Origin of the sequence: Hydrocarboniphaga effusa AP103, from assembly GCF_000271305.1 — a bacterium.
In the GTDB taxonomy this organism is placed as follows: domain Bacteria; phylum Pseudomonadota; class Gammaproteobacteria; order Nevskiales; family Nevskiaceae; genus Hydrocarboniphaga; species Hydrocarboniphaga effusa.
In genome coordinates this window covers 1,763,312-1,991,126 of sequence record NZ_AKGD01000001.1, presented here as the reverse complement: position 1 = coordinate 1,991,126, position 227,815 = coordinate 1,763,312, and the positions used below count along the sequence as shown (strand labels likewise).

199 protein-coding genes, 1 tRNA gene and 1 pseudogene (2 of these 201 cut by a window edge) are annotated in these 227,815 nt (G+C 66.1%); 110 read left to right on the top strand and 91 right to left on the bottom strand.

The window, feature by feature from the left end:
* A protein-coding gene (locus WQQ_RS22935) for an AsmA family protein (protein ID WP_007184785.1) crosses the window boundary here: on the bottom strand, window positions 1-675 show its 5' end (the start). 1,143 nt of this gene lie to the left of the window's left edge; the window shows 675 of its 1,818 coding nt (coding positions 1-675); the start codon lies at window positions 673-675; its stop codon lies beyond the left edge, outside the window.
* A gap of 126 nt (window positions 676-801) precedes the next feature.
* Between WQQ_RS22935 and lptM the strand changes: the two genes are divergently transcribed.
* The 3 genes from lptM to polA are packed head-to-tail and all read left to right on the top strand — an operon-like array spanning window position 802 to window position 5,151.
* Entirely contained in the window at window positions 802-1,065 is a 264-nt protein-coding gene (gene lptM, locus WQQ_RS08725) for an LPS translocon maturation chaperone LptM (RefSeq protein ID WP_083844467.1), read from the top strand.
* A gap of 20 nt (window positions 1,066-1,085) precedes the next feature.
* Complete coding sequence (lysA, locus tag WQQ_RS08720; protein ID WP_007184783.1) at window positions 1,086-2,345, top strand: diaminopimelate decarboxylase; 1,260 nt, start codon at window positions 1,086-1,088, stop codon at window positions 2,343-2,345.
* Window positions 2,338-5,151, top strand: a complete 2,814-nt coding sequence (gene polA / locus WQQ_RS08715; RefSeq protein WP_007184782.1) for a DNA polymerase I — start codon at window positions 2,338-2,340, stop codon at window positions 5,149-5,151. Before lysA ends, polA begins: the two co-directional genes overlap by 8 nt.
* Window positions 5,152-5,538: 387 nt before the next feature.
* Here polA and yihA read toward each other — a convergent pair whose 3' ends face one another.
* Window positions 5,539-6,174 (bottom strand): ribosome biogenesis GTP-binding protein YihA/YsxC, encoded by a 636-nt coding sequence (yihA, locus tag WQQ_RS08710; RefSeq protein ID WP_050997606.1) that lies wholly within the window; start codon window positions 6,172-6,174, stop codon window positions 5,539-5,541.
* A gap of 157 nt (window positions 6,175-6,331) precedes the next feature.
* Here yihA and WQQ_RS08705 point away from each other — a divergent pair, with 157 nt between their 5' ends.
* The 3 genes from WQQ_RS08705 to WQQ_RS08695 all read left to right on the top strand — a co-directional run bounded on the left by WQQ_RS08705 (window position 6,332) and on the right by WQQ_RS08695 (window position 8,621).
* Complete coding sequence (locus WQQ_RS08705) at window positions 6,332-6,964, top strand: c-type cytochrome (RefSeq protein ID WP_040453779.1); 633 nt, start codon at window positions 6,332-6,334, stop codon at window positions 6,962-6,964.
* 35 nt (window positions 6,965-6,999) lie between these two features.
* Window positions 7,000-7,659, top strand: coding sequence for a thiol:disulfide interchange protein DsbA/DsbL (locus WQQ_RS08700; protein ID WP_007184778.1), 660 nt, complete (start codon window positions 7,000-7,002; stop codon window positions 7,657-7,659).
* 134 nt (window positions 7,660-7,793) lie between these two features.
* Window positions 7,794-8,621 carry a M14 family zinc carboxypeptidase gene (locus WQQ_RS08695; RefSeq protein ID WP_007184777.1) on the top strand — a complete coding sequence of 276 codons (828 nt, stop codon included), beginning with the start codon at window positions 7,794-7,796 and terminating at the stop codon, window positions 8,619-8,621.
* Window positions 8,622-8,750: 129 nt separating this feature from the next.
* On the opposite strand, the gene WQQ_RS08690 is transcribed toward WQQ_RS08695, so the two are convergent.
* Together WQQ_RS08690 and WQQ_RS08685 are read right to left on the bottom strand one after the other, a co-directional pair.
* Window positions 8,751-9,602 (bottom strand): EcsC family protein, encoded by an 852-nt coding sequence (locus tag WQQ_RS08690; protein ID WP_007184776.1) that lies wholly within the window; start codon window positions 9,600-9,602, stop codon window positions 8,751-8,753.
* A gap of 106 nt (window positions 9,603-9,708) precedes the next feature.
* The gene (locus tag WQQ_RS08685) at window positions 9,709-10,458 is read right to left on the bottom strand and encodes an SDR family oxidoreductase (RefSeq protein WP_007184775.1); all 750 of its coding nucleotides are present in this window, start codon (window positions 10,456-10,458) and stop codon (window positions 9,709-9,711) included.
* Between the two features lie 164 nt (window positions 10,459-10,622).
* Between WQQ_RS08685 and WQQ_RS08680 the strand changes: the two genes are divergently transcribed.
* The gene (locus tag WQQ_RS08680; RefSeq protein WP_007184774.1) at window positions 10,623-11,399 is read left to right on the top strand and encodes an undecaprenyl-diphosphate phosphatase; all 777 of its coding nucleotides are present in this window, start codon (window positions 10,623-10,625) and stop codon (window positions 11,397-11,399) included.
* Window positions 11,400-11,486: 87 nt separating this feature from the next.
* Window positions 11,487-12,800: an OmpA family protein gene (locus WQQ_RS24870; RefSeq protein ID WP_007184773.1), complete on the top strand. Its 1,314-nt coding sequence runs from the start codon at window positions 11,487-11,489 to the stop codon at window positions 12,798-12,800.
* Window positions 12,801-12,845: 45 nt separating this feature from the next.
* Here WQQ_RS24870 and WQQ_RS08670 read toward each other — a convergent pair whose 3' ends face one another.
* Both WQQ_RS08670 and WQQ_RS08665 read right to left on the bottom strand, forming a co-directional pair.
* Window positions 12,846-14,114: a multifunctional CCA addition/repair protein gene (locus WQQ_RS08670; RefSeq protein WP_007184772.1), complete on the bottom strand. Its 1,269-nt coding sequence runs from the start codon at window positions 14,112-14,114 to the stop codon at window positions 12,846-12,848.
* 13 nt (window positions 14,115-14,127) lie between these two features.
* Window positions 14,128-16,173: a lytic transglycosylase domain-containing protein gene (locus WQQ_RS08665; RefSeq protein ID WP_007184771.1), complete on the bottom strand. Its 2,046-nt coding sequence runs from the start codon at window positions 16,171-16,173 to the stop codon at window positions 14,128-14,130.
* Window positions 16,174-16,382: 209 nt separating this feature from the next.
* Between WQQ_RS08665 and WQQ_RS08655 the strand changes: the two genes are divergently transcribed.
* A complete protein-coding gene (locus WQQ_RS08655) occupies window positions 16,383-17,759 on the top strand; it encodes a peptidoglycan-binding domain-containing protein (protein WP_007184770.1) in 1,377 nt (458 codons plus the stop codon).
* Between the two features lie 72 nt (window positions 17,760-17,831).
* Here WQQ_RS08655 and WQQ_RS08650 read toward each other — a convergent pair whose 3' ends face one another.
* The 5 genes from WQQ_RS08650 to WQQ_RS08630 form a co-directional block, all read right to left on the bottom strand.
* On the bottom strand, window positions 17,832-18,770 hold the full coding sequence (locus WQQ_RS08650) for a hydrogen peroxide-inducible genes activator (RefSeq protein ID WP_007184769.1): 939 nt from the start codon (window positions 18,768-18,770) through the stop codon (window positions 17,832-17,834).
* Entirely contained in the window at window positions 18,767-19,675 is a 909-nt protein-coding gene (gene hemF, locus WQQ_RS08645) for an oxygen-dependent coproporphyrinogen oxidase (protein WP_007184768.1), read from the bottom strand. Before hemF ends, WQQ_RS08650 begins: the two co-directional genes overlap by 4 nt.
* 63 nt (window positions 19,676-19,738) lie before the next feature.
* On the bottom strand, window positions 19,739-20,320 hold the full coding sequence (tsaC, locus tag WQQ_RS08640) for an L-threonylcarbamoyladenylate synthase type 1 TsaC (RefSeq protein WP_007184767.1): 582 nt from the start codon (window positions 20,318-20,320) through the stop codon (window positions 19,739-19,741).
* Window positions 20,317-22,767, bottom strand: a complete 2,451-nt coding sequence (locus WQQ_RS08635) for a DNA topoisomerase I (RefSeq protein ID WP_007184766.1) — start codon at window positions 22,765-22,767, stop codon at window positions 20,317-20,319. Before WQQ_RS08635 ends, tsaC begins: the two co-directional genes overlap by 4 nt.
* Window positions 22,768-23,119: 352 nt before the next feature.
* On the bottom strand, window positions 23,120-23,860 hold the full coding sequence (locus tag WQQ_RS08630) for an SDR family NAD(P)-dependent oxidoreductase (protein ID WP_040453236.1): 741 nt from the start codon (window positions 23,858-23,860) through the stop codon (window positions 23,120-23,122).
* A gap of 90 nt (window positions 23,861-23,950) precedes the next feature.
* Here WQQ_RS08630 and WQQ_RS08625 point away from each other — a divergent pair, with 90 nt between their 5' ends.
* On the top strand, window positions 23,951-24,520 hold the full coding sequence (locus tag WQQ_RS08625) for a TetR/AcrR family transcriptional regulator (protein ID WP_040453235.1): 570 nt from the start codon (window positions 23,951-23,953) through the stop codon (window positions 24,518-24,520).
* A gap of 94 nt (window positions 24,521-24,614) precedes the next feature.
* On the opposite strand, the gene WQQ_RS08620 is transcribed toward WQQ_RS08625, so the two are convergent.
* From WQQ_RS08620 to WQQ_RS08605, 4 genes are all read right to left on the bottom strand, one after another.
* Complete coding sequence (locus WQQ_RS08620; protein ID WP_007184763.1) at window positions 24,615-25,871, bottom strand: hypothetical protein; 1,257 nt, start codon at window positions 25,869-25,871, stop codon at window positions 24,615-24,617.
* Between the two features lie 237 nt (window positions 25,872-26,108).
* Window positions 26,109-26,576: a Smg family protein gene (locus WQQ_RS08615; protein WP_007184762.1), complete on the bottom strand. Its 468-nt coding sequence runs from the start codon at window positions 26,574-26,576 to the stop codon at window positions 26,109-26,111.
* Between the two features lie 163 nt (window positions 26,577-26,739).
* The gene (gene dprA / locus WQQ_RS08610) at window positions 26,740-27,954 is read right to left on the bottom strand and encodes a DNA-processing protein DprA (RefSeq protein ID WP_007184761.1); all 1,215 of its coding nucleotides are present in this window, start codon (window positions 27,952-27,954) and stop codon (window positions 26,740-26,742) included.
* A gap of 64 nt (window positions 27,955-28,018) precedes the next feature.
* Window positions 28,019-29,188, bottom strand: coding sequence for a LysM peptidoglycan-binding domain-containing protein (locus WQQ_RS08605; protein WP_007184760.1), 1,170 nt, complete (start codon window positions 29,186-29,188; stop codon window positions 28,019-28,021).
* A gap of 90 nt (window positions 29,189-29,278) precedes the next feature.
* Here WQQ_RS08605 and def point away from each other — a divergent pair, with 90 nt between their 5' ends.
* The 7 genes from def to WQQ_RS08570 all read left to right on the top strand — a co-directional run bounded on the left by def (window position 29,279) and on the right by WQQ_RS08570 (window position 36,673).
* Window positions 29,279-29,785: a peptide deformylase gene (def, locus tag WQQ_RS08600; RefSeq protein ID WP_007184759.1), complete on the top strand. Its 507-nt coding sequence runs from the start codon at window positions 29,279-29,281 to the stop codon at window positions 29,783-29,785.
* A 12-nt stretch (window positions 29,786-29,797) separates the two neighbouring features.
* Window positions 29,798-30,727: a methionyl-tRNA formyltransferase gene (fmt, locus tag WQQ_RS08595; RefSeq protein WP_007184758.1), complete on the top strand. Its 930-nt coding sequence runs from the start codon at window positions 29,798-29,800 to the stop codon at window positions 30,725-30,727.
* Entirely contained in the window at window positions 30,724-30,945 is a 222-nt protein-coding gene (locus WQQ_RS08590) for an oxidoreductase-like domain-containing protein (protein ID WP_007184757.1), read from the top strand. Before fmt ends, WQQ_RS08590 begins: the two co-directional genes overlap by 4 nt.
* A gap of 70 nt (window positions 30,946-31,015) precedes the next feature.
* Complete coding sequence (gene rsmB / locus WQQ_RS08585; RefSeq protein ID WP_007184756.1) at window positions 31,016-32,314, top strand: 16S rRNA (cytosine(967)-C(5))-methyltransferase RsmB; 1,299 nt, start codon at window positions 31,016-31,018, stop codon at window positions 32,312-32,314.
* A 115-nt stretch (window positions 32,315-32,429) separates the two neighbouring features.
* Window positions 32,430-34,013 (top strand): MFS transporter, encoded by a 1,584-nt coding sequence (locus WQQ_RS08580; RefSeq protein WP_040453768.1) that lies wholly within the window; start codon window positions 32,430-32,432, stop codon window positions 34,011-34,013.
* 18 nt (window positions 34,014-34,031) lie between these two features.
* The gene (locus WQQ_RS08575; RefSeq protein ID WP_007184754.1) at window positions 34,032-35,279 is read left to right on the top strand and encodes an HlyD family secretion protein; all 1,248 of its coding nucleotides are present in this window, start codon (window positions 34,032-34,034) and stop codon (window positions 35,277-35,279) included.
* On the top strand, window positions 35,276-36,673 hold the full coding sequence (locus WQQ_RS08570) for an efflux transporter outer membrane subunit (protein ID WP_007184753.1): 1,398 nt from the start codon (window positions 35,276-35,278) through the stop codon (window positions 36,671-36,673). Before WQQ_RS08575 ends, WQQ_RS08570 begins: the two co-directional genes overlap by 4 nt.
* Here the strand turns inward: WQQ_RS08570 and WQQ_RS08565 are convergent.
* The 3 genes from WQQ_RS08565 to WQQ_RS22930 form a co-directional block, all read right to left on the bottom strand.
* Complete coding sequence (locus tag WQQ_RS08565) at window positions 36,660-38,294, bottom strand: alpha/beta hydrolase family protein (protein ID WP_040453233.1); 1,635 nt, start codon at window positions 38,292-38,294, stop codon at window positions 36,660-36,662. The genes WQQ_RS08570 and WQQ_RS08565 overlap by 14 nt on opposite strands.
* Window positions 38,180-38,620: a hypothetical protein gene (locus WQQ_RS24275; RefSeq protein WP_007184751.1), complete on the bottom strand. Its 441-nt coding sequence runs from the start codon at window positions 38,618-38,620 to the stop codon at window positions 38,180-38,182. Before WQQ_RS24275 ends, WQQ_RS08565 begins: the two co-directional genes overlap by 115 nt.
* Window positions 38,621-38,745: 125 nt before the next feature.
* Complete coding sequence (locus tag WQQ_RS22930; RefSeq protein WP_007184750.1) at window positions 38,746-39,291, bottom strand: hypothetical protein; 546 nt, start codon at window positions 39,289-39,291, stop codon at window positions 38,746-38,748.
* A 270-nt stretch (window positions 39,292-39,561) separates the two neighbouring features.
* Between WQQ_RS22930 and trkA the strand changes: the two genes are divergently transcribed.
* The 3 genes from trkA to WQQ_RS08545 all read left to right on the top strand — a co-directional run bounded on the left by trkA (window position 39,562) and on the right by WQQ_RS08545 (window position 43,456).
* Window positions 39,562-40,935 (top strand): Trk system potassium transporter TrkA, encoded by a 1,374-nt coding sequence (trkA, locus tag WQQ_RS08555; protein WP_007184749.1) that lies wholly within the window; start codon window positions 39,562-39,564, stop codon window positions 40,933-40,935.
* 13 nt (window positions 40,936-40,948) lie between these two features.
* On the top strand, window positions 40,949-42,436 hold the full coding sequence (locus WQQ_RS08550; RefSeq protein WP_007184748.1) for a TrkH family potassium uptake protein: 1,488 nt from the start codon (window positions 40,949-40,951) through the stop codon (window positions 42,434-42,436).
* Window positions 42,437-42,517: 81 nt separating this feature from the next.
* Window positions 42,518-43,456 carry a homoserine kinase gene (locus WQQ_RS08545; RefSeq protein WP_007184747.1) on the top strand — a complete coding sequence of 313 codons (939 nt, stop codon included), beginning with the start codon at window positions 42,518-42,520 and terminating at the stop codon, window positions 43,454-43,456.
* 130 nt (window positions 43,457-43,586) lie between these two features.
* Here the strand turns inward: WQQ_RS08545 and WQQ_RS08540 are convergent, their stop codons facing one another.
* Complete coding sequence (locus WQQ_RS08540; RefSeq protein WP_007184746.1) at window positions 43,587-49,316, bottom strand: Calx-beta domain-containing protein; 5,730 nt, start codon at window positions 49,314-49,316, stop codon at window positions 43,587-43,589.
* A 230-nt stretch (window positions 49,317-49,546) separates the two neighbouring features.
* Here WQQ_RS08540 and WQQ_RS08535 point away from each other — a divergent pair, with 230 nt between their 5' ends.
* Window positions 49,547-50,842, top strand: a complete 1,296-nt coding sequence (locus WQQ_RS08535; protein WP_007184745.1) for an MFS transporter — start codon at window positions 49,547-49,549, stop codon at window positions 50,840-50,842.
* A gap of 98 nt (window positions 50,843-50,940) precedes the next feature.
* Here the strand turns inward: WQQ_RS08535 and WQQ_RS08530 are convergent, their stop codons facing one another.
* From WQQ_RS08530 to dmeF, 3 genes are all read right to left on the bottom strand, one after another.
* The gene (locus WQQ_RS08530) at window positions 50,941-51,357 is read right to left on the bottom strand and encodes a PaaI family thioesterase (protein WP_007184743.1); all 417 of its coding nucleotides are present in this window, start codon (window positions 51,355-51,357) and stop codon (window positions 50,941-50,943) included.
* Window positions 51,358-51,437: 80 nt separating this feature from the next.
* A complete protein-coding gene (locus tag WQQ_RS08525; RefSeq protein ID WP_007184742.1) occupies window positions 51,438-52,196 on the bottom strand; it encodes a sulfite exporter TauE/SafE family protein in 759 nt (252 codons plus the stop codon).
* 19 nt (window positions 52,197-52,215) lie between these two features.
* On the bottom strand, window positions 52,216-53,274 hold the full coding sequence (gene dmeF / locus WQQ_RS08520) for a CDF family Co(II)/Ni(II) efflux transporter DmeF (protein WP_237715032.1): 1,059 nt from the start codon (window positions 53,272-53,274) through the stop codon (window positions 52,216-52,218).
* A 316-nt stretch (window positions 53,275-53,590) separates the two neighbouring features.
* On the opposite strand from dmeF, the gene dapF reads away from it, so the two are divergent.
* From dapF to exaC, 6 genes are all read left to right on the top strand, one after another.
* Window positions 53,591-54,430 carry a diaminopimelate epimerase gene (gene dapF, locus WQQ_RS08515; RefSeq protein WP_007184740.1) on the top strand — a complete coding sequence of 280 codons (840 nt, stop codon included), beginning with the start codon at window positions 53,591-53,593 and terminating at the stop codon, window positions 54,428-54,430.
* On the top strand, window positions 54,418-55,110 hold the full coding sequence (locus tag WQQ_RS08510) for a DUF484 family protein (protein WP_007184739.1): 693 nt from the start codon (window positions 54,418-54,420) through the stop codon (window positions 55,108-55,110). Before dapF ends, WQQ_RS08510 begins: the two co-directional genes overlap by 13 nt.
* 178 nt (window positions 55,111-55,288) lie before the next feature.
* Window positions 55,289-55,537, top strand: coding sequence for a hypothetical protein (locus WQQ_RS08505; RefSeq protein WP_007184738.1), 249 nt, complete (start codon window positions 55,289-55,291; stop codon window positions 55,535-55,537).
* Between the two features lie 169 nt (window positions 55,538-55,706).
* Window positions 55,707-56,249, top strand: coding sequence for an ATP-dependent protease subunit HslV (gene hslV, locus WQQ_RS08500; protein WP_007184737.1), 543 nt, complete (start codon window positions 55,707-55,709; stop codon window positions 56,247-56,249).
* Between the two features lie 14 nt (window positions 56,250-56,263).
* Complete coding sequence (gene hslU, locus WQQ_RS08495) at window positions 56,264-57,622, top strand: ATP-dependent protease ATPase subunit HslU (RefSeq protein WP_007184736.1); 1,359 nt, start codon at window positions 56,264-56,266, stop codon at window positions 57,620-57,622.
* Window positions 57,623-58,186: 564 nt separating this feature from the next.
* Window positions 58,187-59,707, top strand: coding sequence for an acetaldehyde dehydrogenase ExaC (gene exaC / locus WQQ_RS08490; protein ID WP_007184735.1), 1,521 nt, complete (start codon window positions 58,187-58,189; stop codon window positions 59,705-59,707).
* A 205-nt stretch (window positions 59,708-59,912) separates the two neighbouring features.
* On the opposite strand, the gene ntrC is transcribed toward exaC, so the two are convergent.
* From ntrC to WQQ_RS08470, 4 genes are all read right to left on the bottom strand, one after another.
* Window positions 59,913-61,403, bottom strand: a complete 1,491-nt coding sequence (ntrC, locus tag WQQ_RS08485) for a nitrogen regulation protein NR(I) (protein WP_007184733.1) — start codon at window positions 61,401-61,403, stop codon at window positions 59,913-59,915.
* Window positions 61,400-62,482 carry a nitrogen regulation protein NR(II) gene (gene glnL / locus WQQ_RS08480; protein WP_007184732.1) on the bottom strand — a complete coding sequence of 361 codons (1,083 nt, stop codon included), beginning with the start codon at window positions 62,480-62,482 and terminating at the stop codon, window positions 61,400-61,402. Before glnL ends, ntrC begins: the two co-directional genes overlap by 4 nt.
* A gap of 103 nt (window positions 62,483-62,585) precedes the next feature.
* Window positions 62,586-63,149 carry a DUF4124 domain-containing protein gene (locus tag WQQ_RS25075; protein WP_007184731.1) on the bottom strand — a complete coding sequence of 188 codons (564 nt, stop codon included), beginning with the start codon at window positions 63,147-63,149 and terminating at the stop codon, window positions 62,586-62,588.
* A 29-nt stretch (window positions 63,150-63,178) separates the two neighbouring features.
* Window positions 63,179-64,720, bottom strand: coding sequence for a Ppx/GppA phosphatase family protein (locus WQQ_RS08470; RefSeq protein ID WP_007184730.1), 1,542 nt, complete (start codon window positions 64,718-64,720; stop codon window positions 63,179-63,181).
* A gap of 266 nt (window positions 64,721-64,986) precedes the next feature.
* On the opposite strand from WQQ_RS08470, the gene WQQ_RS08465 reads away from it, so the two are divergent.
* From WQQ_RS08465 to WQQ_RS08455, 3 genes are all read left to right on the top strand, one after another.
* On the top strand, window positions 64,987-65,331 hold the full coding sequence (locus WQQ_RS08465) for a c-type cytochrome (RefSeq protein WP_007184729.1): 345 nt from the start codon (window positions 64,987-64,989) through the stop codon (window positions 65,329-65,331).
* A 9-nt stretch (window positions 65,332-65,340) separates the two neighbouring features.
* Window positions 65,341-65,760: a c-type cytochrome gene (locus WQQ_RS08460; protein WP_007184728.1), complete on the top strand. Its 420-nt coding sequence runs from the start codon at window positions 65,341-65,343 to the stop codon at window positions 65,758-65,760.
* 133 nt (window positions 65,761-65,893) lie between these two features.
* On the top strand, window positions 65,894-67,057 hold the full coding sequence (locus tag WQQ_RS08455) for a CE1 family esterase (protein WP_007184727.1): 1,164 nt from the start codon (window positions 65,894-65,896) through the stop codon (window positions 67,055-67,057).
* A 129-nt stretch (window positions 67,058-67,186) separates the two neighbouring features.
* Here the strand turns inward: WQQ_RS08455 and ftsX are convergent, their stop codons facing one another.
* From ftsX to thiE, 6 genes are all read right to left on the bottom strand, one after another.
* A complete protein-coding gene (ftsX, locus tag WQQ_RS08450) occupies window positions 67,187-68,137 on the bottom strand; it encodes a permease-like cell division protein FtsX (protein ID WP_007184726.1) in 951 nt (316 codons plus the stop codon).
* On the bottom strand, window positions 68,137-68,898 hold the full coding sequence (gene ftsE / locus WQQ_RS08445) for a cell division ATP-binding protein FtsE (protein ID WP_007184725.1): 762 nt from the start codon (window positions 68,896-68,898) through the stop codon (window positions 68,137-68,139). The genes ftsX and ftsE overlap by 1 nt, the downstream gene beginning before the upstream one ends.
* Window positions 68,899-68,912: 14 nt before the next feature.
* Entirely contained in the window at window positions 68,913-69,845 is a 933-nt protein-coding gene (gene ftsY / locus WQQ_RS08440; RefSeq protein WP_007184724.1) for a signal recognition particle-docking protein FtsY, read from the bottom strand.
* Entirely contained in the window at window positions 69,838-71,925 is a 2,088-nt protein-coding gene (locus WQQ_RS23645; protein WP_007184723.1) for a VTT domain-containing protein, read from the bottom strand. Before WQQ_RS23645 ends, ftsY begins: the two co-directional genes overlap by 8 nt.
* Before the next feature lie 35 nt (window positions 71,926-71,960).
* The gene (gene hemL, locus WQQ_RS08430; RefSeq protein WP_007184722.1) at window positions 71,961-73,250 is read right to left on the bottom strand and encodes a glutamate-1-semialdehyde 2,1-aminomutase; all 1,290 of its coding nucleotides are present in this window, start codon (window positions 73,248-73,250) and stop codon (window positions 71,961-71,963) included.
* Between the two features lie 115 nt (window positions 73,251-73,365).
* Window positions 73,366-74,010 carry a thiamine phosphate synthase gene (thiE, locus tag WQQ_RS08425; protein ID WP_040453227.1) on the bottom strand — a complete coding sequence of 215 codons (645 nt, stop codon included), beginning with the start codon at window positions 74,008-74,010 and terminating at the stop codon, window positions 73,366-73,368.
* A gap of 355 nt (window positions 74,011-74,365) precedes the next feature.
* On the opposite strand from thiE, the gene WQQ_RS08420 reads away from it, so the two are divergent.
* Entirely contained in the window at window positions 74,366-75,334 is a 969-nt protein-coding gene (locus WQQ_RS08420) for an SdiA-regulated/phytase-like domain-containing protein (protein ID WP_157534555.1), read from the top strand.
* A gap of 361 nt (window positions 75,335-75,695) precedes the next feature.
* Here WQQ_RS08420 and mtgA read toward each other — a convergent pair.
* A pseudogene (gene mtgA / locus WQQ_RS08415) lies at window positions 75,696-76,334 on the bottom strand (monofunctional biosynthetic peptidoglycan transglycosylase); the annotation flags it as partial.
* 328 nt (window positions 76,335-76,662) lie between these two features.
* Here mtgA and WQQ_RS08410 point away from each other — a divergent pair.
* Window positions 76,663-78,384, top strand: a complete 1,722-nt coding sequence (locus tag WQQ_RS08410) for a YncE family protein (protein WP_157534554.1) — start codon at window positions 76,663-76,665, stop codon at window positions 78,382-78,384.
* A gap of 36 nt (window positions 78,385-78,420) precedes the next feature.
* Here the strand turns inward: WQQ_RS08410 and WQQ_RS08405 are convergent, their stop codons facing one another.
* From WQQ_RS08405 to WQQ_RS08385, 5 genes are all read right to left on the bottom strand, one after another.
* Window positions 78,421-79,050 carry a trimeric intracellular cation channel family protein gene (locus WQQ_RS08405; protein ID WP_007184716.1) on the bottom strand — a complete coding sequence of 210 codons (630 nt, stop codon included), beginning with the start codon at window positions 79,048-79,050 and terminating at the stop codon, window positions 78,421-78,423.
* A 19-nt stretch (window positions 79,051-79,069) separates the two neighbouring features.
* Entirely contained in the window at window positions 79,070-79,939 is an 870-nt protein-coding gene (metF, locus tag WQQ_RS08400) for a methylenetetrahydrofolate reductase [NAD(P)H] (protein ID WP_007184715.1), read from the bottom strand.
* A 3-nt stretch (window positions 79,940-79,942) separates the two neighbouring features.
* Window positions 79,943-80,308 carry a four helix bundle protein gene (locus WQQ_RS08395; RefSeq protein WP_007184714.1) on the bottom strand — a complete coding sequence of 122 codons (366 nt, stop codon included), beginning with the start codon at window positions 80,306-80,308 and terminating at the stop codon, window positions 79,943-79,945.
* A 35-nt stretch (window positions 80,309-80,343) separates the two neighbouring features.
* Window positions 80,344-81,780: an adenosylhomocysteinase gene (gene ahcY / locus WQQ_RS08390; RefSeq protein WP_007184713.1), complete on the bottom strand. Its 1,437-nt coding sequence runs from the start codon at window positions 81,778-81,780 to the stop codon at window positions 80,344-80,346.
* A gap of 953 nt (window positions 81,781-82,733) precedes the next feature.
* Window positions 82,734-83,573 (bottom strand): hypothetical protein, encoded by an 840-nt coding sequence (locus WQQ_RS08385; protein WP_007184712.1) that lies wholly within the window; start codon window positions 83,571-83,573, stop codon window positions 82,734-82,736.
* Window positions 83,574-83,768: 195 nt separating this feature from the next.
* Between WQQ_RS08385 and WQQ_RS24860 the strand changes: the two genes are divergently transcribed.
* Together WQQ_RS24860 and WQQ_RS08375 are read left to right on the top strand one after the other, a co-directional pair.
* The gene (locus WQQ_RS24860; RefSeq protein WP_237715031.1) at window positions 83,769-85,130 is read left to right on the top strand and encodes an OmpA family protein; all 1,362 of its coding nucleotides are present in this window, start codon (window positions 83,769-83,771) and stop codon (window positions 85,128-85,130) included.
* Window positions 85,131-85,169: 39 nt separating this feature from the next.
* Window positions 85,170-85,823: a TonB C-terminal domain-containing protein gene (locus WQQ_RS08375; protein WP_083844465.1), complete on the top strand. Its 654-nt coding sequence runs from the start codon at window positions 85,170-85,172 to the stop codon at window positions 85,821-85,823.
* A gap of 80 nt (window positions 85,824-85,903) precedes the next feature.
* Here the strand turns inward: WQQ_RS08375 and WQQ_RS08370 are convergent, their stop codons facing one another.
* Both WQQ_RS08370 and paaX read right to left on the bottom strand, forming a co-directional pair.
* Window positions 85,904-88,264 (bottom strand): efflux RND transporter permease subunit, encoded by a 2,361-nt coding sequence (locus WQQ_RS08370; RefSeq protein WP_007184709.1) that lies wholly within the window; start codon window positions 88,262-88,264, stop codon window positions 85,904-85,906.
* A 52-nt stretch (window positions 88,265-88,316) separates the two neighbouring features.
* Window positions 88,317-89,249, bottom strand: a complete 933-nt coding sequence (gene paaX / locus WQQ_RS08365; protein ID WP_007184708.1) for a phenylacetic acid degradation operon negative regulatory protein PaaX — start codon at window positions 89,247-89,249, stop codon at window positions 88,317-88,319.
* A gap of 164 nt (window positions 89,250-89,413) precedes the next feature.
* Here paaX and paaA point away from each other — a divergent pair, with 164 nt between their 5' ends.
* The 13 genes from paaA to WQQ_RS08300 all read left to right on the top strand — a co-directional run bounded on the left by paaA (window position 89,414) and on the right by WQQ_RS08300 (window position 103,292).
* A complete protein-coding gene (gene paaA / locus WQQ_RS08360) occupies window positions 89,414-90,409 on the top strand; it encodes a 1,2-phenylacetyl-CoA epoxidase subunit PaaA (protein ID WP_007184707.1) in 996 nt (331 codons plus the stop codon).
* A gap of 37 nt (window positions 90,410-90,446) precedes the next feature.
* Window positions 90,447-90,734, top strand: coding sequence for a 1,2-phenylacetyl-CoA epoxidase subunit PaaB (paaB, locus tag WQQ_RS08355; protein WP_007184706.1), 288 nt, complete (start codon window positions 90,447-90,449; stop codon window positions 90,732-90,734).
* A 49-nt stretch (window positions 90,735-90,783) separates the two neighbouring features.
* On the top strand, window positions 90,784-91,539 hold the full coding sequence (gene paaC / locus WQQ_RS08350) for a 1,2-phenylacetyl-CoA epoxidase subunit PaaC (RefSeq protein ID WP_007184705.1): 756 nt from the start codon (window positions 90,784-90,786) through the stop codon (window positions 91,537-91,539).
* 6 nt (window positions 91,540-91,545) lie between these two features.
* Window positions 91,546-92,085: a 1,2-phenylacetyl-CoA epoxidase subunit PaaD gene (gene paaD, locus WQQ_RS08345; RefSeq protein ID WP_040453225.1), complete on the top strand. Its 540-nt coding sequence runs from the start codon at window positions 91,546-91,548 to the stop codon at window positions 92,083-92,085.
* A gap of 13 nt (window positions 92,086-92,098) precedes the next feature.
* A complete protein-coding gene (gene paaE / locus WQQ_RS08340) occupies window positions 92,099-93,175 on the top strand; it encodes a 1,2-phenylacetyl-CoA epoxidase subunit PaaE (RefSeq protein WP_007184703.1) in 1,077 nt (358 codons plus the stop codon).
* Window positions 93,176-93,177: 2 nt separating this feature from the next.
* Window positions 93,178-93,954, top strand: a complete 777-nt coding sequence (locus WQQ_RS08335; protein ID WP_007184702.1) for an enoyl-CoA hydratase-related protein — start codon at window positions 93,178-93,180, stop codon at window positions 93,952-93,954.
* 25 nt (window positions 93,955-93,979) lie between these two features.
* Window positions 93,980-96,019: a phenylacetic acid degradation bifunctional protein PaaZ gene (gene paaZ, locus WQQ_RS08330; protein WP_007184701.1), complete on the top strand. Its 2,040-nt coding sequence runs from the start codon at window positions 93,980-93,982 to the stop codon at window positions 96,017-96,019.
* Complete coding sequence (gene paaG / locus WQQ_RS08325) at window positions 96,016-96,819, top strand: 2-(1,2-epoxy-1,2-dihydrophenyl)acetyl-CoA isomerase PaaG (RefSeq protein WP_007184700.1); 804 nt, start codon at window positions 96,016-96,018, stop codon at window positions 96,817-96,819. Before paaZ ends, paaG begins: the two co-directional genes overlap by 4 nt.
* A complete protein-coding gene (locus WQQ_RS08320) occupies window positions 96,816-98,348 on the top strand; it encodes a 3-hydroxyacyl-CoA dehydrogenase (RefSeq protein ID WP_040453223.1) in 1,533 nt (510 codons plus the stop codon). Before paaG ends, WQQ_RS08320 begins: the two co-directional genes overlap by 4 nt.
* Window positions 98,349-98,395: 47 nt before the next feature.
* Window positions 98,396-98,869, top strand: a complete 474-nt coding sequence (gene paaI / locus WQQ_RS08315; protein ID WP_007184698.1) for a hydroxyphenylacetyl-CoA thioesterase PaaI — start codon at window positions 98,396-98,398, stop codon at window positions 98,867-98,869.
* A gap of 144 nt (window positions 98,870-99,013) precedes the next feature.
* Window positions 99,014-100,324 (top strand): phenylacetate--CoA ligase PaaK, encoded by a 1,311-nt coding sequence (gene paaK / locus WQQ_RS08310; RefSeq protein ID WP_007184697.1) that lies wholly within the window; start codon window positions 99,014-99,016, stop codon window positions 100,322-100,324.
* Between the two features lie 24 nt (window positions 100,325-100,348).
* Entirely contained in the window at window positions 100,349-101,554 is a 1,206-nt protein-coding gene (pcaF, locus tag WQQ_RS08305; protein WP_007184696.1) for a 3-oxoadipyl-CoA thiolase, read from the top strand.
* Between the two features lie 262 nt (window positions 101,555-101,816).
* Window positions 101,817-103,292, top strand: coding sequence for an aldehyde dehydrogenase family protein (locus WQQ_RS08300; protein ID WP_007184695.1), 1,476 nt, complete (start codon window positions 101,817-101,819; stop codon window positions 103,290-103,292).
* Window positions 103,293-103,426: 134 nt separating this feature from the next.
* Here the strand turns inward: WQQ_RS08300 and WQQ_RS08295 are convergent, their stop codons facing one another.
* A complete protein-coding gene (locus tag WQQ_RS08295; protein WP_007184694.1) occupies window positions 103,427-104,314 on the bottom strand; it encodes a LysR family transcriptional regulator in 888 nt (295 codons plus the stop codon).
* Between the two features lie 122 nt (window positions 104,315-104,436).
* Between WQQ_RS08295 and styA the strand changes: the two genes are divergently transcribed.
* From styA to WQQ_RS08245, 10 genes are all read left to right on the top strand, one after another.
* Entirely contained in the window at window positions 104,437-105,747 is a 1,311-nt protein-coding gene (gene styA / locus WQQ_RS08290; RefSeq protein WP_007184693.1) for a styrene monooxygenase subunit StyA, read from the top strand.
* 77 nt (window positions 105,748-105,824) lie between these two features.
* The gene (gene styB / locus WQQ_RS08285; protein ID WP_007184692.1) at window positions 105,825-106,343 is read left to right on the top strand and encodes a styrene monooxygenase NADH-dependent flavin reductase subunit StyB; all 519 of its coding nucleotides are present in this window, start codon (window positions 105,825-105,827) and stop codon (window positions 106,341-106,343) included.
* Window positions 106,344-106,456: 113 nt separating this feature from the next.
* Window positions 106,457-106,936 carry a styrene-oxide isomerase StyC gene (gene styC, locus WQQ_RS08280; RefSeq protein WP_040453220.1) on the top strand — a complete coding sequence of 160 codons (480 nt, stop codon included), beginning with the start codon at window positions 106,457-106,459 and terminating at the stop codon, window positions 106,934-106,936.
* A gap of 150 nt (window positions 106,937-107,086) precedes the next feature.
* Window positions 107,087-108,232 (top strand): helix-turn-helix domain-containing protein, encoded by a 1,146-nt coding sequence (locus WQQ_RS08275; protein WP_040453218.1) that lies wholly within the window; start codon window positions 107,087-107,089, stop codon window positions 108,230-108,232.
* Window positions 108,233-108,731: 499 nt separating this feature from the next.
* A complete protein-coding gene (locus tag WQQ_RS08270) occupies window positions 108,732-109,700 on the top strand; it encodes a helix-turn-helix transcriptional regulator (RefSeq protein ID WP_007184689.1) in 969 nt (322 codons plus the stop codon).
* 218 nt (window positions 109,701-109,918) lie between these two features.
* Window positions 109,919-110,467: a hypothetical protein gene (locus WQQ_RS08265; protein ID WP_157534553.1), complete on the top strand. Its 549-nt coding sequence runs from the start codon at window positions 109,919-109,921 to the stop codon at window positions 110,465-110,467.
* Window positions 110,468-110,624: 157 nt separating this feature from the next.
* Complete coding sequence (locus WQQ_RS22920) at window positions 110,625-111,863, top strand: hypothetical protein (RefSeq protein ID WP_157534552.1); 1,239 nt, start codon at window positions 110,625-110,627, stop codon at window positions 111,861-111,863.
* Between the two features lie 197 nt (window positions 111,864-112,060).
* The gene (gene ppc, locus WQQ_RS08255) at window positions 112,061-114,793 is read left to right on the top strand and encodes a phosphoenolpyruvate carboxylase (protein WP_007184685.1); all 2,733 of its coding nucleotides are present in this window, start codon (window positions 112,061-112,063) and stop codon (window positions 114,791-114,793) included.
* A gap of 26 nt (window positions 114,794-114,819) precedes the next feature.
* The gene (locus tag WQQ_RS08250) at window positions 114,820-115,188 is read left to right on the top strand and encodes a GFA family protein (protein WP_007184684.1); all 369 of its coding nucleotides are present in this window, start codon (window positions 114,820-114,822) and stop codon (window positions 115,186-115,188) included.
* 30 nt (window positions 115,189-115,218) lie between these two features.
* Window positions 115,219-116,106: a DUF808 domain-containing protein gene (locus tag WQQ_RS08245; protein ID WP_007184683.1), complete on the top strand. Its 888-nt coding sequence runs from the start codon at window positions 115,219-115,221 to the stop codon at window positions 116,104-116,106.
* Between the two features lie 118 nt (window positions 116,107-116,224).
* Here WQQ_RS08245 and clsB read toward each other — a convergent pair whose 3' ends face one another.
* The 6 genes from clsB to ampD all read right to left on the bottom strand — a co-directional run bounded on the left by clsB (window position 116,225) and on the right by ampD (window position 121,013).
* On the bottom strand, window positions 116,225-117,502 hold the full coding sequence (gene clsB, locus WQQ_RS08240; RefSeq protein WP_007184682.1) for a cardiolipin synthase ClsB: 1,278 nt from the start codon (window positions 117,500-117,502) through the stop codon (window positions 116,225-116,227).
* A complete protein-coding gene (locus WQQ_RS08235) occupies window positions 117,499-118,263 on the bottom strand; it encodes an endonuclease/exonuclease/phosphatase family protein (RefSeq protein WP_007184681.1) in 765 nt (254 codons plus the stop codon). The genes clsB and WQQ_RS08235 overlap by 4 nt, the downstream gene beginning before the upstream one ends.
* 82 nt (window positions 118,264-118,345) lie before the next feature.
* Complete coding sequence (locus tag WQQ_RS08230) at window positions 118,346-119,146, bottom strand: cobalamin-binding protein (protein ID WP_040453216.1); 801 nt, start codon at window positions 119,144-119,146, stop codon at window positions 118,346-118,348.
* Between the two features lie 78 nt (window positions 119,147-119,224).
* Window positions 119,225-119,296, bottom strand: a tRNA-Val gene (locus WQQ_RS08225).
* 225 nt (window positions 119,297-119,521) lie between these two features.
* Window positions 119,522-120,412 (bottom strand): regulatory signaling modulator protein AmpE, encoded by an 891-nt coding sequence (ampE, locus tag WQQ_RS08220; RefSeq protein ID WP_007184679.1) that lies wholly within the window; start codon window positions 120,410-120,412, stop codon window positions 119,522-119,524.
* A 4-nt stretch (window positions 120,413-120,416) separates the two neighbouring features.
* Entirely contained in the window at window positions 120,417-121,013 is a 597-nt protein-coding gene (ampD, locus tag WQQ_RS08215) for a 1,6-anhydro-N-acetylmuramyl-L-alanine amidase AmpD (protein ID WP_083844464.1), read from the bottom strand.
* A 108-nt stretch (window positions 121,014-121,121) separates the two neighbouring features.
* Between ampD and WQQ_RS08210 the strand changes: the two genes are divergently transcribed.
* Window positions 121,122-123,941 carry a M16 family metallopeptidase gene (locus tag WQQ_RS08210; protein WP_192812969.1) on the top strand — a complete coding sequence of 940 codons (2,820 nt, stop codon included), beginning with the start codon at window positions 121,122-121,124 and terminating at the stop codon, window positions 123,939-123,941.
* A 173-nt stretch (window positions 123,942-124,114) separates the two neighbouring features.
* On the opposite strand, the gene WQQ_RS08205 is transcribed toward WQQ_RS08210, so the two are convergent.
* Window positions 124,115-124,432, bottom strand: a complete 318-nt coding sequence (locus tag WQQ_RS08205; protein WP_007184676.1) for a hypothetical protein — start codon at window positions 124,430-124,432, stop codon at window positions 124,115-124,117.
* Window positions 124,433-124,546: 114 nt separating this feature from the next.
* Between WQQ_RS08205 and WQQ_RS08200 the strand changes: the two genes are divergently transcribed.
* The 3 genes from WQQ_RS08200 to WQQ_RS08190 are packed head-to-tail and all read left to right on the top strand — an operon-like array spanning window position 124,547 to window position 125,975.
* On the top strand, window positions 124,547-124,849 hold the full coding sequence (locus WQQ_RS08200) for a putative signal transducing protein (RefSeq protein ID WP_007184675.1): 303 nt from the start codon (window positions 124,547-124,549) through the stop codon (window positions 124,847-124,849).
* Window positions 124,850-124,870: 21 nt separating this feature from the next.
* Window positions 124,871-125,335, top strand: coding sequence for a tRNA (uridine(34)/cytosine(34)/5-carboxymethylaminomethyluridine(34)-2'-O)-methyltransferase TrmL (trmL, locus tag WQQ_RS08195; protein ID WP_007184674.1), 465 nt, complete (start codon window positions 124,871-124,873; stop codon window positions 125,333-125,335).
* Between the two features lie 31 nt (window positions 125,336-125,366).
* Window positions 125,367-125,975: a hypothetical protein gene (locus WQQ_RS08190; protein ID WP_007184673.1), complete on the top strand. Its 609-nt coding sequence runs from the start codon at window positions 125,367-125,369 to the stop codon at window positions 125,973-125,975.
* A gap of 24 nt (window positions 125,976-125,999) precedes the next feature.
* Here WQQ_RS08190 and WQQ_RS08185 read toward each other — a convergent pair whose 3' ends face one another.
* A complete protein-coding gene (locus WQQ_RS08185) occupies window positions 126,000-127,841 on the bottom strand; it encodes an ABC transporter ATP-binding protein (RefSeq protein WP_007184672.1) in 1,842 nt (613 codons plus the stop codon).
* A gap of 121 nt (window positions 127,842-127,962) precedes the next feature.
* On the opposite strand from WQQ_RS08185, the gene WQQ_RS08180 reads away from it, so the two are divergent.
* Entirely contained in the window at window positions 127,963-128,661 is a 699-nt protein-coding gene (locus WQQ_RS08180; protein ID WP_007184671.1) for an extensin-like domain-containing protein, read from the top strand.
* Between the two features lie 10 nt (window positions 128,662-128,671).
* On the opposite strand, the gene WQQ_RS08175 is transcribed toward WQQ_RS08180, so the two are convergent.
* The 4 genes from WQQ_RS08175 to WQQ_RS08160 all read right to left on the bottom strand — a co-directional run bounded on the left by WQQ_RS08175 (window position 128,672) and on the right by WQQ_RS08160 (window position 131,047).
* The gene (locus tag WQQ_RS08175) at window positions 128,672-129,670 is read right to left on the bottom strand and encodes an NAD(P)H-dependent glycerol-3-phosphate dehydrogenase (protein ID WP_007184670.1); all 999 of its coding nucleotides are present in this window, start codon (window positions 129,668-129,670) and stop codon (window positions 128,672-128,674) included.
* Window positions 129,671-129,688: 18 nt separating this feature from the next.
* On the bottom strand, window positions 129,689-130,216 hold the full coding sequence (gene secB, locus WQQ_RS08170) for a protein-export chaperone SecB (protein ID WP_007184669.1): 528 nt from the start codon (window positions 130,214-130,216) through the stop codon (window positions 129,689-129,691).
* Window positions 130,217-130,346: 130 nt separating this feature from the next.
* The gene (gene grxC / locus WQQ_RS08165) at window positions 130,347-130,601 is read right to left on the bottom strand and encodes a glutaredoxin 3 (protein WP_007184668.1); all 255 of its coding nucleotides are present in this window, start codon (window positions 130,599-130,601) and stop codon (window positions 130,347-130,349) included.
* 20 nt (window positions 130,602-130,621) lie between these two features.
* Window positions 130,622-131,047 (bottom strand): rhodanese-like domain-containing protein, encoded by a 426-nt coding sequence (locus WQQ_RS08160; protein ID WP_007184667.1) that lies wholly within the window; start codon window positions 131,045-131,047, stop codon window positions 130,622-130,624.
* 50 nt (window positions 131,048-131,097) lie between these two features.
* Here WQQ_RS08160 and WQQ_RS08155 point away from each other — a divergent pair, with 50 nt between their 5' ends.
* Entirely contained in the window at window positions 131,098-132,309 is a 1,212-nt protein-coding gene (locus tag WQQ_RS08155) for a murein hydrolase activator EnvC family protein (RefSeq protein WP_007184666.1), read from the top strand.
* A gap of 99 nt (window positions 132,310-132,408) precedes the next feature.
* On the opposite strand, the gene WQQ_RS08150 is transcribed toward WQQ_RS08155, so the two are convergent.
* From WQQ_RS08150 to plsB, 3 genes are all read right to left on the bottom strand, one after another.
* Window positions 132,409-132,630 (bottom strand): hypothetical protein, encoded by a 222-nt coding sequence (locus WQQ_RS08150; RefSeq protein WP_007184665.1) that lies wholly within the window; start codon window positions 132,628-132,630, stop codon window positions 132,409-132,411.
* A gap of 149 nt (window positions 132,631-132,779) precedes the next feature.
* Window positions 132,780-133,514: a BamJ family beta-barrel-assembly machinery protein gene (bamJ, locus tag WQQ_RS08145; protein WP_007184664.1), complete on the bottom strand. Its 735-nt coding sequence runs from the start codon at window positions 133,512-133,514 to the stop codon at window positions 132,780-132,782.
* 141 nt (window positions 133,515-133,655) lie between these two features.
* Window positions 133,656-136,145, bottom strand: a complete 2,490-nt coding sequence (plsB, locus tag WQQ_RS08140; protein WP_007184663.1) for a glycerol-3-phosphate 1-O-acyltransferase PlsB — start codon at window positions 136,143-136,145, stop codon at window positions 133,656-133,658.
* A 110-nt stretch (window positions 136,146-136,255) separates the two neighbouring features.
* Here plsB and WQQ_RS08135 point away from each other — a divergent pair, with 110 nt between their 5' ends.
* From WQQ_RS08135 to WQQ_RS08120, 4 genes are all read left to right on the top strand, one after another.
* On the top strand, window positions 136,256-136,756 hold the full coding sequence (locus tag WQQ_RS08135; RefSeq protein ID WP_007184662.1) for a DUF4112 domain-containing protein: 501 nt from the start codon (window positions 136,256-136,258) through the stop codon (window positions 136,754-136,756).
* A 106-nt stretch (window positions 136,757-136,862) separates the two neighbouring features.
* The gene (locus tag WQQ_RS08130) at window positions 136,863-138,353 is read left to right on the top strand and encodes a peptide MFS transporter (RefSeq protein WP_040453213.1); all 1,491 of its coding nucleotides are present in this window, start codon (window positions 136,863-136,865) and stop codon (window positions 138,351-138,353) included.
* A gap of 35 nt (window positions 138,354-138,388) precedes the next feature.
* The gene (locus WQQ_RS08125; RefSeq protein ID WP_007184660.1) at window positions 138,389-140,359 is read left to right on the top strand and encodes a M2 family metallopeptidase; all 1,971 of its coding nucleotides are present in this window, start codon (window positions 138,389-138,391) and stop codon (window positions 140,357-140,359) included.
* Window positions 140,360-140,530: 171 nt separating this feature from the next.
* Window positions 140,531-142,348 (top strand): DUF885 domain-containing protein, encoded by a 1,818-nt coding sequence (locus WQQ_RS08120; protein WP_007184659.1) that lies wholly within the window; start codon window positions 140,531-140,533, stop codon window positions 142,346-142,348.
* A 135-nt stretch (window positions 142,349-142,483) separates the two neighbouring features.
* Here WQQ_RS08120 and WQQ_RS08115 read toward each other — a convergent pair whose 3' ends face one another.
* A complete protein-coding gene (locus WQQ_RS08115) occupies window positions 142,484-143,464 on the bottom strand; it encodes a DUF3187 family protein (protein WP_007184658.1) in 981 nt (326 codons plus the stop codon).
* Window positions 143,465-143,628: 164 nt separating this feature from the next.
* On the opposite strand from WQQ_RS08115, the gene WQQ_RS08110 reads away from it, so the two are divergent.
* From WQQ_RS08110 to WQQ_RS08100, 3 genes are all read left to right on the top strand, one after another.
* Window positions 143,629-144,702 (top strand): 3-deoxy-7-phosphoheptulonate synthase, encoded by a 1,074-nt coding sequence (locus tag WQQ_RS08110; protein WP_007184657.1) that lies wholly within the window; start codon window positions 143,629-143,631, stop codon window positions 144,700-144,702.
* Window positions 144,703-144,937: 235 nt separating this feature from the next.
* The gene (locus WQQ_RS23635) at window positions 144,938-146,104 is read left to right on the top strand and encodes a cytochrome b/b6 domain-containing protein (protein ID WP_007184656.1); all 1,167 of its coding nucleotides are present in this window, start codon (window positions 144,938-144,940) and stop codon (window positions 146,102-146,104) included.
* Window positions 146,105-146,180: 76 nt separating this feature from the next.
* Entirely contained in the window at window positions 146,181-146,747 is a 567-nt protein-coding gene (locus WQQ_RS08100) for a YceI family protein (protein WP_007184655.1), read from the top strand.
* Window positions 146,748-146,819: 72 nt separating this feature from the next.
* Here WQQ_RS08100 and WQQ_RS08095 read toward each other — a convergent pair whose 3' ends face one another.
* The 3 genes from WQQ_RS08095 to WQQ_RS08085 form a co-directional block, all read right to left on the bottom strand.
* Window positions 146,820-147,263, bottom strand: a complete 444-nt coding sequence (locus tag WQQ_RS08095) for an NfeD family protein (RefSeq protein ID WP_007184654.1) — start codon at window positions 147,261-147,263, stop codon at window positions 146,820-146,822.
* Window positions 147,260-148,204 (bottom strand): SPFH domain-containing protein, encoded by a 945-nt coding sequence (locus WQQ_RS08090; protein WP_007184653.1) that lies wholly within the window; start codon window positions 148,202-148,204, stop codon window positions 147,260-147,262. The genes WQQ_RS08095 and WQQ_RS08090 overlap by 4 nt, the downstream gene beginning before the upstream one ends.
* Before the next feature lie 103 nt (window positions 148,205-148,307).
* On the bottom strand, window positions 148,308-148,757 hold the full coding sequence (locus WQQ_RS08085; RefSeq protein ID WP_237715030.1) for a SufE family protein: 450 nt from the start codon (window positions 148,755-148,757) through the stop codon (window positions 148,308-148,310).
* 85 nt (window positions 148,758-148,842) lie between these two features.
* On the opposite strand from WQQ_RS08085, the gene msrP reads away from it, so the two are divergent.
* From msrP to WQQ_RS08040, 9 genes are all read left to right on the top strand, one after another.
* Window positions 148,843-149,799, top strand: a complete 957-nt coding sequence (gene msrP / locus WQQ_RS08080) for a protein-methionine-sulfoxide reductase catalytic subunit MsrP (RefSeq protein ID WP_007184651.1) — start codon at window positions 148,843-148,845, stop codon at window positions 149,797-149,799.
* Window positions 149,799-150,422: a protein-methionine-sulfoxide reductase heme-binding subunit MsrQ gene (gene msrQ / locus WQQ_RS08075; protein WP_007184650.1), complete on the top strand. Its 624-nt coding sequence runs from the start codon at window positions 149,799-149,801 to the stop codon at window positions 150,420-150,422. The genes msrP and msrQ overlap by 1 nt, the downstream gene beginning before the upstream one ends.
* 58 nt (window positions 150,423-150,480) lie before the next feature.
* Entirely contained in the window at window positions 150,481-151,203 is a 723-nt protein-coding gene (gene rph, locus WQQ_RS08070; protein WP_040453211.1) for a ribonuclease PH, read from the top strand.
* A gap of 5 nt (window positions 151,204-151,208) precedes the next feature.
* Complete coding sequence (rdgB, locus tag WQQ_RS08065; protein WP_007184648.1) at window positions 151,209-151,805, top strand: RdgB/HAM1 family non-canonical purine NTP pyrophosphatase; 597 nt, start codon at window positions 151,209-151,211, stop codon at window positions 151,803-151,805.
* Window positions 151,806-151,885: 80 nt separating this feature from the next.
* A complete protein-coding gene (gene hemW, locus WQQ_RS08060) occupies window positions 151,886-153,103 on the top strand; it encodes a radical SAM family heme chaperone HemW (protein WP_007184647.1) in 1,218 nt (405 codons plus the stop codon).
* 182 nt (window positions 153,104-153,285) lie between these two features.
* Entirely contained in the window at window positions 153,286-154,557 is a 1,272-nt protein-coding gene (locus WQQ_RS22915; protein WP_436198056.1) for an alpha/beta hydrolase, read from the top strand.
* 9 nt (window positions 154,558-154,566) lie between these two features.
* Entirely contained in the window at window positions 154,567-154,752 is a 186-nt protein-coding gene (locus tag WQQ_RS08050; RefSeq protein ID WP_007184645.1) for a CPXCG motif-containing cysteine-rich protein, read from the top strand.
* 85 nt (window positions 154,753-154,837) lie between these two features.
* Window positions 154,838-155,041: a 50S ribosomal protein L31 gene (gene rpmE / locus WQQ_RS08045; RefSeq protein WP_007184644.1), complete on the top strand. Its 204-nt coding sequence runs from the start codon at window positions 154,838-154,840 to the stop codon at window positions 155,039-155,041.
* Between the two features lie 265 nt (window positions 155,042-155,306).
* Complete coding sequence (locus tag WQQ_RS08040; protein ID WP_007184643.1) at window positions 155,307-156,602, top strand: citrate synthase; 1,296 nt, start codon at window positions 155,307-155,309, stop codon at window positions 156,600-156,602.
* Between the two features lie 136 nt (window positions 156,603-156,738).
* Here WQQ_RS08040 and WQQ_RS08035 read toward each other — a convergent pair whose 3' ends face one another.
* Both WQQ_RS08035 and WQQ_RS08030 read right to left on the bottom strand, forming a co-directional pair.
* Entirely contained in the window at window positions 156,739-157,317 is a 579-nt protein-coding gene (locus WQQ_RS08035) for a hypothetical protein (protein WP_237715029.1), read from the bottom strand.
* Window positions 157,318-157,457: 140 nt separating this feature from the next.
* Window positions 157,458-159,839, bottom strand: coding sequence for a penicillin-binding protein 1A (locus WQQ_RS08030; RefSeq protein WP_237715028.1), 2,382 nt, complete (start codon window positions 159,837-159,839; stop codon window positions 157,458-157,460).
* Between the two features lie 194 nt (window positions 159,840-160,033).
* Between WQQ_RS08030 and WQQ_RS08025 the strand changes: the two genes are divergently transcribed.
* The 12 genes from WQQ_RS08025 (at window position 160,034) to WQQ_RS07965 (ending at window position 172,568) form a co-directional block, all read left to right on the top strand.
* On the top strand, window positions 160,034-161,119 hold the full coding sequence (locus WQQ_RS08025; protein WP_007184640.1) for a pilus assembly protein PilM: 1,086 nt from the start codon (window positions 160,034-160,036) through the stop codon (window positions 161,117-161,119).
* A 4-nt stretch (window positions 161,120-161,123) separates the two neighbouring features.
* The gene (locus WQQ_RS08020; protein ID WP_007184639.1) at window positions 161,124-161,816 is read left to right on the top strand and encodes a PilN domain-containing protein; all 693 of its coding nucleotides are present in this window, start codon (window positions 161,124-161,126) and stop codon (window positions 161,814-161,816) included.
* Window positions 161,813-162,466, top strand: coding sequence for a type IV pilus inner membrane component PilO (locus WQQ_RS08015; RefSeq protein ID WP_007184638.1), 654 nt, complete (start codon window positions 161,813-161,815; stop codon window positions 162,464-162,466). Before WQQ_RS08020 ends, WQQ_RS08015 begins: the two co-directional genes overlap by 4 nt.
* Entirely contained in the window at window positions 162,463-162,978 is a 516-nt protein-coding gene (locus WQQ_RS08010; protein ID WP_007184637.1) for a pilus assembly protein PilP, read from the top strand. The genes WQQ_RS08015 and WQQ_RS08010 overlap by 4 nt, the downstream gene beginning before the upstream one ends.
* An 86-nt stretch (window positions 162,979-163,064) precedes the next feature.
* On the top strand, window positions 163,065-165,188 hold the full coding sequence (locus tag WQQ_RS08005) for a type IV pilus secretin PilQ (RefSeq protein ID WP_237715027.1): 2,124 nt from the start codon (window positions 163,065-163,067) through the stop codon (window positions 165,186-165,188).
* Window positions 165,189-165,280: 92 nt separating this feature from the next.
* Window positions 165,281-166,390: an Ig-like domain-containing protein gene (locus WQQ_RS22910; protein ID WP_007184635.1), complete on the top strand. Its 1,110-nt coding sequence runs from the start codon at window positions 165,281-165,283 to the stop codon at window positions 166,388-166,390.
* Between the two features lie 12 nt (window positions 166,391-166,402).
* The gene (gene aroK, locus WQQ_RS07990) at window positions 166,403-166,933 is read left to right on the top strand and encodes a shikimate kinase AroK (protein ID WP_007184634.1); all 531 of its coding nucleotides are present in this window, start codon (window positions 166,403-166,405) and stop codon (window positions 166,931-166,933) included.
* Window positions 166,934-166,991: 58 nt separating this feature from the next.
* Window positions 166,992-168,092 carry a 3-dehydroquinate synthase gene (gene aroB / locus WQQ_RS07985; RefSeq protein WP_007184633.1) on the top strand — a complete coding sequence of 367 codons (1,101 nt, stop codon included), beginning with the start codon at window positions 166,992-166,994 and terminating at the stop codon, window positions 168,090-168,092.
* Window positions 168,093-168,174: 82 nt separating this feature from the next.
* Complete coding sequence (locus tag WQQ_RS07980; protein WP_007184632.1) at window positions 168,175-169,461, top strand: MFS transporter; 1,287 nt, start codon at window positions 168,175-168,177, stop codon at window positions 169,459-169,461.
* A gap of 8 nt (window positions 169,462-169,469) precedes the next feature.
* Window positions 169,470-170,618: a deoxyguanosinetriphosphate triphosphohydrolase gene (locus WQQ_RS07975; protein WP_007184631.1), complete on the top strand. Its 1,149-nt coding sequence runs from the start codon at window positions 169,470-169,472 to the stop codon at window positions 170,616-170,618.
* A gap of 121 nt (window positions 170,619-170,739) precedes the next feature.
* Window positions 170,740-171,873: a hypothetical protein gene (locus WQQ_RS07970; RefSeq protein ID WP_007184630.1), complete on the top strand. Its 1,134-nt coding sequence runs from the start codon at window positions 170,740-170,742 to the stop codon at window positions 171,871-171,873.
* Window positions 171,874-171,974: 101 nt separating this feature from the next.
* On the top strand, window positions 171,975-172,568 hold the full coding sequence (locus WQQ_RS07965) for a DUF1003 domain-containing protein (protein ID WP_007184629.1): 594 nt from the start codon (window positions 171,975-171,977) through the stop codon (window positions 172,566-172,568).
* Here WQQ_RS07965 and WQQ_RS07960 read toward each other — a convergent pair.
* From WQQ_RS07960 to WQQ_RS07950, 3 genes are read right to left on the bottom strand one after another with little or no spacing between them, the layout of a single operon-like run.
* The gene (locus WQQ_RS07960; protein ID WP_007184628.1) at window positions 172,565-172,999 is read right to left on the bottom strand and encodes a PH domain-containing protein; all 435 of its coding nucleotides are present in this window, start codon (window positions 172,997-172,999) and stop codon (window positions 172,565-172,567) included. The two genes, WQQ_RS07965 and WQQ_RS07960, sit on opposite strands and share 4 nt — an antisense overlap.
* Before the next feature lie 45 nt (window positions 173,000-173,044).
* Window positions 173,045-173,467, bottom strand: coding sequence for a PIN domain-containing protein (locus WQQ_RS07955; protein WP_007184627.1), 423 nt, complete (start codon window positions 173,465-173,467; stop codon window positions 173,045-173,047).
* 6 nt (window positions 173,468-173,473) lie between these two features.
* Window positions 173,474-173,731, bottom strand: coding sequence for a type II toxin-antitoxin system Phd/YefM family antitoxin (locus tag WQQ_RS07950; protein WP_007184626.1), 258 nt, complete (start codon window positions 173,729-173,731; stop codon window positions 173,474-173,476).
* A 244-nt stretch (window positions 173,732-173,975) separates the two neighbouring features.
* Between WQQ_RS07950 and gltB the strand changes: the two genes are divergently transcribed.
* Complete coding sequence (gene gltB, locus WQQ_RS07945; protein WP_007184625.1) at window positions 173,976-178,466, top strand: glutamate synthase large subunit; 4,491 nt, start codon at window positions 173,976-173,978, stop codon at window positions 178,464-178,466.
* A gap of 147 nt (window positions 178,467-178,613) precedes the next feature.
* Window positions 178,614-180,059 carry an FAD-dependent oxidoreductase gene (locus tag WQQ_RS07940; protein WP_040453204.1) on the top strand — a complete coding sequence of 482 codons (1,446 nt, stop codon included), beginning with the start codon at window positions 178,614-178,616 and terminating at the stop codon, window positions 180,057-180,059.
* Window positions 180,060-180,232: 173 nt separating this feature from the next.
* Here the strand turns inward: WQQ_RS07940 and WQQ_RS07935 are convergent, their stop codons facing one another.
* Window positions 180,233-180,973: a tetratricopeptide repeat protein gene (locus tag WQQ_RS07935; RefSeq protein ID WP_007184622.1), complete on the bottom strand. Its 741-nt coding sequence runs from the start codon at window positions 180,971-180,973 to the stop codon at window positions 180,233-180,235.
* A gap of 106 nt (window positions 180,974-181,079) precedes the next feature.
* On the opposite strand from WQQ_RS07935, the gene WQQ_RS07930 reads away from it, so the two are divergent.
* Both WQQ_RS07930 and WQQ_RS07925 read left to right on the top strand, forming a co-directional pair.
* The gene (locus WQQ_RS07930) at window positions 181,080-181,490 is read left to right on the top strand and encodes an ArsR/SmtB family transcription factor (RefSeq protein ID WP_007184621.1); all 411 of its coding nucleotides are present in this window, start codon (window positions 181,080-181,082) and stop codon (window positions 181,488-181,490) included.
* A 20-nt stretch (window positions 181,491-181,510) separates the two neighbouring features.
* A complete protein-coding gene (locus tag WQQ_RS07925; protein ID WP_157534549.1) occupies window positions 181,511-182,050 on the top strand; it encodes an SRPBCC family protein in 540 nt (179 codons plus the stop codon).
* 68 nt (window positions 182,051-182,118) lie between these two features.
* Here WQQ_RS07925 and WQQ_RS07920 read toward each other — a convergent pair whose 3' ends face one another.
* The 5 genes from WQQ_RS07920 to WQQ_RS07900 are packed head-to-tail and all read right to left on the bottom strand — an operon-like array spanning window position 182,119 to window position 186,316.
* Window positions 182,119-184,323: a hypothetical protein gene (locus WQQ_RS07920; RefSeq protein ID WP_007184619.1), complete on the bottom strand. Its 2,205-nt coding sequence runs from the start codon at window positions 184,321-184,323 to the stop codon at window positions 182,119-182,121.
* Window positions 184,320-184,991 (bottom strand): PilW family protein, encoded by a 672-nt coding sequence (locus tag WQQ_RS07915; RefSeq protein ID WP_007184618.1) that lies wholly within the window; start codon window positions 184,989-184,991, stop codon window positions 184,320-184,322. Before WQQ_RS07915 ends, WQQ_RS07920 begins: the two co-directional genes overlap by 4 nt.
* On the bottom strand, window positions 184,984-185,403 hold the full coding sequence (locus tag WQQ_RS07910; protein ID WP_007184617.1) for a type IV pilus modification PilV family protein: 420 nt from the start codon (window positions 185,401-185,403) through the stop codon (window positions 184,984-184,986). Before WQQ_RS07910 ends, WQQ_RS07915 begins: the two co-directional genes overlap by 8 nt.
* On the bottom strand, window positions 185,381-185,872 hold the full coding sequence (locus WQQ_RS07905; protein ID WP_007184616.1) for a pilus assembly FimT family protein: 492 nt from the start codon (window positions 185,870-185,872) through the stop codon (window positions 185,381-185,383). The genes WQQ_RS07910 and WQQ_RS07905 overlap by 23 nt, the downstream gene beginning before the upstream one ends.
* Window positions 185,873-185,878: 6 nt before the next feature.
* Window positions 185,879-186,316 (bottom strand): type IV pilin protein, encoded by a 438-nt coding sequence (locus tag WQQ_RS07900; protein ID WP_007184615.1) that lies wholly within the window; start codon window positions 186,314-186,316, stop codon window positions 185,879-185,881.
* Window positions 186,317-186,499: 183 nt separating this feature from the next.
* Between WQQ_RS07900 and WQQ_RS07895 the strand changes: the two genes are divergently transcribed.
* Both WQQ_RS07895 and WQQ_RS07890 read left to right on the top strand, forming a co-directional pair.
* Window positions 186,500-187,135, top strand: a complete 636-nt coding sequence (locus WQQ_RS07895) for a YceH family protein (RefSeq protein WP_007184614.1) — start codon at window positions 186,500-186,502, stop codon at window positions 187,133-187,135.
* A 135-nt stretch (window positions 187,136-187,270) separates the two neighbouring features.
* Window positions 187,271-190,279, top strand: coding sequence for a parallel beta-helix domain-containing protein (locus tag WQQ_RS07890; RefSeq protein WP_007184613.1), 3,009 nt, complete (start codon window positions 187,271-187,273; stop codon window positions 190,277-190,279).
* Window positions 190,280-190,288: 9 nt separating this feature from the next.
* Here the strand turns inward: WQQ_RS07890 and WQQ_RS07885 are convergent, their stop codons facing one another.
* From WQQ_RS07885 to WQQ_RS07865, 5 genes are all read right to left on the bottom strand, one after another.
* On the bottom strand, window positions 190,289-191,359 hold the full coding sequence (locus tag WQQ_RS07885; RefSeq protein WP_007184612.1) for a DUF5924 family protein: 1,071 nt from the start codon (window positions 191,357-191,359) through the stop codon (window positions 190,289-190,291).
* A 21-nt stretch (window positions 191,360-191,380) separates the two neighbouring features.
* Window positions 191,381-192,643 carry an energy transducer TonB gene (locus WQQ_RS07880; RefSeq protein ID WP_007184611.1) on the bottom strand — a complete coding sequence of 421 codons (1,263 nt, stop codon included), beginning with the start codon at window positions 192,641-192,643 and terminating at the stop codon, window positions 191,381-191,383.
* A 281-nt stretch (window positions 192,644-192,924) separates the two neighbouring features.
* Entirely contained in the window at window positions 192,925-194,910 is a 1,986-nt protein-coding gene (locus WQQ_RS07875; RefSeq protein WP_007184610.1) for an SDR family oxidoreductase, read from the bottom strand.
* A gap of 92 nt (window positions 194,911-195,002) precedes the next feature.
* On the bottom strand, window positions 195,003-195,830 hold the full coding sequence (locus WQQ_RS07870; protein ID WP_007184609.1) for an SDR family oxidoreductase: 828 nt from the start codon (window positions 195,828-195,830) through the stop codon (window positions 195,003-195,005).
* 136 nt (window positions 195,831-195,966) lie between these two features.
* Window positions 195,967-196,392 (bottom strand): HIT domain-containing protein, encoded by a 426-nt coding sequence (locus WQQ_RS07865; RefSeq protein WP_007184608.1) that lies wholly within the window; start codon window positions 196,390-196,392, stop codon window positions 195,967-195,969.
* A gap of 91 nt (window positions 196,393-196,483) precedes the next feature.
* Here WQQ_RS07865 and WQQ_RS07860 point away from each other — a divergent pair, with 91 nt between their 5' ends.
* The gene (locus WQQ_RS07860) at window positions 196,484-197,125 is read left to right on the top strand and encodes an NAD(P)H-binding protein (protein ID WP_007184607.1); all 642 of its coding nucleotides are present in this window, start codon (window positions 196,484-196,486) and stop codon (window positions 197,123-197,125) included.
* A 6-nt stretch (window positions 197,126-197,131) separates the two neighbouring features.
* Here WQQ_RS07860 and WQQ_RS07855 read toward each other — a convergent pair whose 3' ends face one another.
* A complete protein-coding gene (locus WQQ_RS07855) occupies window positions 197,132-198,517 on the bottom strand; it encodes a coiled-coil domain-containing protein (protein WP_040453201.1) in 1,386 nt (461 codons plus the stop codon).
* A gap of 106 nt (window positions 198,518-198,623) precedes the next feature.
* Between WQQ_RS07855 and metH the strand changes: the two genes are divergently transcribed.
* Together metH and WQQ_RS07845 are read left to right on the top strand one after the other, a co-directional pair.
* Entirely contained in the window at window positions 198,624-202,457 is a 3,834-nt protein-coding gene (gene metH / locus WQQ_RS07850) for a methionine synthase (protein WP_007184605.1), read from the top strand.
* Between the two features lie 183 nt (window positions 202,458-202,640).
* Complete coding sequence (locus WQQ_RS07845) at window positions 202,641-203,303, top strand: hypothetical protein (protein WP_007184604.1); 663 nt, start codon at window positions 202,641-202,643, stop codon at window positions 203,301-203,303.
* 114 nt (window positions 203,304-203,417) lie between these two features.
* On the opposite strand, the gene WQQ_RS07840 is transcribed toward WQQ_RS07845, so the two are convergent.
* Entirely contained in the window at window positions 203,418-204,287 is an 870-nt protein-coding gene (locus WQQ_RS07840; protein ID WP_007184603.1) for a class I SAM-dependent methyltransferase, read from the bottom strand.
* Window positions 204,288-204,317: 30 nt separating this feature from the next.
* Complete coding sequence (locus tag WQQ_RS07835) at window positions 204,318-204,800, bottom strand: FKBP-type peptidyl-prolyl cis-trans isomerase (protein WP_007184602.1); 483 nt, start codon at window positions 204,798-204,800, stop codon at window positions 204,318-204,320.
* Between the two features lie 327 nt (window positions 204,801-205,127).
* On the opposite strand from WQQ_RS07835, the gene WQQ_RS07830 reads away from it, so the two are divergent.
* From WQQ_RS07830 to WQQ_RS07800, 7 genes are all read left to right on the top strand, one after another.
* Window positions 205,128-206,219 carry an efflux RND transporter periplasmic adaptor subunit gene (locus WQQ_RS07830; protein ID WP_007184601.1) on the top strand — a complete coding sequence of 364 codons (1,092 nt, stop codon included), beginning with the start codon at window positions 205,128-205,130 and terminating at the stop codon, window positions 206,217-206,219.
* Window positions 206,220-206,226: 7 nt separating this feature from the next.
* Window positions 206,227-209,481, top strand: a complete 3,255-nt coding sequence (locus WQQ_RS07825) for an efflux RND transporter permease subunit (protein ID WP_007184600.1) — start codon at window positions 206,227-206,229, stop codon at window positions 209,479-209,481.
* Entirely contained in the window at window positions 209,478-210,104 is a 627-nt protein-coding gene (locus WQQ_RS22905; protein ID WP_007184599.1) for a phosphatase PAP2 family protein, read from the top strand. The genes WQQ_RS07825 and WQQ_RS22905 overlap by 4 nt, the downstream gene beginning before the upstream one ends.
* Window positions 210,101-213,166: an efflux RND transporter permease subunit gene (locus WQQ_RS07815; RefSeq protein ID WP_007184598.1), complete on the top strand. Its 3,066-nt coding sequence runs from the start codon at window positions 210,101-210,103 to the stop codon at window positions 213,164-213,166. Before WQQ_RS22905 ends, WQQ_RS07815 begins: the two co-directional genes overlap by 4 nt.
* 62 nt (window positions 213,167-213,228) lie before the next feature.
* Window positions 213,229-213,567, top strand: a complete 339-nt coding sequence (locus tag WQQ_RS07810; RefSeq protein ID WP_007184597.1) for a hypothetical protein — start codon at window positions 213,229-213,231, stop codon at window positions 213,565-213,567.
* A 67-nt stretch (window positions 213,568-213,634) separates the two neighbouring features.
* Window positions 213,635-215,101 (top strand): M20 family peptidase, encoded by a 1,467-nt coding sequence (locus WQQ_RS07805; protein ID WP_157534548.1) that lies wholly within the window; start codon window positions 213,635-213,637, stop codon window positions 215,099-215,101.
* Window positions 215,098-215,370: a DUF167 domain-containing protein gene (locus WQQ_RS07800; protein WP_007184595.1), complete on the top strand. Its 273-nt coding sequence runs from the start codon at window positions 215,098-215,100 to the stop codon at window positions 215,368-215,370. Before WQQ_RS07805 ends, WQQ_RS07800 begins: the two co-directional genes overlap by 4 nt.
* 7 nt (window positions 215,371-215,377) lie before the next feature.
* Here the strand turns inward: WQQ_RS07800 and WQQ_RS07795 are convergent, their stop codons facing one another.
* Window positions 215,378-216,145 carry a thiol:disulfide interchange protein DsbA/DsbL gene (locus WQQ_RS07795; protein ID WP_007184594.1) on the bottom strand — a complete coding sequence of 256 codons (768 nt, stop codon included), beginning with the start codon at window positions 216,143-216,145 and terminating at the stop codon, window positions 215,378-215,380.
* 170 nt (window positions 216,146-216,315) lie between these two features.
* On the opposite strand from WQQ_RS07795, the gene WQQ_RS22900 reads away from it, so the two are divergent.
* On the top strand, window positions 216,316-218,130 hold the full coding sequence (locus WQQ_RS22900) for a POT-type proton-dependent oligopeptide transporter (protein WP_007184593.1): 1,815 nt from the start codon (window positions 216,316-216,318) through the stop codon (window positions 218,128-218,130).
* Between the two features lie 183 nt (window positions 218,131-218,313).
* On the opposite strand, the gene WQQ_RS07780 is transcribed toward WQQ_RS22900, so the two are convergent.
* The 3 genes from WQQ_RS07780 to WQQ_RS07770 all read right to left on the bottom strand — a co-directional run bounded on the left by WQQ_RS07780 (window position 218,314) and on the right by WQQ_RS07770 (window position 221,081).
* Window positions 218,314-219,849 (bottom strand): SulP family inorganic anion transporter, encoded by a 1,536-nt coding sequence (locus WQQ_RS07780; RefSeq protein WP_050997596.1) that lies wholly within the window; start codon window positions 219,847-219,849, stop codon window positions 218,314-218,316.
* Between the two features lie 17 nt (window positions 219,850-219,866).
* Window positions 219,867-220,577 carry a carbonic anhydrase gene (locus WQQ_RS07775; RefSeq protein ID WP_007184591.1) on the bottom strand — a complete coding sequence of 237 codons (711 nt, stop codon included), beginning with the start codon at window positions 220,575-220,577 and terminating at the stop codon, window positions 219,867-219,869.
* A 135-nt stretch (window positions 220,578-220,712) separates the two neighbouring features.
* Window positions 220,713-221,081 carry a hypothetical protein gene (locus WQQ_RS07770; protein WP_040453199.1) on the bottom strand — a complete coding sequence of 123 codons (369 nt, stop codon included), beginning with the start codon at window positions 221,079-221,081 and terminating at the stop codon, window positions 220,713-220,715.
* 238 nt (window positions 221,082-221,319) lie between these two features.
* Here WQQ_RS07770 and ttcA point away from each other — a divergent pair, with 238 nt between their 5' ends.
* Complete coding sequence (gene ttcA, locus WQQ_RS07765) at window positions 221,320-222,186, top strand: tRNA 2-thiocytidine(32) synthetase TtcA (protein WP_007184589.1); 867 nt, start codon at window positions 221,320-221,322, stop codon at window positions 222,184-222,186.
* Window positions 222,187-222,214: 28 nt separating this feature from the next.
* Window positions 222,215-223,165 (top strand): TraB/GumN family protein, encoded by a 951-nt coding sequence (locus tag WQQ_RS07760; protein WP_007184588.1) that lies wholly within the window; start codon window positions 222,215-222,217, stop codon window positions 223,163-223,165.
* A gap of 15 nt (window positions 223,166-223,180) precedes the next feature.
* Here WQQ_RS07760 and tatC read toward each other — a convergent pair whose 3' ends face one another.
* The 8 genes from tatC to hisB form a co-directional block, all read right to left on the bottom strand.
* Window positions 223,181-223,942 (bottom strand): twin-arginine translocase subunit TatC, encoded by a 762-nt coding sequence (gene tatC / locus WQQ_RS07755; protein WP_007184587.1) that lies wholly within the window; start codon window positions 223,940-223,942, stop codon window positions 223,181-223,183.
* A 16-nt stretch (window positions 223,943-223,958) separates the two neighbouring features.
* Window positions 223,959-224,309: a Sec-independent protein translocase protein TatB gene (gene tatB, locus WQQ_RS07750; protein WP_007184586.1), complete on the bottom strand. Its 351-nt coding sequence runs from the start codon at window positions 224,307-224,309 to the stop codon at window positions 223,959-223,961.
* Between the two features lie 16 nt (window positions 224,310-224,325).
* On the bottom strand, window positions 224,326-224,553 hold the full coding sequence (gene tatA, locus WQQ_RS07745) for a Sec-independent protein translocase subunit TatA (RefSeq protein WP_007184585.1): 228 nt from the start codon (window positions 224,551-224,553) through the stop codon (window positions 224,326-224,328).
* Between the two features lie 113 nt (window positions 224,554-224,666).
* Entirely contained in the window at window positions 224,667-225,005 is a 339-nt protein-coding gene (locus tag WQQ_RS07740; RefSeq protein ID WP_007184584.1) for a phosphoribosyl-ATP diphosphatase, read from the bottom strand.
* Window positions 225,006-225,027: 22 nt separating this feature from the next.
* Window positions 225,028-225,822 (bottom strand): imidazole glycerol phosphate synthase subunit HisF, encoded by a 795-nt coding sequence (gene hisF, locus WQQ_RS07735; RefSeq protein ID WP_007184583.1) that lies wholly within the window; start codon window positions 225,820-225,822, stop codon window positions 225,028-225,030.
* A gap of 130 nt (window positions 225,823-225,952) precedes the next feature.
* Window positions 225,953-226,678, bottom strand: coding sequence for a 1-(5-phosphoribosyl)-5-[(5-phosphoribosylamino)methylideneamino]imidazole-4-carboxamide isomerase (gene hisA, locus WQQ_RS07730; RefSeq protein ID WP_007184582.1), 726 nt, complete (start codon window positions 226,676-226,678; stop codon window positions 225,953-225,955).
* A 142-nt stretch (window positions 226,679-226,820) separates the two neighbouring features.
* Window positions 226,821-227,462: an imidazole glycerol phosphate synthase subunit HisH gene (gene hisH, locus WQQ_RS07725; RefSeq protein ID WP_007184581.1), complete on the bottom strand. Its 642-nt coding sequence runs from the start codon at window positions 227,460-227,462 to the stop codon at window positions 226,821-226,823.
* Window positions 227,463-227,491: 29 nt separating this feature from the next.
* Window positions 227,492-227,815, bottom strand: partial view of an imidazoleglycerol-phosphate dehydratase HisB gene (gene hisB / locus WQQ_RS07720; RefSeq protein ID WP_007184580.1) — the 3' portion only. 270 nt of this gene lie beyond the right edge of the window; only the last 324 of its 594 coding nucleotides appear in the window; the start codon falls outside the window, past its right edge; it ends in the stop codon at window positions 227,492-227,494.

Genomic DNA, 227,815 nt, shown 5'->3' with positions numbered 1-227,815 from the left:
TTCGATGCGGAATGGCCCAGCGGCCCGTATGGCGGAGATCTGCGCACTCAAGTTGCCGATCAGATCTGTCTGCGAGCCGGACAGATTCAGATCTCGTAGCAGCCGGGCGCTGGAATCCCAAACGCCATCGATCGAGAGCTCGAGCGGATGAGCAGCCAGATCGATGAACACGGGCTCGACGTAAGCCTGACCGGCCGAAGACGACAGCCGCACATCGAATCGCGCGATCGCACCGTCGAGCAAGGCCAGAACATCCAAGGCGACGGACCCCTTGTCGGTCGCATAGCGGCCCGAAGCGCCCTCATAGCTCAAGCCATCGAGCCTGAGGCTCGCATCGGCCTGACCGCGACCGCGGCTATCGCGGAGATAGTGCGCCTGGCCTTCGACAGTACCGCCCAGCAAGGTCGATGGAAGGAGTTGAGCTTCCCAACTCGACGGCGACCAGACGCCGCTGCCCTGAAGTTGGCTCACACCGCCCGGCTCGCTACGAAACGACAGCTCCGCATCGTCGCAGTGCAGCGCCGACCCGGTCGCATGGAGCACGCAGCCCGCGACCAGATCGCGCACCGACATCGGCAGCGGCCCACCCTCTGCCTTGCCGATCTCGACACGAACTTGCAGTGCAGCCGTCGCCTGCCCGGCCCACCAGACCAAACCCGCTGCCAGCGCCGTCATTCCGCGATTCACGATGCGAACGTTCCCCTGCGACATCCCTGTCAAGCCCACCCATACCCCAGCGGCGACGACCACGGACTGAAGGACGGCTAAACTGGCGGCCCGCGCCAGACCACCGCTGACAATATGCGCTTTATCCCGCGCCTCGCTCCGCGCCGTTCAATGCCTTTGCTCGCGTTCTGCGCCGTGCTGAGCGCCTGCGGCCAGACCGGGCCGCTGTACCTGCCGGGCGAGGTTCCCGAAAGCGAGAAGCCGCCGAGCCAGCGCAACAAGGAACGCGTGCAAGGCAAGCCGAACGCCCAGCAGCCGGAACCTGCTTCGACCGAACCGTCGACCGACGAAGCGACGCCCGCCAACACCCCAACAACCGACGCTCCAGCGACGCCCTAACGATCATCCGCCAAAACAACGTGACCCATTTCGAGTATCAAAACGGCGAGCTCTACGCCGAGAACGTTCCGCTCTCGAGCATTGCCGAACAGCATGGCACGCCGACTTATGTCTATTCGCGCGCCGCGCTCGAGCAGCAATATCGCGCGTTCGACGAGGCGCTCGCCAGCATCCCGCATCAGGTCTGCTACGCGGTCAAGGCGAATTCGAATGTCGCAGTGCTGCAGGTGCTGGCGCGCCTGGGCAGCGGCTTCGACATCGTCTCGGCCGGCGAACTGCGCCGCGTGCTCAAGGCCGGCGGTGACCCGACCAAAGTGGTGTTCTCGGGCGTCGGCAAGACCGCCGACGAGCTGCGCTTCGCGCTCGACACCGGCATCGGCTGCTTCAACGTCGAATCCGAAGCCGAGCTGCGTCAGCTCGACACGATCGCGCGTTCGCTCGGCAAGCGAGCGGACATCGCGCTGCGCGTGAACCCGGACGTCGATGCCAAGACGCATCCGTACATTTCCACCGGCCTCAAGCAGAACAAGTTCGGCGTCGATCTGGTCACGGCCGAACGCCTGTATCGCGAAGCCGCGAACATGGGCGGCCTGCGCATCGTCGGCATCGCGAGCCACATCGGCTCGCAGCTGCTCGATGTGGCGCCGTATCTCGATGCGCTCGATCGCGTGCTCGCGCTCGTCGACAAGCTCGAGAAGGCCGGTATCGAATTCGAACACATCGACGTCGGCGGCGGCCTCGGCGTGCGCTACCGCGACGAACAGCCGCTCGAACCCGCGAGCTGGGCCGCGGCGATCCTGCCGAAGCTCGCGGGGCGCGGCCTGGCGGTTCACACCGAGCCGGGCCGCGCGATCGCGGGCGCCGCCGGCGTGCTGCTCACGCGCGTCGAGCTGCTCAAGCAGACCGAAGAAAAGAACTTCGCGGTCATCGATGCGGCGATGAACGATCTGCTGCGTCCGGCGCTGTATCAGGCCTGGATGGACATCGTGCCGCTACGTGAAAAATCGGGTGCGAAGCCGCTGAATTACGACCTCGTCGGCCCGGTCTGCGAATCGGGCGACTGGATCGGCAAGGAGCGCGAACTCGCGCTCGAAGCCGGCGATCTGCTCGCGGTGAAGACCGCCGGCGCCTACGGCTTCGTCATGAGCTCGAACTACAACACGCGCGGCCGCGCGGCCGAGATCATGGTCGACGGCGATCGCGTGCACCTGATCCGCACGCGCGAGAGCTTCGACGACCTGATCCGCAACGAACGCTTATTGGAACGCCGACATGGCTGAGACCGCCGCCGAGCATCCGTTGATCCTGATCGACGGTTCGAGCTGGCTGTTTCGCGCCTTCCACGCGCTGCCGCCGCTGAGCAATTCGCGCGGCGAACCGACCGGCGCGGTCTACGGCATCGTCAACATGCTCAAGCGCCTGTGCCGCGAATACGAGCCGCAGCGCATCTGCGTGGTGTTCGATCCGAGCGGCCCGGTGTTCCGCAACGAGCTGTACGCCGACTACAAGGCCAATCGCGATGAAACGCCGGCCGAACTCTCGGCGCAGTATCCGGACGTCGTCGCGGTCATCAAGGCGCTCGGTTTTCCGTTGCTCGTCGTCGATGGCGTGGAAGCCGACGATGTCATCGGCACGCTGACCAGACAGGGCCGCGAGCGTGGCCTGCCGGTGCTGATCGTCACCAGCGACAAGGACATGGCGCAGCTCGTCGACGAGCACGTGCACCTGCTCGACACGATGAAGAACAGGCGCATGGACCGCGCCGGCGTGATCGAGAAGTTCGGCGTGCCGCCCGAGCGCATCATCGATTACCTCGCGCTCGTCGGCGACACCGTCGATAACATTCCGGGCGTTCCGGGTGTGGGCCCGAAGACCGCGGCGAAGTGGCTCACCGAATTCGGCTCGCTCGACGCGATACGCGATCGCTCTGGCGAAATCGGCGGCAAGATCGGCGAAAAGCTGCGCGCGGCGCTCGACATCCTGCCGCTCTCGCATCGGCTCGCGACGATCATCTGCGACGTCGAGCTGCCCGTGCAGCTCGATGAGCTCGTGCCCGGCGAGCGCGACGTCGAGCAGCTCGTCGCGCTGTATCGCAAGCTCGAATTCCATCGCTGGCGCGAAGAGCTCGAAGGTGGCAAGCCGGCGGCCGGACCCGCGACCGAGGCCGGCGCCGAACTCGAAAGCGCGGCGCCCGAATCGCTCGCCGCGGTCGGCGCGAACGCGGCCGACATCGGCACCGTGTCCAAGCCGACCGACGCCATCTGCGTGGTCGACGAGGCCGAGCTCGATCGCATGATCGGCTGTCTCGAACGAGCCGGCTTGATCTGCTTCGACACCGAAACCGATGCGCTCGATGCGAACCAGGCCGGCCTCGTCGGACTGGCGTTCTCGGTCGAATCGGGCAGCGGCTGGTACGTGCCGCTCGCGCATAACTATCTCGGCGCGCCCGAGCAGCTGCCGCTGCAGCACGTCATCGCACGCGTGAAGCCGCTGCTCGAAGACCAGAGCAAGCCCAAGCTCGCGCAGCACGGCAAGTACGACATCAACGTGCTCGCGCGCTACGGCATCGAAGTGCGCAACCTGCGCTTCGACACCATGCTCGAAAGCTACGTGCTCGATGCGGCCGGCAATCGCCACGACATGGATACCCTGGCCGACAAGTACCTCGGCCACAAGACGATCCAGTTCGCCGACGTCGCCGGCAAGGGCAAGAACCAGCTGACCTTCAACCAGGTCGCGCTCGACAAGGCCACCGAGTATTCGGCCGAGGACGCCGACATCACGCTGCGCCTGCACGAGACGCTGTATCCGAAGCTGGAGGCCGAGCCGGTGCTCGCCAAGGTCTTCCACGAAATCGAAATGCCGCTGGTGCCGGTGCTCGCGCGCATCGAGCGTCGCGGCGTGAAGGTCGATGCGCCGTTGTTGCGCAAGATCAGCGCCGAGCTCGCGCAGCGCATGGACGAGCTGCAGGCGCAGGCCTTCGTCGTCGCCGAGGGCGAATTCAACCTCGGCTCGCCGAAGCAGTTGCAGGCCCTGCTCTACGAGAAATTCCAGCTGCCGGTGCTCGCCAAGACGCCCAAGGGCGATCCGTCGACGGCCGAAGACACCCTCGAGCAGCTCGCGGCCCAGCACCCGCTGCCGCGCCTGATCCTCGACTGGCGGGCGATGCAGAAGCTGCGCAGCACCTACGCCGAGCAGCTGCCGGCGGCGATCAATCCGCGCACTGGCCGCATCCACACGAGCTATCACCAGGCGGTGGCCGCCACCGGCCGGCTGTCGTCGCAAGAGCCGAACCTGCAGAACATTCCGATCCGCACGGCCGAAGGCCGGCGCATCCGCCAGGCCTTCATCGCCGAACCCGGCAATACGCTGCTCGCGGTCGACTATTCGCAGATCGAGCTGCGGCTGATGGCGCATTTCTCGGGTGACGAGCGCCTGCGGGAGGCGTTCCGGCAGAACCTCGACGTGCACCAGGCCACCGCCGCCGAAGTCTTCGGCCTGCCGCTCGAAAAAGTCGGCAGCGACGAGCGCCGCGCCGCCAAGGCGATCAACTTCGGGCTCATCTACGGCATGTCGGCGTTCGGACTCGCGCGCCAGCTCGGCATCGGCCGCAACGAGGCCGGCGAATACATCGAGCGCTTCTTCGGCCGCTATCCGGGCGTCAAGCAGTTCATGGACGACACGCGTTCGGCGGCGCGCTCGCGCGGCTACGTCGAGACCCTGTTCGGGCGTCGGCTGTACCTGCCCAACATCAACGCCCGCAACCAGGGCCTGCGCCAGTACGCCGAGCGCACCGCGATCAACGCCCCGCTGCAGGGCACGGCGGCCGACCTGATCAAGAAGGCGATGATCGACCTGCAGGCCTGGCTGGACGCCAACGCGCCCGGGATCAGCATGATCATGCAGGTGCACGACGAGCTGGTCTTCGAAGGCCCCGAGGCCCTGCTGCGCGAGAAAGCGCAGACCATCGCCGACCACATGGTGCGAATCGCCCCGCTCGCGGTTCCGCTGGTGGCCGACTTCGGCCTGGCTGGAAACTGGGACGAGGCGCATCAGCCGCACGGGCATGCGCGCTCGACCGGCTGAAGGTCTTCGTACGACCGTTCGTCGGTCGTGAAGCTTCGACAGGCGCTCGACACAATAATAAGAAAACCAAGCGAATCAGCAATTTAAAGAAAGCGCCGCGAAACCCCTTACGGTTTTCGCGAAAAAACGGGAAACCGGCGTGAACTTTCGATCAGGCCTGTCCTCTAAGACTGCGAGCGTGAATCTCTCCCTTTTCACGCTCCCCGCCTCTACTCCCTGGGCGGGTCCGGCATCCCCCAAGCCGGAGCTTGTTGCCCCGTGAGTCTCCCCCCGGCTCACGGGGCATTTTCTTTTCAGAATCCTTCTGAATCTCCGGCCATATTCGGCAATTGACCGATGCGGGCCTCAATTGTTCAGTTTGATCCCAAAACCCATACGCTGATGCGCTCAGGCGACCGGTGCTTCGACCGCGCTCGCACCCGGCACCACTCCGTCGAGCATCGACTGCAAACGTTCACGCGCCTCGTCGAGCCCCTGGTGGCTGCTGGACGAGAACAGCTGGATCGTCGCCTGGCTGCCGAGTTCCTTGAGCCCCTTGCGGGTCGCCAGCAGCGTGGCCTTGGACGCCCCGTAGCCGAGCTTGTCGGCCTTGGTCAGCAGGACGTGGCAGTCGCGGCCGGCGCTGACCGTCCAGGCCAGCATCTGCTTGTCGTAATCGGTCAGCGGGTGGCGGCAATCCATGATCAGGAACAGTCCGCGCAGGTTCCTGCGCTTCTCGACGTAGCCGCCGATCAGCCGGCCCCAGCTCGCACGGACCGGGTTCGGAACCGAGGCGTAGCCATAGCCCGGCAGGTCGGCCAGACGCGAGCCGTCGTTGATCCCGAACAGGTTGATGAGCTGGGTACGCCCGGGCGTCTTACTGACCCGGGCGAGCGAATGGCGGCCGCACAAGGCGTTCAGGGCACTCGATTTGCCGGAGTTGGATCGACCCGCGAAGGCGACCTCGGGATGCTCGTCGTCGGGCAGCTGCGTGAGCTGCGCGCAGGAGAGCAGGAACTGAGCCTGGGAAAAGGGATTCTGCATTGAGCAAGTCGGAGTGTAGAATTACGCCGCCAAATTATCCGGTTAGCTTGCGTCGTGCTACTCGACGCCCAGCGCCGCCTGCGATTTCACCGGCAACGTCAGATGCCGGACGATCGCCACCGTTGCCTACCGAGTTTGCCTACTGGGAGTGCTGTTGATGAAACGCCTTTTGATGGCGCTGGTTCTCGTCGCCCCATTTGCTTCGGCGTCTGCCCAGGAAGCGGGATCCAAAGATCCCTTTACCCAGGGAGATGCCACCGCCGGCGCCACCAAGGCCGCAGCTTGCGTCGCCTGCCATGGACCCGGCGGTAACAGCGCGATGCCGGATTGGCCCAAGCTGGCCGGCCAGGGTTCCAACTACATTGCGCACCAGCTCAAGGCCTTCAAGTCGGGCGAGCGCAAGGACCCGGTGATGACCGCACAGGCCGCTCCGCTGTCGGATGCCGACATCGCCGACATCTCGGCCTACTTCTCACAGCAGAAATCCACGCCCGCCGCCGGCAGCAAGGACGCGGTCGCCGTGGCCGAGCCGCTGTTCCGCGCCGGTGACGCCGCTCGCGGCATTCCGGCCTGCGCCAGCTGCCATGGCCCCAAGGGCGCGGGCAACCCGGCCGCTGGTTATCCGCGTATCGGCTCGCAGCACGCCAAGTACACTGCCAAGCAGCTCACGGCCTACCGGGCCGGGGAACGCAAGGTCGGTCCCACCGGTCAGATGATGGCCGCCGTGGCGTCCAAGCTCACCGATGACGAGATCCAGGCGCTGGCGTCCTACATCACCGGCGTCCAATAGCAACGGGCTGTTGGGGCCTCATCGAGACTTCATCCATGCGTTTTTCCATGCGCCTGCTGCTCGCCAGCGTGTTCGCCGGCCTTTCCCTGATGAGCTTGCCGGGCTTGGCGGAAACTCCCGCTTTCAAGGAAGGCGAGCAATACAAGCTCGTGCGGGACGTGCAGAAGCCGATCGACCCCAAGCGCATCCTCGTCGAGGAAGCGTTCTGGTACGGTTGCCAGCACTGCTTCCACTTCGATCCCAAGATCGAAGCCTGGCGCAAGACCAGGGCGGCGGACGTCGATTTCGCGCGTCTGCCGTCCAGCCTCGGTCACCCGGAAGGCGTGCTGCACCAGAAGGCCTATTTCACGGCGCAGTCGCTCAACATCGGCGACAAGATCCACACGCCGCTGTTCGATGCCATTCACGTCAAGCACGACACCTCGTTGTTCACGCAGGGCGGCATCGCCACGCTGTTCTACCGCCAGGCCGCCATTTCCGAAGAGGTGTTCAACGGCACGTTCACGGGCTTCGCGGTCGATAATCAGGTCCGCCGTACCGACGCGCTGCTGCGCGCCTACGGCATCGCCAGCGTCCCGGCGATCGTGGTCGGCGGCAAGTACACGACCAATGCGTCGCTGGCCGGCGATTTCGACAAGATGATCAAGGTGACCGACTTCCTCATCGAGAAGGTCCGTCAGGAACGCAAGAAATAAATACCAACCGGGGCTCGCTGCGGGCGACGCCGCGGCAGCTGAGGCGCACGTTCGTCGCCGCCCGGCTCCTGGCCGGGCTTTTTGTTGGTGCGGGGACCGGTTCCGGTGCCGCTACCGCGGCCGAGCTGCCGCTGATGTCGGTCGACCGGGCCTGCGAGCGCCTGGGGCAGCGCCTGCAGAGCGTCGATCCGAACGACTGCCGGCGGGCCGGCTTCCATCTTGGTGACGGCGCCAGCCGCTGGCACCAGGCCCTGCTCTATCGCGATTTCCCGGCGCGCGGCGACGTGTTCCAGCCGCGCCGCGTACTGCTGATCGGCGGTATCCACGGCGACGAATTCTCGAGCGTCAGCATGGTGTTCCAGTGGATGCGCAAGCTCGAACAGGAGCGCATCCAGCCGTTCTACTGGCGCGTGATTCCGAGCGCGAACCCGGACGGTCTGTTCGCCAACCCGGCGACGCGCGAGAACCTCGCCGGCGTCGATCTCAATCGCAATTTTCCGAGCGCCGACTGGAACCAGCGCGCGCTGTCTTACTGGCGCAGCCGCACGGGCTCGGACAAGCGGCGGTTTCCGGGCAAGTCGTCGATGTCGGAGCCCGAGACGCGCTGGTTGGTGTCGCAGATCGAAAGCTTCAAACCCGACGCGATCGTCTCGGTGCACGCACCCTACGGCGTACTCGACTACGACGGCCCGCTGCGCCCCCCCGAGCGTTTCGGCTACCTGCGCCTGCAACCCCTCGGCGTCTACCCGGGCTCGCTAGGCAACTACGCGGGCGTCGACCGCAAGCTGCCGGTGATCACGCTGGAGCTGCCCAACGCCGGCAGCATGCCGACTGCGGCGCAGTCGCAGCGCATCTGGAGCGACATGCTGAACTGGCTCGCCCGCAATCTGCCCAGAGAGCGACCGCCGCTCTACGAGCGCCTGGACGACGAGGTCTGGCTGAACCAGCCCCGTGACCCCTGAGGTGCTTCGTCACGCTACTGCGCCGGGTCGGGGCTCGAAATGTTCTCGCGCTACCCGCATGCTCCGCTTTCGGCGCTCTCGTACCTACGCGAGCTGCCGTCGCCCATAGGACCTGGGAAAGCTTCCCGGCTAGCGGGAGCGGGTTGCCAGCTTCGGCAGGCTCTGGACTCCGATCGAGTCGGGCAATGCGCCGTAGCGGTGCGCGAGCCAGCGCTCCTGAAAGCAGTAACGGGCGACGTTGCTGATGTCGTAGAGATACCAGGCGTTGACCGAGCCGCCGATCACGGCGCCGACCACCGGCATCGCGCTGGCTGCCTTGCGCCAACCCAGATGCCGGCCAGCCTGCAGAGCGAGATTGTTGAGGCTCATCGTCGCGGCCTCCTTGGCGAGTTCACGTTCGGCCGCGCGCTCGATGCCGTCGCGCCAGGCGGCGTCGTCGAGCTCGACGTTGTTGCGCCAGACCGCCTTCTGCGCGGCCTGCTTCTCCTCGACCGAATTGGCCGATGCGAGCGCGAAGATGGCAATGCCGAGCCGCCGGCTCTCCTCGGGCGTCATCACCTGGCCGTAGCACAGGGCGGTGCGCTGGATGCTGCGAAACGCCAGCACCAGCAGTGCGGGCACGTCGGCGACCATGCCGGCCGCCCCGGCGATGCCGAGCACCGCGCCGGCCCCGCCGGCCATCGCCATGCCGCGCCGGCGCATCTGGGCCGAAAGCCGATCGCAGACCTTGAGATCGGCGTCCAGCAGGTCTTCGATGCGTGTCACCTTGGCCTGCTTGAGCAGGGCCGCATGGCCGGAGAAGCGACCGGCCGTGGCCTGCACCGCGGTCAGTGCGGTACGCAGTGCTTCGGTCGGGATCATCGACTGCACCGCTTGGCTCGCCGGACCGGCGGCCTTGCCGAACCAGCGAGCGGCCGGGGGGGGCTCCTGCACCTGCCAGCGGCGGATTTCGGCGAGGCGATCGAGTTCGTAGCGGTTCATGGGCTCACCTTAATGCGCAGTGCTGAACGATTGCCGCGGGCCCCGAAATCCTACACAGGCGCTCCGCTTCGCAGGCAGGCCGTGACCCGCCGGCGGGTCACGGCCCCTAAGTCAGTCTCAGCCCGCCATCCACCGGCAACACCGCGCCGTTGATGTAGCCGGCTTCGTCGGACAGCAGAAAGCGGATCGTGCGGGCCACCTCGGCGCCGCCGCCGAGCTGCTTCATCGGAATGCGCTGCTCCTCGGCGAAGCGCGCGGCTTCGTCGAGATTGTCGCCGACGCCCCAGATCATTCGGCCCGGGGCGACGCCGTTGACGCGGATGCGCGGGGCGAGCTCGATCGCCAGGCTTTCGGTCACCGACCACAACCCGGCCTTGGCCGCGCAATAGGCGACGTAGCCCGGCATCGGCTTGCGCGCATGGATGTCGAGCACGTTGACGATGGCCCCGCGCTGCATGCGGGCCGCGCAGGCCTTGGCGAGAAACAGCGGGCCTTTGAGGTTGCTCGCGATGAGGTCGCCGAATTGCGCGGGCGTCAGGGCCTGGAGCGCGGTCGGGTAGAAGCTCGACGCATTGTTGACGAGAGCGTCGAGCCGGCCCCAGTACTCGAGCGCGGTCTGCGCGAGCGCCTCCGGCAACGCATCGTCGGCCATGTCGCCGGCGAAGCAGGCGGCCGAGTTCGGACGGCGGGTGTTGAATTCGGCTTCGAGCCGCCGAGCACCCTCGCCCGAGAGCCGGTAGTGCAGCAATATGCGATAGCCGGCCTCGTGCAAGGCGGTCGCGATGGCCGAGCCGATGCGGCGGCCGGCGCCGGTGACGATGGCGACAGGGGCTGATTCTGTGGAGTCGGGCTTCATGGCCTGCGGCGGAGCGACGTTGCGGCTGAAGGGGCTCCGTCACGGGAGCGCGGTATGATGGAACGGCTCATTCCCCGCCCATTTCCTGTTCCCTATTGTCGCCGAAGCGGCGCGGTTCGTGCGCGGCTTCAGGCCCGCCAACGTACCTCCCTGATTCTCACTCGATGCTTGACGCCATCCTGCTGGGCCTCATCGAAGGCCTCACCGAATTCCTCCCCATTTCCAGCACCGGGCATCTGCTGATCGCCGAACACTGGCTCGGTCGCCGCTCCGATCTGTTCAACGTCATCGTGCAGGCCGGCGCGATCCTCGCGGTGACCCTGGTCTATCGCGAGCGCCTGCGCGAGCTCGCCACCGGCTGGAACAAGCCGGAACTGCGCGACTACTCGATCAAGCTCTTCGTGGCATTTCTGGTGACGGCAGTGCTTGGCCTGCTGGCCAAGAAGCTCGGCGCCGAACTGCCCGAAACCACGCGCCCGATCGCCGCCGCGCTGATCGTCGGCGGCCTGATCATCTTCATCGTCGAAGGCTGGGCCAAGCGTCAGCCGATCCGCGACCTGGTGACCTGGAAACTCGCGTTCGCCGTGGGCGCTGCGCAGGTCATCGCGGGCTCGTTCCCGGGCACTTCGCGTTCGGCCGCCGCGATCTTCGTCGCCATGCTGGCCGGGCTGACCAATCGCAAGCTCGCGGCCGAGTTCGCGTTCATGGTGGGCATTCCGACCATGTTCGCGGCCAGCGCTTACGAACTGCTCAAGCTCGCCATGCACGGCCAGTTGCAGAGCGAAGCCTGGGGTGAGCTCGCGGCCGGATTCGCGGTGGCGGCGGTCACCGGCTTCGTCGCCGTGAAGTGGTTGCTGCGCTATGTCGCAGGGCACAGCTTCATCCTGTTCGCCTGGTACCGAATTGCGCTCGGCGCCGTTTTGTTGATATTGCTTGGGTAGCGCCACCTGAATTGAGGGGCAGCGGCGGACCAGGCGGAGGGGCCGGACGCCGGTGAGCAATTCGCAGAAGACCAGGGAGACAGGGTCATGAAAACCAGGAGAAGCCGGTTTACCGGCAAGCACGCGGCTTGGCTGCTTTCGTCCACGCTGACGGTTTCATTCACCGCTGGGGCCGGCGAGGGTCTGTACATCGGGGTCGGAGGCGGGATCAATTTCCTCGACAAGCAGAAATACGACCTCTACTACCCCAACGGGGGCGGCCTGGTTGACGACGGCACCGAGATCGGCCAGATCAGATTCAAGGATGGCTGGGCCGGCGGACTGGTGCTCGGCTACTCCACCGACAGCGGACTGCGGCCCGAGCTCGAACTGCTCTACCGTCGGAATGATCTCGATCACATTCATATCGAGCCGGCCGGCCTGCTGTCCGGTCTGTTGACGCCGAACGGCACCGATCCCGACGGGGTCGAGGGCAAGCAGGACGCGCAGACGGCGATGGTCAATCTCTGGCTCGACCTGTTCCGCCACAGCCGGGTCCGGCCATATGCCGGACTCGGGGCCGGTGCGGCGCGCATCGCCATTCGCGACAGCGGCTACGACGGCGAAGATTTCAACAATACCGCCACGACCGCCTTCGCCTATCAAGCCGGAGCCGGACTGGGGTTCGATCTGAGCGATCGGCTGACCTTGTCTTTCGACTATCGCTACCTACGGACCGATCGCAGCAGGTTCAATTTGCTGCGCGACGATCCGGCCACGCGTGTGAGATTTCGCTACGAGGCCCAGACCGCGCTGCTGAGCCTGCGCTATTCGTTCGGCCAGCCGGCCGAGGAGGCGCCGCCACCGGCTCCGCCGCCGGTCGAAGTAGTGGCCCCGGTCGAACCGCCGGCTCCGCCTCCTCCCCCGCCGCCGCCGTGTGAGGCGCCCAAACCGGGCCAGCCGTTTTCGCTCGAAGGCTGCGAGGTCGGACAGACGCTGGTCCTGCATGGCGTGAACTTCGAGTTCGACAAGTCCAGGCTCACCGCCAACGCCAAGACCCTGCTAGACATGGTGGCCGACGCCTTGCTCGCGCGGCAGGACATTCAGATCGAGATCGCCGGTCACACCGATTCCAAGGGCGCCGACGCCTACAACCAGAAGCTGTCCGAAAGCCGGGCCGACGCGGTCAAGCTCTACCTGATCGAACGGGGCATCGACGGCTCGCGGATGAGCACGGTCGGTTACGGAGAGACCCGGCCGATCGTCGACAACGCGACTGACGAGGGCCGTGAGCTCAACCGCCGTGTCGAGCTGCGCGTGACCGGGTCGAACCCGGCCGACGGCCCGGCACCGACGGTCGCCTCGCCGGGGCCCGAAGGCGATGTTCTGCCGCCGCCGGCAGAGCCTTCCCCCGCTCTCTGAGCGACGCGTGCTGTGACCCAAAAGGCCGGCTTGCGCCGGCCTTTTTCATGTCGCGGACCCGTCCTGAACCGTCGGGTCCGACTGCTTCCAGCGCTTGAGCGCCTGCTCGCGCCGCAGCTTGATCTGCTCGCTGATCGCCGGCCCCTGGAATCCGTCGCGCATGACCTCGCCGGCCTGGATCGTCAGCGCCACCTCGCGGGCCCGGCGCAGGTAATCGACGGCCGGATACTCGCAGTCCTCGAGCCCGAGCCTGCCGCGGGCGTCGCAGAGGCAGCTCTGCAAGGCCTGCTCGAAACCCTCGCCGCTCTTGCGGAAGGCACCGAGCCGGTCGAGCAATGCGAGCAGGGTGGCGGGTCGCAGCTCGCGCGCCCGGTGCACGTTGAGATGATCGCGCGTGACCGCCAGCGCGAGCTCGCGACACGGGTTCGGCACGCGCAGGCGTTCGCAGAACGCGGCTACCAGCGGCAGCCCGCGCTCCTCATGCATGCGGTGGCTCGGCCATTCCGACACCGGGGTCGCGGCCTTGCCGAGATCGTGCAGCAGCGCACTCACGCGCACCGGCAGCGCGAATCGGTGGCGCACCGAAGCATCCACCGCCATCAGCGTGTGGCGCAGCGTATCGACCTCGGGGTGATAGTCCGCCCGCTGCGGAACCCCGCGCAGGGCGGCGACTTCGGGCATCACGCGCGCAAGCGCCCCGCTGGCTTCGAGGTCTTCGAAGAACACGCTGGGCTGGTCCGATTCCATCAGCGCGCGCTCGGTTTCCTTCCAGACGCGCTCGGGCACGAGGTCGTCGGCTTCGCCGGCTTCGACCATCCGCTTGAGCAGGGCCTGGGTCTCGGCTGCGACCGTGAAGCCGCGAGGGGCATAGCGCGCATGGAAGCGCGCGAGCCGCAGGATACGTACCGGGTCTTCGGTGAAGCTCGCCGAGACGTGGCGCAAAACCTTGGCTTCGAGGTCGGCCCGGCCGCCGTACGGGTCGATGATCCGGCCGTCCTCGTCCTGCGCCATCGCGTTGACCGTGAGATCCCGGCGCATGAGGTCTTCTTCGAGCGTAACCGCCGGCGAGGCGTCGGTGACGAAGCCGCGATAGCCGCGCCCGGACTTGCGCTCGGTGCGCGCGAGCGCGTGTTCCTCGCCGGTCTCGGGATCGATGAACACCGGAAAGTCGCGGCCCACGGGCCTGTAGCCAGCGGCGACCATCTCGTCCTGCGTGGAGCCGACCACCACCCAGTCGCGCTCGGTGACCGTGCGACCGATCAAGGCATCGCGCACCGCGCCTCCGACCAGGTACTTCTTGATTCCGGCTTTCATCGGCTGCTCGGCCTCAACCGCCCGGCGTGATCGGCTTGAGCAGCTTGTCGGCCGATTGCGGCTGCCCGGTCGCTCGCCAGCCGAACACCGCGCTGTGCCAGGTCACGCGCTGAATGTAGCTGCGGGTTTCGTTGTAAGGGACGTTCTCGATCCAGACATCGGCATCGAGCGATTCCGTGGGCGGGCGCCAGCGTTGCACCGGTCGCGGTCCGGCGTTGTAGGCGCCGAGCACGAGCATGAATTCCTGCTCGTAGCGATCGAGCAGCTCCTTGAGGTGCAACGCCCCGAGCCGCGTGTTGACGGCCGGGTCCAGCAGCGCGCTAGCGTCGGGCGCGGGCTGGCCCTGGCGGCGCGCGGTCTCGCGCGCGGTGCTCACGAGCATCTGCAGCAGGCCGAGTGCATCGGCCCTGGAGCGCGCGCGCGGGTCGTAGAGGCTTTCCTGGCGCATGACCGCGAAGATCCATTGGCTCGGCACGCCCGAAAGCTTGGCCGCAGCCTGCACTTCGGACTCGAACGGACGCGGATAGAGCAGCTCGAAATCGTCGAACACCTGCGCCTTGCTCGCGGCGGTGACGGTCTGCACCCAGGCGTTCCAGGTGCCTGGCAGCCGCGCGGCCTGCATCGCCTGGGCCGGCGTCAGCGAGGCCAGCGTTTCGCCCCATTCGAGCGACGACCATTCGCTGCGCCCGGCGAGCCAGAGTTCGCGGGCGCGCTGCACGCCGGGCTGCTGCACGAGCTGGCGCTGCAGCGCCGGATCCTGCGGAGCGGAGATCTGCGTCGGCGTGAAGCCGCGACCCAGGCGCCCGGCGGCGAGCAGCGGGTAGTAGCCGTTCTCGGCGAGCAGGCCTTCGTACAAATCTTTCGCGACTTTCGCACCCTCGGCATCGCCCTTGGCGGCGCGCGCGCGAGCCTTCCAGTAGCGCCAGCGCGGTTGCGCCGCGAGCGTCGCCGGCATCTGGTCGATCCAGCTGGCGGCCAGCGACCATTGGCCGATCCACAGCGCCGCACGCACGCGCCACTCGTGCGCCCGCTCGTCCAGCGCTGCGAGATCCACCTGCTGGAACGCGGTGACCGAACCCGGCAAGCGGCTCCAGGCGTGACCGAGCGCGACCTCGCGGCGCAATTCTCCGGGCGTCGCCGGCGACGCGAGCGGGCACGGGCTGCCGCAGGCCGCGATCAGCGCATTGACGCGCGGAGCCGCGGCGAGCGGATCGCGCCGCGAAATCTTGATCACCGCGGCGGCGATCGCGGCCGGCTCCTGCTGGTTGATCAGCGCCGGGCCACCCGCGATCAGCGCATCGATCTCGCGATCGGGATTGCCGAGCAGCCGGGCCCATCCGCGCAACGGCGGCGCTGCCTCGGGCGGCAGCGACTTGAGCAGGAACAGGGCGAGGTCGGCATTGCCGGCTTCGAGCGCCAGGCGGGCCCGGCGCTCGTTGCGCTCGGGCGTCAGCCAGCCCTGGCCGCGTGCCCATTCGAACGGGGCGACGCAGGCGTCCGGCAGCTGCGAGCCGGTCATCCAGACGCCGAGCAGCGTGTCCTGCAGCTGGGCGAGCGCAGCGGGCTCGGCCGGCGGCGTGGCCGTGAGCGCGCGCAGTCGTTCGCACTTGAGCCGGGCGTCGGCGCGGTTGTTGGCGTAGTGCTTGATGAAGTCCGGCCAGCGCTGGCGGCGCGCCAGGTCGAGCAGCCAGTCGCGGCGCAGGTCACGCGTCCACGGCGCGTCGCCGTCGCGGCCCAGCAACGCCGCGATCGCGGTGTCGTCTGGCGCCAGGCCATAGCGCATCGGCATGCGCAGGCGCTGAGCCTCGAGATACGGGTAGAGCATGTAGCCGCGCAGCGCATCCGAAGCCTCGCCAGTGCTGCCGGCGAGCTGTGGGGCCGGCATCGCTTCGAGCGCACTGAGCTGCTGGACGAACTCGGCGCGAACCGCGGCGTAGGGATCGACCGGCGGAGCGGGCTGCTGCGCCTGGGCGGTCAGGCCCAGGCTGGTGCACAGCACGAAGCTGAGCCGGCGCAGTGGCAGGCCGGCGCGTCGGGGGTTGGCGGGTCGGTCGTTCACACCGCCATCTTAGCCGCGCGGGCTGAACCGAGCCGATTCCCGATCGTCGTTTGGCCGGTCCGTGGGCCCGAGTCGGGTGTCATATAGACAAAGCATCCCGATGCTTAGACGGCATGCGAACGGCAAGCTACCATCCCGGCGAAACGCGTCTGTAAACGAGCTGGTAAAGGCAAGGGAACATGTTGAGGCGTAAACGAAAGGCTCTTGCCATGGCCGTGCTGTCGGCGTTCATGACGTCGGTGCTGTCCGCTTGTGTGTCGACGCCGGTCGCCGACAGCGGCGAATATGCCGCCGCCCACACCCCCCGCATTCCGCCTCCGGCCGGCATCATCCCGCCGCCGCAATCCAGCTCGCGTTTGCCGAGCTACAACGAATCCGGCACCACGCCGCCGCATCCCTCGTTCGAATTCGAGAACACGCTGCCCGATCCGCGCGCTACGCCGGCCTACAAAAAGTCCACGCGCGCCGAGGACGAGCAGCGCATCACCGCCGAGCGTCTCGCCCAGTGGCAGCGCAGCGGCTCGGGCCTGTCCTCGATCACGACGACCGGCCTGGTCACACAGGGCGTGCAGCCGGCGCTGGTGCCGGCCGTGCAGACCAGCTATTCGGCGCCGGTCACCCAGACCGCTATGCCGACCGAGGGTCCGGGTTACGCGCAGACCGACTACTACGCGGGGGATTACGCCGGCAGTTCCAGCGGCGCGGTGATTCCGCCGATGCCCCAGTCCGCGCGCCCCGGCGAGTGCTACGCGCTCGTGCGCACGCCCGAGCAGTACCGCAGCGTCTCGCGCGACTACGTCGTGCGTCCGGGCTACGACAGCATCCAGGTCACGCCGGCGCGCTACGAATCGCAACAGCAGAGCTACGTTTCGAACGAATCCTACGAGCGCCTCGAGATCATTCCGGCCACCTTCAAGACGGTGTCCGAGCGCGTCGAAGTGTCGCCGCCGTCGGTGCGCTACCTGGCCAGCGAACCAGTCTACGAGACGGTGTCCGAGCGCATCCTCGAAACCCCGGCCCGCCAGACCTGGAAGCGCGGCCGCGGTCCGATCCAGCGCGTCGACAATGCCACCGGTGAAGTCATGTGCCTGGTCGAAGAGCCGGCCGTCTACAAGACCGTCACGCGCAAGGTGCTCAAGCAGCAGCCGCAGATGCGCGAAGTGCAGGTGCCCGGCGAATACCGCACGGTGACGCGCCGCGTGGTCGACCAGCCGGCCCAGGTGCGCCGCGTGGTGGTGCCCGAGCAGCGTTCGACGATGACCGTGCAACGCCTCGTGCAGCCGGCCAGCTACAACACCGTTCGCGTGCCCGACCAGATGGGCAGCATCACCGCCCGCGAACTCACCGCCCCGTCGACGCTCGAATGGCGGCCGGTGCTCTGCGAAACCAACATGAACGACAGCACCGTCACGCGCGTGCAGCGCGCGCTCAAGAGCGCCGGCTTCGATCCGGGCCCGATCGACGGCAAGGCCGGCGCCAGGACCATGGACGCGCTCAATGCCTACCAGCGCTCCAAGGGCCTGCCGGAAGATCGTTACCTGAACCTGCAGACCTTGCAGGCGCTCGGGGTCAGCTCGTACGGCTAGGACCGGCCTCGGTTCAACTCGACAGAAAAAGCCCGCGTACATCGCGGGCTTTTCGTTGCTCGACGGTCCGGCTCAGGAATCGAGCCTGCCGGCTTGCGGCAGCAGGCTCACGCCGCGCAACGGGCTGGCGAGGATCGCGTCGTGCAGCGCGGTGATCGCGGCCAGGCGCGGGAAGGTCTTGCGCCAGACCAGCGCGATGCGCCGCGACGGCGGCTTGGCCGCGAACGGCTTGGCGACGATGAGCCCGGAATCGTCGCTGCGGTTCTCGACCGACGATCGCGGCAGCACGGTGATGCCGAGCCCGCCGGCGACCATGTGGCGAATGGTTTCGAGCGAGCTGCCGGTCTGCGCGCGCGGGCCCTCGCCGTCCGGGTCGACGCACTTCGGACAGGCCTCGACGACCTGGTCGCGGAAGCAATGGCCCGGGCCCAGCAGCAGCAGATGCTCCTCGGCGAGCTTGCGCGCGGGAATCGCGTCCTCGTGGTTCCAGCGATGGTCCTGCGGCAGCAGCACGACGAAATCCTCGTCGTAGAGCGGCCAGGCCATGAGGTTCTGCTGGTCGATCGGCAGCGCGACGACGGCGACGTCGAGCTCGTTGTCGCGCAGCTGCTCGAGCAGCTTGGCGGTGAAGTTCTCCTCGATCACCAGCGGCATCGTCGGCGTGCGCTCGCGCAGCACCGGAATCAGGTGCGGCAGCAGGTAGGGCCCGACCGTGTAGATCGCGCCGAAACGCAGCGGGCCGGACAGCTCGTCGCGGCCTTCGTGGGCGATGTCCTCGACGAGCTTGGCCTCGGCCAGCACGCGGCGGGCCTGAGCGATCACGCGCTCGCCGACCGGCGTCGGCCGCGCTTCGCCGCGGTTGCGCTCGAACAGCAGCACGCCGAGCTCGTCCTCGAGCTTCTTGACGGCCACCGACAGCGTCGGCTGCGAGACGAAGGAGCGCTCGGCCGCGCGACCGAAATGGCGTTCCTTGTCGAGATTGACGAGGTAGCGCAGTTCGGTGAGCGTCATAGCCAGTCGCGCGGCGTAAGGTATTGGGCGAGCGCGGCCTCGGCGCTGCCGGCTTCGGGCTCGAACTGGTATTGCCAGCTCGCGAGCGGCGGCATCGACATCAGGATCGATTCGGTGCGCCCGCCGGACTGCAGGCCGAACAGGGTGCCGCGGTCGAACACGAGGTTGAACTCGACGTAGCGGCCGCGCCGGTACAACTGCCAGGCGCGCTCGCGTTCGCCGTAAGCCGTCGCCCGACGGCGCTCGACGATCGGCAGGTAGGCCTCGAGAAAGCCGTCGCCGACGCTGCGCATGAGGCCGAAGCTGGCGTCGAAGCCGCCCTCGTGCCAGTCGTCGAAGAACAGCCCGCCGACGCCGCGCGTCTCGCCGCGATGCTTGAGCAGGAAGTAGTCGTCACACTGGCGCTTGAGGCGCTCGTAGACGCCGTCGCCGCTCGCCGCGCAGGCCTTGCGGGCGACCGAATGCCAGTGCCTGGCGTCCTCCTCGAATACGTAATACGGGGTCAGGTCGAAGCCGCCGCCGAACCACCAGACGGGTTCTTCGCCGGGCTTTTCGGCGACGAAGTAGCGCACGTTGGCGTGCGCGGTCGGAATGTACGGATTGCGTGGATGCAGCACCAGCGACACGCCCATCGCGCGAAAGCCGCGGCCCGCGAGTTCGGGCCGGTTGGCGCTCGCCGACGGCGGCAGCCGGTCACCCGCGACGAGCGAGAAGCCCACGCCGGCGCGCTCGAACAGCTCGCCGCCTTCGAGGATGCGGGTGACGCCGTCACCGCGCAGCGGCGCGTCGTCGGGCTTGCGCCAGGCGTCGGCGAGGAATTTCTTCGAGCCGTCGGCAGTTTCGAGGGCGCTGCAGATGCGCGCCTGCAGCTCGCGCAGATAGGTTTCGACGGCGGCGGAATTCATTGCGAAAGACGGAACGGAAGGAGCCGAAAGGCTAACCCGTCTCCGGTCTGCCGTCTCCCGGCCTCAGGCGCGGACCGTGCGTCCGGACAGCAGATCGCGAATCACCGTCGGCCGGGCCGAGCGGCCGAGCGCTCCGGGGACGACCGCGTCGATCTGCCTGCCGAAGCGCAGGCGCACTTCGGTGAGGGTTTTGGCGGGCGCCTGGCCGCTGAGGTTCGCGCTGGTCGAAACCACCGGGCCGACCGCATCGCAGAGTGCCTGGGCGACCGGCTGGCGCGTCAGGCGCACCGCGATCTTGCCGCTGCCGCCGGTGATCCACGGCGGGGCCGCGGGCGTCGCCGGCCACAGCCAGGTGAACGGGCCGGGCCAGGTGCGGTAGGCGCGCTCTTCGATCTTCTCGTTGAGCGGCTGCAGCCAGGGCTCGATGTCCTCGAAATGCGAGGCGATGACGATGAGCCCCTTCTCGGCCGGGCGGCGCTTGAGTTCGAGCAGGCGCATGACCGCGGACCGGTTCAGCGGGTCGCAACCCAGGCCCCAGACGGCTTCGGTCGGGTACGCGATCAGCCCGCCGTCGCGCAGGGCCTTGTGGGCCTGGCGCAGATGGATCGAGCTGACGACTGGTGCGTCGAACTTGGCGGGCTTCAAGACTTCTTCTTCGCGGACGATTTCTTGACCGCTTTCTTGGTGGCGCTCTTCTTGGCCGGGGCCTTCTTCGCGGAGGCCTTCTTGGTGGCGGCCTTGGCCGCAGCGTCCGCCTTGTCGGCCGACTTCCCGCCCTTCTTGCCCTTTGCGGGTTTATCCCTAAGAGCAGCTTCGTTCAAGAAAAACTCACAATCCAGGGCCGACAGCGATTCCGGATCGCGCGTCTTCGGAATGTTCGCCCGGCGCGTGCCATCGGTGATGTAGGGCCCGAAGCGGCCCTTGACGATGCGGATGCCGGTGCCGTCGAAGACCTTGATCGTCGCGGCTTCGAGCGCGGCCGCCTTCTGCTCGATCAGCTCGATCGCGCGCGGCAGGCCGATGGTGTACGGATCGTCGTCGCGCTTGAGCGAGACGTAGCTCTTGCCGTGCTGCACGTAGGGCCCGAAGCGGCCGATGTTGACCTTCACTTCTTCGCCGTTCGGCAGCGTGCCGAGCCGGCGCGGCAGTTGGAACAGGGCCAGCGCATCCTCGAGCGTGATCGTGTCGATGCGCTGGTTGGCGCGCAGCGAGGCGAAGCGCGGCTTCTCGGGGTCGTCCTTGGTGCCGATCTGCACGAACGGCCCGAAGCGGCCCAGGCGCGCGGACACCGGCTTGCCGGTTTCGGGGTCGATGCCGATCTGGCGCGCTTCCGAGACTTCCTGGCGCGACAGCTCCATCTTCTCGTCGACGCGCGGCTTGAAGCTGCCCCAGAAGTCGGCGAGCAGCGGCTGCCAGGCTTTCTCGCCGCGCGAGACTTCGTCGAGCGAATCTTCGAGCTTGGCGGTGAACTCGTAATCGACGTACTGGTTGAAGTGATCGGTCAGGAACTTGTTGACGATCATGCCGACGTCGGTCGGGGTGAACTGCTTGCCGTCCAGGCGTACGTAGTCGCGCGCCTGCAGCGTGCTGATGATGGTCGCGTAGGTCGACGGACGGCCGATGTCGAATTCTTCGAGCGTCTTGACCAGCGAAGCTTCGGTGTAGCGCGGCGGCGGCTGGGTGAAATGCTGCTCGGCGTCGAGCTCGAGCAGGTTCACGGTCTCGCCGACCACAAGCACCGGCAGGCGCTTGTCGTCCTCGTCGTCGTCCTCGCTCTTGTCGAGCGGGTCGGTGACCTTGATGTTGTACGCGGCCAGAAAGCCCGGCTCGAGCAGTACCGAGCCGTTGGCGCGGAACGCGTGCTGCGCGCCGGCCTTCAAGTCGGCGGCCACGGTGTCGAACACCGCGGCGGTCATCTGGCAGGCCATCGTGCGCTTCCAGATCAGCTCATAGAGCTTGGCCTGGTCGGGCGTCAGGTAGCGTGCGACGGACTTGGGCGTGCGCAGCGCCGAGGTCGGGCGCACGGCTTCGTGCGCTTCCTGGGCGTTCTTGCTCTTGCTCTTGTAGTAGCGCGGTTCGGGCGGCAGCGTGCTGGCACCGAATTCGCTGACGATGGTCTTGCGGATCTCGGCGATCGCTTCCTGCGCGAGGCTCACCGAGTCGGTACGCATGTAGCTGATCAGGCCGACGGTGTCGCCGCCGAGGTCGACGCCTTCATAAAGCTGCTGCGCGGTGCGCATCGTGCGACTCGACGTGAAGCCGAGCTTGCGGTTGGCTTCCTGCTGCAGCGTCGAGGTCGTGAACGGCGGCGACGGATTGCGGCGGCGCTGCTTCTTGTCGACGCTGGCGACTTTGAGCGAACCCTGCGCAGCCGCGAGGATGCGCTTGCGCGCGGCCTCGGCGCCGCCTTCCTCGGTCAGCGTGAACTGTTCGACTTTCTGCCCGTCGAGCTCGATGAGCTTGGCCGAGAACGACTGCGCTTCCTTCTGCGCGCGCGCTTCGAGCGTCCAGTATTCCTGGGCGACGAAGGCCTTGATCTCTTCCTCACGCTCGCAGATCAGGCGCAGGGCCGGCGACTGCACGCGGCCGGCCGACAGGCCCGGCTGCACCTTGCGCCAGAGCAGCGGCGACAGGTTGAAGCCGACCAGGTAGTCGAGCGCACGGCGCGCCTGCTGGGCGTTGACGAGATCGTCGGCGATATCGCGCGGATGGGCGATGGCCTCGCTGACCGCGCGCTGGGTGATTTCGTGAAACACCACGCGCTTGACGGTCTTGCCCTTGAGCGCGTTCTTCTCTTTCAGCAACTCGACCAGATGCCAGGAAATGGCCTCGCCCTCGCGATCAGGGTCGGTGGCCAGATAGAGCGAGTCGGCGTCCTTCAGGGCGCTGGTGATTGCCCGCACGTGCTTCTCGTTGCGGTCGATGATCTGGTACTTCATCTGGAAATCGGCTTCCGGATCGACCGCGCCGTCCTTGGGCACCAGGTCGCGCACGTGTCCGTACGAAGCGAGCACTTCGTAATCCTTGCCGAGGTACTTCTTGATCGTCTTGGCCTTGGCCGGCGACTCGACGATAACCAGATTCTTGCTCATTCCCGCCACTGCTGGGCGCGGGCCGGGGTGGCCGCGGGACCGTGCTTATAAAGGGAAGCCGCCGCGCCTGTCTAGCGAGACTTTCGAAGATTTCAACTCTCCGGGCCCGGTTTTCGACGGGTAATCGCAATGAAAAATGTCCGCTGTCAACAGATTTCTGCTCCCACCGAAGCTGGCGCAAATCCATATCTGACGCGGGCTTGGAAAGTGTCCGGGTCGCGGGTGCGAAGGTGCTGCATCCGAGCCATAAGCCTCACGGAAGCTTGGGGATATTGCGCTACGGCGGCCTCAGGCTTGAGCCAGAGCCTAAATCCGGCTACGCGGACCGGAGCTTGTAGGCGCTGCGAGCACATCAGACCGCCACAAACCCGCCATCGACGAGCAGCTCCTCGCCGCCGACGAAACTGCTCTCGCCCGATGCAAGAAAGAGCACTGCTTTGGCGATCTCCTCGGTCCGGGCGAGCCTGCCAAACGGAATGGTCTGCAGCATCCATTCCTCGGCGCCGGCATTGTCCTGCAGGTAGGTCTGCATTGCGGGTGTCAGCACCATGCCGGGCGAGACCACGTTGACGCGGATGCCCCGGTCTTTCAGGTCGGCCGTCCAAGTCCGCGCGAAGGAGCGGATAGCCGCCTTGGTGGCGCTGTAGATCGAGAGGTTGGCGAAGCCCTTGCTGCCTGCACCCGAGCCGGCCAGCACTATCGCCCCGCCTACCGACATCAGCGGCAAGGCTTTTTGCACGGTGAACACCATGCCCTTGACGTTGGTGTTGAAGACGCGGTCGAAGTGGTCCTCCGCAACGCTGCCGATGGGCGCGGACTCGGACACACCCGCATTGGCGAATACGATGTCCACACGGCCATGGTCGCGCTGAATCCGCGCATACAGCCGATCAAGGTCGTCCAGCTCGGCGACATCGCCCTGAACGCCGACAGCGCCGTGGCCGATTTCCCGCACGGCCTCGTCCAGGCGCGCCTGTCGGCGGCCGGAGACATAGACGTGGGCGCCTTCTTCCGCAAAGGAGCGAGCGGTCGTCAGGCCAATGCCGTCTGTGCCGCCCGTTATCACCACGACCTTACCGTCGAATCGCTTCATGTCGTCCGCTCGCTTCCGAATAAGTGGAGGATACCTCCGTTTATAATGCGGAGGTATCCTCCACTTGGCAAACTTCAGGGGGATACCCGATTGGCCGACGAAACGTCGCTGCGAGCCGACGCACAGCGAAACCGTGAACGCATCCTCACAGCGGCAGAGGAAGTCTTTTTGGAGCGGGGTGCCGACGCGTCGTTGGAGGACGTCGCCAAGCGCGCCGGTGTGGGCATCGGAACGCTCTATAGACGCTTCCCTACACGGGAAGAACTGTTGGCAGCGGCCTACAGTGCGCGTTTCGTATCGTTCGCGCAGGCTAGCCGTGAGAGAACATCAGGCCTCGATCCAGCCGCCGCGGTGCGCGCCTATCTCGAAGAACTCGTGATCAGTAGCAAGGTCTATCGCGGGCTGGCCGCCTCGCTGGGAACAGTGCTGAAAATCGGCACCGCGGGCTGCCATGCCACGACCGAGGAAGGTAGGCGACTGCTGTTGCGTGCACAGACGGCGGGCGCCGTCCGTGCAGAGGTCAGTTTCGACGATCTGGTTTGTGTCGCGACCGCGATTACCCTGGCCGTGGAGCGCGAGGCCGATCCCAAGCCCCGCATTGGCCAACTGGTGGGCTTGTTCCTCGACGGGATTGGCACAGGGAAGGCGTCGAGGACTTGAAAAAAAGGCCGGCGCTAAGGCCGGCCCCACAACTCCATGGAAGCCCGAAGACGTGTCTCGGGCACACCATTTATAGGAGCCCGGCCGCTTTGGATCAGCCGCGGCCGCAGAGGATGGACAGCAGCGGATAGTTCGCGAACGGGCAGCTCGAACCGCTACCGGTTCCCGTGCCACCCGTGCCGGTTCCGCCGCCGAGACCGCCGGTCAGGGTGCCGAGCACCTGCTGCACGAGGTTCACCACCGGGGCGAGCACCGTGCCGCCGAGTGCACCGCCGGTTCCGCCATTGGCGCCGCCCGAGAGTGCCGCCGTCAGCGGGCCGAGGATTGCCGGCAGCACCTGGTTTTCGATCGGATCGAGGATCGGCGACAGCGCGCCGTTGAGCAGGCTGTCGAAGGCCGGCGAAAGCACCTGTCCCACAGTGCCCGCCACCAGCGTGGCGAGCTGGTTGGCAGCCTGCGCGATCTGGCTGCTGATCACGCCGGGCTGGCCGGCCTGCTCTTCGATCGCGGCGAGCGGCACGATCTGCGTGGTGACGTTGACGAGCAGGTGGTCGAGCAAGGTCTGCAGGGCGTTGCGGGTGCCGGCCGCGTTGTAGTTCAGTGCCGAATTGAGCAGGGCCTGGGTGTCGTTCAGCGCCGTCGAGATGGTCGACAGCGTGCCGCCCACCACCGGCACCTCGTAGGCCTGCGCCGGAATCTGCGCGAGCGCCGCCTGCAGGGCGGTGTTGAGCTGGGCGACCAGCGCCGCCGCGCTCGACAGCTGCAGGTCCGCGCCGCCGTTGCCGCCGCCGCTACCGGCCGACAGCTGGGTGGCGATCTGCTGCAGGACTGGGCCGAGCTGGGTCGACAGCGGCGCCAGCGGGGTGCCGTTCAAAGCGGTCAGCACCTGCTGGAGCTGGTCCAGCGAGAGCGAGCCGTCGGCGGAGCAGGACGCGGCGGTGCCTGCCAAGCCTTGCAGCAGCGTGCTCAGGTTGACGACGAGCGAGTTCATCGCATCGGTCAGCGCGGCCTGGTTGATCGCACCCGGGTTGGCAGCCGCCGACTGCAGCGGCGCGAGCACGGTGTCGACGATATCGAGCACGTTCTGGTTGACGATGGTGTCGGCGCAGACGAGGACCGACTTCAAAGGTGTGCCGTCGACGGTATTGGCGAGCGGCTCGATCACCGAGCTGCTGAGCTGCGACTGCACCGGATCGAGCGGGCCGGTGACGGCATTGCCGCCGATCGACGGGTTGTCCGGCGTGTCGCTGTCCGACCCGCTGGCTCCGCCGCCGCCTCCGCAGGCGACGAGCAAGGTCATGCTGCTGAGCGCAGCGGCCGAAAGAATGAGTTTGATGGACGGCTTGAGCATTGGGATCTCCCCCAGGTGTGAAAAGCTGGGAGGACCATAAGCCGCTGTTGCTGTAGGTTTTTTCTGACGGTGGAAGAACGGCTCAACGAGCGGGGATCGACGGTGCAGGAGTAAGAAATCAACACCGCCGGTCGTCTCCGACCGGCGGTTCATCAGCTTCCCACGAAAGGTTTTCGGGCCTGATGCGCAGTTCAGGTGCGCCGGCCGTCAGGAAACCTGCGTTACCTTTCGCCCCGCTCAGTGCAGATAGTCGCCCTGGTAATAGACGAGGTCTTCGACGTGCTCGAAAGCCTCCTCGGCCTCGGGCTGGTTGATCAGCACGAGCAGGCAGACCCATTTCACGCGCTCGAGGTCGATTTCGTTGTTGAAGGCCATCAGGCGGTCGATGACCACCTCGCGGTTGACCGAATCGAGAATGCCGAGCTGCTCGAGGTTGAGCAGAAAGCCGCGGCACTCGGGTGACAGCTTGGCGAGCTCTTCGCGCGCGTACAGGCGCATCGAGCGGCCGGCGCTGAAATCGAGCGGCAGCTGGCGTTGTTCGGAGAGCCCTTCGAGCCAGGTGAAGGCGTGGTCCACTTCGTCGAGCGGGAAGCCGGCGGCGGTCAGTTCGTCGCGCAGCGTGTCCTGGTTGTCGGTGTCGGAGAATTCGCCGTGTTGATAGTTCTCGAAGAGATACATCAGCACGTCCAGCACGGTTTCTTTCATGTCGATCCCATTCCGGTTTGAAGAATAAGCGACCTGCGATGCCAGGGCTTGCTTGCCGTGAATCGGCCTGAAAACAAGCACATGTCCACCTTAGCGATGGAGTGATAAATTGTCACCATTTATTTTTGTTGGCTAATTCTCCTAACAATCCGCGACGGCGGGTTCAGGGGGATGTCTGCCTCAGACGCATGATGCGGCCGACCGAATCGCTTGCAAGCCGGCCAGTCAGCTCGCCTTCGAGGAGCGCGCTGCCGATGCGCTCGGCCGACCAGCCCAGCCTTTCGGTCAGCTGGTCGACCGCGGTCGGTGCATCGTCGAGCGCCTGCAAAAGCACACGCAAATCATGCGCCGGTTCCGTGTCAATTGGAGCGTTCCTGTCGGAGATTTCATCTGAGAGGGTGTTCGTAAGGGCATGATTCCCGGTCTGAATCGAGAGCTGGAACGGCTTGGACTCGCCGACTTTGGGCTCGGTGTCGGGGTGTTCGAGCAGGCTGCCGAGCACGCCCGCGAGCTCGACGAAGACATCGTCGACGGTCTCGACGAGCTTGGCGCCCTGGCGGATCAGCTGATGGCAGCCGCGCGCGAGCGGGTTGTGAATGGAGCCCGGGATCGCGAACACCTCGCGACCCTGGTCGGCCGCGAGCCTCGCGGTGATCAGCGAGCCCGATTCGCGTGCCGCCTCGACCACCAGCACGCCGAGCGCCAGGCCCGAGATGAGCCGGTTGCGGCGCGGGAAGTGCTCGGCCTTCGGCGGCGTGCCGGGCAGGAACTCCGAGATCAGCAGGCCGTGGCCGGCGATCGCATGGGCGAGGTCGCGATGCTGGGCCGGATAGACGCGATCGAGCCCGGTGCCGCAGACCGCGATGGTACCGCCGCCGGCCGCGAGCGCCCCGCGATGCGCGGCTCCGTCGATGCCGAGCGCCAGGCCACTCGTAATGACGAGCCCGCGACTCGCGAGCGCCTCGGCGAAAGCCTGGGCGTTTTCGAGCCCGGCGGCGGTCGCGCTGCGGGCGCCGACGATGGCGAGCTGCGGGGCATCGAGCAGCCCGACGTCACCGATGCAGAACAGCGCCGGCGGCGAGGCGCCGATCTCGCGCAGCCGCTGTGGGTAGCGTTTATCGGTGTAGGCGAGCAGCTCGTGGCCGCTGCCGGCGAGCCAGGCGAGGTCGCGTTCGAGCCGGGCTTCGTCGGGCGTCTCGAGCGCGCTTTGTTCGGCCCCGCTCAGCGAAAGCCGCTTCCAGCCGCGGCGACCGGCGCCGATCGCGGCATCGGCGCTGCCGAACGCATCGACGAGCCGGCGAATCTCGGGCGTGCCGAGCGGGGAATGCAGCAGTTGCAGCCAGGCGCGCTGGTCGGCTGTCGAGAGGGCGTCGGTCATGGCCCACGCTAAGCGGGGGCGCGGCGCAGCGGCAAGGGCGGCGCTGGCCCAAATGGAGGACTAACTAACGACTGCTGCCCACCAGCGTGCCGGGTATGGGCGCTTCGACCTTGTCGAGCACGTGGGCGGGCCGGGTCACGCTCATGACCAGCGCGTACGACAGCCGGGCCGTGGTCTTGAACACGAGCATGAGCCCGGCCGGCTGGTCGGGCAGCTGCACGCGACCCTTCGCATGCGGATCGCGAACGAGCTCGCCCTGACGCAGGATCTGCAGCACGTGGCCGGCCTCGAGGCCCTGCTCGGCGCCGCGATTGATCGCCACGATCTGGTACTGGCTGATCTGCGAAAGGCCGTCGAAGGCCGCGACGATGCGCCCGCCGATCGCATGCGTCGGCGCATGCGGGTGGAAATCGGCCTTGAAGGCGTCGTCGTCGACCGGCAGCAGGCGATCGCCGATCAGCGCCTCGCGATACGTCGCGGCGAGCGCCATCGTCGCGGGCTGGCCGAACTGCCTGGCCTCCGCGAGGCCCACCGGAATCGCTTCGAGGCCGAGCACGCGCTGGTCGTCCGGGTCGCGATAGACCTGGCCCGGGCGCACGAGTGCGTAGCGGTAGGGCTGGCCTGCGGGCAGGTTTTTGGCGTAGATCAGGTTGCCTTCGCCGCCGATCAGGTGGTCGTCGACGAAGGCCAGCAGATAGGGCGCGGCCGCGAGCTGCTCGGGCGTGACCAGGCGCGGGCCGCGCAGGAAGTCGCGGATCGCATCGAGCGGAATGGTCGGGATCGCGCCTTCGATGGACGATTCGCGAATCTGCGGCGACAGCCGCTCCACCGCGAGCCCGAGTTGCGGCCGGCCATCGACCACCGACAGCTGCAGCACGTCGCCCGGATAGATCAGGTGCGGATTCGCGACCTGGCCGTTGACGATCCAGATTTCCGGCCACTGCCAGGGGTCGAGCAGATAGCGGTTGGCGATGCTCCAGAGCGTGTCGCCGCGCTGCACCGTGTAGGTCAGCGGCGCGTCCGGCCGCAGGGCCACGGGCGCAACCTGAGGGGCGATCGGCAATGCGGCGGATGCCGGCGCGGAGACGGGTTCGAAGGCGGGCGGAGGCGACGGTGCGGCGGGTGGCGGAGCGCTCGCGCAGGCGACGAGCGCGGCCAGCAGCCCGAGGCCGGCGCAGAACTTCGGCGCGGGGCTGCGGCCAAAGGGGGGCTGCGACCGTTTATAATTTGGCATCACGCCATCCGGTTGATGCCGGCTTTGCGGACCTAAGTGCCCGTCGCCAGCGTGGTTTCGAAACTCTAGCTTTACAGGCAGATACTAGCCATGGCCGTTCTTGAGATACTTCACCATCCCGACCCGCGGTTGCGCATCAAGGCGCGACCGGTTGTCGATTTCGGCCCATCGCTGCAGAAGCTCATCGACGACATGTTCGAGACCATGTACGCGGCTCCGGGCGTCGGTCTGGCCGCCACGCAGGTCGGCATCGACCAGCGCATCGCGGTGATGGATGCGGGCGCCGAGGGCAAGCCCGATCCGCAAGTGCTCATCAATCCCGTCATCGTCGAAGCCAGCGACAAGCAGGAAATGGAAGAAGGCTGCCTGTCGGTGCCCGACGTCGCCGACAAGGTGCAGCGCTACAACAAGCTCAAGCTCAAGGCCTTCGATCGCAACGGCTCGCCGTACGAAGTGGAAGTCGAAGGCTTGCGCGCCCAGGCGATCCAGCACGAGATCGACCATCTCGACGGCAAGCTCTACATCGATTACCTCTCCTCGCTCAAGCGCGAGCGCATCCTCAAGAAGCTGCGCAAGCAGGCCGCGCGCGCGGCGTAGGGTCGGCCCGTTTTGAAACTCGTCTTCGCCGGCACGCCGGACTTCTCGGTCGCGGCGCTCGAGGCGCTGCATGCCGCCGGCCACGAGATCGTCGGCGTCTACACGCAGCCCGATCGTCCGGCCGGACGCGGACAGAAGCTCACGCCTTCGCCGGTGGCGCAGCGCGCGGTCGAGCTTGGATTGCCGGTGTTCAAGCCGCTCAAGCTGCGCGGTAACGACGAGGCGATCGCCGAGCTTCGCGCGCTGCAGCCCGAGCTCATGGTGGTGGTCGCCTACGGGCTGATCCTGCCGCAGGCCGTGCTCGATATTCCGCTGCACGGCTGCTTCAACATCCACGCCTCGCTGCTGCCGCGCTGGCGCGGCGCGGCGCCGATCCAGCGCGCGATCCTCGCGGGCGACAGCGAATCGGGCGTGACGATCATGAAGATGGACGCCGGGCTCGACACCGGCCCGATGCTGCTGATCGAGACCACGCCGATCACGCCGACGACCACCGCCGCCGAGCTGCACGATGCGCTGCAGGCGCAGGGCGCGAGGCTCATCGTCGAGGCGCTGCGCCAGCTCGAAGCCGGCACGCTGCGCGAGACGCCGCAGCCGGCCGACGGCGCCACCTACGCGCACAAGCTCGACAAGGCCGAAGCGCGCCTGGATTGGACGAAGACGGCCGTCGAACTCGAACGCGCGGTGCGCGGCTTCAACCCGGTGCCGGTGGCCTGGACCGAACTCGCGGGCGAGCGCCTGCGCGTGTTCGCTGCGGCGGTCGACGCAGCGCCGGCCGACGCCGAGCCCGGTAGCGTGCTCGGCGTCGATGGAAATGGCCTTGCGATCGCTACCGGCAGCGGACGCCTGCTGTTGCGCCAGGTGCAATGGGCAGGCGGCAAGGTGCTCGCCGCGCATCAGGCCATGCAGGGGCGCGACCTGGGCCGGGCACGCTTGGCATGAGCACGAGCCCGCTCAGCGCCGACACCCGCGACGACGAGCTCGTGCTGCCGCCCGAGCCCGAACGCCCGGATTGCTGCAACGGCGGCTGCGCGATCTGCGTGCTCGACGGCTGGTACGAAGAAATGGACGCCTGGCGCCAGGAGTGCCGCGCGATCAAGGCCGCACATGCCGCCAGGCAGTCCGCGAAGTCCGACGCATCGCCAAAACTGGCGGACTGAACATGCCGCGAACGCATCGCCGTTCGCATTCCTCCCTTTTTGCCGCTGTGGTTGACCGATGAATCCCCCCATGAACAGTCGAGCGCTCGCCGCTCGCGCAGTCGCCCAGGTACTGGCGGGCGCGAGCCTCGACGATGCCATCGCCGCTGCGCGCCGCCAGTGCGGCGAGCGCGATCTTCCGCTGATCAAGAGCATGGCCTACGGCGTGCTGCGCGAGCACGCGCAGCTGCTGGCGCTCGCCAATTCGATGCTGCAACGACCACTCGAAAACGAGCCCGAAATCCAGGCGCTGCTCGAAGTGGGCGTCTACCAGCTGCGCCGCATGCGCATTCCGCCGCATGCGGCCGTCGCCGATACGGTTGCAGCGGTCGCGGCGCTCGACAGGCCGCGCATGTCCGGGCTCGTCAACGCGCTGCTGCGCCGCTATCAGCGCGAGCGCGAAACGCTCGAAGCGGCACTGCCCAGGGATTCGGCGACCACGCACAGCTTTCCGCAGTGGATCGTCGAGCGCGTTTACGACGACTGGGGCCTCGAAGCCGAATCGGTGCTCGTCGCGAGCAACGAACAGGCGCCGCTGGTGCTGCGCGTGAATCGTCGGCGTATCGATCGCGCGAGCTATCTCGCCAAGCTGCAGGCGGCGGGTCTCGCGGCGCAGGCCATCGACGCTGTGCCCGAGGCGATCGCGCTCGAATCCGCGGTGCCGGTCGAAAAGCTGCCGGGCTTCGCCGACGGTGAAGTCTCGGTGCAGGACGCTTCGGCCCAGCTCATGGGCCAGCTGCTCGATCTCGAAGACGGCCAGCGCGTGCTCGACGCCTGCGCCGCTCCGGGCGGCAAGACCAGCCATGCGCTCGAACTCGCCGACGTGCAGATGACCGCGCTCGATATCGATCGCGATCGCCTGACGCGCGTCAACGAGAACCTGCGGCGGCTCGGCCTGAGCGCCGACGTCAGGGCGGCCGATGCAAGCCGGCCGAGCAGCTGGTGGGACGAGCAGCCGTTCGATCGCATCCTCCTCGATGCGCCGTGTTCGGGCAGCGGCGTGATTCGCCGTCATCCGGACATCCGCTGGCTGCGCCGGCCCGACGACATCGCGCGCTTCGCCGATCGCCAGAAGAACCTGCTGACCGCGCTGTGGCCGCTGCTCGCGCCGGGTGGCGTGCTCGTCTATGCGACGTGCTCGATCTTCAAAGGCGAAGGCGAAGACGTGGTCAAGCAGTTCCTCGTGCGTATACCGGACGCCAAGCAGGAAGTCATCGACACCAACGCCTGGGGCGAGTCGTGCAAGCTCGGCCGGCGCATCGCGCCGAACGGGCCTTTCGACGGCTTCTATTACGCCAAGCTGATCAAGCCGAAGCGACGCGGCAGCTAGCTTCACGCTTTCACACGGCCGTGCAATGCTCCGCTGACGCGAGGGCGACGACGGATCGTGCATGCCTGAATATCTGTCACCGGTTCCGAACTGGAGCGAAGAAGAGAAGCCGACGATGCCGGGCTCGCCTTCGATGCCCCGGCATCGCGGCCGCGTGCGGCTGGCCTATGCGCTGATCTCGATCCTGCTCGGCCTGACCGGTGGCCTCGGCACCGCGCTGGTCTCCGCGAACCTGCCGACGATCCAGGGCGAACTCGGGCTCACGCCGAGCCAGGGCGCCTGGCTGCCGGCCGTGTACCTGATGGTCAACGTGTCGATGAACCTGCTGCTCGTGAAGTTTCGCCAGCAGTACGGCATGGCGCGTTTCGCCGAGATCGGCCTGCCGATCTATGCCGCGCTCACCTTGCTGCATCTGTTCGCGAACACGTTTGCGATGGCCTTGCTGGTGCGCGCCGCGAGCGGTGCGGCCGGCGCCACCGTAACCACGCTCGCGACGCTCTACATGCTGCAGGCCTTCGGCAAGAAGAACGTGCCGCGCGGCTTCGTCCTGGGCATCGGCATTTCGCAACTCGCGACGCCGCTGGCCTGGCTGCTGTCGCCGGCGCTGCTCGATCTCGGTGACTGGCGCACGCTGTACCTGTTCGAATCGGGGCTCGCGCTCACCGCGCTGGCGGCCGTGGTGGTGCTCAAGCTGCCGCCGGGCATTCGCATTCGCGTGTTCGAGCCGCTCGATTTTCTGACCTTCGGCCTGCTCGCGACCGGACTCGCACTGGTCGGCGCGGTGCTCGCGCAAGGCCGCGTGCAATGGTGGCTCGCGCAGGACTGGATCGCGTATGCGGCCATCGGCGCGATCGTCCTCATCACCATCGCGGTGGCGATCGAACACCATCGCAAGGTGCCGCTGCTGCAAACGCGCTGGCTCGGCAGCGCGGCGATGCTGCGCTTCACGCTCGGTGCGATCTCGCTGCGCTTCATCCTGTCCGAGCAGACCTACGGCGCCGTGGGCCTGCTGCAAACGCTCGGCATGGGGCCGGATCAATTGCAGCCCCTGTACGCGGTGCTGTTCGTCACCCTGATCGCCGGCATCGTCACGAGTGCGATGACTTTCAGCCAGATGGCGGTGCTGCCGCAGATTCTGTGTTCGATCGTGCTGATCGGCGTCGGCAGTTATCTCGATACCGATTCGACCAGCCTCACGCGACCGCATGATTTGTACTTGAGCCAGGGCATGCTGTCGTTCGCGGCCGGCATGTTTCTGGGGCCGCTGCTGCTGATGGGCGTGCAGCAGGCGCTCAAGAACGGGCCTGCGTATCTGGTGAGCTTCGTCGTGCTGTTCTCGATCACGCAAAGCATCGGCGGCTTGCTCGGGCCCGCGGTGCTCGGCACGTTTCAGGTCATTCGCGAGAAGCAGCATTCGAGTCAGATCAACGAGCACCTCAATCCGGCCGATGCGGTCGTCGCGCAGCGCCTGCAGATTCAGTCGCAGGTTTATGCGCGCACGCAGACCGATCCGGTCCTGCGCAACGCGCAGGGCATGGCGCAACTGGGCCAGGCCGCAACGCGCGAAGCCAACGTGCTCGCGTTTAACGACGTGTTTCGGCTGACGACGACGCTGTCGCTGGTTTTTCTGGGCTGGTCGTTGTTTCACACCGTTCGACTCAAGCGCGCTGCGGACAGGGCAGCGGCGCAAGCGGCTTGAAAGCCAGCAAAGGGATCCATGAACCAGAACAGCAAAGACCCCGCAGCCGATCAGGCGCCCGCCATCGGCGACGGGCCGGTCAGCGTCAACGAAACGACGGGGACCGCGGCCGGTGCCGAAAAAGCGCAGCAGCGCGCCGAAGCCGGTGGCATGTCGCCACCGATCAGCGGACCGACGATCGATCCGAACGCACCGAAGACCCTGCAGGCGAGGCCGCGCACGATCGTGATCATGGCGGTCATCGCGCTGATCGGCGTGCTGCTGATCCTGCGTGCCTGGCGGCTGTGGCCGTTCGCCACGCCGGTGATGACGACCGAGAACAGCTACGTGCGCGGGCAGGTCACCGTGCTCGCGCCGCAGGTCAACGGCTACGTCGTCGACGTGCTCGTGCACGACTTCGACAAGGTCACGCGCGGACAGCTGCTGCTGCGCATCGACGATCGCATTTACTCGCAGCAGCTCGACCAGGCACTCGCCCAGCTCGATGCGCGCAAGGCCGAACTCGCCAACGCCGAGCAATCGCTCGCGTCGAACCAGGCGACCATCGAATCACGCAAGGCCGAGCTCGGTTCGGCGCGCGCGGAGTTCGACAGGGCCAAGGCCGATCAGGGCCGCGCCGACGAGCTCATCGAACGCGGCTCGGTGTCCGAGCGCGAGCGCGACCAGATCACCGCGACCGCGCGCGCAGCGCAGGCGCGAGTGGCGTCCGCACAAGCTGCGATCCACATCGCGCAGGAAAGCTTCAAGGCCACCGGCGTTTCGCGCGGCGGCCTCGAAGCCGCGGTGCGTGCGGCCGAAGCGCAGGTGAAGCTCGCGCGCATCAACCTCGACAACACGCGCATCGTCGCACCCGACGACGGCCAGCTCAGCGAAGTGTCGGTGCGGCTCGGCCAGTACGTGGCGGCGGGTTCGCAACTGTTGTACGTGGTGCCCAGGACGCTGTGGGTGATCGCGAACTACAAGGAAACGCAGACCGCGAACATGGCGATCGGCCAGCGTGCGACGTTCTCGGTCGATGCACTCGACGGCGCGCATTTCACCGGACGTGTCGAGCGCTTTTCGCCTGCGACGGGCTCGGAGTTCAGCGTGCTGCGGCCCGACAATGCCACCGGCAATTTCACCAAGGTCGTGCAGCGCATTCCGGTGCGCATCGCGATCGATGCGGATCAGAAACTCGTCGAGCGACTGCGCCCCGGCATGTCGGTGATCACGCGTGTCGATACCGCGAGTGCAGCGGACGATGCTCAGGCGGAGCCGACGCGGTGAAGCGGCATCGCGGCGCTGTCGCGCTTGCTCTGACGCTTGCGGCTTGCGTTCCTGCGAAGCGCGAGGCGCCTGCGCAAGCCAGGATCAGCGTGCCCGATGCCTGGCGCGAGCCCGATGTCGCCACCGGTGAAGTCGATGCGCAATGGTGGAAGGCGTTCAACGATCCGGCGCTGATCAAACTCGTCGATGCGGCGCTCGCCCACAATACCGATCTGCTGGTGTCCTCGGCTCGCGTCGAGCAGGCGCGCGCGCAGCTCGGTATCGCGAGTTCGGCGCGCTGGCCTTCGCTCAATGCGGCAATCGGTGCGCAGCGCACGCGCACGCTCGGCGATCTCGGCGAAAGCATCGGCAGCGCGATCCAGCCGCAGCTCAGCGCTGCGTGGGAGCTCGATTTGTGGGGCCGGCTCGCCAAGCTCGAGCGCGCGGCGCAGCTGCAATATGCGGCGACGCATGCCGAGCGCGATGCGGCCGCGCTGTCGCTCGCCGCGCAAACCGCCAGTGCATACCTGACGCTGGTGTCGCTCGATACGCAGCTGCTCGTGACTCGGAAAACCGTCGAGTCGCGTCAGCGCGCGCTCGACCTGTTCACCGATCGCGCACGCGTCGGCTACACCTCGCAGCTGGAGCTTTCGCAGGCGCAGTCCGAGTTCGAAGCGGTGCAGCAAGCCGTGCCGCAAATCGAGTTCGCGATTCGCCGGCAGGAAAACGCCATTCGCCTGCTGACCGGCGATTTGCCGGGGCCGATCGAGCGTGGGCTTCCATTGATCGAAATCCAGCCACCCGAAATTCCGGCCGTGCTGCCTTCGACCTTGCTGAGGCGCCGGCCCGATCTGGTTCAAGCCGAGCTCGCACTCGCCGCGGCCGATACGACGCTCGCTGCAAGACGCGCGGATTTTCTGCCGTCGGTCTCGTTGTCCGCGAGCGTGGGCCGCTTGTATGTCGATGCGCTCGACTACGACCCGGTGCAGGTCTGGAGCATCGGCGGCAGCGTGCTCGCTCCGATCTTCAATGCCGGCCGCATCCGCTCGCAATTCGATGCGGCGACCGCGCAGCGCGACCAGGCCGCGTTCGCGTATCGCGGCGTGACGCTGCGTGCTTTCGGCGAAGTGGAGAACGCGCTCGCCGGCGTGGACAGCTACCGGGCGCAGATCGAGCGCCTGCATAACCGTCGCGAGATTCTGGGCCGCTCGCTGACGCTCGCGCACGATCGCTTTCGCGCCGGCTATTCGTCGTATCTCGAAGAGCTCGACGCCCAGCGCAATCTCTACAACACCGAGCTGTCGGCGATCTCGGTGCGCGAGAGCCAGCTGCTCAACCTCGTGAACCTGTATCGCGTACTCGGTGGTGGCTGGAGCGCGCCGACCACCGCACCGCCACCGCCTACGGAGCCTTAGCCGCAGCGCGGCCGAGGTGACGGTCGAAGAAAGCCAGCAGTCGCTCGTAGCGCTGCGTCCGATGCGCTTGCTGATAGAAGCCGTGGGCTTCGTTGTCTTCGATGTACTTTTCGTACGCGATGTCGTGGCGATCGAGGGCTTTCATGAGCTGCTTGGCCTGACCAAAGGGCACGGTCGCATCCAGCCGCCCGTGGATCAGCAGCAGCGGCGCGGTGAGCTTGGCCACCGCATCCACCGGAGAGGAGAGGGTGCTGCCGATGCCGCTCATGTACAGCGCGATCAGGCTGCGTCCGTAGGCCGTCTCGGACAGGAAGCTGTCCTTGCGCCAGGACTCGATATCGACGATGCCGCCTTCATCGACGATGCAGCGGAACAGCGATGGCTTTTGCGTCGCCGCAGTGAGCGCGAGGTACGCGCCGTAAGCCTCGCCGTGGATGCAGATGCGATCGCCGTCGATCTGCCCTTGCTTGCGCAGCCATTCGAGATTGTCGATCAGCGTGCCGGCGAGCCCGATCGCGGGATCGGGTTGCGGCGTCTGTTGCGTCTGGTTGCGTCGCGCTTCGCTGTCGTAGTTGTCGATGTCGAGCACCGCATAGCCGCGGCTGGCGAGCGCCTGCGTATCGGCGTTCCAGGTCCAGCCGGCAGTGGCTCCGTAGAGGCCTTTCAGCTTGACGATCAACGGCGGCTTGCTCGCGCCGGGCTTGTTGTTCGCGATCGGCAGCGTGAGATAGGCGGTGTCCGATGCCGCCGCCGCGGGCAGTTTCAGAGAGCGCCGCGGCGACATCGCGGCCGGATCGATCTTGTCGCGCGAAGACAGCAGGTGCTGCACCTGGTTGCGTGCGCGATCGAACAGGTAATAGGTGCCCGCGTCGCGATCGCTCATCACCTTGACCATCGCTTTGGCGCCATCGCGCGTGTAGTCGAGATAGAGCGCCGAATCCTTCGCCAGATCGCGTTCGAGCATTTGCAGAATGGCGCGGTCCGGATGCGCGCTCTCCAGGTACTGCAAACGCGCCCGTTCGTTTTCGTAAACCCGCAAGGCGATCGGCTCGCGGCGATCGAACGAATAGACGACGTTGAGCGAGCCGCGCGTGCAGCCCAGAACCGCACCGCCCAGCAGCGTGCCGCCCGCGCGGCGCACGAGGCAGCTTTGGGCCGGCCCGCTCGTCTGCGTCTGCGCGTAGAGCACGCTGCCGTCGGGCAGGATGCGCTCGACTTCGACGCGCAGGCCCGCGGGCGCTTGCAGCTCGCTCCAGTCCGAGGCTTCGTCGCGTCGCCAGTACAGATGGTGTCGGCCTTCGTTGTCGAGCACCGAGACGCTCAGCACGCGGCCGCTGGTATCGGCCGCGAAGGTCGCCTTGCCTTTGATCGGCGCGGTGGCGACTCGGACGCGGCTGCCCGCGTCGACGTTGAGCCTGTACGCCGACAGCGCCTCGCCGCGATCGCGCGAGCGGTAATGCTCCAGCAGCACCAGCACGTCGGCGTCGTTGTCGGCGATCGGGTCGATCATCCAGCCGAAGGCGCGATCGATCTGTCCGTCGCGATCGCCGGAGAGGTAGCGCGGGTTCTGGCCGTCGTAATCGACGGCGAACAGATCGCCTTGCGCCGCGGCGCCGCCCATCCGTCGGCCTGCACGGCGCCCGACAGCACCAGCCGCTTCGGCGAGGCCCACCAGATGTCGTCGACGTGCTGCTTCACCGGCAGTTGCAGGCGCAGGCTGGCTTCCATCGTCGCGGTACGCAGCACCACCAGCTGGCTGCGCTCGTCGTCGCGCATGACCGCGGCCACGTAATCGCCGGTCGGCGAGAGCCGTACTTCGACGAAATCGGGATGCGCCGCGAATACCGCGAGCGGAATGTCCGCGGCGGAGCCGGCCTGGGCCGGCAGCCAACCCAGCAAGCCAGCGAAGACGGCGGCGCACTTCCAGATCCAGGCTGCTTTGTTCATCCCGCCGCTTCCCTCCCCAAGGAGCCGGCAGGTTACCAATTGAAGCAAGCCGCGGGCTCGTGGCCGGAGGGCAGAAACGAACAAGGCCGGCAGAAGCCGGCCCTGTTCTTCAACCCAAACCGTTCTTACTGACCGGCTTTGACGCTCGCATCGACGTCGGCGCTGACCGAGGTCGAACCGACCGTGGAGCCCACCGCGCCGACGGTGGAGCCGACGCCGCTCGCCACGCCGCCGAGCACGCCCTTGGTCTTCTTGGCGGTCTTGCCGGCCACTTCGCCGGTCTTGTCGACAGCCTTGCCGCCGGCTTCCCTGGTCTTCTGGCCGGCCTTGACCGCGCCGTCGTGAACCGCGTGGCCGGTGCCGACCGCGGCGTCCTTGGTGGCGCCGCCGAACTGCTTGGCCTTGTCGCCGGCCGCGCTCGCGGCACCGCCGACGCCGGCGCCGAGGCCCTGGCCGGTCGAGGCGCCCGTCGACAGCGCGCCCTGGGCTTTGGCACCGGCTCCGGCAGCGAGCGCGGCGGCTGCGTCGGCGTCGGCCTTGGCCTGGGCACCGGTCTGCACGGTGGTGTTGCCGGTCTGCACGCTCGCGCCCGCTCCGACGCCGATTTCGGCGGCGAAAGCGGCCGGTGCGCTCAGCGAGAGGGCGAGGATCAGGACGGTGGTTTTGTTCATGGGGATGCTCCGAGGGGAACAACGAGGGAAAGGAGTCGAAAACTGCGAAGTCGAGAAATGCTCACATCGAGTGGGCGTAGGCTTTTGCAAGCTGCCCGACCGACAGCTGAATCGGCTCGCAGTTTGCACGAACCACCCGTCGAGCGCGTGGAGCTTTGTACACCGTTGGCGCCGCCGGCCCCGCGTTCGCCCGTAAGGGCGTTCTTGCACCGCAACAATACCGGGCGTAAGGTTCGCGCCCATCGCGTCCCGAAACCGACCGTTGGCCGAGTGAAAATCATCATCCTGGGTGCTGGGCAGGTCGGCGGTACGCTGGCCGAAAACCTCGCAAGAGAGTCGAACGACATCACCGTCGTCGACAAGAACACCGCCCATCTGGCCGAGCTCGGCGAGCGGCTCGACATCCGAACCGTCCACGGTTTCGCCTCCTACCCCGAAGTGCTGCGCCGGGCCGGTGCCGACGATGCCGAAATGGTCATCGCGGTCACCGACAGCGACGAGACCAACATGCTCGCCTGCAAGGTGGCCTACACCTTGTTCCAGACGCCGACCAAGATCGCGCGCGTGCGCTCGCAGGAGTATCTGCAGGACGGCAAGCTGTTCGAGCAGGACGCGCTGTCGGTGGACCTGCACATCTCGCCCGAGCAGCTCGTGACCGATTACATCCATCGGCTGATCGAGTATCCGGGTTCGCTGCAGGTAGTGGATTTCGCCAATGGCCGCGTGCGCCTGGTCGGCGTGAAGGCCTATTACGGCGGCCCGCTGGTCTCGCGCCAGCTCAAGGAGCTGCCGCAGCACCTGCCCGACATCGAGGCGCGCGTCGCCGCGATCTATCGCCGCGGCCGGCCGATCCTGCCCGAAGGCGACACCATCATCGAGGCCGAGGACGAGGTCTTCTTCATCGCCGCGAGCGAGCACATTCGCCGGATCATGTCGGAGCTGCGCAAGCAGGACAAACCGGTCAAGCGCGTGATGCTCGCAGGTGGCGGCAACATCGGCTTGCGGCTGGCCAAGGCGCTCGAAGCGCAGATGCAGGTGAAGATCATCGAGCGCAATCGCGATCGCACCACGTTCCTGTCCGAACAGCTCTCGCGCAGCATCGTGCTCTGCGGAGACGCGGCCAACGAACAGCTGCTGCTCGAAGAGAACATCGAGGACGTCGATGTGTTCTGCGCAGTCACCAACGACGACGAGGCCAACATCCTGTCGGCGATGCTCGCCAAGCGGCTCGGCGCGCGCAAGGCGCTGTCGCTGATCAATCGCCTGTCGTATGTCGATCTCGTCGAAGGCGGCGCGATCGACATCGCCATTTCGCCGCAGCAGTCGACGGTTTCCGCATTGCTCGCGCACGTGCGCCGTGGCGACGTAGTGCGCGTGCATTCGCTGCGTCGTGGCGCGGCCGAGGCGATCGAGGCGGTGGCGCATGGCGATCGCAAGAGCAGCAAGGTGGTCGGCCGCCGTATCGAGGAGATCAAGCTGCCGCCGGGCTCGACGATCGGCGCGGTGGTGCGTGGCGACGAGGTGATCATCGCGCATCACGACACCGTGATTCAGGCCGACGACCACGTGATCCTGTTCCTCGTCGACAAGAAGCACACGCGCGACGTCGAGCGGCTGTTCCAGGTCGGCGTTTCGTTCCTCTAGAGCGGACGCGCCCTTGTACAGCGACTACAACCGGCGTTCGAACTCGGTCAAACGCTTCGTCTCGGTGCAGCGCATCGTCGGCCTGCTGCTGATGCTGTTCTCGCTGACGATGCTGCCGCCGATCGGCGTCGATCTGATTTACGGCGAATCCAAATTCCACGCTTTCATCGCGGCGATGTGGATCACGCTGATCACCGGCACGCTGATCTGGCTGCCGGCACGCAAGGTGCGCAGCGAGCTCAAGGTGCGCGATGGCTTTCTGATCACGGTGTTGTTCTGGACCGTGCTCGGAACCTTCGGTGCGATTCCGTTCTACTTCACCGATTCGGCCTGGCACAGCATCACCGACGCGGTGTTCGAATCGGTCTCGGGGCTGACGACCACGGGCTCGACGGTGGTCGCGCAGGGCGTCGACGAGCTACCGCATTCGCTCAACTACTACCGCGTGCAGCTGCACTGGCTCGGCGGCATGGGCATCATCGTGCTCGCGGTCGCGGTGCTGCCGATGCTCGGTGTCGGCGGCATGCAGCTGTACATGGCCGAGACGCCCGGCCCGATGAAGAACTCCAAGCTCACGCCGCGCATCACCGAAACCGCGCGCGTGCTGTGGTTGGTCTACGCCACGCTCACGCTGATCTGCGCGCTGGTGTTCTGGGCGCTCGGCATGAGTCCGTTCGATGCGATCTGCCATGCGTTCTCGACGCTGTCGGCCGGCGGCTTCTCGACGCACGACGCGAGCATCGGCTACTTCGACAGCCTGCCGATCGAGATCGCGACGATCGTCTTCATGCTGATCGCGGCGAGCAATTTCACGCTGCATTACATGGCCTGGCAGCGGCGCAGCCTGAGCGTGCATCTGCGCAACGGCGAGTTCCGCACCTTTTTGACGCTGTTCGCGGTGTTCGCGGTGTTCGTCTGCGTGCCGCTGATCGCCTACGGCACTTACACGCCCGGCGAGGCGATCCGCCACGGCGTGTTCCAGCTTGTGGCCTACGGTACCGACGCCGGCTTCGCGACGGCCGATCCGACGAACTGGCCGAGCTACACGCCGTTGCTCGTGATGCTCGCGAGCTTCATGTTCGGCTGTTCGGGCTCGACCGCCGGCGGCGTCAAGATGATCCGCCTGATCCTGTTCGTGAAGCAGGCGCTGCGCGAGCTGCAGCGGCTCGTGCATCCGAGCGCGCAATTGCTCATCAAGATCGACGGCAAGACGGTGTCGAACGACATCGTCTACGCGGTCGGCGGCTTCTTTTCGGTCTACGTCGGGCTCACCATCATCCTGACCTTCGCGATGGTCGGCACCGGGCTCGACACGGTGACCGCGTTCTCGGCGGTGGCCTCGGCGATCAACAACGCTGGCCCGGGCCTGGGCTCGGTCTACGCCAACATGGCCGGCGTCAGCACGGCCGGCAAATGGATCATGATCTTCGCGATGCTGCTCGGCCGGCTCGAAATCTTCACGCTGCTGGTGGTGTTCACGCCGGCGTTCTGGCGGCGCTGAAGTCCGGTCGCCCACGGGCCGGCGCCTTGGGCCTTGCGACGACAGGCTAGAATCCGGCTTCCATTTGCCGCCACGATCCTTATGTCGGTCTTCACCAAAGTCAGCCACACCGAATTGCAGGACTTCCTCAAGCAATATCCGGTGGGCGAGCTGATCGGCTTCCAGGGCATCGGCGAAGGGGTGGAGAACACCAATTATTTCGTCGATACCACCGACGGGCGCTGGGTGCTGACGCTGTTCGAGCGGCTCAACTACGCGGACCTGCCGTTCTTTCTCGGGCTGATGGATCACATCGCCTCGCGCGGCCTGCCCGGCGCGATGCCGGCGCGCACGCACGCGGGCGAGAACCTGGTCTCGCTCAACGGCAAGCCGGCCGCGATGGTACGCCGCCTGGTGGGCCAGTCGGTGCTGTTTCCGACGCTCGAGCAGTGCAAGCAGGTGGGGCGCTCGCTCGGAGAGCTGCACGTGGCGACCGCTTCGTATCCGGGCCGCTGCGAAAACTCGCGCGGCGTCGCCTGGCGCGAGAACACCGGCCGCGGCCTGCTCGCGCACGTCGACGCGGATACGCGTGCGCTGATCGAGGACGAGCTGCGCGCACAAGCGGCGCTTGACTGGAACACGCTGCCGCAGGGCGTGATCCACGCCGACCTGTTCCGCGACAACGTGCTGTTCGTCGATGACCGGCTCACCGGGCTCATCGACTTCTACTATGCCTGCAACGATTCGCTGCTCTACGACCTCGCGATCACGCTCAACGACTGGTGCACCGAACCCGAAGGCGCGCCGAATGCGGCGCGCTGGAACGCGATGGTGAGCGCGTATCGCTCGCGTCGCGGCATCACGCCGGCCGAGAGCGACGCCTGGCCGCTGGTGCTGCGCGCCGCGGCCTTGCGCTTCTGGCTCTCGCGCCTCTGGGACTGGACCTTCCCGCGCGAAGGCGACGTCGTGCACATGAAAGACCCCAACGCGTATCGGCGCATCCTCGAACACCATCGCACGCACGCGCCGATGGCGTTGTGAGAGGCCGGGAGACGGGCAACAACGGGAGACGGGAGACGTAAAGGCAAAAGCGCTAGCTGCAACGGCGCGCGGTGCTGTCCCGCTTCTACATCTCCCATCTCCCATCTCCCGTTCCCCGTCTCCCGGCTTCTCAGAACCCGTACTCGAGCGATCCGTAGAGCGGATAGAAGCTGCTGCCCTGTCCGGGTACATAGGCTTCGGCGCCGAAGCCGATTCGCAACTTGCCGAAGTGTGCGAGCAGGCCGATGGAGCCGTTGGCACCGAAACTGTGGTCGCGCCTGCTCACGCGCAGGCCTTCGCCTTCCACCACGGCTTTCTGCCAGCCATAGCCCAGGCCTCCGCGCACGTCGAGGAACAGGCGCGGCTTGAGCGGAATCAGCGGGCGCACACTCAGCGAAAGGCCGCGTGAAGAACCCGGCAGCTCGTCGACGATCGCGTTCGCGATGCCGAGCGCGTCGGGGTTCGCGCTGTCGATACGCGTGCGGTACTCGCCCAGATCGAATAGCGCGAGCTCGATCGCGTAGTTCGGCATCAGCCACCAGCCCGCATAGATCGCGCCGTAGGCATCCTGCTTGTCGGTTTTCACGTTCGCCTCGTAGCCGGCCGCAGCGAGCTGATCGCGCAACAGCGCATCGTTGATATCGATGTGCGCCGGCCCGCCACGCACACCGGCGTACCAGCGCGGTGATTCGAGCGCCGTGTCGGCTGCATTCGCGAACATCGGCAGCATCGCCAGCAGGCCCGCCGTCAGCGCCGCGATCAGCGTCTTGCCCGAACGACGCAGCAGCGCGGCGAAGCCGAGCAGCGCGATCAATCCGCCACCGAAGGCACCACCGCCCGACTTGCCTTCGAGCTCACTGCGATCGTTGTCGACGATCGTCACGGTCACGTTGCCCGGCGTGCCGATCATCGCGCCGCCTTCGGGCGCGGACAGCGTGAGCGTGAACTGCTCGTTGCCTTCGGCCAGGGCATCGTCGGCGATGTCGATCGCAACGGTCTTCGCCGCGGTGTCGCCCGCAGCCCAGGTCAGCAGGCCGCTTGCCGCTTCGAAATCGCTGCCCGCGTTCGCGCTGCCGTTTTGCGTCGCATAGCGCACGCGCACCGTACCGTCGCTGCCACCGACGCGATTCACGCGCAGCACGATGCGACCCGCGCCTTCATCGACGTTCGCGGTCGCCGCTTCGAAGCGCAGCGCGCCCGGCAGCGGTTGCGGAGCCAGATCGTCGTCGACGATGGTGACGTGGCCGCTCGCGATCTCGCCCAGGCCTGCGCCGGTCGGCTGCGACAGCGTGATCACGAAACGCTCCGCGCCTTCGACGAGCGTGTCGTTGACGATCGCGATCGTCACCGTCTTCGGCGCGACATCGCCGTCGGCCCATTGCACGAGCGTGTCGGTCGCGGCGTAATCAGCGGGCGACAAGGCGCTTTCGTCGCTGGTGACCAGGCGAACGCTCGCTGCGCCATCGCCACCATCGCTGCGCAACAAGGTGATCTGCACCGGGCCCGCGTTCTCCGCGATGGCGTAGTCGATCGCGCTCAACGCGATCACGCCCGCTTGATACGGCGCGTCGTCGTCGCTGATCGTGAGGCGTGCTTCGGCGAGGCCCAGCGTGGCGCCGCCGGTGGGCGCGGACAAGCGCAGCGACACGGTTTCGTCGGCCTCGTCGAGGTTGTCGTCGATGATCGGAACGAGCACGGTCTTAGGCGTGGTATCGCCATCGGCGAAAGTCACCTGCGTCGTCACCTCCTGATAATCCGCTCCGGCGGTGGCACTGATCGCCGCGGTGCCGAAGCTCGCGGAAACCGCACCGGCACTGCCCTCGGTGCGCGTCACCGTGATCGCCGCGTTGCCCGCGTTTTCATTGACGCGATAGTCCGCGAGCGCGAACTGCAGCTTGCCCGGGGACGGCGGCGCATCGTTGTCGATGATGCCGACCACGATGCTCGACGGCGAGCCGATCGCCGCTCCGCCGCTGGCTTCGGACAAGCTCAGGCCGAAGCTTTCGGTGGGCTCGGCGATGCTGTCGTCGAGGATGCGCAGCGTGATGGTCTTGGTGCCGGCTTCGCCGTCGGCGAAGTTCACGACGGTGTCGACGGCTTCGTAATCGGAGCCCGCAGTCGCGGTTCCATCGAAGCTGCGCACACGCACGCTGACGGCCGATTCGCTGGCTTCGCTGCGGGTGATGCCGATGCTCACGGTGCCGGCGGATTCGTCGACGCGCAGCAGCTCGGCTGCGAAATGCAGCGAACCGGCCCGCACGCTGTCGTCGCTCGTGATCGTCAGCGTGTGCGTGCGCTGTTCACCCAGCGTCGCATTCTCGGGTGTCTGCAGCGAGAAGATCAGGGTTTCGTCGGGCTCGACGCGTGTGTCGTCGACGAGCGCGATGTCGATCGCATGCTCGGTCGCGCCGGGCGCGAAGTAGACGCGATCGGATGCGAGCCCGTAATCGGCGCCGAGCTCCGCGGTACCGGCTAGCGAGTACAGCGCGTAAACCGCGCGACCACTCGGTGCGGACAGCCGCGCGATGACTTTGACGATGCCATCGGCCTCGCTCGCGATCGACGTCGCCTGCACGAAGCTCAGCGTCGGCGGTTCGTCGTTGTCGACGATGCTCACGCGCGTCAGATCGAGCTCGCCGATGCTCGCACCGCCGTTGGCACCCGTGAGCGTGAGTTCGAAGTGCTCGTCGTCTTCATCGAGCGCATCGTCGGTGATGCTCACGAACACGGTCTTGGTCGCCGCGTCGCCGTCGGCGAAGTTCACGCGTGTTTCGAGCGGCAAATAATCCGAGCCCGACAGCGCGGTGCCGTTGCGAGTGCGCACGAGCGCGCTGACCGCACCGTCGCTGCCACCGCTGCGCGTCACTTCGATGCCGAGCATGCCCGCGTTCTCGCCGGTTTCGACGCTGCTCACCGCGAACTGCAGCGTGCCGGGCTTGGGCGGCTCGTCGTTGTCGTGGATGTAGACATCGGCTTGGTCCTCGTCGGTTTCGGCGCCGACGACTTCGCTCATGCGCAGGCGCACGGACTCCTGATCTTCGACGAGGCGATCGTCGATGATCGCCACGCGCACGGTCTTGGGCGCGACGTCTTCGTCTTCGAACACCACCAGCGTATCGACCGGCGTGTAGTCCTCGCCGGCGGTCGCGCTGCCGTCGACGGTGATCACGCGCGCGCTGACTTCGCCCGCGCTGCCGCCGGTGCGCGTGATCGTGATGACGGCTTCGCCGTCGCCTTCACCGATGCTGTATTCGCTCGGATCGAAACTCAGCGTGCCCGGAGAGGGCGCGTCGCCGATCTGCAGGATCGCCTTGCTCGGCGAGCCGAGCACGCCGCTCGGGCTGCCGAGCGAGAGGTTCACCGTGCGGCCGCCGCCACCGCTCAGGATCTGCACTTCGTAAGTCTTGCTGCCGGATTCGCCATCGAGCCATTCGAGCGTGCCGCTCGAAGTGCGGTAGTCGCTGCCCGGATGCGCGGTGCCGGCGGTGCTGCCGTAGTTGACGCTGAAGGCGCCGACGCTGCTGCCGGTGCGGCTCACGCTGATCGTCGCGCGCGTTCCGCTGCCGCCCGGCGTGCTGAAGCGCGCGCTCGTGAACTGCGCGCTCGAATCGGCGACCGCGTTGAGGCGTGTGACGAAGCCGTCGGTGCCGCCCGAGGGCTGCGATTGATATTCGCCGCCTTGCGGCGAGGTCCAGAAGCCGCGGCCGAAGGTGCGGCCGGCGACCACGACGCTGCCGTCGCCCGCGAACGCCAGCGTGCGCGCGATGTCTTCGAAGCTGCCGCCGAGCAGTGTCGAGTAGAGCAGCCGCGAACCGTCGGCCGAGAACACCGAGACGAAGCTGTCGCGCGCGTCCGAACTGGTGCTCGCGGTGCTGCGCGACTCGGCTTGCAGCGAACCCGGCGTGGTGGGGAACGCGCGCTCGCCGAAATGGCTGCTGTAGCCGGCCGCGTAGACCGAGCCGTCCGCGTGCACCGCGAGCGCTTCGACCGATTCCTCGCCCGAGCCGCCGATCAGCGTCGACCAGACCAGGCTCGCGCTGCCCGACAGCGTCGGGTCGATCTTGAGCACGAAGCCTTGCGTCGAGGCCGGATCGCGATTCGGGTCGTAGGCGCCCGGCGTGGTCGGGAAGCCCGGGAGCCGCGAGGTGAACCCTCCGACGTAGGCGCGGCCCTGCGCATCCACCGCGAGCGCCTGCGCGCGATCGGGCCCGCTGCTGCCGAGCAGGGTCGAATACTGGAGCGTGCTGCCGTCGAGCGACAGCACCGAGAAGAACGCGTCGGAGTCGCCGTTGGTGCTGGTGTCGTAGCCGTTGGGCGTGGTCGGGAACGCGCGGCGATCGGGGCTCGAAAAATCGAGCGCCGACCAGCCGGCGATGTAGATGCCTTCGCTGCCGAGTGCGAGCGCACGAATCTCCTCTTTCTCGGTGCCGCCGATCAGCGTGCTCCAGAGCAGGTCGGCCTGGCCCGCGCCGCCCGGATGCAGCTTGGCGACGAAGCCGTCGTAGTCGCCGTTGGCGCTGGTGTCGTAAGCGCCTTCGGTGACTGGAAAGGTGGCGCCGAAGCGGTTGTCGGCCTGGCCCGCGAACACGATGTCGCCGGCCGCGTCGACGGCGATGCCGTAGACGATGTCCTGCGCGCCCGCGCCGCCGAACAGCGTGCCGTAGAGCAGCTGCGAGCCGGTGGCATCGAGCTTGGCGATGAAGGCGTCGCCGACGTATTGGCCGGTGGTCTGATAGGCGCCGTCGGTGACCGGAAAGCCGCTCGCGCCGTCCGCGCGCGTGGTGCCGCCGACGATGATGTTGCCGTCGGCGTCGGTGGTCACCGCGTAGGCCGCGTCGTCGCTGCGGCCGCCGATGTAGGTCGAGAACAGCAGCTCGCCGAGTTCGTAGTCGAGCTTGGCGACGAAGGCCTCCTGGTTCCCCTGGCAGAGCGTGTCGAACGCGCCCTCGGTGGTCGGGAAGCTGTTCGGCCCGCCGCTCGAGGTCTGGCAGCCGCCGATGCCGGCGACGATCACGCCGTCGGCGACCGTGGTGACCGCGTAGAGGTCATCGCCCGCGACGCCGCCCAGATACGTGGAGTAGCGCAGCACCGGGTCGATCACCAGTTCGCGCGAACGGTCGTAGTCGCCGAGCTCGAAGCGCAGTGCGTAGCCCTGCGCGGTGGTTTCGAGCGCGTAGCCCGCGCTGATCGGCTCGACGCGTCCGGTGGCGTCGAGCTGGTAGGCGAACGGCCGATGCTGCGTGAGCGTTTCGCCGGCCAGCGTCAGCTGCAGGTCGCCGGCGTCGTCGAGGTGCGCTGCCTGTGCGCCGCGGATGTCGATGACGATGCGCTGCGGGTCGGCGTTCGGGGCCACTTCGAAGTCGTATTCGAGCTGGCGATCGCGGCCGTAATAGATCGCGTCGATGCCCGGATAAACCTCGCGCTGGCGCAGCTGGCCGTAAGTCGCCAGCGCGGTGCGCCATTGCGACGGATCGTTGCCGAGCAGGTAGTTGGCGCGCGCCCTGAGCGGCTTTTCGGCGGCCGGCAGGCTCGTTGCGGCCGAGCGCAGGCGCAGGTCGAGGTCGTGCAGCCGATCGTCCGGACCGCGCAGGCGCAAGGTCGCCGAGCGGTCGTCGACCGCGAGCGCGTAGCCCGCTCCGCGCGCCAGAAAGCGATCGCCGTGATGCTCGAACTGCAGCGGCAGGCGAGCCAGCCGCTCGCCGATCTGGCCAACTTGGGCAAGATCGCCGATCTCGCTGCGCAGCGGCGCCGATGCCGATGACGGCAGCGCAGGCCGCTCGCCGAGGGCCAGCGCCAGCACGGCCGCTGCCGAAGTCGCCAGCCAGATGCCGCGGCCGGCCGAGGTTTTGAAACGCTCCATGATCCTGCTCTCCCACACCAAACCAATGAGGCGGGCACGCTAGAGGGCGCTGTCGCGAGGGTCTTTGGGTGGGCCTGAGGGATTTCTGAGGTTTTCATGAGGTGGCGAAAGAACCGGCCAGTGTCGCGGCCCGGCGGCGGCCTGCTAGCCTTCGCGGCCGCCCGACGACGAGTCCGGGCGCACACCGCAAACCAGCCGGCGAACCAGCGCCGGCGTGACGAGGAAGCCGCATGTCGCAATCGCAGTCCACAACAGCTCGCAATTCACCGTCCCGCGTGCTGCTCGCGAGCCTGGTCGGCACCACCATCGAGTTCTTCGATTTCTACATCTACGCCACCGCCGCGGTGCTGGTGTTCCCGAAGCTGTTCTTCCCGGCGTCCGACCCCACCTCGGCGACGCTGCAATCGCTCGCCACCTTCGCGATCGCCTTCTTCGCCCGGCCGATCGGCTCGGCGCTGTTCGGGCACTTCGGCGATCGCATCGGCCGCAAGGCCACGCTGGTCGCCGCGCTGCTGACCATGGGCGGATCGACCGTGGTGATCGGCCTGCTGCCGACCTACGAGAGCATCGGCGTGCTCGCGCCGGCGCTGCTCGCGCTGTGCCGCTTCGGCCAGGGCCTGGGCCTGGGCGGTGAATGGGGCGGCGCGGTGCTGCTGGCCACCGAGAACGCTCCGCCCGGCAAGCGCGCCTGGTACGGCATGTTCCCGCAGCTCGGCGCGCCGCTCGGCTTCCTGTGCTCGGGCGGCATCTTCCTGCTGCTGTCGGAGACGCTGTCCGACGCGCAGTTCTTCAGCTACGGCTGGCGCATTCCGTTCGTGGCGAGCAGCGTGCTGGTGATCTTCGGCCTCTACGTGCGCCTGCAGATCACCGAGACGCCGGTGTTCCAGCAGGCGCTCGACCGCCATGAGCGCGTGCGCGTGCCGATGCTCGCGGTGCTGCGCGATCACCCGCGCGAACTCGTGCTCGGCACCCTGGTCGCGGTGGCCACCTTCGTGCTGTTCTACCTGATGACGGTGTTCGCGCTGTCCTGGGGCACCTCGGCGCTGGGCTATGCGCGGCCGACGTTCCTGATGATCCAGCTGTTCGCGATCCTGTTCTTCGCGGCGACCATCCCGCTGTCGGCCAAGCTCGCCGATCGCTACGGCCGGCGCTTTTCGCTGATCTGGATCAGCGCCGCGATCGTCATCTACGGCCTCGGTTTCGGCGCGCTGTTCGGCGGCGGCGACAAGGGCGTGGTGCTGGCGCTGACCGTGGGCCTGGCGCTCATGGGCCTCACCTACGGGCCGCTCGGCACCATCCTGTCGGAGCTGTTCCCGACTTCGGTGCGCTACACGGGCTCGTCGCTGACCTTCAATCTCGCCGGCATCGTCGGTGCCTCGCTGGCGCCGTACATCGCCACCTCGCTGGCGACGCACTACGGGCTTTCGAGCGTCGGCTATTACCTCAGCGGCGCCGCGCTGCTGACGCTGGTCGCGCTATTGCTCACGCGCGAGACCAAGGACGAGGATCTGGCGAAGCTCGAGTAGGGCCGTGTCGCTGCTCTCCCTCTCCATCATCCGGGAAAGGGTGGGCTGGATTCGTCCCGAGCGGCTCGGGCTCCGAAGCGCTGACTGGCGACAGCGACTTACGGCAGCACGTAAGTCGCGGTGACGAGCGCCGCCACGTCTTCGCGCCCGGTGGTGCGCACCTCGACCTGCAGCACCGCCATGCGCCGGCCGCGCCGCAGCACGCGCGCTTCGGCGATCACATCGCCCGGCAATGCGCGCGTGAGGAAGTTGCAGTTGAACTGGCTTGTCAGCGCCATTTCGTTCTGGTCGACGCCGCCGGCCAGCAGCACCGCGTACATCGCCGCGTCGGCGGCCGCCATCAGCACCGGGCCGGAAACCGAGTCGCCCGGCCGCAGCTGGCGCGGGTGATACGGAATGCGCACGCTCGCGCGGTCGTCCGCGACTTCGAGCACTTCGAGCCCCTCGTCCTCGGTGGACGGAAGCCCGATGCGAATCGCCTGCTGGACGTCGCTCGCGCTGATCAGGGTGGTCATGCGGTCTCCTGTTTCGTTCTCGTTATGGTCCTCGCGCACTCGACTCTACACCCGCAAAGAACCCATGAAAGTGAATGCTCTCAGCCGCCCACGCGCAGCAGGCCCGAGACGCCGTCCCACAGCAGCTTGAGCGACAGCGCGATCAGCAGGCCCTTGAACAGCAGCGCGAACTGGCGCTCGTCGAGATGGGCGTGCAGCCTGCGGCCGGTGATGGTGCCGGCGATCACCGCGGCGCACAGCGGCAGCAGCACATGCGGATTGGCGAACGCCGAGAAGCCCGCGAAGCCGTAGGCGAGCACGCGCAACAGATGGCCGAGCATCTGCGTCAGCGCGAGCGTTCCGATGGTGGTTTCCTTGCGCCAGCCTGGGCGCAGGAACAGCCGACCGACGAACAGGCCGGTCGCGCCGACGAACAGACCGAGTGATCCGTTGAGCAGGCCGGCGACGCTGAACAGCATGGGCTCCGGCAGCTTCGACGCGCCGCTGTCCGCACTCGGCAGCATCGAGGCCAGGATCAGCGCTGCGAGCAGCAGCTGGGTCCAGTGCAGGTCGACGTGCTGTACCCACGGCGCGAGCAGGAAGGTCGCCGGAACCGAGGCGAGCAGGAACCAGCCCGTGGCCTTCCATTCGACATGGCGCACGTACGCCGTCATGCGCGAAGCGTTGGAGGCCAGCTGCACCGCCGCGAACAGCGGAATCGCTTCCACCGGCGCAAGCCCGATGGCGTAGAACAGGCCGATCAGGACGGTGCCGCCGCCGAGGCCGGCCACGCCCGACAGCGTCGACGTCAGAAAGGCCGCGCCCGCCAGTGCGGCGACGAAGCCGAGGCTGTCGCTCACGCGTGGGTCGGGTCGAGGTTCATGGAGCCTGAGCGGGCTCGACCTCGATGGTGACGTGGGCCAGACCCGGCAGATCGGCCAAGCGCTGCTTGTACTCGGCCGGAGTCAGCGGAGCTGCCGACTGCACCGACGCGATCACCGCGAACTTGCCCGGCGCGAGCCGCCACAGATGCAGATCCGACACCTGCGCCTGCGCGGCTTCGAGCCGCTGCTGGATGCGCCGCGCGAGCGCCGGATCGACGCTCGCGTCGAGCAGGATCATCGCGGTGCGCCGGGCCAGTGACCAGGCCCATTGCAGGATCACGATGCCGCCGACGATGCCGATGAGCGGATCGGTCCACTGCCAGCCCAGGTAGAGCCCGGCGAGCAGCGCCGCGATCGCCAGGATCGAGGTCAGCGCATCGGCGAGCACATGCAGATAGGCCGAGCGCAGATTGTGGTCGGCGTGCGACTCGTGCTGGCCTGTCGCGTGATCGTGATCGTGATCGTGATCGTGATCGTGATGGTCGTGGTCCGGCCCGTGCGAATGCCCGGCTCCCCCGTGCAGCAGGGCCGCGCTCGCCAAGTTCACGAGCAGGCCGAGCACCGCCACCAGTAACGCTTCTCCATAAGCCACCGTCACGGGGCTGCGCAGGCGTTGCACCGACTCGACGATCATGAGCGCCCCGATCGCCCCGAGCATCAGGCTGCTCGTGAACGCCGACAGGTCACCGATCTTGCCGGTGCCGAAGCTGTAGCGTGGGTTGTTCGCGTGGCGGCGCGCGAAGCCATAGGCGAAGGCGGAAATGCCGAGCGCGACCGCATGGCTCGCCATGTGCCAGCCGTCGGCGAGCAAGGCCATCGAGCCCGACCAGTAGCCGACTGCGATCTCGACGACCATCGTCACGAGGGTCAGCGCCACCACCGCGATCATGCGGCGGCTGTTGTCGTGGTGATCGTCGCCTAGAAAGGCGTGGCCGCCATCGGCCTCGCGGGCCGCCGGGCAGGCGGGCAGCTGGCCCGGCTTCGGCGCCCGCGGCGCGTGGTCATGAGAGTGGCCTCGACGAGGCCCGGAATGGGAATGGGAGTGAGTGGTCACGTGAGCAGGGCGCGGGCAGACCGACGCTCACAGTATGCCGTCGCCGCGCTCGAACCGCAGGTCGGTTGTCGGTCAGAGGATCCGGTCGTTCGATGCCGGTGCCGAGCATCATCGCGCGGATCCTGGGAGGCGGCCACGCTGCGGCTCACGGCGAAAGCCCGCAGTGGACATCGGCGCCCCAGTCCCCATCATGTTCGCCTGAGCTCTCGGCGAAATGAGAGTAAAAATTGATTTACGAAACATTAGTCAATACTATTGCACACTCATCCGGGCTGACCGGCCGATCGTTTCCACTGAAGCTCCGACGCGAATTCCGATGAAACTCCGCTTCACCAAGATGCAGGGAGCCGGCAACGACTTCGTCGTCATCGACGCCACGCGCGAGCGCTTCGCGCCGACTCCGGCGCTATTGCAGCGCCTCACGGACCGCCGCTTCGGCGTCGGCTGCGATCAGGTGCTGGTCATCGAGGCGGCGTCGACGCCGGACGTCGATTTCGACTATCGCATCTTCAACGCCGACGGCAGCGAAGTGGGCCAGTGCGGCAACGGCAGCCGGGCCTTCGCGCTCTACGTCGCCGAGAACGGCCTGTCGGACAAGCCGCGTCTGCGCGTACGCACGAGCACGTCCGTGATCGAGCTGCAGCGCATCGGCGACAATCGGGTGCGCGTCGATATGGGCGCTCCGAGATGGGTTCCCGAGCAGATTCCGCTCAAACTCGCACAGGCCGAACGTTACCGCATCGACATTCCGGCTTTCGGCAGCGTCGAATTCGGCGCCGTCAGCATGGGCAACCCGCACGCGGTGATCGTCGTCGATGATGTCGACGGCGCGCCGGTCGAAGTGCTCGGCCGGGCCTTGCAGGCGAGCCCGGAGTTTCCGCAGAGCGTCAACGTGGGCTTTCTGCAGGTGCTCGGCCGCGATGCCGGCCGGCTGCGGGTCTACGAGCGCGGCGCCGGCGAAACCCTGGCCTGCGGAACCGGCGCCTGCGCCGCCGCGGTGGTCGGGCGGCTCTGGGGCCTGTTCGACGGTGCGGTGACCCTGAAAGCGCGGGGCGGCGACCTGCGGCTCGAATGGGCCGGCGGCGCCGACGATTCCGTATTCATGACCGGTCCGGCCGAAACCGTATTCACCGGGGAGATCGAATGGCAGAAGTGAAGCAGCCTGCGGCCTTGGACGACGAGCAGGTGCTGGCGTACCTGAAGGCGCAGCCGGATTTTCTGACGCGCCATCCCGAATTGCTCGAAACCCTGCAACTGCAGCACACCAGCGGCTCGGCGGTTTCACTGATCGAGCGTCAGGTCGAAGTGCTGCGCGGCCGCAGCCAGCGGCTCGAGGACCGGCTCACCCAGCTGCTCGAGAACGCCCGCGACAACGAGCGCCGGGCGACCCATGTGCACCGCCTCGCGCGCACCCTGATCCGAGCACCGACGCTGGCTGCGGCGATCGTGGGCTTGCAGCAGTGCATGCGCGAAGACTTCGGCATCGACGAAGCCTGGGTCGGCGTGGTGCCGGGCCTGCTCAAGCGCAGCGACATCGAAGGCCTGCACAGGCTCGACGCCGAAGGCGCGGTGGCCCGGCTGTTCGAGAACTTCTTGCGCACCAAGCTGATCGAGTGCGGTCCGCTTAGCGAAGTCCGCGCCAGGCTGCTGTTCCCCAAAGCCGCCGAGTTGCCGCAATCGGCCGCAGTGGTGCCGCTCGAACGCGACAAGAACCTCGGCATGCTGATTCTGGCCTCGCGCGATCCGCAGCGGTTCCAGCCCCGCCAGGGCAAGCTGTTTCTTGAAATGACGGCCGAGCTGGTGGCCGCGGCGGTTCGGGCCAAACTCGTTTCGTAAGCAATTTCCTGCAAAAAGCCGGCTAAAAGAGCTCAATCCGGCAAATAACTTGAGGGCTGGCCCTTAAGGGATGCCTTACGTTCAGTTTTATCGGGCATAATCTTAGTTCGTTGCCACTCGGTGACGCCGCTGGCCGGCCTTAGCCAGCACATAATCCAACTGACCTGGGAGTTGTTCCATGAAACGTGAACTCGTGATTGCCCTGGGCCTCGCCTCTGTGCTGGCGCTGGCTGCGTGCAAGAAGCAGGAAGAAGCCACCCCCCCGGAAGCTGCCCCCGCCGCTGAAGCGCCGGTCGAAGCTGCTCCGGCTGCCGAAGCGACCCCGGATGCCGCTGCCCCGGCCGAAGCGCCGAAGTGCCCGACGGAATCCGACCCGAACGCTGCCTGCCCGGAATCGACCGCTCCGGCGACCCCGGCCGCTGAATAAGCGACCCGGTCTGCAGTAAGAGAAGGCGGGAGGGTAACCTTCCGCCTTCTTCGTTTTCGGTAGTCGTATCCGCAGTGGATTTCCGGGGCCGGACTGCCCGGTCTGGTTGAAACCGCCGCGAGCCATCCCCACATCAGCCGGACTCATAAAACGAGATCGAGTCCCGCTCATGAAACAGTTCGACGGAACCACCATCCTCTGCGTGCGTCGCGACGGGCAGGTCACCGTCGGCGGCGATGGACAGGTATCGATGGGCAATACGCGCGTCAAGAACAACGCGCGCAAGGTTCGCCGCCTCTACGGTGAAAAAGTCATCGCCGGCTTCGCGGGAGGAACCGCGGATGCCTTCACGTTGTTCGAGCGCTTCGAAGGCAAGCTCGAAAAGCACGGCGGCCAGCTCACGCGCGCGGCGGTCGAGATGGCCAAGGATTGGCGCACCGATCGCTACCTGCGCAAGCTCGAGGCATTGCTGATTGTCGCCGACCGCGAAACCTCGCTGATGATCTCGGGCAACGGCGACGTCATGGAGCCCGAAGCCCACGGCGTCATCGCGATCGGCTCGGGCGGCAGCTACGCCACCGCCGCGGCGCGTGCGCTGGTCGAAAACAGCCAGATGTCCGCGCGCGAGATCGTCGAGAAATCGCTGCACATCGCGGCCGACATCTGCATCTACACCAACCACCATCTCACCGTCGAAACCATCGACGCCTGAGCCGCGGACCCGCAATGACCCAGAACACGCAAACCAGCGCCACCTCGATGACGCCGCGCGAAATCGTCCAGGAACTCGACCGCCACATCGTGGGCCAGCGCGCCGCCAAGCGCGCGGTCGCCGTGGCCCTGCGCAACCGCTGGCGCCGCCAGCAGATCGAAGGCCCGCTGAAGGCCGAAGTGGTGCCCAAGAATATCCTCATGATCGGCCCGACCGGCGTCGGCAAGACCGAGATCGCGCGCCGGCTCGCCAAGCTCACGAACGCCCCGTTCGTGAAGGTGGAAGCGACCAAGTTCACCGAGGTCGGCTACGTCGGCAAGGACGTCGATTCGATCATTCGCGATCTCGTCGACGCGGCGATGAAGATGACGCGCGAGCAGGCCACGCAGCGTGTGCGCGATCGCGCCGAAGTGGCGGCCGAAGATCGCGTGCTCGACGTGCTGGTGCCGCCGCCGAAGGATTTCGGCGAGGCCAGCAACCTGCGCAGCAGCGAGAACGGGGCCGCGCGCCAGGTGTTCCGCAAGCAGTTGCGCGAGGGCAAGCTCGACGACACCGAAATCGAGATCAAGCTCGCGGCCGGCGCCCCGAACCTGCAGCTCATGGGCCCTCCGGGCATGGAGGAGATGACGAGCCAGCTGCAGCAGATGTTCGCCAACGTCGGCCAGGGCAAGACGCGCTCCAAGAAGATGAAGATCAAGGAAGCGCTCAAGCAGCTCACCGAAGAAGAAGCCGTGAAGCTCGTCGACGAGGAGGCGATCAAGCTCGATGCGCTGAGCAACGTCGAGGAGAACGGCATCGTCTTCATCGATGAACTCGACAAGGTGGCCAAGCGCAGCGAATACCAGGGCGCCGACGTCTCGCGCGAGGGTGTGCAGCGCGACCTGCTGCCGCTGATCGAAGGCAGCACCGTCACCACCAAGTACGGCAGCGTGAAGACCGACCACATCCTGTTCATCGCCAGCGGTGCGTTTCACATGGCCAAGCCGAGCGACCTGATTCCGGAACTGCAGGGTCGCCTGCCGATCCGCGTCGAGCTCGAGCCGCTCAAGACCGAGGATTTCGTGCGCATCCTGACCGAGCCGAACTACTCGCTGACCGAGCAGTACCGCGCGCTCATGAAGACCGAGGGCGTCGAGGTGGATTTCACCGGCTCCGGCATCAAGCGACTCGCCGACGTGGCCTGGACGGTCAACGAAACCACCGAGAACATCGGTGCCCGCCGGCTGCATACGGTGATGGAGCGGCTGATGGAAGAAATCGCTTTCGACGCGCCCGACAAGAGCGGCAGCACGCTGACGGTGGACGAGGGCTATGTCGACGAGAAGCTCGGCAAGCTCGCCCGGGACGAGGATTTGAGCCGGTTCATTCTTTGATTCACTTTTGCAGGGCGGGCAGGTGCGAGGCCCCCAGGCCCGCGCTATAGCGGCGGGTGGAGCGGCCGTGCCGCCGGTCCACCCTCATTCCAACCGGTGGCACTGAGCGCCACACCGTCACCAATTCGTGACACTCCGTGTCGCACCTGGCCTGATTCGCCGCATATCCGGCACCCTGAACGGCCGCTGGCAGAGGGCCTGCATTCTGCGATCCGTACGCCGGCGCATTCCGACGATTGGGCGTTTCTCGTGAAATTGCGGGAAAGTTGCCTGTTTTCAACTTGTTATGAACGCAGGAAACCGAGCCCGAAAGCTATGTGCCGCCGATGTTTCCAGGCGGTCACGACCGCTGGCACGGCCGATGCAATACGGCCGCCCGCCAGCGCCGACCGCATGTGACGAGGGCTCGAGCGTTCGCGTTCGATGAGGAGAGACTCCCTCCGTGCCCGGATCAGTGGGTTCGGAACAACCGTCCCGGCAGGGATGGATGCTTTGCAGCAGAAGTTCGTGCGCGGCCATGGGGCCGGCGCGAACGACCACCCATCACACAAAGGAGTTCGCGCAATGCGCTACGCACATCCCGGTACGGCCGGTTCGATCCTGACGCTCAAGCCGAAGTACGGTAACTACATCAACGGTGAATTCGTGGCCCCGGTCGACGGTGTCTACTTCACCAACCCGTCGCCGGTGACCGGCCAGCCGATCGGCGAATTCCCGCGCTCTTCCGCTGCCGACGTGGAGAAGGCGCTCGACGCCGCCCACGCCGCCGCCGAAGCCTGGGGCGACACCTCGGTCGGTGCGCGCTCGAACATCCTGCTCAAGATCGCCGACCGCATCGAGCAGAACCTCGAACTGCTGGCCGTCGCCGAAACCTGGGACAACGGCAAGGCCGTGCGCGAAACCCTGAACGCCGACGTTCCGCTCGCCGCCGACCACTTCCGCTACTTCGCCGGTTGCATCCGCGCACAGGAAGGCACGCTCGGCGAGATCGACGCCAAGACCACCGCCTACCACATCCACGAGCCGCTCGGCGTCGTCGGCCAGATCATTCCGTGGAACTTCCCGCTGCTGATGGCGGCCTGGAAGCTCGCTCCGGCACTCGCCGCGGGCAACTGCATCGTGCTCAAGCCTGCCGAGCAGACGCCGCTGTCGATCACCATCCTGATGGAACTGATCGGCGACCTGCTGCCCAAGGGCGTGCTCAACGTCGTCCACGGCTTCGGCAAGGAAGCCGGCGAAGCGCTGGCGAGCAACAAGCGCATCGCCAAGATCGCCTTCACGGGCTCCACCCCGGTCGGCTCGCACATCATGAGCCTGGCCGCCAAGAACATCATTCCGAGCACCGTCGAACTCGGCGGCAAGAGCCCGAACATCTACTTCGAAGACGTGATGTCGGCGGAGCCGGAGTTCATCGAGAAGTGCGCCGAAGGCATCGTGCTGGCGTTCTTCAACCAGGGCGAAGTCTGCACCTGCCCGTCGCGCGCGCTGATCCAGGAATCGATCTACGAGCCGCTGATGGCCGAGGTCATGAAGAAGATCAAGAAGATCAAGCGCGGCGATCCGCTCGATACCGAGACGATGGTGGGCGCCCAGGCCTCGTCGCAGCAATTCGACAAGATCCTGTCCTACTTCACGATCGCCAAGAGCGAAGGCGCCGAAGTGCTCACGGGCGGCGACGTCGAGAAGCTCGAGGGCAGCCTCGGCACCGGCTACTACATCCAGCCGACGCTGCTCAAGGGCACCAACAAGATGCGCGTGTTCCAGGAGGAAATCTTCGGGCCGGTCGTCAGCGTCACGACCTTCAAGACCGAAGAGGAAGCCCTGGCGATCGCCAACGACACCGAGTTCGGCCTCGGCGCCGGCCTGTGGACGCGCGACATCAACCGTGCATACCGTGTCGGCCGCAAGATCAAGGCCGGTCGCGTCTGGACCAACTGCTACCACCTGTACCCGGCGCACGCCGCGTTCGGTGGCTACAAGAAGTCCGGCGTGGGTCGCGAAACGCACAAGATGATGCTCGACCACTATCAGCAGACGAAGAATCTGCTGGTGAGCTATGACACCAAGCCGCTCGGCTTCTTCTAAGAATCAGCCGCTGCGCTCGGTGGATCGCGCCAGGGCGGCGCTCGAAATCCTCACGTGCTTTGAGCACGCTCCGGTTTCTGCGCTCCGGCCTGACGCGATCTACCTTCGCTCACAACGCTGATTCGGCTTTGCTGGTGCTTCAAACGAAAAGGCCGCCCTTCGAGGGCGGCCTTTTCGTTGAGTGAAAGAGTGAGTGTGGAGGCGCTCAATCCTCCATCCCGAGCTCCTTGATCTTGCGCGTCAGCGTGTTGCGGCCCCAGCCGAGGCGGCGGGCGGCTTCCTGGCGCTGGCCGTGGCAGGCTTCCAGCGCCACTTCGATCATTACGCGCTCGAAGGTCGGCACCGCTTCGCCGAGCAGGTCGCTGCGGCCGGTCTTGAGCTCCTGCGCAGCCCAGGCGCGCAGCTTGTCGGGCCAGTTGGCGTCGACCGGGCCGGGCGTGGCGGCCGGGATTCCGACCGCCGCGACCGGGGCCGCGATGGTGGCCGGCGGCGGTACGTAGGCCGGAACCACCGGCGTCGGCTCGGGGCGGCGCAGGTCGCGCAGTTCGGGCGGCAGGTCGTCGAGATGCACGTCCTGGCCGGGAGCCATGACGGTCAGCCAGCGGCAGGTATTTTCGAGCTGGCGCACGTTGCCGGGCCAGTCGAACTCTTGCAGGCGCTCCATCACTTCGGGCAGCAGGCGCTTGGGCTCGGTCTTGAGCTCGCGGCCCGCCTGGGCGAGGAAGTGGCGCATCAGCAGCGGAATGTCCTCGCTGCGCTCGCGCAGCGGAGGAATGCGCACGCGGATGACGTTGATGCGGTGGAACAGGTCCTCGCGGAACTTGCCCTCGCGGACCAGGGTTTCGAGATCCTGGTGCGTCGCCGCGATCACGCGCACATCGACCTTGACGGGCGAAACGCCACCGACGCGATAGAACTCGCCGTTCTGCAGCACGCGCAGCAGGCGCGTCTGCAGGTCGGCCGGCATGTCGCCGATTTCGTCGAGGAACAGCGAGCCGCCGTCGGCCTGCTCGAAACGGCCCTTGCGCTGCATCTGTGCGCCGGTGAAGGCGCCGCGCTCGTGGCCGAAGAATTCCGATTCCATCAAATCCTTCGGAATCGCCGCCGTGTTGACCGCGATGAAGGGCTTGTTCGCGCGCGGGCTGTTGACGTGCAAAGCGCGTGCGACGAGCTCCTTGCCGGTGCCCGATTCGCCCGTGATCATCACCGTGATCTGGCTCTGCGAGAGGCGGCCGATGGCACGGAACACGTCCTGCATCGCCGGCGCTTCGCCGATGATCGCGGTCGGCACCGACGGGTCGCCGGGCGCCACCTCGACGGTCTGCTGGCGCTTGGCCGCGGCTCGCCGCACGAGCGCGGCGACGCCATCGACGTCGAAGGGCTTGGGCAGGTATTCGAACGCGCCGCCCTTGTACGAGGCGACCGCGGCGTCGAGATCGGAATGCGCGGTCATGATGATGACCGGCAGCTCGGGCTTGGCCCGGTGCACGCGGTCCATCAGCTCCAGGCCATTGACGCCCGGCATGCGGATGTCCGACAGCAGCACGTCCGGGGTCGCGTCGTTGAGCGCGTCGAGCAGCTCGGCGGCGCCCGGAAACACCTGCACGCTCATGTTCTCGCGCGACAGCGAGCGCTCGAGCACCCAGCGGATCGATTCGTCGTCGTCGACGACCCAGACAGTCAGGGCGGCGCTCATGCCATCGCCCCAGCCCGCTTGTCCAGCGGCAGGAAAATCGAGAAAACGGTTGAACCGGGGCGCGACTTGCATTCGATCAGACCACCGTGCGTGTGCACGAGATATTGGGAGATCGGCAAGCCAAGACCCGTGCCTTCAGGGCGCATCGTGACCATGGGATAAAAGATCTTGTCGATCATGGAGGGGGGAATTCCGGGGCCGTCGTCTTCGATGTCGATCTGGGCGACGAGCCGGTGACGGGTGCCGCCGATGGTGTACTGGCGGCGGGTGCGCGAGCGCAGGGCGATGCAGCCATCGCCATCGACCGCCTGGAACGCGTTGCGGACGATGTTGAGCACGGCCTGGATCAGCTGTTCGCGATCACCGATCAGGTCGGGAATCGAGGGATCGTAATCACGCAGGAAGCGGACGCCCTCGGGCGCTTCGGCCTCGACGAGCTGGCGCACGTGTTCGAGCACCTCGTGCACGTTGACGGGCGCCTTCTGCGGAACCCGGTTGGGCCCGAGCAGCCGATTGACGAGGTTTTGCAGACGGTCGACCTCGCGGATGATCACGCGCGTGTATTCGCGGTGCTCGCTGTCGGGGAAATCGCGCTCGAGCAACTGCGCGGCTCCGCGGATGCCGCCGAGCGGGTTCTTGATCTCGTGCGCGAGGTTGCGGATCAGCTCGCGGCTGGCCTCCTGCTGGGCGAGCAGGAGCTCGTCGCGCGAGATGCGCATGTGGCGGTCGAGCGGCAGGATCTCGATCAGCAGGCCGACGCCGCGGCCGAGCGTGAGCGGCGTCACCGTGCAATCGACGGTGATCGGCTCGTCGCCGGCCTTGCGCAGTTGCAGTTCGCGTTCGACGAAGCCGGTGCCTGCGCGCATCGCCTCCTGCAGCCGCGAGGTATGCGGCTGCAGTTGCAGGATCGCCTGCGAAACGAGTTCGCCGATCGCATAGCGACGGCTGACACCGAAAACGGTCTCGGCGGTGGAATTGATCGACACCACGCGCAAGTTGGCGTCCAGGCTGATCACGGCCGTGGTGAGGCCGTCCAGGATCTGGGCGGGCGCATTGCGGCTGATGGGCGCGAGCTTCATGGGACGGCGGGTTGCAAAACCTGGGCCACTGGAGGTCATGCTCGGGCGCTCATAGTGCGCCGCGCACCCCACTGGTGCGCGCTGAGGGCGCGCAAATGACCGTTTATTTGCCCTTATTTGGTGCGTTAATGCTTGCCGGCGGCATGACGTGCACGATTACGGGCGGAGTCCGTACGAGCAGCTTGCCATTGCGATCGACCACGCCGACGTCGACCAGATGGGATCCGCGATCGACATTGCCGATGATCTGGCCGCGCTCCTGGGTCGGCTGGGCGTTCTGGGCGACGCCGTCGAGGTAGTAGATCAGCCCGGCGCCCTCGGGCAGCGGGCTTTGCAGGTCCACACGCACCGACAATTGGCGGCTGGTATCGCGGATCACCTGCTCGGGCTGCGGAGCGGCGATGCTGAGCCGGGGTTTTTTTTCGGCCGCCGGCGCCGGTTCGGCGGTCGGGTCGCTCGCCCCGGCCGGCTTGCCCGGCGCGGCTGCCGCCGGCGTTCCCGGAATCACCTGCAGCTGCGGCAGCTGGGCGGGTTTGGCCTTCGCATCGGGCGCCTTGTCGCCGTAGTGCACGACCCCGTTGGCATCGGTCCAGCGATAGACCTCGGCCGCCGCCGGCAGGCCCGGCAACAGGAACGAGGTCAGCAGCAGAAGTGGGAGCGCGCGCATGGCCGCACTCTAGCCGCTGGGCGCCGGGCTCAGGAATAGCGCAGGCGAACGTCCGCGGATTTCAGATAGTCGGCTTCCTGCTCGAGGTCGGCCTGGGTCAGCGGATGCTGGGCCAGCCAATGGCGCGGGAACTCGAGATCGATTCCGCGCCTGCCGTTGCTCGGCTTGGCCTTGACCGGAACCTGCAGGCCCGGCACCCGGCTGCGATGCAGCAGGGCCGACAGGCGGAGCAGGATCGCGAGCTTGCGAATGGTCTCGCCGGTGTCCTCGCCGAACTCGGTCAGCACGCCCGCGTTGAACTTGCTGCGATGCAGGCGCACGAGCGCGGCGAGCAGCTTCTGGTCGGTCTGCGAGAAGCCCTGCAGATCGGCATGCCGCAGGATGTATTCGCCGTGCTTCTGGTACGACGAGTGCGCGATCACCAGGCCGATCTCGTGCAGCTGCGCGGCCCAGTTCAGCAGCGTCGCCGAAGCCTTGCGGTCGAGCTGCCAGCCGTCGCCGAGCTGGTCGAGCAACTTCTGTGCGGTCTCGGCCACCGCCTGCGCATGCGCGGTGTCGACCCCGTAGCGGCTCGCCATGGCCTCCACCGACTCGTCGCGCACGTCGTGATCGGACAGGCGGCCGAGCAGGTCGTAGACCAGGCCTTCGCGCAGCGCGCGGTCGGAGGTCTGCATGCGTTGCAGATCGAGCGCGTCGAACACGCCGGCGAGCACCGCGAGCCCACCCGCGAACACCGGCCGGCGATCTTCGCGCAGAGCAGGAAAATCGATTCTCGAGACATGGCCGCGCGCGATCACCAGGTCGATGGTCTTTTCGAGACCGTCACGCGTGATCAGGTCGTCGGTCCAGCCCTGCTCGCGCATCACCCGCCAGACCCCGCGCACGGTGCCGCTGGCCCCGATCGCCAGATCCCAGCCCTGGCGGCGATAGCGATGCTCGAGGAATTCGAGCTCGACACGGGCCGCGAGGCGGGCCTGGCGAAATCGCGCGCGCGTGATTTCGCCGTCGGCGAAGAAACGGCCCTGGTGCACCACACAGCCCATGCCGACCGATTCCATCAGCAGCGGCTGCGAACCTCGGCCGATGATGAGCTCGGTGCTGCCCCCGCCGATGTCGACCACGAGCCGGCGCTGGTTTTCGGCTCCGCCCATGCCGTGGACGACCCCGCCGTAGACCAGACGCGCCTCTTCGACGCCCGAGATGATTTCGATCTGGTGACCGAGCGCCTGCTCGGCGCGGGACAGGAAACTGTCGGCCCCGGAGCTGCCCTCGCTGAGCCGGCGCATGGTGTTGGTTCCGACCGCGCGAACCCGGCCGGGCGGAACCACGGCGAGCCGCTGGCCGAAGCGCTGCAGGCAGGACAGAGCGCGGGCGGCGACTTCGTTGCTGAGCCGGCGCTGTTCGTTGAGCCCGGCGGCCAGGCGCACCGACTCGCGCAGGCGGTCGACCACCTGCAGCTCCTTGCCGGCCGAGCGCGCCACCATCATGTGGAAACTGTTCGAGCCCAGGTCCACCGCCGCGACCGTGGTTGCGCTGGCAAAGGCGGAGGAAGGGTTCGCGGGCTGGACCATGCAGTGTGATGATTGATCGATTAAAGTTTCAAAGTTGACGGCCGAATAACAGATCGGCCGAATCGGCCTGCAGGCGGGGCCGTCGTCACGGCTCCGCCGACGCACTATAGCAACGCCATGCGCCGGCCCGGCGCGGCCGATGATTCGTTGACCCAGCCGCCTGAATCCCCGACAATTTCGCTTCTTACGCGCCGCCCGGTACCCACTTCGGACGCGCGCCATTTGCCAGCCCATCTTTAGTTTCTGCACGTCTGGGAGTCGACGGTATGAAATTCGTGCGTCAGGGCGCTTACGCCCTCGCCGCTGTGGCCAGCCTGTGTGCGACCCTGTCTGCTTCGGCAGCCGGTGACGCCACCGAGGGCCGCAACAAGGCCGATACCTGCATCGGTTGCCACGGCATTCCGTATTACACCAATGCCTACCCGACGTATCGCGTGCCGAAGATCGGGGGGCAGTCCGCCGAGTACATCGTCACCGCGCTGAAGGCCTATCGCTCCGGCGAGCGCAAGCATCCGACGATGCATGCCCAGGCCGCGAGCATGACCGACCAGGACATGGAAGACATCGCCGCCTTCCTGACCGCCGCTCCGCGGCATCCGACCGGCAAGTAAGAGCGACCCATGCGCACGTTTGACAAAGGCCCGCTTGTGAAGAAATCCCTCGTCCTGCTCGCGCTGGCGCTCGGCGCCTCCGCTCCCGCTTTCGCCGAAGAGCATGGCCATGAAGCCGCTGGAGGCGACTCCAAGCTCGACCAGCTGCTGCCGGTCTGCCAGTCCTGCCACGGTGAGCACGGCGCCAAGCCGATTCTCGGCAGCTACCCGGTGCTCGCCGGCCAGCACACCAACTACATCGAGCATGCGCTCAAGGACTACCGCTCGGGCGTGCGCAGCAATGCGGTCATGAAGGCGCAGGTCGCCAACCTGTCGGATGCCGACATCAAGGCGCTCGCGCACTACTTCTCGCAGCAGGAAAGTCCGCTGTACACGATTACGCTGCCGAAGTCGGGTGCGTCGGCGCAATCGCCGGATCAGGCCAAGTAGTTGCTGCGATCGAAAGGGCCGGCTCCGCCGGCCCTTTTTCATTTGGGGAGTCGCTGGGCTCGCGACATTACCGATTAGCTTGGCGGCACGTCGGGATGAAGCCTCACCGACGGTTCGAACTGAGGGGAGAGTCATGCGACAGCTTTTGATGGCCGGCCTGGTACTGCTGCTGGCCGCCTGCGGCGGGGGATCGTCGTCGACCGACGACGGCCCGGGCCAGCCGACCACGCCCGATCCGGGCACCACGCCGACCCCCGATCCCGAGCCCGAGCCCGATCCTGATCCTGATCCTCAGCCCGAACCCGAGCCGCCGGGCAGCGTGTCCTGCTCGTCCCGGTTCAGCGTCGAACAGGCCAAGGCCGGCGGCAACTGCCGGCCGGCCACGGGCACGTATTGCGCGCTGCCCGAGGAAAACAGCCTGCGCTACCTATCCTCCGATCCGCTGCCCTGCGCGGGCGTGAGCATCGCCGAGCATTCGGTGCAGGCGGCCGGCATGCAGTCGAGCTACCTGCTGATCAAGGGCCCCGAAGCTCCCGAGGCCATCTATCTGGCGCTGCATTACCTGGGCTCGCGCACCGGCACCTTTACCAACGTGGTGCGCCTGCAGGAACTCGCCAAGGCCCGGCGCGTCGCCATCGTCGTGCCGCAGGCTCCCAATGGGCTGCTCGGCAGCAATCTCGGGTCGAGCTGGCCGTTCCGGCCCGAAATCGAGCCGGTCGCCGACTACGTGCGCTTTCTCGACGGCGTGGTCGCCAATGCACGTGGTCGGCTGTCGGCCTCTTCGCTGCCGCTCTACGTGGCCGGGCTTTCGAACGGAGCTTCGATGGCCTATGACTACGCCTGCACCGCGAGCCAGCCGGTCGCGGCCTTCATGGCGGTGGCGGGCTCGATGAGCTCCGGAACGCGCGCGCTGTGCAGCGCCGGCCAGGTGCCGGGCTCGGTGATCGTGCACGGCACCAGCGACGTGTTGAATCCATATGAGGGCCTGCTTTCGCTGACCATGTCGGTCCCGCAGATCCACGCGCTGTTCGAGGGCCTGTCGCGCTGCAGCGGCAGCGACGGCAGCGTGCAGCTCAGACAGGTCAGTTCGAGCCTGCCGGTCACCGTGCGTTACTCGGCGAGCTGCTCGAACGCCCGGCGGCACTACCTGGCGACCGTCACCGACGGCGGCCACAACTGGCCCGGGCAGGCGGCGAGCACCAACGAGATCACACTCGGCCTGCTCGGTTTCAAGACCCAGAACTTCGACGCCACGATCCAGGGCTACGACCTCATGGTCGAGGCGGCGGGGAATTGAGGGCAGGGCTTCGACCCCCTCCGGGAGAGGGGCAGGAGTGAGGGGCGTGCCGGCACGGCCGGGCCTGGTCCATCGCGGAGGGTCCCTCACCCTCGGTCCCTCACCCGCAGGGAGAGGGATGCTGGGCGCTTAAACCGGTTCGATCGCGCCCAGGTGGCGCGATACCGTCCACCAGGCGCCGATCCAGCCCAGCAGCACGCCGCCTGCGACGATCGCGGCGACCACGGCGGTCGACGGCCCGTCGATGCGGAAATCGCTGCCGTAGAGCGCGGCCAGGTCGAGGGCCGGCGGATCGAGCACGGCCAGCCCCAGCGCCAGCAGCAGCAGGGCCACCCAGCCGCCGAGCAGGCCGAGCCAGCAACCGCCATAGAGAAACGGCCGGCGGATGAAGCTGTCCGGCGCGCCGAGCAGCTTCATGCAGATGATCTCGTCGCGCCGGGCCTCGATGTCGAGTCGCAGCGTGTTGCCGACGATCACGAGCACGGCCGCTCCGAGCAGGGCGGCGACCAGCAGGCCCAGGCGTTCGAGGATCTGCAGGATCGATTCGAGCCGCTCGAGCCAGTGCTGGTCCATTTGCGCGAGCTCGACTTCGGGTAGCTGGCCGAGCGTCTCGCCGAGCGCCTTGGTGTCGTCGGCGCTGCGGCCCGGCAGCGGCACCACCACGATCACCGCCGGCAGCGGATTGTGGTCGAGGATGTCGAGCGCCTCGCCGAAGCCCGAATACTCGCGAAACTCGCTGGCCGACTGCTCGCGCGAGAGGTACTGCGTGGCTTTCACCCCGTCGCGCTTGGCGAGCTCGCGGGCCAGGCTCTGGCCGCGCGCCTCGTCGACTTCGTCTTTCAGGAACAAGGACATCTGCAGCGAACCCTGCCAGCTGTAGGTCAGCCGCTGGAAGTTGCTGACCATCAGCGACAGGCTCGCCGGCAGCGCCAGCGCGATACCGATCACGATCGCCGTGAACAGCGTGCTGCCCGGTGCGTTGACGAGCTTGCCGAGCGAAAAGAAGAACACCCGCGCGTGCTCCTGGGTAAAGCGCGCGAACGCGCCAGGACGTGGATCGTCACCCGTGGCCTTGGCCATCAGTGGCTCTCCTTGGCGTCGGCATCGGCGACCTTGGACGCGGCGGTCGGCCGCTTGTCGACGATGCGCCCGCCTTCGAGGTGGATCACGCGCTTGCCGAGCGCCTCGACGAGGTCGATCGCATGGGTCGCCACGAGCACGCTGACGCCCACCTGGTTGAAGCGCTCGAACAGCTTCATGACGTCCCAGGCCATCACCGGATCGAGGTTGCCGGTGGGCTCGTCGGCCAGCAGCAGGCGCGGCTTGGTGACCACTGCGCGGGCGATGCCGACGCGCTGCTGTTCGCCGCCCGAGAGCGTCAGCGGCATCGAGCGCTCGCGGTTGAGCAGGCCGACGGTATCGAGTGCGGCGCGGACCTTGCGGCCGATGTCCTCGTGCGCATGCCCGCGAATGACCAGCGGCAGCGCCACGTTGTCGAACACGCTGCGGTCGTAGAGCAGGTTGAAGTTCTGGAAGATGATCCCGATCTGCTGCCGGTAGGCCGCGACCTGCCGGCTGCGGATGTGCGAGAGATTGTTGCCGCCGACCACGATCTGCCCGCGGCTGGGCCGCGACAGCAGGGCGATCAGGCGCAACAGGGTCGATTTGCCCGCCCCCGACGAGCCGGTGACGAAGGCCATCTCGCCCGGATGGATCGCCAGGTTGATGTCCGACAGCACGTCGCGCCCGCCCGGATAGCGGTGGCTGACCTGCGAGAACTGGATCAGCGCCGGGTTGCCGGGCGCGCTGCTGGACCCGCTACTGGACTTGGGAGCGCTCATCGAAGCCTGCCCTCTCAGGTGGACGAACCGATCAGCGACTCGACGTAGATTTCGGCGTCGAAGACTTCGAGGTCGTCGACCGCCTCGCCCAGGCCCACGTAGCGGATCGGCAGCGCCATGCGCCGGGCGATCGCGAGCAGGATGCCGCCCTTGGCGGTGCCGTCGAGCTTGGTCACGGCGATGCCGGTCAGGCCGATCGCCTCGTGGAACTGGATCGCCTGGTTCAGCGCGTTCTGTCCGGTGGTGGCGTCCACCACCAGCAGCACCTCGTGCGGAGCGTAGGCGTCGTGCTTCTGGATCACGCGCTTGATCTTGCGCAGCTCGTCCATCAGGTGGTGCTGCGTATGCAGGCGGCCGGCGGTGTCGGCGATCACCATGTCCAGCCCGCGCGCCTTGGCCGATTGCACGGCGTCGAAGATCACGCTGGCGCTGTCGGCGCCTTCGCCCTGGCTCAGGATCGGCACGCCGCTGCGCTCGGACCAGGTCGTGAGCTGTTGCACGGCTGCGGCGCGGAAGGTGTCGCCGGCCGCGAGCAGCACCGACAGCCCGTCCTTCTTGAAGCGCGAGGCGAGCTTGCCGATGGTCGTCGTCTTGCCGACGCCGTTCACGCCGACCACGAACAGGATGTACGGGCGGATGAAGGCCGGAATCTTGAGCGGCTTGGCGATCGGCTGCAGCAGCTCGAGCAGCGCCTTCTTGAGCTGCTCGCGCAGCTGCTTTTCGGTCTTGATGCGGCCGGCGCCGATCTCGGCTTGCAGCCGGTCGAGCAGCCACTGGGTGGCTTCGAGCCCGGCGTCGGCCATCAGCAGGCGGGTTTCGAGCTCTTCGAGCGCGTCGTCGCGCAGCTTCTCGCCCGAGAACAGCGTGCCGATGTCCTTGGTCAGCCAGCTGTCGCCGCCCAGGCTCTTGTTGAGGCTCGTGCGGAACTTGGAAAGCAGGTCAGCCATGCTCGGCGGGCTTTGGTGTCGTGGTCGGCGTCGGGGAAGGCGGCAGCGGAACCGGCTGGGGGCTCAGCGCGTCCGCGTCGGCGTAAGGCGCAGTGTAAAGGTTCAGGCCCTTGCCGATCAGCCAGAGCGTGCCGCTGCGCGAGCCGTTGTTGGCCGGCACCTGGCGCTGCTCGAACGGCGCCGGCACGCTGAAATCGACCAAGGCCGCATTGTCGGCGACCGGATAGCGCAGCAGCCGGTAAAACGTGCGCGCCCGCTGCGCGGACAGCTGGCCGAGCCAGATCGGCTCGCCGGTCGGCAACTGCCAGCCCGACAGCCACAGCCGCAACACCTGCTGATGCTCGTCATCCTGCTCGCGGCGCAGCGCGAGCTGCTGGTGGCTGCCCGCATGTACCTGCGGCAGCAGCGGCAGCAGGCCGATCGGGCTCGAGGTGGTGAGCCAGAGCAGCAGGTTGCCGGGCGTCAGCGGGGCCAGCGGCTTCCAGCCGGCGGCGTCCAGGCTCGCGGTGATGTCGGGCAGCTGGCCGGCCCATTGCAGCTCGAACGGATCTTCGCTGCGCCCGCGCAGGTCGATGCGCTGCAAGGGCAGCTGGCGGTAGCCGCCACTGGCCCAGGTGCTCGATTCGATGGTCTGCACGCGATCGGTCGCCAGCGGCCGGTCCGGCAGGCCGGCGCCGATGCCCCAGCGGATCGCCGCGCTGGCGACGAAGATCGCGATGACCGGCAGCGTAAAGCTGCGCAGGAACAGCCGCTCGGGCCCATGGCGGCGGTAGCCGAGGCCGAGCGCGCCGATCCACACCAGCGAGATCACCGCCGAGAACAGCGATAGGCTGAACCACTCCACGCCCAGATACAGCCGTGACAGCACGATCAGGGTCAGCAGTACGGTGCTCGCCACGTAGACGAAGCGCCGGATGCGCGTGCGCCGGTAGGTAGCGAGCAACACGGCCGCGAAGCCGTAGATCACGAACACCATGACGAGGTCGCGCGGCAGCGCCGCGGCTCCGAGCCCGTGGTAGTACGCAGCCGGGGCGAGCCGGATCGGCACCGCGTGCAGGCTCAGCGAAATCACCGTGCTGAATCCGACCGCCGCCGCCCAGTGCGCGGCCGCGCGCAGCCGGCGCCGGCTCACCAGCACCGCGAACACCGCGATCGCGGTCGGGCCGTAGACCCAGGGGCTGCCGAGCTGGGCCAGCGCATAGGCCAGCGAATTGCCCCAGGGCGTCTGCAGGTCGTGCAGGGTCTGGTAGATCAGCGCGTCGATCGGCGACGGATACGGATGCGCGCCGGCCTCGGCGAGCGCGAACAGCCAGAAGCCGCCGAGCAGCACCAGCGTCAGCGCGACGATCGCCAGGGCCGGGGTTTCGGGCTGCTCGGGGTCGGCCAGCGCGGCCCCGAAGCGGCCGAGGTGGCGGTGGCGGCGGCTCCAGTCCAGAACCGGGCCGATCGCGCGCTCGGTCTGCCGCTGCAGCGCGCCCATCAGCAGCGGCACGAACCAGATGAAGAAGATCACCAGGCCGAAGATCAGCACCAGCAGGCCGGCCAGCCGGGCCGCGACTTCGGCCGCCAGGCCCATCGAGGCGCCGAACAGCACGCCGGGCAGGATGTAGATCAGCGCCCACAGGTAGGCCGCGCTGTAGTCGGCCAGGATGAAGACCCAGGTCGGCATGCCGGCCGCGCCCGCGAGCGCCGGGGTGATTGCGCGCACCGGGCCCAGGAAGCGCGCCAGCCAGACGCCCTTGCCGCCGTGCTTGTCGAAGAAGCGCCGGCCGCCGTTGACGAAATCCGGGTAGCGCTGCAGCAGCGGAATCTGGAACAGGCGTTCGCCATAGCGCCGGCCGAGCCAGAACGACAGGCCGTCGCCGATCATCGCCCCGGCCGCGGCGACCGCGGCGGTCGGCCACAGCTCCAGCGAGCCCATCGCCACCAGCGCCCCGACCGCGAACAGCATGATCGAGGCCGGCACGAAGGCGCCGACGAGGAAAACCGCGTCGAGCAGCGAGACCAGGAACAGCAGGCCCAGGGCGAGCCCCGGATGGGCCGCGACCCAGTTCAGGAAATCCTGAGCCTGATCGAGCACGCGTCAGCCTGCGGTGTGCGCTGAAGCCGGGCCGATCAGGCCGCCTGGGCCAGGATGGCGAAGCTCGCGCGGGCGGCCTCGATGGTCTGGGCGAGTTCCTCGGGCCCGTGCGCGGCCGAGACGAAGCCGGCTTCGAAGGCCGACGGCGCCAGGTACACGCCGCGATCGAGCATCAAGTGGAAGAAGCGCTTGAAGCGCTGCGCGTCGCAGGCCGAGACATCGGCGAAGCCGGTGATCGGCCCCTGGCCGAAATAGAGCCCGAACATGCTGCCGACCTGGGTCGTGGTGAAGGCGATGCCGGCTTCGTCGGCGGCTTTCTGCAGGCCGGCGAGCAGCTGCGCGGTGCTCGCTTCGAGACGCTCGTAGAGCCCCGGTTCGGCCAGCGCCTTGAGGATCGCGAGGCCCGCGGCCATCGCCAGCGGGTTTCCGGACAAGGTGCCGGCCTGGTAGATCGGGCCGAGCGGGGCGAGCTGGCTCATGACCGCGCGCGAGCCGCCGAAAGCGCCCACCGGCAGGCCGCCGCCGATGATCTTGCCGAGCGTGACGAGGTCCGCGCGCACGCCGTAGAGCCCCGTCGCGCAGCTCGGGCCGACGCGAAAGCCGGTCATCACTTCGTCGAAGATCAGCAGGCTGCCGTCGGCGTCGCAGAGCGAGCGCAGGCCTTGGAGAAAGCCCGGCGCGGGCGGCACGCAGTTCATGTTGCCGGCCACCGGCTCGACGATCACGGCCGCGATCTGATGTGAATATTGTTTGAACAATGCTTCGGCTGACGACAAATCATTATAGGTCGCCGTCAGCGTGTACTTGGCCAGGTCGGCCGGTACGCCCGGCGAGGTCGGCACGCCGAAGGTCAGCAGGCCCGAGCCGGCCTTCACGAGCAGGGCGTCGCCGTGGCCGTGGTAGCAGCCTTCGAACTTGAGGATGTAGTCGCGGCCGGTGGCGCCGCGCGCCAGGCGCAGGGCGCTCATCGTCGCCTCGGTGCCGCTGTTGCACATGCGCACCATCTGAAGGCCCGGCACGCGCGCGCAGAGCAGCTCGGCCATCTCGATCTCGGCCTCCGTCGGGGCGCCGTACGAAGTGCCGATCGCGGCCTGCTCGACGATCGCCTGCTGCACGGCCGGGAACTGGTGGCCGAGGATCATCGGGCCCCAGGAGCCCACGTAGTCGACGTAGCGCTTGCCGTCGGCGTCGGTGAGCCACGCGCCGCTCGCCGAGGCGATGAAGCGCGGCGTTCCGCCGACCGATTTGAACGCCCGCACCGGCGAATTGACGCCGCCCGGAATGGTTTTCTGCGCGCGTTCGAAAAGGGTCTCGGACTGGGTCATGGCGGTTGCCGGCTGGTGGTGACGGATACGGGCTGCGGATCTGACAAGGCTGCGGATCGCAGCCGAAAGCGGAGAGCCGAAGCAGCGACGGGAACCACGATTGTAGTCGCGAGCGCTACGGCACCGCACTGAACGGCCGGTGGAACAGAGCGGCATAGCGGGCGGCCTCGGCCCGAATGTCCGCTGCACCGAAAATGCCTTCAACGGCCGCGATCATGTCGGCTCCGGCCTCGATCAGGGGCGCCGCGTTGTCGGCCGTGATGCCGCCGATCGCGCAGACCGGCAGGCCGATGAGTCCGCGCACCTGGCGCAGGGTTTCGATCTGCGCGGGCGGGGCGTCGGGCTTGGTCGACGACGGATAGAAGCGTCCGAAGGCGACGTAGCTCGCGCCCTCGGCCTGGGCTTCGACGGCCCGCTCGATCGAGCCCGAGCAGCTCACGCCGATGATCGCGCGCTCGCCGAGCCGCTCGCGGGCCCGGCGCACGCTGCCATCGCCCCGGCCGAGGTGGACCCCGTCGGCCTCGATCGCGATCGCGAGCTCGACGTCGTCGTTGACGATGAACCGGCAGCCGTGGCGGGCGCAGAGCCCACGCAACTGGAGGGCCAGCCGCTCCCGGCGTGCGGGTGCGGCCCCCTTGTCGCGGTATTGCAGCAGCCGGGCCCCACCCTCGAGGGCGGCGGTCGCTCCGGTGATCAATCGCGATTCGTCGGCGCACAGGGATGCTGAGGTGATTGCGTACAACCCGGACAAGGTGCTCATGGGGCCGGAGTGTAACGACGGCGGCCGGGCGGCGCCGGTCCCGGCCATGCCCTCGATGGCCGGGCGGTTCGAAGAAAATGGATTGCGGTGGAACCACTATGCACAGTTGCGGCGCGCAGGGGCCGAAAGCCCGTTGCGAGCGACATATTTCTGTAGAAATGCTGTAACAGGAAAGTAAGCAGCTGATTTTTAACAAAAATATGGACGTGAGCACAAACTGGTCGTCAGGCAGAAATCCAAGTGAGGGCGTCGACTTAGCGGGTTTGATCCCCGATTTCCCACAAACTTATCCACAGAAGCTGTTAGTTGGATGAACTTTCTCAGCGTTGATAGTGAGTTACCGAGATTACTTAAAGTGAACAGACAGAGGTGGAACCGGAACGCGGCGGTGCGGGTGCTCGGCGCGGCGCTGATGGTGTGGGGATGGGCGGTAGCGGCCGCCGCGGACTCGGTAGCGGACACTTATTTCAGGTATTTCCGGCCCTCGGGCCACATTGACGAGCCGGCGCTCAACGAGCTTTCGGGGCTGGCGGTTTCGCGCCGGACTGCGGGCCGCTGGTGGGGGCTCAACGACAGTGGCAATGCCCCGATGCTCTATGCGATGAGCCCGGACGGGCGTTCCCAGGGCCAGGTCACCGTGTCCAGCCTCAATACCGATTGGGAAGACCTGGCGAGCTACCAGCGGGATGGCCAGGCCTGGCTCGCGATCGCCGACACCGGCGACAATTTCGGCTTCCGCAGCCAGGTGTCGATCTGGGTGCTGCCCGAACCGACGCTGCCCGCGAAGGGCATCGCGCAGACGCGCGAGATTCGCTTCCGCTTTGAGGACGGCCCGCGCGATTGCGAATCACTGGCGGCCGATCCGCAGCGCGGGCGCTTCCTGCTGATCGACAAGGGCCGCAAGCCGGCCGGGCTTTACGAGCTGCCGATGACGTTCACGGCCGGCAGCGAACTCGCGATGGCCAAGCGCATCGCCGACCTGCCGCTGATCTGGGAAGGCCCGGTACCACCGGCGCTGCCGGCCGGCGTCGAGCGCTATCGCGGCACCCCGACCGCGATCGACCTGTCGCCCGACGGCCGCAAGCTGCTGATCCTGACCTACAAGCATTTGGCCGAGTTCGAGCGCCGGGCCGACGAGGACTGGCCGCAGGCGATCGCGCGCGGACCGATGCGCATCGTGCGCCTGCCCCGCCAGCGCATCCTCGAAGCGGCCGGCTATGAAGCGGATGCGAACAGCGCCCTGATCGGCGGCGAAGACGAGCACGCCGCGCTGTGGCGCTGGAACGGGCGATTCCCGCCGGCCAAGGCTCCGGCCGCTCCGTAGGGCGGCGTGCTCGATTCGAAGCAGGGGCGGGTCGAGATCTGCCGCCGAGCAGGCCGTCGAGGCCCGAACGTGAAGACGGCGGGTCACGACCCGGCCACAGCTTCAGTCAGTCATTGGGCGCCGGTTCGGCCGGCGGGTCCGCCGCAGGCTCCGCAGCCGGTTGCGGAGCCTGCTCCGGCTCGGTTTCGGGTGACGCGGGCGGCTCTGCGGTAGCCGCGGGCTCCGGTGCCGGTTCGGTGGCGGGTGGATTCGCGGTCTGCGTCTCTGCCGGCGGTGTCTCGGCTGGCGGCACCGTGGTCTCGTCCTCGTCGAAGCGCTCGCCGGGCGGCAGATCGGGTTCGTCGTCGGCAGCCGCCGGCGCACGCCCCACGTAGCCCATCTGCCGCTGGATCCAGGCTGCGCGCGTGCGCACATAGGGCCCCGGCGCATCGACCTTCCAGCGTCGCGGGCTCGGCAGCACGGCCGCGAGCCGGGCCGCCTCGCTGCTGCTGAGTTCGGCGGCCGGCTTGCGGAAAAAGCGCCGCGACGCCGCCTCGACCCCGTAGATGCCCGGACCGAATTCGGCCGAGTTCAGATACACCTCGAGAATGCGCTCCTTGGACCAGAGCGCCTCGATCACCATCGTCAGCCCGGCTTCCAGCCCCTTGCGGAAGTAGCCGCCGCCCGGCCACAGGAACAGGTTCTTGGCGGTCTGCTGACTGATCGTCGAGCCCCCGCGCACGCGGCCGCCGCGCTGGTTGCGCTCGTAGGCCTTCTGCATCGCTTCCATGTCGAAGCCGTGGTGGTTCCAGAACTTCTGGTCCTCGGCCGCCACCACCGCGCGCCGCGCCGCGTCGGCGATGCGCTCGCGCGGGACCCACTGGTGCTGCACCGGGCGGGTCGGGCTTTGCAGCATGTAGCTCGTGACCCAGACCGGCATGAAGCTGCCGAGCGCGATCAGCACGAACGGCGAGGCGACCAGCGCCGCGAGGGCGATCAGCACGATGCGCTTGCGGCTCATGCGGGGACTCGATGGTCCCGATGGCCTCGGGCTTTGCGCAGGCGCTTCGGGCGCCAGCGGACGCTGGCGCCGGGCGCCCGGAGTCGCCCGCAAGTCGAGCGGATCACGCGGTGATGGCGGTGTCGGTTCCAGAGAGGCTTCCCCTTGCAACGATCGTCTGCGCGATCGAATCGCTGCGAGTCTGCCGCAGCTTCGATGAATGGTGGAATTCGTGTCTCACAATGAGCGGATCGTTGCGGGAAATTCTCTTGAAGCTTGCCGGGGCACGCCTCTACATTCCCACCGGGAGCGCACGCACAGTGCGTCGCAGGGGAATCGAATGGGCGGGATGCGGGTTTGGCTGGCTCCGTTGTGGGTCGGCGCCACGTTGTTGCTGGGAGCTTGCGGGGGTGGTGGCGGTGGCGATTCCTCAAAGGTGACGCTGACGGTGCAGGATCGCGCGCTGTACGCCGTCGGGTACACGGACAATTACTCGACGCCCCCGCTCGGCACTGATTTCTCGTTCGATTCGCTACCCGAGGACGGCATTTATCTGGGCGTCGAGCAGAACGGCAGCAGCGCGGTCAGCGGCACCAATTACAGCCAGCTCAGCGAGCTCAGCGGCCATCTCGACATTTACCTGTATTCGCCGCTGAACCGCACGCCCGGTACCTACACCGATACGGTGACGCTGCGGGCCTGCTACGACGAAAACTGCCGCCGCGAGGTGCAAGGCAGTCCGGCGACGATCACCGTGACCTACGAGATCAAGGCGCCGCCGCCGCCGACCACGCTGACGCTCGACACGACCTCGTTGACCGCAATAGGCGGCCCGGGCGGTGAGGCTCAGACGCTTTCGGTCCTGGCCACACTGGATGGTCCCGACGCGGCGACCCTGATCGTCAAGACCGATTTTTCCGGAACGCCGGCGTCGTCGGGCATCAGCAGCGTCGAGGTCGTTCGTGTCTCCGACACCCAGCGTCGCATCGACGTGCACCTGGCCGACCCGGACACGCTGACGCCGCAGAACTACGGCGTCAGCTTCTATGTCAGCGGCTGTTACGACGCCAGCTGTAGTCGCCAGGTACAGAGCGGTTATTCGTATGTGTCGGTGAGCTATCAGGTCAGCCAGTTCGCCCAGCAGGCTGTCCAGAAGGTCGCAAGCGGGGCCAGCGACATGGTTTGGGATTCGGTTGCGCAGAAGTTCTATCTGAGCTTTCCGAGTTCGGCCGGCACCTACGCAAACCGCATCGCCGTGCTCGATCCAGCGACGGGCCAAATCACGGCTTCGGTCGTTGCCGGTAGCGAACCCAAGAAGCTGGCCGTGTCGGGCGATGGCGCCTACCTCTACCTCGCGCTGGGAGGCGCGAATCAGGTTCGGCGCTTCAAGCTGCCTGATTTGACGCTCGATACCACGCTGGATCTGGGCCCCAGTCCGTACTACGGATTGCGCTTCGCCAACGTGCTGGCGGTGGCGCCGGGCCAACCGCGTACGGTGGCTGTCGGCTTCTCCGATCGGGGGCTCGCCATCTACGACGACGCCGTGCGCCGGGTCGATGACGGCGGTGAAAACTACTATGCCAGCCCCACCGCGCTGGCCTGGGGCGACGATTCTTCGGTGCTTTATGCCAACAGCGGCTCGGAACTGGCAGTTTTCGACGTCGGGCCCAGCGGTGTCTTGCTCAATCGCAGCTATTACAACGCCTTCAGCAATTACTCCCAGTCGATCTACTACCTGGAAGGCCTCATCTACTCGGACGCCGGCCCGGTCGTAAACCCGGATACGGGTTCGCAAGTCGGGGTGTTCCGTCAAACCGACAGCAGCGCCGAAGTGCTGACGGTCGATGCGCCGATGGGTCGAGCGTTCATGGTCAGCCGCAACTACTCGGACGGTTACCAGACACGACGGCTGACGGTGTTCGATGTCGGCAGCTACGTTCCGCTGCGCACCGTGCAGTTTGCGCTGGATGACACCAACGCCAGGCGCCTCCTGCGGTGGGGTGTCGACGGACTCGCCGTGCTCACCGACCAAGGCAATGTCTATCTGCTGCCGAGTGTCGCGCGCCCCTGAGCGGGCGGCCGTGTTGCGTGGCCGGCGCGGCGACGATCAATCGTCGCCGCGTCCCGGCTCCCGAATCCGCAGCGCCGGCAGCGAAATATTGCGCGCGATCGCGACCATGCGCAGGCTCGCGATCAGCAGCATGCCGGCCAGCGCGGCGATGTCGCGCGAGACGCCGAGCGATTGCAGCACTACGTAGAGCGTCGCGCCGGCGATGACGACGACGCCGTAGATGGTGCCGGGGCGCAGCAGCAGGGGAATTTCGTTGCAGAGCACGTCGCGCAGCAGGCCGCCGAAGGTGCCGGTGATGGTCGCGAGCACGACGACGATCAGCCCCGGCAAACCGGCCGCCTCGGCGATGCGCGCGCCCGAGATCGAGAACAGGGCGACGCCCACGGCGTCGGCGATCTCGAGCAGGCGCTCGGACGGATGGCGCCAGCGCAGCACCAGCACGGTGGTGCAGGCGACGACCAGGATCGTCACCAGATAGCCGGTGTCGGTGAACCAGAACGGGGTGCGGTTGAGCAGCAGGTCGCGCAGGGTTCCGCCGCCTGTCGAAGTCACCAGCGCGATGATCACCGCGCCGAGCAGATCGAGCTGCTTGCGCCCGGCCGCGAGCACCGCCGAGACCGCGAACACCGCGGTGCCGGCGTAATCGAAGGCGTGCGGAAGGATCACGGTTCGTTGCGCGCCTGTCCTAGGTGGACAAGCCCAGGTTGCGGCACAGGCGCAGCGTCGGCTCGGCCTGGTTGATGGTGTAGAAGTGCAGGCCCGGCGCGCCGCCCTTGAGCAGGGTTTCGCACAGGCGCGTGACCACTTCGGTGCCGAAGTCCTGCAGCGCGGCCTTGTCGTCCTGCAACTGCTCCAGCTGCAACGTGATCCAGCGCGGCAGGTCGGCGCCGCAGTTGTTGCAGAAGCGCACGATGTTGGCGAAGCCGGTGATCGGCATGATGCCGGGCACCACCGGAATGCCGACGCCGGCCTTGGCGCAGCGATCCATGAAATAGAAATAGGCGTCGGCGTTGTAGAACAGCTGCGTCATCGCGCTGTCGGCGCCGGCCTTCACCTTGTCGACGAAGTAGCCGAAGTCGTCGTCGAAGCGCTTGGACTGCGGATGCATTTCCGGATAAGCCGCCACTTCGATCTCGAAGTGCTCGCCATGCGTCTGGCGGATGAACGACACCAGCTCGTTGGCATAGTGGAACTCGCCCGGCGCGGACGAGCTGTAGGCGGTTGCGGGCAAGTCGCCGCGCAAGGCCACGATGCGGCGAACGCCGGCATCGCGATACTGCGCCAGCAGCTCGGCGACGCGAGCGCGCGTGCTGCCGATGCAGGTCAGGTGCGGCGCCACCGCGATGCCGGTTTCGCGCACCACGGTCATCAGCGTGTCGTAGGTGCCGTTCTGGTCCGAGCCCAGCGCGCCGTAGGTCACCGAGAAGAAGCCGGGCTTGGCCTCGGTGAGCTTCTTCAGCGTGGCCGGCAGCTTGGCGACGCCTTCGGGCGTGCGTGGCGGGAACAGTTCGAACGAGAAGCCGGGAGACGGGAGACGGGAGACGGGAGACGGCACGGCTTAGCTCTCTTGGGGCGGAGATGACAGGCGTTTTATCAAGGCGTTGAGACGGGCGAAGACCTTTTGTACGGTTTCATCGATGTCGCGGTCAGAGGGCAAGTAACCGAGGCGTCTGGCGATTTCGATTTGAGTGTCGATCTCGGCCAGCGAGCCTCGGGCAATGCTCAGAAAGCGAACATACTCGGTGCGAGAAGTGCGCGCTGCCCCCTCCGCGATATTCGACGGGACACTGACGGCTGCTCGACGAAGCTGAGCCGTCAGCCCGAATTTCTCATCGGAGGGAAAAGCAGCAGTCAGCCGATAGATAACCTCGACCAGCGTCATTGCATCGCGCCAGACGTCCAGCTTCTGATGCCGCTTCTCCACGTCTCCCGTCTCTCGTTCCCCGTCTCCCGGCTCGATCAGTATCGATAGTGCTCGGGCTTGTACGGGCCTTCGACCGGCACGCCGAGGTATTCGGCCTGTGCGGGCGTGAGCTTGGTGAGCTTCACGCCGATCTGCTCCAGATGCAGTGCGGCGACTTCCTCGTCGAGCTTCTTCGGCAGGCGGTAGACGGTCTTCTCGTAGGCGTCCTTGTTCTTCCAGAGATCGATCTGCGCGAGCGTCTGGTTCGAGAAGGAGTTGCTCATGACGAAGGCCGGATGGCCGTTGGCGCAGCCCAGGTTCACGAGGCGGCCTTCGGCGAGGATGTACAGGCTCTTGCCGTTGGCGAACGTGTAGTGATCGACCTGCGGCTTGATGTTGAGCTTCACCACGCCTTCGGCGGTGTTGAGGCGATCCATCTGGATCTCGTTGTCGAAGTGGCCGATGTTGCAGACGAGCGCGTTGTGCTTCATCGCCTGCATGTGCTCCAGCGTGATGATGTCCTTGTTGCCGGTCGTCGTGACGTAGATGTCGCCCAGGCCCAGGGTGTCTTCCACCGTGGTGACCTGGAAGCCTTCCATCGCCGCCTGCAGCGCGTTGATGGGGTCGATCTCGGTGACGATCACGCGAGCGCCGAGGCCGCGCAGGCTGTGCGCGCTGCCCTTGCCGACGTCGCCGTAGCCGCAGACCACCGCGACCTTGCCCGCGATCATCAGGTCGGTGGCGCGCTTGATGCCGTCGGCCAGCGATTCGCGGCAGCCGTAGAGGTTGTCGAACTTGGACTTGGTGACCGAGTCGTTGACGTTGATGGCCGGCACCAGCAGCTTGCCGGCTTCCATCATCTGGTACAGGCGGTGCACGCCGGTGGTGGTTTCTTCGGATACGCCGCGCCAGTCCTTCACCACGCGGGTCCAGAAGCCCGGACGCTCGACCGCGACCTTCTTGAGCAGGTCTTTGATGACCTTCACTTCGTGGTTGTCGGACGGCGTGTTGACCCAGTCGGAACCGTTTTCGAGCTCGTAGCCCTTGTGGATCAGCAAGGTCACGTCGCCGCCGTCGTCGACCACCAGCTCGGGGCCGGTCAGCGTGCCGTCGGGCAGCGTGAAGGTGATCGCATCGAGCGCGAGGTCCCAATACTCCTCCAGCGTTTCGCCCTTCCAAGCGAACACCGGCGTGCCGGCCGCGGCGACCGCGGCGGCGGCGTCGTCGGAGGTCGAGAAGATGTTGCAGCTGGCCCAACGTACCGAGGCGCCCAGATGGCCGAGCGTTTCGAGCAGCACCGCGGTTTCCTTGGTCATGTGCAGCGAGCCGGTCAGGCGCACGCCGGCCAGCGGCTTGAGCGGCGCGTACTTGGCGCGGATCGACATCAGGCCCGGCATTTCCTCCTCGGCCATGGTGATGCGCTTGCGGCCGAGTTCGGCGAGGGACAGATCGCGGACCTTGAAGTCCTGGGCGAGCGTGGTGGGAGCGTTCATCGGGAAGTCCGTGCTGGTTTTGAAGGGGAGCCGAAAGGCGACGGGCGCGATTATATCCGTCTATGCGGATAAAGGGATATGTGAGCAGTCGACGTGTCGACCCAAGGGCAACCCGCTGGTGGCGCGGGTTCATGAAGTTCGGAAAAGAACCGAGGCTTCGTGAAAGCCGCGCCGGATGAGGGCTCGGCTGGACCCGCTCGGCTTCTGCCAGGTGCGACGACGAAACCTTCCCATTCACCGATGCGTCCGCAGCTGGCCATCGGCAGCGTGCCGAAGGCGTCGACGAAGCCCACTGCACATTGCCTGGGCGCTACCAAGCGAACTCGTCGAAATCGTTCGTGCGTATCAGCGGGCGGGAACGTTCCTCGTCGGAGATCGAGGGGGTTCAAGCCTAGTGATCAGAAGACGGCGCAGCGTTGGAGAGGACATCCATGACGGTTCATTGAAGTGGTGATCCTCTGCGGCTCACGGGTAGTGAATGCCTTTGAAGCGATGCACTGAAACACGGATTTCACTCATCAAGGTGCCGCTGAAGGGATGCAGCATTTCGAAGATCTACGGTGATAAGGACGCAAGCATCAGCAAGGATGAAGCGAAGCGGTCTCCCTCGCTGATGAAAAGTTTCAGCGAATCGGACGAGAGCAGAATGGCAAGATCGACCAGGCCGAATTTGCCCGTTCGACTGCAGCTGGTTCACCGGCTGGGGCGACACCCGTCACCAGGTATTGACGATATTTGCGTTCGCGGCTTTGCCGTCGATGTCGATGGCAAAGTGGAACTCAAGATGCAGTGCACTTCGTCTCACCAGAACCCTGCAAAAAAATGGCGGACCGTGGTCCGCCAATAGCCTTGGTGAGCGACGAGCGGTGGAGGAGGTTTCCACCGTGTCGAGCGCAGATTACGACGGCGAATGCCTCGAGGCTTGGCTCACAGTGCAGATGATTCGTTGGCTTTCACTGAATGTAGACAGGCCCGCGCAGCGGTGTTCTGAGATTTTGTCCCGACGCGCTCGCGAGCTGTCCATCGATGGCCAGGGTGTAACGGCCCTGCTTCAGATCCGAACGCACCGCCAAACGGGGGTTGTTGCCGACTTTCCATCCGCCGGAAACCGCTTGGCCGTATTCGTCGATCAGCTTCAAAGCCTTGTCGATCTCGCCCGCATTGCCGATGTCGGCGGAGAACAGTATGGCCACGGCGCGCTGCCCTTCGACCTGACCGACGTACTGAATGCCGAACGGATCAGTCGAAGTCGGGGCCCACCACGGGCGCAGCACTTGGGCGGCGGGAGGCGGAGCGCTGCGATTCGCGCTGGAGACCGTGGTTTGTCCGCGCGGCGCCTGACGCTCGGCTGCGACCGGCGCCCTGCTTTCGCGGGTTTCCGGCTCGGCCATCGCGGCGTCGTCGCTGCTGGAGGCCTGGGCGCTGTAATCGCTCGATTCGGATGGCGAGGCTGCCTGCGGTTCGGCGGCTTGTTCAGAGGGCGTCTCCACCGACGCCGTTTCTTCGGCCGGCTCCAGAGCGCTTTGCGCTACTGAGGCTTCGGCAGCAGGCGCGGGTTCTTCCTGGGCCGGCGCCTCTGCGACCGGCGGCGGCGCGGATTCGGCCGCATCGGAGGATTCCGCATTCTCGCTTTCCGCTTGCTGCGTGTGCTGCGCAGCCGACATCGGATCCTGGTGGTCCGGCAGGAACAAGTTCAGTACGAGTCCGCTTCCAACACCGACCGCGACGGCTCCCACAATCATCAAGGCGCCCTGCATGCGCTTTGGATGGCCTGAGCTGATCGACTGCTCCATATTCAAATCTCTCCTCGTTGATACGTGCCTGGGCGAGTTCGGCCCAGTGCGGTTGCAGTTGCGCCTGTCGGCTATTTTGATACGATATCGAACAGATACACATAATTAATGTATCACAAGAAATTTGAGATACATATCGATCCGCGCGGCTTCGACAGAAGCGATCCAACGCGTCCATGAGGAGAGGAGATTCACGTGTCTAAGGGAAACAAGGTGGTTGGCGCCCAAGTCGGCTTTTTGATCGTGCTCGGCACCACATCAACAGCGGCGTTCGCGGGTGACGGCTGGTACCTCGGCGCGAGCGCGGGTGCGACGTTCGCCGATTCGCAGAAGTTCAAGGTCGATTTCGCCAACCAGACCGTCAACAATCGCAGCGGGCGTTTTGCCAAGGTCGATCTCCAGGATGGCTGGATCGGCGGTATCGGTGGCGGCTATGCGTTCTCGAGCGGATTGCGCACGGAACTCGTGTTCGATCGCCGTCGCAACGATCTCGACAAGCTCGTGCAGCCGGCATCGGGGCCGTTCGGCAATCAGGGTGGGCCGGCGACCAATGTCCGCGGCCATGAGATCGTCAACAGCGCGATGGCGAACGTCTGGTTCGATCTGTTCAAGAGCAGCTGGTTCCACCCTTACATCGGCGGTGGCGGCGGTTATGCGCAGTTGTCACTGCGCGACGCCGGCTACAACAACGTCGACTTCCTGAGCAAGCACGATGCATTGCTGGCCTACCAGTACGGCGGCGGCCTGACGATCGATCTGGGCCCGCACTGGGCGGTGTCGCTCGACTATCGTCGCTTTGCGACCGAGAAGGGCAAGTTCAATCTGCTCGCCGACGACAGCAGCCCCTCGAAGTTCAAGTTCGGCTACGAGGCCGACGAAGCCTTTTTGAGCGTGCGCTACTACTTCGGCGGCAAGCCTGAAGCCCCGCGCGAAGAAGCTCCTCAGGCAGAAGAGCCGGTCACCGTGGTCGAGCCGGTGGAAGCGGAGATTCCGGTCGCCGAATCGACGCCTGGGCCGGTGGCGCCGTCCGCCACCTGCGAGGCGCCGAAGCCCGGCCAGCGCATCAGCCTCGATGGTTGCAAGGTCGGTGACACGCTGGTGCTGCGCGGCGTGACCTTCGAGTTCAACAAGGCCACGCTGACGCCCGACGCCAAGAGCATCCTCGATGAGGTGGCCGACGAGCTCAATGCGCGCGGCGACATCAAGGTCGAAGTCGATGGACACACCGACTCGCGCGGTTCGGACAGCTACAACCAGCAACTGTCCGAAGGTCGCGCTGATGCGGTGAAGGCGTATCTGGCCGAACGCGGCATCGATCCTTCGCGCATGACGGCCAATGGCTTCGGCGAAACGCAACCGATCGCGGACAACGAAACGGACGAGGGGCGTGAGCTCAATCGCCGCGTCGAACTCAAGGTGATCGATGCGGGCGGTGGCGCCGCAACGCCGGCGGAACCGGTTGCCGAAGCCGTGCCGACCGAATCGACGGAGCCGGTCGAATCAGCGGAGCCGGTCGAGCCGGCGGCCGAGGCGTCGGAAACGCAGCCGATCGAGTAAGGGCCAGGGCATGGATCGGGCACGGGGAGCGAGTGTGCGATGAGCGAGCCCCGTAGCCCGTTACTGCACGGACATGAAATGCAGGCTCACCTGCCTGCGCACGGCTCGGCGCGCCTCGTCGGCGCCATCGGGGCCATCGGCGTTCACCTGCTTGTGGTGATCGTCCTGGTCCGCATGGCGCCGATGATGTCGATGCGGCCTCCGCCGACGATGAGCGTGATCACGCTCTCGTTGTCGCAGGAGACTCGGCCAGGCGAGCTGCTTGCGCCGTCGATCTCGGTCTCCGCGGTCGATCAGGCACTGCATTCGAAGCCGCCGGTGATCGAACTCAAAACGCTCAACCCGAGCGATCTCGCCGTCACCACCAAGGCTCCCGAAACCAGTGCCCAGGCGCGTGCGGCCTCGTCACCGTCGCCGCGCGAGCGTGTCGCGACCGAGCCGGACGAGGCCAGCCAGTCCCTGCTCGCCAGGCTGCGTGCGAACTGGCTGCCTCCGCCGAAGTCGTCCACCCGCGTGCGCTGTCGGCTGCGCATTTCGTATCGCCCGGGCGGAACGGTCACGGCGGTCACGACGGCGCCGAGTTGCAACGACCAGTTGCTGGCCGCGTCGATCGAACGGGCGGTCTGGAAATCGCAGCCGCTTCCGATGCTGCCCAAGGGCCAGGCCTACGTCGATCTGGAATTCACTCCTTAAGACAACCGCAGGCAAACGGGCCTCGGCTTCGATGCCGGCGCGCGCATATGCACGCTGCCATTCGGATCGATGCCGTGCGCTCAAGCCCCGCGTAGCGCGAACCGCGGCTTCACCCACCAGATCAGCAGCGGCAGTACGATCAAGGACAGCAGCATGTTGATGCCCATGATCGCCATCAGCAGCAGGCCCATGTCGGCGACGAACTTGAGGTCCGACATCAGGTACCAGGGCAGGATTCCGAGCATCATGATCGTCGCGGTGAACAGAATCGCCTTGCCGGTCGTGTGCAGCGCAGCGCCGATCGCACCGGCCCAATCGCCGCGGCCGGCGCGCAGCTCCTCGCAGATTCGCGACAGCAGGTAGATGCCGTAGTCGATGCCCACGCCGACACCGATCGCCGCGACGATCATCGCGTTGATGTCGAGCCCGACGCCGAGCAGGTGCATCGCGGCGACGAGCGCCTGGTTGGAGAGATTCACCGGCACCAGCAGCAGAAGGCCGGCGACGAACGAGCGGTACGCCAGACTCGCGAGCAGAAATACGAACACGTTGACCGCCGCGATAACCACGATGTGGTAACGCTCGATCACGCGGTTGACGGCTTCCTGCAAGGCGATCGTGCCGGTGCCGAGGCGGATTCGGAATTGATCATGATCTTCGCCGACGGCGGCGATTGCTTTGCGCGCCGACGCGAGCGCTGCGTCGACCGTCTCCTGCCGGTTGTTGGCGTACCACAGGGAGACCGTCGCGTTCTGCAGGCCGTCGTCGACGACGTGACCGTAGCTTTTCGCGCTCGCCCCCATGAGGGCCCCGACCGTGGCTGCGCCCATCGCGGCCGTACGCGGATCGAGCGGGGACCAGGCCGGGTGGCCACCGTTGAACAGGCGGCTCGATTCGCTCAGGTAATCGGCGAAGGACAGCGTCGCCCGCGGGGCGAAGGCATCGGCTTCGAGCAGGCGCTGCAGCGATAGCATGGTCTGCACGGTATCGACTTGTTGGGCCGTCCACTCGTCGCCATTCGGACGCTTGGCCTCCAGCACGAGCTCCAGCGTGTTGACGCCGGGAAACTGGGCGTTGATCGCGCGCACGGCGACGTTGAAGGCCGAATCGTCCCAGAGCAGGTTGCTGCCTTCCACCGGGTTGCCGATGCGAATCCGATGCGCGGTGATGATCGTCGCTGCCGAGAGCATCAGCAGCACGATCGTCGACAACGGAGCGAGGCGGCCGTGCACGAGCTTGGCAACGCCACCCAGCACGCGCTCGTGCAGGGGCTGTGCCGAGGTCGGCGAGCGGCGAATCAGACGCTCGACATGGGTCGGCGCGGGCAGCGTGCAGAGCAGCACGGTGATCAGCACGATGCCGGTCGGAATCAGCCACACCGCCCACATACCGCAGAAGATCGCATGCCGGACCATCGCCGGTATCGGGGCCGCGCAGACGACCACGATGCCGAGCACGTCGGTGAGGATGCCGAGCAGCGAAGGGCCGGCCATCACGGTCATGGTTTGCTGCGCGGCGGCACGCCGGTCGCCGAGTTCGGCGTACAGCTCGTAGAAGCGCTCGGTGAACTGCACGCTGTGCGAAAAGCTGCGTGCGGTCAGCAGCAGTGGCACCACCATGAGCAAGGGTTCGATCGAAATGCGCAGCCATCCGACCAGCCCGAAAGCCCAGATCGCGGCAACGCCCGAGGTGACGATCGGCGTCAGCAGGCCGACCCAGTTGCGCATGTACAGGCCCAGCGCGATCAGCAGGGCGACGATCGTGACCGCGAAGATCAGGATCATCTGGCGTTCGTAGTGATAGACCCAGCCGATCAGGATCGGCTGGCCGGCGACGAAAACCTCGTGATGGGCATCGCGAGCCTGTTCGGCGAGCCGTTGGACGGCGCCAAACACCGTGCCGTAATCGGTGCCGCGCTCGAGCAGCATCGCCGTGATCAGCGTGGCCTTGTCGTCGCGCGAGATCAGGAAGTCGCGCACCTTGGGCGCCTGGTCGACGCGCAGTCGGAACGCAGCGAGTTCATCGGCGTTCTGTGGGGGGTGGCCGCCCATCAGCGGACGCATGTCGATGCCGAGCGGCGTCGCTTCGGAGGTTCGCGCGCGCTCGGTGGTGATCGACAGGATCTGGTCGTGATCGACGCCAGCAACCAGATCGATGTCTCGTGTCAGCTGCCAGACCTTGGCGAGCGTCTCAGCGTTGTAGAGATCGCCGCCGTCGCTGCGCCGGACCATCACGGCCACGGTCAACGGATTGCCGAAGTTCGGATGATCGCGATACACCTGCACGAACGGATCGTCCTGCGGCAGCAGATCGGAGAACACCGTTTCGAGCTTCACGCGCGGCAGGCCGGCGGCGAAGAAGGCGGTGATCAGTGCGAACAGCAGACCGAGCAGCCGAGGATGCGCGACGACCCAGCGCGCGCAGCGTGCGCTCAGCGACATGCCGGCTGCTCGCGCGGCAGGCGGTCCGCCGACGCGATGCGCCGACGCGGATTCAGGCGGGCTCGAAACCTCCGAAGCGCGCCTGCACGTCCCCGCTCAGTTCGGGCTCCGCCGAGATTCCGGAGAGCTGCGTGACGACGAACCGCTGGGTTCCCCGGAACGTGTTCTGGTAGAGCTCGCGGCACAGCTCGTAGGCCGCATGGCCCGGCCAGCCTTCGGGCAGCACTGCGTCGGGAAGACGAGGATCGTGCAGGCTCACGCGGCGGAACGAATGGATCAGCAGTGTCTGTACGGCGAAACAGAGTTTGGGAGAGGCTCGCCGGTTCGACAGCAGCGAGGCCGCCGGTTCGAAGCGCTTGAGAAACTCGCGATACTCCTGCGCCACCGAATCGAGGTTCCAGCACTCCGAGGCGAGCTCGGTGAGCGGCCGAGCCGATAGCTCGGTCAGGTCGGCGACGTTGAGCACCATGGTGCGTTCGCGCAGGCTGAGCTGGTCGAGAATCGCGGTCAGCATGCGAACGTCGGCGCTCGGATGCACGAAGACGCCCGGCGCGATCATGCCGAAGCCCTCCCATTCGAGCTCCTTGCGAAGCTCGGAACGCTCGGGCGCACCGACACCGGCCTTGGTCATCAACACGAGTGTCCAGCGACCGTCCCAGTTGGTCGGCGGCGGCGTATAGATGCGCCGATAGGCGTGCGCGAAGCGCCGCTTGCCCAGTGGCGTGAGCGCATAGCGGCTGCGCCGTCCATCGCGGATCGATTCGAGCCAGCCCTCCTCGATCAACCGGAAGCTGCTGGTGCGGACCAGCCTTTCGTTGACGCCGAAGGGCTCCATGAGCGAGATCAGCTCGCCGAGCCAGACACCGCTCGTGAACGGGGCGATGGAGTCGCCGAAGACCGACACGATCAGCGATTTCGAGCGGGGCTCCTCCTCCTTGAGGTAGCGCGCGACCCAGTCTTCGATCGATTTGTGCTTGCCGGTCATTCCCTGCCTGTATTGCGTGTTGTCCGAGCATGTTACCGACGGCACCGGAGATTGGGTTGCAAATCTAAGTGTGTCCGATTTTTTACATAATACAAAAAAATAGTTGACCTAATATATTCTGTATCATATTGTGGATGGACCGATGGCCTGAAGGAGGCACAACCATGTATGCGCAACTGGTTGAAACCGGCTTGAGTCGAGTGCGGAACCTCGAAGAAATGAGCCGTGAAGAGCGTGAGTTTCAGGGGCGGATTGACCGAGGAGTGAAGATCGAGGCCAGGGACTGGATGCCTGAGGCCTATCGCAAGACGCTGGTGCGCCAGATCAGTCAGCACGCGCACTCGGAGATCGTGGGCCAGCTGCCGGAAGGCAACTGGATCACACGTGCGCCTTCGCTCAAGCGCAAAGCCATCCTGCTCGCCAAAGTGCAGGATGAAGCGGGACATGGCCTTTATCTGTACAGCGCGGCCGAAACACTTGGCACCTCGCGCGATCAGATGATCGATGACCTGCATTCGGGCAAGGCCAAGTACTCGAGCATCTTCAACTATCCGGCGCTGACTTGGGCCGACATGGGCGCAATCGGCTGGCTCGTCGATGGCTCGGCCATCATCAATCAAGTGCCGCTATGCCGCTGCTCTTATGGCCCATATGCGCGGGCGATGGTTCGCGTCTGCAAGGAGGAGTCGTTTCATCAGCGCCAGGGCTACGACATCATGATCGCGCTGGCCAAGGGCACGCCTGAGCAGAAGGCGATGGCGCAGGACGCGCTCAATCGCTGGTGGTGGCCTTCGCTGATGATGTTCGGCCCCAGCGATTCGGAGTCGGTCAACAGCGCGCAGTCAGCGCAGTGGGGCATCAAGCTTTTCAGCAACGACGAACTGCGCCAGAAGATGGTCGACCAGTCCGTTCCGCAAGCCGAATTTCTCGGCCTCACGATTCCTGATCCGGAACTTAAGTGGAACGCCGAGCGCGGCCACTACGATTTCGGCCCGATCGATTGGGAAGAGTTCTACAACGTCGTGAAGGGTCACGGCCCTTGCAACCGCGATCGCCTCAAAACCCGCATAAAAGCGCACGAAGACGGCGCATGGTTCCGCGAAGCCTTGATCGCGCATTCCGAAAAGAAAGCCCAGCAAGCCGCAGGCGCGGCAGCTTAAACCTGAGCTTGACTCGTCCAACAAGACCGAGAACACAGTGACTAAGAAAGAATGGCCGCTCTGGGAGATTTTCATCCGGAGCCAGCATGGCTTGGCACACAAGCATGTCGGCAGCCTGCACGCCGCCGATGCTGACATGGCGATCAACAACGCACGTGATGTCTACACGCGCCGCAACGAAGGCGTGAGCCTATGGGTGGTGCGTTCGGCCGACATCGTCGCCAACGATCCGAACGATCGCGAGCCTTTGTTCGAGCCTGCGGCGAATAAGGTGTATCGCCATCCGACGTTCTTCCCGATGCCGGAAGAAGTGAAGCACATGTGATCGCGCATCCGTGCACCGACCGAAGCAGGCGGTGTGCCGGAGGAGACTTATGAGCAACGAGAAATTCAACTATCTGCTCAGGCTCGGCGACAGCACGCTGATCCTGAGTCAACGCCTCTCCGAGTGGTGCGGAAAAGGCCCGGCGCTCGAAGAAGACATGGCGCTCGCCAACACCGCGCTCGACCTGCTCGGCCAGGCTCGCCAATGGCTCAGCTACGCGGGCGAAACCGATGGCATGGGACAGGACGAGGACGATCTCGCCTATCTGCGCAATGCCGATCAGTTCGCCAACTTCCTGCTCGTCGAACGCCCCAACGGCAGCTACGCCGACACGATGGTTCGCCAGTTCTTCTTCGACGCCTGGTATCACCTGGCGCTGCAGAAACTCGTGCTTTCGAAGGACGAGCGCATCGCCGCGATCGCCGGGAAGGCTGCGAAGGAAGTGCGTTATCACCTGCGTCGTAGCAGCGATCTGATCGTGCGCCTCGGCGATGGAACGCCGACGAGCCGCTCGATGATCCAGTCCGCCGTCGATGAACTCTGGCCGTTCACCGGCGAGATGTTCGAGGCCGACGCGATCGATCTCGCAGTCGCAGAAGCGAAGATCGGGTTCGATCCGTCGAGCCTGCGTTCCGATTGGCTGTCCTACGTGCACTCGGTGCTCGACGAGGCGACGATCAAGATGCCGAACGCCGAAGCCTGGATGCAGCGTGGCGGAAAGCAAGGTCGTCACACCGAAGCGCTGAGCTATCTGCTCGCCGAAATGCAGTCGCTCAAGCGCGCTCACCCTGGCGCTGCCTGGTAGTGCGCGATGTCGGCCGAGACCGCAGGTGTGACGGCGGCTGATCGAGTCTGGCACTGGCTCGAAGCCGTTCCCGATCCCGAAATTCCGGTGCTGTCGGTGCTCGATTTGGGCATCGTCCGAGACGTGCAGTGGAACGGCGGCGAAGCCGACGAATGTCTCGTCACGGTGACGCCGACGTACTCGGGTTGTCCGGCAACGGACGTGATCTCGGACGACATCAGCAAGGCCCTGCACGAGCACGGTGTTCAAAAGGTGCGCGTCCAGATCCGACTCGCACCGGCCTGGACCACGGATTGGTTGCGGCCACAGGCACGTGAAAAATTGTGCGATTACGGCATCGCACCGCCGGTCGGGCTCGCGAGCAACGAGCATGTCGTCGATATCAGTCGATTGCGTGCATCGAACAAGAAGCCCTTGCAGATCGATTGTCCGCGCTGCGGTTCGACGCACACCGCGCTTACGAGCCAGTTCGGATCGACGCCCTGCAAATCGCTGTATCGCTGCCTCGACTGTCTCGAACCCTTCGACTATTTCAAATGCCACTAGGCGTTCAGAACCCATGAGCAAGTTTCACCAACTGCGTGTCTCCAGCTGCAAGCCCGAGACTCGTGACGCCGTCGTCGTAACCTTCGACGTGCCGGAGGAAAGCCGCGAGGCTTTTCGTTTCGTGCAAGGGCAGCATCTGGTGCTCAAGTCGAAGTTCGAAGACGAGGAGATTCGTCGCTCGTACTCGATCTGCTCGGCTCCTCACGAGAACACGCTACGCATCGCGATCAAGCGTGTCGAAGACGGTTTATTCTCGACCTGGGCGAACAAGGAACTCAAGCCGGGACATCTGATCGAGTGCATGGAGCCGTCGGGGCATTTCAACGTGCCGCTCGTTCAGGGAGCGGCGCGTCACCATGTTGCGTTCGCATCGGGCAGCGGCATCACGCCGGTGCTATCGATCATCAAGGCCACGCTGAAGGCCGAGCCGAACAGCCACTTCACGCTGTTCTACGGCAACCGCGCCTCGTCGAGCGTGATCTTCAAGGAAGAGCTCTCGAATCTAAAGGACTCGTACATGACGCGGCTCAACCTCGTCTACGTGCTGAGCCGCGAATCGCAGGACATCGAGCTGTTCAACGGCCGCATCGACAAGCGGAAATGCGACGAGCTGCTGGATCGCTGGATCGATCCGGCCGGTATCGACGTCGCCTACATCTGCGGTCCGCAGTCGATGATGGAAGCGGTGTCCGAAAGCTTGATGGCGCACGGTGTTCCGAAAGCCTCGATCAAGATGGAGCTGTTCGCGAACGCGATGCCGAAGTTGCCGCGCCAGGCATCGGCGGTGACCGCCAAGGGTACGCAGCAGTGCAAGATCACGCTGATCCAGGACGGCCGCACGCGTGAGCTGTTCATCGAAAAGAACAAGGAAACCATTCTCGACGCGGCGCTCGAACAAGGCGTCGAACTGCCGTACTCGTGCAAGGGCGGTGTCTGCTCGACCTGCCGTTGCAAGATGACCAAGGGCGAGGTCGACATGGACGTGAACTTCGCGCTCGAAGACTACGAAGTCGCGCGTGGTTTCATTCTGACTTGTCAGAGCTATCCGATCGCCGACGACCTCGTGCTCGACTTCGATCAGGAGAGCTGAACTTGCCCTACGAACTGCTCACGCTCGAAGTGATCGGCAAGGTCGCGCTGATTCGTCTGCGCCGACCCGAAGCGCTCAATGCGCTGTCGCTGCCGCTGCGTGAAGAACTCAGACTAGCGCTCGTCGAGATCGAATCGGACGAGTGCATCGGCGCTACGGTGATCACGGGCGACGAGAAAGCGTTCGCGGCCGGAGCCGATGTCAGAACGCTCGCAAGCTGGGGGGCGCAGGACGTCGCAGCGTCGATCGAGCTGCGCGGCGCCTGGAATCAAATCGGTGCAGGCAAGACACCGATCATCGCGGCGGTTTCCGGTTTCGCGCTCGGTGCGGGCTGCGAACTCGCGATGATGTGCGACTTCATTCTCGCCGCGGACAACGCGCGCTTCGGCCAGCCCGAAATCAAGCTCGGCACCATTCCGGGTGCGGGCGGTACGCAACGGCTCACGCGGCTTGTCGGCAAGAGCAAGGCGATGGAGATGGTGCTCACGGGGCGCATCATCGATGCGGTCGAAGCCGAACGCTGCGGCCTGGTTTCGCGCGTGATTCCGCAAGCCGATCTGATCACTGAGGCGCTCAAGACCGCGGCGGCGATCGCCGAGTTGTCGCCGCCGGTCGTGCGCTTGGCCAGACACGCGGTGAATCAAGCGCTCGAAACCTCGTTGTCCGATGGGCTCGCTTTCGAGCAGGCGAGCTTCGAATCCACTTTCAAGCTCGGGGACCGGCGCGAGGGAATGCTCGCCTTCCTCGACAAGCGCAAACCCCAGTTCACGAGCCGCTGAGCTCGAATCCGATCAGGAGAGACCGATGCAACTGCAGAGTTATGCGGCCGGCCAATGGCGCAGTGGTGAAGGCGGCGAAACGGTTCGTCACGCGATCACGGGCGAAGCCGTCGCGACGATTTCGAGCAAGGGCGTCGATTTCGCTGCGATGCTCGACTATGGCCGCAAGGTCGGTGGCCCGGCACTGCGCAAGCTGACCTTTCATGAGCGTGCGCTCATGCTCAAGGCCCTCGCGCAGTATCTGGCCGAGCGCAAGGAAAAGTATTACGAGCTGTCGAAAGCCACCGGGGCGACGCGCGCCGATTCCTGGGTCGATATCGAAGGCGGCATCGCGACCTTGTTTGCGTTTTCCAGCAAGGGTCGCAAGGAGCTGCCGAACGCGAGCTTCATTATCGACGGCAATCCTGAATTCGTTTCGCGTAATGGCACCTTCGTCGGCCAGCACATCCGCACGCCGCTGCAGGGCGTGGCCGTGCACATCAATGCCTACAACTTCCCGTGCTGGGGCATGCTCGAAAAGCTGTCAGTGAACCTGCTCGCGGGTGTGCCGGCCATCGTCAAGCCGGCGAGCCAGACCGCGTATCTGACCGAACTCATGTTTCGCGACATGATCGAGTCGAAAATCTTCCCTGAAGGCGCGCTGCAGCTGATCTGCGGCAGCGTCGGCGATCTGTTCGAGCATCTGCAATCGCAGGACGTGGTGACGTTCACGGGTTCGGCCTCGACCGGTCGCAAGCTCAAGTCGCACCCGGTGATCCTGCGCAACTCGGTTCGCTTCACCATGGAAGCCGATTCGCTGAACTTCTCGATGCTCGGCCCGGACGCCAAGTCCGAGACGCCCGAGTTCGAAATCTTCATCAAGGAAGTCGCGCGCGAACTCACGAGCAAGGCTGGCCAGAAGTGCACCTGCATCCGCCGTGTATTCGTGCCGAAGGCGCTGATCGAGCCGGTTGTCGAAGCGCTCGGCAAGCGACTGTCGAAAGTCGTCGTCGGCGATCCTTCGGTCGAAGGCGTGACGATGGGCGCGCTCGCGAGCCTGAGCCAGCGCGACGAAGTGCGTGCGCGCGTGAAGGAACTGCAGCAAGGCGCCGAGATCGTCTACGGCGATCTCGAAAATTTCAGCGTCACCGGCGGCGACATCGCGACGGGTGCTTTCCTCGCTCCGATCCTGCTGCGCTGCTGCGAGCCGAAAAAGCACACAGTCGTGCACGAGGTCGAAGCTTTCGGCCCGGTTGCGACGCTGATGCCTTACGAAACGGCCGAGGATGCGATCGATCTCGCGCGTCGCGGCGAAGGCAGCCTCGTGGGCTCACTCGTCACTTACGACAACGACTTCGCACGCGAAGTGGTGCTCGGTGCCGCGGCTTATCACGGTCGCCTGCTCGTGCTGAATCGCGACAGCGCCAAGGAATCCACCGGCCATGGTTCACCGCTGCCGGTGCTCGTGCACGGTGGCCCCGGTCGCGCCGGTGGTGGCGAGGAAATGGGCGGCGTTCGTGGTGTCATGCACTATTTGCAGCGCACCGCCTTGCAGGGTTCGCCCGAAACGCTGAGCCGCATCACCGATCGCTGGATCAGCGGTGCGAATCGTCGTGAAGGCGTGCATCCGTTCCGCAAGAATCTCGATGAGCTGCAACTCGGTGATTGCGTGAAGACCGGCTCGCACAAGGTCACGCTCGAGGAGATCGAGCACTTCGCGCACTTCACGGGCGACACTTTCTACGCGCACATGGACGAGGCGGCGGCGAAGGCGAATCCGTTCTTCGGCGGACGCGTCGCCCACGGCTACTACATTGTCTCGATCGCGGCCGGCTTGTTCGTCGAACCGAATCCGGGTCCGGTGCTCGCCAACTACGGCGTCGACAACCTGCGCTTCCTGACGCCGGTGTTCCCCGGCGACGAACTCAAGGTCGTGCTGACCTGCAAGCAGAAGAACCCGCGCATCACCGAGAACTATGGCGAAGTGCGCTGGGATGCGGTGGTCACGAACCAGGACGATAAGGTTGTCGCGCAGTACGACGTGCTGACGATGGTCGAGAAGGCGCCGAAGGTGGAGTCGGCATGAGCGCCGCCACGACCTACGAGAACATTCTGTTCTCGATCGAAGGCGGCATTGCGCGCCTGACGCTCAATCGTCCGGACAAGCTCAACAGCTTCACGGTCGCAATGCATCAGGAGGTGCGCGATGCGCTCGATCGGGTGAAGGCCGATCGCAGTGTCCGCGTGCTGCTGCTGACCGGCGCGGGTCGTGGCTTCTGCGCAGGGCAGGATCTCGGCGATCGCGCGGTTTCTCCGGGCGGTAGCGCAGTCGATCTCGGCGAATCGGTCGAACGCTGGTATGCGCCGCTTGTGCTCACACTGAAGTCGCTGCCGATGCCGGTGGTCTGCGCGGCCAACGGCGTTGCGGCCGGTGCGGGTGCCAATCTCGCGTATGCCTGCGACATCGTCATCGCTGCGCGCTCGGCCAGCTTCATCCAGCCGTTCTGCAAGCTCGGCCTGATTCCGGATACCGGCGGCACTTATGTGTTGCCGCGCCTGGTCGGACGCGCGCGTGCGATGGGCCTGGCGATGCTCGGAGACAAGGTTTCGGCAGAGCAGGCGCAGACCATCGGCCTGATCTGGAAAGCGGTCGACGACGACAAGCTCGCCGATGAAATCGAAGCCCTGCTGAAGCACTTCGCGCAAGCGCCGACGCGAGGTCTGGCGCTGACCAAGAAACTCATCAACGACAGCGATTCGAAGACGCTCGAAGAAGAACTCGTGCTCGAACGCGATGCGATGCGCGAACTCGGCTACAGCCACGACTACGCGGAAGGCGTCGCCGCCTTTCTCGAAAAGCGTGCTCCGCACTTCATTGGGGAATGAGTGCCGTGAGTTCGCCGAAGATCGACGTTGCCGTCATCGGTGCCGGTGCGATGGGCTCTGGAATCGCGCAGGTAGCCGCTACCGCGGGCCATCGCGTGATGCTGCACGATACGCGCGCCGGAGCAGCGGAGCGCGCGATCGAGGGCATTCGCTCGACCTTGCGTCGCTTGGTCGACAAGGATCGTCTGGGTGCGCAGGAGTTCGAGCGCATCATGTCGCAGTTTGTGGCAGCGTCGGCACTCGATGAACTCAGCGGCTGCGGACTCGTGATCGAAGCGATCGTCGAAGACCTCAAGACCAAGCAGGAGCTGTTCGCCAAGCTCGAGTCCATCGTCGATGCGAGCGCTATCCTGGCGACGAATACCTCGTCGATCTCGGTGACCGCGATCGGCGCCGGCTTGCAGCGGCCCGAGAAGCTCGTCGGCATGCACTTCTTCAATCCGGCTCCGCTGATGCCGCTCGTCGAAGTGGTTTCGGGCGTCGCCACGTCGTCGGCGGTCGCCGAGCAGATTTATGCGCTGTCGCTGGCCTGGCGCAAGAAGCCGGTGCATGCGCGCTCGACGCCGGGCTTCATCGTCAACCGCGTCGCGCGTCCGTATTACGCCGAGGGCATGCGCCTGGCGCAGGAAGGTGCGGCGGGCTATGCAACGATCGACGCGGTCATGCGCGAGGCCGGTAGCTTTCGCATGGGGCCGTTCGAGCTCATGGACATGATCGGCCACGACGTGAATTACGCAGTCACTCGTTCGGTGTTCGATGCCTTCTACGGCGATCCGCGTTTCGCGCCTTCCTTGTTGCAATACGAACTCGTGCAGGCCGGATTCTTCGGACGCAAGAGCGGCCGTGGTTTCTACGACTATCGCGAAGGTGCACAGCCCGCGACTCCGGATGACGAGCCGCCGGCTGCGGTGCCGACCGGCGCGATCGTCTGGACTGCCGGTGCAACCGGCGCTGCGCTTGCGAAGCGCCTGGAAGCGCATGGCGTTGCCTTCGAAGCACGGGTCGGCGAAGGCCCTTCTCAGGCGATCGCCGCGATCGGTGAGGCGCAGCTGTTCGTCACCGATGGACGTACGGCTTCCTCACTCGCAGAAAAGGTGCAGCGCAAGGACTGCGTCGTCATCGACCTGATGCTGGCACCGGAAGACGCGGGCCGTGTCGCGGTCGCCCGAGCACTGCAGTGCAGCGACGCCGGCTGGGATTCGATCCTCGGCCTGCTGCAAGCGGCCGGCTTCATCGTCTCGCGCCTGAGCGACACACCGGGCCTCGCCGTCATGCGTACGGTCGCGATGCTCGCGAACGAAGCCAACGATGCGGTGCATCAGCAAGTGTGCTCACCGGAAGACGTCGATATCGCGATGCGCTCCGGTGTCGCGTATCCGAAGGGCCCGCTCGAATGGGCGCAAGTCATCGGTACGCACCGTGTGCTTGAAGTGCTCGACAACCTGTTCGAGTTCTATCGCGAGCCGCGCTATCGGGCCTCGCCGCGGTTGAGGCAGTCACGATTTCAAGCTGACACCAGGTCGCCGTAGGGAGACGTGAGACCCAGCCGCATCGCAAAACAATACGGAGGAGAGCCATGCAGCAAGAGAGCAAGGAAGAAAGCACGGAAGGCCAGCGGCTCGCGGAGCTCGTCGTCGGCGCGATGATGGATCGCGATGCCGCGTCGAATCATCTCGGCATGCGCATCATCCAGGCTGCGGCCGGCCAGGCCACGGTGACGATGAAGGTGAAGCCCGAGATGCTCAACGGCCATCTGACCTGCCATGGCGGCTTTATTTTCAGCCTTGCCGACAGTGCTTTCGCGTTCGCCTGCAATAGCCGTAATGAGGCGACTGTCGCGGCCGGCTGCTCCATCGATTACCTGCGTCCGGCGATCGCCGGGCAGACGCTGACTGCGGTCGCGCAGGAGCGCGCATTGCCGGGCCGCACCGGCGTTTACGACGTCACCGTGAGCAATGAGGAAGGCCAGCTCGTTGCGCTGTTCCGCGGGCGGTCGCATCGAATCAAGGGCGGAGTGATTCCGCTCGAAAGCGGCTCGATCACGAACTGAATCGCAATGCACGCGGCGCAAGCCGTGTGCACGCCGCGCCATGCGGCCGATGGGGCTGTCGGGTGAAAGTCCCAGTCGAGCCCAAGAGGCATTCGGATGGGAGGAGGATTCATGCTTGGTGCAAACACAACGCCGCGGAAGCACGTGCTGGACCCGATCGAAACCGCAAGCCGCGACGAAATCGTGGCACTGCAGTTACAGCGGCTCAAGTGGTCGCTGCAGCACGCTTACGACAACGTCGAACACTATCGCCGCAGCTTCGATGCGGTAGGCATCAGGCCGGATGATCTGAAGAGTCTTTCGGATCTGTCGAAGTTTCCGTTCACGACCAAGAAGGATCTGCGGGACAACTACCCGTTCGGTCTCTTCGCGGTGCCGAAGGATCGCATCGCGCGACTGCATGCTTCGAGCGGCACCACGGGCAAGCCGACCGTGGTCGGCTACACCGCGAACGACATCGACAACTGGGCGAATGTCGTGGCGCGCAGCGTTCGGGCCGCGGGGGGCGGGCCGGGCGACATCGTGCATATCGCTTATGGCTATGGCCTGTTCACGGGCGGACTCGGCGCGCACTACGGGGCGGAGCGCGCGGGTTGCACGGTGGTGCCGATGTCGGGTGGCCAGACCGAAAAGCAGGTGCAGCTGATCGGCGACTTCAAGCCGAGCATCATCATGGTCACGCCGTCGTACATGCTCAACATCATCGAAGAGTTCCAGCGCCAGGGACTCGACCCGGCGGCGAGCAGCCTGCGTGTCGGCATCTTCGGTGCCGAGCCGTGGACCAATGCGATGCGCCAGGAGATCGAGCAGCGCGCCGGCATCGATGCGGTCGACATCTATGGTCTGTCCGAAGTGATGGGGCCAGGTGTCGCGAGCGAATGCGTCGTGAGCAAGGATGGCCCGGTGATCTGGGAAGATCACTTCTATCCCGAGATCATCGATCCGGTGACCGGCGAAGTGCTGCCGGACGGCTCCGAGGGCGAGCTCGTGTTCACCTCGCTGACCAAGGAAGCGCTGCCGGTGGTCCGCTATCGCACGCGTGATCTGACCAAGCTTCTGCCGCCGACCTCACGCTCGATGCGCCGTATCGGCAAGATCACCGGTCGCTCGGACGACATGCTGATCATCCGCGGCGTCAACGTGTTTCCTACGCAGATCGAAGAGCTGATCCTGCGCTGCCCGGAGCTTGCTCCGCATTATTTGATCGAAGTGAGCCGTAATGGCCATCTCGACGAAGTCGCAGTCAGCGTCGAGCTTGGTGATGCGGCGCGTGACATCGGCATCGATGGAGACAAGAAGCTGCGCGGCAAGCTGCAGCATCTGATCAAGACCTACGTCGGCATCAGCGTAAAAGCCACCATTCATCCGCCGCAGACGCTCGAGCGTTCGGCAGGGAAGGCCAAGCACGTCATCGACAAGCGCCCGAAAGAAGCGCCTGCGACCGCCGCAGCTTGATTGAACAGGAGTAAGGACATCACCATGCTGGAAGCCTTCATCTGCGACACCGTACGCACGCCCTTCGGCCGTTACGGCGGAGCACTGGCGGACGTGCGTCCCGACGATCTCGGCGCGATTCCGATTCGTGCGCTCATCGAGCGCAATCCAAGTGTCGATTGGGAAAGCGTCGATGACGTCCTCTACGGCTGCGCGAACCAGGCCGGTGAAGACAATCGCAACGTCGCGCGCATGGCGGTGCTGTTGTCCGGGCTGTCGCAGAACGTGCCGGGCACCACGATCAATCGCCTGTGCGGATCGAGCCTGGATGCGGTGATCATGGCGGCGCGCGGCATTCGCTCGGGCGATGTCGACCTGGTGATCGCTGGCGGCGTCGAAAGCATGAGCCGCGCTCCGTTCGTGATGGGCAAAGCCGACTCCGCGTTCTCGCGCGTCGCGAAGATCGAAGACACTACTATCGGCTGGCGCTTCGTCAATCCGCTGCTCAAGGCGCAGTACGGTATCGACTCGATGCCAGAAACCGCCGAGAACGTCGCCACCGAATTCAAGATCGAGCGTGTCGATCAGGATGCTTTCGCGATTCGCAGCCAGCAGCGTTACGACAAGGCGCTCGCGAATGGTTTCTACGATCGCGATCTGGTTCCGGTGTCGGTGCGCCAGACGAGGGGCGAGCCGCGCGTGCTCTCCAAGGACGAGCCGCCACGCCCCGATACCACGATCGAAGCGCTCGCCAAGCTCAAGGGCGTGGTGCGTCCGGACGGCACGGTGACAGCGGGCAACGCGTCTCCGGTCAACGACGGCGCGAGCGCGGTATTGCTCGCGTCCGAAGCTGCGATCAAGAAGAACGGCTTGCGCCCGCGTGCTCGGATCGTTGCGTGTGCGGCGGTCGGTATCGAGCCGCGCATCATGGGTTTCGCTCCGGCTCCGGCGACGCGCAAGGTGCTGTTGAAAGCAGGGCTGTCGATTGGACAACTCGATGCCATCGAACTCAACGAAGCTTTCGCGGCACAAGGCCTCGCAGTGACGCGCTCGCTTGGCTTGCCCGATGACGCGCCGCACGTGAATCCGAACGGCGGCGCGATCGCGATCGGTCATCCGCTGGGCGCATCGGGTGCGCGTTTGGTTGGTGCAGCGATTGGCCAGCTCGAACGCAGTAATGGTCGCTATGGCTTGTGCACCATGTGCATCGGCGTAGGCCAGGGTCTCGCGCTCATCATCGAGCGTCTATAAGAGTCGTCGCGCGCGCCTTGCACGCACCGCGAGGCATCTTGCACTGACCGCGATGCGACGGTGCAGCCGCTCTTCGTAATCTCGAATCGGCTGCACGACGAATGGGCGGAGGAGAACGCCACGACCAGCCACCGCGAAAGACCCGCAATGACGCGCGATCTCGCGGGGACTTCGGTCATTCGAAATTCGTCCGGCTGGCTCTCGCCACAGATCGCGGCTGGGCTTTCCCATCCTTTTGCATCCGCCCTATCAGGAGCACGCGATGAACGCAGTCACCGCTTCGTCCAACAACATCGATCTACTGCATTTCATCGGCGGAAAATCCGTCCCGGCATCCGACGGCGGCCGCTTCGAACTGCTGAGCCCAGTGACCGAAAAACTCATCGCCACGTCCGCCAAGGGTACGGCACAAGACGTCGATGCCGCAGTGAAAGCGGCGCGCGCCCAGTTTGATGGCGGCGAATGGCGGCGCTTGAATGGCTCTCAGCGCGGCCAGCTGCTCAATCGCCTGGCTGATCTGATCGCGCGCGATGCCGAACTGATCGCCGACATGGACGCTGGTTGCATTGGCCGCGTGCCAATCGAACCGCGCCTGCTCGACCTGCCGAACGCGATCGAAACCTATCGCACCTCGGCCGGCTGGGCCGACAAGATCGAAGGCCGCACGATTCCGACGCCGGGCTACATGGGCATGCCGACGCTGTCGTATACGCAGCGCGTGCCGGTCGGTGTTGTCGGAGCGATCACGCCCTGGAACACGCCGTTCATGATTACTGCGTGGAAAGTCGGCCCGCTGCTCGCGGCCGGCTGCACCGTGGTCATCAAGCCGTCCGAAGAAACGCCGCATTCGGCGCTGCATCTGGCGCAGTTGGCCAAGGAAGCGGGCTTCCCCGACGGCGTCATCAACGTGGTGACCGGTTACGGCAACGTCGTCGGCAAGGCGCTGTGCACGCATCCGGGCATCGACAAGATCACGTTTACCGGTAGCCCCGAAGTCGGCGCGGAAATTCAGCGCGTCGCCGGCCCGCTGTTCAAGCGCATCTCGCTCGAACTCGGCGGCAAGAGCCCGCAGATCGTATTCGACGACGCTTCGCTCGAAGCGGCCGCACAAGGCTGCGCGATGGGCGTGTTCTTCAATCAGGGCCAGGTTTGCGCAGCCGGTACACGCGTGCTCGTGCAGCGTGCTATCGCCGAGAAGTTCGCCGGCATGCTCGCGGGTGCGGCCAAGAGCATCAAGGTCGGTGATCCGGCGCAGGGCGATGTGCAGATGGGCCCGGTTGCGAAGAAGGGCCAGTTCGAACGCGTCAACAAATACATCCGCGAGGGCATCGAAGAAGGCGCCACCTTGCTTGCCGGCGGTGAGACAGAGCACGTGCAGGGTTGGTTCGTGCAACCGACGGTGTTCGCGAACGCCAACAACGACATGTCGATCGCGCGCGATGAAATCTTCGGACCTGTGGCGACGGTGATTCCGTTCGATACTGAAGAGGAAGCGCTGCAGATCGCCAACGACTCGCGTTACGGCCTCGCCGCGACGATCTGGACTGCCAACGTCTCGCGTGCGCTGCGTGTCGCGCAAGGCATAGAAGCCGGCGCCATTGGCGTGAACTGCTGGGCTCCGATCGATGCACGCTTACCTTGGGGCGGCCTGAAGGCCAGCGGTGTCGGTCGCGAATGTGGTCGTGCAGGCATCGAGGCGTACACCGAAGAGAAGGTCATCACGGTGCTACTCGCTTAAGCTGCTGCGCTCAGCAGCTCACCCGAAGGCGGTGCTTGGAATGCTCACGTGCTACATCGCGCTCTGTTTTCTGCGATCCGTCCTCGTGCGACCTGCGTTCGTTTACAGAGCTCGATAAGCAGGCCACTTCGATCTCAGCGTTTGGAGAGCAGCTCGGCGATCGTGAAATCGATGAAGCTGCGAGCTCGCTGCGACAGGAAGCGCGTCTGTGGATAGACGATGTTGACCGGCAGCGGGCGCGGGTAATAGTCGTCGAGCAGGGCTTCGATGGTTCCGCGCTTGAGCGCGTTCGTCACCACCCAGTCCGGTAGCAACCCAATTCCGACTCCGCTGAGCACGAGATCGTGCATGGCGTCGGAATCGTTCGCGCGTACGGGCCCCGTCACTTCGACGGCATGGCGTCCGTTCTCCGATTCGAATTCCCAGCGCGCCCAGCGCTGGCCGCGGCCATAGACAATGCAAGGTCGATCGCCAAGATCGGCCGGGCTGTCCGGGCGTCCGTGGTGCTTCAAATAGGCCTTGCTCGCGACGAGCACCTGCTCGGCGATACCGATCGGCCGTGCCATCAGTGAACTCGAGGCCAGCGGCCCGACGCGCACCGCCAGTTCCAGACCTTCTTCAACGAGATCGACCGCTTCGTCGGTGAAGGTGATCTCGAGCCGCACGTCCGGGTTGAGATCCAGGAACTTCGGCAGCAGCGGGCAGATGCGATGGCGTCCGTAGGAGCCGGGCATGGTCATGCGCAGCGTTCCGCTGGCCTGTGCCTGGCGATCGGTGGTCGCGCGCAGGCTGTCGATCACGTCGAGCAGTTGCCGCGCGTGCTCGTAGAGCGTTTGCGCTTCGAGCGTCGGCGTGAGCCTGCGTGTGGTGCGCGCGAACAGCTGCACACCGACATCGCGTTCCAGCGCCGCAATCTGCTTCCTGACGGCGGACTGCGAGGTGCCGAGTTCGCGTGCGACCGCTGAGAAACTGCCGGATTCGCAGGCTCGCACGAAGGCGATGTAGCTTTGGACCGCGTCCATAGATTCAATCCAATTTGGAATAAGTATTAATCTACAGACGCTGTTTCCGATTGAATAGCTTTTCCTCAGAATCGCTTCATACAGTTGAAACACACAGCCAGTTTTAGAGGAGAGCTGAAATCATGAGTCGCAAAAAGATCGGCGTGATTGGCGCCGGCACGGCAGGTTTGCACCTGGGCCTTTATCTGCGCCAGCACGACGTAGACGTGACGATCTTCACCGATCGCAAGCCCGAAGATTACGCCGGCATGCGTCTGCTCAACACGGTTGCGCATCACGCCGTCACCTGTGATCGCGAAACGGCGCTGGGCGTCAATCATTGGCCGGGCGACAAGTGGGGCTATTTCGGTCACTACTACTACATTGGCGTCGGCCCGCAGCCGCTGCGCTTCTTTGGCGATCTGCATGCTCCGAGCCGAGCGATCGACTACCGCATTTATCAGCCGCGCCTGATGGCAGATTTCCTCGCTCGCGGCGGCAAGATCGAGTATCGCGAGATCAAGGGCGAAGATGTCTTGAGCATCAGCGCCGGCTTCGATGTCGTCGTCGTTTGCACTGGCAAGGGCCCATTCGGCCAGCTGTTCCAGCTTGATGCAGCACATTCCCCGTTCGATCGTCCGCAGCGTGCGCTCTGCGTCGGTTTGTTCAAGGGCATCAAGGAAAATCCGATCCGTGCAGTGCGCATGAGCTTCGCTCCGGGCGCCGGAGAGATGATCGAAATTCCGACCTGGACCTTCAATGGCCTGTCGACCGCGCTGGTGATGGAAAACCACATCGGCGGCGATCTCGAAATTCTCTCGAAGGTAAAGTACGACGAGAACCCGCGCGCTTTCCTCGATCTGTTGATCGAAAAGCTGCGCAAGCACTATCCGGATTGCGCCGCGCTGATAGACGAGAAGGAATTTGATCTCGCCAACAGCCCGCTCGACATTCTTCAGGGCGGCGTGACGCCGACGGTTCGCAAATCTCACATCGTGCTCGAAGATGGCAAGCTCGCGATTGCGCTCGGTGACGTGCACTCGGTGGTCGATCCGGTGCTCGGCCAGGGCGCCAACGCGGCTTCGTACGCTGCTGTCATTCTCGCCGAAGAAATCGTCAAGCAGAACGTCTACGACGAGCGCTTCATCGAACTCGTTAATAACCGTCGAAACGATCGTGTGCTCGGCGCTTCGCGCTGGACCAATTTCATGCTCATGGGCCTGAAGGAGCTGCAGCCCGAGTTCGCTCAGTTCATCGGCGCGCTGAGCCAGAATCGCACGCTCGCCGATATTTTCACCGATAACTTCAATTATCCTGAGAAGCAGTGGGATGTGTTCGCGAGCCTTTCGCGCATGCAGTCCTGGCTCGAAGAGACCAGCTCGCAGAGCCCACTCAATATCTCGCTCGCAGCCAATGATCGCCGCGTTTCGGATCTGCTGGCAGCGAATGCCTGACGAGTGTCCCGTGGCGGATCCGCCTACGACCAAAGTCCACTGCCGAACGCCGAGATGGACGTCGAAAGGAAGAAGAGATGGACGTGTTGAAACCCACAAATTTGATTGAAGTGGTAGCTGATTCCGTGCAGTACCGTAAGTCGGTATCGAAGTTCGCGACCGGCATTGCGATCATCACCTGCGAAGATGATGACGGAAAGGTTCACGGCATGACAATCAACAGCTTTACGTCGATCAGCCTCGATCCTCCCACTGTGCTGATCTCATTGAAACCCGGCAAGGCACATCGCCTGATCACCAAGAGTGGTCGCTTCGGTGCGAGCATCCTGAGCGAGGCGCAACAGGATCATTCGAGCCACTTCAGCGGTCGTCCGCAGGAGTCGTTGGTGCCGGACTTTGCAATTCGCCACAGTGTGCCGACCTTGCGACAGTGCCTGGCTTGGTTCGAGTGCGACATTTCGGAGCGTGTGCAAGTGCACGACCACACTCTGTTCCTCGCGCGAGTTCGGCATTGCGACGGAATCGATGGTTCACCACTGATGTTTTTTGGTAGCCAGTATCACCGGCCGGTCATCGCGAGTCAGATAAACGCTTGAGTCAGTATGCCCAAGGGGAAGCAGGGTCGAGGTAGGGCGTTGCAGTGGTCGCGGCATTGCCCTAGAGGCTCTGCCGAATAAGAACAATCATGTCAGTGCGAAGGAGATGGGCAATGGGTCGTGATATTCAGAGATGGATGGCGGGTCACGGTATTTTGATGATTTTCAGCTCGCTCGCGTTTGGTGTTCTGTTGTGGATGCATCTCGTAGGTGGCTTCGAGATCGTTCCAGGCTACATCGTTCACTTCAATGTTCCCGGAACACCGGAGGGCTGGGCCAAGGCGCATACGGGGCCGGCGCTCAACGGCATGATGGTGATCGCGGTCGCGTTCGTGTTACCACTGCTGAACTTCGGGGAGAGAGCTGCGAGGTGGCTGTCCTGGATCATCGTCGCCGACGGCTGGTCGAATGTCGGGTTTTATTTCTTCGGTAACTTGACCCCGAATCGGGGGCTGAGCTTTGGAGACAACCGTTACGGCGAGGCCGACATTTTCAGCGCGCTGGCACTCGCTCCGGCGTATTTCTTTGGTGTGCTCGCTCTGGCCGCACTGTTTGTGATTGGACTGCAAGCATTCAAGAACAAGGCGTCCTGAGGGGGGCCTCAAGAAGTCCAGCACAGGCGGATGCCCGATACGGATCGAAGCAGGCCTCCGTATGACGATGATCAGGCGTGCGAGGGGCTGCCCCAGCGGTGTTAGTCGGGCGGCGGCATGTCGTCAACCCGTTCTTAGAAGAGACACATCATGCTAATCGCGAAGCAGGCTGTGGGTGGGGCGATGCGCGGCAAGCCTCTCTATCCAGCCCCTCTCGACTCGGACCGCATCGTTGGGTTCGCTCAGTGGAAAGAGGCGGTCAACTCGAACTTTCCGTGGCTCGAGCATCGCCGCAGCCCTGGAGGCGATTTCCGGGGAGAAGTGCGGGCCTACGGTATCCCGGGTGGATCGCTGACTGTTATCAAGGTGAGTGCGCTCGAAGTCACTCGTACCCGGTATCTCGTGGCGCAGTCGGAGTCCGGTTTTTTCAAGCTCATGTGGCAAATGGCAGGTGTTATGCATCTGGAGCAGGACGGCCGCGAATGCCTGGTCGAGGCAGGGCAGGCAACCGTATGCGATACCGCCAGGCCTTACAGGATACGGATCACCGAGCACGCCCATTTAACGGTTCTGATGCTCCCTTATGAGGCGCTGCCAATATGGGAAGGCATCAGCCAACGAGTCTGCGGCGTACCACTGACCGATAAGGTGACTTTGCAAGCAGCGCTTGCGGCGCTGATGTCGCTGCGTGGCGTCGTGGATACGGAGTCCTGCGAGACGGTGCTGAAGGCACTGATGTGGATGTTCACTTCTTTGCTGTACCGCTCGGTTTCCCCCCTCGGTTCGGTCAGCACGCATAACCTGCGCTTGAACAAGGCCAGGCAACATATCTTGCGCAACATTCGTGACCCTTCACTCGACGTCGATAATCTCGCCGCCGCGCTGTGTATGTCGCGCCGCTCGCTGTACATGCTGCTGAAGGAGCACCAGCTGACGCCTGTGAAGATGATTCACGATATCCGGCTGCAGCGGACGATGCAGGTGCTGGGGGATGCCAGCCAGCATCATCGCAAGATCATCGATATCGCTTTCGATCACGGCTTTAACGACTACGCCACTTTCAGCCGGCTGTTCAAGTCTTATTACGGCCTAACGCCGAGCGAATGCCGTCACAAGCTTCAGGAGCCAGGCTTCGTGGGCGAAAGGAGCAGCCAGATGCCGTTGTCACGGCGCAATGGCGAAGACGCCGCTTGCGCAAAACCAAGCGGTTTCTCCCGTGCGACAGGCGGCAATTCTCCGCCAGAAGAAATCACAATCGGAAGGCGCGGCTTGCGCCTCGGGAAAGCGGCGGGATAGCCGAGACGGCGTGGCGGGAAGAACTGGCTTTGACGTGGCGAGGACCGGCTACGACGCGGTCCGCCACCAGGCTTTTTCCCAGACATCCTGCCGATCTGCCGACGGTATACGACGCATTCCTGCAGGCGCAGGCGAGTAGCCTGCTGGCCGCAGGCCTGATGATTTCTCAATAGAAATAACACAAAAAAACAGTTGACTAAAAATATTATGTATCATAATATAAAAGTATTCGCGGACTTGCGCAGTGAGCGCCCTTCCCAATCAACGTTTTAGAATGGCTCCGGCATCCCTCTAAGCCGGTCCCTGTTGCCAGCAACCAAAGCTCCGCTGGCTTTTTTCTTCGAGTGCCGGTGGCGTAGACGCCGGTACGCAGGCCGATGAGGCCCAAGCCACAGCCGGCTGAATTCTTGGCTCCAGGCGGCCACTGCGCGCTGTCCATCTGCTCAGCAATCCCGCATCGGCATCTGCTCTGTCCGCAGACGCGGATGGAAGGGCTAATATGCTTCGCATGCAAAGAATCTCGACGGCAGCCGTTCCGGAAGCGAAACGCTTGGCGTTCGTTCATGACTTCGTCGCGCGCCATTGGGCCGGCATGCGTTTCAGGCCGCTCGATGAGGACGACCTGCGCATCGACATTGCGATTTTCGAGCTGCCGGATGCCGTCGCCGTTGCCAAGGCCCACTATCCGGCGATGGTGGGCAGTCGACCACGCGATCTGCTGGGCGACGGGCGCGACAACTACACGCTGGCGATGGTCTCCGACGATCACGAGGTTTGCGTCGAGCGCGGGCGCGCTTTCACCGTCAAGGCCGGCGACCTGATGCTCGTCAACGAAGGCACCTGCTTTGAGGTTCGGCATGGCCGCCCCTCGACGGTGGAACTGGTTTCGCTCGGGCGCTCGGAGATTGCGGCACGCGTGCCTCGCCTCGACCTGGCGCCGTGCTACCACGTTCCGCGCAGTGCCCCGGGCGCGTCCTTGTTCGCCGGCTATGCGGGCCTGCTACGGCAATCACCGCCGCAAACCGACAAGGCACGCCAGACCGCCGCTCACCATATTCACGATCTGGTCGCCCTGGTTCTGGAGGGGTTCGTGGAGGGAGGCGCGGAGCGCAACGAGCGCGGTATCCGTGCAGCCAGGCTCGAGCTGATCAAGAAAGACGTGATGGATCGACTTTGCGATCCAGCGCTCGGTGTCGCTTCGGTGGCCAGGCGCCAGGGCGTGACGCCTCGGTATATCCAGCAGTTGTTCGAGCGCGAAGGAACCACGTTCACGGAATTCCTGCGTGGCAGCCGGCTCGCACTGGCATTTGCGCGACTCGACCAAGGGCCCGTGGAAACCGGTATTTCGGAGATCGCATTCGACTCCGGATTCACCGACCTGTCGAACTTCAACCGGGCCTTTCGCCGCCGCTACGGCCTTACCCCATCGGACGTGCGTGCGATGGCCATGCGCAAGCGCTTGCGCTGAAAAAGCAGGCACCGGCCCCGCTCTTTCTGCAACGGAAGCGCTCCTGGACCCTGCGGGAGGTTCCGCCGGGACGTTTCATTCGCTCCCGGCAGCGAGCGCCTTCGTTTCCGGCAGCATCCGTTCGCCTGGGACCAAGACCAACACGCATCGCGCCCGCGATCCTGTGCCGAATACGCGGCGCTTGTGGCGCCGCGCCTCGACGAGATGGGGGAGCCGGCGTGAAACGAGTGTCTGTCTTCGGCGCGAAAAATGGTCAGCGATGCGACATCACCTGGGTGCGGGTGCTCGTGATCACGCTGGGCCTCGCTGGCTTCGTGATGCCGGCGACTGCGCGGGCCTTGTCGGAGCAAGAGGCCGCCAAGGTCGTCCAGTTGCTCGAAGCCTTGCAGGACGAACTCGGCAACTTTGCCTATGACGACGAGCTGGCCGGCGACTGGTTCGAACAGGACGCCGAAAGCCAGGGGCTGATCCCGGCTGCCGGCTTCACCGAAGAAAGCTGGAAAAAGGCGCTGGGCGACACCTTCCGCGGCTTCCTGGCCAACGTCCCGGAAGCCGAGATCCTGCAGTCCTTCGCCGATTCGCGTCACCGGCTGGCGGAGACCCGGTCGCTGACCGCGACCCAGAAGCAGGCTGCGCTGCAGCTGGCCGACGAGAAACAAAAGCAGGTCCTGCAACTGCGCGCCGAGGGTCAGGCGTTCGCGAAGGTGGCGCGGCCGGTAACGAGCCGCATGCGGGCGCTCAGCGGCGGGCTTGCAAGCCGCGAATAGGCGCGGCCCGCGAGCCCGCCGAACATTCAATCCTGGAAAAAGCGGAACTCAGATGGCAGATCGCAGCAGATCGCGCCGCCCCAAGGGCGTGGCGCGCCAAGATTTCTTTCTCGACGGATACCCGCTTCGCAAGAGCCGCCCGATCTGGGCCGCGGCTTTGCTCCTGCTTCTGGCGGCCTGCGGCTCCGGCTCCGACGGGGGCTCGCCGACCCAGGAGCCGCCTCCCGGGCAGGAGCCGGTCGAGGCGGTCGCCACCGCGGTGGGGGATGCGCTCGAGCCTGCGGTGACGCAATCGATCGGACCTGCAGGCGGGGTTCTCGAATCGGCCGACGGGGCCTTGCGCATCGAGGTGCCTGCCGGCGCGCTCGCCGACGAGCAGATCGTCAGCATCCAGCCGATTTCCAACCATGCACACGGAAAGATCGGCGGTGCTTTCAGGCTCGGCCCGGAGGGCGTCTCGTTTGCTGTCCCGGTGCGGCTGAGCTTCAGGTTCACGCCCGAGCAGATCCTCGGCACGGCGGCGCCGCTGCTGCGCGTAGTGAGCCAGGACCGGGATGGCTTCTGGGAGCTGCACGAAGACCTGCAGCTCGACGCCGAGGCCAAAACCGTGTCGGTCGATATCCAGCACTTCAGCGACTGGTCGCTGATGAGCGGAGTGCAGCTGTCTCCGCAATCGGCGACGGTCAAACCGGGCGAGACGGTTTCGCTGTCGGTGGTGGTCTGCGAGCGTGTGCAGCCGGACGATCTGCTCACGCCGCTGATCGCGCAGTGCCAGCCGAGCACGGTGATCCGCAATCTGGCGAGGAACTGGTCGGTGAACGGCAGCTCGGGAGGCAACGCCAGCGTCGGCACCGTATCGGTCCAGGAAGATCGCGCGGCCCTGTATACGGCACCCGCCACCGCGCCGCAGTCCAACCCGGTAGCGGTTTCCGCGGAGTACGCCGAGCTTCAGGGTGAGCTCGTGATGCTGGTTGCGAACATTCGCGTGCAATCCGGCCTGTGTACGCCGGCAAGCCCGGGCGCGCCCTGCTTGTTCAACCTGGCCGAGTTCAATGGACAGGCGTTGCCATACGAAGGCCTGCCGCGGGAAACCTGGGAGAACCCCGAGACCATCACCTCCGGCCGTCTGTCGCTGTCGGATTTCGATGGCGACGGCGCGGGAACCTGGTCGCTCCGGCACGTCTGGGTCGAGTCCAAGCCCTCGGGCGATCTCGAGCAGTTCATGCAGCTTGCGGGTGATTTCACCAGTGAATCGATGGGCAGGCTGAATTTCACCGTCCTGGGCGGAGGTGCATTCACGGGGACGCTCCAGCAGAACACGGTGACGATCGAGGACTACCCCCTGACCACCAAGAACGTGAGCGTGCCGGCCCGGCTCCAGTTTCGGGAAAACTGAGATCGACAGGCCACCGGGGCGGACGCGTCGGTGGTCTTTGCAGCGCAAGGGCCTGAACGTCAAGGCGATCGTGGTGAGGTGAGTCGAGCCGCGCATTCCGGGGAAGCCGGAACTCAAAGCCCACGCGCAAACAGGTGTGCGCTTTTTTTTTCGAGCGGGGATTGGCGAGGTACGGCGTTTGCGTGCACCGTATTCCTATGAATACCCCCAACGCCGCCAAACCCCCTTTGCCTCCCCGCGACGCCATCGATGCCCCGCTGCGCGAAGACGTCCGCCACCTCGGTGCCACCGTCGGCGAACTGCTCGTCGAGCAGGTCGGCCAGGCGCTGTTCGAGCGCGTCGAGGCCACCCGCACGGCGTCGATCGAGCGGCGCGAGAACGCCAGGCCGCTCGCCGCGCTGTCGTCGACGCTGGCCGAGCTGCCGGTCGATGCGGCCGAGACGCTGATCCGGGCGTTTTCGACCTATTTCCAGATGGTCAACATCGCCGAGCGCGTGCATCGCATCCGCCGGCGCCGGCAATACCAGCGCGGCATCGACGGCGCCCCGCCGAAGCCGCAGCCCGACGGTCTGGTCGATGCGCTGAGCAAGCTCAGGGACGCCGGCGTCTCGGCCGACGAGCTGCTCGCCGTGCTGAACCGGCTCGACGTCGAACCCGTCTTCACCGCGCACCCGACCGAGGCGATGCGCAGCTCGCTGCTCAAGAAAGAGCAGGAGATCGTGCGCTGCCTCGTCAACGGCTTCGACGATGCGCGCACCCCGATCGAGCTGCGTGCCGATTGGGAGCGCCTGCGCATGGCGATGACGGCCGGCTGGCAGACCGCCGACACCTCGTCGGTGCGGCTCACGGTCGCCGATGAGCTCGAACATGTCGGCTTCTATCTCGGCGGGCCGATCTATCTCGTCGTGCCGGTGTTCTACGAGCTGCTCGAAGATGCCTTGCGCGAGGTCTACGGCATCGAAGGCGAACTGCCGCGCCTGCTGCGCTTCGCGACCTGGGTCGGCGGCGACATGGACGGCAATCCGAACGTCGGCGCACAGACCATCGCGGCCACGCTCGCCACCCAGCGCGCGCAGGTGCTCGATCGCTACATGGCCGAACTCGGCGAGCTCGCGAGCCTGCTGTCGCAAACCACGGGCCGCGTGCAGGTCACGCAGGCCGTGCTCGATCGCGCCGAGCATTACCGCGAGCGCTTTCCGGCCGCGAGCAAGGCGATCCGCGCGCGCCATGCCGACATGCCGTATCGCGTGCTGCTCACGCTCATGCGGGCGCGCCTGCGCGCGACCCAGCGCGACCAGCCCGACGCCTACGCGAGCGCCGACGAATTCATCGCCGACATCGACCTGGTCGCCGATAGTCTCGCCGTGCATCGCGGCCTGCATGCGGGCTGGTTCCAGATCCGGCGCCTGCGCTGGCGCGTGCGCAGCTTCGGCTTTCATCTGGCCCGGCTCGACTTGCGCCAGGATTCGCGCCAGCACGCGCAGGCCGTCAGCGCCCTGCTCAACGATCCGGACTGGGCCGAGCGCAGCGCGGACGACCAGGCCCAAACGCTCACGCCCTACGCGGCCGGCGAAGCGCGCTTCCCGCGGCCGGGCATCGCCGCCGCGGCGAGCACGCTGGCGGTGTTCGACGAGCTGCATTCCGCCCGCGAACGCTACGGTGCAGAAGCCACCGGCCTCTACATCATCAGCATGGCGCAGCGGCCCGCCGACGTGCTCGCGGTGCTCGCGCTCGCACGCCAGGGCGGCCTGTGCGAGCCCGGTGAAGACGTGCCGCTCGACATCGCGCCGCTGTTCGAAACCGTCGACGATCTGAAGGGCGGCCCCGATACGCTGCGCGCCTTGCTCGCCAATCCGGTCTATCGCCAGCACCTGATCGCACGCGGCGATCGCCAGTACGTGATGCTCGGCTATTCCGACAGTGGCAAGGACGGCGGCACGCTGGCCTCGCGCTGGGGTTTGCAGCGCGCGCAGGTCGAGCTGCTCGAAGTCGCCGCCGAAGCCGGGATCAAGCTCTCGTTCTTCCACGGGCGCGGCGGCAGCGCGAGCCGCGGCGGCGGCCGTGTGATGCCGGCGCTGATGGCGAGCCCGCGCGGCTCGGTCGGCGGCGTGTTCCGCGTCACCGAGCAGGGCGAAGTGATCCATCGCAAGTACGGCATTCGCGCGCTCGCGCTGCGTGAGCTCGAACAGTCCGTCGCCGCGACCTTGCGCGCGAGCCTGCGTCCGCGCCTGCACGAGCCGCGCGAAGACGCCTGGAAACAGGCGATGGCCGCGATGGCGGCCGCAAGCCGCGAGGCCTACCGCGCCTTCGTGACCAAGGACGGTTTCGTCGACTACTTCCGCGCGGCAACGCCGATCGACGTGATCGAACGCATGACCTTGGGTTCGCGGCCCTCGCGTCGCGGCAGCATGAAGGGCGTCGAATCGCTGCGCGCGATTCCGTGGGTGTTTGCCTGGACGCAGTGTCGCGCGGTGCTCACGGCCTGGTATGGGCTCGGTTCCGCACTCGAGCGCGGAGCGGCCGAACTCGGCGAGGAGCGCCTGCTCGAAATGGCCAGGGACTGGGCCTTCATGCGGACCATGCTCGCCGACGTCGATATGGTGCTCGCCAAATGCGATCTCGATATCGCCGAGGCGTTCTCCAAGCTCGCGGGCCCGTTGCACGACGAGTTCTATCCGCTGATCCGCGCCGAGTTCGATTGCACCGTGCATTGGGTGCTCAAGCTGCGCGGTTCCGACCGCCTGCTCGCCTCCGATCCGCGACTCGCGCAATCGATCCGGCTGCGCAATCCCTACGTCGATCCGATCAGCCTCATGCAGGTCGATCTGCTGGCGCGCTGGCGCGCAGGCGGAAGCGAGGACGAGCACTTGCTGCGCGCGCTCGTCGCCACCGTCAACGGTGTCTCGCAGGGTTTGCAGAACACCGGTTGAGCCGCCGCAAACCCATCCACGGAAGGATGCAAGCAGAGGACGTCGTCGTGCTCTATCAAGGCAGCTGTCACTGCGGAAAGATCGCGTTCGAAGTCGAAGGCGAGATCGACCAGGCCATGGACTGCAATTGCTCGCATTGCAGCCGCAAGGGCTATCGACTCTGGTTCGTGCCGCACACGCAACTCACGCTGAAGACGCCCGTGGGCGACTACGCGACGTATCGGTTCAACAAGCACATCATCGAGCACCATTTCTGCAGCAAATGCGGCTGCGCTCCGTTCGCCTCCGGGCGTGATCGCGAAGGCAACAAGATGGCCGGCATCAACCTGCGCTGCATCGAGAACCTGGACCTTTCGACCGTCAAGACCATCCAGGTCGACGGCCGATCTTTCTAACCACCTTCAAAGAAACGCAATCGGAAACCCATGGCCAGCAGCCTGCTAGTTTTGCTCGACGACATCGCCGCCGTACTCGACGACGTCGCCCTGATGACCAAGACCGCGGCGAAGAAAACCGCCGGCGTGCTTGGCGACGATCTCGCGCTCAACGCGCAGCAGGTCACCGGCGTGAAGGCCGATCGCGAACTGCCGGTGGTCTGGGCGGTGGCCAAGGGCTCGTTCGTCAACAAGGCGATATTGGTTCCGGCGGCGCTCGCGATCAGCTATTTCATTCCGTGGCTGATCACGCCGCTGCTGATGATCGGCGGCGCGTTCCTGTGCTTCGAAGGCTTCGAGAAGATCGTGCACAAGTTCATCGATCACGGCGACGGCGAGACCGAGCACAAGCAGGCGGTCGCCGATCCGGCGATCGATCTACTCGACTTCGAGAAGGACAAGATCAAGGGCGCGATCCGCACCGATTTCATCCTGTCGGCCGAAATCATCGCGATTACGCTGGGCGCGGTCGCGGGCGCGAGTTTCGGCCAGCAGGTCGTGGTGGTCGCGGGCATCGCCTTGATCATGACGGCCGGCGTCTACGGATTCGTCGCGGGCATCGTCAAGATCGACGACGCCGGTCTTGCGTTGACGCGACGCCAGAGCGCATCGGCCCAGGCGTTCGGACGCGGCCTGCTCGCGTTCGCGCCCTGGCTCATGAAGGCGCTGTCGATCGCGGGCACCGCCGCGATGTTCCTCGTCGGCGGTGGCATTCTCGTGCATGGCGTGCCGGCGCTGCATCACGGCGTCGAAGACCTCGCGCATCATACGGGTGCCCTGTCGGGTCTCGTGACGACGCTGCTCAACGCGCTCGTCGGCATCATCGTCGGCGCGATCATCGTCGGCGTGGCGCAGTTGATCGCGCGGTTCCGGCGCTGACGCTCGTCATCCCTCTTCTCCGCGAGAGGGATCGAGGGTGAGGGGCTATCAGAAATAGCCCGGCTATGGGCGCGACGTCCTCATCCCAACCCCTCTCCCGGAGGAGAGGGACGCACATTCAGTGCTTGGCGCTCTGCGCCTGCAAAGAGCCTGGTGCTTCGCGCTGATCGTCCGGCGGGCGCGAATCGGGCGCTGCGATGCCCTGCTTCTGCGCATGCGCCGGGCGCCAGCCGGCCCAGGCCGGGAAGCGACGGCCCAGGTGGTAGGTGATGAACACGAACAGCTGACGCCGAATGTCGCGATGCGGAATCGAATCCCACTGCACCTCGCGACAGCATTGCTGCATCAGATGCCGCAGCCTCGAAGCGAGATGCGCGTTGAAAGCCGCATCGCGAAACACCAGGTTCGATTCGAGGTTCAGGTAAAGGCTCAGCGGATCGAGATTGCTCGATCCGACGGTCGCCCAGTGATCGTCGATCACCGCAACCTTTGCATGCAGCGGGCGCTCGCAGTATTCGTAAATGCGCACGCCGGCTTTCATGAGGTAGTGGTAGAGATTCTCGGCCACCCACTTCACGTACCACATGTCCGGCTTGCCCTGCAGGATCAGTGTGACGTCGACTCCGCGCCGCGCGGCATCGCGCAGGTTGCGCAGCAATCGCCAGCCCGGAAAGAAATAGGCGTTCGCGATCACGATCCGGCTGCGCGCCGATTTGATCGCGAGCCGGTATTGGCGTTCGATGTCGTCGTGATGGCGCTCGTTGTCGCGGATGACGAACATTGCGTTCACGCTGCCGACCGATGCGTGCTCGGGCTCCGGAATCGCCTGCTTGCGCCGCTGCCACCAGCGCTTGAGCCGGTTCTGCTTGGCCTCGCTCTTGGCGACCGACAATTCCACGAAGCGATGGATGTCGCGCACGATCGGACCTTCGACTTCGACCGCATAATCCTGCTTCGAGGTCGGGCCGAAATCGGCGACGTGATCGAACGCGATGTTGATGCCGCCGCAAAACGCGATGCGCCCGTCGACGACGATGAGTTTGCGATGCAGGCGGCGGAACAGGTTCGTTCGCATGCCCATGACTTTCGGCTGCGGCCGGTAGACGTGGAACTGAATGCCCACGCTGGTCATTTCGCCGATGAACTCGGGTGTCAGATTCGCCGAGCCGTAGCCGTCGACCGTCAGCTCCACGCGGCAACCGCGCCGGGCAGCGGCGATCAGCGCCTGCTGAAAAGGCTTGCCGACCGGATCGTCGAACAGGATGAAGGTCTCGACGAAGATCTCCTTTTCGGCGGCGTTGACGATCTCGAGCACGCGCGGGTAGTAAGCCTCGCCGTTTTCGAGCAATTGCACGCGGTTGCCTGCACGCCACGGATGTCGACGATCGTCTTTCATAGCGTGATCTCCAACGCGAGTGCCGCGTGATCCGATAGATGCGACCAGGGCTTCGATGCGAGTACCGCCGGCTGCGCCGTGCGCACGTTGCGCGTGTAGATGCGATCGAGCCGGAGCACTGGAAACCGTGACGGGAAGCTGCGCGCGGCCGCGCCGTTGTGTGCGGCGAAGGCTTCGGTGAGGCCGCAGCCTTTTTCGAGCTGCTTGTGCGCACGCACGCGCCAATCGTTGAAATCGCCCGCGACGATCAACGGCGCATCGGGCGGCACCGCCTGGTGCACGAGCTTGCAGAGCAGCTCGAGCTGCTGGCGTCGATGATCTTCCATGAGCCCGAGGTGCGCGCAGATCGCGTGTACCTCGAGGTCGCGGTCCGGGATCCGCAGCGTGCAATGCAGCAGCCCGCGGCGCTCGGGGCCGGCGATCGAGACATCGTGGTTCTTCCAGGCCGAGATCGGGAATTTCGACAGCACCGCGTTGCCGTGATGGCCTTCGGGATAGATCGCGTTACGGCCGTAGGAGTAGTGGCCCCAGATGGTATCGGCGAGGAATTCGTACTGCGGCGCCGTCGGCCACTCCTTCTGCTTCGTCGCGTGCAGTTCGTGGCTGCCGAGCACCTCCTGCAGGAACACCACGTCGGCGCCGACGCCGCGCACCGCGTCACGCAGATCGTGCAGCATGAAACGCCGGTTGAGGGCGGTGAAGCCCTTGTGGGTGTTGAGCGTCAACACCTTGAAAGTCGTGAGCGGCAGCGTGCCTTCCATGATCGGAATGAGGGCGGCGGGATGAGCGTCGATGTTGCGGGTCGAGGCTGAACTACGCCGGAACACGGCGCACCGGCCGCGATCAGCGCGGCAGTGCTTTGCCGCGCGCCAGATCGAGCACCGCGCACAGTTCGGCAGCGCCTTCGGCCATGCGCGGAGTGGCGCGCGCGAGCTTGTCGGAGCTCACCGCGTAGAGATTGCCGCTGCGCGTGGCCTTGGCCGCGGGCCAGCGCTTCCAGAAGCCCTCGATGCCGGCGACGTCGTCCTTGTCGCCCCAGATCACCACGTCCGGGTCGCGCTGCAGCACGGCTTCGCGGCCGAGCGCGCCGGCCAGTTGCGGCAGGTCGGCGAACACGTTGTCTCCACCACACAGCGCGAGCGCCTGGCTGATCGGACTGTCGTGGTTGATCGTGAAGATCGGGTCGGCCTCGATCTGGTAGAAGACGCGCAATCTACGCGCGTGGGCGTAGCGGCTGCGCAGGGTTTCGATGCGGGTGTGATAGTCGGCTGCGGCCTTGCGCGCTGGTTCGCGGGTGCCGAGCTGCTCGCCGAGCGTGATCAGGGCGGCTTCGATGTCGTCGAGCCGGTTGACGCGCAGGCTCAGGGTCTTGAGCTTGAGACGTTGGAGCTGGGCCAGCGTGGCGGCGGGGGTGCCGCCGTCCCAGGCGATGACGAGGTCGGGTTGCAGCGCGAGCAGGGCTTCGGCGTTGAGGGCGAAGGCGTCGCCGACGCTGGGCAGTTTCGCCACGTCGGCGGGGTAGTCGCTGTAGGCGACCCGGCCGACGAGTTGGTCGCAGGCGCCGGCGGCGCAGGCGAGTTCGGCGAGGTGGGGGGCGATGGCGACGACGCGGGCTGCTCGAGCGGGCGCTGCCATTGCCAGCATTGCGGTTGCGGTTGCGGTTGCGATGGCGAGCGCTGCTCGGCGCTGAGAGCTTTGACCTCGCCGGTCGGGCGTTACTTCTGGAAAGTGCAAGGTTTGAACTTGCGACCCCTGCAGTGTGAATGCAGTGCTCTACCACTGAGCTAACCTTCCCTCCTCGTTGTTCCTCTCTCCCGCTTGCGGGAGAGAGTCCCGCCGGAGGCGGGGAGAGAGGGTTCGTCTGAAAAGTCCGCCCCTTTTCCGGGCTACCCCTCTCCCGGTCCTGCGGACCACCCTCTCCCACAAGTGGGAGAGGGGATGCCATACCCGCTGTCCGCCCTCTGATCCACCAAGTGAAAAGAGGAGCAGCCCAACAAAAACCCCCGCGACCCAAGCCCATCAAAACCCACTCACCCAGGCCCCCGTCGCGAAGAACGCGAAGAACGCGAGCAAAATCAGCAGCGCGCGCGTCTGCAGGCTCTGCACTTCGGACAAGGTCGCTTCGAAGGTGGGCGGCAATGCAGGCCCGCCGCCGTCTTCGCCATCGGTTTCGAGGCCGCCGATCGCGATCTCGGCCAGGATCGCCCAGGTCTGCCGGCTCCAGCCGGCCTGCCGGTTGAAGACCGGGTCGCTGCGCAGCCGGGCCCAGGCCTTGAGCGCGTCGTCGAGGCTACCCGCGAGGCCGAACAGCAGCGCGGTAATGCGCGCGGGGATCCAGGCGAGCAGGCCGTGCAGGGTATCGGCGAACTGCGCGCCCAGGGTTTCGCCCTCCTGGTGCAGCAGGCGCGGCAGCCGGCTTGCGACGCGGTACAGCACGGCGCCGACCGGTCCGAGCACGAAGAACCACAGCAGCACGCCGAACAGGCGCTCGTGCGACTGGATGAACAGCGCGCCGATCAGCGATCGATGGCTCGCGTCGGGCTCCGGGCCGCGCTGCAGCGCGCGGGCCAGGCGCGTGGCGGTGGCGGTGTCGCCGGCGTTGCGGGCCGCGATCAGGCTGTTGATGTCGTCGGCGAGATCGCGTGGGCCCAGGCACAGCAGCAGCACGAGCGTGGACCAGGCCAGCGAGACGAACGGGTTTTCGATCTGGCTTTCGAGCGCGGCAGTCAGCGCCATCGGCGGCAGCAGCAGTATCGGTACGATCACCGGGCTGCGCCAGATCGCCGGCCACGGCATGAGCCTGCGCGCTCCGCGCAGCGTGGTCTGCTGCAGGAACGGCTGGCCCCACCAGGACAGCTGGCCGAGCAGGCGTTCGAGGCCCAGCGCCAACAGGATCGCGATCAGCTGCATGGGCTCATGATGCCAGCAGCGAGGCGAGCCGGGTGCGGTAGCCGGCCCAGTCGAAGTGCGGGCCCGGGTCGGTCTTGCGGCCCGGGGCGATGTCCGAATGCCCCGCGATCGCATCCCGCGACAGCGTCGGATACGCGGCCAGCAGCGCGGAGGTCACGCCCGCGAGCGTCTCGTACTGCGCGGGCTCGAAGGCCTGGGTGTCGCTGCCTTCGAGTTCGATGCCGATCGAAAAATCGTTCGCCCGCGTGCGGCCTCGCCATTCGGAGGCGCCCGCGTGCCAGGCGCGGCGATCGAAATCGACGTACTGGGTGATGCTGCCGTCGCGGAAGATGCAGCAATGCGCGGACACGCGCAGGCCCTGGATGGTTTCGAAGTACGGATGCGCGGCCGGATCGAGCGTGCCGGCGAACAGCGCGTCGATCCACGGCCCGCCGAACTGCTCGGGCGGCAGCGAGATGGCGTGGATCACCAGCAGCTCGATCGCGCCGGTCTCGGCGGGCCGCTCGTCGAAATGCGGCGAGGGCCGTTGGCGCGCGCCGCCCAGCCGATGCCGCTCGACTCGCCAGCCCGTTTTGTCGTCCACGGAACTAGCAAAGCGCATCACGATCTGAGCCCTGCCGCTGCGAGCGCGGCACAATGCATCCCTGCCTCAGAAAAATTTCCAACGGAATTGTCCATGCCTTCTCTGGATCGTCTCGCCGCGCGAGTCCTGCGCTCGCCGCTCTCGTGCATGTTGTTGTCGGGTGCTCTGGCGGCCTGCGCGGGTTCCGCCTCGACCAAGCCCGATGCTTCGACCCCTTCGGCCGCCACGCCTCTGGCCGATGCGGCCAAGCCGCCGAAAGCCTCGGCTGCGCGCTCGCAGGCCTTCGATATCCCGTACACCAAGCATATCCTCCCCAACGGGCTGACGCTGATCGTGCACGAGGACCACAAGGCGCCGATCGTCGCGGTCAACGTCTGGTATCACGTCGGCAGCAAGGACGAGCGTCCGGGCCGCACCGGCTTCGCGCACTTGTTCGAGCACCTGATGTTCAACGGCTCCGAGCATCTCGACGACGAATTCTTCCGCCCGCTCGAAGCCGTCGGCGCGAGCAAGATGAACGGCACCACCTGGTACGACCGCACCAACTATTTCGAGAACGTGCCGACCTCGGCGCTCGACATGACGCTGTGGATGGAATCGGATCGCATGGGCCATCTGGTCGGCGCCATCGACCAGAAGAAGCTCAACGAGCAGCGCGAGGTGGTGCTCAACGAAAAGCGCCAGGGCGAGAACGAGCCCTACGGCAAGGTCGACGACCTGATCGCGCGCGAAACCTATCCGGCCGGCCATCCGTATTCGTGGACCACGATCGGCTCGGAAGCCGATCTCAACGCGGCCACGCTGACCGACGTGAAGCAGTGGTTCGCCGACAACTACGGCGCGGCCAACGCGGTGCTGGTGCTCGCGGGCGACGTGAACACCGACGAGGTGATCAAGAAGGTCGAGCACTACTTCGGCGACATTCCGTCCGGCCCGGTGCGCGAGCGCCATGGCGACTGGGTCGCCAAGATGAGCGGCAACAAGCGCTCGACGATCCAGGATCGCGTGCCGCAGGCGCGGCTGTATCAAACCTGGAACGTGCCGGGCTTCTGCGCCTACGACACCAATCTGCTGCAGGCCGCGAGCGAGATTCTGGCCAACGGCAAGAACAGCCGGCTGTATCAGCGCCTGGTCTATCGCGACCGCATCGCAACCGATGTCGGCGCCGGCATCGGCCCGTTCGAAATCGGCTCGCAGCTGCAGCTCATGACCACCGTCGCACCGGGCGTGGAGACTGCGAAAGTCGAGCAGGCGATCGAGGAAGAACTCACGCGCTTTTTGAAGGACGGCCCGACCGAGCAGGAACTCGAGCGCGTGAAGATCGGCCTCGAATCGAGCTTCGTGCGAGGCCTCGAGCGCGTCGACGGCTTCACCGGCAAATCGTCCCAGCTCGCGCAATACCAGGTCTATTGCGGCTCGCCGGACTACTACAAGAAAGAGCTCGACTGGGTGTTCGCGGCCACGCCCGAAAAAGTGCGGCAAACCACGCGCGACTGGCTCTCCGACGGCCGCTTCACGCTGACCGTCGAACCGTTTCCCGAATACACCACGGCCAAGACCGGCGCCGATCGGTCCAAGCTGCCCAAGCCCGGCGATGCGCCCGCGCTGAAATTGCCGCCGCTGCAGCGCACGACCTTGAGCAACGGCCTGCGCGTGCTGCTCGCCGAGCGCCACGAAGTGCCGGTGGTGCAGGCTTCGCTGATGGTCGACGCGGGTTATTCGGCTGATCTCGGCATCGGCGCGGGCACCGCCAAGATGATGCTCGATATGATCGACGAAGGTACCGACAGCAAGACCTCGCAGCAGATCGCGGCCGAGTCCGAAGACCTCGGCGCCCGCATCGCGGCCACCGCGAACCAGGATTCGCTGCTGATCGGCCTCAACGCGCTCAAGCGCCAGCTCAAGCCCTCGCTCGATCTGTTCGCCGACGTGCTGCTGCATCCGAACTTCCCGGCCGATGAGCTCGAGCGCATGAAGCAGCAGCGCCTCGCCGCGATCGCGCAGGAAAAATCGCAGCCGGTGGGCCTGCTCACGCGCCTTTATCCGGGCCTGATCTACGGCCCCGATCACGCCTACTCGAACCCGCGCTCGGGCAACGGCAACGAGGCCGCGGTGGCCGCGCTCACGCGCGACGATCTCGAAGCCTTCTACGCGCGCTGGGTGCGTCCGGACAATGCGCAGCTGCTGATCGTCGGCGATACCACGCTGGCCGAAATCAAGCCGCTGCTCGAAGCGCGCCTCGGCGACTGGAAGGCGCCGGCCGCTGCTTTGCCGAAGAAGAATATGGCCGAAGTCGCGGCTCCGGCGGCTCCGCGCGTGTTCCTGATCAACAAGACCGGTGCGGCGCAGACGCTGGTTTCCGCCGTCTCGATCGCACCGCCGAAGAACGATCCGGACGATCTGGCGATGACGCTCGCCAACAACGTGCTCGGCGGCATGTTCATGTCGCGCCTGAACCTCAACCTGCGCGAGGACAAGCACTGGAGCTACGGCGCCAGCAGCGTGCTCGGCACCACCAAGGGGCCGCGTCCGTTCCTGGCCTATGCGCCGGTGCAGGCCGACAAGACCGTCGAATCGATCAAGGAGATGGATCGCGAGCTGCGCGGCTTCGTCGGCAAGAAGGGCGTGAGCAAAACCGAGCTGCAGCTGTCGGCCGACAACCTCGTGGTCGGCCTGCCGGGCGACAACGAAACCGCCGGCGAAGTGGCCGGTTCGTACTTGAACATCCTGCAGTTCGGCCTGCCCGACAGCTACTACAACGACCTCGTGCCGAAGGTCGAGGCGATGACCACGCAGCAGGCCGATGCGGCGGCGAAGAAATTCCTCAAGCCCGATCAGCTGACCTGGGTCATCGTCGGCGACCTGTCGAAGATCGAAGCGCCGGTGCGCGCGCTCAAGCTCGGCGAGGTGAAGGTGCTCGACGCGGACGGCAAAGTGCTGCGTTGAAGGCTGGCGCTTCAAAGCCTTCTCCCACCGTTCGATGCTGCCCGAAGGGCGGATGAGGGATTCTCAGTGGATAGCCGAACTGGGCTGTGCCGGAGAATCCCTCACACCGGCCCTCTCCCGGGGAGAGGGAGCGAGGCGGCTGCTTGCTCCATCGCCCCAGGCTCGATGCTTTCCTACTGCTCCATCACCCCGAGCGGACGATCGAAGGTGTAGCGCGCCGGCTCGACCACGAGCTTGTTCGCCGCGGCGATCGGGGCATCGCGCTGCACGAGCGCGAGCGGCAGGCTCAGGATGAACAGGCCCGAGCCGAGTACCGTCGCGACCAGGCTGATCGGGCGCACGAGGATCAGGTCGAAGGCCATCGCGCCGGCGGACGGCGAGTTGTCGAGGCTGTCGTTGTACGGGCTGCTGGAATCGGACTGCGCATTGGCGGTGCCGACGACGAGCGCCGCGGTGACCAGCGCGGAGATGACGAACGAGCGGGATTTCATGTCGGAAAAGCCTGGGCGAAAAGTGGTCGAGACTAGGCGCCGCCGTTTTACAGTGTCAATCGCAAGCCGGGCCGCGGCTTGACGCTCCGCCACGCCGTGTCGATGCTCCCGCGCATGCCCGCGCTCTACCTCGCCGCCGATCCCGTCGAAGCCCAGCTGGTGGCCGATTATCTCGCCCAGCACGAGATCGGGGTGCGCATCGACGGTGCGTTCCTGTGGGCCGCGCGCGGCGAACTGCCGCTCGAATATCCGCGCCTGTACCTGCTGGACCCGGCCGACGAAACACGCGCTCGCGCGCTGCTGCGCGAGTACGAACGCCGCGCGCTGATCCACTCGATCTGGCGCTGCGGCTGCGGCCAGGACGTGCCGCAGCATTTCGAACTCTGCTGGAACTGCGGCCTCGACCGCCCCGCTTAAGTCTCTTTCCCGAACCGCCGAATGATCGACGTCGCGCTGTACCAGCCCGAAATTCCGCCGAACACCGGCAACGTCATGCGGCTGTGCGCGAATTCGGGCGCGCGCCTGCATCTGATCCAGCCGCTCGGCTTCACGCTCGACGACGCGCGCATGCGCCGCGCCGGGCTCGACTATCGCGATCAGGCGACCATCGTGCTGCATGCGGATTTCGCCGCGTTCCGCGCCGCCATCGGCGATGCGCGCCTGCTCGCGCTGTCGACGCGCGGCAGCCGCCGCCACGACCAGATGCCGTACCGCGACGGCGACGTGCTGCTGTTCGGCCCCGAAACGCGCGGCCTGCCGCAGGCGCTGCTCGACGAACTCGGCCCGGAGCGGTGCATCCGCCTGCCGATGCGGCCCGGCTCGCGCAGCCTGAACCTGTCGAACAGCGTCGCGATCACCGTGTACGAAGCCTGGCGTCAGCGCGGTTTCGATGGCGGGGAATGAGCGATGAGCTTGCTGCGATGAATTTCCTGCGATGAGCTTGCTGCTCAAGGGCGCCGGCGGCTTCGTCTTCGGCTTTGCCGTCATCTACGCCCTCTGGCGCGTGCTGCTGGCGCGGCGGCCGCTGGCGCTCGATGCGCCGACCATCGGGCTCTACATGGGCCTGGCGTTTCCGATCTGCATCGTCAGCGAAGTGCTGATCGGCCGGCTGCACTTCGAGCTGTTCGGCGCGCAGCTCTGGCAGTACCGCGTCGCGCCGACGCACGGCGGCTATACCTCGCTGTACAACTTCGCGATCTGGCCGCTGTACGGCTGGCATGTGTATCTGAGCGAGCAGGCGCTGGCGCAATGGAAACCGCGCCCCGGCCTGCGCCGCGCGGCGCTGCTGCTCAAGCACGCGAGCGCCGGGCCGCTGCTCGAGATCATCGCCAATCTCGGCATGCTGGCGATCCTGGGCCGCTATTACTTCTATTACCTGCCCGGCGATCTCTGGCACCTGACCTCGATCCAGGTGGTGCCGTACTACTTCGTGCTGTCGCTGCTGTTCTCGGCCTTCATCGCGCGCCTGCGGGATGCGCGGCACAAAGTCGCGATCGGCTGCGCGGGCTATCTGGTGGGGCTCGCCTACCTGTTCCTGGCGTAAGCGGGCGGACGTTCGGCTCCGCCCTTATTCGGTCGCGGTCGGCATGAAGCCGCCGACCTGGCGATTCCACAGCCGCGCGTAGAGCCCGCCGGCTTCGAGCAGTTCGGCATGCGTGCCGGCTTCGACGATGCGTCCCTGCTGCAGAACCACCAGCCGGTCGAGTCGGGCGATGGTCGACAGCCGGTGCGCGATCGCGATCACCGTCTTGCCGTGCATGAGCTCGTCGAGGCTGGCCTGGATCGCGGCCTCGATTTCGGAGTCGAGCGCCGAGGTGGCTTCGTCGAGCAGCAGGATCGGCGCGTTCTTGAGCAGCACGCGGGCGATGGCGATGCGCTGGCGCTGGCCGCCCGAGAGCTTCACGCCGCGTTCGCCGACGTGCGCATCGAGCCCGCGCCGCCCTTCGCCATCGACGAGCGCGTGCACGAAGCCGTCGGCCTGCGCGCGGCGCAGCGCCTCGGCGATCGCCGCGTCGTCGGCATCGGGCCGGCCGTAGAGCAGGTTGTCGCGAATCGAGCGATGCAGCAGCGAAGAATCCTGCGTGACCACGCCGATCTGCCGGCGCAGGCTCTGCTGGGTGACCGCAGCGATGTCCTGGCCGTCGATCAGGATGCGACCGCCTTCGAGGTCGTGCAGGCGCAGCAGCAGGTTGCCGAGCGTGGTCTTGCCCGCGCCGGAAGGCCCGACCAGGCCGATGCGCTCGCCCGCGCGCACGCTCAGCGACAGGCCTTCGATCACGCCGCCACGGCGGCCGTAATGGAAGCGGATGTCGTCGAAGCGGATTTCGCCGCGCTCTGCGCGCAGCGGCATCGCGTCGGCGCGGTCGGTCACCTGGCGTGGCTGCGAGATCGCGCGCATGCCGTCGTGTACGGTGCCGATGTTTTCGAAGATGCCGGTCACCGTCCACAGGATCCAGTCCGACATGTTGACGATGCGGATCACCAGGCCGGTGGCGAGCGCGATGTCGCCCGTGCTGACCAGGCCACGGCTCCACAGCCACAGCGCGAGCGCCGGCGTGCCGACGATCAGCAGGCCGCTGTGCACGGTCATCGCGACGTCCATCGTCGTCACCGTGCGCGTCATGCGCCGGGTGTCGTCGCGGAACTCGGCGATCGCCTCGCGCGCGTAGGCCTGCTCGCGCTCGGTGTGCGCGAACAGCTTGAGCGTGAGCGCGTTGGAATAGCCGTCGACCACGCGCCCGCCGAGCTTCGATCGCGATTCCGAGGCCGCCGCCGAGCGCGCTTCGAGCCGTGGCACGAACACGCGCAGCAGCAGCAGATAGCCCGCAACCCACAGCAGCAGCGGCATCAGCAGCCAGCCGTTGGCCTGCACGAACAGCAGACCCGCGAGGCTCACGTAGACCAGGATGTACCAGATCGCATCGACGATCTGCACCGCCGATTCGCGCAGCGCCGGAGCCGTCTGCAGGATGCGCGTGGCGATGCGCCCGGCGAAATCGTTCTGGAAGAACGACAAGCTCTGCTGCAGCACGTAGCGGTGCTGCTGCCAGAGCATGCGCGCGGTCAGCCCGGGCTCGATGGCCTGGTGCACGAGCAGGTCGTGCAGGGCGTTGAACAGCGGGCGCAGCAGCAGCGCGGTCACCGCCATCGCCGCGAGCGCGCCGGCGTGCTCGTCGAAGAAGGCCTCCGGCGAGGCCGCGGCCTGGGTCCAGTCGATCAGCGTCGACAGGAAGTCGAACAGCAGCACTTCGATCAGCGCGACCGCCAGGCCCAGTGCGAGCAGCGCCGCGAGGATCGGCGCGATCGGGCGCAGGTAGTGCGCGTAGAAGGCGGCCAGCGTCTGCGGCGGCATCTCGTCGGAGCCGTCTACGAACGGGTCGACGAGGCGTTCGAACCAGCGAAAGATCATGCGCGCATGATCGCCCGGCCGAGCCGATGCTGTCTCGACGGCTCGGCTCGATGACTCAGTTCGATGAACCCGGTGGCGCCGGCGGCGGTCGCAGCGGTGATCTTTTTTAGGCGGACATGCGATGCGTAAGCGCCGATGGTGCGGGCTGGCGATGGCGGTCACCGCAGCGGGCGCGCTCGCCTGGGCCTCGGCGGCGGGTTTGCTGCGCATTCCCGATCGCCACCATCCGTTCGCACCGCTGCGCGTGGACGAGGCGCCGAACTGGCTCACCGCGTTCAAGCTGCGACGGCTCGACCGCGACGACGCTCAATGCCGCGCCGTGCTCGCGCAGACCGCGCTGCGCTACACGCCGGTCGAGGACCGCGACACCGGCGCGGGCTGCGGCTTTCGCAATGCGGTGCGCATCGACGCCACGAGTGCGCGCGTCGAGGCGTTCACGCTGTCCTGTCGCAGCGCGGTGGCCCTGTCGCTATGGGAGCGCCACCGCCTGCAGCCGGCGGCGCAGCGTCACTACGGCTCGGCGGTCGCCCGCATCGAGCACTTCGGCAGCTATGCCTGTCGCGACATCGCCGGCCGCCAGGGAAGGCGCAGCCGCCATGCCACCGCCGATGCCTTCGATTTCGCCGGCGTGGTGCTCGCCAATGGACATCGCGTGCGCATCGCGGCGGACTGGGACGGCGAGGCCGTGGACGCGGCCTTCCTGCACGAGATTCGCGACGGCGCCTGCGACAGTTTCAGCACGGTGCTGAGCCCGGATTACAACGCCGCGCATCGCGATCACCTGCATCTGGATCGCGGCGGCTTCGGCCTGTGCCGCTGAGGCGGCGGCCTTACTGGTTCTCGGCCTTCGAGGGCCGTGTCGCCAGGCTGCGCACCGCCTCGACCGGCGAAATCTCGCCGAGCAGCACGCGGCAGATCACGTCGGTGATCGGCATGCTGACCTTGTGGCGCTCGGCCAGGCGACGCACTTCGGGCGCCACGCGCACGCCTTCGACCACCTGCTGGATCTCGGCCGTCGCTTCGGCGACGGTCTTGCCCTGGGCCAGCAGCAAACCCATGCGGCGGTTGCGCGACTGGTTGTCGGTGCAGGTCAGCACCAGATCGCCGAGGCCGGACAGGCCCATCAGCGTTTCGGCGCGGCCTCCCATGGCCTGGCCCAGCCGCATGATCTCGGCGAGCCCGCGCGTGATCAGCGCCGCGCGCGTATTCGCGCCGAGGCCGAGGCCATCGGCGATGCCGACCGCGATCGCGAGCACGTTCTTGACCGAGCCGCCGATCTCGACGCCGACGACGTCGCTGGCCGTATACGCGCGAAAGCCGTCGCCGTGCAGGGCATTGGCGATGCGCTCGGCGTAGGCGGTGTCGGTGGAAGCCACGGTGACCGCGGTCGGCAGGCCCAGGCCGAGCTCCTTGGCGAAGGTCGGGCCCGAGATGATCGCGAGCGGCCGGTTGTCGCCGAGCTCCTCGGCGACCACTTCGTGCACGAGCTTGCCGCTGCCGGCCTCGATGCCCTTCATCGCGCAGGCGATGCCCTGGCCGGGCTTGAGCATCGGCTCGATCTTGCGCAGCGTCTCGCGCAGCGCCTGGCTCGGCACGACGATGAGCACCTCGTCGGCCTCGGCGAGTACCGCGCCGAGCTCGGAGCTCGCAGTCAGGCCGACCGGAAAATGCGCCTCGGGCAGGTAGCGTTCGTTGAGACGGCGGCTTTCCATCTCGGCCAGCGCCTTGGCATCGCGTCCCCACAGGCTGACCGGCGTGCCCCGGCGCGCGAGCTGGATCGCCAGCGCGGTGCCGTAGGAGCCGGCGCCGAGGACGGCGATGCTTTTCATGGCGTGCGGGTCCGCCGACTAGTGGCTGACCTGGACGTTGACGTTGGCGTCCGCCCCGGCCTGGCCGGCGGCCGCGGCGCGCTGGCGGTTCACGTGCTCGAGGAACAGCGCCTCGAAATTGATCGGCTGCAGCAGCAGCTGCGGGAAGCCCGCCTTCTGCACGAAATCGGAGACCGCTTCGCGGGCGAACGGGAACAGCAGGCTCGGGCAGTAGCCGGCGAGAATCGCGGCGCGCTCGTTCTCGTTGGTGAAGCCGCGCGCCACGAAGATGCCGGCCTGCTGCACTTCGACGAGGAAGGCGATGTCTTCGCCGAGCTTGGCGGTCACGGTGACCGTCAGCGTGAGGTTGAACTGATCGTCGCCGAGCGGCTGCACCGCGGTGCCGACGTTGACGTCGACCTGCGGCTGCCAGGGGCGCGTGAAGATCTGCGGAGCCAGCGGCACTTCGACGGACGCGTCCTTGACGTAGAACTTCTGCAGCGCGACCTGGCGGGCATCGGCCTGCGGCGCGTTGGTGGGGACGGCATTGGGGGCGTCTGCAGCCATGAGGCAAAACTCCGGATTTTCTAAAAGGCGAAGCGGGAAGGAGGACAGCTTTCTTGTTCGGTCGCGGCTTTTGGCGCGGGCCGCAGTTTAAAGCGGAATCGTGACCGGCCTTGGACGGGCCGGGTCCGGGCTAGGCCGCCAGCAGCGGGTCCAGGCCACCGGCGCGGTCGAGCGCGGACAGGTCGTCGAAGCCGCCGACGTGGGTTTCGCCGATGAAGATCTGCGGAACCGTGCGGCGGCCCGAGAGGCGCATCATCTCCTGGCGCAGGGCGTCGTCGTGGTCCACGCGAATCTCCTCGTAAGCCGCGCCCTTGCGCTCGAGCAGGCGCTTGGCCATCACGCAGTACGGGCAGTAGTCGGTGGAGTAGACGCGGATGCGGGCCATGGCGTGTCTTCCTGTCGCGCTTACTTGGCGGTCACCGGCATGCTCGCGCCGAGCCAGCCGTTGAAGCCGCCACGCAGCGGATACGCCTCGGTGTGGCCGAGCTTCTTGAGCTTCTCGGCCGCCTCGCCGGCACCGCCGCCCATCATGTCGTAGAGCAGCACCGGACGGCTCTTGTCCTTGCCGATCTCGCTGGCGCGCGAGTCGAACTTGGTGAGCGGGATGTTGATGGCGTTGAGCAGGTGCGAACGCTTGAAATCCGGCGCCGGACGCACGTCGACGATGATCGGTTCGCGGTCGTTGATGAGCCGGATCGCGTCCGGAATCGACAGGCGCTTGCCGCCCTTGAAGCTACCGTGCACTTCATTGGCGATGAACAGCACGAACACCAGGCCGAGCGCGGAAAACAGCAAGGGGTGATGGGAGGCGAATTCGAGATACTGCTGCATGGTGGGAGCGCGAAAGGGGACGCAGGGCGTCTATGATGCGGGCCAGAATTATGTCATCCAAGCCCCTCGATCAAAAGGCAAGCCTCGCCGGGCCGCGCACGCGCCGCGTCTGCACGGCGCTGCTGCTGGCCGGATTCTGGCTCGCCGCGCCGGTTTCGACGGCCGCCCCGCAGGGCGACAAGTCGATCAAGCAGAGCGAGGAGGACCTGCAGCGCGTCAAGGGGCGCATCGAGGCCATCAACCGCAAGATCCAGCGCGATCGCGGCGAAAAGGACGAGCTGACCAAGGGGCTCGAGGCCGCCGAGCGCAAGCTGTCGGACAGCCAGGCCCAGCTGCGCCGGGTGCGCCAGGAGATCGATGCGCAGAACGCGCGCATCCTCGATACGCAGACCCGCCAGTCCGAGGCCCGCTATCGGCTGGGCGAGCAGAAGGAGAGCCTGTCGCGCCAGCTGCGCGCCGCTTTCGTCATGGGCAGCCGCAGCCGCACCCAGCTCTGGCTCAGCCAGGAAGAGGTCTCGCGCACCGGCCGCGTGCTGACCGATTACGACTACCTGAGCAAGGCGCGGGCCCGGCAGATCGAGGCGGTGCGCAGCGAGGTCGAGCAGATCGCCGCGCTGCAGACCCAGCTGATCGACGAGCGCTCGCGCCTCGAGGCGCTCGAACTCGAGCAGGCGCAGGCGCTCGAGACGCTGCAGTCGAGCCGCAAGCAGCGCCAGGCTTCGATCGCCGCGATCGAGGAGCGCATCAGCAGTTCGCAGGGCGAGCTCAAGCAGGCCCAGGCCGACGAGGAGGCGCTCAACAAGCTGCTCAAGTCGCTGCGCGACGCGCTGTCGGACATTCCGATCGACCTCGAAGCCAGCGGCAAGCCGTTCGCCCAGCAGAAGGGCAAGCTGCCGCCGCCGGTCAAGGGGCCGATCCTGGCCGACTACGGCTCGGCGAAATCGGACGCCCGCCTGACCTGGAGCGGCCGCTGGATCGGCGCGCGCGAGGGCACGCCGGTGCGCGCGATCGCGCGCGGGCGCGTGGCCTACACGGGCTGGCTGCAGCGCTACGGGCAGATCCTGATCCTCGAGCACGACGGCGGCTTCTTCACGCTCTACGGACACTGCGCCTCGGTGAGCCCGGGTGCCGGCGAATGGGTCGAAGCCGGGCAGGCCATCGGCACCGCCGGCAACAGCGGCGGGCACGACAAGTCCGGCGTTTATCTCGAAATCCGCAAGGGCGCGACGGCGCTCAATCCGCGCGACTGGCTCGCCAAGTAGGCGCTTGGGATAGACCGCAGGCGGTACCCGCCGCGTTGCGCCTCGGGATGAACGGGGGGTTACGCAGCTGCGCCGTTAACCCACTCTACGCTTGCAGGCTCAGTCCGGTCGCAGCGCCTCGGGCCGCTTGCGTTCGAGCAGGCGCTCGCCTTCGGGCGTGAGCTCGGCGTGCAGGCCCGGCGCCACCATGCCCTTGTGGATCAGCGATTGCAGGGCCTCGCGGTTGTGGCGCGTGCGCTTGTTTTCGACCCGGGACTTGCGGATGCGCACGAGTTCGGCGATCTCGGCGTAGCTCAGCTCGGGCAATGGAGGCTCTTCCATGAGAACTCCGGATCAAGGGTGGTGAAGGGACGCAAGTTTCGGACGCCACTGTGGGCGCCGAGTTCCCGCCGCGCAAGCCGGCCGGCGGACGCCACCAACGAAAACGGCGACGGGGTCGCCGTCGCCGTTGATGGAGCCTGCCGCGCGTCTTACTTCGACGGCGCGTCGTCCTTGGCCACTTCGATCAGCTCGACTTCGAAGATCAGCGTCTGGTTCGGGCCGATCTTCACGCCGGCGCCGCGCTCGCCGTAGGCGAGGTCGGACGGAATGTAGAACTTGTACTTGGCGCCCGGCTTCATGAGCTGCACGCCCTCGGTCCAGCCCGGGATCACGTTGGCGAGCGGGAAGGTCACCGGCTGGCCGCGCGAGTACGAGCTGTCGAACTCCTCGCCGTTGAGCAGCGTGCCCTTGTAGTGCACGGTGACCTTGTCGGCGGCGGTCGGCGGGGTGCCCGAGCCTTCGGTGATCACTTCGTACTGCAGGCCCGAGGCCGTGGTCTTCACGCCTTCCTTCTTGCCGTTCTCGGCGAGGAACTTGGCGCCTTCTTCCTTGGCCTTGGTGGCGGCTTCCTCGCGCTGCTTGACCTGCTCTTCCTGCATCACCTTGGAGACCTTGTTCTTGATCTCTTCGCGGGCGGCGTCGTCGAGCTTGGGGGTGGCGCCGCTGGTGACGTCGTTGAGGCCGGCTTCGAGCGCCTTGATGTCGACATGCGACTGCACGGGCTTGAGCGAGTTACCGAGGTCCACGCCGATGGCGTAGCCGAACTTCTGGGCGTCGGTGGTCAGTTCGCCCGAGGACGAGGCGGCGCCGTCTTCCTTCTTGGCGCAGGCGAAGAGCAGGCTGGCGCAGGCGGCCACGGCGAGCAGGCGAAATGAGGAGTGCATGGGGTCTCTTATCGAAAGTAGAGGAGGCAAGGGAATGGCAACAGGGAATCGGCAGGCGGTGAGGCCAAAAAATCGGCCGCAGATTACACATAAAGCCGGCAAGCGGGCCACCGCCGTGCGATGACGGTGGCCAGGGAAGGCTCAGACCGGGGCAATGGCCGGCGGTTCCGCCGGCGTCGCCTGCGGCCGCCCCGACAGCAACTGCAACAAGGTCTGGCGGGTTTCGTCGGACAGCAGCTCCAGCGAGCGTTCGGCGATCTTGTCGATGCGAACGTCGACCGCGAGCTTGCGATCGCCGGTTTCGCTGACGATGCCGACGTCGATCAGGGTGTCGAGGTAGCCGCGGAACAGGGCCTTGTCGAAGAACTCGGGTGAATCGCGGCCGGTCAGCACCGCCATGCGCTCGGCCAGGCGGCGGCAATCCTCCTCGAAGCGCTCGCGCTGCAGCGGCAGCCGGCTCTTGCTTTCGTCGGCGAGCAGCAGCGTGGTCATGCAATAGCGTTCGAGCGTCTCGCCCATCACGCGGCCGAGCATCGACAGCGTCGAGTAGGACGAGGTGTTGACGTCCGGACGCGCGAGCCGGCCATCCTCGTTGCGCAGCAGCAGGCCCTGGCCGAGCATCACGTCGATGGTGTCGCGCGCCACCTGCTCGGCCTCGGCCGGCTCCCAGCGCAGGTAGAACTCGGTGCGCAGGAACGGATACAGGGCGCGGCAGCCGGTGATGACCGCGTCCTCGCTGAGCACGCCGCGCGTGCGGAACAGGTTGGCGACCAGGCTCGGCAGCGCGAACAGGTGCTGGATGTTGTTGCGCGCGTAGGTCAGCAGGACCGCGTCGCGATCGGCGACGTCGAGCAGATCGCCCCAGGGATGCGGCACTTCGGCGATGCGCGCGATCGGCGCGGCCCATTCGATGATGGCCTCGGGCGAGCGCTCGGGCACCACCAGGTTTTCGCTGTACGGACGCGCCTCGAGCAACTGCACGAGGTGCTGCAGCTGCGAGAGCATGTCGGCCTTGCCGACCGCGCCCTTGGGGCTCGCGAGGATGGTGACCGCGGCCAGGCTCACCGGGCTGGCGATCGCGGCCGCGTTGACGCGCCGGTGGTTGGCCAGCGCCAGGCGGGCGACGAAATCGCGCCAGCCGGGCGGCAGCTCGTCGCCGGGCTTGCGCAGCGATTCGCGCCAGTTGGGCAGGTGCTTGTCGGCGTATTCGCCGAGCGGAATCGGCTCGCCGAAGTTCAGGTACACGCGGCCGTAGGACTTGGTCAGCAGCTTGGCGCTCTTGACCAGTTCGCCGGCCGATTCCTTCTGCTTCTGCGCCCCGCGCAGTTCCTTGAAGTAGCTGTTGAGTTCCCAGACCTTGTCGTAGCCGACGTAGACCGGAACGATGGCCACCTTGCGGGCGGATTGGCGCAGCGCCGATTCGATCACCATGCCGAGCAGCCCGGCCTTCGGCGACAGCAGGCGGCCCGTGCGGCTGCGGCCGCCTTCGGGATAGAAGCTGATCGAATAGCCGCGGCCGATCAGCGAATCGACATAGGCGCGAAACACCGAGGCGTAAAGCCGGTCGGAGCCGAAGCTGCGGCGCATGTAGAACGCCCCGCCGCGACGCAGGATGGGCCCGGCCGGCCAGAAATTGAGGTTCACGCCGGCCGCGATGTGCGGCGGCACGATGCCCGCGCGATACAGCACGTAGCTCAGCAGCAGGTAGTCGGCGTGGCTGCGGTGCGAGGGCAGGTAGATGATCTCGTGCCCCTGCGCCCACTGGCGCAGACGCTCCAGGCCGAACACCTGCACACCGCGGAAGATGCGGTTCCAGATCAGCTCGAGCAGGCGCTCGAGGAAGCGCACCGTGGTCGCCGAGTAATTGGCCGCGATCTCCTCGGCGTACTTGCGCGCCTTTTCGTTGGCCTGCGCCTCGGTGAGCTTGCCGCGCCGCGATTCGGCGAGGATCTCGCTGCGCACGCGCGGCGAATTGAGCAGCTGGTGCAGCACCACTTCGCGGTTCTGCAGCGTCGGCCCGAGCGCCGCGGTGCGTGCGTGCAGGAAGTAGATGTGGAACAGGCGGCCGAGCTTGCGGATCGCGAACTCGGGTGATTTCTCCTTGGATACGAATTCGCGGAACGCCAGCGGCAGGCCGAAGTTGGCGTACACGTTGCGCCCGTTGACCAGCATGATGATGAGCTTGCGCGCCATGCCGGCCTGCACGCTGTCGGCGAAGATCAGCTTCCAGAGCGAGGTCTCCGAACCCGGATCGCGGCCCCAGAACACCGACACCGGAACCACCTGGCAATCGAAGCCCGGATCCGCCGCGGCGCGCTGCACGACGTCGGTCAGCGCGGTGTCGCGGATGCGGGTCTCGAGCAGGGCCGGCAAGTACAGCACGCCGGCCTGGTCGAGGCTCGGCAGCGCAGTCCCCGAGCGGCCCGGACGCGGCAGGCCGTTGTCGCGGCAGATGCGCTCGAGCAGGAACAGGTCGCCCCAGGAGCGCGTCGGCAGCAGGTAGACCACCGGCCTGGCCGGGTCCAGCTTGAGTTGCTGGGCGAGCTCGGTGGGCGTGGTGCGGTAGCGGATCAGCCGGTTCAAGGGCTGAAACAGCCACCAGGCGATCCAGTAGAAGACCAGTGTGAACACGTTCGGGAGAGGCGCGAGCCGGGCAGCGGAACGGCCAGTTTAAGGGCAATCGATGACAAGAGCCCGCCGGACAGCCGGGGCTCACCTGCCGCACGTGGATAATGCGGCGCATGAGCCCCGCCCACGACCCTCGCCTCGACGGCGATCACCACCGACGCATCGCGAGCGCCCGCACGCGCGTCGGCCGCATCGCCGGGCTGCTCGATGGCCTGGTGACCATTCCGGGCACGCGCATCCGCTTCGGCCTCGACGCGCTGCTCGGGCTGATTCCGGGCATCGGCGACATCGCCGGCCTGCTGCTCGGCAGCAGCATCCTGTTCGAGAGCGTGCGGGTCGGTGCTCCGCGCGGGCTGATCGCCCGGATGCTCGGCAACATGGTGGTCGACACCGTGGGCGGCTCGGTGCCGCTGGTCGGCGATCTGTTCGACGTGGCGTTCCGCTCGCATGCGCGCAACGCCCGGCTGCTGCTCGACCACCTCGACGCGCAGTCCGGCGCGGTGGCGCCGAAGCGCCACGGCAAGCTCATGCTGGCCGGCCTGATGCTGGCCCTGCTGCTGTTGCTGGGCCTGATCTGCGTGGGCATTTACGCCGTGGTCAGCCGCTTGTTCTGAGCCGCGAGAGCGGGTATTGCCTTCATTGCCCTGAGAAACAGCCCGGATTGACGGGCTTCGCGCTTTGCGGGCAAGGTCGGGCGCTCCCCCACCGTCCGCCCTCTCGATGACCCTAGCGCCTGCGGCCCGCCATCCTCGCGGCCTGACGACCCTGTTTCTGACCGAAATGTGGGAGCGCTTTTCGTACTACGGCATGCGCGCCATCCTGGTGCTGGCGATGGTCGCGGCGGTGGAAGGGCGCAATCCGGGGCTCGGGCTCAGTAAGGACGTCGCGGCCGCGGTTTACGGGCTCTACACGACGGGCGTCTACCTGGCCTCGCTGCCGGGCGGCTGGATCGCCGATCGCCTGCTCGGTCTGCGCAACGCGGTGTTCTACGGCGGCTGCCTGATCGCCATCGGCCATTTCACGATGGCGCTGCCGGGTAACGCGAGCTTCTTCGTCGGCCTGATCTTCATCGCGCTCGGCACCGGCCTGCTCAAGCCGAACATTTCGGCGATGGTCGGCGAGCTCTACCCCGAAGGCGGCGCGCGCCGCGATGCGGGTTTCTCGATCTTCTACATGAGCATCAACATCGGCTCGTTCTTCGGCCAGATCCTGTGCGGCTATCTCGGCGAGAACGTGGGCTGGCATTACGGATTCGGCGCGGCCGGCGTGTTCATGAGCCTGGGCCTGGTGCTCTACAAGCTCACTGGCGAGCGGCTCGGCGACATCGGCCTGCTGCCGTCGACGAGCGGTGACGCGGCGCTCGACGCACGTCGCCGCCGCCAGGGCTGGGCTTTCGTCTCGGGCGGCGTCGGCGTGATCGCGGCGGTGGCGCTGGCCGCCATCGCCGGCCTGCTGCTGATCGATCCGATCGCCATGTCCGCCGCCACCGGCGTGCTGATCGTGATCGTCGCCGCGCTCTATTTCGGCTCGGTGCTGCTGTTCGGCGGGCTCGACGCCACCGAGCGCAAGCGCGTGCTCGCGATCATCGTGCTGTTCGCGGGCAACGCGGTGTTCTTCAGCGGCTTCGAGCAGGCCGGCTCGTCGTTCAACCTGTTCGCCAAGGACTACACCGACCGTGTCGTGTTCGGCTGGGAAGTGCCGGCCTCATGGCTGCAGTCGATCAACCCGATGTTCGTGATCCTGCTGGCCCCGTTCTTCGCCGCGCTGTGGGTCAACCTCGGGCGGCGCAACCTGAACCCGTCGGTGCCGGTGAAGTTCGGCCTCGGCCTGGTGCAGGTGTCGCTCGGCTTTCTGGTGCTGTACTTCGCCTCGCAGTACGTGGTCGCCGGCGAGAAGGTGGCGCCGACCTGGCTGCTGCTGACCTATCTGTTCCACACCACCGGCGAGCTGTGCCTGTCGCCGGTGGGCCTGTCCGCCGTGACCAAGCTCGCCCCGCGCCGCTACGTCGGCCAGATGATGGGCACCTGGTTCATGGCGACTTCGCTCGGTCATCTGATCGCAGGCCTGCTGGCCGGGCACCTCGCCGACGACAGCAACGTCGCCGCGGTGCCCGATCGCTTCCTGTTCGTCTTCATGACCACCATCGGCGCCGGCCTGCTGATGCTGCTGGTGTCCAAGCCGGTCGGTCGCCTGATGGGCGACGTGCGCTGACGCCCCGACGACGCCCCGATTCAAGGATTCCCGACATGCCCGCAATCACGCCGTTGAAGCTTTCCGCCCTGGCCCTGGCAACGCTCGCGCTGTCCGCCTGCCAGCCGAATCCGCAACCGGCCTCGCCGCCGGCGCCCGAAGTGCAGAAGGCGATCGGCGCGGCCGACGCCGACAAGTTCATCCTCGACATCAACGAGTGGCGCACCAAGAACAATCCGCGCCTGGGCGCCGCCTACTGGGTCGCCGCCACCTACATCACCGACGACTCGCAGATGCTCGCCGCGCAGGCCACCGAGGAGAACCTCGAGTACGTGACGCGCAAGGTCGACGAGGCCAAGCGCTACAACGGCCTGACCGGGCTTTCGCCGGCGACCGATCGCGCGCTTATGCTCGTCAAGCTCGGCTCGACCATGCCGGCGCCCAACGACGCGACCAAGCGCGAGGAACTCGCCAGGATCGCCGCCTCGATGGAGGCCAACTACGGCTCGGGCAAGTGGTGCCACGCGGGCGCCACGGGCCAGCAGGAGTGCCTGCGCCTGCAGGAGATCGAGAAGATCATCGACAACGTCGAGCTCAAGAACACGCCGCAGCAGATGGCCGAGGCCTGGGCCGGCTGGCACGCCACCGCCAAGCCGATCCGCAAGGATTACCAGCGCTTCGTCGAGCTCATGAACGAGGGCTCCAAGGAAATCGGCTACGCCAATACGGGCGAGCTCTGGCGCGGCGGCTACGACATGAGCCCGGCCGAGTTCGACCAGGACGTCGAGCGCCTGTGGGGCCAGCTCAAGCCGCTCTACGAACAGCTGCACTGCGCGGTGCGCGGCAAGCTCAACGAGAAGTACGGCGACGCCGTGGTGCCCAAGGACGGCCTGATCCCGGCGCAGCTGCTCGGCAACATGTGGGCCCAGCAGTGGGCCAACCTCTATCCGCTGATGGAGCCGTACAAGGGCGTCGGCAGCCTCGACGTGTCGGCCAGCCTGCGCAAGCTGCGCGACGCCGAGTTCGACAAGCTCAAGGCGGCCACCAAGGGCCGGCTCGACGAAAAGCAGCTCGCCGAGCTGCAGCACCAGGCCGACACCGCGATGGCGGTCAAGATGACCAAGATCGCCGAGGACTTCTATACCTCGCTCGGCATGCCCAAGCTGCCCGAGACCTTTTGGACCAAGTCGCTGCTCGTGCAGCCGCGCGACCGCGACGTGGTCTGCCACGCGAGCGCTTGGGACCTCGACCTCGGTCACGACGACGTGCGCATCAAGATGTGCATCGAGCCGACCGAGGAGATGCTGACCACGATCCACCACGAGCTCGGCCACATCTACTACTACCTCGCGTACAAGGATCAGCCCTCGCTGTTCCAGTCGGGCGCGCACGACGGCTTCCACGAGGCCATCGGCGACACCATCACGCTGTCGCTGACGCCCAAGCACCTGCAGACCATCGGCCTGATCGGCGACGCCAAGACCGACGAGCGCGCGGTCATCAACAACCAGATGAAGCTTGCGCTCGACAAGATCACCTTCCTGCCCTGGGGCAAGCTGGTCGATCAGTGGCGCTGGAAGGTGTTCTCGGGCGAGATCGCGCCCGAGCACTACAACGAAGGCTGGTGGAAGCTGCGCGGCGCTTATCAGGGTGTGGCGCCGCCGTTGGCCCGCACCGAGGAGGATTTCGACCCGGGCGCCAAGTACCACGTCGCCGGCAACACGCCGTACACGCGTTACTTCCTGGCCTTCGTTTTGCAGTTCCAGTTCCAGAAGGCCTTGTGCGATGCTTCGGGTTTCAAGGGACCGCTGTACGAATGCGACATCTATGGCAATGCCGAGGCCGGCGCCCGCTTCACCGCGATGCTGAGCCAGGGCCAGAGCCATCCGTGGCAGGACACGCTCGAAAAGCTGACCGGCACGCGGCAGATGGACGCCTCGGCGCTGATCGAGTATTTCTCGCCGCTCATGAAGTACCTCGAGGAACAGAATCAGGGCAAGAGCTGCGGCTGGGCCGGCGAAGCCTGAAGCGCCGCCGCCGAATCCGGCAGCCTGCGCAGGAATTATTGGGGCTAGGGAGCCAACGGCTAGGGATGGCCATCAACGAGTGCCGCAGGGACGCGGCACAAGCCAGGGAGCTCGGGGCGGCGTCAGCCGCCCTCCTTTTTTGAGCTGCCGACTCGGACATTGCGGATAACGATGAAGACCTTGTTGAAGTGGACGGCGCTGGGCCTGCTGGCCATGGTCGTCGTCGTGGGTGCGCTCGCGGTTCACAGCTGGCGGTTCAAGCCGCTGCGGTTCGGCTGGTTCCTCGATCGCACGCTGCTGCAGCACACGCTCGACGATCCCGAGCTGCTGACCCAGCTGCGCCTGTTCGAGCCGCTCGGCATCGACGGCCACAACGCCCGGCTCACCGACGTGTCGGTCAAGCATCTCGAAGCCGTCGCCCAGCAGTGGCAGGCCGACCTCGACACCTTGCATCGCTACGATCGCAGCCAGCTCTCGCGGGCCGACCAGCTCGCCTACGACGTGATCGGCTGGTACATCGGCGACCAGGTCGAGCGCGGCCGCTGGCAGTTCCACGATTTTCCGGTGAACCCTTTGTTCGGCGTGCAATCCGAGCTGCCGACGATGATGGCGACGCAGCAATCGGTCGCCAGCGAGCACGAGGCCGAGCAGTATCTGGCGCGCCTTTCGCTGTTCGGCGACAGGTTCGGACAGGTGCTCGAAGGCCTGCGCCTGCGCGAGGAGCGCGGCATCCTGCCGCCCAGGTTCGTGGTCGAGAAATCGCTCGCGCAGATGCGCGGCTTCGTCGCCGTGCCGCCCGAGCAGAACCTGCTCTACACCGCGTTCGCGGACAAGCTCGGCAAGATCGAAAAGCTGCCGCAGCGGCAGCGCGACGAACTGCTGGGCCAGGCGCGCGAGCGCATCGACAGCATCGTCTATCCGGCCTACGACCGGCTCATCGCCTACTTCGAACGCCTGCAGCCCAAGGCCACGCGCAACGACGGCGCCTGGTCGCTGCCCGACGGCGACGCCTACTACGCCTGGGCCGTGCGTTCGAACACGACGACCGATCTGTCGCCCGAAGACCTGCACAGCCTCGGTCTGGCCGAAGTCACCCGCATCGAGGCCGAGATGGACGCGCTGCTGCGCAGCGAGGGCTACGCCGAAGGCAGCGTCGGCGCGCGCATGATCGCGCTCGGCAGCGAGCCGGGCTTCCTGTACGCCAACAGCGATCTGGGCCGCGAAGACTGCATCAAGGACTTCACGCGCATCATCGAGGAGATGCAGCAAGGCCTGCCGCAGATGTTCAACCGCGTGCCGAAGGCGCCCGTGGTGGTCAGGCGCGTGCCCGAGTTCAAGCAGGCCAGCAGCCCCCAGGCCTATTACGACCCGCCGCCGCTCGACGGCTCACGGCCGGGCACCTTCTGGATCAACCTGCGCGATATCACCGAGATCAAGAAGTTCTCGATGCGCACGCTCGCGTATCACGAGGCGGTGCCGGGGCATCACTACCAGCTCGCGGTCGCGCGCGAACTCGAGGACGTTTCGCTGGTGCAGCGCGTGCTGCCGTTCACCGCCTACTCCGAAGGCTGGGCGCTCTACGCCGAGCGGCTCGCCAAGGAAATGGGCTACGAGCAGAACCCGTTCGACGATCTCGGACGCCTGCGCGACGAGCAGTTCCGCGCCGTGCGCCTGGTCGTCGACACCGGCCTGCATCACGAGCACTGGAGTCGCGAGCAGGCGATCGCCTACATGATCGACAAGACCGGCATGCCCGAGACCGACGTCACCGCCGAGGTGGAGCGCTACCTCGTCATGCCGGGCCAGGCGCTGGCCTACAAGACCGGCATGCTCAAGATCCTCGAGCTGCGCGCACGTGCCCAGCAGGCGCTCGGCGATCGCTTCGACCTCAAGGCCTTCCACGATCAGGTGCTGCTCGCCGGCGCATTGCCGCTGCAGGTGCTCGACGCGCGCGTGCAGGGCTGGATCGACGCGCAGAAGCCGCATTGAAGATGGTTGCCTTCTCCCTCCGGGAGAAGGTCCCCGAAGGGCGGATGAGGGTCTCGCGGAGATAGCCAGGTTTGCTACGCCGGAGAGTCCCTCATCCCGGCCCTCTCCCGGAGGGAGAGGGGGCGAAGCGCCCTCTCAAAGCGAGCGCCAGCTCAGCGCCAGGTGGAAGCTGAAATCGGGCGATGAGCTGGTGATGAGGTCTTCCTGGAAGCCGACGTCGATGCCGAAATCGCGCGCGAGGTCGTAGCGCAGGCCCAGGCTGAGCTGCAGGGCTTCGCGGAAGGCGTCGAGATCGGAGTCGTCGTAGAGCTTGCCGTGGGCGTAGAGCTGGCCGAGCAGCGACCAGTGCTCGGCGAAGCGCGCGGCCAGCCCGGCGCCGCCGAACGGCACGACGCTGTTCTGCTGATCGGCGATCAAGCCGGCTTCGTCGTTGATCGATACGCCGGCCGAAACCCAGCCGCTCAGGAAGAAGCCCGGATCGAACGGCAGCGCCCAGTCGGCCCACAGCGCGCCGCCGGTATTGCCGCCGGCCAGATGCGCGTCGTCGCCGCTCGGCAGCTTGAACTCGGTGCGCAGGGCCAGCGACTCGAGCGCCTGCCAGCCGAAGCCCAGGCGCACGTCGCCGAGGTCGGTTCCGCCGCGCGTGTTGCGGAATACCGTCTCGCCGCCGCGCGTGTACTCGTAGAGATAGCGATCCTGCGGGGCGAGCTCGCGGCCGCCGTTGGGCAGGCCGAAGAAGTCGTGCCAGCTCTCGATCGGGTCATCCATGAAGCCGCCGCCCTGGTGGAGCACCGGCACTTCGAGCGTGAGCTCCAGGTTCCAGCCCAGGCCCTTGCGGAACGCGAACGTCAGCAGATTGCTTTCGCCGTCGAGCACCACCGCTTCGCTGCCGTTGCCGCTCGCGTGGTACTCGGTGGTGAGGTCGTAGCGCAGCGAGCCGCGGGTGTCGCCGAACGGCAGCACGCCGGTCTCGCCGATCACGGGCAGTTCGAAGGCGCGAGCCAGCGCACCCTGGTTGTAGACCGCCAGCGGACGTTCGGCGGCCCGGGCCTGGCCCGCCGCCGCAGCCGAGGCGACCAGGATCAGCAGGCCGATATGTGATGAAAGATTATTCAATGGATTCCCTATCAATCATTTATCAACTCGCTACGAGGCGTCACCCGCACCGCATGCTGCATCGACATACGCCATTCCGCATCGGTGCTAGGGGCCACCGCCGGCCTCTGCTAGCATCCGTGCCCCCGATTCTCACGTCGCTCAAGCCCGATAGGCGTCAAGCCATGAAGTTCGTTACCGACAACACCCGCATCAGCTCGATCAGCGCGGTGTCCACGCCGGCCCAGGTCCAGGCCGAACTGCCGCTGTCCGAGCGCGCCGCGCAGACCACCTTCGAGACGCGCCGCGAGATCCAGGACATTCTCGCCGGCCAGGATGACCGCCTGCTCGTCGTGGTCGGCCCCTGCTCCATCCACGATACCGCAGCCGCGCTCGACTACGCACAGCGCCTGGCGCCGCTCAAGGAGCAGCTCAAGAAGAACCTGCTCATCGTGATGCGCGTGTACTTCGAAAAGCCGCGCACCACCGTGGGCTGGAAGGGCCTGATCAACGATCCGGATCTCAACGACACCTACGACATCGACCGCGGCCTGCGCATCGGCCGCAAGCTGCTGCTCGACCTCAACGGCCAGGGCATGCCGGCCGGCGTGGAGTACCTCGACCTGCTGACGCCGCAGTACCTGTCGGACCTCGTGAGCTGGGGCGCCATCGGCGCGCGCACCACCGAGTCGCAGCTGCATCGCGAAATGGCCTCGGGCCTGTCGTGCCCGGTCGGGTTCAAGAACGGCACCGACGGCAGCGTGAAGGTGGCGGTCGACGCCTGCCAGGCGACGAGCGCTCCGCATCGCTTCCTGTCGCTCACGCAGCAGGGCCAGATCTCGATCTTCGAAACCGCCGGCAACAAGGACTGCCACATCATCCTGCGCGGCGGCACGCTCGGCACCAACTACGATGCGCAGGCCGTCGATGCGGCCAGCGCGGCGATGAGCAAGGCCGGCCTCAAGCCGCAGATCATGATCGACTTCTCCCACGCCAATTCGTCCAAGCAGCACAAGCGCCAGATCAACGTGGCGCAGGACGTGGGCGGCCAGATCGCCGCGGGCGATTCGCGCATCATCGGCGTGATGGTCGAATCGCACATCGTCGAAGGCCGCCAGGAAATCGGCCCGCGCGAGACGATGTGCTACGGCCAGAGTGTCACCGATGCCTGCATCGGCTGGGACGACACCGTCGAAGTGCTGCGCGGCCTCGCCGCGAATGTCGCGCAGCGTCGCGAACGTCTGGCTCGCAGCGCGTAAGTTTTCCGTTCTCCCTCCGGGAGAAGGGGCCCAAGGGCGGATGACAGAGTCGCCGGTAGCAGCCGGGTTGCCGATTCCGTGCATCCCTCGCCCTTGGTCCCTCTTCCAGATGGAGAGGGATGCGCAGCCGCCCGCGACACATCAGTTTTTCTGAAGCAGAAACTCAAAAGCTTCCGCTTGGATGCGGCGCCTCCTCCTCCTATAGTCCGTCGATCCGGGGGATCTGATCCGCGACATGATCGACGCAAGCCAAACCAAGCCAGTACCCACGCGCTACTCGCCGCCCGCCATCGGCCTGCACTGGCTCATCGCCGTGCTGATCTTCGCGGGCTATGCACTGGGCCTGTTCATGGTGGCGCTGCCGGTTTCGGCCGAAAAGCTGCGCTATTTCAGCTTCCACAAGTGGATCGGCGTGAGCGTGTTCCTGCTCGCGCTGCTGCGCGTGCTCTGGCGCGCGACGCATCAGCCGCCCGCCCTGCCCGAAGGCGCGCGCTGGGAGCACGCCGCGGCGCACTTCACGCACTGGGCGCTCTATGGGCTGATGCTGGCGATTCCGCTGTCCGGCTGGCTGCACAGCTCGGCCGCGGGCTACACCACGGTGTACTTCGGCGTGCTGCCGCTGCCCGACCTGCTTCAGAAGAATCTGCCGCTGTCCGAGCAGCTCGGTGCCGTGCACGGCTGGCTCAACTACGCGCTGATCGCCCTGCTGCTCGGCCATGCGGGCGCCGCCATCCTGCATCACGTGGCGCGCCGCGACGGCGTGCTCGCGCGCATGCTGCCGCTGTCGGGCGCGAAGACCTGGGCCAATCTGGCGATGCTGCTCGCGATCGCCGCGTTCTCGCTGATCGCGGTGCTGTTCGTCAGCGGCGAATCGCGAGATGCGGCATCCAGACCCCAGCAGGATGCGGCTCAGACGCAGGCGGTGGCGTCGGCCTCCGGTGAGATCACCGCCGAATTCCGCCAGATGAACGTGCCCGTCACCGGCACCTTCACGCGCTTCAAGCCCGAGACCCTGAGCTTCGACGCCGACGCGCCGGAAGCCGCCAGGGCGATCATCGTCGTCGACGCCGCGAGCTTCGATATCGGCGATGCCGACTACAACGCCGAGGTGCGCAAGGCCGAGTGGTTCGATACCGCCAAATTCCCCGAAGCGCGCTTCGAGTCGAGCGCGGTGCGCAAGCTCGACGCCACGCATTTCGAAGCCACCGGCGAGCTCACGGTCAAGGGTAAGGCGCTGCCCGTGACGGTGCCTTTCACGGTCGCGCAGGATGGCGGCGCCACGGTCTACACGGGCGAAGCCAAGGTTTCGCGCGCCGCCTACGGCATCGGCGACGACAGCTGGAACGATGTGCTCGACGACGCCGTCATCGTTCGCTTCCGCATTTCGGTCGCGCAGCCCTGACAGCCGCGCAGATCAACGTGCACACGGCGTTCGCCGCGTGCTTCTTCAAACCAGACTCAACGAGGGACTTATTTCGATGAAACTCAAAGCCGCCGTTTTCGCCGCCGCCGCCCTGGTCACCGGCATCGCGTCCGCCGCTCCGGCCACCTACACGATCGAATCGAGCCACACCTATCCGAGCTTCGAAGCGCCGCACATGGGCATCTCGTGGTGGCGCGGCAAGTTCAACAAGAGCAGCGGCACCGTGGTGCTCGATGAAGCCGCCAAGACCGGCACCGTCGACATCGTCATCGACATCAACAGCATCGACTTCGGCCACGACAAGATGAACGAGCACGCCAAGGGCGAAGAATTCTTCGATGCGGCCAAGTTCCCGACCGCGAACTACAAGGGCAAGATCGTCTACAAGGGCAGCACGCCTTCGGCGGTCGACGGCGAACTCACGCTGCACGGCGTGACCAAGCCGGTGAAGCTCACGATCGACAGCTTCAAGTGCATCATGCACCCGATGTTCAAGAAGGAAGACTGCGGCGCCGATGCCTTCGGTGAGTTCAATCGCGGCGATTTCGGCATCAGCAAGTACGCCGATGGCGAGGCCGGCAAGGTCAAGCTGCGCATCCAGGTCGAAGCGATCAAGAACTAAAAGATCGCTTGCGCTGACGGATACGAAAAAGCCCCGCATCAGCGGGGCTTTTTCGTTGCGGTGTCGGTGGGGTCAATCGACGCGCTCGACGTGCAGCGTCGCGCCATCGGCACGCACCACGCGCACGGTGACGCCGGCCGGCGCATCGATGCCGCTGATGCGCCATTGCGAATCGTCGACCCGCAGCCGGCCGACGCCGTTGACGATCGGCTCGGCGAGCGTGAACTGGCGGCCGACGTACGAGGCGCCGCGGCGATTCAGCGTGGGCGCGTCCGATTGCAGGTCGCGCCTGGGGCGCAGCCGCCGGTACGCGAAGAAGCTCGCGAGCGACAGCAGGCCGAACAGCACGAGCTGCGCCGGCCAGCCCAGCGTGACGAATGCGACGATGAGCCCGACGACGAGCGCCGAGATGCCCATCCACAGAAACACCGCACCCGGCACGAAGGCTTCGAGCGCGATCAGCGCGAGTCCGATGACCCACCAGTGCCAGTAGACCAGCACCAGGTTCTCGCTCATGACGATTTGACGCCGGCCTTCTTCGCGAGCTCGGCGATGCCGCCGATGGCGCCGATCACGCTGCTGGCTTCGAGCGGCATCAGCACGAGCTTTTCGTTCGGGCTCGTGGCGATGCGGGCAAGTGCTTCGACGTATTTCTGCGCGACGAAATAATTGATCGCCTGCACGTCACCCTTGGCAATCGCCTCGGACACCATCGCGGTGGCGCGCGCTTCGGCCTCGGCTTCGCGCTCGCGCGCTTCGGCGTCGCGGAACGCGGCTTCGCGGCGGCCTTCGGCCTCGAGCACGGCTGCGGCCTTCTGCGCTTCGGCACCGAGAATCTCGGCCTGGCGCTGGCCTTCGGCCTTGAGGATCGCGGCGGCGCGCGCACCTTCGGCTTCGAGAATCTGCGCGCGCTTGAGGCGCTCGGCCTTCATCTGCTGCGCCATCGAATCGACCAGGTCGGTCGGCGGGCGGATGTCCTTGACCTCGATGCGCGTGACCTTGAGGCCCCAGGGCGTGGTCGCCTCGTCGATCACCGCGAGCAGGCGCGCGTTGATGTGGTCTCGCTGCGACAACAGCTCGTCGAGATCCATCGAGCCCATGACCGTGCGCAGGTTGGTCATCGTCAGCTGCATGACCGCGAATTCGAGGTTCTGCACTTCGTAGGCGGCCTTCGGCGCATCGAGCACCTGGAAGAACACCACGCCGTCGACGCCGACCATGGCGTTGTCCTTGGTGATGACTTCCTGGCTCGGCACGTCGAGCACCTGTTCCATCATCGACAGCTTTTTGCCGATGCTGTCGACGTACGGAATCATCCAGTGCAGGCCCGGATCGAAAGTCGCGCGGTACTTGCCGAAGCGCTCGATCGTGTATTCCTTGCCCTGCGGCACCGTGACGATGCCTTTCCAGAGCGTCACCAGCGCGAACGCGGCGACGGCGATGGCGAACCAGCTCATGTCTTGCTCCCCGTGCGAACCCGGTGTGGGTCGATCCGAGTGTAAAGCAAGCTGCCGCGCCTCAAGCCGGCATAGGCCGCACGGCCGGGAGGTGATCCCAGGCTCAGGCCTGCGCGGCCGCGAGCTGCTTGATGCGCTCGACCATGGACACGAAGCCGTTTCGCCGGTTGGGCGAAATCTGGTTCTCGATTCCGAGCTTCGCGAACGTGGCGCGCAGATCGACGGAGAGGATTTCCTGCGGGGTGCGGTTCGAGACGATCTTGAGCAGCAGCCCGATGAGGCCCTTGACGAGGGTCGAATCGGAGGTGCCGTTGAACTGCAGGCGCGGGGGCTGATCGGTGCTGAGCTGGTGGGTGAGCCAGACCTGCGAAATGCAGCCGCGAACCTTGTTCGCCTCGGTGATTTCCGCCTCGGGCATGGGCGGCAGCTTCTTGCCGAGGTCGATGATGTACTCGTACTTCGCGTCTTCGCCCATCTCGGCGAGCATGCCGAAGGTCTCGGCCAGTTCCTTGATTTCGTCCTCGATCTGCATTGCCGCGCGTCCGTCTCTCATGTTCAGTCGTACGGAACTATGGTACCCGTAGAACGTAAAGCAACCCCGCTGGTCTAGTTCGCACTACCGCGCCAGGAATTTCGCCATGCTGATCCGGATTCGCCCGCCGTCCGCTGTTCAATCCAGCGAAATCACGCCCGAGAGCACCTATCGCAACCGCCGCCGGTTTCTGGCCGAGATGGGCATCGGCGCGGTCGGGGCGCTCGCGCTGTCGTCCGCGCGGGCGGCCGAAGCGCCGAAGACCGGCGGTGAACCGCTCAAGATCGGCAAGCAAAGCAAGCTGGCCGGCGACGAGACGGTGACGCCGTTCGAGACCGTGAGCACGTACAACAACTACTACGAATTCGGCACCGACAAGGAGGATCCGTCGCGCAACGCGCACACGCTCAAGACTCGGCCGTGGACGCTCAGCGTCGAAGGCGAATGCGAGGCGCCCGCGCAAGTCGCGCTCGACGATCTGCTCAAGCCCGCCGCGCTCGAGGAGCGCATCTACCGCCATCGCTGCGTCGAAGCCTGGAGCATCGTCGTGCCCTGGGTCGGCATTCCGCTCGGCGAGACGCTCAAGCGCTTCAAGCCGACTTCGAAGGCCAAGTACGTCGCCTTCGAAACGATCTACGACAAGCAGCAAATGCCCGAGGCGCGCTGGAGCGGCCTGCAGCTGCCGTACGTGGAAGGCCTGCGCATCGACGAGGCCATGCACCCGCTCGCGTTTCTGTCGGTCGGCATGTACGGCAAGACGCTGCCCAACCAGAACGGCGCGCCGCTGCGGCTGACCGTGCCGTGGAAATACGGCTTCAAGAGCATCAAGTCGATCGTGCGGATCCGCTTCGTCGAGGCGATGCCGCCGACCACCTGGAACCGGCTGCAATCGAGTGAATATGGCTTCTACTCGAACGTGAATCCGCAGGTGCAGCACCCGCGCTGGTCGCAGCGCAGCGAGCGCCGGCTCGGCGAGCTGTTCAAGCGCGACACGCTGATGTTCAACGGTTATCCCGAAGTGGCCTCGCTGTACGCGGGCATGGACCTCAAGAAGTTCTATTGATGGCCGACGCGACGTCCGCCTGGCGCAGGCCCTTGCTGTACTGGCGGCTCGCCGCCTGGGCGATCGCGCTGCTGCCGGCCGTGCATCTGGCCAAGTGGATCGCGCAGGCCAGGCTCGGGCCGAACCCGGTCGAAACCCTCGAGCACTACACCGGGCTCTGGGGCCTGCGCCTGCTGCTGCTGTGCCTGGCGATGACGCCGCTGCGCAAGATCACGCAGCGTTCCGAGCCGATCCAGATCCGCCGCCTGCTGGGTTTGTGGGCCTTCGCCTGGCTCTGCGTGCACTTTTCGATCTACCTGACCTTCGATCTCGAATGGTCGCCCGTTCAACTGGCTGAAGACCTCGTCAAGCGCACCTACATCACGCTCGGCTTCGTCGGCTGGCTGCTGCTGCTGCCGCTCGCCATCACCTCGACGCGCGGCTGGCAGCGCCGGCTCAAGCGCACCTGGAGCCGGCTGCACACGCTCATCTACGCCGCCGCGCTGCTCGGCGGATTGCACTTCTTCTGGCTGGTGAAATCGGACGTTCGCGAGCCGCTGGTGTACTTGGCGCTGTATGGGCTGCTCATGGCGGCGAGAATTGGCGGCGCTATACTCCGCGCCCCCAAAAAACCGACGCCCTGAGCCCAGTTTTGCGAAACAGGCTCATGCGATCGGAGAAGACATCGTCGAGGTCTGCAGCATGAGCGTCTCCCGTCCCTCCGGCCGAGCGGCCGACCAGTTGCGCGCCGTCAGCATCGTGCGCGGATTCACCAAGCACGCCGAAGGCTCGGTGCTGGTCTCGTTCGGCGACACCCGCGTGCTGTGCACCGCCAGCCTCGAAGAGCGCGGCCCGGCCTGGAAGAAGGACGGCGGCTGGGTGACGGCCGAATACGGCATGCTGCCGCGCGCCACGCACACGCGCGGTCGCCGTGAAGCCGCACAGGGCAAGCAGAGCGGCCGTACGCAGGAGATCCAGCGCCTGATCGGTCGCAGCCTGCGCGCCGCGGTGGACCTGTCCGCGCTCGGCAATTTCACCGTCACCATCGACTGCGACGTGCTGCAGGCCGACGGTGGCACGCGCACCGCCGCGATCACCGGCGGCTATGTCGCCATGGTCGATGCGATCAACGCGGCGCGCGCCAGGAAGCTCATCAAGGGCAACCCGATTCACGGCCAGATCGCGGCGGTGTCGGTCGGCATTCACGCCGGCCGCCCGGTGCTCGACCTCGATTACATCGAAGACTCCAACTGCGAGTGCGATATGAACCTGGTCATGAACGAGGCCGGGCATTTCATCGAAGTGCAGGGTACCGCCGAAGGCCACGCCTTCCGTCGCGAAGAACTCAACGAGCTGCTCGACATCGGCGCCAAGGGCATCGGCGAGTTGCTCGAAGCGCAGCGCAAGGCGCTCGCGGGCGGCTGATCGCAATGGACGTCGTGCTCGCGAGCCGCAACGCCAAGAAACTGCGCGAAATGCAGGCGCTGCTGGCCCCGCTGGGCTGGAACCTGCGCCTGGTCTCCGAGTTCACCGACGAGGCCGCCGAGGAAACCGCGCCCACCTTCGTCGAGAACGCCCTGCTCAAGGCCCGCCACGCCTCGCTGGTTTCGGGCCTGCCGGCGATCGCGGACGATTCGGGGCTCGAAGTCACGGCCCTGCGCGGCGCGCCCGGCGTGCTGTCGGCCCGCTACGCCGGTGAGCCCAGCGACGACGCGGCCAACAACGCCAAGCTGCTCGACGCGCTGCTCGGCCTGCCCGAGGGCGAGCGCGGTGCGCGCTTCGTCAGCGTGCTCGCGTTTCTGCGCCACGCGTCCGACCCGATTCCGGTACTGGCCGAAGGACTCTGGAACGGCCGAGTGCTCGAAGCGCCACGCGGAGCCAACGGCTTCGGCTACGACCCGCTGTTCTTCGTTCCCGGGCAAGGCTGCAGCTCGGCCGAGCTCGCGCCCGAACTCAAGAACCGCATCTCGCACCGCGCGCTGGCGGTAGCGGCTCTGCTGGAGCGCCTGCAGGAGCAAGCGCAGTGAATATTTCCCCTCTCCCGCTGGCGGGAGAGGGTGCCCCGCAGGGGCGGGGTGAGGGACTTCAGCCTCGAAGGAGCGCAGCGGTGACGAACCGCGCTCCCTCACCCGGCGCTGACGCGCCGCCCTCTCCCGCCAGCGGGAGAGGGGAAAAAGGACTCGTCGCGGACAGCATTCCGCTCGCGCTATACCTGCATTTCCCCTGGTGCGTGCGCAAATGCCCGTACTGCGATTTCAATTCGCACGCCCTGCGCGGCGAAGTGCCCGAAGACGACTACATCGCCGCGCTGCTGCGTGATCTCGACTTCGAGCTGCGCGAACCCGAATCGCGCGCGATCAGCAGCATCTTCATGGGCGGCGGAACGCCGAGCCTGTTCTCGGGACGCGCGCTCGGCCGCCTGCTCGACCAGGTCGCCAAGCGGCTGGCTTTCGCGCCCGACATCGAGATCACGCTCGAAGCCAACCCCGGCACCATCGACGAGGCGCATTTCGCCGATTACCGAACCGCCGGCATCAACCGGCTCTCGATCGGCGTGCAGTCGATGGATGCGGCGCAGCTCAAGCGGCTCGGGCGCATTCACGACCCGCAGGCGGTGCGTTCGGCCGTCGAAACCGCGCGACGTGCCGGCTTCGACAACCTCAATCTCGATCTGATGTTCGCGCTGCCGCAACAGACGCCCGAGGAGGCCGACCGCGATCTCGCCGCCGCGCTCGCGCTCGCGCCCGAACACTTTTCGTACTACCAGCTCACCCTGGAGCCGAACACCGAATTCGCCGCGCGCCCGCCGCCGTTGCCGGCCGACGACGATGCCTGGGCGATCCAGGTGCAGGGCGTCGATCGGCTCGTGGCGGCCGGCTACACGCGCTACGAAGTTTCGGCCTACGCGCAGCCCGGGCGGCAGGCGCGTCACAACCTCAATTACTGGCGCTTCGGCGACTATCTCGGCATCGGCGCGGGCGCCCACGGCAAGCGCAGCGGGGCCGGCGGCATCGTGCGCCGTGCGCGGCACAAGCATCCCAAGCGCTATCTCGACAGCGCCGGCGGCGCGGACGCGATCCAGGAGCAGCAGCGCATCGAGGCGGCCGATCTGCCTTTCGAGTTCTGCATGAACGCGCTGCGGCTGGACGACGGGTTCACGCTGGGCGAGTTCGAGCAGCGCACCGGCCTCGCATCGGGCGTGCTGGAGCCTGCGCTGCGCGACGCGATGCAACGCGGGCTGATCGAACGCCAAGGCGAGCAGGTGCGCCCCAGTGCGCTCGGGCGCCAGCACCTCAACACGCTGCTGATGCGCTTCCTGCCCTGATCGCGCGGATCGGCCTGGCGCCGTTCGCATGCTTACTGCATGGTCCGCATCGTCCTGGTTCACGCAGGTTGTCTCGGATGGCTCGGCAAAGGGATTTGCCCCGGTTCGCATGCACGCTGTTCGTCCTCTGGCTGGTCGCCTGCAGCGCCGGCGGCGGCGCTTCCGATGACGACGACGCCATCGTGCTCGGCGACCGCAATGCCGGCAGCCCGCTTTCGCTGGTCGATCAGCGGCAGCTGAGCCCGCGCCTGCTGGAGCTGCAGTTCGCGACGCCGGCGCTGGAGGACCAAGGCTTCGCCGCGCCCGAATCCGGCGGAGGCACCGGCAAGGTCCGCCTGTTGTTGCCGGCGGGCTATGCGCGATCGCAGGCGCGCTATCCGGTGCTGGTGCTGCTGCATGGAGCCGAGGGAAATTATCGCGACTGGACCGACCACGGAGCCGTCGAGGCGCTGACCGCGAATCTGCCGCTGATCGTGGTCATGCCAGATGGCGGCGCGGCCGGGCAATACACCGACCACTACAACGCCGGTCGCTACGGCCCGCCGGCCTACGAGAGCTACCACGTCGGCCAGCTGATCCCCTGGATCGACCTCAACCTGCGCACCGTCGGCGCTCGCGCGGGGCGGGCGGTGGCGGGCGTTTCGATGGGCGGCTTCGGGGCGATGAGTTATGCGGCGCGGCACCCGGACCTGTTCGCAGCCGCCGCCGCGTTCTCCGGCGCCGTCGACACCAACGACCGCATCCTCTGGCCGCTGATCGGTAGCCAGGTGTTCGGCTCGCGCAGCACCGCCGAAGTGCGCTGGCGCGGCAGCAATCCGGTCGATCTGGCGCCCAATCTGGCGAACCTGCGGCTGATTCTCTACAGCGGTAACGGCGAGCCGAACCTGATCGACGCCGCCTTCGACCTCGTCGAGCGCGTGGTCTATCGGCAGAGCGAGAATCTGCACGAGGTGCTCGTCGGCCTGGGCATCGCGCACGACTGGATCGACTACGGCCCCGGGTCGCATACCTGGCCCTACTGGCAGCAGGATCTGCGCGAAACGCTGCCGGCACTGATGCAGGTCTTTGCCAGCCCGGCTCCCGCCCCCTCGCCACTGCGTCACGCCGCCATCGAAGCGCAGTACGAAGTCTTCGGCTGGCGCGTGGAACTGCAGCGCCCGGCACTGGAATTCAGCACGCTTTCCGAGGCCGATCGCACCGGCTTCGTGCTCGAGGGATCGGGCAGCGCGCTGGTACGGACGCCGGCGTTCTACGCGCCGGGCTCGACGCACGTCGTCGAGGTTGCGCGCGCCTCCACCGAAACGAGCCGTACCCAGGCCACCGCCGATCCCGACGGGCGGCTGTGGATCGGTGTGCCGCTGGGCCGGGCCAATGCCCATCCGCAATACACGATTGCCGCGGCGCTGGCCGGCGGAACCAAGGTCTACACTGCCCGCGTCGCCATCGATCCGTAAACCCAAGGCATGCTCGAAGATCTCAGCGTCACCTGCCCGTACTGCTGGGAGACGATCCCGCTGGAGCTCGATCTGTCCGCGGGCTCGCAGCAGTACATCGAGGACTGTTCGGTCTGCTGCCGGCCGATCGTCGTGCGGCTGACGGTCGACGAGGGGGGCGGTTTCGAAGTGGACGTGCAGGGCGAGGACGACTGAGCCGCAAGCCGGGGCTTGCATCTGCCAAGCCTGGCAACTAAACTTCGCGCCCCTTTTTGTCTGTACGCATCGCGCGAGCCGTCCAATGAAAGCCGACATCCACCCGAACTATCACGCCGTGAAGGTCGTTTGCAGCTGCGGCAACACCTTCGACACGCGCTCGACCGTCGCCAAGGACACGCTGAGCGTCGAAATGTGCTCCGCCTGCCACCCGTTCTACACGGGCAAGCAGAAGGTCATCGACACCGGCGGTCGCGTCGACAAGTTCAAGAAGCGCTACGCCGCTTAATCCGCTGGTTGCAGGCGAGTCTCTCGCCTCAGAACGGCCGCCCTCGAGGCGGCCGTTTTCGTTCCGATTGAAATTTGCGAATGCAATTGCGACTTTGGACGCGTTGTAAGCATCGGAAGACAGAGCGATAATCGCGCTGCAGCATTTTCCGATTCGATTTCCGACCGACTGTATTGCCACTCGCGTTGTCTGGCGCCCGCAGCGTCTTGCGCGAGAGGACCAGCGTAAGGGCTTCGATCCATTCTTACGCGATTGGAGTATCAGGATGAGCAAAGCGACGTACAGCCTCGTCAACAACGAAACCGGCGAGAAAATAGAACTTCCCTTGATCACCGGCACCATCGGCACTCCTGGCGCCGACGTCGGCAAGGTGTACGACAAGCTTGGCATCTTCACCTACGACCCCGGGTTCACCTCGACCTGCTCGACCAAGAGCGCCATCACCTACATCGACGGTGACGAAGGCGTGCTGCTGTATCGCGGCTATCCGGTCGAACAGCTCGCCGAAAAGTCCAGCTTCATCGAAGTCTGCTATCTGACCCTGCACGGCGAACTCCCCTCGGCAACCCAGCTTGCCGAGTTCGACCAGAGCATCCGCCGTCACACGATGCTCAACGAGTCGCTGCGCAAGTTCTTCGACGGCTTCAACTACGACGCGCATCCGATGGCGATGATGACCGGCGTGGTGGGCTCGCTGTCGGCGTTCTATCACGACACGACGAACAACAAGGATCCGAAGCATCGCGAGATCTTCGCGCATCGCATGATCGCCAAGATCCCGACGATCGCCGCCGCGGTCTACAAGAAGACCGTCGGCCAGCCCTTCGTCTATCCGAAGAACGATCTCGACTACTCCAGCAACCTGCTGCGCATGATGTTCGCGGTGCCGGCCGAGGAGTACGAGATCAACCCGGTCGCCGCCAAGGCGCTCGACGTGCTCTTCATCCTGCACGCCGATCACGAGCAGAACGCCTCGACCTCGACGGTGCGCATGGCCGGTTCCACCGGCACCAATCCGTATGCCGCGATCTCGTCGGGCATCGCCGCGCTCTGGGGCCCGTCGCATGGCGGCGCCAACGAGGCCGTGCTGGAAATGCTCAATGAAATCGGCGACGTCAAGCACGTGCCGGCGTTCATGCAGAAGGTCAAGGACAAGGTCGAAGGCGTGCGCCTGATGGGCTTCGGCCATCGCGTGTACAAGAACTTCGATCCGCGCGCCAAGATCATCCGCGAGCAGTGCCACAAGGTGCTCAAGGCACTCGGCAAGGAAAACGATCCGAAGATGGAGCTGGCCCTCAAGCTCGAAGAAATCGCGCTCAACGACGATTACTTCAAGCAGCGCAAGCTCTATCCGAACGTCGATTTTTACTCCGGCATCATCTACGAAGCGCTCGGCATTCCGGTCAACATGTTCACGCCGATGTTCGCCGTCGGCCGCACCGTGGGCTGGTGCGCGCACTGGAACGAGATGACCGCCGATTCGACCACGCGCATCGCGCGTCCGCGTCAGGTCTACACCGGTGCCGCCGTGCGCGACTACACGCCGGTTGCTCAGCGCTGAGCTGAAGGCGTCTGTGGAAGCGAAAAAGCCGGCGAAAGCCGGCTTTTTCGTTGCTGGGTCGGGGCGCCAGACGTAGCCGCTGTTGTGCGCCATCCGAAAAAAGCGATGGGTTACGCGGCTGCGCCGCCAAACCACCCTATACCGCGAGGTCGATCGGCTGCTCGGCCAGCAACTCGGCCGCGGCGAGATCGAGCCGCTTCATCGGCTGGCCGTCGTGCGGAGACAGCGGCGGACGGCGCAGCTCCTCGGGCGGAAACATGGCCATCTCGATGCCGACGTCGCCGGCCATGAATTCGCAGGTCGGAATCTCTTCGATGCGTCCGTCCGGGTAGCGATAACGGCGCTCGCCGGTCTCGTACGGAATCTTGCGGCCCTCGAGAAAGATGTCGAGCATCTCCGGCTTGTCGGCGAAACCGTGCAGACGTACGAGATGCGCATCGGTGGTCGCCCCGCTGGCGACCGCGCCGACGAGGCGGGGCTCGAAAGTCGCGAGCAGCTTCATCGCGCGGACCGCGGTACGGCGCAGCAGCTGCAGGCGCTCGGCGTATTCGCTGCCGCCGAACAGCCGCTGATACTCGATGACGGCTTCGTGGATGCGCGCGTTCTCGGGCATCTGCGTGCGGCCCGGCAGGCCGAGGCGTTCGGCCGCTTTCTGCTTGGCCAGGCGGTAATCGGTCAGCCTTTCCTCGCAGATGAGGCGTGCTGCCTCGGCCACGATTTCGCGTTGAAACCCTATCGCGCGCTTGCCCATGGTGTGATCCGACGAGCGGGAGCAACCGGTTCGCTCCCATGGCTCATGGATAACACGATTTCGTGTCAGCGGGAAATGTCGCTGACACCCGTCCGGCAGCGCCGCTAGAACAGCTCGTCCTCGCCCACGCTCTTCTCCGCCGGAGCCCGCTGGGCCTCGGAGCGCGCGCGTTCGAGACGGTCGGACGGCAGCACTTCGACGGTGCCGCCATCCGATTCCTCGGGCAGCAGCCGACCGCTGCGCGGGTCGACGCGAACTTCGACGAGGCTCGCCGGGCGCGGCAGCGTCTGCTCGGGCAGGCCCTTGAGCGCCGCGCGCATGAAGTCGATCCACATCGGCAGCGCGGCCTTGCCGCCGAACTCGCCGCGACCGAGCGGCTTGGGCTGGTCGAAGCCGACCCAGCTGACGGCGACGAGCTGGGTGTTGAAGCCGTAGAACCAGGCGTCGGTCTCGTCGTTGGTGGTGCCGGTCTTGCCGCGAATGTCGCCGCGACGCAGCTCGCGGGCCTGGGCGCCGGTTCCGCGCGTGACCACTTCGCGCAGGATGTCGTCGACCATCCAGACCATGCCCGGATCGACCACCTGCGGCGCCAGCGTGTCGGCCGGCGGCGGCGTTTGCGGCCGGCCGTCGGTGCCGGCCGCGGTGTCGACGATCAGCGCCGCGCATTCCGGGCAGGCGACCTTGGGCTTGGCCTTGAACACGAGGCCGCCGCGCGGATCGACGATTTCGTCGATGAAGAACGGGTCGATCAGAAAGCCGTCGTTGGCGAGCACCGAATACGCGCGCGCCATTTCCATCGGCGTGTAGCTGCCGCTGCCGAGCGCCATCGACAGGTCGCGCGGCATGCGCTCCTTGGCCAGCCCGAAGCGGCTCACGTAGTCGCGCACGTAATCGATGCCGACGGCCTGCAGCAGGCGGATCGATACCAGGTTACGCGATTGCACGAGCGCCTCGCGCAGGCGCATCGGGCCTTTGAAATCGCCGCTCGAATTCTCCGGGCGCCAGGCGCTTTCGAGATTGGCGTCCTCGAACACCACCGGCGCGTCGAGCACCACCGACGCCGGCGAGAAGCCGAACTGGAACGCAGCCGTGTACAGGAAGGGCTTGAAGCCCGAGCCCGGCTGGCGACGCGCCTGCACGACGCGGTTGTACTTGTTGAGCAGGAAATCGTAGCCGCCGACGAGCGCGACCACGGAGCCATCGCGTGGATCGAGCGCGACGAGCGCGCCCTGCGCATTGGGAAGCTGGGCGAGCTTCCAGCGTTCGCCATCGCGGCGAATGCGCACGACATCGCCACGTCTGGCCGGCTTCTTCGCCGACAGGCCGGCCCATTTGAAATCGCCGGCCTCGAGCTCGACCAGACCCTGGCTGCGCGTGAGGACCCGCAGCTTGGTGCCGTCGAAATCGACCACCGCGGCCGGCAGCAGGCCGGCCGCGGTCGGCAACGCATCGAGGAAGTTGCCGATGCCCTTGCTGTCGGCGTTCTCGGTGAGCAAGGACGCCGGCAGCTGTTTCTCCGGCCCGGCCCAGCCGTGACGTTCTTCATAGGCGATCAAGGCATCGCGCAGCGCGGCATTGGCCGCGGCCTGCTTGTGCGATTCGATCGTCGCGGTCACGCGGTAGCCGCCGGTATAGGCGGCCTCGCCGAAGCGCGCGACCATTTCGGCGCGGATCATCTCGGCGACGTAATACGCATCGACCTCGACCGCCGGCAGCGAGAACTTGACCGTCACCGGCTCGGCCAGCGCGGCCTCGTAGTCGAGCGCGGAAATCTTGTTGAGATCGCGCAGCCGGCGCAGCACGTAATCGCGTCGCTCCTTGGCGCGCTCCGGACTCGCCACCGGGTTGTCGCGCGAGGGCGCCTTCGGCAGGCCCGCGAGCAGCGCGACCTGCGACCAGCTCAAGTCCGACAGATCCTTGCCGAAATAAACCAGGGCAGCGGCGCCGACGCCGTAGGCGCGCTGACCGAGGAAGATCTTGTTGAGGTAGGTTTCGAGGATCTCCTGCTTGCTGAGCTCGTCCTCGATGCGCATGGCGAGCAGGATCTCCTTGAACTTGCGCACGTAGCTGCGTTCCGGCGACAGGAACACGTTGCGCGCGAGCTGCATGGTGATGGTGCTGCCGCCCTGGCTCTTCTGGCCGGTGGTGGCCAGCACCACGCTCGCGCGTGCAAGCCCGCGCCAGTCGACGCCCGGATGCTCGAAGAAGCGATCGTCCTCGGCGGCCAGGAAGGCATCGACGACGCGCTGCGGGATTTGCTCGTAGTGCAACGGGGCTCGCCGCTCGGCGCCGTATTCGCCGATCAGCTTGTTGTCGCGCGTGTAGATCCGCAGCGGAACCTGCAGCTGGAGTTCGCGTAGCGAGGCCACGGAAGGCAGCTGGGCACCGTAATGCCACTTGGCGGCGAAGAACACACCGACCAGCAGACCAAATCCCACAACCCCCAGGCAGGCGAGTATCAACAGTATGCGGCTAGCCCATCTCACAACCGACTCCTCGTCCAACCGCTCACTCTAAAAAGCCGCCCAATGCGAAGTGCAGCACAGCTCGACATTGCCCGCCCTGCTCATGCAAGCCTTTGTCGCTTCATGAAAATCAGGCGCTATATTACGATCGGGGAAGGGTGGCGTCATGTCGTTCAACGAGGGGCGGGCCGCGGTTCGCGGACGAGCTAGGGACCATGTCGATCATGCAATCGCTGTTCGGTAGCAAGAGCCGCGAGCTGATCGGCCTGGATATCAGTTCCAGCACCATCAAGCTCGTCGAGCTTGCCAGGCGTGGCGATCGCTACGCGGTCGAGAGCTATGCCATCGAGCCGTTGCCCGCGAACGCGGTGGCCGACAAGCAGATCCTCGATCCGCAGGCCGTTGGCGAATGCATCGTGCGTGCCGTCAATCGCTCGGGCACGCGCACGCGGCAGGCGGCGCTCGCGGTGTCGGGTGCATCGGTCATCACCAAGATCATTCAAATGCCCGAGTCACTCTCCGAGCTCGATCTCGAAGAGCAGATCAAGGTCGAGGCCGACCAGTACATTCCGTATTCGATCGACGAAGTCGCGCTCGATTTCCAGGTGCTCGGTGCCAGCGCCGTCGGTGCCGGGCAGGTCGACGTGATGCTCGCGGCCTGCCGCAAGGACCAGGTCGAGACGCGCTGCGCGGCGCTCGAGATCGCCGGGCTGACGCCGAAGATCGTCGATATCGAGGCCAACGCGCTGCAGAACTCGGCGCTGCTGCTGCGTCACCAGATGCCCGATCGCGGGCACAACCGCACGATCGCGCTGATCGACATGGGCGCGACCACGACCTCGGTGCTGGTGCTGCAGAACCTGCAGGCGGTGTACACGCGCGATCAATCCTTCGGCGGTCGCCAGCTGCTCGAAGACATGATGCGCTACTACGGCATGACGCTCGAAGAAGCGAGCCAGGCGCGGCGCTTCAACAACCTGCCCGATGGCTTCGAGCTCGAAGTGCTCGCGCCCTTCGTCGCCGACATGGGCCAGCAGATCGACCGCTCGCTGCAGTTCTTCTTCGCTTCCACCTCGCAGCACGGACAGATCGACCAGATCATCCTGGCCGGTGGCTGCGCGGCGATCGATCATGTCGACCGCCAGCTCGCCGATCAGCTGCAGATTCCGGTCGCGGTCGCGCAGCCGTTCGCGCACGTCGGCGTCGCGGCGCGCGCCAAGCCCGCGCAGCTCGCACGGGATGCGGCCTCGCTGCTGATCGCGAGCGGGCTGGCGATGCGCGCCTTCGATCCGGAGGCTTGAGACGATGCCGCTGCCGAAGCTCGACCAGCCGCTCAAGAACCCGTTCGCGGGCAAGTTCTCGCGCACGCCGGTGCTCAAGGCCGAGCCGCAAGCGCCCGATGCGCCCGAGCCGATGGTCATGCGCATCAACCTGCTCGACTGGCGGCAGCAGCGCCGCGAGCTGCGCCAGCGCCAGTTCAACAACATCATGGGCCTGGCGTTCGTGCTGGCGATCGGCCTGGTGCTGATCGGGCGCATGTTCGTGAACGGCAAGCTGGATCAGCAGCAGAGCCGCAACGATTACCTGCGCCAGCAGATCGCCGAAGTCGATCAGAAGATCAAGGAGATCCAGGAGCTCGAGAAGGTGAAGCGCAACCTGCTCGCGCGCATGCACGTGATCGAAGAGCTTCAGGCTTCGCGCAGCGCCACCGTGCATCTGTTCGACGAGCTCGTGAACACCTTGCCCGAAGGCGTGAACCTGACCTCGGTCAAGCAGACCGGCAGCAGCGTGCTGCTCGAAGGCGCCGCCGAATCCAATGCGCGCGTTTCCACCTACATGAAGAATCTCGACGCTTCGCAGTGGTTCGACGATCCGCGCCTGATCGTCATCAAGACCAGCGAGAAGGGCAGCACGCGAACCAGTGAGTTCACGCTGCAGGTGAAGAACCTGACCAAGGCCAGTGCGGGCGACGATGCGGGTTCGGAGGTGGTCGAATGAGCCTCGCCAAAGCCTGGTCCGAGCTGCAGTCCATCGATGTGCAGAACCCGGCGGGCTGGCCCGACTGGGTGCGCGTGGCCGCGGCGATCCTGCTCGGCGTCGTCATTTCGGCGGCCGGCTACTGGTACTTCATCGTGCCGCTGAACGAAGATCTGGCAACGCGCGAGCAACAGGAGATCAGCCTGCGCGGCGAGTTCGAGCAGAAGCAGAAGAAAGTTGCGGCGCTCGACGCCTACAAAGAGCAGCTCCGGGAAATGGAGACCTCTTTCGGCGCCATGCTCAAGCAGCTGCCGAGCAAGACCGAAGTGGCCAATCTGCTCGCCGACATTTCGCAGACGCGCGTCGAGAGCAACCTCGAAGAAGAGCTGTTCCAGCCGCAGCCCGAAGTGCCGAAGGATTTCTACGCCGAGATGCCGAACCGCATCGTCGTCACCGGCGATTATCACGACATGGGCCGCTTCGTCGGCGCGGTGGCCGCGTTGCCGCGCATCGTCACCATCGACGAAGTCGAGCTCAAGCCGGTCGGTGCGACCGCGCCGGGCGTCACGGCTCCGCGCGGCGGCTTGCGCATGACCGCGCTGGCCAAGACCTATCGCTATCTCGACGCCGACGAGATCGCCGAGAACGAAAAGAAGGCAGGTCAGAAATGAGCGCCGCCGTCCTTCGACTGCTCTGCGCTTTCGGACTGCTCGCGATGCTTGCGGCTTGCAGTGGCGGCATGGGCGATCTCGAGCAATGGGTCTCCGAGGTCAAGGCGCGCAAGTCCACCCAGGTCGAGCCGATTCCGCAGATCAAGCCTTACGAGGCTTACGCCTACGACGCCGGAACGCGGCGCGATCCGTTCGTGGCCGAGCAGCCCAAGCGCCCGGTCGGCACCGGTCCGGGGCCGCGTCCCGATCCGAAGCGGCCCAAGGAGGCGCTCGAGGAATACCCGCTCGATGCGCTGCGCATGCAAGGCATCATCCGCACGCCGCGCGCGACATTCGGGCTCATCAAGTCGCCCGACAACATCATCCATCGCGTCAGCGTGGGCAATTACATGGGCCAGAACTTCGGCCAGGTGAAGAGCGTCACCGAAACCGAAATCACGCTCACGGAACTGGTGGCCGACGGCTTCGGCGGCTACGTCCAGCGCCCGGCCACGTTGGCGCTGTCGCAATGATTGGGAGTCCCGCGCAGATGAAGCCTCGCACAACAATCGCGTCCATCGGGCGCGCATCGCGGACTCGCAAGCCGACGATGACAATGATGAGCCTGCTGCTCGCCGTGCTCGCGCTGCTGCCGGGCATGTCGAACGCGCAGATGTCACGTGCGCTGCAGTCCGCCGATGCGGCGGCCCTCGAAGGCGGTCGCGTACTGGTGACCTTGACGCTGTCGAGCGCGGCGCCCGAGCCCATCGTGTTTCCGAACGAGTCGCCGGCCCGTGTTTCGATCGACCTGCCGCAGACGCGGCTGGCGATGGCCGAGCGTTATCGCAAGGTCAACCTCGCCAAGGTGCAGGCGCTGTCGGCGGCCGAAAACAAGGACCGCACGCGCCTGGTGATCGAGCTCACGCAGATGGTCGGCTACAAGGTTCGCGTCGACGGCAACCGCATCTTCGTGACGATCGATGCGCTGCCTTCGGCGAATGCGCCACTGAGCTCGGGCGTTCCGCCGCAAAACTATTCGACCTTGTCGGGGCCGGTGGCCGCGATCAGTGCCGTGCCGGCGGTGGCGTCGATCACGCACGTCGATTTTCGCCGCGGTGAAAAGGGCGAAGGCCGCATCATCGTGTCGCTCGACAATCCGCAAGCGGTCGCCAACGTCAGCGACGAAGGTGGTCGCGTGGTGGCGCGCTTCCGCAACGTGAATCTGGCCGATGCGCAGGTGCGCCGGCTCGACGTGCTCGATTTCGCCACGCCGGTGAAGTTCGTCGATGTGCTCAAGACGGGCTCGGATGCACAGGTCGTCATCGTGCCGGTGACCGGCGGCGACTTCGAACAGAAGACCACGCAACTCGGCAACCAGACCATCATCGAGTTGCAGCCGCTGTCGCAGACGCAGCGCGACGAGCGCAAGAAGACCGATCCGCAGTACACCGGCGAGAAGGTGTCGCTGTCGTTCCAGAGCATCGACATCCGCTCGCTGTTGCAGATCATCGCGGACGTGGCCGGCACCAACATGGTGGTGTCCGATTCGGTGACCGGCGAGATCGCGATGCGCTTGCAGAACGTGCCCTGGGACCAGGCGCTCGACATCATCCTGCGCACCAAGGGCCTCGGCATGCGCCAGCAGGGCAACGTGATGATCGTCGCGCCGCTGGCCGAACTCGCCGAGCGCGACAAGATCGAGGCCGAGGCCGAGAAGCAGAAGGTGGAGCTTGCGCCGCTGCGTTCGGAGCTGATCCAGGTCAACTACGCCAAGGTGGCGGACGTTGCCGCGCTGCTGAAGTCGGGCGAGAACTCGATCCTGTCCGAACGCGGCCGCGTGTCGATCGACGATCGCACCAACACGCTGCTGGTGCTCGAGACGCGCGAGAAGATCAACGAAATTCGCACGCTGATCGCGCGGCTCGACATTCCGGTGCGCCAGGTGCTCATCGAATCGCGCATCGTGATCGCCAACAACGACTATTCCAAAGAACTCGGCGCGCGCTTCGGCGTCAGCGCGGTGAGGCGCAATGGCCGCAACGGCATCATCTCGACCTCGGGCAGTGCCGAGGCCAACGACACCTCGGTCAACGATTACCTCAGCAATGGCGGCTTTCCGGTGTCGCCCGGCGCGCTCAACGATCGCTTCAACGTGAACCTGCCGGCTGCCAGCGACAGCGCGGGCAAGATCGCGCTGGCCTTGCTCGGCAAGAACTATCTCGTCGATCTCGAGCTTTCGGCGCTGCAGGCCGAAGGCCGCGGCGAAATCATCTCGACGCCGCGCGTGATCACCAGCAACGCCAAGCAGGCTTCGATCGAGCAGGGCGTGGAGATTCCGTACCAGGAAGCGGCCAGCAGCGGCGCAACGTCGGTCTCGTTCAAGAAGGCGGTGCTGTCGCTCAACGTCACGCCGCAGATCACGCCGGACGATCGCATCATCATGGACCTGGCGGTCAACAACGACAGCGTCGGCCAGACCTATACCACCGGCAGCGGCGGCCAGGTTCCGTCGATCGATACGCGCAAGGTCACCACGCAGGTGCTCGTCGAGAACGGCCAGACCGTGGTGCTCGGCGGCATCTACCAGCAGGAGAACCGCAACAGCGTTTCGAAGATCCCGCTGCTCGGCGACATTCCGATTCTCGGGGCTGCGTTCCGCAACCGGACCACGGTCAACAACCGCGACGAGCTGCTGGTATTCGTGACGCCGCGCATCCTGCGCGAAGGCCTGCAGATCAACTGAGATCAACTGGGAGCCGGTGCCGCCGGCCCGCCCCGCGGCTCACGTAGACAAAAGCTACCGAAGCCCTGTTCCCTGCGTTTTCAGAGGCTTCCATGGACCGGGCCGATCGGCGGCTTGGCTATACTGGCAGCCAACTTTTCGCCTGGTCGGCTATGAAACTCGGTCATTTTCTCGGCGGCGCCTGGCTGGCCCTCGCGTCGCTGCTGGTCGGCTGCGGCAGCAGCTCGGACAGCGGCGGCGACCTCAGCAGCGATCCGGGCGCCGTGACCACGCCGGCCCTGACGATCACGGGGCCGGAAAGCGTCAGCTCCGGAGGCAGCCAGTCTTACGTCGTCAGCGCCCTGCTCGGCACGGCGCCGGTTTCGGGCGTCGCCATCACGCTGACGACGAGCCTCGGCACCTTGTCGCTGGCGAGCACCGATACCACGACGGACGCGCGCGGTGAGCTGCCTTTCACGCTCTCGGCGATCCGCACCGGCACCAGCAGCAGCGGAACCGCCACCACCACCCCGGTGACCGGCATCGCCTACGTCACGGCCAAGGGGATGGTGGGCGGCAAGGCGCTGGAGGTCACCAAAGACATCAAGATGACGCCTGCGGTGTTCCAGTTCACTGCGCCGGCGGCCGCAACCACGGTCTCGCTCAATTCGCTGCAGCCGCTGGTGCTGCAATGGACCTCGAACAGCCTCGCCGTCAGTGCGCCGGTCACGTTCTCCGCCAAGCTCGGGACCCTGGTGGACGCCGACGGCAATGCGGCGAACCGGTTGACGCTGTCCACCGACAGCAGCGGCTTTGCACGCCTGCAGGTGGTCTCGAGCACGGCGGGTACCGAAACCATCACCGCGACCGGCGAGTCCGGGAGCGGCACCAGCCCCACCGCGACATTGACGCTGCGCTACATCGGTGAGCCGGCCTCCTTTACGGTGGCCGCCGCCTCTCCGATCAGCGCCGCCAACGGCGCCAGTACGCTGACGGCGAAAGTGGTCGATGGTTCGGGCAACGCCGTCAGCGGGGCGAGTGTGAGCTTTTCGATCGCCAGCGCACCGTCGGGCGGGACGCTGTCGCCCACCGTCGCCACCACCGACAGCAGCGGTATCGCCACGGCGCTCTACCGGGCCAATGGGGTCGCGGGCACCGCCAAGATCAATATCACGGCGGGCTCGCTGGCGACACAGGCGGTCACCATTGTGATCAACAACTAGTCCTCCTCCTCTGTGAACAAGAGCAACATCTTCCTGATCGGCCCGATGGGTGCCGGCAAGACCACGGTCGGCAAGCGGCTGGCCGAGGCGCGGGGACTCGAATTCATCGACAGCGATACCGAGATCGAGGAGCGCACCGGGGTCGATATCCCGCTGATCTTCGAGAAAGAGGGCGAGTCCGGCTTTCGCAAGCGCGAGCGCCTGGTGATCGCCGACCTGACCCAGCGCAGCGGCATCGTGCTGGCCACCGGTGGCGGCGCGGTGCTCGATGCCGACAGCCGGCAATGGCTGTCGGCGCGCGGCTTCGTGGTCTACCTGCACGCGAGCGTCGACCAGCAGCAGCACCGCACTTCGCGCAACGACAACCGGCCGCTGCTGCAGAACGTGCCCGACCGGCGCGAGGTGCTGCAGCGCCTGTTCGAGGATCGCGACCCTCTTTATCGCGAGATCGCCGACCTCGTGATCAGCACCGACGGTCGCAACGCCCGCCAGCTGGCCCGCGAAATAGAGGATCATATCGACCGACCGGCGACCGCCGTCTGATCCTCGCGATCGACGTCGGCCCGCCGCCCGATTCGTCCTTTCTGGCTTTCCGTCGCGCTTGAACAACACCCGCATCCTCAAAGTCGAGCTCGGTGCTCGCAGCTACCCCATCCGCATCGGCCGCAGCATCGCCGGCCTCGATACCGCTTTTCCCGAAAGCGCCGGCCGCAGCCTGCGCGTCGTCACCGACAGCAACGTCGAGCCGCTCTACCTCGAGGCCCTGCTCGGCGCACTGTCGCTGACCCGCGATCAGGTCTACGTGGTGCCGGCCGGTGAGGCCAGCAAAACCTGGGACAGCGCCGGCAAGGTGCTCGACTGGCTGCTCGAGAGTCGGCTGTCGCGCGACGGCTGCCTGATCGCGCTCGGCGGTGGCGTCATCGGCGACCTGACCGGCTTCGTCGCCTCGATCTACCAGCGCGGCATCGACTTCATCCAGATTCCGACCACGCTGCTGGCCCAGGTCGACTCCTCGGTCGGCGGCAAGACCGGCGTCAACCATGCGCGCGGCAAGAACCTGATCGGCGCCTTCCACCAGCCCATTTCGGTGGTCGCCGACACCGACACGCTGGCGACGCTGCCCAAGCGCGAGCTGCTCGCCGGGCTCGCCGAAGTCATCAAGTACGGCATGCTCGCCGACGGCCTGCTGTTCGAGTGGCTCGAGAGCAACCTCGACCGCATCCTGAGCCTGAATCCGAACTCGCTTGCCGAGATCATCGAGCGCTGCTGCGCGATCAAGGCGCGCATCGTCGGCCTCGACGAGCGCGAAACCGGCAGCGGTCCGCGCGCATTGCTAAACCTCGGCCACACCTTCGGCCACGCGATCGAGACCTACACGGGCTACACCGAGTGGCTGCACGGCGAGGCGGTGGCGACCGGCCTGGTACTCGCCGCCGACCTGTCGGCGCGCCACGGCTGGATCACCGAGGCCGTCGCGGCCCGCTGCACCGCCCTGATCGCCCGCGCCGGGTTGCCGGTGGCGCCGCCCAAAGGCATGACGGCCGAGCACTTCCGCGACCTCATGGGCCTCGACAAGAAGGTCAAGGCTGGCAAGCTGCGCCTGATCCTGCTGCGCGGCCTCGGCGACGCGGTGCTGTCGTCGGATTTCGAGCAGGACCTGCTCGACGAGACCCTTGCCGCAGCCTGCCGGACGACGAGCTGAGCTTGTGATCGACACCGCGCCGGCGCCCTGCCGGCGCGGCTGCTTCAGCTGAGCGGCCGAGTCCGGCGCTCAGACTCGGCCGATGCCCGGCTCGCCCGCTTCCGCTCTCGATTCCCGATCGCGCGCGCTCGCGATGCTCGCGCTGATCGTCGCGGGCGAAACCATGTTCGTGCTGCCGTTCGTGATCGTGCGCGTGTTCCGCACGACGTTTCTCGACGTCTTCGGGCTCAGCAACCTGCAGCTCGGCAGCGCGTTCTCGGTCTACGGTGCGGTGGCGATGGTCTCGTACTTCCTCGGCGGACCGCTGGCCGACCGCATCGCGCCGCGCCGGCTCATCGCCATCGCGCTCGCCATCACCGCGCTCGGCGGCGGGGTGTTCGCGAGCGTTCCTGCGATCGGCGTGCTCCGGCTGCTTTACGCGTTCTGGGGCGTCAGTTCGATTCTGCTGTTCTGGGCGGCGCTGATCCGTGCCGCGCGCGAGTGGGGCGGCGACGATACGCAGGGGCGGGCCTACGGCCTGCTCGACGGCGGACGTGGATTGCTCGCGGCGGTGCTGGCGTCGCTCGCGGTAAGCCTGTTCGCCTCGCTGCTGCCGGCCGACGTGCAGAGCGCCACGCTCGCACAGCGCCGCGCGGCGCTCGCGCAGGTGATCTCGGCCGGTGCCGTTCTCACGATGCTCGCCGCGGCGTTCGCCTGGTTCGCGCTGCCGCGCGGCACGGTCGAGGCGAATCGAGAACCGCGGACGACTTTCGGCGCTGTGCGCGCCGCGGCGAGACTGCCGGGCGTCTGGCTGCAGGCGGTCGTCATCGTCTGCGCCTACTTCGCCTACAAGGCCACCGACAACTTCGGGCTCTACGCATACGAGGTGCTCGGCTACGACGATGTCGCCGCCGCACGCCTCGGCAGCCTGGCCTTCTGGATGCGGCCGCTCGCCGCGCTCGGAGCGGGCCTGCTCGCCGATCGCGTGCAGGGCTCGCGCCTGCTGGCCGCAGGCTTCGCGCTGCTGATGGCGGGCGCGCTCGCGCTGGCGAGCGCCGCACCGTCGCTGATGCGGTTGCCGGCCATGTTCGTCACCACCGTCGCCGTCACGAGTCTCGCCATCTATGCGCTGCGCGCGATCTATCACGCGGTCATGAACGAGGCTCGCGTGCCGCTGGCGGTCACCGGCAGCGCCGTCGGCCTGGTTTCGGTGATCGGCTATTTGCCCGATGTCTTCGCCGGGCCGCTGATCGGCTGGCTGCTCGACCGCCATCCGGGCGCGCTGGGCCATCGCCAGGTGTTCCTCGTCGTGGCGGCTCTGGCGCTCGTCGGTTTGCTGGCCACGCTTGCGTTTCGCAAAGCCACGCGAGCCCCGCGCGATCCGACTTAGAATCGCACATGGACCTCGCCCCTTACGCAGCGCTCGAAATCCACACGCGCGGCCGGCGCCATGCCGAGCCCGGGCCGAACAATCGCAGCGCCTACATGCGCGATCGCGATCGCATCATCCATTCGGCCGCGTTCCGCCGGCTCGAATACAAGACGCAGGTGTTCGTGAACCACGAGGGCGATCTGTTTCGCACGCGGCTCACGCATTCGCTCGAAGTGGCCCAGCTCGCGCGCACGATGGCGCGCAGCCTGCGGCTCAACGAAGATCTCTGCGAGGCGATCTCGCTCGCGCACGATCTCGGCCATACGCCGTTCGGTCACGCCGGGCAGGATGCGCTCAACGAAGTCACCAGGCCCTACGGCGGTTTCGAGCACAACGCGCAATCGCTGCGCGTGGTCGACGAGCTCGAAGACAAGTACGCGAGCTTTCGCGGGCTCAACCTGAGCTTCGAAACGCGCGAAGGCATTCTCAAGCACTGCTCGCTCGCACGCGCCCGCAAGCTCGGCGACGTCGGCCGGCGCTTCATCGAACGCGGCCAGCCGAGCCTCGAAGCGCAGCTCGCGAACCTCGCCGACGAAATCGCCTACAACAACCACGACATCGACGATGGCCTGCGCGCGGGCCTGCTGACGGTTCCGCAATTGCGCGAAGTGCCGCTGTTCCGCCGCCATCACGACATGGTGCTGCAGGCCTACGGCCCGCTGCCGCCCAAGCAGGAGCGTCACGAAACCATCCGCCGCATCATGAGCACCTTCGTCGAAGACCTGACCTCGACGAGCGCCGGGCGCATCGCCGACTCGGGCGTGCAGCACATCGACGAAGTGCGCGCGCAGCAGGCGCCGCTGATGAGCTACAGCGAGGCGATGCGCGCCGAGATCGTCGAACTCAAGCGCTTCCTGCATGCGCAGCTGTATCGGCATCACCAGGTCTATCGCGTCATGAACAAGGCGCAGCGCGTGGTGCGCGACCTGTTCGCGGCCCTGTTCGAAGACCTGCGCCTGATGCCGCCCGAATTCGCCATCGCCGCCGCCAGCATCGAAGCCGAAGACGGCGCGGAAGGCCGCGCGCGCGTGGTCGCCGATTACATCGCCGGCATGACCGACCGCTACGCGCTCGACGAGCACGAACGCCTGTTCGATCCGCGGCGCTTGCGCTGACGCCAGCCCGTCGTTGCGACGAAGCGCGGGCATACCCCCTGTCCTGGGGGTCGTTTCATCGCCAGCCCGGACCTAGCCTGCCGCGACTCGAAGTCGAGTTCACGCTCCAGGGGAGACCACGATGAAACGCAAACAATGGAATGCGCGGGCCGCTCGCTCGCTGATGCTGTCTTCGGCCGCTGCGCTCACGCTGCTGCTCGGCGCCTGCGGTAACGACGATGGTGATGACGGCGATGGTGGCGGCGACACGCCCGGCGGTGGCAGCGTCTCGCTCGGCAATGCCGATCTGAGCTCGCCGCAGGCGGTGCAGGCGCAGGTCGGGACGCTCGGCCAGTTGCTCACCACCATCAGCACGCTCGATGCGGTCGCCACGCCGGTGCCGACGGCTGCCGCGCGCAGCATCGCCAAGGCCGGCGAAGCCTGTCCCGACGGCGGCGAATTCCAGGATGTCGCCGAAGCCAGCAAGAACGTCGGCTCGCCGTTCACCAACCAGGCGATGCCGGTGTCCGGCACGCGGGCGGTGAACTGCACCTACGCGAACCGCCAGAGCCAGGGCGGACAGAACATCGAGTACAGCGTGAAGCTCAATGGCCTGTCGGAAGCCGGCGGCATCGAGGATGCGGGTTCGGTGCTCTACGCCAGGGTCGGCGAAGGCGCCAATGCGCCGTTCGAGTACGAGTTCGACGTGAAGACCAGCGGCAGCGCGGGCGGGCAGAACTTCAGCAGCCAGACCGAGCTCGATTTCGACGTCGGCTACCGGCTCGACTCCAAGTCGACCAATTCGGGCAGCGACAGCCGTTTCTCGCTGCTGCTCGACGGCGACTACGAAACCTCGGCCAGCTCGGGCGGACAGGGCGGTTCGGCCAGCGGCGATTTCACCAGCTTCATCGGCACCAGCGAGGCGCCGTTCAAGATCGTCAGCGCGAGCGACGGCGTGCGGATCGAAGGCCGGTACGGCTTCGGCATCTCGCCGGTGCCGGCTGGCGCCAATTGCACGAGCGCGAGCCTCGCCGTGGAAACCACGCAGCCGCTGGTGCCCGACACCAGCGGCAACGGCAGTCCGTACGGCGCCGGCATCATCAAGCTCAGCAGCGGCTCGACCTCGGCGACCGTTCAGTTCAACAACGACGGCACCGTGACGTTGACGCCGCAGGGCGGTTCGGCGACCACCATCTCGTATGCCGAAGCGGTGGCCGCGGCCGCGCCTTGCGCAGGCTTCGCGTTCGCCGGCATCGCCTTCCTCGGCGCGCTGTAGACGGCGCCATCGAACGGGCTCCGCGACGAGCCCGTTCGATGTTCCGCGTGGCGAGCGCGGTGGTCTAAGCTCGTGGCCGTACCTCGCAACGGACGCTCTCCATGCCGCGCATCACGCCGCTCAACTATCTCGACTTCGCCGTGCGCTGGTTCGGTCGCAGGGCCGAGGAACTCGGCAACGTCGAGCGGCGCGCGCTCGCGCGGGCGTCGAAGGGCCAGGCGCTCACCGAAGACCCCAATCGCAAGCTCGACGAGCAGACCAGCTTGGGTGGACGGCTGGCCGATCGAGTCGCCGAGATCGGCGGCTCGTGGACCTTCGTGAGTTGCTTCGGCGCGTTCCTGCTGGCCTGGGCCGCGCTCAACACCGAGATTCTCGGCAAGACCGCGTTCGATCCGTATCCCTACGTCTTTTTGAACCTGGTGCTGTCGATGCTCGCCGCGATCCAGGCGCCGATCATCATGATGAGCCAGAACCGGCAGTCGTCGAAGGATCGGCAAATGGCCTCGTACGATTACGAGGTGAATCTCAAAGCCGAGATCGAGATCATGGCCCTGCACGAGAAGATCGATGCGCTGCGCGCCGAGCAGCTCATGACGGTGATCGCGCAGCAGCAGTCGCAGATCGAAATGCTCTCGCGCCTGCTCGAACGCTCGGAGGCGCGCCAGGACGGCGGTGCGAGGGGCTTGGTCCCTTAACTCGCACTACGGCGCTTCGCCTCGATCGCGAGGAGGAAATCCGATCGGTCGCGCGGCGAGATCATGAGCGTTTTTCCACGACCGTAATCGATGCGAAGCCGGTCGAGCGACAGCGCCGGGCTGGATGACGGATTGGACGTGGGCGTGATCGCCTCGATCTGCGCATAGCGGATACGCCAGCAGAAAGGGCCGCTGCGCACGACCAGCTGGCGAGCCTCCAGCGTGTAGCGCGTCGACAGCAGTAGCCAGGCCGGCAGGCCGCTGCCGATCGCGATGCTCACGGCAGCCATCGCGAGCGGCGTCGCCGACATCGAAGCCGAAGACAGCATCGCGTAGGCGGCGCCCAGCGAACCGGCGATCGCCAGGCACAGCGCCGCGACGAGCCAGGCATCGGCCTTCGATCGATAAACCCGGGCGCCGATTTTTTCCATTCGATGATCTCCATTTGATGATCTCGAGTCGAAGATGTGGACCCCTCAGGGCCGGAACCAGTCTTCGATCCGCAGCCCTTCGGTATTCGCGAGCGGATGCGGCAGCCGGCTCACCAGCGCCATGTCCTGGGACGCGGCGATGGCGGCCTGTTCGCCGTCGAGGCGGCTCCAGCGCCGGCCGGCGCGGTCCCAGCGCCCGGCCTGGCGGGCGAGCCACAGCGCGGCTTCGCGGTCGATCGGCAATACCGGCGGGCCGCAGGCTAGCAGCTCGGCCGTGAAGGCGCTCAGTTGCTGACGGCGATGGCCTTCGGGCAGGCCGTCGAGCCCGCGCAGCCAGGTGATCAGCGCGGGCGCCGCGATCGCACAGAGCGACTGGCGCTGCTGGAACAGGGTGAAGAGGCGCCGGTTGCCGTCGGGCCGTGTCAGCTCGGCCAGCACCGGCAGGTCCAGCAGGTAGAGCTTGGCCACGGCGGCTCAGAGCTCCGCCCAGCGATCGAGCTCGGACGCGATCACGCCCTCGAAGCCGGCCGGCAGCCGGCTGCGCCAGGCCTGCGCCCAGCCCGCGAAGTCGGCCGCGGCGGCCGAGGACTTGAGCCGCTCGTACTCCACCTCGGACAGCAGCACCGCCACCGCCTTGCCGCGGCGGGTGACCTGCACGGGTTTGCCCTCCTCGGCCTCGTAGAGCAGTTCGGTGAGGCTGTCCCTGGCCTGGGCGATCGAGACGGATTTCATGGGCTTGCGGAGCGCCTGCGGGACATGGCTATTTAGATGGCTATCTTAAATCGGGCTAAGGCGCTGATTCAACGGAGAACTGCTTCGGGAAACAGGCATTGCCGTGCTCGAAATTTGCTTGCGCCTTAACGGGCCATTAGCGTTGCGCTCCCCTCATGCCGGTACGGCATAGGGTATTCGCGGAATTTCACGGGGGCGGCTGCTGAAAAAGACAGCATCGGCCGCGCCCAGCCAGGAGTCTTCAATGTCCCAGCGCCCTGAATCGCCTCTCGAAGGCCACGCCGCCCACGGTCTCTACCGTCCCGAGTTCGAGAAGGACTCCTGCGGTTTCGGCCTGATCGCGCACATGGACGATCAGCCGAGCCACAAGCTGATTCAGACCGCGGTCACGGCGCTCGATCGCATGACCCACCGTGGTGCGGTCGCCGCCGACGGCAAGACCGGCGACGGCTGCGGCCTGCTCATGAAGAAGCCCGATGCCTTCCTGCGCCGCGAGGCCGAAAAGCTCGGCATCGCGCTCGGTGACAACTACGCGGTCGGCAACATCTTCTTCTCCAACGACGACAAGCGCCGCGGCCGCGCCAAGCAGGTCATCAAGGAGAGCGTCGAGCATCACGGTCTCAAGCTGCTCGGTTTTCGCGTGGTGCCGACCGACGCCAGCGCGCTCGGCGAGGAAGCGCTCAAGACCGTGCCGCACGTCGAGCAGGCCTATATCGCGCCGCCCAAGGACTGCCACAAGTTCAGCTTCGAGCTGAAGCTGTTCAAGGCCCGCCGCCGCGCCGAGAAGCTGCTCGAGGCCGAGGGCGACGACGATTTCTACGTCACCGCGCTGTCCTGCCGCGTGCTCGTCTACAAGGGCTTGGTGATGCCGGAGCTGCTGCCGCAGTTCTACCCGGACCTCGCCGATCCGACGCTCGAATCGTCGATGTGCGTGTTCCACCAGCGCTTCTCGACCAACACGCTGCCCAAGTGGCGCCTGTGCCATCCGTTCCGCTACCTCGCGCACAACGGCGAGATCAACACGATCTCGGGCAACCGCATGTGGGCCAAGGCGCGCGCCAAGAAATTCCAGTGCGCCGATCTTCCCGACATCGAGGAGATCTCCCCGCTGGTGACGATGAAGGGCAGCGACAGCCAGAGCATGGACAACATGCTCGAAGTGCTGCTCGCCGGCGGCATGGACGTGTTCCAGGCCATGCGCGCGCTGATTCCGCCGGCCTGGCAGAACATCGACGATCTCGACCCCGACGTGCGCGCGTTCTACGAGTACAACTCGGTGAACATGGAGTCGTGGGACGGCCCGGCGGGCGTGGTCATCATGGATGGCCGCTACGCCGCCTGCGCGCTCGATCGCAACGGCCTGCGTCCGGCGCGCTACGTGATCACCAGTGACCGCCACATCGTGCTCGCCTCCGAAATCGGCGTGAACGATTTCCGCGCCCAGGACGTGGTCGAGAAGGGCCGCCTGCGTCCGGGCGAAATCCTCGCCGTCGACACCGAGACCGGCTCGCTGCTGCGTCCCGACGACATCGACAAGATGCTGGCCTCGCGCAAGCCGTACAAGCAGTGGCTCAAGTCGAACATGAAGCGGCTCGAAGCCAGCCTCACGGACGACCCCAACTCGCTCGACGTGATGCCGCCGGACACGGTCGCCATCTATCACAAGATGTTCCAGCTCACGTTCGAAGAGCGTGACCAGGTGCTGCGCGTGCTCGCCGAAGCCGGTCAGGAAGCGGTCGGCTCGATGGGCGACGACACGCCGTTCGCGGTGCTCAGCCAGCAGGCGCGCAGCGTCTACGACTACTTCCGCCAGATGTTCGCGCAGGTCACCAACCCGCCGATCGACCCGCTGCGCGAGCAGATCGTGATGTCGCTCGAGTGCCACCTGGGCGCCGAGATCAGCATGTTCGACGAAACGCCGGAGCGCGCCGCGCGCCTGCTGATCGATTCGCCGGTGCTGTCCGAGGCCAAGTTCAAGGCGCTGCTCGCGATCGGCAACGACGATCCCAAGTACAAGCACCAGATCATCGACCTCAACTACGAGCCGAGCGTCGGCCTGAAGGCGGCGATCGAGCACGTCTGCGAAGAAGCGATCTCGGCCGTGCGCAACGGCAAGGTCGTGATCGTGCTGTCCGACCGCGCGATCGAGCGCGGCAAGCTGCCGATCCACGCGCTGCTCGCGGTCGGCGCGGTCAACAGTGCGCTGGTCGAATCCGGCATGCGCCTGGACTGCAACATCGTCGTCGAGACCGCCACCGCGCGCGATCCGCATCACTTCGCCTGCCTCGTCGGCTACGGCGCGAGCGTGATCTACCCGTATCTCGCCTACGCCTCGCTCTATGAGATGGCGCGCAGCGGCCAGGTCAAGAACAAGGCGCCCGAAACGATGGCGCAGAGCTATCGCAAGGGCATCAACAAGGGGCTCTACAAGATCATCTCGAAGATGGGCATCAGCACCATCTCCTCGTATCGCGGCGCGCAGCTGTTCGAAGCCGTGGGCCTGCACGACGAAGTGACCGAGATGTGCTTCAACGCCACGGTCTCGCGCATCCAGGGAGCCAAGTTCGAAGACCTGCAGGACGAGCAGGAGGCCGTCGCCGAGACCGCCTGGAGCGCCCGCAAGCCGATCGAGCAGGGCGGCCTCTACAAGTACGTGCACGGCGGCGAATACCACGCCTACAACCCCGACGTCGTCACCATGCTCCAGCGCGCGGTGAAGTCGGGCAAGTACGAGGACTATCAGCTCTATTCGGAGGTCGTGAACACGCGTCCGGCCTCGATGATCCGCGACCTGTTCGTGTTCAAGGACGCACAGCCGATTCCGATCGATGAGGTCGAATCGATCGAGGCCATCCTCAAGCGCTTCGACTCGGCCGGCATGTCGCTCGGTGCGCTGTCGCCCGAGGCGCACGAATCGCTCGCGATCGCCATGAACCGCCTCGGCGGACGCAGCAACTCCGGCGAAGGCGGCGAAGACCCCGCGCGCTACGGCACCGAGAAGATGTCGAAGATCAAGCAGGTCGCCTCGGGCCGCTTCGGCGTCACGCCGGCTTATCTGGTCAACGCCGAAGTGCTGCAGATCAAGGTCGCGCAGGGCGCCAAGCCCGGCGAAGGCGGCCAGCTGCCCGGCGACAAGGTCAACGACCAGATCGCCTCGCTGCGCTACTCGCGCCCGGGCGTCGCGCTGATCAGCCCGCCGCCGCACCACGACATCTACTCGATCGAAGACCTCGCGCAGCTGATCTTCGACCTCAAGCAGGTGAACCCGCAGGCGCTGGTGTCGGTGAAGCTCGTTTCGGGCCCCGGCGTCGGCACGATCGCGGCCGGCGTCGCCAAGGCGTACGCGGACCTCATCACCATCTCGGGTTACGACGGCGGCACCGGCGCGTCGCCGCTGACGTCCGTGAAGTACGCGGGCACGCCGTGGGAGCTGGGTCTTTCCGAGACGCACCAGACGCTGCGCATGAACAACCTGCGCGACAAGGTTCGCGTGCAGACCGACGGTGGCCTCAAGACCGGCCTCGACGTCATCAAGGCCGCGATTCTTGGTGCCGAGAGCTTCGGCTTCGGCACTGCGCCGATGGTCGCGCTGGGCTGCAAGTTCCTGCGCATCTGCCACTTGAACAACTGCGCCACCGGCGTCGCCACGCAGAACGCGGTGCTGCGCCAGAACTACTTCATCGGCCTGCCCGAAATGGTCATGAACTACTTCCGGTTCGTGGCCCAGGAGACGCGCGAGCTGATGGCCTCGCTCGGCATTCGCACGATCAAGGAGCTGATCGGCCGCACCGACCTGCTGCAGATCGCCGAAGGCACCACCGGCAAGGCCAAGAACCTCGACCTGTCGCCGATTCTCGACTCGGCCGGCATGACCCTGCCGAGCGCGCAGTACTGCATGTTCAACAACGAGCCGTTCGACAAGGGCGAACTCGCCGAAGCGATGCTGGCCGACTGCCTGCCCGCGATCGAGCACAAGACCGGCGGCATCTTCCACTACACGGTCAACAACCGGCATCGCAGCATCGGTGCGCGCCTGTCGGGCGAGATCGCGCGTCGCTGGGGCAACCTCGGCATGAGCGATCGTCCGATCACGATCAAGCTCAAGGGCGCCGCGGGCCAGTCGCTCGGCGTCTGGAACGCGGGCGGCCTGCATCTGGAGATCGAAGGCGACGCCAACGACTACGTCGGCAAGGGCATGGCCGGCGGCCGCATCGTGGTGAAGCCGCCGAAGAGCGCGCGCTACGAATCGCGCGATGCCGCGATCATCGGCAATACCTGCCTGTACGGCGCGACCGGCGGCACGCTGTACGCGGCAGGCATGGCGGGCGAGCGCTTCGCGGTGCGCAACTCGGGCGCGCACGCGGTCGTCGAAGGCGTGGGCGACCACGGCTGCGAATACATGACCGGCGGCGTCGTCGTGGTGCTCGGCCACACCGGCGTGAACTTCGGCGCGGGCATGACCGGTGGCTTTGCGTACGTGCTCGACGAGAAGCGCAACTTCGTCGATCGCTACAACCACGAGCTGATCGACATTCATCGCGTCGTTTCCGAATCGATGGAGGCGCACGAGAACTACCTGCGCAAGATCATCGCCGACTACGCCAAGGTCACCGGCTCGGTGTGGGCCCAGCAGATCATCAGCGACTGGGCCGATTACGTCGGCAAGTTCTGGCTCGTGAAGCCCAAGGCCGCCGAGATCGGCACGCTGATCGATTCGGTGCGGGCAGCGGCTTGACGCCGAGAGACGTTACACGGGAGACGGGAGACGCAACCGCGTCGTCGTCGTTCATTGCAGTGAATTTTGAGATAGCAAGGAGGTAGGGCAAGGAAACGGCGCGGGAACTTTACGTCTCCCGTCTCTCGTCTCCCGTCTCCCAGCAACATGGGCCACAAAAACGCCAACCAGTTCCTCGACGTCCCGCGCCAAGATCCCAAGAAGGCGCCGGTCGAAGTGCGTGTGCACGACTTCCGCGAGATCTACGGCCAGTTCCCCGAGAACCAGGCCAAGTCGCAGGCGGGCCGCTGCCTGTCCTGCGGCAACCCGTACTGCGAGTGGAAGTGCCCGGTGCACAACTACATTCCGAACTGGCTCAAGCTGGTGGAGGAAGGCAACCTGTTCGCCGCCGCCGAGCTGAGCCACCGCACCAACTCGCTGCCCGAAGTCTGCGGTCGCGTCTGCCCGCAGGATCGCCTGTGCGAAGGCGCCTGCACGCTGGCTGACGGCTTCGGCGCGGTGACCATCGGCAACATCGAAAAGTACATCTCCGACGAGGCCTTCAAGAAGGGCTGGCGCCCGGACATGAGCAAGGTCAAGTGGACCAAGAAGCGCGTCGCCATCATCGGCTCGGGCCCGGCCGGTTTGGGCTGCGCCGACGTGCTCGTGCGCAACGGAGTGAAGCCGGTGGTGTTCGACAAGTACGCGCAGATCGGCGGCCTGCTGACCTACGGCATTCCGGCGTTCAAGCTCGAGAAGGAAGTGATCGCGCAGCGCCGCGAGATTCTCGAAGGCATGGGCGTGGAATTCCGCCTCAACACCGAGATCGGCGTCGACATCGAGTTCGAAACCCTGCTCGCCGAATACGACGCGGTGTTCCTCGGCATGGGCACCTACAACTACATGAAGGGCGGCTTCCCGGGCGAGGACCTGCCCGGCGTGTTCGAAGCGCTGCCGTTTCTGATCGCCAACATCAACCGCGTGATCCACACGCCGACCGAAGCCGACCTGGCCTTCGACGTGAAGGATCAGCGCGTCGTCGTGCTCGGCGGCGGCGACACCGCGATGGACTGCAATCGCACCAGCATCCGCCAGGGCGCCGAAAGCGTGATCTGCGCGTATCGCCGCGACGAAGCCAACATGCCGGGTTCGCGCCGCGAAGTCGCCAACGCCAAGGAAGAAGGCGTGGAGTTCCTGTGGAATCGCCAGCCGGTCGAGATCGTCGGCAACGGCAAGGTGGAGGGCATCAAGCTCGTCACCACCAAGCTCGGCGCGCCCGACGCCAAGGGCCGTCGCAAGCCCGAAGTGATCGAAGGCTCCGAAGAGATCGTGCCTTGCGATCGCGTCGTCATCGCCTTCGGCTTCCGCCCGAGCCCGTCGTCGTGGTTCGAGCAGCACACGATCGCCACGCACGAAGATGGCCGCGTGAAGGTTCACGGCGCCGGCCTCGCCAAGTTCCAGCCGGGCCTGCCGAAGGGCCAGTACAAGTTCCAGACCGAGAACGCGAAGGTGTTCGCGGGCGGCGACATGGTGCGCGGCTCCGACCTCGTCGTGACCGCAGTCTATGAAGGACGTGAGGCGGCTGAAGGGATCCTGGACTATCTGGGAGTGTGAGGCCGCGCCCCTGTCGGCGGCTCCGATCTCGTGGTCACGGCCGTCTACGAAGGCCGTGAAGCGGCCGTGGGCATCCTCGACTATCCGGGCGTTTGATCGATGTTCGATCGACGTCCGATCTCGTCACTGCATGCGAAAAGGCCGGCTTGGAGCCGGCCTTGTCGTTTTTCGCTTCAACTCCCCGAAGCCTCGCGCTTGGCCAGCGCCACCCATTCGCGATGCACGGTGTTGTAGTGCTTTCCGGCGACCAGGCTCTCGTCGACGATGCGCTGGAACAGCTCGCGCGCCCGTGCCTGGTCTCCACGCTTCTGCAGCAGCAATGCGAGCCGGCACGTCGGCTCGGGGCCCGGAAAATAGCGGCGCAGCGCGTCGTATTCGTGAATCGCCGCGTCGATGCGCCCGAGTTCTTCCTGCGTGCGCGCATGGAGCAGATGGCCTTCGGGTGAGCGGAAGTCCGGGTTCTTCTGCTTGAAGGTATCGAGCGATTGTTCTGCGGCCTCGAATTTGCCGAGTGCGAACTGGGCCTTGGCGATGCCGAGCAACAGCAGCGGATCGCTCGCGTTGATGCCCTTCAGATAGCGCGCGTAGAGCGCTTCGGCTTCCTCATAGCGCTGCTTTTCCATGTACTGCGCGGCGAGCGTCATCGCGTTCTGCACGGTGTCGGCGACCGCGAGCTGCTGCGTGGCCCGGCGCAGATCGCCATCGGGATTCACCGACTTCGAAATGCCGCGCTTGAGCCTGTGTGCGCCGCGGCTGCTGGTCCATTCGGGCAGCAGCTCGACGATCAGGTACGCGAGCGTGCCGACGAGCGGGAAGAACAGCAGGATGAAGATCCAGCTCATGTTGCGCCCGGTCTTGAGCACGTGCACGACGAGTCCGACCTGGATGATCAGCGAGAGGATGAAAAACGGCATCGATGTCCTGGCGGTTTCGAACGAAGGTCCAAGGATAGTGGGCTGAGCGCATGGACATTTTACCAATCGGTTGACAATTGATCGCCGAGGGCAGATATTCAACCTCATGGTTGAACATGATCTCTCCAGCGGCAGCCCCGATCTCGACGCCGTGTTCGGCGCGATCGCCGATCCGACGCGGCGCTCCATGCTCATGAGTCTCGCGAGCCGACCGCTCAGCGTCGGCGAGCTCGCGGCTCCGTTCGACATCACGCTTGCGGCGGCATCCAAGCACATCAAGGTGCTTGAACGCGCCGGGCTGATCCAGCGCGAGGTGCAGGGGCGCACGCATCGGTGCCGGATCCAGGCCGCGCCCTTGCACGCAGGGCTCGAATGGATGCGCCATTACGAGCGCTTCTGGAGCCAGAGGCTCGATGCGCTCGAAGCGCTGCTGGTCGCCGAAAGCACGTCGGCGAAGCCGACGCGCGGAAAAGCCAGGTCGGCCTCCAGACCCACGAAAAAAAGAACGTCCAGATGAGCGACCCGGAGCGAACCCTCATGAATCTTTACGGCACCGCCACAGCAGCCGACACCGTCCGCATCGAGCGCCTGCTGCCCGCCACGATCGAGCGCGTATGGGAGTACTTGACCGATCCGGGGAAGCGCCGGCTCTGGCTCGCCTCGGGCCCGATGCAGCTCAGCGCAAACGGCGATGTGGAACTGATCTTCCGCAACTCCGAACTCACTCGGGATGACGATCCGGCACCGGCGAAGTACGCACGCGAAGCCGGCGAGGTGCGCACCGTCGGGCGTATCGTCGAATTCGAACCCCCGCGTCTGCTTGCGTTCACCTGGGGGGGAACCGGTGACGATGCTTCGCAGGTGCGCTTCGAACTTTCCGCTCGCGGCGAGCGCACGCATCTGCGCGTGACTCACTGTCGCCTATCGACGCGTGAGGCGATGCTCAGCGTTGCCGGCGGCTGGCACACCCATCTGGACATCCTCGTCGCACGCCTCGATGGGCGCGAGCCCGACGGCTTCTGGCGTACGCATACGCGCCTCGAAGCCGAATACGACAAGCTCATTCCGGCGCGCTGAGCTCGCACTGTCGACGGGCCGGCAGGCTCGCAGCGAATCGTTCGCACCTGGCGCCGGCACGAGCACGGCTAGAGATAGCGCGTCCACATCACCGCCGCCTCGCCGGTGGCCGAGGTCGGCGTGCAATTGCCGGTGCAGGGCAGTACATCGGGCGTGTAGGTGCTCGGCAGCGCCGTCAGATCGAGCGTGGTGCTGCCGCCCACCGCATTGCTGTTGCCGCTCAAGGTCGCTTGCCCGGCCGCGGCGATATAACCGTAGACCGTGGTGCTGCCGCCGCTGTTGAACAGATTGCCCGCGACGATGGTGCCGTAGGTTCTGGTGCTCGCCCCGAGCGTGATGTTACCGCCCGAAAACACGCCATCGCGGAAAGCGCCCGACAGGAACGCGATGTTGCCGAGGCTGTCCTGCGTGAGCGCGGCTGTCGCGGTGTTGCAGAAGTTGGTCGGCACCAGCCCGGCGAAGAACGCGGTCTGTACGACGCCATCGCTCGGGGAGTTCGCGCAGACCGGTCCGTAGCCGGCGTTGTTCGGCGACTTGGTGACGTGCTGGCCGCTCGTCACGATGTGGCCCGTGGCGATGAAGCTGTTGAAGTAGATGCCGGTCGATACCTCGAGATCGCCGTCGAACCAGTACGCCCCGGGCGCCAGGCTGATGCCCGCGATCGTCCATTTGCCGGGCCCCGCGCTCGTGTAGGTAAAGCAGGCGTTCTGCGTCGAGTAGCCTTCGCAGATCGTCTTCTGCGTGCTGCCGCCCAAAGAGCAGGTTTTGCTTGCCGAATTGAACGACGCGATGGGGCACAGGAAATCCTTGCGCACACCGTCGCTGACGAGCGCATAGCTGCCGGTGACGATGCCGACGACATTGCGCACGCTCACGAGCGTGTAGCCTGCGGGCTGATACTCGAACACATAGTTCGCCGCGCCCTTGAGCGAGAAGGCATCGACCACCGGACGTGACAGCTCGTAGGGCTGCAGGGCCGCGATCGGGGTCAGCGTCACGGTGGTGACGTTCGGCGGCAGGAAGCCCGCGAGCAGGGTCACGAGCACGTTGGCGTTCCACTGCTGCAGCTTGGTCAGCGTACCGCCGATGGTGCCGGCGACGGCCGCGTACTGGTCGACCTGCAGGTTGCCCTTGCCCTGCAGCAGCCCGATGCCGCCGTAGCTGCGCACATAGGTGTTGCCCATCGTGCGCACGCTGGTCGCGCCGCCGCCGGTCAGGTTGACGTCGCCGAGCGCCGAGATCGCCCCGCCCGCGGCCGCGTAGATCACCGAGCCGTTCGCATTGATCGCGATCGCGCCGGTTCCGGTGCTCGACCAGTTCACCGAGCCCATGGTGTTGGTGGTCTTGATCGTGCCGCCGACGACGCCGACGTTGCCGATCGCGTTTGCCGTGTTGACCAGGCCGTTGCTCACGCTGAGCGTGGCGTTGGTGTTGAGCACGCCGTGACTGCCGCCGCTGCTCGCGACGATCGCGCCCATCGCGTTGACGCCGTTCGCCACGCCGTTGCTGATCGTCACGCTGCCGTCGCTGTTGATGACGCCCTGCGTGCCGCTACTGTTGTCGATGACGTTGCCGAGCGCGGAGACCGACAGGATCGCAGACGAGCCTGTCAGCGTGACGTTGCCATTGACGTAGATCTGATTGACCTTGATGCCGCTGCCGATCACCGCGTTGCCGGTCGCATGGATCGCGTTGACGCCGGTGATCGAGGCATTGTCGAGCTTCACGTTGCCCATGACGTTGAAGTTGGCGTTGTTGTCGCCCTTGATGGTGATGCCGCCGCTCATGTCGAGGTCGTAGTAGAAATCGGCGACGTCGATGGCCGGCCCCTGATGGCCGTTGCTGCCGGCGACGGCTCGCGTGACCTCGTAGACGGCGCGCAGCGTGGTCGTCGCACCGGCGCCAGCCCCGGTGATGTCGGCGGTGACGACGTAGCGGCCTGCGCCGTCGGGCCCGCTCACCGACACCAGTTGTGCGGACAGCGTCGCCGCATCGATGCCGCTCATCGGCACGGCCCAGGGCAGCGCGCTCCACGGTGGGCTCGCCATGTTCTCGGCGCGCAGATACTGACGCAGCAGCTCGACGCCGGACCAGCTGCGCATCTGCGCGAGCGTGGCCGCGTGCATCGTCAGCGTCTTGTCCTGCGCGCCGCGCACGCCGTGCGCGACCCCGAGCGCGGTCGCGGTGAGCGCGAGCCCCACCAGCAGCACGAGCAGGATCGTCGCGAGGCCGCGTTGGGGAAGTGGAGGTCGAGAATAAATGCGGCTTTTCATGTCGATGGCGCCTTCACGTTCGGCAGGCAGACGCTGCTCTTCCAGGCCGAAGCGTCGTCCCAGAGCGTCAGCTTGATCGCCTGCGAATTCGCTCCGGCCTGGCCGAACGGCCAGCAGCTCGATCGCTCGGCGCGCAGCGTCGCGCCGCTCGCGCTGACGCCGCCCGGTGGAATCAGCTCGCTCGCGGTCTGCCAGTTCAGCGTGCTCCATTGCGTCGCCGCGCCGCAGGCCGAACGCAGCAGCTTCAAGCCGCCGTTGCTCGCGAGCAGCGCGCTGCATTCAATGCTCGCGAGTGTCGGATTCGCGGCCCAGACGATCGCGTTGCCGCTGGCCTGCGTGCTCGCGGTGAGGGGCCGCACGCTGCCGCCCAGATGGCCGCTCGCGTCGAGCGTCGCATCGGCGAGCACGATCAGATCGGTATTCGCGGCGGCCGGAGTCGCCAGCGTGCCGATGCCGAAGCCGGCGCCCTGCAACTCCATCTGCGCGCCGAGCGTGCCGGCGGCCAGATGGCCGTCCTGGTTCGCGCGCTGCCCGCTTTCGACAGAGCGCACGACCAGCGTGCGATACAGCGACAGCGCCGACAGCGCGGCGAGCGTCGAGATCAGCAGGCCGGTCATGATGCCGATCAGGCTGAAGCCGCGCTGGTGGCGAAGCGCGGCCTCACCCATCGCCGACCACCAGCGTGCCCGCGCCCCCAAACAGGGTGCGCGAGGTCACCGACAGCCGAACGCGCGCAGGCGATGTGATCGACACGCTGCCGAGCGTGACGCCGGTCGGCGTGGTGCAGGTCGCGGTCACCGCCAAGTCGATCGGAGCGAGGTTCGCATCGGCCGGGCGAATGCGGATCGCCGGCGGCGAGGCGCCCTGGCACCAGGCGCTGGTGTCTGCGGTTTCCTGCAGCAGGTTGCGCAGCTGCGTGATCGCCATCGCCTGCGTGCGCGACTGGCTCTGGCTCAGCGCGATGCGCGTCGCGGTGAAGACCGCGCCGAGCACGAGCACGGCCGACAGCAAGACGCCGACGAGCGCTTCGAGCAGCGCATCGCCGCGTTGCGCGCGATCAGTAGAGCGTGACCGAGGCATGTTGATTCGCCGAGCTGATCAGCAGGCTCGTCGAGCTCGCGCAGGCGGTTCCGCCGCTGCTCGCGGCGACGCTGGCCGCGCGATTGCTGAAGGCCAGGCAGCGCAGGCTCGCATCGCCGCTGAACACGCTCGTATTCGCCGGCAGCGTCGCGCTCCAGAGCGCGCCGCTGCTCGCGCAGGCGGCCGCGCTTTGCGGGCTGCGCGTAGCCGCGAACAGTCGCAGCCGGCCGCCGTCGAGACAGAGCATCGCCGCAGCCGCGTTCCCCGAAACGCCGCCCGGATTGCGCAAGGCCACCGCCTTGGCGCGCGACACGCCCTGGGCGAGCAGGCCCTGGGTGTCGCGCACGCGGGTGCTCGCGACCCAGCCTTGCGTGAGCGGAAAGCCCGACACCAGCAGCCAGCCCGAGATCGCGATCGCGAGCATCGATTCGATCAGTGAGACGCCACGCTGGCGCCGCAGAGCGTTCATGGCGGACTACCAGGCGCTGACCGCGCCGGACGGGCTCGTCAGCTGGCGCGTGTTGCCGCTGTCGAGCGTGATCGCATAGCCGCTGACGCCATTGCCGGTCCCGGTGGCCTTGAGCGAGTAGGCCGAGGCGCTCGCCGATTGAATCTGGAACGAGAAGTCGGTGGCCTGCGCGGGTGCCCAGCCCGGCAGCGTGGTCTGCGTCTGCGCGGTGCCCGCAGTGGCCGACGGATACGTCAGCTGTTGCTGATAGTAGTTTTCGAGATTGAGGCTCAGTGCGATCAGATCGTTCTGCGCCGCCCGCAGCTTGCTGCGCGCGATGTAGCCACTGTAGGCGGGCAGCGCGAGCAGGGTCAGGATGGCGACGATCAGCATCGAGGCGATCAGCTCGATCAGCGTGAAGCCGCGCGAAGCGGCGGTGCGGCGGCAAAGGCAAGACGATTCCATGACCACTCCGGCGCGCGCCGGTGGAGGGAGTGAATAAAACCGGTATCGGCCTGACGCGGACGAACTTGAGAGGATTTTTTCTACTGGTCGGCGCCAGAGGCTGCGCCGATGCCGCACCCGCGGCTGCGCCCGCCAAGCGGCGTAGGCTACGATTCGCGCCCGCTTCGATTAGGAGATCGCCTCATGTCCGCTCTGCTGCTGTCCTTGAACGAGGCCCGCGTGCTCGCGTCCCTGGTCGAAAAATCGCTGACCACGCCGCAGTACTACCCGATGACGGTCAACGGCGTGATGCTCGCCAGCAACCAGAAGAATTCGCGCAGCCCGGTGATGTCGCTCAGCGAGGGCGATGCCGGCGCCGCGCTCAACCAGCTCGAAGCCCAGCGCCTGGTCAAGCGCGATGAAACCAGCGGCCGCGCGGTGAAATGGCGGCACCAGTTCCAGCATCAGCTGCTGCTCAAGACCGGCGGCGTCGCGGTGCTCGCCACGCTGATGCTGCGCGGCCCGCAGACGCTCGCCGAAATTCGAGCCAACGCGAGCGGGCTCAACGGGCCTGCCGACATCGACGGCGTGCAGGCCGTGCTCGACGATCTGGCCGATCGCGCGAGCCCGCTGGTCAAGCAGCTGCCGCGCGGGGCGGGCCAGTCGACCGTGCGCTACGCGCACCTGCTGTGCGGCGAGGACGCGATTCCGGCCGTGGTCGAATCGGCCGGCTCGTCCTCTTCGGGCGGCGGCGGCAATGCCGCGCTGGTCGCGCAACTGCTGGAGCGCATCGAAGCCCTCGAATCCCGCGTCGCCGAGCTCGAGCGCGCGCTGAGCTGAGCGCAAGGGCCCGGTACGGGCCTGAACCGTAGGTCAGTTTTCCCGTCGGCTTATGCGCCGGCGCGCACTATCCTGCTGCCTTCGATAGAGAGCGGCGCACGGAGCCGCCTCACGACGAACGCTTGGGGAGGCTTCATGTTCGGTGCGATGCAGCGGGTGTTGGCGGTGGCGGTCCTGGGAGCTCTGGCGTTGTCGGGCTGCGGCAAATCGCCGTCGTCGCCCGGCAACGGCGGAGATGGCGGAGGCGATCCGCCGCCCGGCCCGAACGGCCGCGTGTTCGTCATCAAGCCGAACGCCGAGGCCACCACCGACATGATCGCGGCGATGGTGCAGGCGCTGCCGGGCGACGTCATCGAGTTCGAATGCGGCTACTTCGAACTGAGCTCCGCGCTGCAGCTGACCAACACCGAGGACGTGCTCGTGCGCGGCTGCGGCCGCGACAAGACCGTGCTGTCGTTCAAGACCAGCACGACGCCCGAAGGCATCCTCGCGGTCAACGTGCATGGGCTCACCGTGCAGGATCTCACCGTGCTCGACACCGGCGGCAACGGCATCGAGCTGCGCAGCGTCGACCATGGCACCGTGCAGCGCGTGCGCGCGATCTGGTCGTCCGGCGGCGGACGCGAGAGCCCCACGCCGATCACCGCGAGCAACTACACCGAGAAGCTGCACGTGGCCTGTACCGATCCGGCGACGCAGGATCCGAGCGCGCCCGAGAATTTTCTCGGCGATACCACTTCGCCCGACTACACCGTGAGCAAGCTCTCGGGCCGCTACGGCGTGTATCCGGTGGCGTCGGAGAACATCCTGATCGACGACGCCGAATCGATCGGCGCGTCCGACGCCGGCATCTACGTGGGCCAGACCAACACCGCGATCATCCGTAACAGCCGCGCGGCCTACAACGTGTTCGGCTTCGAGATCGAGAACGTGCGCGGCGGCGAATACGCGAACAACGTCGCCGAGTGCAACACCGGCGGCTTTCTGATCTACGACCTCGACAACCTGCGCCAGTACGGCGAGCGCTCGCGCATGTACGGCAATCTCGCGCGGCTCAACAACACCTACAACTTCACCTCGGGCGGCATCGTCGGCAACGTGCCGTCGGGCAGCGGCATGATCACGCTGGCTTACGACGAAATCGAAATCTTCGACAACGAATTCCGCGACAACAACACCGCCGGCATCATCCACACGAGCTACGAGATCTTCCCGGTCGGCGCGGGCCGGCCGGCCGAGCATCGCATCGACTGGTACACCGAAGGCCTGCACATCCACGGCAATACCTTCGTCAACAACGGCAACCGCCTGCCGCTGCCGACGACGAAGAACCTTGCTTCGGGCGACGTCGCCAAGTTCCTGCCCGCGATCGTCGGGCTCAAGAACCAGACCGCCTGCCTGTTGCCGAAGAATCTCGCGAGCTGCCTGTCGACCGGCCTGCTCAACATTCGCGGCGCGCACATCATCTGGGACGGCCTGCAGGACAGCTATCACGCCGACTGCGCGTATCCGAAGGAAGCCAACGGCGAGGACGTGCCGAAGGACGAACGCGGCAAGCCGCTCTACGACAACGAAGTGCCCGATCCGAGCTGCCAGTACAACGCCTACAAGTTCGACACCGCCGCAGAAGGCAAGCCGCGCATCAAGCCCGACTGGTGGTTCTCGTGCATCGATGCGGACAACGAGTTTTCCAGCGACAGCCTCAAGTTCTCGAATTTCCACGGCACCAAGGGGCTCGAGCTCATCGTCAGCAGCAATCTCGATCCGGCCGCGCTGCTGCGGTTCCCTTCCGACTTCGACATGAGCCCGCACGATTGCACCGCGGCTTACGGCAAGACGCTCGCGCCGTTGCCGCCGGTGGTGATTCCACCGTTCGTGCGCAGCGGCGACTACGATCCGGCGCCGGCCGCCGAGCTCGTCGAGAAGCTCTGCAACGCCAGCGTCGACAGCGGCAAGGTCAACTTCGACGCCGCGCGCGTGGACTGCCCGACGCTCGATCAATATCACCTGTTCGACGATGCGCAGGATCCGACCAGCACGCCGCGCGGCGGCGGCGTTCCGTATTCGCTCAACAGCAAGCTGTTCTCCGACTACGCGGTGAAATATCGCGTGGCGTATTTGCCGCCCGGAGCGAAAGCCGTTTACCGCGATGCGGGCACCGACGGCGTCAATGCCACGCTGGTGTTCCCGACCGGCACCATCATCGCCAAGACCTTCTCGTTCGCCGACGAAGCCAATGGCAAGGAAACGCCGATCGAAACGCGCCTGCTGATCAAGCGCGTGAACTCGAAGAACGTCGCGCGCTGGGATGGCCTGCCGTACATCTGGGAGACCGATGCGGCCACCGGCAAGCGCGTCGCCAAACTTTCGCTGGGTGGCGGCCACGCGAGCGTTTCATGGGATCACACCGACGTCGATTCGGGCGTGCGCCATCAGGGCTCGACCGCGAACTATCTGATTCCGCATGGCAACCAGTGCCTGAGCTGCCATTCGAACGAGGAGGGCGAAGCCGGCGCCGCGCCGATCGGACCGAAGGTGCGCTTCATGAATCGCCCCTACGCGCCCGAAAGCAAACTCGTCACCGGCCAGAGCCGTCACGAAGTCGCCGGGCAGAACCAGATCGCGTACTGGTGCAGCCACGGCCTGGTCGCCGGCTGCCCGAGCGATCTGGGCGTCGACATGCGCCAGATCGCGGCCAAGCTCGAACGCATTCCGGCGTTCAACAAGCCCGGCGACGCGGGCTTCGCGCCGAACTCGGCCGAAGACATCGAAGCGCGCGCACGCGCCTGGCTCGAAGTGAATTGCCAGCATTGCCACAACGTGCGCGGCTTCGCGGCGAGCACCGGCTTTTATCTCGACTCGTTCCGCCCGGTCGACATCAGCTACGGCATCTGCAAGCGCCCGACCGCGACGGGCCAGGAAGGCAACGGCGGCCGCACCTACGACATCCACCCGGGCAACGTCGCCGACTCGATCCTCGCGTTCCGCATCGGGCCGAACGCAACCGTTCCGGCCGCGCGCATGCCGCCGATCGCGCGCAGCGTCGTCGACACCGAAGGCAGCGCGCTGATCGAGCAGTGGATCGTGAACGTCGTCAAGGCCGACGAGGCGAAATATCCGGGCTCGACGAGCTGCGTGCAGTAGGCCGCCGGCCTACTGCACTTTGAACCGCAGCCGCTCGATCAGCTGGCCATCCGGCGTCAGCAGGTCGACACGCCAGGCGCCGCGCGGATCGGCCGGGAAGTTGCGCTTGCGGCTGTAGGTGCGCCAGCCGCCTTTTCCGCTACCTTGGATTTCGGCGGCGATGCGATCGAGCTTGTGGCCGTTCTGTGACCACTGGAAGTAGACGGTCTGCTTGAGACCCATCGGTGCGCGGATCGCGACGAAGGCGATCGCCCCGCGTGCTTGGAGCGCAGCTGCGCTGATGGTCTGCAGCCGCGCGCCGGGCGTGCGGTCTTCGACGCTCTGCGTCACCAGCCCTTCGGTGACCGACAGGCCGGCGGGCGGCACGTGCGAGCGCAGCAGCCACAAGGCGAGCGGTGCGAGCACGAAGGCGGTGAAGCCCAAGCGCCGTGCCTGCGGCGTCGACAGATCGCGCCAGGCACCGCGCAGGCCGAGCAGAATCCAGACGCCGGTGATGACCAGCGCGAGCGGCAGCGCGTTCTCGAGCTGCACCTTGGCCGCGATCGGTAGCACCACCAGTGCGCAGACGAAACTGCAGTAGGCGTGGAACAACAAGGCCCGCGCCGGGTGATCGGCGATGTGCTTTTCGTAGATCGGGTCGATCACGCTGATGAAGGCGGCTAGCCCTACGAGTCCGGTGAACAGCCACTGGCCGATGTCGGGCTGGGTCGCACCGGCCAGGAACGGCAGCGAGAAGAACAACACTTCCTGCTGCAGCGACTGCGTGATCATCTGCAGTCCGTAGGGCGTCCACTTGGACGGAAAGCGGCGCAGCAGCCAGTTGCGCAACCAGCCCTGGGCCAGCATCCACGGCCAGCCGAGCAGGGCGGTGAAAGCGATGTAGCGGGCCATGCCTTCGCCGCGGCGTACGAGCACGAAGCTCAGCACGCCGGCCAGGAACGAGGCCAGCGGCAGCAGCCAGGGGTAACGTTCGAACAGCACGAGCACGCGCGTGACGAACCGGCGCACCCAGGACCAGCGCACGCGCGCATTGGCGTTGGGGCTCGGGACCGAATTCTGTTGCGGGAGGAGTTCGGGCATTGCCAATAGGCCGCTGACGACTCAGCGGTAGATCTGCACCGGGAAGCTCAGTTCGAGTTTTTGCTGCGGCATGTCCGACGATAGGCGCGGAACCGGCGACGCCCGCTGAATCACGGCCACCGCTTTGTCGTCGAGCTGCGGGTCGCCGGTGCTCCGGGTGACCGCAGCCTCGATCACACGGCCGTTGCGATCGATCGCGAAGTGCACCTCGACAGTCATCCTCGGCGTCGCCCGGATCGCCTCGGCAAGCATCACCTGATTGATCTGGAACAGGTGGTTCGTAAGGCGCTGGAAAAAGGCGCCGCGGTCGGCGACCGCCTCGCCCGGACCGCGCTCGGGAGCCGCACCCTGGCCGAGCACCGCGCCGCCGGCCGTCATCGGGGCGCCGGTCTGGTCGGGCAGCGGCGGCGCTTCGGCGATGACGTCGGGTACCGCTCCGCGATACGGCTCGGCCGGGTCGAAGACCTGCGGATGCGGGTCTTCGGCGCGCGGCGTCGTGCGCGGAGCGGGCGTGGCATCCGGCCGGCGCGTGAGCGGCTGGCGCGACGCCTGCTCGATCGCCTGCTGCAGGGCGCGCTGCTGGCGCGCGCGGTCTTCGGTCCGCGCCCGGTCCTGGTCGCGACGCGCCTGCTCGTCGGCCATGCGCTGGGCCTGGGCGAGCCTGTCGCGGGCTTCCTGGGCCTGGCGCGCGTCTTGGCGGGCTTGTTCGCGTTGCTGCGCCTCTTCGGCTTTGCGTTCGGCGTCGTCGGCCGGTTTCGGTGTCGCGGGCGGCGCGGCGGGCTTGGTTGCCGGCTCCGGGGTTTTGGCGGTGACTGCTGCTGCGGGTTTCCTGGCCTCACTCGCGATCGCGCGAGTCGGTCCATCGGCAAGCCGCAGTTCGGCGACGAAGCGCAGCTTTTCGGCTTGCGGATGCAGGCGTTCGTAGGCCGCCTGGGCTTGGCGCGCCGCATCGGCAAGGCTCTGGCTCAGGCTCATCGCGGTGCCGCGCGCGGCTTGCGCCGAAGGCAGGGTGTCGGCCTTCTGGCCGGAAGTCGATCTGGCGATGGAGCCCAGCTCGGTGACGAGCTCGAACTTGTTCATCGTCGGCAGCCTGATCGGCACGACCTCGCCGTGCGCCTCGGCGGGCGGCGGGACTGCGCGGCCTTTGATGCGCTCGGCCAGCGTGCCGCCGAGCTGCCAGAGCGAAGGCAGCGCGACCAGCGCGAGCATGTGCAAGCCCATCGCCAGTGCCAGCGAGGCTGGCAGGCGCATCGATGGCGGGGCTTGCAGGCGCAGGGTGGTCATTTGCACCCCACAGATTAAGGATTCTTCTGCGGAGTGTCGCGCGAGCGGCTGATCTCAAAAAATAAGGATGAGTGGATCAGCGCGCGTTGTCGCGTGATCCACCCGCGCAGTCTTTGATTCTGAAGAAGCGTCGCGAGCGAACGCAGGTCTGATGAGGACGGAGCGCAGGAACCGGAGCGTACGATTGGCGCGTGAGGGTGAGGGCCGGGCCAGCCGAAGCGAAGCATCGGCTGGCCCGAACGCGTACCGCCCTCGTGCGGCATGCGGAGCGCAGCAGCTGCTTACCAGTGCTCGCCCTTGAACACGTTCGCGAACACCACCTGCTCGAGCGTCGGCTTGGCGCCTTCGCGACGGCCCTTGCGGGCGGCCGACGACGACGGGAACAGCCGGAAGCCCCAGCTCAGCACGTAGTCGTTGAGCTTGGGCCACAGCGCGTAGCTGACCGAGGCCGCGGTGCCGAGCGTGGTGGCGATCGACTTGGGACGTTCGAGCACCGCGCGCATCACGGTGTCGCCGGCGTCGTCGGGGCTCCAGGTCGGCACGTAGTCGTAGATCTTGGTCGGCGCGATCATCGGCGTGCGCACCAGCGGCATGTAGATGGCCGTGGTGTGGATGTTGTGGCTGCGCACTTCGGCCGACAGGCAGCGCGTGAACGCATCGAGCGCCGCCTTGCTCGCCACGTAGGCCGAGAAGCGCGCCGCGTTGGCGAGCACGCCGATCGAGCTGATGTTGACGATGTGCCCGCTCTTGCGCTTGGCCATGCTCGGCAGCAGCTTCATGATCAGCCGCACCGCGCCGTAGTAGTTGAGCTCCATCGTGCGTTCGAAATCATGGAAGCGCGTGGTCGATTCCATCACCGCGCGGCGGATCGAGCGGCCCGCGTTGTTGATCAGCACGTCCACGTGATCGAAGTCGGCGAGCACTTCATCCGCCATGCGATCGATGTCTTCCATGCTCGTGAGATCGCAGCTGTAGACATGCGCTTCGCCGCCGGCCTTCTCGATGACGGACTTGGCTTCTTCGAGCTTTTCGAGTGTGCGCGCGACGAGGATCACCTTGGCGCCCGCGGCGGCGAACTTCTTCGCCGCGTTGAAGCCGATGCCCGAGCTCGCGCCGGTGACGAGCACGACCTTGCCGGCGAGGCGCTGCATGGCCTGCGCCGGAATCTTCACGCGCAGGTCGAGGAACAGCTCCCAGTAGGCCCAGAGCTTGTCGGCGTAGTCGCGGATGTCCGGGCAGTCGATGCCCGTGCCCTTGAGCGCGGCGCGTGCCTTCTTGTTGTCGAAGGCGGTGCGGTTGAAGGCATAGCCGATCACCGACATCGGTACGCCGATGGTATCGGCGATGCGCTTCTGCACGGCCTTCGGCACCACCTTGGCGACCTGCGAGCCGAGCGCGCGCACCGAGCTCGGAATCGCCGGCAGCTGGATCTTGGCCGCGAATTCGGGGCCGTGCGCCACTTCCATGCAGATGGCGAGCAGCTCGCCGACCGTCGGCGACTTGTTCTGCATCAGATGGAAGCACTGGCCGTCGAGGCCCTGCTGGTGCGCGATCGCATCGATGGCCTTGGCGACGAAATCGACCGGGGCGATCGGCATGCGGCCGCCTTCGATGCCGAGCAGCGGAATCCACTTCGGCACCTTGTGGCTGACCGTCTGCAGCGCCTTGAAGAAATAGTAGGGGCCGTCGATCTTGTCCATTTCGCCGGTCACGCTGTGGCCGACGACGATGCCCGGACGATAGACGCGGAACGGCACCTTGCTCTCGTTGCGCACGATCGCTTCGGACTGGAACTTGGTGCGGTAGTACGGGTGATCGGTGCTCTGTCCGACGTCGAACATGTCTTCGGTGAACTTGCCGACGTGCTCGCCGCCGGCCACCGCGATGCTCGACACGTGATGCAGCTTCACGTTGCCGCCGAGGTCGTTGACGAAGGCGACGACGTTGCGCGTGCCCTCGTTGTTGATGCGATCGGCGAGCTCGTCGCTCATCGTCATGTCGTAGAGCGCGGCCAGATGGAACACATGGTCGATCTTGCCGGCGAGCTTCTTGAAATCGGCCGCGCTGACCAGGCCCGGCTCGGTCACGTCGCCGACCACCGGCACGATGCGAGAGGCGTCGTCGCCGTAGCGCAGCAGCTGGTTTTCGAGCTTGTCGCGCGAGCCCTCGCGCACGAGTACGTGAACGATGGCCCCTTCACGCGCGAGCAGCGACTCGAGCAGAAACTTGCCGATGAAGCCGGTCGCGCCGGTGACGAAGTAGTTCATGGTTCTCCTTGGTGTTCTTGCGGCCCGGCGGAGGGCCGGACGGGCACTGTTGTTATGAGCGTGTCGTTAGGGCCGATCTTATCGCCAGGCCTTCAGCTTTTGGGCCGGCCTTCGAAGTCATCCATGCTGTGGTAGATGCCGAAGATGCGGTCGGCGACGAAATCCCACAGCGCCAGCGGCAGCAGGCCGCGCGCGAGCATCGCCAGGCGCACGGTCCAGGGCATGGTCAGCAGCGGCTTGCCGGCCTTCATCGCCTGCCAGACGCGATTCGTCACCACTTCGGGCGTCAGGATCGGCGTCAGCAGCGGAGCCTTGACGCCACTGAACATGCCGGTGGAAATGTAGCTCGGGCAGACGGTCGTCACCTTCACGTGCACGTGGCCGGCCTGCTTGAGCTCGAGCCGCAGCGAATCGCTCCAGCCGATCGCGGCCCACTTGCTCGCGCAATAAACGCTCATGCGCGGATTGGCCACGGTGCCCGCGGCCGAGGCGATGTTGACGATGCGGCTCTCGCGCTTGTTGGCGATCATCGCGGGCAGGAAGGCGCGCGCGATGTACATGATCGCCAGCGTGTTGATCGCCATCGTCGGCCAGATGTCGCGCCGGTTGTCGTGTTCCCAGAAGAACTTGCCACGAATGATGCCGGCGTTGTTGAACAGCAGATCGATGTCGCCGGCCTCGCGCTGCACCTGCGCGGCGGCCTGCTCGATGCTCTCGAGGTTCGAGACGTCGACGGTGTACGCGAACACCGTGCCGCCGGCCGCCTTGAGTTCGGCGACCGCAGTGTCGAGCGCGGCCTGGTTGACGTCCCAGAGCACCACCGCGGCGGCTTTCTCGCGCACCGCGAGATCGGCGTAGAGCCGGCCCATGCCCATCGCCGCGCCGGTGATCAGAACCTTCTTGCCTGCAACGCTATCCATCCGATTCGCTCCATCGTGGTGAGAGCCGCGGTCGTGCGGGGTGCAGCAAATTCAAGCTCGCAGTGTGGCCGGCTGCGCGCAGTGTAGGCACGGCCGAAGACGCTGCAATGTCGGTGCCGCCAGGACCTGGGCGGTTTTATAGCCAGTGCCAGCCTGCGGTAAGCCGGGTTTTCAAGGCCTGAATGCGCTGCTCGCGTGCAGCCTCATCGTAGGCGACCGCCGGATGCCGGCCCCACACCGGGCCCGGCCAGGCCGCATCGCTCGAAAAGCGCACGATGTGATGCACGTGCAGCTGCGGAACCAGGTTGCCGAGCGCGGCGACGTTGAGCTTGTCGCCGCCGAAGGCCTGCATCGCCGCCCGGCCGAGCGTGCTCGATTCGAGCAGCAGCTGGGCCTGGTCGGCGGCGTCGAGTTGGTAGATTTCGCGAATGTCGCTGCGCCGCGGAACCAGGATGAACCATGGGTAGCGCGCGTCCTTGCTCAGCAGCAGCCGGCTCAGCGGCGCGTCGGCGAGGGCGAAGCTGTCGGCAGCGAGCTGCGGATGCAGCACGAAATCGGTCATGGGCGGGCGCGTCCGGTGCGGAAGAAGAGGCGGCCATGATGACCCGAGCCGGTGGCATCATGCAGGCCTTGCGACTTCATCCGGAATTTCGATGACCCGACACGCGCTCGTCGCCGGTTCCACCGGCCTGATCGGCTCGCACTTGCTGCGCCGCCTGCTCGCCGATGCGCGCTTCGATCGAATCAGCGTGCTCGTGCGCAAGCCGCTTGCGCAGACGCACCCGAAGCTCACGGCCATCGTCACCGACTTTGGCGATCTCGAAGGCCTCGGCTCCGCGCTGCAGGCCGACGACGTGTTCTGCTGCCTCGGCACCACGCGCGCCAAGGCCGGATCGAAGCAGGCCTTCGAAGCGGTCGACTACGAACTCGTGATGCGGCTCGCGCGCGCGGCGAAGGCGGCCGGCAGCCGGCAGTTCCTCGTCGTGTCGGCCATGGGCGCGCATGCGAACTCCTTGGCCTTCTACAGCCAGGTCAAGGGCCGCGTCGAGCGCGATCTGCGCACGGTCGGCTTTGCCTCGCTGCACATTTTCCGGCCCTCGCTGCTGCTCGGCGAGCGCGCCGAAAGCCGCACGCTCGAGGGCCTCGGCCAGCGCCTCGCGCCGGTGATCGGCGGGCTGCTGCCGGCGCGCTACCGACCGATCGAAGCCGACACCGTCGCCGCCGCGCTGTTGCAGGCCGCGGTCAGCGAGCGGCCCGGCGCCCACGTGCACGAGGCGCCGTTCGCGACGGCGTGAGCCGCTTCAGAGATCCGGCAGCTCGATGCGGCTCACGCCCGGAAACTCGGGCCTGCTCGGCGCACTCGCGTCGGGCTGGGCGACGGCGCTCGTGGTGCCCGGCAGGCTGCGCAGCTCGTCGTAGGCCTCGCGCAGGAACTGCAGCGCCTCGTCGATGCGCGCCCGCTGCAGGCCCGCGCGGAACAGCACCTCGGCCATGCGATTGAGCTGGGCTTCGAGGTCGCGCACGCGGGCGTTCTGGCGATCGGCCAGCGTCGCGAGCACGGGTTCGAGTGTGGCGATCGCCTCGTTCCACTCGTCGCCGGAGCCGTTCTGCTGCAACCAGGCGCGCGTCAGCAAGGGCGCCCAGACGTCCTGCAAAAAGCGCTGGCCGCTGGACGGCAAGGCGTGAACGACGCCGATGCGCGTGATTTCGTCGGCGACGCGCCGGCGCGCTTCGCCGAGCCGGGCGTCCTGTTGTTCGCGGCGCAGGGTCTGCAGCTGGTCGAGCGCGCCGGCGATGCGCTCGCTCGCGATCATCGGCAATTGCGCCAGCCCCAGCGCGACGAAGCCCGCACCGAGGCTCAGCCTGCCGAGCAGGCGTTCGAGTTCGGCTGGGCGGTGCAGGCTCAGGCGCACGGGATGCGCGGTGTTGACGAGAAAATCCGGGTCGGCGAGCGCGAGCTTGGCGAACGCGAACAGCGCCTCGTCGGACAGCTCGGCGAGGCCTTCGACGATGCGTCCGAGCAAGGCCAGGCGCTGCGCGATCGCGGGCGATTCGGGCGCCTCGGCGAGCAGTCGGGCCGCGAGTTCGGCGTCGGCTCCGCTGCGGGCCGCGATGCGCTCGAGCAGCGCCGAGAGACGCGGATCGATGGCCAGATCGGCGCTGGCCGGTGCTTCGGCGAGCGGCACGAGGCTCAGCGCGGTGGCCAGCAGCGCGGGCAGGCGCTCACCCAGCGTCACCGCATGCGTTTCGAGCCGGGCCAGGCGCGCATCGAGCGTCAGCGGCAGCTCCTGCAAGGCCTCGACGAAGCAGCGCAGCAGCGCATCAGGCGACAGCGCCGAAGCGGCCAGCGCTGTGCCGCGTGCATTGCCGGCCTGGATGCGCCGCCGCCAGGCTTGCAGCGGGGCCGCGATCACCGGCTGCAGCGATTGGTCGAGCGCATTGCGGCGCAGATCGAGTTCGAGCGCTTCTGAAGGCGTCAGCGCGAGCCGCTGCAGGGCGCGCTGTTCGCTGCCGCCTTGCAGTGGGGCCGGCGTGGCTTCGAGGTGGGCGAGCAGCAGCCGGCGATAGCGGCGGCTCAGCGCCTCCTGCGCCGGCTTCGACAGCCCGCCGAGCGCGGGCGCGAGCAGGGCTTCGTGCTCGGTCTGCAGCCAGTTGCGCAGCGTGTCCGGCGGGGCGGAAGCGGTCATCGGCGACAGGAGGAATGTGGAGGTCCAGTATGCGCGCCGGCGCTCGCGCCCGACCAAGCGGACTCGATCGTATCCGTCTATCCGCATAAAGAGATAAAATTCGCGCATGTACGACGCCACGCCTTCCAGCCCAGCCCGGTCCCCCCTGGACCTTCGCCCCGATGCCACCGAGCCGCTCACGCGCCTGCTCGCCGAGCGCGTGCTCGTGCTCGACGGCGCCATGGGCACGATGATCCAGCGCTACAAGCTCGAGGAAGCCGACTATCGCGGCGAGCGCTTCGCCGACTGGCATCGCGACCTCAAGGGCAACAACGACCTGCTCGTGCTCACGCAGCCGCAGATCATCCGCGAGATCCATCGCCAGTATCTCGAAGCGGGGGCCGACCTGATCGAGACCAACACCTTCAATGCGCAGCTGATCTCACTGGCCGACTACGGTATGGAATCGCTCGCCTACGAAATGAACGTCGCCGCCGCGACGCTCGCGCGCGAAGCGGCCGATGAAGTCGCCGCCGCGAGCGGCAGGCCGCGCTTCGTCGCCGGCGCGCTCGGGCCGACCAATCGCACCGCGAGCATTTCGCCGGACGTCAACGACCCGGGCTTTCGCAACGTCAGCTACGACGAACTCGTCGATGCGTATCTCGAACAGGCCAACGGCCTCGTCGACGGCGGCAGCGACATCCTGCTGATCGAGACGATCTTCGACACGCTCAACGCCAAGGCCGCGATCTTCGCCTGCGAGCGCCTGTTCGAGCAGCGCGGCCGGCGCTGGCCGGTGATGATCTCGGGCACCATCACCGACGCCTCGGGCCGCACCTTGTCGGGCCAGGTCACCGAAGCGTTCTGGGCCTCGGTGCGCCATGCGCGGCCCTTGTCGATCGGCCTGAACTGCGCGCTCGGCGGCAAGGACATGCGTCCGTACATCGCCGAGCTGTCGCGGCTCGCCGATTGCCATGTGTCCTGCTATCCGAACGCCGGTTTGCCGAATGCTTTCGGCGAGTACGACGAAATGCCCGAAGACACCGCGGGCATCATCCGCGAGTTCACCGAAGCGGGCCTCGTCAACATCGTCGGCGGCTGCTGCGGCACCTCGCCGGGCCACATCGGCGCGATGGCGCGGGCGGTCGCGGGGCTCGCACCGCGCAAGCCGGTCGAACACGACGGCATCACCAAGCTGTCGGGCCTGGAGCCGCTGAACCTCACGAGCGCGATTCGCTTCGTCAACGTCGGCGAGCGCACCAACGTCACGGGGTCGGCGAAGTTTCGTGATCTGATCAAGGCCGGCGACTACGCCACCGCGCTCAACATCGCGCGCCAGCAGGTCGAAAGCGGGGCGCAGGTCGTCGACGTCAACATGGACGAAGGCATGCTCGACGGCGTCGCGGCGATGGAGCGCTTCCTCAAGCTCATCGCGGCCGAGCCCGACATTTCGCGCGTGCCGGTGATGATCGATTCCTCGAAGTGGGAGGTCATCGAAGCCGGCCTCAAGTGCGTGCAGGGCAAGCCCATCGTCAACTCGATCTCGATGAAAGAGGGCGAGGAAAAATTCGTGCGCGAGGCGCGCCTGTGCCGGCAGTACGGCGCGGCGGTGGTGGTCATGGCCTTCGACGAACAAGGCCAGGCCGATACGCTCGAACGCCGCAAGGACATCTGCGGCCGCGCATACAAGATTCTCGTCGAGCAGGTGGGCTTTCCGCCCGAAGACATCATCTTCGATCCGAACGTGTTCGCGGTCGCGACGGGCATCGAGGCGCACAACAACTACGGCGTCGATTTCATCGAAGCCGCGCGCTGGATCAAGCAGAACCTGCCGGGTGCGCATATCAGCGGCGGCGTGTCGAATGTCTCGTTCTCGTTCCGCGGCAACAATCCGGTGCGCGAGGCGATCCACAGCGTTTTTCTTTTCCATGCGATCAACGCGGGCATGGACATGGGCATCGTCAATGCGGGCGCGCTCGTGGTCTACGACACGCTCGATGCGGAGCTGCGCGAGCGCATCGAGGACGTGATCCTCAATCGCCGCGCCGACGGCACCGAGCGCCTGCTCGAAATCGCCGGCAAGTTCAAAGGCGATGGAGCGAAGCAGGAGGCGGCCGACGAAGCCTGGCGTTCGCTGCCGCTCGGCGAGCGCATCACGCATGCGCTCGTGAAGGGCATCGACCAGTACGTCGAGGCCGACACCGAATTGCTGCGCGCCGAGATCGCCGCGCGTGGCGGCCGGCCGATCGAAGTGATCGAAGGCCCGCTCATGAACGGCATGAACGTGGTCGGCGATCTGTTCGGCGCGGGCAAGATGTTCCTGCCGCAGGTGGTCAAGTCCGCGCGCGTGATGAAGAAGGCCGTTGCGTACCTGATTCCGTTCATCGAAGCCGAGAAGAAGCCAGGTGATGTGGCTCGCGCCAAGGGCAAGATCCTGATGGCGACGGTCAAGGGCGACGTGCACGACATCGGCAAGAACATCGTCGGCGTGGTGCTCCAGTGCAACAACTACGAGGTCATCGATCTCGGCGTGATGGTGCCGGGGCAGAAGATTCTCGATGCGGCGCGCGAGCATGAAGTCGACATTATCGGCCTGTCGGGTCTGATCACGCCGAGCCTCGACGAAATGGTCTCGCTCGCCAAGGAAATGCAGCGCCAGGGCTTCGACATTCCGCTGCTGATCGGCGGCGCGACGACTTCGCGCGCGCATACGGCCGTGAAGGTGTCGCCGCAGTACCAAGGCCCGATCGTCTGGGTCAAGGACGCCTCGCGCTCGGTGCCCATCGCTTCGGCACTGCTGTCGGACGAGCAGCGTCCCAAGCTCATGGCCGAGGTGAACAAGGAATACGCGGCGATCCGCGAGCGCCACGCGAACAAGGATCGGGCGGAGAAATTCCTGAGCCTCGATGCGGCACGCGCGAACCGCACGCCGGTCGACTGGAGCACGTACAGGCCCTTCCGCCCGCGCATGCTGCTGCAGCAGGCGATGGACGTTTGCGATGGTCCGCATTGCGATCACCATCATCATGCTGCGACGCAGTTCGTCAAAGTGCTGCACGACTATCCGCTCGCCGAGCTGCGCGACTACATCGACTGGCAGCCGTTCTTCATCGCCTGGGAATTGAAGGGCCGCTTTCCCGATCTGCTCAACAATCCGGCCACCGGCGAAGCCGCGCGCAAGCTCTGGGACGATGCGCAGGCGATGCTCGATCGCATCATCGACGAGAAGTGGCTGCGCGCGAACGCGGTGTTCGGCCTGTTTCCAGCCAATGCGGTCGATGGCGACGACATCGCGGTCTACGCGGACGAGTCGCGCACGGCCGAGATCGCACGCCTGCACAACCTGCGCCAGCAGAGCGAGCATCGCGCAGGCGTTCCGCACCGCTGCCTCGGCGACTACGTGGCGCCGCGTGAGACCGGCCTGCACGACTACGTCGGCGCGTTCGCGGTGACCACGGGCCTGGGTTCGGCCGAGAAAGTCGAGGCCTTCAAGAAGGCCAACGACGACTACAGCGCGATCCTGCTCGAATCGCTCGCCGATCGCCTGGCCGAAGCCTTCGCCGAGCGCCTGCATCAGCGCGTGCGCAAGGAATGGTGGGGTTACGCACCCGACGAGCATCTCGACAACCAGGCGCTGATCGCCGAGAAGTACATCGACAGCGGCGGCGGCATTCGCCCGGCTCCGGGCTATCCGGCCTGTCCCGAGCACACCGAAAAGGCCACGCTCTGGAAGCTGCTCGATGTCGAGAAGAACGCGAACATCGAACTGACCGAGAGCTATGCGATGTGGCCGGGGGCCGCGGTGTCGGGCTGGTATTTTTCGCACCCGCAGTCGCAGTACTTCGTCGTCGGGCGCGTCAACAAGGACCAGGTCGCGGACTACGCGCGCCGCAAGGGCTGGACGCTCGCCGAAGCCGAGAAATGGCTCGCGCCGAATCTCGGTTACGAGCCCGAGGACTAGGTCGGGTCGCAGCAGTCATGCCGAGGTGATCCGCGATCGGACTTGCGAGGGCTTGGGCGGCCTCGCAAGACTGGCCGCTGTCGGGCGACGTTCGTCGCCGCCAATCGACCTGTGGGCGGGCCTGGCGTGCTGCAAGGCGGCGCGGCGGACGTACCATCGCCTATCCGCTGACTGCGTCCCCGCATGAGCCTTCTGACCGAACAAGCCGATCCGCCCGAACCCAGCACCGCTGCGCCGATGCGCAAGCGCGTGGCCTGGGTTCTGATGGTGGTCGGCCTGTGCTCGGTGACCGCCGGCGCCCTGGCCCTGATCGGTCAGCCCGAGCCTCCGCATGCCGAGACCGCGGCCTACACCGATCGGCAGTCCGGAATCGCGCTCACGGCCGGTTTCGCGAGCTACCAGAGCGTCGATGCGGTGGCCGCCAGGCTCGCCGAGCAGGGCGTGGAGGCGGCGCACCGTCGCATCGCCCGGCCAACCAGCCCGCGCTATCCGATGCACGTGCTCGACACGCTGAGCCTCGATTACGCCCTGCTCGGCACCAAGGGCCGGATGACGCTCGAATTCTTCAACGACCGGCTCTACGAAATCGGCTACACGCCCGAGGACGCCAGCATCTGCGCGGCCGAACTCAAGCATGAAGAGCCGCAGTTGCGCCGCGACCGCAACGGCCGGGCCGAGCGTAGCGAGGGCGATCTGCGCATTGCGAGCAACGTCGACCTGGCGATCAGCAGCGTCGGCCGCAGCCTGCGCACCGAGCCCTACGTGCTCTGGCAGGATCAGCGCCTGATCCGCGAGCGTAACGACTGGGACGCGAAATTCGGGGCGATACCCTTCCCGGCTCCTTGAGCCGGGAAGCAATGGATGCAACGGCTCCTCGAGCCGGGAAGCAGTCGATGCAACGGCGCCTCGAGCCGGAAAGCGGCCGACGCCGCGTCCCCCGCCAAACCGCCCGATACCTCGCTAGCGATCGCTCGGCATCGGCGCCGGCGCATTCGGATCGGGCTTCACGAACTTGAGCGTCATGCGGTCCGACTCCCCGATCGCGAGGTACTGGTCGCGATTGGTTTGGCCGAGGCGCAGGGTCGGCGGCAGCGTCCAGACGCCGGCCGGATAGTTCTTGGTGTCCTTCGGATTCGCGTTGATCTCTTCCCATCCCACGTAGGCGAAGCCGGCCGCGGTGGCGAGTTCGATCACGTAGTCCTGCGGCACGTAGCCGGTGCGGACGATCTGCGAGCGCGGAATTTCGTCGGCGACGGCCCGGTGCTCGACCACGCCGAGCACGCCGCCCGGCTTCAGCGTGCGATAGAACGCGGCGAACATCTCGCGCTCGGTGTCGTTCTGCAGCCAGTTGTGCACGTTGCGGAAGCTCAGCACGAGGTCGGCCGAATTCGGCGGCGCCGGCTGCCAGAAGTTCGGCGCGCCGATCGCGCTGACGGTGACGCGCGAATAGAGCTCCGGATGCGCGGCGATCGCCTTGCGGTAGGCGGCCAGCGTCTGCTTCTGGTAGTCCGGGGCCGACGGCGTGTCCGGAAACTGGGCGGCGATGTAGCGCCCGCGCGCGGCCAGGAACGGCGCGAGGATCTCCGAATACCAGCCGCCGCCCGGCCAGATCTCGACCACCGTCATGTCGCTCTCGATGCCGAAGAACTGCAGCGTCTCGAGCGGATGACGGTAACGGTCGCGCGGCCGGTTCTGCTCGCGGTACGGCGCGGCGATCGCCTGTTCGAGCGTGATGACCGGTGGCTGGAACTGCCTGGGAGCCGGCTCCTGCGCGCAGGAGCCCAGCAGCAGGGCCGTCGCGACGACCGCGACGGAAACGAGACTGCGCATCGACATGCCTTTGTTTGAAAAACCCGACGCTTAGTGGTGGTGGCCGCCTTCGCCGTGGACGTGGCCGTGGGCGAGTTCTTCCTCGCTGGCCTCGCGAACCTGGGTGATCTCGACGTCGAAGTTGAGCGTCTCGCCGGCCAGCGGATGGTTGCCGTCGACGGTGACCATGTCGCCGGCCACGCGGGTCACGGTGACGCGGGTCGGGCCCTGCGGACCCTGGGCGGTGAAGCTCATGCCCGGCTTGATGTCCTTGATGCCCTGGAAGGCACGGCGCGGCACTTCCTGCACCAGGCGGGCGTCGCGTTCGCCGTAGCCTTCGGCCGGGGCGACGGTGACCTTGAGCTTGTCGCCGGCGACCTTGCCGAGCAGTTCCTTTTCGAGGCCCGGGATGATGTTGCCGGAGCCGTGGAGGTAGGCCAGCGGGGAGCCGCCGCTGGAGGAATCGAGAACTTCGCCACGATCGTTCGTGAGGGTGTAATGGAACGAAACGACGCTGCGGTCGGCGATCTGCATGTCTGAGCTCGGCTGAAAAATGGACCCGCCGATAGGACGGCAGGACGAAATCGAACCGCTATGGTAGCCCAAGCCATCCGCAGAGCCAGAAAACGTCGGGCTGCAAACCTTGCGGCGACCGCCCGCATCCAAGGCCTTCAACATCGCAGGCACGACCGCCGGCGAATTACGCCACTGAATCGTCAAATCCGCGTACAAAGCGGCGGATTTGGCGGAATATAAACGCCACATGAAAAATAATTACATAGCAATCAATTACTTGGGTGATGGTGACGCTGGCATGGAGCATGAAACGTTGGCGGTCGAACCGGGGGTTTTCCAATTCGCATGAACATGATCCGCACCGCTGTCCCTGTACTGCTGGGCCTTGCCCTGCTGTCCGGCTGCAAGGCTGACAGCAAGGCCGAAGAAAAGAAGGAAGAAGCGGCCATTCCGGTCGAGGTCGCCACCGTCACGCTCGGGACCATCGACGCCGCCTATCGCGGCACCGCGACGCTCGAAGCCGAGAACGAGGCCACCGTGCTGAGCAAGCAGAGCGGCACGGTCGAGCAGGTGTTGGTCGAGGAGGGCGATCGCGTCCGCGCCGGCCAGCTGCTCGCCCGGCTCGAGTCCGACAAACTGCGCTTCGAGCGCGCGCGCGCCCAGGCCGACGTCGACCGGCTGGAGCAGGATTTCACGCGCCTGAAATCGGTCTACCAGCGCAACCTGGTGTCGCGTGAGGCCTACGACAAGACCCAGTACGAACTCTCGGCCGCACGCGCCGCGGCCGATCTGGCTTCGCTGGCGCTGCGCGAATCCGAAGTGCGCGCCCCGTTCGACGGCATCGTCAGCGCGCGCTACATCAAGCGCGGCAACCTGATCCAGCCGAATGCGCAGGCTTTCCGGATCACCCAGATGGACCGGCTGCGCGCCGCCGTCTACGTGCCCGAGCGCGACATCCACAAGCTCAAGACCGAGCACCTCGTGAAGCTCACGGTCGACGCCTGGCCCGGCAAGGTCTTCACCGGCGCCGTGCTGCTGATCAATCCGGTGATCGACGCCAGCACCGGCACGGTCAAGGTCACCGTGAACATCGACGCCAAGCAGTCCGAGCTGCGTCCGGGCATGTTCGCGCGCACCGAGATTCTCTACGACCATCGCGAGCAGGCCTTGTTGATTCCGCGCGACGCGGTGATCACCGAAGACGCCGCCGAATCGGTCTACGTGGTTGCCTCCGATCATGCGCGCCGGCGCGTGGTGCGCATCGGCTACGGCGATGCGGGCAACTTCGAAGTGCTCGAAGGCCTGAAAGCCGGCGAGCAGGTGGTCACCACGGGCCAGGCCAGCCTCAAGGATGGCGCCAAGGTGCAGGTGGTGACGCCGCTGAAGGACGAGCCGGCGGCCGGAGCCGCTCCCGCCGCAGCCGCGCAAGAAGGCTGAGACCTCCATGCTCGGCTTCGTTACGCGGCGCCCGGTCGCCGTGGTCATGTTCACGCTCGCGGTGCTGCTGTTCGGCATGGTCTCGCTGAGCCGGCTGCCGGTGACCCTGCTGCCCGATCTGTCGTATCCGACGCTGACCGTGCGCACCGAACTCGAAGGTGCCGCACCGACCGAGATCGAGACGCTGCTCTCCAAGCCGATCGAGGAAGCGGTCGGCGTGATCAAGAACGTACGCCGCGTGACCTCGGTATCGCGCGCGGGCACCTCCGACGTGACCCTCGAATTCAACTGGGGCACGAAGATGGATTACGCGGTGCTCGACGTGCGCGAGAAGCTCGACACGCTCGAGCTGCCGAAGGAATCCAAGCGGCCGATCGTGCTGCGCTTCGATCCTTCGTCCGACCCGGTGCTCAAGCTCGGCCTCGCGCTCAAGGGCGACGCGGCGGCCAAGCCCGATGAAGCCGCCCTCAAGCGTTTGCGCCGAGTCGCCGAAGACCTCGTGCAGAAGCCGCTCGAAGCGGTCACCGGCGTTGCCGCGGTGAAGATTTCGGGTGGACTCGAAGACGAGGTGCAGGTGCTCGTCGACCTGCACAAGCTCGCGCAGCAGAACCTCACGCTCGAACAGGTCGGCGCTCGGTTGACTGCGGAGAACGTGAATCTTTCGGGTGGACGCGTCGAGCAGGGCGCGAGCCGCTATCTCGTGCGCACCCTGAACCAGTTTCGCGATCTGCAGCAGATGCGCGAAGTGATCCTGCAGACGCGCTCGACTGCAGAAGGTGGCGACAATCGCCCGGTGTACCTCAAGGATGTCGCCGAAGTGCGCAGCGGTTACAAGGAGCGCGAAGCGGTGATCCGCATCGGCGGCGACGAGGCGGTCGAAATCGCGATCTACAAGGAAGGCGACGGCAATACCGTCGAGACCGCCAAGACCGTGCACAAGCGGCTCGAGACGCTGACCAAGTCGCTGCCGGGCGACATGGAGCTCAAGCCGCTCTACGACCAGAGCGTGTTCATCGAAAGCGCGATCGACGAGGTGATGGAGGCCGCGATCATCGGCGGCATTCTCGCCGTGCTGATCGTCTATCTGTTCCTCGGCAGCGCCTGGATCACGGCGGTCATCTCGATCTCGATTCCGGTCTCGGTGATCGCCACTTTCAACGTCATGTACGGCGCCGGGCTGACGCTCAACATCATGTCGCTCGGCGGCATCGCGCTCGCCATCGGCCTGGTCGTCGACGATGCGATCGTGGTGCTCGAAAACATCATGCGCAAGCGCGAAGACGGGCTCGCGCCGACCGAAGCGGCGGTCGCGGGCGCATCGGAAGTGGCGGCCGCGGTAGTCGCATCCACGCTGACGACGGTTGCGGTGTTCTTTCCGATGGTGTTCGTGCAAGGCATCGCCGGCCAGCTGTTTTCCGACCAGGCAATGGTCGTCACCGGCGCGCTGATCTTCTCGCTGATCGTCTCGTTCACGCTGATTCCGATGCTCGCGGCGCGCGGCAACCGCAAGACGCCACCGCCCGAAGCGCAGCCGGTTCATCGCGATGGCAACGCCTTGCAACGCGGCCTGTCGGCGACGCGCCATGGTGTGTTCGAACAGGCGCCGGTCGGCGTGCTGTGGGTGTTCGTGAAGCTGTTCCGCGCGATCGGCTATCTGCTCGGCCTGGTGTTCCGTCCGCTGTCGAAAATCTTCCAGGCTTTCTTCGATCGCTGCGAATCCGGCTACGAACGCCTGCTCGGCTGGGCGCTCTCGCATCGCGCGCTGGTGCTCGGCGTGGCGTTCGCGATGTTCGCGGCGAGCCTGTGGCTGCTGACGCGCATCGGCGTCGAACTGATTCCGCCGTTCAACCAGGGCGAGCTGCATGCCGAGATCGAGCTGCCGCCCGGCACGCCGCTCGCGCGTACCGATAGCGTGCTGCGCGATCTTGCGCGCGGCATCGACGGTGACGGCGCGCTCGCCGCGGTGTTCTCGGTCGCCGGCCAGGGCAACCGGCTCGACGTCTCGGCAGACGAAGGCGGGGAGAACAACGGCGTGCTGAATCTCGGCCTGAAGGCGGGCCGCTACGATGACGAGGCCCGCATCATCGCAGCGCTCGCCAAGCCGCTCCAAACCGTGCCGGGACTCACGTATCGCTATACGCGTCCCACTCTGTTCACGCTCAAGGCACCACTCGAAGTCGAAATCTCGGGCTACGACCTCGACACGCTCGCGCGCACTTCGGAATCGATCCGCCAGCAGATGCGAAAGAGCGGGCGCTTCACCGAAATCGAAACCACGCAGGCACCCGGAAACCCGGAGATCCAGATCCTGTTCGATCAGGAGCGCGCCGCCGCGCTCGGGCTCGATACGGCCGATCTCGCCAATCGCGTGGTCAACTCGGTGCAGGGCGTTGTTGCGACGCGTTATCGGCTCAACGATCGCGAGATCGATGTGCTCGTACGCGGCTCGGAGCGCGATCGTGCGAGTGTTGAAGACGTGCGTCGGCTCATCATCAATCCCGATTCGGCACGTCCGGTGACGCTCGAGGCGGTTGCCAACGTGCAGCTGCGCAGCGGGCCTTCGGAGATCCGGCGCATCAGCCAGTCGCGCGTCGTGGTGATCTCGGCCCAGCTCGCGCATGGCGATCTGGCTGATGCGGTCGCCGAGCTCGATCGCATCGTCGCGGCAACGCCGATGTCGCAGAGCACCAGCGCGAACGTCACCGGGCAGAGCGAGGAAATGGAAGTCTCGTTCCGCTCGCTGCAATTCGCGCTCGCGCTCGCGGTGTTCCTGGTCTATCTGGTGATGGCCTCGCAGTTCGAATCGCTGGTGCATCCGTTCGTCATCCTGTTCACCATTCCGCTCGCCGCGATCGGGGCCATCGTCGCGCTCTACGTCACCGGCTCGATCATCAACGTGGTCGCGCTGATCGGCATGATCATCCTGGCCGGCATCGTGGTGAAGAACGGCATCGTGCTGATCGACCTCGTCAACCGCAAACGCGAAGAGGGCTACGCGCGCGCCGAAGCGATCCTGATCGGCGGGCGCACGCGCCTGCGCCCGATCATGATGACGACGGCCACCGCCGTGCTGGGTCTGATGCCGATCGCCATCGGCATGGGCGCGGGCGGCGAAATGCAGAAGCCGATGGCGATCACCGTGATCGGCGGGCTCACGGTGTCGACGCTGCTGACACTCGTGGTGATTCCGGTGCTCTATACCGTGCTCGATCGCCGGCCGGATGCCGCCGTGCGGAACCAGCACCAGGGAGCGCGCGCATGAGCCTGCGCAGCGGTTACGTCGCACTGGCCGGCCTGTTCGCCGCAATGCTTGTCTGTACGCTCGGCTTCGACCGCCTGGTCTCGCTATGGCTTGCGGAGCACGCCTCCGCGCTGGTGCCGATCGCGCGCACGTTCACCGATGCGATCACCTGGCTCGTGCTGCCCTGGCTGCCGAAATGGGTACATCCGCTCGTGCTCGTCGTCCTCGGTGGCGCGTTGACCCGGTTCACCGGCCGGGCCTGGTTGCGGCCATTCGCGATTACGGCCGTCGTGCTGTTCGCGACGCGCATCAGCGTGACCTGGCTCAAGAGCGTGTTCGAGCGCGTGCGTCCGTTCGAATACCTGGCCGATCCACGGCTCGCCGATTTCTTCGTCGCGGGCCACGATTCGTTTCCGTCGGGTCATACGGCGGTCTACATGGGCCTGCTGATTCCGCCGGCGCTGATGTTTGCGCGTTGGCGTTGGCCCTTGGTCGTAATCGCGAGCCTGCTCGCATTCGCGCGCGTGGTCGAAGGCGATCATTACCTCGGGGATGTCATCGGCTCTGCGTTTATCGCGCTGTGTTTTGCTGTGGCTGGTACGTCTCTCGTCTCCCGTTCCCCGTCTCCCGGCCTCACCCCATGAACCTCACCGCGCTGTCGCTCAAGCGGCCGGTCACGGTGGCGATGTTCTTCGTCTGCATGACCTTGATCGGGCTCATCGCCGGGCAACGATTGCCGCTCGAATCGCTACCCGACATCGAGTTTCCGTTCATGGTCGTCAACGTGCCGTATCGCAACTCGACGCCCGAGGAAGTCGAGCGGCGCATCACGCGTCCGGTCGAAGAAGCGATCGCGACCCTGCCGGGACTCAAGCGCATCGAATCCAAATCGCGCGACGACGGCGTCGAGATCGAGCTGCAACTCGACTGGGGCGCCGATCTGGCCGTCAAAGGCGTCGAGGCGCGCGACAAGATCGATTCGATCCGCGACAAGCTGCCCGACGACGTGCAGCGCGTGCAGGTGTTCAAGTTCTCGGGCTCGGACCAGCCGATGCTGCAGCTGCGCATCTCGGCCGACCGCGATCTGTCGGGCGCCTACGAAATGCTCGATCGCAATCTCAAGCGCAGGCTCGAACGCATTGCCGGCGTTTCGAAAGTCGAGCTCTACGGCGTCGAGGAAAAGCAGGTCCGCATCATGCTTGCGGCCGATCGCGTCGCGAGCCACGGCATCGACATCGCCAAGCTCGGCGCGCAACTGCAGAAGGCCAACTTCGCGCTGTCGGCGGGCCAGATCACCGATGGCAGGCTGCGCTACACGGTGCGACCCGAAGGCGAGCTCACTACGCTCGATGCGGTACGCAATGTCGTCATCGATGCGAGCGGCCTGCGCCTGGGCGACATCGCCGAGGTGCAGTACACCGATCCGGAGCTGACCTACGGACGCCATCTGAATCGGCGCTTCGCGATCGGCGTCAATGTGTTCAAGGAAACCGGGGCGAATCTCGTCGAGGTCGGCGAGCGCGCGAAGGCCGAAATCGAGCGCATCAAGGAATTGCCCGAGATGAAGGGCATTCGCCTGTTCCCCATGCAGGACCAGTCGCAGGAAGTGAAGCAATCGCTGGCCGACTTGCTCGAAGCCGGTGCCATCGGCGCGGTGCTGTCGGTGCTCGTGCTGTGGCTGTTCCTGCGCGATATCCGCATGACGCTGATCGTGACGCTGTCGGTACCGCTGTCGCTGTGCATGACGCTCGCGGCGATGTACTTCCTCGGCCTTACGCTCAACATTCTCACGCTCATGGGCCTGATGCTCGCGGTCGGCATGCTCGTCGACAATGCGGTGGTGGTGACCGAGAGCATCTTCACCGAGCGTCTGAAAACCGGCGATGCGGTCGAGGCCACGCTGTCGGGCGTGCGCAAGGTCGGCATGGCGGTGGTCGCCGGCACCCTGACGACCGCGATCGTGTTTCTACCCAACGTATTCGGCGCGCAGAACGAAATCACCGTGTTCATGAGCCAGGTGGCGTTCACGATCACCATCGCGCTGGCCGCGTCGCTGCTCGTGGCGGTGACGCTGATTCCGCAGCTGACCACGCGCATGGTCTCGGGCGACGCGAGCGGCGGTGCGCGCTTTCTGGTTGTGCTGTCGGCCTTCTACGCCAGAACGCTGGGCTGGACCTTGCGCCATCGCGGCTGGACTTCGCTGATGATCGTGGTGCTGCTCGGCTCGGTGATCGTGCCGCTCAAGTTCGTCAAGACCGACATGTTCCCGGCCGAAGACGGCACGCGCCTGCTCATGCAGTACAACCTCAACGGCGTCTATCGGGTCGACAAGGTCGAGGAGGCCGTCAGCACCATCGAGAATTACCTGTTCGCGAACCAGGCCTCGCTGGGCTTCGACTCGGTCTACAGTTATTTCGATGTCAGCAGCGCGCAGACCGTGCTGATCATGCCCGAGAAGAAGCTGCGCAAGCGCAGCAATGCTTCGGTGATGGAGGAGATCCGCGCGCAGATGCCCAAGCTCGCGATCGGCAGTGTGAGCTTCGAGCAGAACCGATCGGGCACCGCGGACAAGCTGGGCGTGCGCGTGTTCGGCGAATCGGCCGAGCATCTGCGCGATGTCGCCGACGATGTCGTGCGCACGCTGCGCCTCGTCAAGGGGCTCACCGATGTGCGTGTGATCGCCGAGGCCGAAGACCAGGAAGTGCGCATCCGCATCGATCGCGAGCGAGCGCGCCAGAACGGGCTTTCGAGCCAGCAGGTCGCCGACGCGGTGGCCGCGGCGATGCGCGGCACCGAGCTGCGTCCGTTCCGCACGGCCACCGGCGAGGTCGACATGATCGTCGAGTTCCGCAAGCAGGATCGCGCGGATTTCGAGGCGATCCTGTCGATGCCGATCCTGCGTCCGGACGGGGCGCGCATCACGCTCGGCTCGGTCGCCCAGGTCGATGTCGGCAACACGCCCGGCAACATCACGCGCGAGAATCGCATGGCCTCGCTGAAGGTGCAGTTCGGCACCGCCGAAGGCGTGACCTCCGAGGATGCGAAGAAGTCGGTCGAGAACGTGCTCAACGATCTGCAGTTCCCTCCCGGCTACAGCTGGGGCTACAGCCAGGCCTTCGACGACGAAGCGCAGAACATGCAGGGCATGCTCGTGAACATGCTGCTCGCGATGGCGCTGATCTATCTGGTGATGGCGGCGCTGTTCGAGTCCACGCTCGAGCCGAGCGCGATCATCACGGGCATCTTCTTTTCGTTCGTCGGCGTGTTCTGGTTCTTCATGATCACCGCGACGACGATGTCGTTCATGGCCATGATCGGCTTGCTGATCCTGATGGGAGTGGTCGTCAACAACGGCATCGTGCTGATCGACCACGTGCATCAGCTGCGTGCTTCGGGCATGCCGCGCGAGGAAGCGGTGATCCAGGGCTCGCGCGATCGCCTGCGGCCGATCCTGATGACGGTGGCCACGGCCACGCTCGGCATGGTGCCGCTCGCACTCGGTGAAACTTCGGTCGGCGGCAACGGGCCGCCGTATTATCCGATGGCGCGCGCGATCATCGGCGGCTTGACGTTCTCGACGGTCGTCAGCCTGGGGGTGCTGCCGAGCACTTACTGCATGCTCGACGATCTGCGCGTCTGGGGCGCGCGTGTCGTCGCAAAGGCGCGTGGCCAGGCACTGTCGCCACGCGGCGTTCAGTTACCCTGAGTCAGGCTCGCGTCATTCCGACCAGCATCCGACAACAAGAAGTCATCGACAGGAGAAGGGACATGGCAAACGATCTGCAAGTGCGCGACGAAGGCAGCATTTTCTGGGGCTCGTTCTGGATGCTCGTGCTGTCGGTGCTGCTGTTCTGGCTGCCGGGTCTGGGCAGCCTCGTCGCCGGGGTGGTCGGCGGCAAGATTGCAGGCGGTGTCGGCCGGGCGTTCATCGCCTCGATCATTCCGAGCATCGCCCTGGGCGCGATACTCGGCTTTCTGATCAAGGCACTCACGGGCGTGGCCTGGGTGGCCTGGCTCGCGGGTTTCGGCATTTTCGCGGTTGCAGTCGGCGGTGCGGCGGCGATGGTGCTCGGGGCGCTGATCGGCGGTCTGCTCGCCGCCAAGTAAAGCCCTGCTGCGCTCGTTCGCGAGCGATTCGGGTTAGTGTTGCGCACTGACCCGGATGCGTTTTTTCATGCTCAAGAAGCTCTTGCTCGCGCTGGTTCTGCTGTCGCTGGTCGGTGTGATCGGCTACGCCTCGTACCGTGCGGTGCTGCTGCAATCGCAGTCGCAGGATGTGCAGGCGGCGGCGCTCATGCGCGTCGATGCGGCCGCTGTCGCCGATGGACTGTCGCAGGCGATCGGCGTGCCGACGGTTTCGAGCACCGATCCGGCCAAGGTCGACGTCGGCGCCTTTCGCTATTTTCATCGCTTTTTGCAGGCACGCTTCGCGCGCACGCACCAGACATTGAGTGTCGAGACCTTCAACGATTTCGGTCTGCTCTACACCTGGAAGGGTTCGCAGCCCGAACTGCCGCCGGTGCTCCTCGCCGCGCACTACGACGTCGTTCCCGCAGCGACCGAGGGCTGGACGCATCCGCCGTTCGACGGCGTGATCGCCGACGGCTTCGTCTGGGGCCGCGGCGCACTCGACGACAAGAACAGCGTGATGGCGATCATGGAAGCCGTGGAGGCGCTGATCGGCCTCGGCTACCAGCCCAAGCGCACATTGCTGCTCGCGTTCGGGCATGACGAGGAAGTCGGCGGCGAGCGTGGCGCCAAGGCGATCGCAGCCAAGCTCGCGGAGCGCGGAATCAAGGCCTCGTACACGCTCGACGAAGGCGGCGCGGTGACGCGCGGCGTGGTTGCCGGCGTGCAGCGTCCGGTCGCATCGCTGATGGCCGGCGAGAAAGGCTATCTGTCGGTGAAGCTCAGGCTGACGGGCGATGGCGGCCATTCGTCGACGCCTCCGCGGCACACGGTGATCGGCCGGCTCGCGGCGGCGATCGCCAAGCTCGAAGACGAGCCGATGCCGGCGCGGCTGATCGAGCCCGTCGATGCGCTGCTCGGCGAGATCGCGCCCGAGATGGATTGGCCCACACGCATCGTCGTCGCCAATCGCGATTGGCTGTCGCCGGTGCTGTTCGCCGCGCTCGGAGGCTCGCGCACGACCGATGCGCTGATCCGCACCACCACCGCGCCGACCGTGTTCAAGGCCGGCGAAGCGGACAACGTGCTGCCGACCGAAGGCGAGGCGATCGTCAATTTCCGTCTGCTGCCGGGCGACGGCATCGACGCCGTGCTCGCGCACGTGCGCGAAGTCATCGATGACGAAGGTATCGTCGTCGAAGCGATGGCGGGTTTCGGCAGCGAGGCTCCGCCGGCGTCCGACGTGCACGCGCCGCAATACAAGCTCATCGCACGGTCGATACGCGAAGTGTTTCCGGAGGCCATCGTCGCGAGCGGCATCGTGCTCGGGGCGACCGACAACCGACACTACGCGAGCGTGCGCGAGCAGGGCTACAACTTCTCGCCGATGCCGTATACCAACGAGGATGCGGGCCGCATCCACGGTGTCGACGAGCGCATCGCCATCGCCGATTACGAGCGCATGATCCAGTTCTATGCGCAGCTGCTGCGCAACAGCCTCGGCGCTCAATGAGCGCGACGCGCCTGCGCCTGCGCGTGAGCCCCAAAGCCTCGTCGAACCGTCTCGTCGGCTGGCATGGCGAGGCGCTCAAGCTGCGCGTGACGGCTGCGCCCGAACGCGGCAAGGCCAATGATGCGGTGATCGGCCTGCTCGCCGAGGCGCTCGACGTGCCTCGTCAGTCGATCACGCTCGTGCACGGCGAAACCGCGCAGGACAAGATCGTCGAAATCGCGGCGCTCGATGACGGCGAGATCAAGCGCCGCATCACGGCTTGGCTCTGAAACCGGATCAGTTCGCGCGTTCCTTCTGGATCAGCTGGTCGCTGATTCTGAGCATGTCTTCCCAGCTTTCGCCTTTCACGAGATAACGTCCGTTGATGACGAGCGAGGGCGTCGAACGCACCTGGCTTTTCATCGCGAACGCTCGTGCGCGGCCGATCTTGGCGTTGACCGCGAAGCCGTCCATGAGCTGCAGGAATTCATCCTGCTTGACGCCGTAGAACTTCGCATAGAACTCGGCGATCTTGGCCTGATCGGGCGGCTGGCCTTCGCCGGGCAGCGTGTGCAGCTGGTGGATCGCGTCGTAGACCGCATCGTGCGCCTTGTCGGCCACGCCGAGCGCTTCGGCCGCGTAGTAGGCGCGCGCGTACTGCACGAAGTCCGGACGGAAATCGAGCGGCGCGTAGACCAGGTGCACATCCGCGCCGAGCTTTTTCTTCCATTCCGAGAACTGCGGATTGAACGCATTGCAGGCCGGGCAGGCGTAGTTGAAGAACTCCACGAGTTCGACCTTGCCGGCGGCGGTGTCGAACGGGCTGCCATCGCCGATGAGAATGTAGTCGCGACCGGCGACGAGCCCCGCGGTCAGCAGCGGCGCGGCTTCGGTACCACTGCCGGCTGCGGGCCTGGCTTCGGTCTGTGCGGGCGAGGCTGCGGTGGTGGACTCGGCCGAGGGCGCCGCGGCCGGGGCGGGCGCTTCCGCGGCGGGCGGCTCGGGCGATTTGGAACAGGCCGCGAGCGCGAGCAAGGCCAGGGCGACGAGATGACGCGGTTTCATCGAAGACTCCAGTGAGGCGGGCGATCGTGCGCCCGGGAAAAAGCAAGGTTACGACAAGCCGCGCTGGGGGATTCCCCCACGCGACCGCGCAGGGCATTGGCTAGACTTCGGCCGGGCCGCAGTCGATGCGGCCTTCTCGTTTGCATCACGCTCGATCCTCAGGACTCCCGATGACCAGCCCCGCCGCGGCGCCCGTGCGCACCGACAGGATGCCCGCCGGCATCCCCTTCATCATCGCCAATGAATTCGCCGAGCGCTTCTGCTTCTACGGCGTCAACGCGATTCTCGTGCAGTACATGATCCAGTTCCTGCACTTCGGCGACGCCAAGGCGCAGACCTGGCAGGCGCTGTTCAAGGCCGGCGCGTACTTCTTCCCGCTGCTCGGCGCCATCGTCTCCGACGTCTTTCTCGCCAAGTTCCGCACCATCATCAGCTTCTCGATCGTCTACGTGATCGGCTGCTTCATGATCGCCTTCTCCACCGGCGAGGCCAGCATGGTGCTCGGCATGCTGCTGATGGCCTTCGGCACCGGCGGCATCAAGCCTTGCGTGTCGACCAACGTGGGCGACCAGTTCACGAGCGCCAACGCGCACCTGATCGAGCGCGCGTTCTCGTATTTCTATCTGGCGATCAACATCGGCTCGGCGTTCTCGATCTATTTCTGCCCGGTGCTGCTGGCCGATCCGGAATACGGTCCGCGCTACGCCTTCGGCATGCCGGGCGTGATGATGGCCTTCGCCACGCTGGTGTTCTGGCTCGGGCGCTCGAGGTTCGCGGTGGTGCCGGCGGCGATGAGCAGGCCCGGCCTGGCGCTGCCGGGTTTTCTGCTGGTGTTCTTCGCGGTGCTCGCGTTCACGGTGTTCGTGTTCACCGCCAGCGGCAACAACATCCTGCTCGCGACCTTCACCTTGCTCGCGTCGCTGGCCGCCGTGGCGGCGCTGTTCCTCAAGACCGGGCTGCGCCATGTCCTGCCGCCCGAGCTGCGCGCCTGGCTCGAGCGTTCGCTGACCGGCGAAGGCCTGCGCATCGTCGGCAAGCTGGCGCTGCTGTACCTGTTCGTCGCCTTCTTCTGGTCGCTGTGGGACCAGAGCAACGGCAACAGCTGGACCGTGCAGGCGCAGTCGGCGCTGATGGACAAGCACCTGTTCGGCTTTCTCGGCGGCGTCGCGGGCTTCGAGAAGCTCGCCGCCTACGAAATGCTGCCGAGCCAGGTGCAGGTGGTGAACGGCATTTTCATCATCCTGCTGGTGCCGGTCTTCACGTTCGGCATCTATCCGCTGATCGGCCGGTTCTGGACGGTAACGCCGCTGCGCAAGATCGGCATCGGCCTGTTCGTGACCGCGAGTTCGTTCCTGATCGTGGCGTCGATCGAGCAGCGCATCCAAAGTGGCGAGATGGTGAGCATGTGGTGGCAGATCGCCGCCTATTCGGTGCTCACCGCGGGCGAGGTGCTGGTCTCGATCACCGCACTCGAATACAGCTACAAGCAGGCTCCGCTGTACATGAAGAGCTTCATCATGAGCCTGTTCCTGCTGTCGACGAGCGTGGGCAACGCGTTCACGGCGGCCGTGAACTCGCTGATGATCGAGCCGCTGCAGGCCACCGAGATCAGCACCGGCGAGCAGACCTGGGTCGGCCTCGCCAACGCCGCCGACTTCGTCACCGGGCAGAAGATCGACTTCGCCGGTGACAACGGCATCACGGTCAGCGACGGAGGGGGCAAGAACGGCCCGCTGGCCGGCACCTTCCTGGTTGCCGAAGTCGATGCGGGCGGCAGCCGAGTGCGGCTCATGGACAAGGTCAGCCGCCAGAGCGTCGCCAGCAGCGGCCGCTACGTCGCGAACGCTTCGGAGGTGTCAACGTACGCGCTCGTCGGTCCGGTGTATTTCCTGTTCTTTGCCGGACTCATGGGCTCGGTGGCGGTGCTGTTCGTGTTCTTCGCTGCCTGGTTCAAGGAGCAGACCTACGTGCGCGAAGACGGCTGAGTTCTGTGCGGCAGGGTGGATGGCGCCGAAGGGCCCGTAACCCACCGCTACTCGTCGGAAGGCGCAAGCGTGGCTGACGTGACCAGACAGCCAACCCATCCTGCGGCAACCGAAGAAAAAACCCGGCCTTCTTGCGAAGGCCGGGTTTTTTTGATGCTTTCTGCAACGGTGCAGCTGACGGCTTCAGGTCGTGGTCAGTCCTTGAACCCGCCCCCGCTTACTGCCCGCTTCGCTGAGTGCTTCGAGGGCCTGCCAATCGACCACCAGCTTGCAGCCACGCGCATGTGCGGTACGGTTCCAGTCCTGCAGCAGCACCAGGCAGGCGTGATCGATCATGCGCAGCTTGTCCATGTCGACCGTCACCGTGGTGCCGTCCGGAACGCTGTCGAGCACTTCGGACAGGCGCGGCACGTTGAGGAAGGTGGCCGAGCCGGTCAGGCGCAGTACCGCCGTCTTGTTGGCTTCGTCCTTCTTCAGGCTCACGTGCAGGTAGGCCGCACGCAGGGCCATCAGCAGCAGCGACAGGGCGATACCGGCGGCCACGCCCATGAGCAGGTCGGTCGCGACGATCATCAGCGCGGTGGCGAGGAACACCGCCAGCGTGCCCTTGCCGAAGTGCGCCAGCTCCTTGAGCTGCTTCGGGTTGACCATCTTGAAGCCGGTGAACACGAGAATGCCCGCGAGCGCCGCGATCGGCGCCATGCGCAGCAGCCAGGGCAACAGCACGACGAAGCCGAGCAGCCAGGTACCGTGCAGGATCGTCGACAGACGCGAAGTGGCGCCGGCCTGTACGTTGGCCGCACTGCGCACGATCACGCCGGTCATCGGCAGGGCGCCAGCGGCGCCGCAGAGCATGTTGCCGATGCCCTGAGCACAGAGCTCGCGGTCGTACTTGGTGCGCGGGCCGGTGTGCATGCTGTCCACCGCCGCCGCCGAGAGCAGTGTTTCGGCGCTCGCGATGAAGGCGAAGGCCAGCGCGATGCCGAGCAGCGTCGGGTCGAGCAGCATCGCCAGCCCCGATGAGCCGACGAATTCGATCGAGCCGAACAGGTTCGCCGGCAGGTCCACGCGCGCCACGTCGAGCTGAGCGACCTGGGCGATGGCGGTCGCCAGGATGATCGCGAGCAGGGCGCCCGGAACCAGCTTGAGCTTGGCCGGCTTGAACTTCTCCCAGCCGATCATCACCGCGATCACGCCGAGGCCGAGCAGCCCGGCCTCGAGGCCCTGCTTGCTCGTGACGACGTCCCAGATACGGCCCGGCAGGGCGCCGAAGTTCTGCAGGCCGCCCGCAAGCGGCTTGGCGTCGACCATCACGTGCAGCTGCGAGGCGACGATCAGGATGCCGATGCCCGCGAGCATGCCGTGAATGACCGCCGGAGCGACCATGCGAAACCACAGGCCGACCTTGAACAGGCCGGCGGCGAGCTGCATGGCACCGGCCAGCAGCACCACCGGCCCGAGCGCGACCAGGCCGTGATCGCGCACGAGCTCGAACACCAGCACCGCCAGACCTGCCGCCGGGCCGCTGACGAGCAGCGGCGAACCGGCGAATGCTCCGACGACGATGCCTCCGATGACGCCGGTGATCAGACCGGCCGCCGGTGGAACGCCGGAAGCAATGGCGATGCCCATGCACAGCGGCAGCGCCACCAGAAACACGACGATCGAGGAGAGGATATTGGGCGCGATCTGCCCGGGGGCGAGGATGCTCGCCTTCATCGTAGTCGGAGCCTGGCTCACAGGGTGTCTCCGGCGGTGGCGCCGTTGGCGCTCAGGCGGGACGGCGGCGTGGCGTGCGGCAGGGTGCCGAGATCATCGGTCTCGAGCAGCGAATCCTCGAGTGGGACGAAGCGGCCCTGCTTGGCGCTGTAGGCTTTGATCGAGCCGGCTTCGATATCGAAGACCCAGCCATGAATCTGCAGCTGGCCGGCCATCAGCTTGGCCGCCACCGACGGATGCGTGCGCAGGTGATCGAGCTGGGCCACCACGTTTTCTTCGGTGATCTTGGCCAGATGCTCGGCCGGATCGTGGAAGGTGTAATTGGCGTCGACGACGACCTTGGCGATATGCGAGTGACGCAGCCAGGCGCTGACGGCCTGCAGCGAGGCGACCTTCGACGGATCCTGCGTCGCCTTCATGGCGCCGCAGTCGGAGTGACCGCAGACGACGATGTTCTGCACCTTGAGCGCGGCGACCGCGTACTCGATGGCGGCCGACACGCCGCCGGTGAACTGGGCGTACGGAGGCACGATGTTGCCGACGTTGCGGCAGACGAAGATGTCGCCCGGCTCGGACGAAGTGAACAGCTCCGGCGCGACACGGGAGTCGGCGCAGGTGATGAACATCGTGTGCGGGGTCTGCCCGCCGGCGAGCTTTTCGAAAAGCTCGCGCTTTTCAGGAAAGGCCGTGCGGCGAAATTGTTCGAAACCTTTGATCAGGCGTTCCATGGAGTTCTCTCTGTAGTCTGGGTCTGAAGAAGTCGCGCGCGTGCAGGGACGGCCAAGCGTCCACCGGAGAGCGCGGGACTCGAAAAACAGGAATTGCGAGGGCGCCGGGCCGTTGTAGGGGCCGGCGCGACAGACTCAGCCGAGGAGAATCGGAGGGCGATGCAGGAAGGCGTCGACGCGTATCGGCGAACCCGATAGCGAGGCGAACGATGAAACGGGATGCGGCAGCCAAGGCAGCATCAGATCGGGACCGACGTGCTCGCCGTGATCGTCGAACGTCAGGTCATCGGAAAGCGGATCGGCTTCGGGTTCGGGCAGGTCACCGTCGACCTCGTCGTCGACCATGCTGGCCGCAGCGAGCAGATAGGCCGGGCTGCTGGTGTCGCTCGAAGGGTCGACGCTGGTGATCGTGAGGTTCGTCATCGAGGCCAGCCAGAGCGACGCCAGCAGCACGAGGCCGCAGCAGCGAAGCACCACCCGGAGATCGAAAATCGACGAACGCATAGGACGAATTAAGCGTGACTCTCTTGGTGAACGGTGTTGAAACTGAGTGGCATGGACCAGCGACCTGCAAAAAAATTCCCGGACCGTCGCTGGACGACGCTACTTATGAGAACAGTTTTGGAGCCCTTTTGTCACGGCTCCAACCCAAAATAATCAAGCAAGAAGCGTTCTTGCGCACCTGCGCGATGGATTTACACTAGGCGCTCATCAGCCGCTTTCAAGTCGTCAATACCTCGCCGTGATCGAAACCCCTGTCGTTTTCACCCCCAGCGCAACGCGAGTCGAACGCGCCAGGCTGGAGTCCAACAAGCTCGCCAAGCGGCTGCGCCGCAACGTCGGCCAGGCGATCCAGGACTACAACATGATCGTCGACGGCGATCGTGTGATGGTGTGTCTGTCGGGCGGCAAGGACAGCTATACGATGCTCGACATGCTGCTGCAGCTGCAGCAGAAAGCGCCCGTGAGTTTCGAGCTCGTGGCGGTCAACCTCGACCAGAAGCAGCCCGATTTTCCGGAGCATGTGTTACCGGAATATCTCGCTTCGCGCGGCGTGGCCTTCCACATCCTCGAGCAGGACACCTATTCGGTGGTCAAGCGCGTGGTGCCCGAGGGCAAGACCCTGTGCTCGCTGTGCTCGCGCCTGCGTCGCGGGGCGCTCTATACGTACGCGCAGGAGCAGGGCTTCACCAAGATCGCGCTCGGCCATCATCGCGACGATATCCTCGCCACCTTCTTCCTGAACCTGTTCTTCGGCGGCAGCCTCAAGGCGATGCCGCCCAAGCTGCTGTCGGACGACGGCCGCAACGTGGTGATTCGCCCGCTTTCGTATTGCCGCGAGTCCGACATCGCCGCGTACGCGACCGAGCGCCAGTTCCCGATCATTCCGTGCAATCTCTGCGGCTCGCAGGAGCACCTGCAGCGCAAGCAGGTGCGCCGCATGATGGACGCCTGGGAGGCCGAGCATCCGGGGCGTTCGGAGACCATCTTCAAGGCGCTGTCGAACGTCGCGCCGTCCCAGCTCGCGGACCGCAATCTGTTCGATTTCGCCACGCTCGGCGGTGACCGCGCGATGTCGGCCCGCTGGCTCATGCCCGATGCCGAATAGAGCCGCGTCGCGGTTCACATCGAACAGGGTGGTTGCTCTATTTTGGGGCGCTTGCGCTTCATTTTATGGCGAAGCTTGGGCGCTGACAGCGCCGCCGCCGCCGGTCGATCCGGCTCCGTTTTCGTGGATCGTCGAATCCGCTCCGGACGGCAAACCGGTGCGGCACTACCTGATCGGCTCGGTGCACGTGCTGCCCGAGTCGGCGTATCCGTTGCCGCAGGGGCTCGAACAGGCCTACGCCAACGCCGAGGGCCTGGTGCTCGAAACCGACCCGGCGGTATTGCAGGAGGCGGATTTCCAGAAGCGCATGCTCGACGCGGCACGTGCCCCGGCCGGCCTCAAGTCGACCATCCCGCCCGAGCTTTACACGCAGCTGCAGCAGCGCGCACGCGCCGCCAAACTGCCGATGACGCTCTGCGATCCGTTCAAGGCCTGGTTTTGCGCGCTGTCGCTCGAACTGTTCTCGCTGCAAACCCAGGGCATCAGCGGCGATTTCGGGCTCGACCGGTACTTCTACGAGCGCTCGGTGAATGACGATCGCCCGGTAAGCTGGCTCGAATCGCCCGAATCGCAGCTGAGCCTGTTCACCCAGATGGGCGATCCGCTGAGTGCCCAGTTTCTGGCCTCGACCGTCGCCGAACTCGGCTCGACCGATCGCAGCAGCACGTATCTGATCAAGCAGTGGCAGAACGACGACCGGGCCGGCATGGAACAGGTCGTGATCGAGATGAAGCGCGACTATCCGCTGACCTACGAGCACCTGCTGGGCGAACGCAACCGCGCGTGGGTCGCACCACTCGAAGTCTTGCTGCGCGGGCCGCAGACCCAGCTGATCGTGGTCGGCTCGGCGCACCTGGTCGGGCCCGACGGCGTGCCCGCACTGTTGGAGGCCCGCGGCTGGAAAATCAAGGCGCTCACGGCCGGGCCGCCAGCGGTGCCGACGCGCGAGCCAAAGGCCAAAGCCGCGGCGCTACGCTGAGTCGCCGAGAAAACGTCAGACCAAGTCGGTCGACTCGCCGGAGTCGTCGTTCTTAGGCGCCACCCACGAGGCCGCGACGATGCCGACTTCGTACAGCAGATAGGCCGGAATCGCGAGCAGCAGCTGCGAGAGTACGTCCGGAGGGGTCAGCACCGCGGCGACCACGAAGGCGCCGACCAGCACGTACTGGCGCTGGGCGCGCAGCTGCTTGGGCGTGACGAAGCCGGTCAGCACGAGCAGCACGATTGCCACCGGTGTTTCAAACGCGACGCCGAAGGCGAAGAACAGCGAAAGCACGAAATCGAGGTACTTGTTGATGTCGGTCATCACCGACACGCCGTCGGGCGCCACGCCGACCATGAAGTGAAACACTGCCGGCAGCACCAGGAAGTACGCGAAGGCGATGCCTGCATAGAACAGCAAGGTGCTCGAAGCCAGCAGCGGCATCACCAGGCGCTGCTCGTTCTTGTAGAGGCCCGGCGCGACGAAGGCCCAGACCTGGTACAGCGTCCAGGGCATCGACACGGCCGCGGCCAGGATGCCCGCGAGCTTCATCGGGGCGAAGAACGGCGAGGCGACTTCGGTGGCGATCATCGTTGCCCCGGCCGGTAGCAGCGCGAGCAGCGGATGCGCGAGCAGCGCGTAGATCTCTTTGCCGAAGTAGGCCAGCGGAGCGAACACCACGATGATACCGAGCAGGATGCGAATGAAGCGGGTGCGCAGCTCAAGCAGATGCCCGATCAGCGGCAACTCGTTTTCGGTGGAGGCGTCGGCCATCGTCGGTCAGTTCTGATCAGCTTTTGGGCTTGTCGTCGCTGGCGGGCGCAGCGGGTTCGGAGATTGCGGGCCTGTGCTCGGGTTCCGGCGAGAGGTTGTTGCGCACGTCGTCGCCGGTCGCGCGGATCGAGCGTTCCACCTCGTCGCGATTCTCGCGAATCGTGCGCTCGGCATCGGCGAACTGCTTCCTGATCTCGGCGACGTTGGTTTCGCGCTCGAGTTCGGCGGTCAGGTTGCGCATGTACGACTTGGCCTGGCCGCTCCAGCGGCCGAGCGCGCGCGCGACTTTGGGCAGGCGCTCGGGGCCCAGCACCACCAGGGCGACGACGAAGCAGAGCGCGAGCTCCGAGAAGCTGATGTCGAACAAGGCCGTCGCCTATCGCTCAGACTTCGGACTTTTCCTGCGATTCGCTCTTGCGGCTTTCGCGGTGCTGGTCGATCAGTTCGGCCGAATGCTTGTCGGCTTCGGCCTCGCCGTCCTTCATCGCGCCCTTGAAGTTCTTGATCGCGCCGCCGAGGTCGCCGCCGAGATTGCGCAGTTTCTTGGTGCCGAACACGAGCACCACGATAGCCAGCACGATGAGCCAATGCCAGATGCTGAATGAACCCATGATGCGTCTCCTGATAGTGTGAGGCCGTAGCCGGCATCTTTGGACTTCGCAATTCTGCCTGCAATTCCGATCGGCAGCTTGTTTTGCGGTGCAGTCCCGAAATCGGGTCGTGGTCAGCCTTTCGGCCGCGAGGCTTTTTCGTCGAGTCCCGAGCGGCCGTGACGGCGAGCCAGTTCGTCTGCGACCTGTTGCGGCGTCAATCCGCGTTCTGCCATCAGCACGAAGCAGTGAAACCACAGGTCGGCGAGTTCATAGACCAGCTTGGACGGGTCTTGGTTCTTGGCCGCGATGACGGTTTCGGTGGCCTCTTCACCGAGCTTCTTGAGAATGACGTCGAGCCCCTTGGCGTACAGCGAGGCCGCGTACGAGGAGTCCGGGTCGGCCGACTTGCGCGACAGCAGCGTGGCGTAGAGCTGGTCGAGCACGGCGCCAAGGTCGGTCTGGATCGTCATTGAGAGTCGCGTGCGAACGGGGTCAGATGACCGCGCTGCGGATATCGCCCTGACGCACGCGCACGCCGCGGCTCGCGAGGTAGGTCTTGGCATCGTTCACCGAATAGGTGCCCGAGTGGAAGATGCTCGCGGCGAGCACCGCATCGGCGCCGCCCTGCGAGAAACCTTCGTAGAGATGTTCGAGATTGCCGACGCCGCCTGAGGCGATCACCGGCACGGTTACGATCTTGCTGATCTCGTGCAGCACTTCGAGGTCGTAGCCCTCTTTGGTTCCGTCGCGGTCCATGCTCGTCACGAGCAGCTCGCCGGCGCCTTTGTCGACCATCTTGGCGGCCCATTCGATCGCATCGAGGCCGGTGGCCTTGCGTCCGCCGTGGGTGAAGATTTCCCAGCGCGGCGGTTCCTTCTTCTTGCTCACGCGCTTGCAGTCGATGGCGACGACGATGCACTGCACGCCGTAGCGCTCGGCCGCTTCGGTGACGAAGTCGGGCTTCTGCACGGCCGCAGTGTTGATCGAGACCTTGTCCGCGCCCGCCTTGAGCAGGGCGCGAACATCGGCGCTCGTGCGCACGCCGCCGCCGACGGTCAGCGGAATGTAGATCTCGCGAGCCACCGCTTCGACGGTCGCGAACAGCGTCGGCCGGTCTTCGGCGCTCGCGGTGATGTCGAGGAAGACGAGTTCGTCGGCGCCCTGGGCGTCATAGCGACGGGCGACTTCGACCGGATCGCCGGCATCGCGGATCTCGGCGAACTTGACGCCCTTGACCACGCGGCCGCGGTCGATGTCCAGGCAGGGGATGATGCGTTTGGCGAGCATGTCTTACAGCCGGGAGACGGGGAACGGGAGACGGGAGACGTAAAAGCAGGCTCGGGTTTGCGAACGATGCTCGAAGCCTTCGAGCGTGCCGTGTTCGTCTCCCGTCTCCCGTTCCCCGTCTCCCGGCATCTCAGCTTTTGGCGATCTTCACGGCATCCGCAAGCGAGAAGCCGCCTTCGTAGAGGGCACGGCCGATCACCGCGCCGACCACGCCATCGCCTTCGATTTCCCTGAGCTTGCGGATGTCATCGAGCGTGGAAACGCCGCCGCTCGCGAACACAGGCGTCTTCACGGACTGGGCGAGCGCGCGCGTGGATTCGACGTTGAAGCCGGCCATCATGCCGTCGCGGCTGATGTCGGTGTAGACGATCGCCTCGACGCCGTCGCGCTCGCAGTGCTGCGCGGCTTCGATGGCGTCGAAATGGGTGACCTTGGCCCAGCCGTTGAGGGCGAGGCGGCCGTCCTTCGCATCGAGGCTCACGATGATGTGGCGCGGATACTCGAGGCAGACGTCGCGCAGGAAGTGCGGCGTGTTGATGGCCTTGGTGCCAATGATCACGTAGGCCGCGCCGGCGTTGAGATACCGCTGGATCGTTTCTTCGTCGCGAATGCCGCCGCCGATCTGTACCGGCACGTCGACCGCTGCGGCGATCGCCTCGACCACCTTGAGGTTGACCGGCTGGCCCTTGACGGCGCCATCGAGGTCGACGATGTGAATGCGTTCGGCCCCTTCGTCGGCCCAGCGCTGGGCGACGCTCACGGGGTCTTCGGAAAAGATGGTGACGTCATCCATGCGGCCCTGGCGAAGTCGCACGCAATGGCCGTTCTTGAGATCGATGGCGGGTATCAACAGCATGGGAGGAGGGCAGCGGCCGGAAGGCAGGGAAGCGGATCAGCGCGATGAGTCGCGACAGATGGCGGAGTTGAAAGTTCCAAGGGTGATGGCTCGACTCTGCCGCATCCGTGCGGCGCTTGGCAAGCCATCTGCGGGTGGGGCCTCAGGCCGCTCCGTTCCACTCGGTGAAATTGGCCAGCAGCTGCAGTCCGGCGCCCTGGCTCTTTTCCGGGTGGAATTGGAACGCGGCGAGATTGTCGCGCGCGATGGCGGCCGCGAACGGCCTGACGTAATCCGCCACGCCGAGCGTGTGCTCGGGGTTGCTCGGCTCGGCGTGATAGCTGTGCACGAAATAGAACCAGCTGTCGTCCGGAATGCCTTTCCACAGCGGATGCGCCTTGGACTGATGCACGCGATTCCAGCCCATGTGTGGCACCTTGAGGCGCTCGGGCGCATCGGCCGGCGGGTCGGGGAAGCGCACGACCTTGCCCGGAAACAAGCCCAGCGCGTCGACGCCGCCGTTCTCGTTCGAATGCTCGAGCATCACCTGCATGCCGAGGCAGATGCCGAGCATCGGCACCTTCTTGCTCGCCTCGATCACGAGGTCATTGAGTTCCAGACGACGCAGCTCGTTCATGCAGCAGAGCACGCCGCCCACGCCCGGCAGCACCAGCCGGTCGCACTTGAGCAGCTTCTCGGGATCATAGGAAATCTCGATACGCTGGTTGTCGGCGACGCGTTCGAGCGACTTGCCCAGCGAATGCAGATTGCCCATCCCGTAATCGATGACGCCAATGCTGGCCATGCGCGCTCGGAAAAACGATGAGGGAGTATTTAGAGGCTGCCTTTGGTCGATGGCATGGCGTCCGCGGCACGCGGATCCATTTCCACCGCCGCGCGCAGGGCGCGGCCAAAGGCTTTGAAGCAGGTTTCGGCGACGTGGTGCGCGTTGACGCCGCGCAGCGAGTCGATGTGCAGCGTGATCCTGGCGTGGTTGACCAGGCCGTGGAAGAACTCGCTGAGCAGATCGACGTCGAACGTGCCGATCATCGAACGCGGAAACTCCACGTTATAGGTCAGGCCCGGACGCCCCGACAGATCGACGACGACACGCGCGAGCGCTTCGTCGAGCGGAACGTAGGCGTGGCCGTAACGGCG

What these genes read in the sequence shown, in the direction of transcription:
- hisF (WP_007184583.1), bottom strand. Translation starts at nt 225,822, where the DNA reads ATGCTCGCCAAACGCATCATCCCCTGCCTGGACATCGACCGCGGCCGC.
- WQQ_RS08530 (WP_007184743.1), bottom strand. Translation starts at nt 51,357, where the DNA reads ATGACCACCCTGATCAGCGCGAGCGACGTCCAGCAGGCGATTCGCATC.
- WQQ_RS08130 (WP_040453213.1), top strand. Translation starts at nt 136,863, where the DNA reads ATGACCCTAGCGCCTGCGGCCCGCCATCCTCGCGGCCTGACGACCCTG.
- ftsE (WP_007184725.1), bottom strand. Translation starts at nt 68,898, where the DNA reads ATGAGCGCTCCCAAGTCCAGTAGCGGGTCCAGCAGCGCGCCCGGCAAC.
- WQQ_RS08605 (WP_007184760.1), bottom strand. Translation starts at nt 29,188, where the DNA reads ATGCCAAATTATAAACGGTCGCAGCCCCCCTTTGGCCGCAGCCCCGCG.
- glnL (WP_007184732.1), bottom strand. Translation starts at nt 62,482, where the DNA reads ATGAAGCTCGCGCCCATCAGCCGCAATGCGCCCGCCCAGATCCTGGAC.
- WQQ_RS07965 (WP_007184629.1), top strand. Translation starts at nt 171,975, where the DNA reads ATGCCGCGCATCACGCCGCTCAACTATCTCGACTTCGCCGTGCGCTGG.
- dprA (WP_007184761.1), bottom strand. Translation starts at nt 27,954, where the DNA reads ATGACCGACGCCCTCTCGACAGCCGACCAGCGCGCCTGGCTGCAACTG.
- WQQ_RS08100 (WP_007184655.1), top strand. Translation starts at nt 146,181, where the DNA reads ATGAAACTCAAAGCCGCCGTTTTCGCCGCCGCCGCCCTGGTCACCGGC.
- WQQ_RS08535 (WP_007184745.1), top strand. Translation starts at nt 49,547, where the DNA reads ATGTCGCAATCGCAGTCCACAACAGCTCGCAATTCACCGTCCCGCGTG.
- WQQ_RS08580 (WP_040453768.1), top strand. Translation starts at nt 32,430, where the DNA reads ATGCCGGGCTCGCCTTCGATGCCCCGGCATCGCGGCCGCGTGCGGCTG.
- paaD (WP_040453225.1), top strand. Translation starts at nt 91,546, where the DNA reads ATGTCGGCCGAGACCGCAGGTGTGACGGCGGCTGATCGAGTCTGGCAC.
- metH (WP_007184605.1), top strand. Translation starts at nt 198,624, where the DNA reads ATGTACGACGCCACGCCTTCCAGCCCAGCCCGGTCCCCCCTGGACCTT.
- WQQ_RS08025 (WP_007184640.1), top strand. Translation starts at nt 160,034, where the DNA reads ATGTCGATCATGCAATCGCTGTTCGGTAGCAAGAGCCGCGAGCTGATC.
- ftsY (WP_007184724.1), bottom strand. Translation starts at nt 69,845, where the DNA reads ATGGCTGACCTGCTTTCCAAGTTCCGCACGAGCCTCAACAAGAGCCTG.
- WQQ_RS08160 (WP_007184667.1), bottom strand. Translation starts at nt 131,047, where the DNA reads ATGCAGCAGTATCTCGAATTCGCCTCCCATCACCCCTTGCTGTTTTCC.
- WQQ_RS23635 (WP_007184656.1), top strand. Translation starts at nt 144,938, where the DNA reads ATGATCGACGCAAGCCAAACCAAGCCAGTACCCACGCGCTACTCGCCG.
- WQQ_RS07845 (WP_007184604.1), top strand. Translation starts at nt 202,641, where the DNA reads ATGAGCCTTCTGACCGAACAAGCCGATCCGCCCGAACCCAGCACCGCT.
- WQQ_RS08650 (WP_007184769.1), bottom strand. Translation starts at nt 18,770, where the DNA reads ATGACGCTCACCGAACTGCGCTACCTCGTCAATCTCGACAAGGAACGC.
- secB (WP_007184669.1), bottom strand. Translation starts at nt 130,216, where the DNA reads ATGGCTGCAGACGCCCCCAATGCCGTCCCCACCAACGCGCCGCAGGCC.
- WQQ_RS07780 (WP_050997596.1), bottom strand. Translation starts at nt 219,849, where the DNA reads ATGAAGGCGAGCATCCTCGCCCCCGGGCAGATCGCGCCCAATATCCTC.
- tatA (WP_007184585.1), bottom strand. Translation starts at nt 224,553, where the DNA reads ATGGGTTCATTCAGCATCTGGCATTGGCTCATCGTGCTGGCTATCGTG.
- msrP (WP_007184651.1), top strand. Translation starts at nt 148,843, where the DNA reads ATGCTGATCCGGATTCGCCCGCCGTCCGCTGTTCAATCCAGCGAAATC.
- WQQ_RS07915 (WP_007184618.1), bottom strand. Translation starts at nt 184,991, where the DNA reads ATGGGTGAGGCCGCGCTTCGCCACCAGCGCGGCTTCAGCCTGATCGGC.
- WQQ_RS08110 (WP_007184657.1), top strand. Translation starts at nt 143,629, where the DNA reads ATGAAGTTCGTTACCGACAACACCCGCATCAGCTCGATCAGCGCGGTG.
- WQQ_RS07740 (WP_007184584.1), bottom strand. Translation starts at nt 225,005, where the DNA reads ATGACGATCCAGACCGACCTTGGCGCCGTGCTCGACCAGCTCTACGCC.
- WQQ_RS08095 (WP_007184654.1), bottom strand. Translation starts at nt 147,263, where the DNA reads ATGAGCGAGAACCTGGTGCTGGTCTACTGGCACTGGTGGGTCATCGGA.
- WQQ_RS07970 (WP_007184630.1), top strand. Translation starts at nt 170,740, where the DNA reads ATGAAACGCAAACAATGGAATGCGCGGGCCGCTCGCTCGCTGATGCTG.
- WQQ_RS08040 (WP_007184643.1), top strand. Translation starts at nt 155,307, where the DNA reads ATGAGCAAAGCGACGTACAGCCTCGTCAACAACGAAACCGGCGAGAAA.
- WQQ_RS08635 (WP_007184766.1), bottom strand. Translation starts at nt 22,767, where the DNA reads ATGAGCAAGAATCTGGTTATCGTCGAGTCGCCGGCCAAGGCCAAGACG.
- WQQ_RS08135 (WP_007184662.1), top strand. Translation starts at nt 136,256, where the DNA reads ATGAGCCCCGCCCACGACCCTCGCCTCGACGGCGATCACCACCGACGC.
- WQQ_RS08295 (WP_007184694.1), bottom strand. Translation starts at nt 104,314, where the DNA reads ATGGACGCGGTCCAAAGCTACATCGCCTTCGTGCGAGCCTGCGAATCC.
- WQQ_RS08690 (WP_007184776.1), bottom strand. Translation starts at nt 9,602, where the DNA reads ATGAACCGCTACGAACTCGATCGCCTCGCCGAAATCCGCCGCTGGCAG.
- WQQ_RS08090 (WP_007184653.1), bottom strand. Translation starts at nt 148,204, where the DNA reads ATGAGCTGGTTCGCCATCGCCGTCGCCGCGTTCGCGCTGGTGACGCTC.
- exaC (WP_007184735.1), top strand. Translation starts at nt 58,187, where the DNA reads ATGCGCTACGCACATCCCGGTACGGCCGGTTCGATCCTGACGCTCAAG.
- WQQ_RS08190 (WP_007184673.1), top strand. Translation starts at nt 125,367, where the DNA reads ATGAGCTTGCTGCTCAAGGGCGCCGGCGGCTTCGTCTTCGGCTTTGCC.
- WQQ_RS07835 (WP_007184602.1), bottom strand. Translation starts at nt 204,800, where the DNA reads ATGCAGATCGCCGACCGCAGCGTCGTTTCGTTCCATTACACCCTCACG.
- WQQ_RS07910 (WP_007184617.1), bottom strand. Translation starts at nt 185,403, where the DNA reads ATGCCTCGGTCACGCTCTACTGATCGCGCGCAACGCGGCGATGCGCTG.
- thiE (WP_040453227.1), bottom strand. Translation starts at nt 74,010, where the DNA reads ATGAGCACCTTGTCCGGGTTGTACGCAATCACCTCAGCATCCCTGTGC.
- WQQ_RS08010 (WP_007184637.1), top strand. Translation starts at nt 162,463, where the DNA reads ATGAGCGCCGCCGTCCTTCGACTGCTCTGCGCTTTCGGACTGCTCGCG.
- WQQ_RS07925 (WP_157534549.1), top strand. Translation starts at nt 181,511, where the DNA reads ATGAATCTTTACGGCACCGCCACAGCAGCCGACACCGTCCGCATCGAG.
- WQQ_RS08655 (WP_007184770.1), top strand. Translation starts at nt 16,383, where the DNA reads ATGGCCGTGCTGTCGGCGTTCATGACGTCGGTGCTGTCCGCTTGTGTG.
- WQQ_RS07770 (WP_040453199.1), bottom strand. Translation starts at nt 221,081, where the DNA reads ATGCGTTCGTCGATTTTCGATCTCCGGGTGGTGCTTCGCTGCTGCGGC.
- clsB (WP_007184682.1), bottom strand. Translation starts at nt 117,502, where the DNA reads ATGAAAGACGATCGTCGACATCCGTGGCGTGCAGGCAACCGCGTGCAA.
- WQQ_RS08300 (WP_007184695.1), top strand. Translation starts at nt 101,817, where the DNA reads ATGAACGCAGTCACCGCTTCGTCCAACAACATCGATCTACTGCATTTC.
- WQQ_RS08150 (WP_007184665.1), bottom strand. Translation starts at nt 132,630, where the DNA reads ATGGAAGAGCCTCCATTGCCCGAGCTGAGCTACGCCGAGATCGCCGAA.
- WQQ_RS08680 (WP_007184774.1), top strand. Translation starts at nt 10,623, where the DNA reads ATGCTTGACGCCATCCTGCTGGGCCTCATCGAAGGCCTCACCGAATTC.
- WQQ_RS07815 (WP_007184598.1), top strand. Translation starts at nt 210,101, where the DNA reads ATGAACCTCACCGCGCTGTCGCTCAAGCGGCCGGTCACGGTGGCGATG.
- styB (WP_007184692.1), top strand. Translation starts at nt 105,825, where the DNA reads ATGGACGTGTTGAAACCCACAAATTTGATTGAAGTGGTAGCTGATTCC.
- WQQ_RS08465 (WP_007184729.1), top strand. Translation starts at nt 64,987, where the DNA reads ATGAAATTCGTGCGTCAGGGCGCTTACGCCCTCGCCGCTGTGGCCAGC.
- styA (WP_007184693.1), top strand. Translation starts at nt 104,437, where the DNA reads ATGAGTCGCAAAAAGATCGGCGTGATTGGCGCCGGCACGGCAGGTTTG.
- WQQ_RS08185 (WP_007184672.1), bottom strand. Translation starts at nt 127,841, where the DNA reads ATGATCTTTCGCTGGTTCGAACGCCTCGTCGACCCGTTCGTAGACGGC.
- WQQ_RS08250 (WP_007184684.1), top strand. Translation starts at nt 114,820, where the DNA reads ATGCAAGCAGAGGACGTCGTCGTGCTCTATCAAGGCAGCTGTCACTGC.
- WQQ_RS08695 (WP_007184777.1), top strand. Translation starts at nt 7,794, where the DNA reads ATGTCGGTCGACCGGGCCTGCGAGCGCCTGGGGCAGCGCCTGCAGAGC.
- WQQ_RS07900 (WP_007184615.1), bottom strand. Translation starts at nt 186,316, where the DNA reads ATGGAATCGTCTTGCCTTTGCCGCCGCACCGCCGCTTCGCGCGGCTTC.
- WQQ_RS07950 (WP_007184626.1), bottom strand. Translation starts at nt 173,731, where the DNA reads ATGAAATCCGTCTCGATCGCCCAGGCCAGGGACAGCCTCACCGAACTG.
- dapF (WP_007184740.1), top strand. Translation starts at nt 53,591, where the DNA reads ATGAAACTCCGCTTCACCAAGATGCAGGGAGCCGGCAACGACTTCGTC.
- WQQ_RS08540 (WP_007184746.1), bottom strand. Translation starts at nt 49,316, where the DNA reads ATGGAGCGTTTCAAAACCTCGGCCGGCCGCGGCATCTGGCTGGCGACT.
- WQQ_RS08575 (WP_007184754.1), top strand. Translation starts at nt 34,032, where the DNA reads ATGAACCAGAACAGCAAAGACCCCGCAGCCGATCAGGCGCCCGCCATC.
- rpmE (WP_007184644.1), top strand. Translation starts at nt 154,838, where the DNA reads ATGAAAGCCGACATCCACCCGAACTATCACGCCGTGAAGGTCGTTTGC.
- paaC (WP_007184705.1), top strand. Translation starts at nt 90,784, where the DNA reads ATGAGCAACGAGAAATTCAACTATCTGCTCAGGCTCGGCGACAGCACG.
- ppc (WP_007184685.1), top strand. Translation starts at nt 112,061, where the DNA reads ATGAATACCCCCAACGCCGCCAAACCCCCTTTGCCTCCCCGCGACGCC.
- WQQ_RS08630 (WP_040453236.1), bottom strand. Translation starts at nt 23,860, where the DNA reads ATGAAGCGATTCGACGGTAAGGTCGTGGTGATAACGGGCGGCACAGAC.
- yihA (WP_050997606.1), bottom strand. Translation starts at nt 6,174, where the DNA reads ATGCAGAATCCCTTTTCCCAGGCTCAGTTCCTGCTCTCCTGCGCGCAG.
- WQQ_RS08700 (WP_007184778.1), top strand. Translation starts at nt 7,000, where the DNA reads ATGCGTTTTTCCATGCGCCTGCTGCTCGCCAGCGTGTTCGCCGGCCTT.
- WQQ_RS07885 (WP_007184612.1), bottom strand. Translation starts at nt 191,359, where the DNA reads ATGCCCGAACTCCTCCCGCAACAGAATTCGGTCCCGAGCCCCAACGCC.
- hisA (WP_007184582.1), bottom strand. Translation starts at nt 226,678, where the DNA reads ATGCTGTTGATACCCGCCATCGATCTCAAGAACGGCCATTGCGTGCGA.
- WQQ_RS07870 (WP_007184609.1), bottom strand. Translation starts at nt 195,830, where the DNA reads ATGGATAGCGTTGCAGGCAAGAAGGTTCTGATCACCGGCGCGGCGATG.
- ampD (WP_083844464.1), bottom strand. Translation starts at nt 121,013, where the DNA reads ATGCGCTTTGCTAGTTCCGTGGACGACAAAACGGGCTGGCGAGTCGAG.
- hslU (WP_007184736.1), top strand. Translation starts at nt 56,264, where the DNA reads ATGACCCAGAACACGCAAACCAGCGCCACCTCGATGACGCCGCGCGAA.
- WQQ_RS08685 (WP_007184775.1), bottom strand. Translation starts at nt 10,458, where the DNA reads ATGAAGCCCGACTCCACAGAATCAGCCCCTGTCGCCATCGTCACCGGC.
- WQQ_RS22910 (WP_007184635.1), top strand. Translation starts at nt 165,281, where the DNA reads ATGGACCGGGCCGATCGGCGGCTTGGCTATACTGGCAGCCAACTTTTC.
- WQQ_RS08505 (WP_007184738.1), top strand. Translation starts at nt 55,289, where the DNA reads ATGAAACGTGAACTCGTGATTGCCCTGGGCCTCGCCTCTGTGCTGGCG.
- rsmB (WP_007184756.1), top strand. Translation starts at nt 31,016, where the DNA reads ATGAACAGTCGAGCGCTCGCCGCTCGCGCAGTCGCCCAGGTACTGGCG.
- WQQ_RS07975 (WP_007184631.1), top strand. Translation starts at nt 169,470, where the DNA reads ATGGACCTCGCCCCTTACGCAGCGCTCGAAATCCACACGCGCGGCCGG.
- pcaF (WP_007184696.1), top strand. Translation starts at nt 100,349, where the DNA reads ATGCTGGAAGCCTTCATCTGCGACACCGTACGCACGCCCTTCGGCCGT.
- WQQ_RS08245 (WP_007184683.1), top strand. Translation starts at nt 115,219, where the DNA reads ATGGCCAGCAGCCTGCTAGTTTTGCTCGACGACATCGCCGCCGTACTC.
- WQQ_RS08155 (WP_007184666.1), top strand. Translation starts at nt 131,098, where the DNA reads ATGTCATCCAAGCCCCTCGATCAAAAGGCAAGCCTCGCCGGGCCGCGC.
- lptM (WP_083844467.1), top strand. Translation starts at nt 802, where the DNA reads ATGCGCTTTATCCCGCGCCTCGCTCCGCGCCGTTCAATGCCTTTGCTC.
- WQQ_RS07825 (WP_007184600.1), top strand. Translation starts at nt 206,227, where the DNA reads ATGCTCGGCTTCGTTACGCGGCGCCCGGTCGCCGTGGTCATGTTCACG.
- WQQ_RS08375 (WP_083844465.1), top strand. Translation starts at nt 85,170, where the DNA reads ATGAGCGAGCCCCGTAGCCCGTTACTGCACGGACATGAAATGCAGGCT.
- WQQ_RS07960 (WP_007184628.1), bottom strand. Translation starts at nt 172,999, where the DNA reads ATGGAAAAAATCGGCGCCCGGGTTTATCGATCGAAGGCCGATGCCTGG.
- WQQ_RS08510 (WP_007184739.1), top strand. Translation starts at nt 54,418, where the DNA reads ATGGCAGAAGTGAAGCAGCCTGCGGCCTTGGACGACGAGCAGGTGCTG.
- WQQ_RS25075 (WP_007184731.1), bottom strand. Translation starts at nt 63,149, where the DNA reads ATGCGCGCGCTCCCACTTCTGCTGCTGACCTCGTTCCTGTTGCCGGGC.
- WQQ_RS07920 (WP_007184619.1), bottom strand. Translation starts at nt 184,323, where the DNA reads ATGAAAAGCCGCATTTATTCTCGACCTCCACTTCCCCAACGCGGCCTC.
- WQQ_RS24870 (WP_007184773.1), top strand. Translation starts at nt 11,487, where the DNA reads ATGAAAACCAGGAGAAGCCGGTTTACCGGCAAGCACGCGGCTTGGCTG.
- hemL (WP_007184722.1), bottom strand. Translation starts at nt 73,250, where the DNA reads ATGACCCAGTCCGAGACCCTTTTCGAACGCGCGCAGAAAACCATTCCG.
- WQQ_RS08615 (WP_007184762.1), bottom strand. Translation starts at nt 26,576, where the DNA reads ATGAAAGAAACCGTGCTGGACGTGCTGATGTATCTCTTCGAGAACTAT.
- bamJ (WP_007184664.1), bottom strand. Translation starts at nt 133,514, where the DNA reads ATGCACTCCTCATTTCGCCTGCTCGCCGTGGCCGCCTGCGCCAGCCTG.
- WQQ_RS22930 (WP_007184750.1), bottom strand. Translation starts at nt 39,291, where the DNA reads ATGAACAAAACCACCGTCCTGATCCTCGCCCTCTCGCTGAGCGCACCG.
- WQQ_RS08275 (WP_040453218.1), top strand. Translation starts at nt 107,087, where the DNA reads ATGCTAATCGCGAAGCAGGCTGTGGGTGGGGCGATGCGCGGCAAGCCT.
- msrQ (WP_007184650.1), top strand. Translation starts at nt 149,799, where the DNA reads ATGGCCGACGCGACGTCCGCCTGGCGCAGGCCCTTGCTGTACTGGCGG.
- WQQ_RS08470 (WP_007184730.1), bottom strand. Translation starts at nt 64,720, where the DNA reads ATGGTCCAGCCCGCGAACCCTTCCTCCGCCTTTGCCAGCGCAACCACG.
- WQQ_RS08590 (WP_007184757.1), top strand. Translation starts at nt 30,724, where the DNA reads ATGAGCACGAGCCCGCTCAGCGCCGACACCCGCGACGACGAGCTCGTG.
- WQQ_RS22900 (WP_007184593.1), top strand. Translation starts at nt 216,316, where the DNA reads ATGACCAGCCCCGCCGCGGCGCCCGTGCGCACCGACAGGATGCCCGCC.
- WQQ_RS08385 (WP_007184712.1), bottom strand. Translation starts at nt 83,573, where the DNA reads ATGGAGCAGTCGATCAGCTCAGGCCATCCAAAGCGCATGCAGGGCGCC.
- WQQ_RS08370 (WP_007184709.1), bottom strand. Translation starts at nt 88,264, where the DNA reads ATGTCGCTGAGCGCACGCTGCGCGCGCTGGGTCGTCGCGCATCCTCGG.
- WQQ_RS07865 (WP_007184608.1), bottom strand. Translation starts at nt 196,392, where the DNA reads ATGACCGATTTCGTGCTGCATCCGCAGCTCGCTGCCGACAGCTTCGCC.
- ampE (WP_007184679.1), bottom strand. Translation starts at nt 120,412, where the DNA reads ATGCAGCTGATCGCGATCCTGTTGGCGCTGGGCCTCGAACGCCTGCTC.
- WQQ_RS07800 (WP_007184595.1), top strand. Translation starts at nt 215,098, where the DNA reads ATGAGCGCGACGCGCCTGCGCCTGCGCGTGAGCCCCAAAGCCTCGTCG.
- rdgB (WP_007184648.1), top strand. Translation starts at nt 151,209, where the DNA reads ATGGACGTCGTGCTCGCGAGCCGCAACGCCAAGAAACTGCGCGAAATG.
- WQQ_RS07795 (WP_007184594.1), bottom strand. Translation starts at nt 216,145, where the DNA reads ATGAAACCGCGTCATCTCGTCGCCCTGGCCTTGCTCGCGCTCGCGGCC.
- WQQ_RS07805 (WP_157534548.1), top strand. Translation starts at nt 213,635, where the DNA reads ATGCTCAAGAAGCTCTTGCTCGCGCTGGTTCTGCTGTCGCTGGTCGGT.
- paaZ (WP_007184701.1), top strand. Translation starts at nt 93,980, where the DNA reads ATGCAACTGCAGAGTTATGCGGCCGGCCAATGGCGCAGTGGTGAAGGC.
- WQQ_RS08085 (WP_237715030.1), bottom strand. Translation starts at nt 148,757, where the DNA reads ATGAGAGACGGACGCGCGGCAATGCAGATCGAGGACGAAATCAAGGAA.
- hemF (WP_007184768.1), bottom strand. Translation starts at nt 19,675, where the DNA reads ATGAATTCCGCCGCCGTCGAAACCTATCTGCGCGAGCTGCAGGCGCGC.
- WQQ_RS08565 (WP_040453233.1), bottom strand. Translation starts at nt 38,294, where the DNA reads ATGGGCGGCGCCGCGGCGCAAGGCGATCTGTTCGCCGTCGATTACGAC.
- WQQ_RS07880 (WP_007184611.1), bottom strand. Translation starts at nt 192,643, where the DNA reads ATGACCACCCTGCGCCTGCAAGCCCCGCCATCGATGCGCCTGCCAGCC.
- WQQ_RS08005 (WP_237715027.1), top strand. Translation starts at nt 163,065, where the DNA reads ATGAGCCTGCTGCTCGCCGTGCTCGCGCTGCTGCCGGGCATGTCGAAC.
- WQQ_RS08320 (WP_040453223.1), top strand. Translation starts at nt 96,816, where the DNA reads ATGAGTGCCGTGAGTTCGCCGAAGATCGACGTTGCCGTCATCGGTGCC.
- ahcY (WP_007184713.1), bottom strand. Translation starts at nt 81,780, where the DNA reads ATGAACGCTCCCACCACGCTCGCCCAGGACTTCAAGGTCCGCGATCTG.
- WQQ_RS07905 (WP_007184616.1), bottom strand. Translation starts at nt 185,872, where the DNA reads ATGAACGCTCTGCGGCGCCAGCGTGGCGTCTCACTGATCGAATCGATG.
- trmL (WP_007184674.1), top strand. Translation starts at nt 124,871, where the DNA reads ATGATCGACGTCGCGCTGTACCAGCCCGAAATTCCGCCGAACACCGGC.
- WQQ_RS22905 (WP_007184599.1), top strand. Translation starts at nt 209,478, where the DNA reads ATGAGCCTGCGCAGCGGTTACGTCGCACTGGCCGGCCTGTTCGCCGCA.
- WQQ_RS08235 (WP_007184681.1), bottom strand. Translation starts at nt 118,263, where the DNA reads ATGGAAGGCACGCTGCCGCTCACGACTTTCAAGGTGTTGACGCTCAAC.
- paaG (WP_007184700.1), top strand. Translation starts at nt 96,016, where the DNA reads ATGAGCGCCGCCACGACCTACGAGAACATTCTGTTCTCGATCGAAGGC.
- WQQ_RS08015 (WP_007184638.1), top strand. Translation starts at nt 161,813, where the DNA reads ATGAGCCTCGCCAAAGCCTGGTCCGAGCTGCAGTCCATCGATGTGCAG.
- WQQ_RS07890 (WP_007184613.1), top strand. Translation starts at nt 187,271, where the DNA reads ATGTTCGGTGCGATGCAGCGGGTGTTGGCGGTGGCGGTCCTGGGAGCT.
- hslV (WP_007184737.1), top strand. Translation starts at nt 55,707, where the DNA reads ATGAAACAGTTCGACGGAACCACCATCCTCTGCGTGCGTCGCGACGGG.
- WQQ_RS08545 (WP_007184747.1), top strand. Translation starts at nt 42,518, where the DNA reads ATGTCGGTCTTCACCAAAGTCAGCCACACCGAATTGCAGGACTTCCTC.
- def (WP_007184759.1), top strand. Translation starts at nt 29,279, where the DNA reads ATGGCCGTTCTTGAGATACTTCACCATCCCGACCCGCGGTTGCGCATC.
- WQQ_RS08455 (WP_007184727.1), top strand. Translation starts at nt 65,894, where the DNA reads ATGCGACAGCTTTTGATGGCCGGCCTGGTACTGCTGCTGGCCGCCTGC.
- ntrC (WP_007184733.1), bottom strand. Translation starts at nt 61,403, where the DNA reads ATGAGCGCCGCCCTGACTGTCTGGGTCGTCGACGACGACGAATCGATC.
- WQQ_RS07810 (WP_007184597.1), top strand. Translation starts at nt 213,229, where the DNA reads ATGGCAAACGATCTGCAAGTGCGCGACGAAGGCAGCATTTTCTGGGGC.
- WQQ_RS07935 (WP_007184622.1), bottom strand. Translation starts at nt 180,973, where the DNA reads ATGCCGTTTTTCATCCTCTCGCTGATCATCCAGGTCGGACTCGTCGTG.
- WQQ_RS07895 (WP_007184614.1), top strand. Translation starts at nt 186,500, where the DNA reads ATGTCCGCTCTGCTGCTGTCCTTGAACGAGGCCCGCGTGCTCGCGTCC.
- WQQ_RS07860 (WP_007184607.1), top strand. Translation starts at nt 196,484, where the DNA reads ATGACCCGACACGCGCTCGTCGCCGGTTCCACCGGCCTGATCGGCTCG.
- tatC (WP_007184587.1), bottom strand. Translation starts at nt 223,942, where the DNA reads ATGGCCGACGCCTCCACCGAAAACGAGTTGCCGCTGATCGGGCATCTG.
- styC (WP_040453220.1), top strand. Translation starts at nt 106,457, where the DNA reads ATGGGTCGTGATATTCAGAGATGGATGGCGGGTCACGGTATTTTGATG.
- WQQ_RS08050 (WP_007184645.1), top strand. Translation starts at nt 154,567, where the DNA reads ATGCTCGAAGATCTCAGCGTCACCTGCCCGTACTGCTGGGAGACGATC.
- WQQ_RS08125 (WP_007184660.1), top strand. Translation starts at nt 138,389, where the DNA reads ATGCCCGCAATCACGCCGTTGAAGCTTTCCGCCCTGGCCCTGGCAACG.
- WQQ_RS08020 (WP_007184639.1), top strand. Translation starts at nt 161,124, where the DNA reads ATGCCGCTGCCGAAGCTCGACCAGCCGCTCAAGAACCCGTTCGCGGGC.
- paaX (WP_007184708.1), bottom strand. Translation starts at nt 89,249, where the DNA reads ATGACCGGCAAGCACAAATCGATCGAAGACTGGGTCGCGCGCTACCTC.
- paaA (WP_007184707.1), top strand. Translation starts at nt 89,414, where the DNA reads ATGTATGCGCAACTGGTTGAAACCGGCTTGAGTCGAGTGCGGAACCTC.
- WQQ_RS08200 (WP_007184675.1), top strand. Translation starts at nt 124,547, where the DNA reads ATGCCCGCGCTCTACCTCGCCGCCGATCCCGTCGAAGCCCAGCTGGTG.
- paaI (WP_007184698.1), top strand. Translation starts at nt 98,396, where the DNA reads ATGCAGCAAGAGAGCAAGGAAGAAAGCACGGAAGGCCAGCGGCTCGCG.
- WQQ_RS08175 (WP_007184670.1), bottom strand. Translation starts at nt 129,670, where the DNA reads ATGAAAAGCATCGCCGTCCTCGGCGCCGGCTCCTACGGCACCGCGCTG.
- WQQ_RS07980 (WP_007184632.1), top strand. Translation starts at nt 168,175, where the DNA reads ATGCCCGGCTCGCCCGCTTCCGCTCTCGATTCCCGATCGCGCGCGCTC.
- polA (WP_007184782.1), top strand. Translation starts at nt 2,338, where the DNA reads ATGGCTGAGACCGCCGCCGAGCATCCGTTGATCCTGATCGACGGTTCG.
- WQQ_RS08705 (WP_040453779.1), top strand. Translation starts at nt 6,332, where the DNA reads ATGAAACGCCTTTTGATGGCGCTGGTTCTCGTCGCCCCATTTGCTTCG.
- WQQ_RS07775 (WP_007184591.1), bottom strand. Translation starts at nt 220,577, where the DNA reads ATGGAACGCCTGATCAAAGGTTTCGAACAATTTCGCCGCACGGCCTTT.
- WQQ_RS08120 (WP_007184659.1), top strand. Translation starts at nt 140,531, where the DNA reads ATGAAGACCTTGTTGAAGTGGACGGCGCTGGGCCTGCTGGCCATGGTC.
- WQQ_RS07855 (WP_040453201.1), bottom strand. Translation starts at nt 198,517, where the DNA reads ATGACCGCTTCCGCCCCGCCGGACACGCTGCGCAACTGGCTGCAGACC.
- paaE (WP_007184703.1), top strand. Translation starts at nt 92,099, where the DNA reads ATGAGCAAGTTTCACCAACTGCGTGTCTCCAGCTGCAAGCCCGAGACT.
- WQQ_RS08205 (WP_007184676.1), bottom strand. Translation starts at nt 124,432, where the DNA reads ATGAAATCCCGCTCGTTCGTCATCTCCGCGCTGGTCACCGCGGCGCTC.
- WQQ_RS08460 (WP_007184728.1), top strand. Translation starts at nt 65,341, where the DNA reads ATGCGCACGTTTGACAAAGGCCCGCTTGTGAAGAAATCCCTCGTCCTG.
- WQQ_RS07840 (WP_007184603.1), bottom strand. Translation starts at nt 204,287, where the DNA reads ATGCGCAGTCTCGTTTCCGTCGCGGTCGTCGCGACGGCCCTGCTGCTG.
- WQQ_RS08180 (WP_007184671.1), top strand. Translation starts at nt 127,963, where the DNA reads ATGCGTAAGCGCCGATGGTGCGGGCTGGCGATGGCGGTCACCGCAGCG.
- WQQ_RS07830 (WP_007184601.1), top strand. Translation starts at nt 205,128, where the DNA reads ATGAACATGATCCGCACCGCTGTCCCTGTACTGCTGGGCCTTGCCCTG.
- WQQ_RS07875 (WP_007184610.1), bottom strand. Translation starts at nt 194,910, where the DNA reads ATGAACTACTTCGTCACCGGCGCGACCGGCTTCATCGGCAAGTTTCTG.
- WQQ_RS08410 (WP_157534554.1), top strand. Translation starts at nt 76,663, where the DNA reads ATGCGGGTTTGGCTGGCTCCGTTGTGGGTCGGCGCCACGTTGTTGCTG.
- gltB (WP_007184625.1), top strand. Translation starts at nt 173,976, where the DNA reads ATGTCCCAGCGCCCTGAATCGCCTCTCGAAGGCCACGCCGCCCACGGT.
- WQQ_RS08620 (WP_007184763.1), bottom strand. Translation starts at nt 25,871, where the DNA reads ATGCTCAAGCCGTCCATCAAACTCATTCTTTCGGCCGCTGCGCTCAGC.
- ftsX (WP_007184726.1), bottom strand. Translation starts at nt 68,137, where the DNA reads ATGGCCAAGGCCACGGGTGACGATCCACGTCCTGGCGCGTTCGCGCGC.
- WQQ_RS07930 (WP_007184621.1), top strand. Translation starts at nt 181,080, where the DNA reads ATGGTTGAACATGATCTCTCCAGCGGCAGCCCCGATCTCGACGCCGTG.
- WQQ_RS08270 (WP_007184689.1), top strand. Translation starts at nt 108,732, where the DNA reads ATGCTTCGCATGCAAAGAATCTCGACGGCAGCCGTTCCGGAAGCGAAA.
- WQQ_RS24275 (WP_007184751.1), bottom strand. Translation starts at nt 38,620, where the DNA reads ATGAACAAAGCAGCCTGGATCTGGAAGTGCGCCGCCGTCTTCGCTGGC.
- rph (WP_040453211.1), top strand. Translation starts at nt 150,481, where the DNA reads ATGAGCGTCTCCCGTCCCTCCGGCCGAGCGGCCGACCAGTTGCGCGCC.
- WQQ_RS08670 (WP_007184772.1), bottom strand. Translation starts at nt 14,114, where the DNA reads ATGAAAGCCGGAATCAAGAAGTACCTGGTCGGAGGCGCGGTGCGCGAT.
- WQQ_RS07940 (WP_040453204.1), top strand. Translation starts at nt 178,614, where the DNA reads ATGGGCCACAAAAACGCCAACCAGTTCCTCGACGTCCCGCGCCAAGAT.
- WQQ_RS08230 (WP_040453216.1), bottom strand. Translation starts at nt 119,146, where the DNA reads ATGCTGGCAATGGCAGCGCCCGCTCGAGCAGCCCGCGTCGTCGCCATC.
- hisH (WP_007184581.1), bottom strand. Translation starts at nt 227,462, where the DNA reads ATGGCCAGCATTGGCGTCATCGATTACGGGATGGGCAATCTGCATTCG.
- grxC (WP_007184668.1), bottom strand. Translation starts at nt 130,601, where the DNA reads ATGGCCCGCATCCGCGTCTACTCCACCGACTACTGCCCGTACTGCGTG.